General features: G+C 57.0%; 171 protein-coding genes, 2 tRNA genes and 2 rRNA genes (2 of these 175 cut by a window edge). 124 read left to right on the top strand and 51 right to left on the bottom strand.

The annotated features are described in order from the left end of the window. Together LPW13_RS15325 and rrf are read left to right on the top strand one after the other, a co-directional pair. Window positions 1-1,957, top strand: a 23S ribosomal RNA gene (locus LPW13_RS15325); it begins 925 nt to the left of the window's first position. A 234-nt stretch (window positions 1,958-2,191) separates the two neighbouring features. Continuing rightward, a 5S ribosomal RNA gene (rrf, locus tag LPW13_RS15320) occupies window positions 2,192-2,307 on the top strand. A 215-nt stretch (window positions 2,308-2,522) separates the two neighbouring features. Here the strand turns inward: rrf and LPW13_RS15315 are convergent. Next, window positions 2,523-3,434 (bottom strand): carbon-nitrogen hydrolase family protein, encoded by a 912-nt coding sequence (locus LPW13_RS15315; protein ID WP_268932704.1) that lies wholly within the window; start codon window positions 3,432-3,434, stop codon window positions 2,523-2,525. A gap of 87 nt (window positions 3,435-3,521) precedes the next feature. On the opposite strand from LPW13_RS15315, the gene LPW13_RS15310 reads away from it, so the two are divergent. The 3 genes from LPW13_RS15310 (at window position 3,522) to LPW13_RS15300 (ending at window position 6,905) form a co-directional block, all read left to right on the top strand. Next, a complete protein-coding gene (locus tag LPW13_RS15310; protein ID WP_230436726.1) occupies window positions 3,522-5,300 on the top strand; it encodes a DUF885 domain-containing protein in 1,779 nt (592 codons plus the stop codon). Window positions 5,301-5,451: 151 nt separating this feature from the next. After that, window positions 5,452-6,150 carry a pirin family protein gene (locus LPW13_RS15305; RefSeq protein ID WP_230436724.1) on the top strand — a complete coding sequence of 233 codons (699 nt, stop codon included), beginning with the start codon at window positions 5,452-5,454 and terminating at the stop codon, window positions 6,148-6,150. Between the two features lie 17 nt (window positions 6,151-6,167). Further along, the gene (locus LPW13_RS15300) at window positions 6,168-6,905 is read left to right on the top strand and encodes a sulfite exporter TauE/SafE family protein (protein WP_230436722.1); all 738 of its coding nucleotides are present in this window, start codon (window positions 6,168-6,170) and stop codon (window positions 6,903-6,905) included. A 228-nt stretch (window positions 6,906-7,133) separates the two neighbouring features. Here LPW13_RS15300 and rtcR read toward each other — a convergent pair whose 3' ends face one another. Beyond that, window positions 7,134-8,744, bottom strand: a complete 1,611-nt coding sequence (gene rtcR, locus LPW13_RS15295) for an RNA repair transcriptional activator RtcR (protein ID WP_230436720.1) — start codon at window positions 8,742-8,744, stop codon at window positions 7,134-7,136. Window positions 8,745-8,967: 223 nt separating this feature from the next. Here rtcR and LPW13_RS15290 point away from each other — a divergent pair, with 223 nt between their 5' ends. From LPW13_RS15290 to LPW13_RS15260, 7 genes are all read left to right on the top strand, one after another. Then, complete coding sequence (locus LPW13_RS15290; RefSeq protein ID WP_230436719.1) at window positions 8,968-10,194, top strand: RtcB family protein; 1,227 nt, start codon at window positions 8,968-8,970, stop codon at window positions 10,192-10,194. A 14-nt stretch (window positions 10,195-10,208) separates the two neighbouring features. Continuing rightward, window positions 10,209-10,553: an RNA 3'-terminal phosphate cyclase gene (locus LPW13_RS15285; protein ID WP_230436717.1), complete on the top strand. Its 345-nt coding sequence runs from the start codon at window positions 10,209-10,211 to the stop codon at window positions 10,551-10,553. Then, window positions 10,540-10,725 (top strand): RNA 3'-terminal phosphate cyclase, encoded by a 186-nt coding sequence (locus LPW13_RS15280; protein ID WP_230436715.1) that lies wholly within the window; start codon window positions 10,540-10,542, stop codon window positions 10,723-10,725. Before LPW13_RS15285 ends, LPW13_RS15280 begins: the two co-directional genes overlap by 14 nt. Window positions 10,726-10,931: 206 nt before the next feature. After that, window positions 10,932-11,004, top strand: a tRNA-OTHER gene (locus LPW13_RS15275). Window positions 11,005-11,395: 391 nt separating this feature from the next. Continuing rightward, on the top strand, window positions 11,396-12,553 hold the full coding sequence (locus tag LPW13_RS15270; protein ID WP_230436713.1) for a slipin family protein: 1,158 nt from the start codon (window positions 11,396-11,398) through the stop codon (window positions 12,551-12,553). An 87-nt stretch (window positions 12,554-12,640) separates the two neighbouring features. Then, a complete protein-coding gene (locus LPW13_RS15265) occupies window positions 12,641-12,877 on the top strand; it encodes a hypothetical protein (RefSeq protein WP_230436711.1) in 237 nt (78 codons plus the stop codon). Between the two features lie 37 nt (window positions 12,878-12,914). Continuing rightward, entirely contained in the window at window positions 12,915-14,624 is a 1,710-nt protein-coding gene (locus tag LPW13_RS15260; RefSeq protein WP_230436709.1) for an alkaline phosphatase D family protein, read from the top strand. 92 nt (window positions 14,625-14,716) lie between these two features. Here LPW13_RS15260 and LPW13_RS15255 read toward each other — a convergent pair whose 3' ends face one another. The 5 genes from LPW13_RS15255 to LPW13_RS15235 all read right to left on the bottom strand — a co-directional run bounded on the left by LPW13_RS15255 (window position 14,717) and on the right by LPW13_RS15235 (window position 23,063). After that, on the bottom strand, window positions 14,717-16,969 hold the full coding sequence (locus LPW13_RS15255; RefSeq protein ID WP_230436707.1) for a TonB-dependent receptor: 2,253 nt from the start codon (window positions 16,967-16,969) through the stop codon (window positions 14,717-14,719). A 251-nt stretch (window positions 16,970-17,220) separates the two neighbouring features. After that, complete coding sequence (locus tag LPW13_RS15250) at window positions 17,221-18,075, bottom strand: Nmad3 family putative nucleotide modification protein (RefSeq protein WP_230436705.1); 855 nt, start codon at window positions 18,073-18,075, stop codon at window positions 17,221-17,223. Window positions 18,076-18,105: 30 nt separating this feature from the next. Then, on the bottom strand, window positions 18,106-18,888 hold the full coding sequence (locus LPW13_RS15245) for a CLCA_X family protein (protein WP_230436704.1): 783 nt from the start codon (window positions 18,886-18,888) through the stop codon (window positions 18,106-18,108). A gap of 24 nt (window positions 18,889-18,912) precedes the next feature. Further along, window positions 18,913-21,402, bottom strand: a complete 2,490-nt coding sequence (locus LPW13_RS15240; RefSeq protein WP_230436702.1) for an ATP-dependent DNA helicase — start codon at window positions 21,400-21,402, stop codon at window positions 18,913-18,915. Next, entirely contained in the window at window positions 21,399-23,063 is a 1,665-nt protein-coding gene (locus tag LPW13_RS15235) for a VRR-NUC domain-containing protein (RefSeq protein ID WP_230436701.1), read from the bottom strand. Before LPW13_RS15235 ends, LPW13_RS15240 begins: the two co-directional genes overlap by 4 nt. A gap of 201 nt (window positions 23,064-23,264) precedes the next feature. On the opposite strand from LPW13_RS15235, the gene LPW13_RS15230 reads away from it, so the two are divergent. Further along, on the top strand, window positions 23,265-24,290 hold the full coding sequence (locus LPW13_RS15230; protein ID WP_230436700.1) for a zinc-binding dehydrogenase: 1,026 nt from the start codon (window positions 23,265-23,267) through the stop codon (window positions 24,288-24,290). 11 nt (window positions 24,291-24,301) lie between these two features. On the opposite strand, the gene mtgA is transcribed toward LPW13_RS15230, so the two are convergent. Both mtgA and LPW13_RS15220 read right to left on the bottom strand, forming a co-directional pair. Continuing rightward, on the bottom strand, window positions 24,302-24,982 hold the full coding sequence (mtgA, locus tag LPW13_RS15225) for a monofunctional biosynthetic peptidoglycan transglycosylase (RefSeq protein ID WP_230436699.1): 681 nt from the start codon (window positions 24,980-24,982) through the stop codon (window positions 24,302-24,304). Between the two features lie 209 nt (window positions 24,983-25,191). Next, window positions 25,192-25,268: transfer RNA gene (locus tag LPW13_RS15220), tRNA-Arg, on the bottom strand. A gap of 240 nt (window positions 25,269-25,508) precedes the next feature. Here LPW13_RS15220 and LPW13_RS15215 point away from each other — a divergent pair. Further along, window positions 25,509-25,928, top strand: coding sequence for a c-type cytochrome (locus LPW13_RS15215; RefSeq protein ID WP_230436698.1), 420 nt, complete (start codon window positions 25,509-25,511; stop codon window positions 25,926-25,928). Between the two features lie 162 nt (window positions 25,929-26,090). On the opposite strand, the gene rep is transcribed toward LPW13_RS15215, so the two are convergent. Then, window positions 26,091-28,124 (bottom strand): DNA helicase Rep, encoded by a 2,034-nt coding sequence (gene rep / locus LPW13_RS15210; protein ID WP_230436697.1) that lies wholly within the window; start codon window positions 28,122-28,124, stop codon window positions 26,091-26,093. 150 nt (window positions 28,125-28,274) lie between these two features. Here rep and LPW13_RS15205 point away from each other — a divergent pair, with 150 nt between their 5' ends. The 8 genes from LPW13_RS15205 (at window position 28,275) to LPW13_RS15170 (ending at window position 34,383) form a co-directional block, all read left to right on the top strand. Beyond that, window positions 28,275-29,144: a helix-turn-helix domain-containing protein gene (locus tag LPW13_RS15205; protein ID WP_230436696.1), complete on the top strand. Its 870-nt coding sequence runs from the start codon at window positions 28,275-28,277 to the stop codon at window positions 29,142-29,144. Between the two features lie 75 nt (window positions 29,145-29,219). Then, on the top strand, window positions 29,220-30,605 hold the full coding sequence (locus tag LPW13_RS15200) for a hypothetical protein (protein WP_230436695.1): 1,386 nt from the start codon (window positions 29,220-29,222) through the stop codon (window positions 30,603-30,605). 71 nt (window positions 30,606-30,676) lie between these two features. Then, a complete protein-coding gene (locus LPW13_RS15195; protein ID WP_230436694.1) occupies window positions 30,677-30,904 on the top strand; it encodes a DUF3565 domain-containing protein in 228 nt (75 codons plus the stop codon). Window positions 30,905-30,907: 3 nt separating this feature from the next. Further along, window positions 30,908-31,363 carry a YaiI/YqxD family protein gene (locus tag LPW13_RS15190; RefSeq protein ID WP_230436693.1) on the top strand — a complete coding sequence of 152 codons (456 nt, stop codon included), beginning with the start codon at window positions 30,908-30,910 and terminating at the stop codon, window positions 31,361-31,363. 19 nt (window positions 31,364-31,382) lie between these two features. Continuing rightward, window positions 31,383-31,874: a GNAT family N-acetyltransferase gene (locus LPW13_RS15185; RefSeq protein ID WP_230436691.1), complete on the top strand. Its 492-nt coding sequence runs from the start codon at window positions 31,383-31,385 to the stop codon at window positions 31,872-31,874. A gap of 1 nt (window position 31,875) precedes the next feature. After that, on the top strand, window positions 31,876-32,775 hold the full coding sequence (bla, locus tag LPW13_RS15180) for a subclass B3 metallo-beta-lactamase (protein WP_230436689.1): 900 nt from the start codon (window positions 31,876-31,878) through the stop codon (window positions 32,773-32,775). After that, entirely contained in the window at window positions 32,759-33,304 is a 546-nt protein-coding gene (locus LPW13_RS15175) for a GNAT family N-acetyltransferase (RefSeq protein ID WP_230436687.1), read from the top strand. The genes bla and LPW13_RS15175 overlap by 17 nt, the downstream gene beginning before the upstream one ends. Before the next feature lie 110 nt (window positions 33,305-33,414). Then, window positions 33,415-34,383: an IS30 family transposase gene (locus LPW13_RS15170; protein WP_230435866.1), complete on the top strand. Its 969-nt coding sequence runs from the start codon at window positions 33,415-33,417 to the stop codon at window positions 34,381-34,383. A 34-nt stretch (window positions 34,384-34,417) separates the two neighbouring features. Here LPW13_RS15170 and LPW13_RS15165 read toward each other — a convergent pair whose 3' ends face one another. From LPW13_RS15165 to LPW13_RS15145, 5 genes are all read right to left on the bottom strand, one after another. Then, on the bottom strand, window positions 34,418-34,615 hold the full coding sequence (locus LPW13_RS15165; protein WP_230436686.1) for a YrhK family protein: 198 nt from the start codon (window positions 34,613-34,615) through the stop codon (window positions 34,418-34,420). Window positions 34,616-34,677: 62 nt separating this feature from the next. Beyond that, window positions 34,678-35,130, bottom strand: a complete 453-nt coding sequence (locus LPW13_RS15160; protein ID WP_230436684.1) for a carboxymuconolactone decarboxylase family protein — start codon at window positions 35,128-35,130, stop codon at window positions 34,678-34,680. 50 nt (window positions 35,131-35,180) lie between these two features. Continuing rightward, window positions 35,181-35,981, bottom strand: coding sequence for a helix-turn-helix transcriptional regulator (locus LPW13_RS15155; RefSeq protein WP_230436682.1), 801 nt, complete (start codon window positions 35,979-35,981; stop codon window positions 35,181-35,183). A 48-nt stretch (window positions 35,982-36,029) separates the two neighbouring features. Beyond that, window positions 36,030-37,520 carry a YifB family Mg chelatase-like AAA ATPase gene (locus tag LPW13_RS15150; protein ID WP_230436680.1) on the bottom strand — a complete coding sequence of 497 codons (1,491 nt, stop codon included), beginning with the start codon at window positions 37,518-37,520 and terminating at the stop codon, window positions 36,030-36,032. Between the two features lie 64 nt (window positions 37,521-37,584). Then, on the bottom strand, window positions 37,585-37,812 hold the full coding sequence (locus LPW13_RS15145; protein WP_230436678.1) for an accessory factor UbiK family protein: 228 nt from the start codon (window positions 37,810-37,812) through the stop codon (window positions 37,585-37,587). 513 nt (window positions 37,813-38,325) lie between these two features. Here LPW13_RS15145 and LPW13_RS15140 point away from each other — a divergent pair. The 5 genes from LPW13_RS15140 (at window position 38,326) to LPW13_RS15120 (ending at window position 41,822) form a co-directional block, all read left to right on the top strand. Beyond that, entirely contained in the window at window positions 38,326-39,048 is a 723-nt protein-coding gene (locus LPW13_RS15140) for a TorF family putative porin (protein ID WP_230436660.1), read from the top strand. Window positions 39,049-39,106: 58 nt separating this feature from the next. Beyond that, window positions 39,107-39,445 carry a P-II family nitrogen regulator gene (locus LPW13_RS15135; protein WP_230436659.1) on the top strand — a complete coding sequence of 113 codons (339 nt, stop codon included), beginning with the start codon at window positions 39,107-39,109 and terminating at the stop codon, window positions 39,443-39,445. A 92-nt stretch (window positions 39,446-39,537) separates the two neighbouring features. Next, the gene (locus LPW13_RS15130) at window positions 39,538-40,797 is read left to right on the top strand and encodes an ammonium transporter (RefSeq protein WP_230436657.1); all 1,260 of its coding nucleotides are present in this window, start codon (window positions 39,538-39,540) and stop codon (window positions 40,795-40,797) included. Between the two features lie 120 nt (window positions 40,798-40,917). Then, entirely contained in the window at window positions 40,918-41,256 is a 339-nt protein-coding gene (locus LPW13_RS15125) for a P-II family nitrogen regulator (protein WP_067084464.1), read from the top strand. 353 nt (window positions 41,257-41,609) lie between these two features. Continuing rightward, on the top strand, window positions 41,610-41,822 hold the full coding sequence (locus tag LPW13_RS15120) for a hypothetical protein (RefSeq protein WP_230436655.1): 213 nt from the start codon (window positions 41,610-41,612) through the stop codon (window positions 41,820-41,822). 204 nt (window positions 41,823-42,026) lie between these two features. Here LPW13_RS15120 and LPW13_RS15115 read toward each other — a convergent pair whose 3' ends face one another. The 4 genes from LPW13_RS15115 to lptM are packed head-to-tail and all read right to left on the bottom strand — an operon-like array spanning window position 42,027 to window position 45,197. Further along, on the bottom strand, window positions 42,027-42,788 hold the full coding sequence (locus tag LPW13_RS15115) for a DUF484 family protein (protein ID WP_230436654.1): 762 nt from the start codon (window positions 42,786-42,788) through the stop codon (window positions 42,027-42,029). A 28-nt stretch (window positions 42,789-42,816) separates the two neighbouring features. Next, a complete protein-coding gene (gene dapF, locus LPW13_RS15110) occupies window positions 42,817-43,647 on the bottom strand; it encodes a diaminopimelate epimerase (RefSeq protein WP_230436652.1) in 831 nt (276 codons plus the stop codon). 15 nt (window positions 43,648-43,662) lie between these two features. Beyond that, a complete protein-coding gene (gene lysA / locus LPW13_RS15105; RefSeq protein WP_230436650.1) occupies window positions 43,663-44,916 on the bottom strand; it encodes a diaminopimelate decarboxylase in 1,254 nt (417 codons plus the stop codon). Next, a complete protein-coding gene (gene lptM / locus LPW13_RS18290) occupies window positions 44,913-45,197 on the bottom strand; it encodes an LPS translocon maturation chaperone LptM (RefSeq protein WP_377564107.1) in 285 nt (94 codons plus the stop codon). The genes lysA and lptM overlap by 4 nt, the downstream gene beginning before the upstream one ends. 91 nt (window positions 45,198-45,288) lie before the next feature. Here lptM and cyaY point away from each other — a divergent pair, with 91 nt between their 5' ends. From cyaY to LPW13_RS15085, 3 genes are all read left to right on the top strand, one after another. Further along, entirely contained in the window at window positions 45,289-45,633 is a 345-nt protein-coding gene (gene cyaY / locus LPW13_RS15095) for an iron donor protein CyaY (RefSeq protein ID WP_230436648.1), read from the top strand. Window positions 45,634-45,884: 251 nt separating this feature from the next. Then, window positions 45,885-46,754: an SPFH domain-containing protein gene (locus tag LPW13_RS15090; RefSeq protein WP_230436647.1), complete on the top strand. Its 870-nt coding sequence runs from the start codon at window positions 45,885-45,887 to the stop codon at window positions 46,752-46,754. Between the two features lie 6 nt (window positions 46,755-46,760). Beyond that, window positions 46,761-46,967 (top strand): Arc family DNA-binding protein, encoded by a 207-nt coding sequence (locus LPW13_RS15085; RefSeq protein WP_230436645.1) that lies wholly within the window; start codon window positions 46,761-46,763, stop codon window positions 46,965-46,967. 214 nt (window positions 46,968-47,181) lie between these two features. Here the strand turns inward: LPW13_RS15085 and LPW13_RS15080 are convergent, their stop codons facing one another. Continuing rightward, window positions 47,182-48,168, bottom strand: coding sequence for a glycerophosphodiester phosphodiesterase family protein (locus tag LPW13_RS15080; RefSeq protein ID WP_230436643.1), 987 nt, complete (start codon window positions 48,166-48,168; stop codon window positions 47,182-47,184). Between the two features lie 123 nt (window positions 48,169-48,291). Next, window positions 48,292-49,704 carry an argininosuccinate lyase gene (argH, locus tag LPW13_RS15075; protein ID WP_230436641.1) on the bottom strand — a complete coding sequence of 471 codons (1,413 nt, stop codon included), beginning with the start codon at window positions 49,702-49,704 and terminating at the stop codon, window positions 48,292-48,294. 195 nt (window positions 49,705-49,899) lie between these two features. Here argH and LPW13_RS15070 point away from each other — a divergent pair, with 195 nt between their 5' ends. Continuing rightward, window positions 49,900-51,054 carry a sensor histidine kinase gene (locus LPW13_RS15070; protein ID WP_230436639.1) on the top strand — a complete coding sequence of 385 codons (1,155 nt, stop codon included), beginning with the start codon at window positions 49,900-49,902 and terminating at the stop codon, window positions 51,052-51,054. Next, window positions 51,051-51,824: a LytR/AlgR family response regulator transcription factor gene (locus tag LPW13_RS15065; RefSeq protein ID WP_230436637.1), complete on the top strand. Its 774-nt coding sequence runs from the start codon at window positions 51,051-51,053 to the stop codon at window positions 51,822-51,824. Before LPW13_RS15070 ends, LPW13_RS15065 begins: the two co-directional genes overlap by 4 nt. Before the next feature lie 38 nt (window positions 51,825-51,862). Here LPW13_RS15065 and LPW13_RS15060 read toward each other — a convergent pair whose 3' ends face one another. The 3 genes from LPW13_RS15060 to LPW13_RS15050 all read right to left on the bottom strand — a co-directional run bounded on the left by LPW13_RS15060 (window position 51,863) and on the right by LPW13_RS15050 (window position 55,156). Then, window positions 51,863-52,609: an SDR family oxidoreductase gene (locus LPW13_RS15060; RefSeq protein ID WP_230436635.1), complete on the bottom strand. Its 747-nt coding sequence runs from the start codon at window positions 52,607-52,609 to the stop codon at window positions 51,863-51,865. 86 nt (window positions 52,610-52,695) lie between these two features. Beyond that, the gene (locus tag LPW13_RS15055) at window positions 52,696-53,844 is read right to left on the bottom strand and encodes a PilT/PilU family type 4a pilus ATPase (RefSeq protein WP_230436633.1); all 1,149 of its coding nucleotides are present in this window, start codon (window positions 53,842-53,844) and stop codon (window positions 52,696-52,698) included. A gap of 277 nt (window positions 53,845-54,121) precedes the next feature. After that, window positions 54,122-55,156 (bottom strand): type IV pilus twitching motility protein PilT, encoded by a 1,035-nt coding sequence (locus LPW13_RS15050; RefSeq protein ID WP_230436631.1) that lies wholly within the window; start codon window positions 55,154-55,156, stop codon window positions 54,122-54,124. A 103-nt stretch (window positions 55,157-55,259) separates the two neighbouring features. On the opposite strand from LPW13_RS15050, the gene LPW13_RS15045 reads away from it, so the two are divergent. From LPW13_RS15045 to LPW13_RS14970, 16 genes are all read left to right on the top strand, one after another. Beyond that, the gene (locus LPW13_RS15045; RefSeq protein ID WP_230436629.1) at window positions 55,260-55,955 is read left to right on the top strand and encodes a YggS family pyridoxal phosphate-dependent enzyme; all 696 of its coding nucleotides are present in this window, start codon (window positions 55,260-55,262) and stop codon (window positions 55,953-55,955) included. A gap of 25 nt (window positions 55,956-55,980) precedes the next feature. Next, entirely contained in the window at window positions 55,981-56,808 is an 828-nt protein-coding gene (proC, locus tag LPW13_RS15040) for a pyrroline-5-carboxylate reductase (protein ID WP_230436627.1), read from the top strand. Between the two features lie 104 nt (window positions 56,809-56,912). Next, window positions 56,913-57,518 carry a YggT family protein gene (locus tag LPW13_RS15035; protein WP_230436626.1) on the top strand — a complete coding sequence of 202 codons (606 nt, stop codon included), beginning with the start codon at window positions 56,913-56,915 and terminating at the stop codon, window positions 57,516-57,518. 247 nt (window positions 57,519-57,765) lie between these two features. Then, window positions 57,766-59,745: a dynamin family protein gene (locus LPW13_RS15030; RefSeq protein WP_230436624.1), complete on the top strand. Its 1,980-nt coding sequence runs from the start codon at window positions 57,766-57,768 to the stop codon at window positions 59,743-59,745. Window positions 59,746-59,911: 166 nt separating this feature from the next. Next, window positions 59,912-61,135, top strand: a complete 1,224-nt coding sequence (gene metX / locus LPW13_RS15025; RefSeq protein WP_230436622.1) for a homoserine O-succinyltransferase MetX — start codon at window positions 59,912-59,914, stop codon at window positions 61,133-61,135. After that, complete coding sequence (gene metW, locus LPW13_RS15020) at window positions 61,125-61,715, top strand: methionine biosynthesis protein MetW (protein ID WP_230439209.1); 591 nt, start codon at window positions 61,125-61,127, stop codon at window positions 61,713-61,715. The genes metX and metW overlap by 11 nt, the downstream gene beginning before the upstream one ends. A gap of 80 nt (window positions 61,716-61,795) precedes the next feature. Beyond that, window positions 61,796-62,245 (top strand): DUF4426 domain-containing protein, encoded by a 450-nt coding sequence (locus LPW13_RS15015; RefSeq protein WP_230436620.1) that lies wholly within the window; start codon window positions 61,796-61,798, stop codon window positions 62,243-62,245. A gap of 103 nt (window positions 62,246-62,348) precedes the next feature. Beyond that, entirely contained in the window at window positions 62,349-62,954 is a 606-nt protein-coding gene (rdgB, locus tag LPW13_RS15010; RefSeq protein WP_230436618.1) for an RdgB/HAM1 family non-canonical purine NTP pyrophosphatase, read from the top strand. 1 nt (window position 62,955) lies between these two features. Continuing rightward, window positions 62,956-64,233 carry a radical SAM family heme chaperone HemW gene (hemW, locus tag LPW13_RS15005; RefSeq protein WP_230439208.1) on the top strand — a complete coding sequence of 426 codons (1,278 nt, stop codon included), beginning with the start codon at window positions 62,956-62,958 and terminating at the stop codon, window positions 64,231-64,233. 203 nt (window positions 64,234-64,436) lie between these two features. Continuing rightward, window positions 64,437-64,766 carry a thioredoxin TrxA gene (gene trxA / locus LPW13_RS15000; RefSeq protein WP_230436617.1) on the top strand — a complete coding sequence of 110 codons (330 nt, stop codon included), beginning with the start codon at window positions 64,437-64,439 and terminating at the stop codon, window positions 64,764-64,766. Window positions 64,767-65,198: 432 nt separating this feature from the next. Beyond that, a complete protein-coding gene (gene rho, locus LPW13_RS14995; RefSeq protein WP_230436615.1) occupies window positions 65,199-66,458 on the top strand; it encodes a transcription termination factor Rho in 1,260 nt (419 codons plus the stop codon). Between the two features lie 298 nt (window positions 66,459-66,756). Next, window positions 66,757-67,026, top strand: a complete 270-nt coding sequence (locus LPW13_RS14990; protein WP_230436614.1) for an RNA recognition motif domain-containing protein — start codon at window positions 66,757-66,759, stop codon at window positions 67,024-67,026. Window positions 67,027-67,236: 210 nt separating this feature from the next. Then, the gene (gene ubiD, locus LPW13_RS14985) at window positions 67,237-68,700 is read left to right on the top strand and encodes a 4-hydroxy-3-polyprenylbenzoate decarboxylase (protein ID WP_230436612.1); all 1,464 of its coding nucleotides are present in this window, start codon (window positions 67,237-67,239) and stop codon (window positions 68,698-68,700) included. A gap of 26 nt (window positions 68,701-68,726) precedes the next feature. After that, window positions 68,727-69,128, top strand: coding sequence for a hypothetical protein (locus LPW13_RS14980; RefSeq protein ID WP_230436610.1), 402 nt, complete (start codon window positions 68,727-68,729; stop codon window positions 69,126-69,128). A gap of 113 nt (window positions 69,129-69,241) precedes the next feature. After that, window positions 69,242-69,856: a hypothetical protein gene (locus LPW13_RS14975; RefSeq protein ID WP_230436608.1), complete on the top strand. Its 615-nt coding sequence runs from the start codon at window positions 69,242-69,244 to the stop codon at window positions 69,854-69,856. A 111-nt stretch (window positions 69,857-69,967) separates the two neighbouring features. Beyond that, window positions 69,968-70,492: a hypothetical protein gene (locus tag LPW13_RS14970; protein ID WP_230436606.1), complete on the top strand. Its 525-nt coding sequence runs from the start codon at window positions 69,968-69,970 to the stop codon at window positions 70,490-70,492. Window positions 70,493-70,551: 59 nt separating this feature from the next. On the opposite strand, the gene LPW13_RS14965 is transcribed toward LPW13_RS14970, so the two are convergent. Beyond that, on the bottom strand, window positions 70,552-70,809 hold the full coding sequence (locus LPW13_RS14965; RefSeq protein WP_230436604.1) for a hypothetical protein: 258 nt from the start codon (window positions 70,807-70,809) through the stop codon (window positions 70,552-70,554). Window positions 70,810-71,407: 598 nt separating this feature from the next. Between LPW13_RS14965 and LPW13_RS14960 the strand changes: the two genes are divergently transcribed. The 21 genes from LPW13_RS14960 (at window position 71,408) to LPW13_RS18285 (ending at window position 83,554) form a co-directional block, all read left to right on the top strand. Beyond that, window positions 71,408-71,911, top strand: a complete 504-nt coding sequence (locus tag LPW13_RS14960; protein WP_230436602.1) for a hypothetical protein — start codon at window positions 71,408-71,410, stop codon at window positions 71,909-71,911. A 129-nt stretch (window positions 71,912-72,040) separates the two neighbouring features. Then, complete coding sequence (locus tag LPW13_RS14955) at window positions 72,041-72,379, top strand: hypothetical protein (protein ID WP_230434994.1); 339 nt, start codon at window positions 72,041-72,043, stop codon at window positions 72,377-72,379. 153 nt (window positions 72,380-72,532) lie between these two features. After that, window positions 72,533-72,880, top strand: a complete 348-nt coding sequence (locus LPW13_RS14950) for a hypothetical protein (RefSeq protein WP_230436600.1) — start codon at window positions 72,533-72,535, stop codon at window positions 72,878-72,880. A gap of 175 nt (window positions 72,881-73,055) precedes the next feature. Continuing rightward, the gene (locus LPW13_RS14945; RefSeq protein ID WP_230436598.1) at window positions 73,056-73,604 is read left to right on the top strand and encodes an RDD family protein; all 549 of its coding nucleotides are present in this window, start codon (window positions 73,056-73,058) and stop codon (window positions 73,602-73,604) included. 127 nt (window positions 73,605-73,731) lie between these two features. Further along, window positions 73,732-74,187, top strand: a complete 456-nt coding sequence (locus LPW13_RS14940; protein WP_230435008.1) for a hypothetical protein — start codon at window positions 73,732-73,734, stop codon at window positions 74,185-74,187. 126 nt (window positions 74,188-74,313) lie between these two features. Next, a complete protein-coding gene (locus tag LPW13_RS14935; protein WP_230436596.1) occupies window positions 74,314-74,709 on the top strand; it encodes a hypothetical protein in 396 nt (131 codons plus the stop codon). A gap of 132 nt (window positions 74,710-74,841) precedes the next feature. After that, entirely contained in the window at window positions 74,842-75,312 is a 471-nt protein-coding gene (locus LPW13_RS14930; protein WP_230435011.1) for a hypothetical protein, read from the top strand. Window positions 75,313-75,397: 85 nt separating this feature from the next. After that, on the top strand, window positions 75,398-75,775 hold the full coding sequence (locus tag LPW13_RS14925) for a nuclear transport factor 2 family protein (protein ID WP_230435010.1): 378 nt from the start codon (window positions 75,398-75,400) through the stop codon (window positions 75,773-75,775). A gap of 120 nt (window positions 75,776-75,895) precedes the next feature. Then, on the top strand, window positions 75,896-76,450 hold the full coding sequence (locus LPW13_RS14920; protein WP_230436594.1) for a hypothetical protein: 555 nt from the start codon (window positions 75,896-75,898) through the stop codon (window positions 76,448-76,450). 133 nt (window positions 76,451-76,583) lie between these two features. Beyond that, window positions 76,584-76,835 carry a hypothetical protein gene (locus tag LPW13_RS14915; RefSeq protein ID WP_230436593.1) on the top strand — a complete coding sequence of 84 codons (252 nt, stop codon included), beginning with the start codon at window positions 76,584-76,586 and terminating at the stop codon, window positions 76,833-76,835. Between the two features lie 142 nt (window positions 76,836-76,977). Continuing rightward, window positions 76,978-77,427, top strand: a complete 450-nt coding sequence (locus LPW13_RS14910; RefSeq protein ID WP_230436591.1) for a hypothetical protein — start codon at window positions 76,978-76,980, stop codon at window positions 77,425-77,427. 127 nt (window positions 77,428-77,554) lie between these two features. Beyond that, complete coding sequence (locus LPW13_RS14905; RefSeq protein ID WP_230436590.1) at window positions 77,555-78,031, top strand: hypothetical protein; 477 nt, start codon at window positions 77,555-77,557, stop codon at window positions 78,029-78,031. Window positions 78,032-78,173: 142 nt separating this feature from the next. Further along, window positions 78,174-78,473: a hypothetical protein gene (locus LPW13_RS14900; RefSeq protein ID WP_230436588.1), complete on the top strand. Its 300-nt coding sequence runs from the start codon at window positions 78,174-78,176 to the stop codon at window positions 78,471-78,473. Between the two features lie 181 nt (window positions 78,474-78,654). Continuing rightward, window positions 78,655-79,832 (top strand): IS3 family transposase gene (locus LPW13_RS14895; RefSeq protein WP_407941935.1). Its coding sequence is split into 2 segments (ribosomal slippage): window positions 78,655-78,922 and window positions 78,922-79,832, totalling 1,179 coding nucleotides; the frame shifts between segments, so codons are not numbered across the junction. 69 nt (window positions 79,833-79,901) lie between these two features. Continuing rightward, window positions 79,902-80,180 (top strand): hypothetical protein, encoded by a 279-nt coding sequence (locus tag LPW13_RS14890; RefSeq protein ID WP_230436586.1) that lies wholly within the window; start codon window positions 79,902-79,904, stop codon window positions 80,178-80,180. 125 nt (window positions 80,181-80,305) lie between these two features. Continuing rightward, window positions 80,306-80,731, top strand: a complete 426-nt coding sequence (locus LPW13_RS14885; protein ID WP_230436585.1) for a hypothetical protein — start codon at window positions 80,306-80,308, stop codon at window positions 80,729-80,731. A 307-nt stretch (window positions 80,732-81,038) separates the two neighbouring features. After that, window positions 81,039-81,710 (top strand): HAD family hydrolase, encoded by a 672-nt coding sequence (locus LPW13_RS14880; protein ID WP_230436583.1) that lies wholly within the window; start codon window positions 81,039-81,041, stop codon window positions 81,708-81,710. A gap of 107 nt (window positions 81,711-81,817) precedes the next feature. Then, window positions 81,818-82,264 (top strand): NUDIX hydrolase, encoded by a 447-nt coding sequence (locus LPW13_RS14875; RefSeq protein WP_230436581.1) that lies wholly within the window; start codon window positions 81,818-81,820, stop codon window positions 82,262-82,264. A gap of 69 nt (window positions 82,265-82,333) precedes the next feature. Further along, entirely contained in the window at window positions 82,334-82,759 is a 426-nt protein-coding gene (locus LPW13_RS14870; protein WP_230436579.1) for an N-acetyltransferase, read from the top strand. An 83-nt stretch (window positions 82,760-82,842) separates the two neighbouring features. Then, the gene (locus LPW13_RS14865) at window positions 82,843-83,262 is read left to right on the top strand and encodes a GFA family protein (protein WP_230436577.1); all 420 of its coding nucleotides are present in this window, start codon (window positions 82,843-82,845) and stop codon (window positions 83,260-83,262) included. A gap of 172 nt (window positions 83,263-83,434) precedes the next feature. After that, the gene (locus LPW13_RS18285; protein WP_407941960.1) at window positions 83,435-83,554 is read left to right on the top strand and encodes a nucleotidyltransferase family protein; all 120 of its coding nucleotides are present in this window, start codon (window positions 83,435-83,437) and stop codon (window positions 83,552-83,554) included. Between the two features lie 383 nt (window positions 83,555-83,937). On the opposite strand, the gene LPW13_RS14860 is transcribed toward LPW13_RS18285, so the two are convergent. Then, window positions 83,938-84,753, bottom strand: coding sequence for an aminotransferase class IV family protein (locus LPW13_RS14860; RefSeq protein WP_230436576.1), 816 nt, complete (start codon window positions 84,751-84,753; stop codon window positions 83,938-83,940). 74 nt (window positions 84,754-84,827) lie between these two features. On the opposite strand from LPW13_RS14860, the gene LPW13_RS14855 reads away from it, so the two are divergent. The 6 genes from LPW13_RS14855 to LPW13_RS14835 all read left to right on the top strand — a co-directional run bounded on the left by LPW13_RS14855 (window position 84,828) and on the right by LPW13_RS14835 (window position 87,633). Further along, window positions 84,828-85,181 (top strand): MerR family transcriptional regulator, encoded by a 354-nt coding sequence (locus LPW13_RS14855; protein ID WP_268932655.1) that lies wholly within the window; start codon window positions 84,828-84,830, stop codon window positions 85,179-85,181. A gap of 190 nt (window positions 85,182-85,371) precedes the next feature. Beyond that, on the top strand, window positions 85,372-85,683 hold the full coding sequence (locus LPW13_RS14850; protein WP_230436572.1) for a cupin domain-containing protein: 312 nt from the start codon (window positions 85,372-85,374) through the stop codon (window positions 85,681-85,683). 169 nt (window positions 85,684-85,852) lie between these two features. Beyond that, a complete protein-coding gene (locus LPW13_RS14845; protein WP_230436570.1) occupies window positions 85,853-86,386 on the top strand; it encodes an MAPEG family protein in 534 nt (177 codons plus the stop codon). Between the two features lie 136 nt (window positions 86,387-86,522). Beyond that, entirely contained in the window at window positions 86,523-86,924 is a 402-nt protein-coding gene (locus LPW13_RS14840) for a DUF5655 domain-containing protein (RefSeq protein WP_230436569.1), read from the top strand. Window positions 86,925-87,030: 106 nt separating this feature from the next. Beyond that, window positions 87,031-87,264, top strand: coding sequence for a DUF7661 family protein (locus LPW13_RS18315; protein WP_420909923.1), 234 nt, complete (start codon window positions 87,031-87,033; stop codon window positions 87,262-87,264). A gap of 45 nt (window positions 87,265-87,309) precedes the next feature. After that, window positions 87,310-87,633 (top strand): DUF2845 domain-containing protein, encoded by a 324-nt coding sequence (locus LPW13_RS14835; protein WP_230436567.1) that lies wholly within the window; start codon window positions 87,310-87,312, stop codon window positions 87,631-87,633. A gap of 78 nt (window positions 87,634-87,711) precedes the next feature. Here the strand turns inward: LPW13_RS14835 and LPW13_RS14830 are convergent, their stop codons facing one another. The 9 genes from LPW13_RS14830 to gshB form a co-directional block, all read right to left on the bottom strand. Then, on the bottom strand, window positions 87,712-88,734 hold the full coding sequence (locus tag LPW13_RS14830) for an alpha/beta fold hydrolase (RefSeq protein ID WP_230436565.1): 1,023 nt from the start codon (window positions 88,732-88,734) through the stop codon (window positions 87,712-87,714). 112 nt (window positions 88,735-88,846) lie between these two features. Then, window positions 88,847-90,100, bottom strand: coding sequence for a heme biosynthesis HemY N-terminal domain-containing protein (locus LPW13_RS14825; protein ID WP_230436563.1), 1,254 nt, complete (start codon window positions 90,098-90,100; stop codon window positions 88,847-88,849). Then, window positions 90,097-91,656 carry a uroporphyrinogen-III C-methyltransferase gene (locus LPW13_RS14820; RefSeq protein ID WP_230436561.1) on the bottom strand — a complete coding sequence of 520 codons (1,560 nt, stop codon included), beginning with the start codon at window positions 91,654-91,656 and terminating at the stop codon, window positions 90,097-90,099. Before LPW13_RS14820 ends, LPW13_RS14825 begins: the two co-directional genes overlap by 4 nt. A 175-nt stretch (window positions 91,657-91,831) precedes the next feature. Further along, window positions 91,832-92,623: a uroporphyrinogen-III synthase gene (locus LPW13_RS14815; RefSeq protein WP_230436559.1), complete on the bottom strand. Its 792-nt coding sequence runs from the start codon at window positions 92,621-92,623 to the stop codon at window positions 91,832-91,834. A gap of 46 nt (window positions 92,624-92,669) precedes the next feature. After that, on the bottom strand, window positions 92,670-93,632 hold the full coding sequence (gene hemC, locus LPW13_RS14810; RefSeq protein WP_230436558.1) for a hydroxymethylbilane synthase: 963 nt from the start codon (window positions 93,630-93,632) through the stop codon (window positions 92,670-92,672). 87 nt (window positions 93,633-93,719) lie between these two features. Then, on the bottom strand, window positions 93,720-94,139 hold the full coding sequence (gene ruvX / locus LPW13_RS14805) for a Holliday junction resolvase RuvX (protein ID WP_230436556.1): 420 nt from the start codon (window positions 94,137-94,139) through the stop codon (window positions 93,720-93,722). Then, window positions 94,139-94,723: a YqgE/AlgH family protein gene (locus tag LPW13_RS14800; RefSeq protein WP_230436554.1), complete on the bottom strand. Its 585-nt coding sequence runs from the start codon at window positions 94,721-94,723 to the stop codon at window positions 94,139-94,141. The genes ruvX and LPW13_RS14800 overlap by 1 nt, the downstream gene beginning before the upstream one ends. Window positions 94,724-94,791: 68 nt before the next feature. Then, window positions 94,792-95,682: an energy transducer TonB gene (locus tag LPW13_RS14795; RefSeq protein ID WP_377563375.1), complete on the bottom strand. Its 891-nt coding sequence runs from the start codon at window positions 95,680-95,682 to the stop codon at window positions 94,792-94,794. A 106-nt stretch (window positions 95,683-95,788) separates the two neighbouring features. Next, window positions 95,789-96,745: a glutathione synthase gene (gshB, locus tag LPW13_RS14790; protein ID WP_230436550.1), complete on the bottom strand. Its 957-nt coding sequence runs from the start codon at window positions 96,743-96,745 to the stop codon at window positions 95,789-95,791. A 396-nt stretch (window positions 96,746-97,141) separates the two neighbouring features. Between gshB and pilG the strand changes: the two genes are divergently transcribed. The 6 genes from pilG to LPW13_RS14760 all read left to right on the top strand — a co-directional run bounded on the left by pilG (window position 97,142) and on the right by LPW13_RS14760 (window position 108,696). Further along, a complete protein-coding gene (gene pilG, locus LPW13_RS14785) occupies window positions 97,142-97,537 on the top strand; it encodes a twitching motility response regulator PilG (RefSeq protein ID WP_010132439.1) in 396 nt (131 codons plus the stop codon). A 313-nt stretch (window positions 97,538-97,850) separates the two neighbouring features. Further along, window positions 97,851-98,213 (top strand): twitching motility response regulator PilH, encoded by a 363-nt coding sequence (pilH, locus tag LPW13_RS14780; protein WP_230436548.1) that lies wholly within the window; start codon window positions 97,851-97,853, stop codon window positions 98,211-98,213. A 16-nt stretch (window positions 98,214-98,229) separates the two neighbouring features. Beyond that, window positions 98,230-98,772, top strand: a complete 543-nt coding sequence (locus LPW13_RS14775) for a chemotaxis protein CheW (protein WP_230436546.1) — start codon at window positions 98,230-98,232, stop codon at window positions 98,770-98,772. Between the two features lie 288 nt (window positions 98,773-99,060). Next, window positions 99,061-101,226, top strand: coding sequence for a methyl-accepting chemotaxis protein (locus LPW13_RS14770; protein WP_230436545.1), 2,166 nt, complete (start codon window positions 99,061-99,063; stop codon window positions 101,224-101,226). 139 nt (window positions 101,227-101,365) lie between these two features. Beyond that, window positions 101,366-108,163, top strand: coding sequence for an Hpt domain-containing protein (locus tag LPW13_RS14765; RefSeq protein ID WP_230436543.1), 6,798 nt, complete (start codon window positions 101,366-101,368; stop codon window positions 108,161-108,163). Between the two features lie 47 nt (window positions 108,164-108,210). After that, window positions 108,211-108,696 (top strand): chemotaxis protein CheW, encoded by a 486-nt coding sequence (locus LPW13_RS14760; RefSeq protein ID WP_230436541.1) that lies wholly within the window; start codon window positions 108,211-108,213, stop codon window positions 108,694-108,696. Window positions 108,697-108,810: 114 nt separating this feature from the next. Here LPW13_RS14760 and LPW13_RS14755 read toward each other — a convergent pair whose 3' ends face one another. After that, window positions 108,811-111,504, bottom strand: a complete 2,694-nt coding sequence (locus tag LPW13_RS14755) for a penicillin-binding protein 1A (protein ID WP_230436539.1) — start codon at window positions 111,502-111,504, stop codon at window positions 108,811-108,813. Window positions 111,505-111,671: 167 nt separating this feature from the next. Here LPW13_RS14755 and LPW13_RS14750 point away from each other — a divergent pair, with 167 nt between their 5' ends. From LPW13_RS14750 to LPW13_RS14700, 11 genes are all read left to right on the top strand, one after another. Continuing rightward, complete coding sequence (locus LPW13_RS14750) at window positions 111,672-112,748, top strand: pilus assembly protein PilM (RefSeq protein WP_230436537.1); 1,077 nt, start codon at window positions 111,672-111,674, stop codon at window positions 112,746-112,748. A 1-nt stretch (window position 112,749) separates the two neighbouring features. Continuing rightward, window positions 112,750-113,331: a PilN domain-containing protein gene (locus LPW13_RS14745; RefSeq protein WP_230436536.1), complete on the top strand. Its 582-nt coding sequence runs from the start codon at window positions 112,750-112,752 to the stop codon at window positions 113,329-113,331. A 2-nt stretch (window positions 113,332-113,333) separates the two neighbouring features. Beyond that, window positions 113,334-113,954 carry a type IV pilus inner membrane component PilO gene (locus LPW13_RS14740; protein ID WP_230436534.1) on the top strand — a complete coding sequence of 207 codons (621 nt, stop codon included), beginning with the start codon at window positions 113,334-113,336 and terminating at the stop codon, window positions 113,952-113,954. Next, window positions 113,951-114,478, top strand: coding sequence for a pilus assembly protein PilP (locus tag LPW13_RS14735; RefSeq protein ID WP_230436532.1), 528 nt, complete (start codon window positions 113,951-113,953; stop codon window positions 114,476-114,478). The genes LPW13_RS14740 and LPW13_RS14735 overlap by 4 nt, the downstream gene beginning before the upstream one ends. Window positions 114,479-114,480: 2 nt before the next feature. After that, the gene (gene pilQ / locus LPW13_RS14730) at window positions 114,481-116,709 is read left to right on the top strand and encodes a type IV pilus secretin PilQ (protein WP_230436530.1); all 2,229 of its coding nucleotides are present in this window, start codon (window positions 114,481-114,483) and stop codon (window positions 116,707-116,709) included. Then, window positions 116,709-117,233 carry a shikimate kinase gene (locus LPW13_RS14725; RefSeq protein WP_230439207.1) on the top strand — a complete coding sequence of 175 codons (525 nt, stop codon included), beginning with the start codon at window positions 116,709-116,711 and terminating at the stop codon, window positions 117,231-117,233. The genes pilQ and LPW13_RS14725 overlap by 1 nt, the downstream gene beginning before the upstream one ends. Before the next feature lie 124 nt (window positions 117,234-117,357). Next, entirely contained in the window at window positions 117,358-118,443 is a 1,086-nt protein-coding gene (gene aroB, locus LPW13_RS14720; protein WP_230436528.1) for a 3-dehydroquinate synthase, read from the top strand. Window positions 118,444-118,850: 407 nt separating this feature from the next. Then, complete coding sequence (gene gltB, locus LPW13_RS14715; RefSeq protein ID WP_230436526.1) at window positions 118,851-123,302, top strand: glutamate synthase large subunit; 4,452 nt, start codon at window positions 118,851-118,853, stop codon at window positions 123,300-123,302. A 15-nt stretch (window positions 123,303-123,317) separates the two neighbouring features. Continuing rightward, the gene (locus LPW13_RS14710; RefSeq protein ID WP_230436524.1) at window positions 123,318-124,736 is read left to right on the top strand and encodes an FAD-dependent oxidoreductase; all 1,419 of its coding nucleotides are present in this window, start codon (window positions 123,318-123,320) and stop codon (window positions 124,734-124,736) included. Window positions 124,737-125,242: 506 nt separating this feature from the next. Continuing rightward, window positions 125,243-126,322, top strand: a complete 1,080-nt coding sequence (gene hemE, locus LPW13_RS14705; RefSeq protein ID WP_230436522.1) for a uroporphyrinogen decarboxylase — start codon at window positions 125,243-125,245, stop codon at window positions 126,320-126,322. 203 nt (window positions 126,323-126,525) lie between these two features. Next, complete coding sequence (locus LPW13_RS14700) at window positions 126,526-127,905, top strand: HD-GYP domain-containing protein (protein WP_230436520.1); 1,380 nt, start codon at window positions 126,526-126,528, stop codon at window positions 127,903-127,905. Window positions 127,906-127,923: 18 nt separating this feature from the next. Here the strand turns inward: LPW13_RS14700 and LPW13_RS14695 are convergent, their stop codons facing one another. The 4 genes from LPW13_RS14695 to rsgA form a co-directional block, all read right to left on the bottom strand. After that, window positions 127,924-129,150: an MFS transporter gene (locus LPW13_RS14695; protein ID WP_230436519.1), complete on the bottom strand. Its 1,227-nt coding sequence runs from the start codon at window positions 129,148-129,150 to the stop codon at window positions 127,924-127,926. Window positions 129,151-129,363: 213 nt separating this feature from the next. Then, window positions 129,364-130,215 carry an archaetidylserine decarboxylase gene (asd, locus tag LPW13_RS14690; RefSeq protein WP_230436517.1) on the bottom strand — a complete coding sequence of 284 codons (852 nt, stop codon included), beginning with the start codon at window positions 130,213-130,215 and terminating at the stop codon, window positions 129,364-129,366. Window positions 130,216-130,488: 273 nt separating this feature from the next. Continuing rightward, the gene (locus LPW13_RS14685; protein WP_230436515.1) at window positions 130,489-131,301 is read right to left on the bottom strand and encodes a sulfurtransferase; all 813 of its coding nucleotides are present in this window, start codon (window positions 131,299-131,301) and stop codon (window positions 130,489-130,491) included. Window positions 131,302-131,318: 17 nt separating this feature from the next. Next, window positions 131,319-132,374 carry a small ribosomal subunit biogenesis GTPase RsgA gene (rsgA, locus tag LPW13_RS14680; RefSeq protein ID WP_230436513.1) on the bottom strand — a complete coding sequence of 352 codons (1,056 nt, stop codon included), beginning with the start codon at window positions 132,372-132,374 and terminating at the stop codon, window positions 131,319-131,321. 148 nt (window positions 132,375-132,522) lie between these two features. Between rsgA and orn the strand changes: the two genes are divergently transcribed. Beyond that, window positions 132,523-133,065 carry an oligoribonuclease gene (gene orn / locus LPW13_RS14675; protein ID WP_268932654.1) on the top strand — a complete coding sequence of 181 codons (543 nt, stop codon included), beginning with the start codon at window positions 132,523-132,525 and terminating at the stop codon, window positions 133,063-133,065. Window positions 133,066-133,488: 423 nt separating this feature from the next. On the opposite strand, the gene queG is transcribed toward orn, so the two are convergent. Continuing rightward, the gene (gene queG / locus LPW13_RS14670; RefSeq protein ID WP_230436511.1) at window positions 133,489-134,613 is read right to left on the bottom strand and encodes a tRNA epoxyqueuosine(34) reductase QueG; all 1,125 of its coding nucleotides are present in this window, start codon (window positions 134,611-134,613) and stop codon (window positions 133,489-133,491) included. A 138-nt stretch (window positions 134,614-134,751) separates the two neighbouring features. Between queG and LPW13_RS14665 the strand changes: the two genes are divergently transcribed. The 11 genes from LPW13_RS14665 (at window position 134,752) to LPW13_RS14615 (ending at window position 148,815) form a co-directional block, all read left to right on the top strand. Then, window positions 134,752-136,260 carry an NAD(P)H-hydrate dehydratase gene (locus LPW13_RS14665; RefSeq protein WP_230436510.1) on the top strand — a complete coding sequence of 503 codons (1,509 nt, stop codon included), beginning with the start codon at window positions 134,752-134,754 and terminating at the stop codon, window positions 136,258-136,260. A gap of 12 nt (window positions 136,261-136,272) precedes the next feature. After that, a complete protein-coding gene (gene tsaE, locus LPW13_RS14660; RefSeq protein ID WP_230436508.1) occupies window positions 136,273-136,833 on the top strand; it encodes a tRNA (adenosine(37)-N6)-threonylcarbamoyltransferase complex ATPase subunit type 1 TsaE in 561 nt (186 codons plus the stop codon). 73 nt (window positions 136,834-136,906) lie between these two features. Further along, window positions 136,907-138,253: an N-acetylmuramoyl-L-alanine amidase gene (locus LPW13_RS14655; RefSeq protein WP_377563387.1), complete on the top strand. Its 1,347-nt coding sequence runs from the start codon at window positions 136,907-136,909 to the stop codon at window positions 138,251-138,253. A 435-nt stretch (window positions 138,254-138,688) separates the two neighbouring features. Then, window positions 138,689-140,596, top strand: a complete 1,908-nt coding sequence (gene mutL / locus LPW13_RS14650) for a DNA mismatch repair endonuclease MutL (protein ID WP_230436506.1) — start codon at window positions 138,689-138,691, stop codon at window positions 140,594-140,596. Window positions 140,597-140,729: 133 nt separating this feature from the next. Further along, window positions 140,730-141,704 (top strand): tRNA (adenosine(37)-N6)-dimethylallyltransferase MiaA, encoded by a 975-nt coding sequence (gene miaA / locus LPW13_RS14645; protein ID WP_230436504.1) that lies wholly within the window; start codon window positions 140,730-140,732, stop codon window positions 141,702-141,704. A gap of 172 nt (window positions 141,705-141,876) precedes the next feature. Further along, entirely contained in the window at window positions 141,877-142,167 is a 291-nt protein-coding gene (gene hfq, locus LPW13_RS14640) for an RNA chaperone Hfq (RefSeq protein ID WP_230439204.1), read from the top strand. A 282-nt stretch (window positions 142,168-142,449) separates the two neighbouring features. After that, the gene (gene hflX / locus LPW13_RS14635; RefSeq protein WP_230436502.1) at window positions 142,450-143,793 is read left to right on the top strand and encodes a ribosome rescue GTPase HflX; all 1,344 of its coding nucleotides are present in this window, start codon (window positions 142,450-142,452) and stop codon (window positions 143,791-143,793) included. 114 nt (window positions 143,794-143,907) lie between these two features. Then, window positions 143,908-145,056, top strand: coding sequence for an FtsH protease activity modulator HflK (gene hflK, locus LPW13_RS14630; protein WP_230436500.1), 1,149 nt, complete (start codon window positions 143,908-143,910; stop codon window positions 145,054-145,056). An 11-nt stretch (window positions 145,057-145,067) separates the two neighbouring features. After that, entirely contained in the window at window positions 145,068-145,940 is an 873-nt protein-coding gene (gene hflC, locus LPW13_RS14625; protein WP_230436498.1) for a protease modulator HflC, read from the top strand. Window positions 145,941-146,129: 189 nt separating this feature from the next. Continuing rightward, window positions 146,130-147,338 carry an ATP phosphoribosyltransferase regulatory subunit gene (locus LPW13_RS14620; RefSeq protein ID WP_230436496.1) on the top strand — a complete coding sequence of 403 codons (1,209 nt, stop codon included), beginning with the start codon at window positions 146,130-146,132 and terminating at the stop codon, window positions 147,336-147,338. A gap of 154 nt (window positions 147,339-147,492) precedes the next feature. Next, entirely contained in the window at window positions 147,493-148,815 is a 1,323-nt protein-coding gene (locus tag LPW13_RS14615) for an adenylosuccinate synthase (protein WP_230436494.1), read from the top strand. Between the two features lie 62 nt (window positions 148,816-148,877). Here LPW13_RS14615 and LPW13_RS14610 read toward each other — a convergent pair whose 3' ends face one another. After that, on the bottom strand, window positions 148,878-150,866 hold the full coding sequence (locus LPW13_RS14610; protein ID WP_230436492.1) for a RecQ family ATP-dependent DNA helicase: 1,989 nt from the start codon (window positions 150,864-150,866) through the stop codon (window positions 148,878-148,880). Between the two features lie 191 nt (window positions 150,867-151,057). Here LPW13_RS14610 and trhA point away from each other — a divergent pair, with 191 nt between their 5' ends. Both trhA and LPW13_RS14600 read left to right on the top strand, forming a co-directional pair. Continuing rightward, entirely contained in the window at window positions 151,058-151,711 is a 654-nt protein-coding gene (gene trhA / locus LPW13_RS14605) for a PAQR family membrane homeostasis protein TrhA (protein WP_230436490.1), read from the top strand. A gap of 168 nt (window positions 151,712-151,879) precedes the next feature. Then, a complete protein-coding gene (locus tag LPW13_RS14600) occupies window positions 151,880-153,118 on the top strand; it encodes a lytic murein transglycosylase (protein ID WP_230436489.1) in 1,239 nt (412 codons plus the stop codon). Window positions 153,119-153,339: 221 nt separating this feature from the next. Here the strand turns inward: LPW13_RS14600 and LPW13_RS14595 are convergent, their stop codons facing one another. After that, window positions 153,340-154,356, bottom strand: coding sequence for a succinylglutamate desuccinylase/aspartoacylase family protein (locus LPW13_RS14595; RefSeq protein WP_230436487.1), 1,017 nt, complete (start codon window positions 154,354-154,356; stop codon window positions 153,340-153,342). A gap of 455 nt (window positions 154,357-154,811) precedes the next feature. Between LPW13_RS14595 and LPW13_RS14590 the strand changes: the two genes are divergently transcribed. Beyond that, window positions 154,812-156,008, top strand: a complete 1,197-nt coding sequence (locus LPW13_RS14590; protein WP_230436485.1) for a multidrug effflux MFS transporter — start codon at window positions 154,812-154,814, stop codon at window positions 156,006-156,008. 188 nt (window positions 156,009-156,196) lie between these two features. Here the strand turns inward: LPW13_RS14590 and LPW13_RS14585 are convergent, their stop codons facing one another. The 3 genes from LPW13_RS14585 to LPW13_RS14575 form a co-directional block, all read right to left on the bottom strand. Next, window positions 156,197-157,660, bottom strand: a complete 1,464-nt coding sequence (locus LPW13_RS14585) for a lytic polysaccharide monooxygenase (RefSeq protein ID WP_230436483.1) — start codon at window positions 157,658-157,660, stop codon at window positions 156,197-156,199. Between the two features lie 263 nt (window positions 157,661-157,923). Next, window positions 157,924-161,223, bottom strand: a complete 3,300-nt coding sequence (locus LPW13_RS14580) for a DUF6531 domain-containing protein (protein ID WP_230436481.1) — start codon at window positions 161,221-161,223, stop codon at window positions 157,924-157,926. A gap of 46 nt (window positions 161,224-161,269) precedes the next feature. Next, the gene (locus LPW13_RS14575; protein WP_230436480.1) at window positions 161,270-162,136 is read right to left on the bottom strand and encodes a Stp1/IreP family PP2C-type Ser/Thr phosphatase; all 867 of its coding nucleotides are present in this window, start codon (window positions 162,134-162,136) and stop codon (window positions 161,270-161,272) included. Window positions 162,137-162,396: 260 nt separating this feature from the next. On the opposite strand from LPW13_RS14575, the gene LPW13_RS14570 reads away from it, so the two are divergent. The 17 genes from LPW13_RS14570 to tssH all read left to right on the top strand — a co-directional run bounded on the left by LPW13_RS14570 (window position 162,397) and on the right by tssH (window position 186,095). Further along, window positions 162,397-163,218, top strand: a complete 822-nt coding sequence (locus LPW13_RS14570) for a transposase (protein WP_230436478.1) — start codon at window positions 162,397-162,399, stop codon at window positions 163,216-163,218. Continuing rightward, a complete protein-coding gene (locus tag LPW13_RS14565) occupies window positions 163,215-164,681 on the top strand; it encodes a type VI secretion system contractile sheath domain-containing protein (RefSeq protein ID WP_230436476.1) in 1,467 nt (488 codons plus the stop codon). The genes LPW13_RS14570 and LPW13_RS14565 overlap by 4 nt, the downstream gene beginning before the upstream one ends. Before the next feature lie 61 nt (window positions 164,682-164,742). Beyond that, window positions 164,743-166,617 carry a type VI secretion system-associated FHA domain protein TagH gene (gene tagH, locus LPW13_RS14560; RefSeq protein WP_230436474.1) on the top strand — a complete coding sequence of 625 codons (1,875 nt, stop codon included), beginning with the start codon at window positions 164,743-164,745 and terminating at the stop codon, window positions 166,615-166,617. 113 nt (window positions 166,618-166,730) lie between these two features. Continuing rightward, window positions 166,731-167,324, top strand: a complete 594-nt coding sequence (gene tssJ / locus LPW13_RS14555) for a type VI secretion system lipoprotein TssJ (protein WP_230436472.1) — start codon at window positions 166,731-166,733, stop codon at window positions 167,322-167,324. Window positions 167,325-167,401: 77 nt separating this feature from the next. Continuing rightward, window positions 167,402-168,739 (top strand): type VI secretion system baseplate subunit TssK, encoded by a 1,338-nt coding sequence (gene tssK / locus LPW13_RS14550; protein ID WP_230436470.1) that lies wholly within the window; start codon window positions 167,402-167,404, stop codon window positions 168,737-168,739. Between the two features lies 1 nt (window position 168,740). Next, on the top strand, window positions 168,741-169,592 hold the full coding sequence (gene icmH, locus LPW13_RS14545) for a type IVB secretion system protein IcmH/DotU (protein WP_230436469.1): 852 nt from the start codon (window positions 168,741-168,743) through the stop codon (window positions 169,590-169,592). Continuing rightward, window positions 169,593-173,135 carry a type VI secretion system membrane subunit TssM gene (gene tssM / locus LPW13_RS14540; protein WP_230436467.1) on the top strand — a complete coding sequence of 1,181 codons (3,543 nt, stop codon included), beginning with the start codon at window positions 169,593-169,595 and terminating at the stop codon, window positions 173,133-173,135. Then, the gene (tagF, locus tag LPW13_RS14535; RefSeq protein ID WP_230436465.1) at window positions 173,135-173,812 is read left to right on the top strand and encodes a type VI secretion system-associated protein TagF; all 678 of its coding nucleotides are present in this window, start codon (window positions 173,135-173,137) and stop codon (window positions 173,810-173,812) included. The genes tssM and tagF overlap by 1 nt, the downstream gene beginning before the upstream one ends. A gap of 284 nt (window positions 173,813-174,096) precedes the next feature. Further along, window positions 174,097-174,894 carry a hypothetical protein gene (locus LPW13_RS14530; RefSeq protein ID WP_230436463.1) on the top strand — a complete coding sequence of 266 codons (798 nt, stop codon included), beginning with the start codon at window positions 174,097-174,099 and terminating at the stop codon, window positions 174,892-174,894. Between the two features lie 31 nt (window positions 174,895-174,925). Further along, window positions 174,926-176,218 (top strand): type VI secretion system protein TssA, encoded by a 1,293-nt coding sequence (tssA, locus tag LPW13_RS14525; RefSeq protein WP_230436461.1) that lies wholly within the window; start codon window positions 174,926-174,928, stop codon window positions 176,216-176,218. Window positions 176,219-176,268: 50 nt separating this feature from the next. Continuing rightward, on the top strand, window positions 176,269-176,790 hold the full coding sequence (gene tssB / locus LPW13_RS14520) for a type VI secretion system contractile sheath small subunit (protein ID WP_230436459.1): 522 nt from the start codon (window positions 176,269-176,271) through the stop codon (window positions 176,788-176,790). Beyond that, a complete protein-coding gene (gene tssC, locus LPW13_RS14515) occupies window positions 176,787-178,274 on the top strand; it encodes a type VI secretion system contractile sheath large subunit (RefSeq protein WP_230436457.1) in 1,488 nt (495 codons plus the stop codon). The genes tssB and tssC (LPW13_RS14515) overlap by 4 nt, the downstream gene beginning before the upstream one ends. Window positions 178,275-178,448: 174 nt before the next feature. After that, complete coding sequence (gene tssC, locus LPW13_RS14510; protein ID WP_230436455.1) at window positions 178,449-179,933, top strand: type VI secretion system contractile sheath large subunit; 1,485 nt, start codon at window positions 178,449-178,451, stop codon at window positions 179,931-179,933. 3 nt (window positions 179,934-179,936) lie between these two features. After that, entirely contained in the window at window positions 179,937-180,410 is a 474-nt protein-coding gene (gene tssE / locus LPW13_RS14505) for a type VI secretion system baseplate subunit TssE (protein ID WP_230436454.1), read from the top strand. Next, window positions 180,410-182,239: a type VI secretion system baseplate subunit TssF gene (gene tssF / locus LPW13_RS14500; protein WP_230436453.1), complete on the top strand. Its 1,830-nt coding sequence runs from the start codon at window positions 180,410-180,412 to the stop codon at window positions 182,237-182,239. Before tssE ends, tssF begins: the two co-directional genes overlap by 1 nt. Then, entirely contained in the window at window positions 182,203-183,396 is a 1,194-nt protein-coding gene (gene tssG / locus LPW13_RS14495) for a type VI secretion system baseplate subunit TssG (protein WP_230436452.1), read from the top strand. The genes tssF and tssG overlap by 37 nt, the downstream gene beginning before the upstream one ends. 44 nt (window positions 183,397-183,440) lie before the next feature. Beyond that, window positions 183,441-186,095: a type VI secretion system ATPase TssH gene (gene tssH, locus LPW13_RS14490; protein WP_230436451.1), complete on the top strand. Its 2,655-nt coding sequence runs from the start codon at window positions 183,441-183,443 to the stop codon at window positions 186,093-186,095. Between the two features lie 68 nt (window positions 186,096-186,163). Here tssH and LPW13_RS14485 read toward each other — a convergent pair whose 3' ends face one another. The 5 genes in view from LPW13_RS14485 to LPW13_RS14465 are tightly spaced (at most 60 nt apart) and all read right to left on the bottom strand, a layout consistent with a single transcriptional unit that may run on beyond the window. Then, window positions 186,164-186,880, bottom strand: coding sequence for a hypothetical protein (locus LPW13_RS14485; protein WP_230436450.1), 717 nt, complete (start codon window positions 186,878-186,880; stop codon window positions 186,164-186,166). A gap of 60 nt (window positions 186,881-186,940) precedes the next feature. Further along, entirely contained in the window at window positions 186,941-188,116 is a 1,176-nt protein-coding gene (locus LPW13_RS14480; protein WP_230436449.1) for a lipase family protein, read from the bottom strand. Between the two features lie 11 nt (window positions 188,117-188,127). Beyond that, window positions 188,128-188,619, bottom strand: a complete 492-nt coding sequence (locus tag LPW13_RS14475) for a DUF6795 domain-containing protein (RefSeq protein WP_230436448.1) — start codon at window positions 188,617-188,619, stop codon at window positions 188,128-188,130. Continuing rightward, window positions 188,620-188,868, bottom strand: coding sequence for a PAAR domain-containing protein (locus LPW13_RS14470; protein WP_230439203.1), 249 nt, complete (start codon window positions 188,866-188,868; stop codon window positions 188,620-188,622). Window positions 188,869-188,916: 48 nt separating this feature from the next. Then, window positions 188,917-189,143 carry the end of a DUF6931 family protein gene (locus tag LPW13_RS14465; RefSeq protein ID WP_230436447.1) on the bottom strand. It continues 352 nt past the right edge of the window, so the window shows 227 of its 579 coding nt (coding positions 353-579); its start codon lies beyond the right edge, outside the window; it ends in the stop codon at window positions 188,917-188,919.

Below are 189,143 nucleotides of genomic sequence, written 5' to 3'. Positions count from 1 at the left end.
CACACGGCGGGTGCTAACGTCCGTCGTGGAAAGGGAAACAACCCAGACCGCCAGCTAAGGTCCCAAATATCAGTTAAGTGGGAAACGATGTGGGAAGGCCCAGACAGCTAGGAAGTTGGCTTAGAAGCAGCCATCTTTTAAAGAAAGCGTAATAGCTCACTAGTCGAGTCGGCCCGCGCGGAAGATATACCGGGGCTCAAACTGATAACCGAAGCTGCGGATGCAACTTTGTTGCATGGTAGAGGAGCGTTGTGTAAGCCGCTGAAGGTGAACTGTGAAGTTTGCTGGAGGTATCACAAGTGCGAATGCTGACATGAGTAACGATAAGGGGGGTGAAAAACCTCCCCGCCGGAAGACCAAGGGTTCCTGTCCAACGCTAATCGGGACAGGGTTAGTCGGCCCCTAAGGCGAGGGCGAAGGCCGTAGTCGATGGGAAACAGGTTAACATTCCTGTACTTGCAATTGCTGCGATGGAGTGACGGAGAAGGCTAGGCCAGCACGGCGATTGGTTGTCCGTGTTTAAGGTAGTAGGCTGGGGACTTAGGCAAATCCGGGTCCCTAAGGCCGAGAGCTGATGACGAAGCCTACTTTGTAGGTGAAGTGGTTGATGCCATGCTTCCAGGAAAAACTTCTAAGCTTCAGGCAATTGCGAACCGTACTCTAAACCGACACAGGTGGTCAGGTAGAGAATACCAAGGCGCTTGAGAGAACTCTGGTGAAGGAACTAGGCAAAATGGTACCGTAACTTCGGGAGAAGGTACGCCGGTTTTGGTGATGGGACTTGCTCCCTAAGCTGAGACCGGTCGAAGTGACCAGGTGGCTGCGACTGTTTATTAAAAACATAGTACTGTGCAAACACGTAAGTGGACGTATACGGTATGACGCCTGCCCGGTGCCGGAAGGTTAATTGATGGGGTTAGCTTAGGCGAAGCTCTTGATCGAAGCCCCGGTAAACGGCGGCCGTAACTATAACGGTCCTAAGGTAGCGAAATTCCTTGTCGGGTAAGTTCCGACCTGCACGAATGGCGTAACGATGGCCACGCTGTCTCCACCAGAGACTCAGTGAAATTGAAATCGCTGTTAAGATGCAGTGTACCCGCGGCTAGACGGAAAGACCCCGTGAACCTTTACTACAGCTTTGCACTGAACTTTGAGCCTACTTGTGTAGGATAGGTGGGAGGCTTTGAAGCTGTGACGCCAGTTGCAGTGGAGCCATCCTTGAAATACCACCCTGGTATGTTTGAGGTTCTAACCCAGTTCCCTTATCGGGATCGGGGACAGTGTATGGTGGGTAGTTTGACTGGGGCGGTCTCCTCCCAAAGAGTAACGGAGGAGTACGAAGGTGCACTCAGCATGGTCGGAAATCATGCAATGAGCATAATGGTATAAGTGCGCTTGACTGCGAGTCAGACATGACGAGCAGGTACGAAAGTAGGTCATAGTGATCCGGCGATTCTGAATGGAAGGGTCGTCGCTCAACGGATAAAAGGTACTCCGGGGATAACAGGCTGATACCGCCCAAGAGTTCACATCGACGGCGGTGTTTGGCACCTCGATGTCGGCTCATCACATCCTGGGGCTGAAGCCGGTCCCAAGGGTATGGCTGTTCGCCATTTAAAGTGGTACGCGAGCTGGGTTTAGAACGTCGTGAGACAGTTCGGTCCCTATCTGCCGTGGGCGTTGGAGATTTGAGAAGAGTTGCTCCTAGTACGAGAGGACCGGAGTGAACGAACCTCTGGTGTTCGGGTTGTCACGCCAGTGGCATTGCCCGGTAGCTATGTTCGGACGGGATAACCGCTGAAAGCATCTAAGCGGGAAGCCTCCTTCAAGATGAGATCTCCCTGGAACCTCGAGTTCCCTAAAGGGCCCTGGAAGACTACCAGGTTGATAGGCTGGGTGTGGAAGCGTTGTGAGGCGTTGAGCTAACCAGTACTAATTGCCCGTGCGGCTTGACCATACAACAGAGATGGTTACTGACGATTATCTAGCAAGGCTGGATTGGATTGTGAGCGTTAAGGCGCAAGCAACGAGAGACATACAGAGTTCTTGCGGTGTATTACTACAGATTGTTTTACCGAATTATTTGGGGTTACCGTTGATCGAAAGATCGTGCAAACGGCGGTAACACGGCAGCGCAGGGCCCTTGATATCAAGAGCAGCCCATAAGACCGAGCCAACCCAAGCCAGTTTGCCTGACGACCATAGAACTGTGGAACCACCTGATCCCTTGCCGAACTCAGAAGTGAAACGCAGTATCGCCGATGGTAGTGTGGTGATTCGCCATGTGAGAGTAGGTCATCGTCAGGCTTTAATTCAAAGGCCCAGTCGCTAACGCGGCTGGGCCTTTTTCATATATGGAAAAAACTTTCCACAGCTTTATCCCGCCCAGAATTGTTTAAAAACCCATCGACGCATTTTTAGACGGTTCCCCAAAGTCAGTAACCACGCCGCTTACCTCCAATATCCCGCACTTACCCACAGTTCTATCCAGTGTATCTGTGAGTAACGCGGTGGATCCAAATCTACAGGCGTCGCATATTCAACAGAGGCATGCGCTGTCGTACTTTCTTCAACTTATCCCCACTAAGATTCGCGACGATCACTGCTTCTCCATCCCCGGCCTCCGCAAGTACATCGCCCCACGGATCAATAATCACAGAATGTCCCCAGGTACGCCTTTTCTCCGAATGCTGCCCGCCCTGGTTTGCGGCTATGACAAAGCAACCATTCTCAATCGCGCGGGCTTGGAGCAGGGTTTTCCAGTGTGCCTGTCCGGTGGTGTGGGTGAATGCCGCAGGCACGATAAGTACCTCCGCCCCGGCTACAGCCAGTTGCCGATAAAGCTCAGGAAAACGCAAGTCAAAGCAGATGCTTAAACCAAGCTGGGCCCAGGGTATTTTTGCAACGCGGGCTTCTTCACCTGGCTCTATACTGGCGGATTCCCGGTAGCGTCCGGCGGCGTCGGCTACATCCACGTCGAACAGGTGTAGCTTGTCATAACGGCTCTGGAGCACGCCCATATCGTCATATAGCAGGCACGCTGAACGAGTGCGTGGATAAGGAACGGAGGTTCCATCTGGACGCTTGTTCAATGGTATCGCCCCCGACGCTATCCAGATGCCCAATTCTCGCGACCAGGATTGAAGGGCATGTTGTATGGGCTGGGTATTGGGGTGGGCGTCACCGGTTGCGACAAACGGCTCGGCGGCTATATAGCTACCCTGATCTGAAAGGTGGGCGAAGTTCTCTGGCAGTAATACGAACTGAGCTCCCATATTCTGCGCTCTTCTGACGAGTGTATGTGCTGCAGTCAAATTATCAGTCACGTGTTCTCCACTGATCATCTGAACCGCGCCGACACAAAAGTTTTTCACGACGTTCCCTCGCCTTTGGTATAAGAGTTGGTACTTCAGACTCTCCTTACTTTTACACATTAGCTGAAGCTGTGACTGCCACACCACTCCCTCCGGTCATGGTAGAGTTGCGTATAGTTCAACCATTAGTCACTGGAGAGCCTTCCCATGCCCGGTATTTCACTGGTATATCCAATACGGTTGCTGTTATTGCTTGCTGCTGTTACCGCAATGATGGCGCACAATGCATACGCTGCCTCCGCCGCCGAACAACTCCAGAGTGTGATCGATGATCACTGGCAATACAGCCTGCGGGAAGATCCCATTACCGCCGGCCGTATGGGCGAGAAAGGTTTTAACGACCGTCTGCCTGGCGTATCAGAGAAAGATCGTGCTCGCCGTTTACAGGCCGAACAGGAGTTCGTTGCCCGACTGGAAGCTATAGATAGCAAGCAGTTGGACAGCTCCGAGCGGGTCAACAAGGATCTTCTTACCTGGGTGCTCAAAAATTCCATTGAATCCAACAAACTCTATCTGGATCGTATTCCCGTCAATACTTTCTACAGTTTCTGGAGCTCGGCGCTGGATGCGAGTAGCGGGCTGAGTATGTCTAAGGTGTCCGACTATGAGGATTACATCAAGCGTATTCAGGACTTCGGTCGCTATTTTGATGAAAACATCGCCAATATGCATGAGGGTATCAAGGACGGCTTTGTACTGCCAAAAATCGTCGTTGAAGGTATTGCACCTACCGTGCGTGCCCAGGTCTATGCGGATCCGAAACAGAGCAGCCTCTACGAGCCTTTTAAAAATATGCCGGGTAATTTTTCCTCGGCAGATAAGAAAAGGTTGCAGTCTGCAGGAGCCGCCGCGATTAAAGATCATGCGCTTCCTGCGTTTGACCGCGTGGCGACTTTTCTGGAAGGGGACTATTTAAACGCGGCTACCGAATCCCTGGCCGCGGAAGATCTGCCCGGTGGTGAAGATTACTATCGCCATGCGATCCGCACCTACGTGACCATGGATATGGAACCGGCGGAGATTCACAAGATCGGCCTCGCCGAAGTCAAACGCATCCGTGGGGAAATGAACGGTCTGATCGAAGAATCCGGTTTTGACGGCAGCTTCGAGGAGTTCACCGAGTTCCTGCGAACCGCCCCCCGGTTCTACGCCAAAACCCCCAAAGATCTTCTCAAAGAAGCCTCCTATATCGCCAAGCGTATCGACTACCGATTGCCGGAATTTTTCGGCAAGTTGCCGCGTCTTCCTTACGGTGTGGTGCCGGTGCCAGATGAAATCGCACCCAACTACACCACCGCCTCCTACAATCCTGCCGCCATCGGTGGCACCCGCGGTGGTGCCTATTGGGTGAATACCCATGAGCTGGATCAGCGTCCCCTGTATGAACTGGTGGCGTTGACTCTGCACGAAGCGGTTCCCGGTCACCACCTGCAGGGCGCACTGTCACAGGAGCTGGAAAACGTACCGGACTTCCGTCGCAATCTTTACCTGAGCGCATTTGGTGAAGGTTGGGCACTGTACACGGAGCGGCTCGGAACCGAGATGGGTGTGTACGAGACGCCCTATCAACACTTTGGACGTCTAAGCTATGAAATGTGGCGTGCCGCGCGTCTCGTGATCGATACCGGCATCCACTCTCAGGGATGGACCAGGCAGCAGGCGTTGGATTTCCTCGCTGACAATACATCGCTATCCAAAGCCAATGTGCGCGCGGAGGTGGATCGCTATATCTCCTGGCCGGGCCAGGCGCTGTCTTACAAAATGGGCGAGATCAGGATTCGCGAATTGCGTGCAAAAGCGGAAAAAGAACTGGGTGACCAGTTTGATATTCGCGCTTTTCACGACGCAGTACTCGCCAACGGTGCCCTGCCGATGGAAATGTTGGAAGTGCAGATGAATCGCTTTATTGCCGCAAGCAAAAAGTAACCGCACTGGCCCCGACAGTAGCACCGGGGCCTGTTTTTCCACTGTGTAATCCCAATCCAGAAATCGAACGATTTATCCATAATAATTCGATTTTTAACCGCCCAGCCCGGTCGTATAGTGGTGCCATTCCACTACAAGTGAGGAGGGTAAAATGCTTTACCTACGACGCGCCGGCGAGCGTGGCAAAGCAAATTTCGGTTGGCTGGATTCCCGTCACACGTTTTCCTTTGGTCACTATTATGATCCCAAGCATATGGGTATATCTGCCCTGCGGGTAATAAATGACGATACGGTCGCGCCTGGCGCGGGTTTTGATACCCACGGCCATCGGGACATGGAAATTATTTCCTACGTCCTGTCGGGGGCCATTGCTCACAAAGACAGCATGGGTAACCAGTTTGTCGTTCCGGCGGGTGAAGTACAGCGCATGACCGCGGGTACCGGGATCACGCACTCGGAATATAATTACTCCGACAGCGAACCGCTTAAATTTCTGCAGATCTGGATCATCCCCAACCAGCGCAGTCTGATACCGGGTTACCAGCAAAAGGCGATTGTGCAATCGGGCAAGCTCACGCCATTGGTGACACCGGACGGGCACGACGGGTCGCTCACGGTACATCAGGATGCGAGCATCTTCCGGCTGCAGTTGAAAGCCGGTGAAAGTGAAAACCTGGATGCGACCCGGGGCATCGGCTACCTGCATGTCATCGAAGGCACGGCGCGTGCGAACCAGCAGGCACTTGGTGCTGGCGACGGGCTCGGCGCTCTGGATGAGCCGTTGCAACTGCGTGCCGGCGAGCAGGGTATCACCGCGCTCTGGTTCGACCTGCCGAGAGACATCGGATAGCGGTGAATGGCTGAATCATGGAATTGTTGAATACCAGCCCGCTGTTCTGGGGGCTCGCGATTCTCGGGGTCATCCTGACCGGCATCTCCAAATCTGGTTTTGCCGGCGGCGCCGGGGTGGTAGCCGTGCCCTTGGTGGCACTGGTGATACCGGTGGAGAGTGCGGTGGCGTTGATGTTGCCGATACTACTGGTGATGGATCTGCGCACCATCGCTTACTACTGGCAGCACCGGGACCCGGTTGAGCTGAAAAAGCTGTTGCCCGCGGCGGTACTCGGTATTGCCATCGGCGGCTGGCTGTTGGCTTGGGTATCGCCTTTTGTGCTCACGCTTTCCCTCGGCGTGCTCAGTCTACTGTTTGCCTTCTGGCAGAAACTCGCACCGCTGGCTGCCCGACTACCCGGCAGCGCCTGGCTGTGGGGATCGACCTCCGGCGTGACCAGCACCCTGATCCACGCGGGCGGTCCGCCGCTCAATATGTACCTGATCGGTCGCGGCATGCCGAAGCTCTCCTGGCTGGCGACAGCGGGTGTGGTGTTCGGGGTCATGAACCTGCTCAAACTGATTCCCTACAGCCTTGCCGGCATGTGGAGCAGCGAGCTGCTGGTCACCGGCCTGCTGCTTGTTCCCGCAGCTTATCTTGGTGTTTACCTTGGCTATCGCCTCCAACACTACCTGAACGAACGCCATTTTCTGTTGGCGTGCCGCTGGCTGCTGGCGCTGTCTGGAGTGGCGCTGCTGGCAAAAGCGCTGTAGCGCCGGCTGTGAACGCCGTCATGAGCGACGCCTTCACCGAGCCTGAGGCGTTGTTGCTGAATCGCTTCCGCACCATCAAATGACATAGCGTTCCCCCGGCCGGATAGAGGTGGATCGGGTTGCGGACACCCACGAAGGTATCTGGATCACTATAGACCCGCAGCACCAGAGATCCGCCGGGTGGCAACTCGTGTACGCCCACGGTTTGAGCATCATCGCTGGCCGGGACTAGACCTCACGGCACTCGGCTTTCAGATCCTCGAATCTGATTCCATACTTGCCTAGCAACTGCTTGACCCGGTGGGAATCGTTATTCGATTTCTTCGCCTGCCGGCTCACGTCAAACAGCTTCCTGCCGGCCTCCGCCATCGAGCCGGACTCTCTACACACCTCGATCAAGGCGGCCAGCTTCAGTTGATCGTAGTAATCCATCTCCTCACTGCTGCCGGCTCCCAAAACATTCTCGATTGCGGCTTTAGGGTTTTCTCCGCTGTCCTCTGCCGTCTGCCATTTGCGCTTCAAGCGGCTGATCTCCTCATTGACCACCTCGACGGTAATGCGCCCCCCATCGGCGAGGGTCCCCATACGGGTAATACTGGCATTGAGATCGCGGAAATTGGCAGACCAGCTGGCTTCGGGTGATCGGCCGAAGGCGAGGTATTTTTCCCGCGCGGCCTTGTTGAAGCTCACCAGGTGCCCCGCCTTATTGGAGAAGGACTCAATCTCGTAATCGAGATTGGGTTCCAGGTCCTCGATCCGCTCCTTGAGCGACGGCAGCTCGTAGGTCCACAGATCTATCCGGGCCAGCAGGTCCGCGCGGAAGGCTCCCTCCCTGGCTTTCTGCGCAAGATCCTTATTGGTACCGGCAATCAACTGGAAATCGCTGCTGGTCTCCCTGTCGGAGCCGAACGGAATAAAGCGTTTGTCCTCAATCGCGCGCAACAGCATCGCCTGTTCATCCAGCCCCAGCTCACCGATCTCATCCAAGAACAGCAGGCCCTTGTGGGCCTCCTTCAAAAGCCCGGCGCGATCGGCGGTGGCGCCGGTAAAGGCACCCTTCTTGTGGCCGAACAACGCAGACATGGTGTTCTCCCCCTTGAGCGTGGCGCAGTTGATCGCCACCAACCGCCCCTCGAGTTTGCCGCGCTGCCTGCGCAATTCGTACACCCGCTGGGCCAACTGTGTCTTGCCCGCGCCGGTGGGGCCGGTAATCAGAATGGGCGCGTTGGAGCGGATGGAAACCTTTTCCAGCTGCTCGATCATCCGGTTGAAAGCGGCGTTGTTGGTCTCGATGCCGCCTTTCAGATAGACGGTGCCTTCCTGATGCTCCTTCTGGAAGCGCGAGGCGATCTGGTCGTATCTGGAGAGATCCAGGTCGATGATCTGGTACTGCCCGGGCAGGTTGCTGTCGCGTTTGGCCGGGGCCGTCTGCAGCAGTTGCCCCGGAAGGTAGCCCGCCTCGGTGAGCAGGTAGAGACAGATCTGCGCGACGTGCGTGCCGGTCGTGATATGGACCAGGTAACTTTCCCGGGTCGGCTTGAATGAGTAGCCGCGCGCGAAATCCAGCAGCTGGCTGTACACCGTCTCGAAATCCCACGGATCGGCGAAGTTCACCCGGTGATGCACCACCTCCGTCTCCGGCGATACGCGGGCGATATCCTCCGTTACCTGCTTGGCCAGGCCCTGGGAGTGGTTGTCGAACAACAGCTCCAGCCGATCGATCAGCAGATCGTCGTGCTGGAACATGGAAACGGTCGGCCGCCACTTGTCCCAGCGCTTGTCGCCCTTGCCGCGCCGATCCATGGTGGTGCCGAGAATACTGATGGCTACTGTTTTCATGGTTATCGAATATAGAAGTCTACAATCGAAAAAGATAGATAAGCCTCGATATGATTTTTGCACAAACTGTGGATAAGTTGCATTGTAGAAATAATAAATACTTTTAAATCAATAAGTTAAAAACTTTCTCAGTCCATTCTGAAAAGTTGGCACTCTCCTCGCAATACAGCGAACAACAAACAAGCGAACCAGACCGCAAAGCATTAGAAAAAGGGAGAGAGCGATGACTCAGCAAGCGTATGAAGTGATGCAGGACGGCGGCGTGCCGATCAAGTCCTGGACCGTCGGGGTGCCTTTCGAACCCGAGGCCAGGGAGCAGCTGAAAAACATCTCCCGACTGCCGTTTATCCACCAGTGGGTGGCGGCGATGCCGGATGTGCACCTGGGTAAGGGCGCCACCATCGGCAGCGTCGTGCCGACCCTGGGCGCGGTGATACCGGCGGCGGTCGGCGTGGATATCGGCTGCGGAATGATGGCGGTGCGCACCAGCCTCAAGGCTTCGCAACTGCCGGACAACCTGGCGGGCGTGCGCTCGGCGATTGAACGCGCGGTACCCCACGGCCGCTCGGCGGGGCGTCGGGGAGGTCGCGATAAGGGTGCCTGGAGCAACACGCCGGACGACGTGATGAACGCCTGGGCGCCCCTGGCCGCACAGTTTGATGTGTTGCAGGAAAAGCACCGGGTGTTGAAGAAAACCAACAACCTCAACCACCTGGGGACACTGGGTACGGGCAACCACTTTATCGAACTGTGCCTGGACGAACACGGTAGCGTCTGGCTGATGTTGCACAGCGGTTCCCGCGGCGTGGGCAACCGCATCGGTACCCATTTTATCGAGATGGCCAAAAAGGATATGGAGCGCTGGCACATCCACCTGCCGGATTCCGACCTCGCCTACCTTCCGGAGGGAACGGAGCATTTCGACCAGTACGTAGAGGCGGTGGAGTGGGCGCAGAACTTCGCGCGAATCAATCGTGAAGTGATGATGGCCCGCACCATCGACGCGGTGAAAACCGCATTGGGAATGGAGTTTGAAGCGCGCATGGAAGCGGTGAACTGCCACCACAACTATGTATCCAGGGAAAACCATTTCGGCAAAAACGTACTGGTCACCCGCAAAGGCGCCGTGCGCGCTCGCGAAGGGGAAATGGGCATCATCCCCGGCAGCATGGGCGCACGCTCCTTTATCGTGCGCGGGCTCGGCAACGCGGAAAGCTTCTGCAGCTGTAGCCACGGTGCAGGGCGGATCATGTCGCGCACTAAGGCGAAAAAAATGGTCTCGCTGGAAGAGCACCTGCAGGCAACCGCCGATGTGGAATGCCGAAAAGACGCCGGCGTCATCGATGAAACACCGTCCGCCTACAAGCCCATCGAAAAGGTAATGGAAGCACAGAAAGACCTGGTGGAAATTGTTTACACCCTCAAGCAGGTTGTCTGCGTGAAAGGGTAGGAAGGAGTAACAAGATGTTGGTTATCGACGGATCACAAGGAGAGGGCGGGGGACAGATCTTCCGTTCATCGCTGACGCTGTCCATGTGTTTGCAGAAGCCGGTACAGATAAAAAACATTCGCGCCGGTCGCAGCAAGCCCGGCCTGCTGCGCCAGCACCTCGCCTGCCTGCGCGCAAGCCAGACAATTTGTGCAGCGGAAATCGCCGGCGATGAATTGGGATCGACAGAAGTGGTTTTCAAACCGGGCCAGATCAAATCCGGCGAATACCGATTCGCCATCGGCTCCGCCGGCAGCACCAGCCTCGTGTTCCAGACGGTCCTGTTACCGCTACCTGCAGGCCAATGTGCCGGTCGGTGAACACCTGGCCGACCAGATACTGTTGCCGATGGTGCTGGGAAAGGGCGGAAAATTCAGGACACAGGAACCCAGCCTGCACCTGATGACAAATATTGAAGTGATACGCCAGATCACCGGTGCTGAGGTAAAGGTTCAAAAGGAAAGCGATCTCGCGTGGACAATCAATGTGTAAAAACACGCAGCTTTTCGTGAATAGGAATTAAGGAAGATTAGCCGCACAGGGGAAGTGCCTGGGAAAGAATACAGATCATCTGCCGGGCGCAGGTGATCGTAAAAGAGTTTAGGAAAAATATCCGATCAGCGGAGCTGGTTCTGTAAGCCAGCCTGGCGCAAGCGCCCTTGGCTTGTTGTGTACCGATCGGAAAATCACCTGAACACCACTTTGTAGCTCAGTAAGGTAGAGCAGCCGATAACCATCGGCCGGTCACAGGTTCAATTCCTGTCAAAGTAACGTCGTCTGTCACACGACCTATCTGGAAAAGGCGAAAGCCCGGGGTTCGAATCCCCACAGGGTTAACAGCCCTTCAAGTCAGAGGCCCATGGCCTTGTAACGCCGCTGATTTGTCTCCTCTCGGGGAGGTGGAATGGCGGATTTTCAAGGCGCCGGAAATACCGATGTCGGCGGTGGGCAACATGGCATGTTGATCGGCTAAGCGGAATTCGCCGGAGAACGGGCAAGCACCCATACAGGCTTCCCCCGATGCCGGCCGGTTCAGCCAATGGCTGCCCGACCTGTCTTGTTCAAACCGTCGCCCTCGATATTTCCGGGTGGGCCTCACCCATGATTGCCGCAAAGCGTTGTACGGATATGACTAAAGGCAATCAGTATAAGGAGAAGTAAAATGATCATTTGGAAATGTGTTGATATCGCCGACAACGAGCGAGCATTTCTGTTTCGCAGAAACCGGTTTATACGGGTCCTTGAACCGGGCCACCACCGCATTATGCAGCTGGGCGGTAAAACCCATATTGAGACCTACGATATCAGCAATGTGCTGTTCGAGCGTACGAACGCAAAATTTCTGCTCAATACACACGCCGAAAAGCTGGCCCCCTACCTGGAAACCCACGAGCTGAACGACACCCAGATCGGCCTGCTCTATCGCGATGGGCATCTGGTAGATGTTCTCAGCCCGGGCACTTTTCTGCCCGTGTGGAAAGGCGTAGAGAGGGTGCATGTCGATATCATCGACATCAGCGAAGGCTACACCGTGGACGAAAAGCTGGTCAGCTTGCTCGGTCGCGGCACGAAAGCGAGTAACAGCGCGGCAGCGAAGTCCGCAATTCACTATGTCGAAGTGCCGGACGAGCACCTGGGCCTGTTGACGGTAAACGGCAAGCTCGAACAAAAGCTGCGCCCCGGCAGCTACGGCTTCTGGAAGTGCAACCGCTCCATCGCCGTACAGCTGGTAGACCTCAGGTTGCAGACCCTCGAAGTCAGTGGCCAGGAAATCCTGACCAAAGACCGAGTGAGCCTGCGCATCAACCTGAGCGCCAGCTACAAGGTGCAGGACCCGGAAAAGGCCGCAATGCAGCTGGGAAACTACGCCGCATTCATCTACCGGGAACTCCAACTGCGCCTGCGCGAAGCGGTAGGTACACAGAGCCTCGATGCGCTGCTGGAAGACAAAGACAGCCTGAACCTCGGCATTGCCAGGGACGTACGCGCAAAGCTGGAGCAATACGGTATCGAAATCGCCACCGTTGGAGTGAAAGATATCATCCTGCCGGGTGATATGAAGCAGATCCTCAATCAGGTAGTGGAAGCCCAGAAGGAATCCGAAGCCAACCTGATCAAGCGCCGGGAGGAAACCCAGGCGATGCGATCTCTGCATAACACCGCCAAGATGATGGAAAACAACCTGGTTCTGATGCGTTTGAAGGAGCTTGAGGCGCTTGAGCGGGTGACTGCGCGCATCGACAAGATATCCGTTTACGGTGGGTTGGAAGGGGTTTTGAACAACCTGGTCAAATTGCAGCCTTCCGGTTCTTCCCAATAAGCAGCCCGCCGGTGGGGGCGGGCTGCACTGGTTAAAATGTCGGCTGCTGTCTCGGGTAGGAAGCGCTGATTGTGACCGTCCCGCAGTATGATCACCGCAACCTCTACCTTTTTCGGCGAGCCTGTGTACAGCTATACCCTGAAAGACGGCATCAACGACGGCGTCCTCACTCCGTTTAAGGTACTGCCCATCGTCGGCATCATGGATGAATATGTGTACACCCCGGAGAGTCGAGGCCCGGTCCCGGTGAGCCGCCCACAGGCGGCGATGATACCGATGGCGGCAGTTGTCGGATGTTCCCGTTCTGTCATAAAACTTCGCTAGGGTGAGGCGTCAAATTCCATGAAAGGGAGCCGTCAGCGTGACCAGCCTCAATCGTCGCCGCTTCATCCAGGCCGCACTCGCCACCACCGGTAGTGTGGCGATATCTACACCACTATCTACACCACTACAGGCCATGACCCGGCCGCAACTGCCCTCCGAAGTTTCCTTCGTTCATGGCGTAGCCAGTGGCGATCCACTACAGGACGCGGTGATCCTGTGGACCCGGGCAACGCCGATGGACAGCAACCCCGCCGGGCCGGTACGCGTGAACTGGGAGCTGGCCGCCGATGCGGCGTTCAAAAACGTGGTGCGCCGCGGCAGTGTGGAAACCGATCTCGCGCGGGACTACACCGCCAAGATCGATGTGCGCGGATTGAAGCCGAATACCAGCTACTACTACCGTTTTGTCGGTGCCAGTGAACAGAGCCCCACCGGGCGTACCAAAACCCTGCCAGAAAAAGGCGTGGAACAGGTCAAGCTTGCTGTTTTTTCCTGCTCCAATTATCCGGCCGGCTATTTCAATGCCTACCAGCTTGCCGCCCAGGCGGACCACTGGGATGCAGTGTTGCACCTTGGGGACTATATCTACGAATACGGCGCCGGCGGCTACGCTACGGAAAAATCTGCGGAGATCGGTCGCGCCCTGCCGGAAGACAACCGTGGGGAAATTCTCTCACTGACGGATTACCGCAAACGCTACGCTCTCTACCGGACCGATGCCGGCCTGCAGGCACTGCACGCGGCGGCGCCGTTCATTGCGGTGTGGGACGATCACGAAATTACCAACGATACCTGGAAAGCCGGTGCGGAAAACCACAGCGCGGACGAAGGGGATTTCTTCGCCCGCCGCGCCGCTGCCGTTCAGGCCTATTACGAATGGCTGCCGATCCGCCCGCCCATGGGGGATCGCCACCCGCAGATCTATCGCAGCTTCCGCTTCGGTGACCTGGTCGACCTGCACATGCTGGATACCCGCGTTATTGGTCGCGATCAGCAATTGCAGTTTGCCAGCTACATGGATGAGCAGGGGAATCTCGATGCCCAGACCTTTGCCGCGGATATGGCCAGCCCGACGCGCACTCTGCTGGGTAAGAGCCAGCGCGAGTGGTTGCGGCAGACGCTCACTGAATCCAATGCACACTGGCAATTACTCGGGCAGCAGGTCCTGATGGGCAAGATGCATTTGCCGGTGGAGCTGATGACCAGCTTTTACCGGGGGGGAAACAAAAACCTCACTGCAGAGCTGATTGATCTGAAGGCGGCGAGCCTGCGCGGCGAACCTCTGAGCCCCGAGCAGCAGGCGCGCCTGCAACGGCAGGTGCCCTACAATCTCGATGCCTGGGACGGGTACGCCGCGGAGCGCGAAGATCTGTATCGGCACATGCGCACACTGGGAAAAAACATTGCGGTGGTGGCCGGGGACACCCACAACGCCTGGTTCAACCACCTGAAGGACAGTGACGGGCAGATGGTTGGGCTGGAATTCGGTACCCCCAGTGTGACCTCACCGGGCATGGAAACCTATCTCAAGCTCGACGAGCGGGCCGCGCAGGAGCTCGCCCGGGGCATGTCGGTACTGGTGGACGATCTGCAGTATTGCAACCTCCACCAGCGCGGTTATATGTCATTGACGTTCCGTCGCGACGGTGTCGAGGCTGAGTGGAAGTATGTGGACAATATCGAAACCACCGAATTTGCGGAAGCGGGCAGCCACAAGGTGTTCCACAGCCTGCTGCAGAGCGTTTAGGAATGAATGGGCTCGTATAACGCGCAAGCGGATTCAGTGTGGTAAGAATGCCCGCGCGGTAACGCGCGGGCATTCTTGTTTACAGACGCCGCTTAGAAAGCACCAAAGCGTTTGTTGAACTCTACACTCACCATACGCGGTGCACCTGCGATATAGGTAGGGAAGCCGAAGGAACTACCGGTATTTCCCGCATCCATGATGTACTCCTCGTCCAGCAGGTTGGTGGCCGCCAGGGTCAATGCCCAGTTGCGATCACTGGCGGTGATGCCCGCGCGCAGGCTCAACAGGTCCACCGCATCTTCTTCGTACTGGTTGGCGATATCGAAATACACTGACGAGCGGTAGCCCCAGTTGCCGCTACTGGTGAACAGCAGGGCGCCGCCGATCGGCGTGTCATACACATAACCCACGGTGGCGGTCAGCTCCGGTTGCAGGCGGAACTGGTTGCCCGCGTAAGTACCGTTGCCGGCGTCGCTGTCGATACCCGCATCGATCCAGGCGGCGTTGGCCAGCAGTTGCAACTGCTCCGTCGGGTACCAGCGCAGTTCGGCTTCAAGACCTGTGTTGGTGGCGGAGCCGGCGTTTTCCGTGCGGGTCTGTCCGCTGTCCTGGTCGATCACGTTGACCTGGAAGTTTTCGTAGTTCTGGTAGAAAGCCGCCAGAGAGTAGTCCAGCGGTGTGTTGGCCAGGCGTCCCTTGATCCCCAGCTCGTAATTGTCAATTTCCTCGGAGGGCAGGATATTTTCCACACCGGAAGACATATCGATGACTTTTGAGCGCTCCCCGCGGGATACGGTCGCGTACACATTGGCGTTGTCATTGATGGCATAGAGCAGGTTGAAGCGGGGCAGCAGGGCAGAGTTGTCGGTATCGCCACTGAGTGTCTCGCCGCCGGTATTGGGGATCAAGCCGGAGAACAGGTCGCTGTTGATACCCTGGGACGCCAGGATCGCAGAATTCGGCAGGGCACTGTAGTAGCCGGACGCGCGCTCTTCCTTAACCAGTCTCGCACCCACTGTGGCTTCCAGGTTCGGGGTTACCTGATAGGCGATATCCGCAAACAGGTTGAGGTTACTGTTGTCGGCGCTGTTGGCATAGTGACTTTCATAGGGCAGCGCGGCAACGGCACCGCCGGTCAGCAGGGTGGTGGCGTCGGTGTTGCAGCTGGCAATGCCAGCTGCGGCCAGTGCGCCGGCGCAGCTGAGGAAGGTACCCTCTTCACTGGCAAAACCCACAAACTGATCGGCAGTCTCTTCAAAGTAGCTGGCACCGACAAAACCGTTGATGCGCTCACCGTTGAAGTTCAGGCGCAACTCATGGCTGCTCTGGTCGCCGGTGGCGTCCTCGGAAAAGTTCAGCATTTCAAACCCGGTGCCGTCTGCGTCGAACGCTTCCAGGGAATCGTATTCGCGCTGTGCGCCGATATAAGTCAGTGCCAACTGGTCGTTGATATCCCACAGCAGCGTCGCATTGAAGTCTTTCACCGTGCGGTCCACACCCACATCGTTCATGCCCAGCACGTTGTTGTCGGGCACACTCAGCGCGGCGTCGTCGGTAAACAGCCGCTCGCGGCTGACAAAGGCCGTACCGGGGTCTGTCGCCTTATCGTAGTTGTAAACCAGGTCGATGGTCAGGTCGTCGCTGGGGGTGATGCGCAGGCTCGGACGGAACGCCTCGCGCTCGTAGCCGTTCAAGTCCGCCTCGTCACTGGTATTTTCAACGTAACCCGCGCGCTCGCGGGTGGTGAACGCCAGCCGGCCCTGCAGCATTTCATTGCCGCCGGTGATCATGCCCTCGAGCTTGCGCATATCGTAATTGCCCGCGCCCACGGTCAGCGAGGAGGCAAAGTCCTGTTGCGGTTTTGCGGTGATAAAGCTCATGGCGCCGATGGAGGCGGCGGTACCGAACAGCGTTGCCTGCGGTCCCTTTACCACCTCCACGCGCTCCATGTCGTACACCTCGAAATAAGAGGCGCGCGAGCGGGATACATCGGTCCCGTTCAGGTACACCGATACCCGTGCCGCACCGGGTGCGCTACCGTCATCGGAAGTGATGCCGCGGATCACGTAACCGTTGTTGTTCACGCTCTGCTGCTGCACCACGAGCCCCGGCACCATGTCGGACAGGGTGTCGAAGCGATCGATGCCCAGTGCCTCCAGAGTCTCTCCGTCCAGGCTGCTGATAGTCACCGGCACATCGACAATCGATTGTGTGCGCTTCTGCGCGGTAACGATCACTTCTTCAAGGTTTTCCGGCGCAGTCTGAGCCTGCAACGGCAGTGCCGCTGCGGCAACCAGTGTCGCCAGGATGGACAGGGGAAAGGTTCCCTTCAACGGATGCTTCATGATAACTCCAGCTTTTATCGTGAGTGGTGCCAAAAGCTGGATGTTAGTGATGAATTGATACGGCTTTGTGACCGGGCTGTGACAGTCCTTCGAACGATACCCGGCCAGGCGATGCGGCCGGTTCCTGAAATGCCGCCGAATCTTTTATAGTGGGCCGCCCGAGACAACCGGGAAAATACCGCGAGGACTCAAAGCCGCACTGTGTGGGATGGTTTCGTTGTACTTGGAGATCGCCATAGTGCGGCTGACAGTTAATTCAGGTCAAACAGTGTGGCTATCCATGGGGCTACATCCGGATACTGATTCGCATCCAGTACAAATTCCTGTCCCCGGGCGGCTGCCTTCAGCCGACAGTATTTCCCTTCTTTTTTCCACCGTTCCAGTTTCTGGTGATACGTCATGGCAGTGGCGCTGGATGTGGGAAATAGCCCGACGGGCAGTCGCCAGTCGCTGGGCTTGTTACTTTCTTCTGCGGTGAGCTGCAGGCTTGGTTTGTAGTGACCGAAAGTACCGTAGGCATTTTTCCCGGGCAGCTTCGTGCCGTTAATCATCAGGGCGTCGCTCGCGGTATACAGGGTATTCTGTTTACCGCGCTCGCCAGAGAAGTGAGGATGGTAGTGCGCCCAGGGAAGGGCGTCGTGCGCCAGTTCTGCAATGGAATGCACCGCGCCTACCTGTAGCCAGCCCCAGATCACATGGCGGGCCGGCGCACTTTTGATAAATCGCCAACACCCATCTACCTGTTCTACGCGGCGGAACAGTCCGAAAAACAGGAACAGGTCTCCCGAATCAACACTCTGGTTGCGCAGATGGGACTGGGCGGTGCCATCCTGTCCCAGCAGGCCGCGCCATCCTTTAGCCCGTGACCGTGTTGCGGGATCCAGATCGGGGTCCAGGTGTGCGGTTTCGTTGGCTCGGTCGGGATTGCGGGTCAGGTCGGCGATCAGGTCACCGGCATTCATACCATTCACGGTTAAATCCCGGTAGTGCAACCGGGATTGAGAGTCTGGAATTGGCAGACTGCACAAACGGCCGTCCGGTAGTATGGGGCTGGGACAGCCGCCGGCTGCAAAATCGAAACCTTTTCGACTGAGTATTAGCTTCATAACAATCGATGTTGTGTAGTGAGTCGAAACCTATCCGCGCGGGTTGCGTTGTAATGCGCGGCCGAGCAGCAAAAAATAATGTTTGAACGCTGCATTGATGCGCTCGCGATGCTCCCCGCAGGGATAGAGACCGAGGCGCGCTTCATCTGTGGCTTTGGTTCCTGCAACCAGAAAATTATTGCTGATGTAGGAATCCTGAACAAAGGCTTCAAAAGCCCGTGCGCACATTTCCGCCGGCTCCGCGTAATAGACACAGCCGTTGGCTTCGTCCGCGACTTTTGAAACCCGAAACATCTCGCTGGGGTTTTCTCCGCTTTCATCCAGCATCACTGCACGAAAACAGGCGAACAGACTGTCATTGATGGGATGGGGCACGGGGGTGGCGTCGCGCAGCCAGGCTTCGGAGGCGAACATGTTGTTCGGTGTATCGCTGAACGCCTTGTCGGATAAGTAGTGATCCAGCGCGTGAAACCATTCGTGGGCGATGGCGCCGGGGCCGGCGTTTTTTGCCAGGGCAAAGGTGCGCGAACCAGGTTCGTAGTGTGCGGAGATACCCGGGCGGCCACCGGTACCGTACTGAAAGGCGAGCGTACCTCGCAGGGAGACCAACAATTCTTGCCCCTGCAATATGGTCATCAGATCCACCAGTGCATCGTAAAACAGGCCGGCCGCGCGCGCCTTTTCCGCTTCCGTCACCCAGCGCCCGATGGCAATGGAGCGAAAGTCGAAGCGCTTGCGCACATCGTTAAACGTGACGTTTTGCTGAGGCCGTTGTTGCGGACTGCGGCGATAGAATTTTCGGTTCAATACCATGGTGCTGTTTGATGAATCCGGGGCTTACTGATTCCAGAACTGCTGGAGTGCGGTTGAGAGTGCGTCGCCATTGTTGCAGGTTTTGGGCTGCCAGTGTTGTGGATAAAGCGGGCGATAAAATGGATCGGTGAAACGATAGTCTGCCAGAATGACCACGCCGCGGTCGGTCTCGGTACGGATGACCCGGCCGGCGGTCTGCAGCACCCGGGTCAGGCCCGGGTAGCGATAGGCCATATCGAAGCCGTTTTCTCCCTCAATATCGCTGGCTTCACGCAATAATTCCTGCTCCTCGTTTACCTGCGGCAGGCCCACGCCCACCACAATGGTACCGATCAGCTGTTCCCCCACATAATCCACGCCTTCACCGAAAATGCCGCCCATGATCGCGAAGCCCAGGCTGCGTCGGTTTTCGCGGAAATGTGCCAGAAACTCGGCACGTTGTTGATCGGAGCTGCTGGAAACCTGTTGTACCAGTGGAAGCTCCGGAAATTGTGCAGCAAAGCGCTCTGCCACCTGCTGTAAAAAACGGTAGGAGGGGAAGAACACCAGATAATTGCCGGGCCGACTGTTAAAGGTGCGCGCAATCATGTCCACCAGTGCATCGGTCGCCTGATGGCGGGCGCGGTAGCGGGTGTCTACGTAGGGGCAGATCAACAGGCCCAGTTGCGCGGGACTGAATGGGGAGGGCAGAGCCTGATAGGGGGTGTCGGCCTGCAGTCCCAGCTGACGATAAACGTAGCGCGGTGGCCGCAGGGTGGCGGAAAATGCGATCATGCCGTGAAACGGTTGATAGGCCTGCTGTAGATACTCTGATGCATTCAGACACAGCAATTCGATTTCCTGCTCGCGCCAGCGGCTATCGGGATTGGATGGAGATTGTGCGCGGGTAATACAGCGGTGGTTGTCCGCTGCCAGCTGCTCGAGAGTCTGATAGCGAAACAGCGCCTTTAGCCAATCGTTTATCGCTTCCGGCGGAGACTGCGATTGTTCCCACAGTTGGTTGACCACGGTCAGTACCTTGTGAATGGCGCCACTGACGGGCAGGGGAAACCCGTTCTCCGGCGACGATATCCACAGTGCGCTATTGCGCGCTTCACTCACTTGAGGTTGTGCGGATTGCCGCTGTTGTTCCACCCACTTATCCATCGCGCGTACCAGTGACTGGATGGCCCGGCGCAGGGCCGGATGGGAACTCTTGCAGGCCGCGGCGGCGCGATGGCTGTCGCTGCGGGTGAGTTTTGCACTGTACATGGCCCGCGCCCGGTCGCTCAGGTTGTGCGCTTCGTCGATCAGCAGTCCGCGTTTCCGTCGCCCATCCCGCAGGGTCTGCATCTGCACCAGGGGATCAAACACGTAATTGAAGTCGCATACCACCAGATCGGCCCAGGGCAGCATCTGCAGTGACAGCTCGAAAGGACACAACTGCAGCCGGTCGGCCTCTTTGGCAACCACTTCCGGCGTCAGCAATGGCTGGCCCAGCAGATTTTGCCGGGCCTCCGGCAGACGATCGAAAAAACCGCGGGTGCGCGGGCAGATACCATCTTCATCGCGGCTGCAGAGCCCCAGGTTGCAGGCACAGGTTTTGTCGCGTGCCTGCAGTTCGAGTACCGAAAGCTTGAGCCCGTGAGTGTGCAAACGTGTGGCAGTTTCCCGCACCACCTGACGACCGGAATTTTTCGCGGTGAGGTAAACCAGTTGATCGAGGGAGGTTTCTCCCAGGGCCTTGATCGCGGGAAACAGGGTACTGATGGTTTTACCGATACCGGTGGGGGCCTCGACGACCAGCTCGCCACCATCGCGCAGACAGCGATAGGCGGCCACGGCCAGTGTGCGCTGGCCCGCGCGGTATTGTGCGAAGGGGAATTCCAGCTCGCGGGCAGAAGTGCGCACGGCGTCGCGGTGTGCCTGCCAGTGGCGGTGCCACTGCAGATATGCGCTGAGTGCTGTTGTGGCAAAAGCTTCCAGTTCCGCCCAGCGGAACTCCTGTAGTTCCGGGTAGGTTTTGCGCTCCTTGAGATTGTGCCAGAGCATCTGTAGGGCGACGGTTTCGTCAGCGGAAAACTGTTGTTCGAGCCCGTAGCAAAAGCCGTAGACCTTCAGCTGTGCCCAGTGCAGGTCGCGGGCGGATTCTGTCAGCTTTTGCGGCGGCACATAGGTGGTCTTGATTTCATCCAGCTGTACCGGTCGGTGCAGATCTTTCCGGGGGTGCAGGATATCCACACGGCCGCTCAGGGTCACTCGATATCCATTCTGTGCAATCTCTACCTGCAGACTGTATTCCGCTTCGCTGTCTGCGGGACGCTTTTTCTGCAGCTTCTGATGGGCGCGGATGCCCTCGAGGGCGGTAGGGCCACCGGTTTTTGCCGCAGAGAGATCACCGCAGCGACAGGCGAAAGCCACCAGTTCGCCTACCGAGAGCGCTAATGTTTGTATCGCGGCTGTATCACTCTCGGCGGTTTCCAGTCCGCTCAAGGCTGTTTCCAGTTCGCTCAAGGCTGTTGTTGGGCCGCTCAAGGCTGCCACTCCACATGCAGTACCCGGTGCGGAATTTGATGTTGGGCAAAATAGGTCAGCCAGCGCTGCTGGTTCTGTTGCAGCCGATCGCCGGGGCCCTTGACCTCCACCAGCTCAAAACCGCCAGCGGCGGGAAACAGGATCAGGTCCGGCAGTCCGCTGCGGTGGTGGGCGATGTCACTTAAAAGCCGGCGAAACAGCGCTCGCCAGTGCTCTGTGGAAATACGCTCCAGCGCCAGAGACAGCAAAGATTCCGGCAGCGCTTCCCAGTGGACCAGCGGGTTTGCGATGCCCCATTTTTCGCGGTAGTGCCGCCACACGTACTCATTGAGTTCATCCCTGTCCAGCGCTGCCAGCCGCTGCTCGAAGGCCGCGCGACGCTGTGGATAAAAATCGGGAGTGCGGAAGTCGCTGGGGGCCATTTGAAACGGATTGAAGAAAGCGCCCGGTACCGGCGCGAACAGGATGTCCCAGATAAATAGCCCCAGCACCCCGTTGAACAGGCTGTTTTCCACGTAAAAGCACTGATTGCCGGGCGCCTGATGGACAAGATGGTTGGCGGCGATGGTCTCCACCCGCTCCGGGGTCTGTGGCAGCGCGACAGTTTCCGCGGGGGCGCGGTGACGGCGGGGTGCCATCCAGCCGTCAGTACAGCCGGTCTTTTTGGCCGTGCGGTAACCGAAGCTTTCGGCAAACGCGCGTTCGGCTTCATGGTGTGGCGCAGCGAGAATATCTGCGCACAGCGCCAGCGCGGTGGTGGTATCGCCTGTGGCAACCGCAATCCGCGCCCGGCGCTCGCGGGCGGGAGGGTGGCTGCACTGGCGATACAGGTGATCGGCATCGCCCAGCGCGTCGAGTCGTTCCAGTTGTCGCGCCAGCGTCAGGCGCAGCCGGTCCAGGCGTCGGTGCAGGGTGCTATCGCCTTCAATACCTGCAGGCAGCCGCGCGGCGAGTGTAGTGATCTCGTCCACGCCGGCGGTCAAAGCGCACTCGGCCTCGCGTAAACAGTCGTAATAGCACAGGTGTTGCTCGATCTGCGCGCGGCTCTGGAACGGCAATTGTGCCTGCTCCAGTGGGTACTGTTCGTAGCGGAAGAGGCCCAGATCCCGCAATACATAGTCCGTCAGATCCTGATTCAGGTTGCCGAAAAACAGGAGCTTGAAGGTTTCGAAGTGCTCGGCGGCCTGCACTGCCAGGCACGGCTCCTCGCGTATCAGTGTGCGGCGTATCTGCGCGCAGTCCAGTTCCAGCAGAGCATGTTCGAGGTCCGGGCGCTTGAGGGATTTCGGTAGTGGCTCGGGGCTGCTGGCGAACAACTCGCTTTTGGTAAACAGTGGCAGGATTTCTGCCAGTGGCAGAGAGGGATTGCGCTGCAGCAGTTCGATTGCGATCAGCTCGTCTACCGCTGCCGTGAGATCAGCGATCTCGCTGTAGCGGAGCTTGTGCTGGCGGAACAGGGCACCACGGGATGACGGTACACCCTTGCGGGACAGCAGGCGCACGTAGAGGCGCTGGCTGTCCGGGGTGAGGCCGCGAAACTGGTCGTAAAAGAATCGTTCTGCATCCGACAGCAAGTTTGCATAGCGCGCCATCACAAAGTCCACCAGCGCGTGGAAGTTGCTGAGGTAATAATCCGGTGTCAGTTCGATGGGATCGGCCATGGGAGATTCAAGCGCTTGGGGGTGTACTCACGTGGGCGTCACAGTCGCCCGATGCTGTATGGTTATACAGCAATGGTGGGGCGCAAACAAACCCGTGCGCGACCGCAGAGACACCGGTACATCCATGGCGGTATCTGGTCATGGCGACGGCTTCCCGCTAGGCTGCATCTCTTTCTCCGATTGGCAAAGGGAATGCAGTGTATGCAAGAAATCCGCAGAGTCTGGCGCACCGATAAAGCCGGGGCTATCAGCAACCTGCAGTTGCGGGAAGAACCGTTGCAAACTCTCGCGGAAGAGCATATTCGCATCCAGGTCAAATCCGTCGGTCTCAACTTCGCCGATATTTTTGCCCTCACCGGTCTCTATTCGGCCACGCCCGAGGGCAGCTTTATTCCCGGGCTGGAATTCTCCGGCACTGTCATCGAACTCGGTGACAATGCGCATACGGATTTGCAGATTGGCGACCGCGTTTACGGCTGCACCCGCTTTGGCGGTTATGCCTCGGTGGTGGATGTGCTGCCGCAGCACTGTCGGAAAATCCCGGAGGGCTGGAGCTTTGCCGAAGGGGCTGCTTTCCCCGCACAAAGCCTGACCGCTTACTACGCGCTCAACACCCTGGGTGCGCTGAAGCCCGGACAGGTGGTATTGGTCCAGAGCGCTGCCGGCGGTGTCGGCTTGCAGGCCATGCGCATGGCGGCGCAGATGGGGGCGATCCCCATTGGTACCGTCGGTTCCGAGCACAAGCGTGCGTTTCTTGCCGCGCAAGGCTTTGACCAGGTGATTGTGCGCGACGAGGATTTTCCACAACAATTGAAAGATCAGTTAAACGGGCGGCCGCTGCACCTTGTGCTGGACGGTATCGGCGGAAAGGTTCAAAAACAGTCGTTCGCCGCGCTCGCGCCAACCGGCCGGCTGATCGTTTTTGGCGCTGCGGAATTTACCCCCGGTGACAAGCCCAACTGGTTGAAGGCCGCGTGGCTTTACCTGAAGCGTCCCCGCTATGACGTGATGGATATGATCAGCAGCAACAAATCTGTGCTGGCATTCAACCTGATCTGGTTGTGGCAGGAGCAGATGCTGTTTGATGAATTGCTGGAAGGCTGCGTGCAGCTGGAATTGCCGGCTCCCTTTGTCGGTCATCAGTTTTCGTTTGCGCAGGCCCACGAAGCGATCGCGTTGTTGCGCGGCGGCGGTACTGTGGGCAAGGTGGTTTTAAATATTGAATGACGTAGCCGCAGTCAGAGTTGTTCAAGGTACTGTCGGCCACCCAGTTGCCGCACCTGTCGATTGATGGTCGACGCGCGCTCGCGCACATAGTTGGACGGCTTGCTCACAAACATCCGCCGCGGGCTGGGCAGGACCGCGGCCATCAAACCCGATTGCCAGGGCGTGAGGGATTGCGCGGATATACCAAAGTACTTCCGCGCAGCCGCCTCTGCGCCAAATGTCCCTTCGCCAAATTCGGCAATGTTCAGATACACCTCCAGAATCCGCTGCTTGGGCCACAACAATTCCATCAGCAGGGTAAACCAGGCCTCCAGCCCTTTGCGCACATAGCTGCGACCATTCCACAGAAACAGATTCTTCGCCGTCTGCTGCGTAATCGTGCTCGCCCCGCGGGTGCGTTTACGGCGTTCAGTGAGGGCTTTTTTCAGTGAGTCAAAATCAAACCCGTGATGGTGGGGAAACTTCTGATCCTCGGCGGCAATGACGGCCATCTGCAGGTTGGGTGAAATCCTCTCCAGTGGTTGCCATACCTGCGCCGCGCTGCGGCCAGTCTCACTTTGCCAGTGCTGAATTACCATGGAGGAGGGAGGGTTGATCCAGCGCATTGAAAGTACGAGGACTGCGGTCAATGCGATAAACGCGATAACGGAGCCGATAGTGAATCTGAACAGACGTTTGAGGGCGCGTGACATGGTGATGACAGAGTTTCTGTAGCTCGGGTAAATTGGATGCTGAAGATGGTATCCGGGAGTGAGGCGGTGGGATATCGAGAGGTTTGCAGATTTGATGACGGATTATTGGGGCAGGGCTCCGGTAACTGCATAATCTCCGGCTCGAGCCAGAAGCCCCGGGTTGGGGCGATATACGAAAAAGGCCACCCGATGGGTGGCCTTCTTGTATATGGCCCGCCCCAGAGGATTCGAACCTCTGACCTTCGCCTCCGGAGGGCGACGCTCTATCCAGCTGAGCTAGGGGCGGATTGGGTGACCATTGCGGTCTAAATTGCGCCAAATCAACGGGTTACAAACCCCGGCGCGGACGCGGATTATACAGAAGGGCGGGAACGGGGCAAAGGGAATTGGGGCTCGATCGTGCAGGATTGGTGCACAGCCCTTCGCAGTGGCCGGCGGTATGCTTATAATGCGCGGCTGTTTGGTAGAGGTTTGTGGCGAAATCGCCGGAATCTACAGGCCGCATGGGGCCTTTAGGGGGATTTGGATGAAAGTTGTTTTGAATTTTGTCGCGGCACTGGCCGTAGCGGCGGGTGCGGCTGTGGCGGTAGCGCAGTCTGTGGATGAAGAAATCGCCGAGCGCATCGCGCCGGTAGGCAGCACCTGTATGCAGGGCGATGAGTGTGCAGCCGCGGCGCCGGCAGCTAGTGCCTCTTCCGGCGGTACGCGTAGTGGTGAGGCTGTATATAAGGCGAGCTGTCATACCTGTCACGCCACAGGCGCTGCCGGTGCGCCCAAGTATGGTGACGCCGGTGCCTGGGGCCCGCGTATCGACAAGGGCATCGATACCCTCTACACACACGCCATCAACGGCTTCAATGCCATGCCTGCGCGCGGCCTGTGTATGGACTGCAGCGACGATGAAGTAAAAGCTGCGGTTGATTACATGGTAGAAGGCAGCAAGTAAGCGATCGCTTACTTACGGTATGAAAAAGCCGCTCAGTGAGCGGCTTTTTTTGTGCTTTTTTGGTGGAGACTCGGGATCTGTTTTGTGCCCTGTCGTCACATCGGTGCTGGCCGGTGTCCAGTGGGGCTGGATGCCGGATCGAGTCCGGCATGACGAGGATTCCTAGTCAAACATACTCAGCAGCGACCCCAGAGTCTCCTCCCCTTTGGCCTGATTCTGCTCTGGCGTCGCCTTGCCGAAGCCTTCAAATATGCAGTCTTCTTCCGGCAGTTCTTCCAGGAAGCGGCTGGGGGTGGTGTCGTGATTTTCGCCGAACATCTTGCGCTTGCCCGCGAGGGTCATGGTCAGGGTGCGCTGCGCACGGGTGATGCCGACGTAAGTGAGGCGACGTTCTTCCTGGATGTTGTCGTCCTCGATACTGTTGCGGTGGGGCAACAGGTTTTCTTCCATGCCGATCATAAACACATGGGGGAACTCCAGACCTTTGGCGGCGTGCAGGGTCATCAGGCTGACCTTGTCGGTAGCTTCCTCTTCTTCCTGGCGCTCGAGCATGTCGCGCAGGATCAGCTTGGAGATCGCCTGCTCCAAGCGTACGTCCTGTTCCAGCTCGTCGTCGGTGCCTTCCATGGTTTTCATCAGCGAGCCGAGCAGCCAGTTGACGTTTTCCATGCGTTTTTCCGCCACTTTTTCGTTGCTGGCGTTCTGTGACAGCCAGCCGGCGTAGTCGATGTCCTCGAGCATTTCCCGCAGTGCGCTCTCCGGGCTGTTGTCGCGACAGTTTCTGGCCACGCCTTCCAGCCAGTGGGCGAAGCGGCCGAGGCGCTCGTAACCCTGTTCGGTAATATGCTCCCGGAAGCCGATCTCGGTGCATGCGCTCAGCATGGAAATTTCACGCCCCTTGGCGTAATTGCCCAGGGCCTCCAGGGTGCTGGTGCCGATCTGACGGCGCGGGGTATTGATGATGCGCAGGAAGGCGTTGTCGTCGTCGGGGTTTACCAGCAGGCGCAGGTAGGCCATCACGTCCTTGATTTCTGCGCGGGCGAAAAAGCTGGTGCCGCCGGACATCTGGTACGGGATCTGGCTTTCCTGCAGCTTCATCTCGATCAGGCGCGCTTGGTGGTTGCCGCGGTAGAGCACCGCGAAATCCATGAATTTGCAGCCGCGGCGGGCCTTCTGCAGGAAGATCTCATTGGCCACGCGCTCGGCTTCTTCGTTTTCGCTCGCCACTTTGAGTACCCGGATTTCGTCACCGATACCGCGGTCGGACCACAGCGCCTTATCGAATTCGTGTGGGTTGTGGGCGATCAGGTGGTTGGCCACCTTGAGGATGCGGCTGGTGGAGCGGTAGTTCTGTTCCAGCTTGATCAGGCGCAGGCTGGGGAAATCCACCTTCAACTGACTCATGTTTTCCGGGCGCGCGCCGCGCCAGGCGTAGATCGACTGGTCATCGTCACCCACCACGGTGAGGCCGGTGCGGTCGCCGACAATCATTTTTACCAGCAGGTACTGGGAGCTGTTGGTGTCCTGGTACTCATCCACCAGCAGATAGCGGATTTTTTTCCTCCAGCGTGCCAGCAGATCGGGATCGGATTGAAACAACTGTACCGGGATCAGGATCAGATCATCAAAATCCACCGCGTTGTAGGCTTTGAGGGCGTCGCAGTAGCGGCCGTAGGCCACCGCGATGGCCTGTTCACCGGCGCTCTGTGCCTGTTCCAGGGCCTGACGCGGGGTCAGCATATCGTTTTTCCAGTTGGAAATCTGGCTCTGGACCCGGTCCAGCAGGTCGGTATCCAGATCGCCGTCGCGCAGCATCAGCTCCTTGATCAGGCCGCGGGCATCCTCCGCATCGAAGATGGAAAACCCGGGTTTGAAGCCGGCGGCGCGATACTCCTTGCGCAGGATATTGAGTCCCAGGTTGTGGAAAGTGGATACGGTGAGGCCGTGGGCAGCCTTGGATTTCCTGCCGTCCGGCCCGGTCACGAGTTTGCCCACCCGCTCCTTCATTTCCCGCGCCGCCTTGTTGGTAAACGTGAGTGCGGCGATATTTCGCGCCTGATAGCCGCACTCTTCGATCAGATAGGCGATCTTACGCGTAATTACGCTGGTCTTGCCGGAGCCGGCGCCGGCCAGTACCAGGCAGGGGCCGTCGATATATTTGACGGCTTCCGCCTGGCGCGGGTTAAGTTTGGTCATTCTGGTACAGCTGAGTTGGGTCTACAGGAGGTGCGCCGATTCTATCAGCCGCGATCCGGATTGGCTGCGCCGCGGGATGGATTTATATTGAACCGCAAGTCGATGAGAGCAAAATAAAAAGCAGAACGATAAAAGCAGGAATTTGCCGTTATGAAGACCAATTCGCCGACTCTAGTGGAACACTCCCGCAGCGAGAGCCCGTTCGGGCGTCTGATGCATTTCTGGCGCAAGACCTTGGGGATGTCACAGGAGCGGCTGTCGGAGGATCTCGGTGTCTCTACTCGCCATATCAGCTTCCTCGAGACCGGGCGTTCGCAGCCTTCGCGGCTGGTGGCGGCGGCACTGGCAGACTGTTTCGGGCTCAGCGCCCGCGACCGCGCTTATCTGCTTACTGCGGCGGGCTTCTCCGCGGACCAGTCGGTGTTCGACACCCCGGAACTGGCGGTGTGGATGAACAAGTCCATGCAGAACGCCATGTCCCGCGCCGAGCCGGAGCCGGCGTTTGCGCTGGACAACTTCGGCCGGGTGATTTCGGTCAACCGGGCCTGGCTGGCGTTCATGATCCCGCGGGTGGATGCGGCCCTGCTTGAAAGCCCTAACATGTACGAGCTGGTGATGACCCCGAACGGCCTGCGCCCCCAACTGCACAATGGCATGGCGCTGTCCTGCGGTCTGGCACTGTACCTGACCATGGAAACCCTGCAGAGCGACGACCCCCAGGGCTGGGCGATGCTGGAGCGCCTGGAGGCGGCGGGGGCGTTGCCGGAAGGGTGGCAACAACTGGGACGGCGCCTGATCCACACCAGCGACTACCCGCTGGCGCTCAACACCGAAGAGGGCATCGTCAATCTCACCGTGTACAACGATACCCTGTCATCCACCTCGCAGCTGGTTCAGCCGCGGCTGTTGATCGGTCGGATCTACCGGGATGACTACAAGCGGGTGGTGACCGACGAAGAGCTGGCCGCAGTGCCGGAGGATCATCCTCTGCTGTACCGACCGCTGATCGGCGAGGGTTGATTACCTCCCGAATAATGGTGGTGCTCCCGTGGCACTTCTAAGCTCGGATGTATCGATAACAATAATGAGCATCCGATGATGAACAAACCTGTCTCTGATAACCCCAATGCGCGCAGTAGCGGCTGGCGCTGGGGACCGTTCACCTTCCGCGTCCCCTTCCTGCACCTCAAGTTTGTGCCGTCCCAGTTTGTACAGGGGGTGGTGGTCGCCAGTGCCACCAGTCTGATCATGGCGCCGGTAATGATCGGTTACTTCGGCCTGTCGTTCGAAGAGGCACTGGCGCTGTTGATGCTGGCCAATACGGTGCTGTGTGCATCGTTTGTGGTATTTGGCGAACCCTTCGCGCCAGGCATGCTGACCCCCGCGTTTCCCCTGGTGCTGACGTTCATTGTCAGCGGTTATCCCGAGGGGCCGGAGCGATTCCAGGTAATGACGGCGCTGTCCCTGAGCCTGGCGGGCATCGCACTGGTGTTCAGTCTGTCCGGGTTGTCGCGGCGGCTGATCAGCGCGCTGCCGGTGGCATTGAAGGCGGGGATCATCTTCGGTGCCGCAATTTCCGCCCTCGACCGGGTGTTCATCAAGGACGCGGCCCTGTTCGAGAGCCATCCCGTCAGCGCCATCACCGCGCTACTGGTGGCGCTGCTGTTCACCTTCTCCGCGCCGGTGCAGGCGCTGCGTACCCGCCACAAGTGGCTGGATAGTATCTGTTGTCTCGGCCTGCTACCGGGGTTTGTCGCTGCCGCCGTGGTGGGGGTGATAGCCGGGGAAATCCAGTTCGATATGCGCTGGGGGCTGTTCCTGCCGCCGGTCACCGAGACCCTGGCCAAGGTATCACCGCTCAGTATCGGCTGGCCGCCGGCGACGATGTATCTGGAGGTGCTGCCGCTGGCGTTTGTGGCCTACGTGATCCTGTTCGGTGACTTTGTCACCGGCACGGAAATGATTCACAACGCGCAGCCGGCGCGGGAAGACGACCCGGTGGACACCAACTTCGAGCGCAGCCAGATCGCCGTTGCACTGCGCAATGCCGTATCCGCCGTATTCGCGCCGTTGTTTCCTTACCAGGGGGTGCTGTGGACCGGGGTGCACGCGGTGGTGATCCAGACCTGGCAGCGCGGACAGGAGAAGATGAGCAATCTGCACAGCGGTATCGGCTCCTATTACGGCTTCGGGCTGCCGTTGATCTATCTGTGCTGGCCGTGGATCAGTCTGATCAAGCCGATTATGGCCATCGCCCTGATGCTCACCCTCGCGCTGACCGCCTTCGCCTGCATCATGGTGGCGGCACCGCTGGTGAAGAAGCCGCTGGAGATGGTCTGTGCACTGGTGATCGGCTTTATGCTCGCCATGTTTGATGTGTGGACCGCACTGGGTGCGGCGATATTCCTGCTGGTGTGCATCAATGGCAATGTGCCGCGCTGGCGCAAAAGCGCGGCAACGCCACAGCCAGCGCAAGACTGACTTTTACCCCGCCCTCAATTTTGTCTATAAAGGCACCTCATTCGAGGTGCCTTTTTACTTTGAGGGCTTTTATGCAGCAGCCCATTACCGGCTATCACAAAGACGCTGAAGAACACTGGGTCGCGCAGCTGGCTTGCGGGCATAATCAGCATGTGCGCCACGACCCACCGTGGCAGAATCGCCCCTGGGTCACCACTGCCGAAGGCAGGGCGCAGATGCTCGGTCTGAAACTGGAGTGCAAGAAGTGCGATGAAGGTGCGCCTGCCGACGAACAGCCACAAGAGATTACAAGAGACTGATTGATGCCAAAAATCTGGGTCGATGCCGACGCCTGTCCCACAGTTATTAAAGAAATCCTGTTCCGCGCCGCCGAGCGCACGGAAACGGAAATGATCCTAGTGGCCAATCAATATGTGCGCGTGCCGCCATCAAAATTTAGCCGAGCCGTGCAGGTCTCCTCCGGGTTCGACGTGGCGGATAACGAAATCGTTCGCCAGTGCGAGGCCGGCGACCTGGTGATTACGGCGGATATTCCGCTGGCGTCGGAAGTGATCGACAAGGATGCCACCGCACTCAATCCGCGCGGCGAGAAATATTCCAAGGCCAATATCCGCGCACGCCTGAATATGCGCGACTTTATGGAAACCATGCGCTCCAGTGGTGTACATACCGGTGGCCCGCCGCCGCTGGGGCAGCAGGAAAGGAAAGCGTTTGCGGATCAGCTGGATCGCTGGCTGGTGCGGGCGCGGAAAACATAGTGTAATTGGATAAAATGTGATGGTTGAACTGGTACCGTTTAAAGCGGATTTCCTGCCGGAACTGATGTCGTGGATTGACAGTGAACGCGCGTGTCGCCTGTGGGCCGGTTCGTGGTTTGAATATCCATTTGATGAGAAGAGCTTCTCCCGCGACAGCCGCTGGCAGGAGATCCCCAGCTTTGTTCTTCAGGACGAGCAGGGGCAGATTTTGGCCTTTGGGCAGTATTACAATCGCCTGGACTGTTGTCACCTGGCGCGACTGATCGTGTCCCCGAAAACCCGTGGCTCTGGATTGGGCCGGCAACTGGTTACCGGGCTCATTGCCCGCGGCAGCGAAGCATTGAAACTGGATCGCGCCTCCCTGTTTGTGTTGAAAGACAACCCGCTGGCGTTGTCCCTTTACGAAAAGCTTGGCTTTCGTCGACGCGATTATCCGGAGCCGGAACCGGGGTTGGAAATTTGCTATTACATGGTGGCATCTGCTCGCTCGCGGATTAATGGAGAACATTGATATGCGAAGACTGAAACACAGAGTGGGGCTGCTACCCCTGCTTGTGAGCGTGTTTTTCTTATCCGCTGTATCTGCAGAAACAGCTCTCCCACAGTTGCAAGCCTATGAGGTGCCGGCAGACTGGCGGACGCCAGTGAAGCCTTTGCAGATCGCTGATCAAACCTGGCAAATTGGAAGTAAATCGTTAACTGCGTTACTGGTGAAAACCGGAAACGGTGCAGTCCTGATCGACGGTGGAATGCCTCAAATGGCGGAACATCTGCTGTCGAACATGCAAGCATTGGATGTAGCGCCAGAGGATCTGAAATGGATATTGCACAGTCACGGCCATGCGGATCATGCAGGCCCACTGGCCGCGATAAAAAATGCCAGTGCCGCACGGATTGCCAGTAACGCCGAGTCTTCTCGCTTGTTGGCGCGTGGCGGAGCGGGTGATCTTCATTTTGATGATGGGCTGCTTTTCCCTTCTGTTAGCGTTGATCGTTATTTGCAGGATGGCGAACAGATTGTGCTGGGAGAGGTTACGTTTACAGTACATTTTATACCCGGCCATACGCCGGGCAGCATGGCTTGGACCTGGCGCGATAGTCTGAATGGACAAGAAATCGATATCGCCTATGTGGACAGTCTGACTGCGCCGGGCTACCAGTTGATCGGAAATGTCCGCTATCCGAATATCGTTGCTGATTTTCATCGCAGTTTTGACCGAATCAGTGCTCTGCCCTGTGATCTACTGTTAACACCCCATCCGCATGCCAGTGGCTGGACCTATGGCGATAAAGCGCTGCGTAAAAAATCCGTGAGTTGTTCCAAGTACGCCGAGAATGCACAGCGCGTATTACAGGAGCAGCTTAACAAACAGGAGCAACAGATTAGAGAGATCAATGACAACTTTGATTGAACCGCAGACCGAGCGTCTTCAGCTGCGCCAGTGGCGGAACAAGGACCGCGAACCCTTTGCCGCGATGAACGCAGACCCGCGGGTGATGGAATTTTTCCCCGCGCTGCTGAGTCGCGAGGAAAGCGACGCGGCTATCGATCGCCAGATCACACATATCGAAAAATATGGTTGGGGATTCTGGGCGGTAGAGCGTCTCGAAGATCATCAGTTTATCGGTTTTGTCGGGATCAAAAACGTCGGTGACGAACTGCCATTTGCGCCGGCGGTGGAAATCGGTTGGCGACTGGCTGTGGATTTCTGGGGAAAGGGCTACGCAACCGAGGCAGCATGCGCGAGTTTGCAGATCGGTTTCGAGCAGCTGAAATTGAAGGAAATTGTTTCGTTCACAGCGCTGAACAATATGCGCTCTAGAAGCGTGATGGAAAAAATCGGTATGGTCGACACCTGCAAAACTTTTTTGCACCCGTCCCTATCCGATGAACATCCCTTGCAGGAGCACTGCCTGTACCAACTATTTCGGGACCGTTAATGCGGTCCCGCTGCATAATGTCTTGCGCGGTTTCGGATAATAAGTGCAATTGGTAAGAGAGAGGCCAGCTGGTAGAGTCGGCGCCTCTCCCGACCAAGAGAAAAGCACTGATGAGCTACTACCAGCTGACCGAGAACGAACGATACCAGATTTACAGCCTGAGAAAAGCCGGACACTCACAAGCAGAAATAGCGGAGCTGCTGGAAAGGCATCCATCGACGATCAGTCGAGAACTGCGGAGAAATACGGGGCTGCGAGGGTATCGCCCTGGTCAAGCCCATAAGCTATCAGATGTCCGGCGACGAGAGGCCCATAAGGCGCGGAAAGTGACCGACGAGGTGCAGCGTCAGATTGAGCTGCTAACCATGCAAGATTTAAGCCCGCAGCAGACTGCGATCTACTTGGAGAGGCACACAGGTGTTTCGCTACACCATGAAACGATTTACCAGATAATTTATGCAGATCAAGCCAGCGGTGGGGATTTGTATACACATCTGCGGATAGCGTCCAAGCCATATCGTAAACGCTATGGCAGCTACGACCGGCGGGGAAAGATCAAAAACAGGGTGAGTATAGAAGAACGTCCAGTTGTTGTTGATCAGATGAGTCGGATTGGAGACTGGGAAGGTGATACTGTCATTGGCAAGGGACGCAGCGGAGCATTGCTGACGATGGTTGAGCGCAAGACATTGTTTACAGTCATTGTGCGACTGACGGGTAAACGAGCAGACTTGCTGGCCGATGCAGCTGTTGCTCACATGGCTCACCTGAAGGACAAGATTAAAACGATAACCTTCGACAACGGGCTTGAGTTCTCCGGACATGAGGTTATAGCCAGAGGGCTGGGCGCGGATATTTATTTCGCGCACCCCTACGCCTCTTGGGAGCGGGGGATCAATGAAAACACCAACGGTCTTATTCGGCAGTATTTTCCAAAAGGAACGGACTTCAACAAGGTGACGGACGATCAGGTTCACTTTGTTATGAATCGGTTGAACAGCAGGCCGAGAGAAAGTCGAGGCGGCAAGTCACCAAATGAATTATTTATGGGGCAGCGAGACGATTTGCTCGCTGCGTGAAGAAATTGCAGTTATTACTTGAAACCAAGTTGCATTATTGTCCGGTTGACCCCAATAACTCCTCCAATAGATCGGCAACGGAGGTTGCCAACAAGGTGAAAGAGCCGGTCGCGAAAAACCAGACACCGACAACGGAATAATTTACAAACTGCGGCAAGAAAAGAATACTGCCGACCAGAAAAAACAGACTGGCCAGGATCATCAGTACCAGATTGATTCTGCGTTTAATCATTAAAACCCTCCGGTCAAATACCTGTGAATCAGCGGACTGTGTAGGTTAGCAATACGCCGGGATTAAAAGTTCGGTTGAAAACCAAAAGATGCTGAAATGCGGTTCCAGCTGTTGATTTCCAGAATGATTGCGGTCAGTTCCAGCAGACCCGCAGCGTCAAACTCTGCAATGGAAGCGGCGTAGATGGCATCCGGAACCCCACCGTCTGAAATACGGGTCAGGTACTCTGACCAGGTCAGCGCGTTGCGTTCTCGTTTACTGAAGCAGCTGGCTTCCCGCCATGCGGGCAGTACATCCAGGCGTGCCTGTTGCTCACCGTCTCGGCGCGCTTCCTCGGCGTGCATCCGCTGGCAATAGCAGCAGTGATTGATCTGGGACACCCGTAGCCGGACCAGGTGGGCGAGTGAACTTTCAATGGCTTTGGATTGATGGGTCTTGTCACCCAGAAGCGTCAGTGCTTCGGCGATTCGCGGACAGAGCTGATAGAGTTCAGATGGGGATAATCTGTCAGTCATGATAGGCGTGCTCCTCAGTTGTAGAGCGCCATTGTGTTGGGTGACAGCGGTTAGGGCTTGTAAATTTCCGACAACTTGCGCGTGCGATAATGGCCGGGCGTTTCACCCACCAGTCGCGCGAAAGATTTGGTGAAGTGAGCCTGATCGTAAAAACCGCAGCTGAGCCCAATGTCTGCCAGCGGGTGTGTGGATTGTGCAAGCCGGGCCCGGGCCAGTTTGATTCTCTGATGGCTCAGGAACTCGGAAGGTCGCAGTCCCACTTCCCGGCGGAACTGGCGCTCCAGTGTCCTGGTGCTGACACCGGCCATCGCCGCCATCCGTCCGATGCTTGCGGTGATGGACAGTGTCGAAATTACATTGCGCACGCGATCACTGCCACTGCCAGACGCCTTCTCTTGTGCCAGTAGCCACTGCTCGATCAATCTCAGCGAGTTGACGGAGTTTTCCGGATCCATCTTGGCCAGGGTGGAGGCAAACTTTGTATATTGTGATGGTGTCAGTAAGTCGGCTGCAGAGACATTGAAGTCGCAACACGCCACAGGAGATACACCGAAAAGCCGATAGAGCGCGCCGGGACGGAAACGTACACTGACCGTGTGTGTGGTTGAGGTGAACGTCCAGCGATTGCGAAAAGAGTTGAACTGAAAATAGGCACTGTCCATCGGCCGATCGAGATCAATCACCAGACTGCTACCGCCATCTGGATATAGGGTTTCTGCCGAATTAACCGCAGGTAACAGGAAGCTGCCTGTCGACCAGTAGCATTCTACGCGGTGCGCGATTGCCGTGGCGGGAATAAAACGCCGAAACCCTAGATGGCGGAATTGGGCAATACTGGTTTCTTCTTGCAAACTCTCCTCCGGACTGAATACCAAAAATATAAGGACACCTGTCCAGAATTACATGGGAACGCTCGCTGTGCGATCCAGGTTGCGATACGCCAGTGCCTCCGCAATCTGTGCAGTGCCGATGTTTTCCTGCCCGGATAAATCCGCCAGGGTGCGGGCGACTTTCAAAACGCGGTGATAACTGCGCGCAGACAGCCCGAGTTTCTCCACTGAGGTGCGCAACAGGGCGCTCTCCGCATTGCCGAGCCGGCAGTGTCTATCCAGCTCGCTGCCGCTCAACGATGCGTTGATCTTGCCCTGTCGCGCCAGCTGGATCTCCCGCGAGCGCTGCACCCGCTCACGCACCTGTTGCGAACTTTCCCCCCGCGGTGCCTCCTGCAACTGGCTCGCACTTATGCTCGCCACTTCCACCTGCATATCAATACGGTCCAGCAGCGGGCCGGACAGCTTGTTGCGGTAGCGATCGATCTGGTCCGGGGTGCAGCGACAGCGGGGTTCGCCCATATAACCACAGGGGCAGGGGTTCATGGCGGCAACCAGTTGGAAGTTGGCGGGAAAGGTGACCTGGGCGCGGGCGCGGGAGATTCGTACCTCGCCGTTTTCCAGCGGCTCGCGCAGTATTTCCAGTGCCGAGCGGGGAAACTCCGGCATCTCGTCCAGAAACAGCACCCCGCGGTGGGCGAGGCTGATTTCTCCCGGGCGCGGATTACTGCCGCCACCCACCAGCGCGGTGGGAGATGCGGAGTGGTGCGGTGCGCGAAATGGACGCTGCTGGATGCGCTCGAGACCGGCGCTGGAATAGAGCGCTGCCACTTCCAGCAGTTCGCGCTCGGCAAGCGGTGGCAGTATCCCCGGCAGGCGGCTGGCGAGCATGGTCTTGCCGGTACCCGGTGGGCCGTAAAACAACAGGTTGTGGCCGCCGGCGGCGGCCACTTCCAGTGCGCGGCGGGCCTTCAGCTGTCCGCGCACGTCTTCCAGATCGGCACAGGGGGCCGCATCGGTGTCCGGCTGGTGCACGGCATTGGGTAGCGGCTCGCGGCCGTGCAACTGGGCGCAGACCTGTAACAGGGACGCGGCAGATTTTACCGGGGTATCAATCAACGCCGCTTCGGCGGCGGAGGCGTCGCTGACCACCAGAATTCGATCTCTGTCGCCACAGGCCATGGCCGCGGGCAGGGCGCCGGGGATCGGGCGCAGACTGCCAGACAGTGCCAGCTCGCCGATAAACTCAAACTGCTCCAGCGCCTCCCCCGGCACCTGGCCGGAGGCGGCGAGGATGCCGAGGGCAATCGCCAGATCGTAGCGGCCGCCGGCTTTGGGCAGGTCTGCCGGCGCCAGGTTGACGGTAATCCGCCGCTGGGGAAATTCGAAGTGACTGTTGATGATGGCGCTGCGCACCCGGTCGCGGCTTTCCCGCACCGCGGCTTCCGGCAGGCCGACAATGTTGAAGGCGGGGAGCCCGTTGGCGAGGTGGGTTTCCACGGTTACCAGCGGTGCCTGAATACCCAGCTGAGCGCGGGCGTAGGTAATGGAGAGGCTCATTTTCTTCCCTGAAAATCCGTCTGTCCTGAATGGTTTACGAGCCGGGGGCGCTGTGCTCCCGTGCTCAGTCGCGCTTTTTCAGTTCCGCTTCCAGTGTGCTGATCTGGCTCTCGAGCTCGGCGAGCTTCTCCTCCGCGCGGGCCAGTTTGGCGGCCTGGATATCGAATTCCTGCTGGCTGACCAGGGGCAGTTTGCCGAGCGCCACCGCGAGCGCATCCTTGAGGTCACTGCTGATTACCGCACCCTGTTGTTGCAGCTCATTTAATAACTGTTGCAATTTGTCCCGTGCCACGCGCAATTCTCCACTAAGAAATTCCCTTAAATCAGCGGTAAATAGTACCGCAGCCGGGAATCCCTACCAAGGCAATCCTGCCGTGCGCCGCGATGGTTCATCTGGCGCAAGCCTATTCCTGATGTGCCCGATCTCGGTGCGGGTTCTATTTTGGTGCGCACTGTTTTTGCGCAGGTTGTTTTGACTGCTCCGTTCCGAGTGTTTCATTTAAGTCACAAATCCCCTCTAACCCGCTGATTTCTCAGGGGGTTTTTAAAGTTGGCACTAACTCTGCAAGTACCCAGATACGAATCGCCCTGGTGACGAAGGCAGGGGGAGGATCTTCAGAACTCTTCGTAGCAGAAACGGAAACGCTTTCCGCTATCCGAAGTTTTCAGTGAAGTGCCCGGGCGAGTCAGCGGCGGTAGTCGTCACTCCCCGGCGCAGTCAAAGCAATAAATATTTGCCGCCAACAATAAAAACCAAGACGAGCATTTCACACAGAGAACCAGGAGAACCAAAGTGCGATTCAACATGAATAAAAAAATTGCGACGGTATTTGCAGGAAGCGCGCTCGCTATTGCCATCGGCAGCCCGGCTGCGATGGCACAGGAAGCCGGTGTCAGTGTCAGCGCCAACCTGGGCGTAGTCAGTGACTACCGCTTCCGCGGGATTTCCCAATCCGACACCGGCGCTGTGATTCAGGGCGGTGTGGACCTGGGGTTCGAGAACGGGGTTTACCTCGGTACCTGGGCGTCCCAGGTAGATTTTGCTTATGGCACTGATGAAACCAAGTACGAACAGGATTTCTACGGCGGTTACGCGGGTGAAACCGCCGGTGGTGTCGGTTACGACGTGGGTTACATCTACTACGCCTATCACGGCAGTGATCAGGATGAGGATTATCAGGAGGTCTACGGCAGCCTGAGTTTTGGTGATGCCAGTGTCGGCTTTGCCTATTCCGATGACTATTGGGCCGCTACCGGTGCTTTTTATTACCTGAACGGTGGTTACTCATTTGCGCTGCCAAATGATATCGCGCTGGATCTGTCTGCGGGCCTGAACCTGTTCGCTGAAGACGATCTGTTTTTCTCGAATACCGATCAGTACATCGATTACACGGTATCCGTCAGCAAGGAGTTTGGTGGTCTCGGTCTCTCGGCGTCACTGATCGGAACCGATCTGAGCGAGAGTGAGTGCTGGGCTTCAGACTGGTGTGAGCCGACTGTTGTCGCTGGGGCGACTTACAGCTGGTAAACCAATACCGGGCCCGCGCACTGAATCGTGCAGCGGGCCTTTATTACAGGGGGAAGCCATGAAACTGGTAACCGCAGTCATTAAACCTTTCAAGCTCGACGCGGTTCGCGATGCGCTGGCAGAAGCCGGCGTCAGCGGTATTACCGTGAGTGAAGTAAAGGGCTTTGGGCGGCAGAAAGGGCATACCGAGCTCTACCGGGGCGCCGAGTATGTGGTGGATTTTCTGCCCAAAACCATGTTGCAGATCGCTGTCGATGACAGTCAGGTCGATGCCGTGCTGGAAGCGATTGGTAGTGCAGCGCAGAGCGGCAAGATCGGCGACGGCAAGATCTTTGTTGCCGAACTGGAACAGGCAATTCGCATCCGTACCGGGGAAACCGGCGCGGAAGCAATTTAATAACAGTGAAAGATTGCCAATAACATCTCACTGAATTTTCAAAAAAAACCGCCGGGGCGACTCGGGAAAGTTTGGGTTAAACGGAGCGAAAAATGGAAAATCAAATTTTTCAATTGCAGTACGCAATTGATACGTTTTATTTCCTCGTGTGTGGTGCGCTGGTCATGTGGATGGCGGCAGGTTTCGCCATGCTGGAGGCGGGCCTGGTACGGTCCAAGAACACCACAGAAATTCTGACTAAAAACGTGGCGCTGTTTGCGATTGCCAGCACCATGTACCTGATCAGTGGTTACGCCATCATGTACGACGGCGGCTGGTTACTGAAGGGTATCGAGGCGTTTAGTCTCGATAGTGTGCTCGCGAGTTCCGCTGAAAATGGATTCGACGGTGACTCGGTTTATTCCGGAGCGTCGGACTTCTTCTTCCAGGTGGTATTCGTTGCCACGGCGATGTCTATCGTCTCTGGTGCGGTGGCCGAGCGTATGAAGCTGTGGAGCTTTCTGGTCTTTGCGGTTGTCCTGACCGGCTTCATCTACCCGCTGGAAGGTTCCTGGACCTGGGGTAGCGCTGACGTATTCGGTATGTACAACCTGGGGGACCTCGGTTTCTCCGATTTCGCCGGTTCCGGTATCGTGCATATGGCTGGTGCTGCGGCAGCACTCGCTGGCGTATTGCTGCTGGGCGCACGGAAAGGCAAATACGGCCCCAATGGCGAAATCTACGCCATACCCGGTGCCAACCTGCCGCTGGCGACCCTGGGTACCTTCATCCTGTGGATGGGCTGGTTCGGCTTCAACGGCGGCTCCGTACTGAAACTGGGTGATGCAGCCAGTGCACACTCTGTCGCCATGGTGTTCCTGAATACCAACGCCGCCGCCGCGGGTGGTGCAGTGGCTGCGCTGATCACCGGCCGCATCCTGTTTGGCAAGGCCGACCTGACCATGTTGCTGAATGGCGCGCTGGCTGGTCTGGTGGCGATCACCGCTGAACCTTCCACGCCAACTGCCCTGCAGGCAACCCTGTTCGGTGCACTGGGTGGCATCCTGGTGGTCTTCTCCATCGTTACTCTGGACAAGCTGAAGATCGACGATCCGGTCGGTGCCATCTCCGTGCACGGCGTGGTTGGTCTGCTTGGCCTGCTGCTGGTACCGGTTACCAACGACGGCTCCAGCTTCAGCGGCCAGCTGATCGGCGCCGCCACCATCTTCGTTTGGGTATTCACCGCCTCCTTTGCAGTCTGGTTCGCTCTCAAGCTGATCACTGGTCTTCGCGTTACCGAAGATGAAGAGCAGCAAGGTGTTGACTTGACCGAGTGCGGAATGGAAGCTTATCCGGAATTTATGAGCAAGTAAGCGCTCATAAGATCGCTGCCGGGAGCTCGGAGTCATATCCGCCCGGCAGCTGAAAGAATCTTCCGGCACCGGTTCACTCTGGGCCGGTGCCCGCAGGAAACATAATCAGGGGATAAGCCAATGAAATTGATTACGGCTGTTGTGAAGCCATTCAAACTCGACGACGTGCGCACGGCGCTGTCCGAAGTGGGTGTTCAGGGTATGACCGTGACCGAAGTAAAAGGCTTCGGGCGTCAGAAGGGACACACCGAGCTGTATCGCGGCGCAGAATACGTTGTAGATTTCCTGCCCAAGGTGAAACTGGAACTGGCGGTGGACGACAGCATGGTCGACGGCGCGGTTGAAGCGATCACCAAAGCGGCACAGACCGGCAAGATCGGTGATGGCAAGATCTTCATCACCGCACTGGAAGAAGTGATCCGCATCCGTACCGGTGAAACCGGCAGCGAAGCGGTCTGATTCGCAGAATCCGACACTTTTCCGAAGGCCCCGCTCGCGGGGCTTTTTTGTGCCTAAAATTTGTACAAAAGCAATGGGGCGCCACGAAAAGTGACTTCAAGGGTGATTTCGTGGGAATTGGCGTCAGTTTGGCGGGCGATTATTTGGCGGGGAAAAAAGCATAACCAACTGCAATAAATCTGCCGCATTCCCGCCGAAAAAACTCTATTTAATCCCGGAACCTTTGCTGGAAGTCTGAACAGACACTACCTATAAATACTCTCGCTGCAGGTTGGTATGTGCTCGCACGCCAGCCGGCGGCAACAGGGGTATTTCCTCTGTAACAAGGTGTATCAAGTTACAGGGTTAGTGATATGAAAGACAATCAAGCCAGTGCGCGTTCCAAAGAGAGCGAGGAGTTTTCTGAAGAGCGCTCCTTATCATCCCGCAAGCGGGCTCGCAGTCAGCTCAGTGCCGAAGTGGAGGCCTTCCTCGCCAGAGGTGGTGCGATCAGTGAGGTCGAGCCAGATGTGACCGCAGACCCGCCCCGCAAGCCGCAGCCGAAGTACGGCAGTCGGCCGATCTGAGCGGGAGTCTGGATACCGACATCCGTCGGTAGGGCGAAAGGTCCTCAGATCGATGATTGGGTCCGAGGATAAGTCACCCCGGCGAAAGCCGGGGTCCAGTTTTCAGCTTATTCAATCCCCGGTCTCGTCAAAGACGAATTCAACCTGTCCCATCTCTCGATTCGCCATCTCGATTTTCCGCGAAAGATTAGCGATCCTTCCGGCTCAGCTCTTTTCCAGCAACCGTGGCAGCAGGCGTTCCAGCACTTCTCCGATATACGACAGGAACAGGGTGCCGAGGCTGGAGCGGTAGTGGTTGGGGTCGCTGGAGCCCACCGCGAGAATACCCAGCTGGTCCGCCAGCGGCACTACTGCCGCAGAGGCCACCTGATCCGCCTGTTTGCCGAACAGATAGGCGTTTTCCGACGGGCGCAGGGTACCGCACACGGTGCGACCATTGCGCAGGATGGAGCCGATGGAGCCCTCTGCGTTGGCGCGGGCGCTGGTGCGTACCTGCCCGAGCTTGCCGGCGGAGCCGGGCAGGGGGCCGAACAGGGTCAGCGCAGTGACCTCAACCCCAAAGTCCTCGCGAAAGCTCTTCAGCAGGGCGTCTCCGGCCTCGGCCACGGTGCGGGCCTCCAGCAGCTCCAGTACCAGGCGCCGGCTATGGCTGAACATCTCGTCGTTGTGACGGGCATTCTGTAGCAGCTGATCGAGACGCTGGCGCATCTCGATATTGCGTTCCCGCAGCAGGTTGGTCTGATGGGTCATCAGCGACACGGTCTTGCCGGATTCACGCGGGAACTGGATGGTTTCCAGCAACTCGATATTTTCGGCAAAGAAGGTGGGGTTCTGGATCAGGTAGCGGGCCACCTGTCGCGCCAGCACTTTCTTGTTGCGCTGGCTCTCGTTGTCGGCGGCCTGCTGTTTTTCCAGGTTGGCTTCGACGTCGCCGTCGATCAGGGGGGCGTCGCTGTGATCGGTCATGCTGTTTTCGCTGATTCCGGATTGGTTTTCAGAGCACTATCTGTCCGTGATATACCGCGGTGGCGGGCCCGGTCATGGTAACCGGCTCGCCGGGGCCCGGCCAGTGAATCGTCAGGGTGCCGCCGGGGAGCTGGATCTGTACTTCCTCGTCCACCAGATCCCGCAACCGCGCGGAAACCATCGCCGCACAGGCGCCGGTGCCACAGGCACGGGTTTCACCGACACCGCGTTCGAACACCCGCAGACGTGCCCTGGTGCGATCTTCGATCTGAAGAAAGCCTACATTGACCTTCTGCGGGAAGCGCGGGTGACACTCGATGGCGGCCCCCAGGGCGTCCACCGGTGCGGTGTCGACGTCCTCTACCAGCAGCACCGCGTGGGGATTGCCCATGGACACGGCGCCGACGTTGTACACCTCACCGCCCACATCCAGCGGATAGGTTTCCGCCTGGATGTCGGCGTCGAAGGGAATTTCCTGCGGTTCCAGAATCGGCGCGCCCATATCCACACTGACCTGATCCCTGTCCTGCACATTCAGTTGCAGGATGCCGGCGGCGGTTTCCACCAGAATGCTGTCTTTACTGGTCAGGCGGCGGTCGCGTACAAAACGGGCAAAACAGCGCGCGCCGTTACCACAGTTTTCCACTTCACTGCCGTCGGCATTGTAGATGCGGTAGCGGAAATCCACGTCCGGATTGCGCGGCGCCTCCACCACCAGAATCTGGTCGCAACCGATGCCGGTGTGGCGGTCGCCGAGGGCACGGATTTTCTCCGGGGACAGTTTGACCCGCTGGGTGATGGCGTCGACCATCACAAAGTCATTGCCCAGTCCGTGCATTTTGGTGAATTTGAGCCGCATGCTGTTTCTCTTCCCTCAGGCTTTGCCGGGTACGGTGGATTCTCCGCGCACCAGATCCGCCAGGCTTTCCCGCGCACGCACCAGGTAGGTCTTGTCGCCGTCTACCAGGACTTCGGCGGCACGGGTGCGGGAATTGTAATTGGAACTCATGGTAAAGCCGTAGGCACCGGCGGACAGCATGGCCAGCAGCTGTCCCGGTTGCAGGGACAGTGCGCGGTGCTTGCCGAGAAAGTCGCCGGTTTCACATACCGGGCCGACAATATCCCAGCTCTCGCTGGCACTGTTGTCTGGTGTCACCGCAACGATATCCTGCCACGCTTGGTACAGCGCCGGGCGCAGATTGTCGTTCATGGCGGCGTCGACGATGGCGAAGTTGTGCTCGTCGGTACGTTTCAGGTATTCCACCCGGGTCAGCAGGGCGCCGCCGTTGGCGGCAATGGAGCGGCCGGGCTCCAGCACCAGTGCCAGATCTCTTCCGGCGAGCTTCTCTTTGACAGCGCCCAGGTAGTCGCTCACTTCGGGGGGCTCTTCACCGCGATAGCGCACGCCCAGGCCGCCGCCGAGGTCGAGATGTTTCAGTTGCGTGCCGTCTTCAGCAAGCTCATCGATCAGCATCAGCAGGCGATCGAGGGCGTCGAGGAAGGGGGCAATTTCGGTCAGTTGTGAGCCGATATGACAATCCACACCCACCGCATCCAGGTTGGTCGAGGCAGCCACCTTGCGGTAGGCGTCGCGCGCCCGGTCAATGGCGATACCGAATTTGTTTTCTTTCAGGCCGGTGGAAATATACGGGTGGGTCTTGGCATCCACATCCGGATTCACCCGCAGCGAAACCGGGGCGACCACGCCCATCTCGGCGGCCACCGCGTCCAGTCGTTCCAGCTCCGCCTCGGATTCCACATTGAAGCAGTGCACACCCACTTGCAGGGCGCGGCGCATTTCTTCCGCCGTCTTACCCACACCGGAGAACACGACCTTGGCCGGATCGCCGCCGGCCATCAGTACCCGTTCCAGCTCGCCTGCGGAGACGATGTCGAAACCCGCCCCCAATTGTGCGAGTACCGACAGGATGCCGAGATTGCTGTTGGCCTTGATGGCATAGCAGATCAGCCCCGGATGATCGCCGAGGGCATCGGCGTAGGCCTGGTACTGGCGCTCGTAGTGCGCGCGGCTGTAGACATAGGTGGGGGTGCCGAACTGTTCGGCAATCTGTTCCAGGCTGACGCCTTCGGCCCACAGGCTTCCCTGCTGGTAGTGGAATTCACTCATTTGGATACTGCTTCTGCTTCCGTGTGTTGCTGTGTTTCTTCTTGCCTGCCCTGCTCGCCGGTTTTCTCATCGGGCGCGACGCTGGCGCCCGATCCGGCAGGCGCAGCCGCTGCGGGGGCTGTTGTTGTAGGGGCCGTCTTTGTGGGGGCTGTCGATGCAGGCGCCGTGGCGCTGCTGCCGGTTCCCGGTTGCGCCGGTTGCTGGGGCAGGTACAGCGGGCCTTTCTGGCCACAGGCGGCGAGCAGCAGCGTCGAGAGGACAATCAGTGAGCGCATTTTCATAGGAACCCGTCTGCGGCGATAATGACTGGAAAAGCCTGCTAGTATAACGACCCTCGCCCCCCAGCAACACAGTAACAGTAGTAACCAGATTATGACTCAGACAGCCTCCAACGCTGCCTACAATGCCGCCATTGAAGAAACCCTGATCGCCATCGAAGACGCGCTCGACAATTGTGACGTGGATATGGATTACGAGCGCGCGGACGCGGTGCTGACCATCACCCTGGAAGACAACGGCACCCAGGTGATCCTGTCGCGCCAGAGTGCGGTGCAGGAACTGTGGGTGGCGGCGCGCTCCGGTGGTTTTCACCTGAGCTTTGACAATTCCGGAAGCAAAGCCGGCTGGAAATGCTCCACCACCGGCGAAGACCTGCCGACCCTGTTGGATCGCGTGCTGACTGAACAGCAGGGCGCACCTGTTGCGCTGGGGCTATAAACGCCGGACCTGTCCGCCCCGATTTCACGGGCCCTGCCGGCTCCCGGCAGGCCCGTTGCCCCTGAAAACCTCCCGCTGATTTCACCGCTTCTGTAGATGGGTGCGCCTGCATCCGTACCTGGCTGTGTGCGCGAAAGTCTGGCCAATCCGTTCTTCTGATGCTAGATTGATATCAAAATGATGTCACTTGAAAGAGATTTCAAGCTGATATAGCGCACAAGCAAACTGAGATAACGCACAAGGAGTTCCGAATGATCAAGGAAAAACGCGCCTTTACAGTGAACGGCTACGGCATGTTGGCGGTGCTGCTGGCACTGCAGGTATTCGCCATCGGCATGCTGGGACGGAGCCTGGTGGCGGCGGAATTTGCCGGGGTGGCAGGATGGGGGCTGGCGACGTTGATTGTCGCCTTCTGCTGGCACGGCCTGTTTATGGTGGCCCCCAATCAGGGCAAGATCCTGCAGCTGTTCGGTAAATATGTGGGTACCGAACATATCACCGGCCTGCGCTGGGCCAATCCACTGATTTTCAAACGCACGCCGATTTCCCTGCGGGTGCGCAATTTCGAAAGTGGCAAACTCAAGGTCAACGATGCCAACGGCAATCCGATCGAGATCGCCACGGTGGTGGTATGGAAGGTGGTGGACTCCGCTGAAGCCTATTTCGAGGTGGATGACTACGAGAGCTTTGTCACCATCCAGAGCGAGGCGGCGCTGCGCAACGTGGCCAATGAATATCCCTACGATAATCACAGCGATGAAGCCATTTCCCTGCGCGGCGATCCCGTCAGCATCGCGGAAAAGATTCGCGATCAGGTGCAGGAGCGTCTCGGCCGTGCGGGCATTCAGGTCATTGAAGCGCGCATCAGCCACCTGGCTTACGCACCGGAAATCGCCCAGGCGATGTTGCGCAAACAGCAGGCGGGTGCGGTATTGGCGGCACGTAAACTGATTGTGCAGGGCGCGGTGGAGATGGTGACCGATGCGATTTCCACCCTGGCGGAATCTCACGAGTTGGAGCTGGATGAGGAGCGCAAGGCGAATATGGTGAACAACCTGATGGTCGTGATCTGCGGAGAACAGCAGGCGCAGCCGGTGATCAACAGCGGCAGCCTGTACTGATCGGTCATGGCAAAAAAGAAAGCCTTTCCACTACGTATCAATGAGCAGGTGCTAGCCGCAATGCAGCGCTGGGCGGACGACGATCTGCGCAGCCTGAACGCGCAGATCGAGTATGTGTTGCGCGATGCACTGGTGCAGTCCGGGCGGGTGAAACTGGTGCAGAAGGTGGTGACGGAAATTCAGGAGCAGGACGAAGGTTCGGACGAAACCTGAAATGTTAAGGTTTGAGATCATCTAAGCAGGGATCCAATGAGCTTCGTAGATCCCTCCGTGGCGGCGCCGCTGCCGGGGAAACCTTTGTGAGACACGAGCTAGGAGCCCCCCCTTAACCCGTCCCTGGGGGCTCTGTACCGCCATTCATGGCGGTGAAGGTCTCACAAAGGCTTCCCCGGCATCGTCGCCTTCGCTTCAGCTTTCGGCGCACTGTCTAATTTTCGAGCCCGAACTTAGTTTTTGCATACGGACCGATCACTTCGATCTTTTCCACCCACAGCGCGCCGCGGTAATCGGTCGATAGAAAATCAATTTGTTCCGGGGTGTAGATACCGTGCACACCGCCGGGACTTCGGTGCTTAAAGTCCAAGACCATCACCAGGCTGCCCGCATCTTCCATACGCTGTAAAAATCGATTCGGCCAGCCCCATAGTGCCCAGTGCCAGGTATTGGGTGCGACTACGGCGCCGTTGCGACAGGCTTCCGGTACATAGCCGCTCCAGCCCAGCATCAGGTAGCGGTAGGTGCATTGCTTGACGCTGTCGCGGCTGAATACCCAGGCGTCCGGCCGCAGCTTGCGGATTTTCTCCATGACCTTTTCGCTGCCGTAAACTCTTAACTTGCCCCGGGTCGGCAGGTTCCTTTCACGCAGGTAGTTGTCCAACTGCACGGCTTCTTGCGGGCGCCCGCTTTTGATGTTGATCAGAAATTCCCTGTCGGGGAATGCGCGGTAGACCTCTTCCAGTGTTGGCATCAGCCCAACCCCTTTGCCGCGAAACGGAAACGTCTTGCCGCCATCCGGGGTGTAGCCGTAGCCAATATCCAGGGTTTTCAGATATTCCATTGTGTGCTCGCGGGTGGTGCCTTTGCCCTCGGTGCGACAGTCCAGGGTCCAGTCGTGGAATACGGCAAATTCGCCGTCGGTGGTGGGGTGTACATCGATTTCGACAATGTCCGCACCGGCATCGAATGCCGCCTGCATGGAGGCGAGGGTGTTCTCCAGGTACTGGTGTTCGGGCTGAAATACGCGGATCGCGGTGCAGTCGTCGCGGCCGAGGTTTTCCCGGTTGTAGGTCTGGTAGACCCCGCGGTGGGCTATCAGTGTCGGTTTACCGGAGCGAGTGCCTGCGAGCCACGAGGCATTGGTGAGGTAGATGGCAATGGCGAACGCGCTGATGCCGAGAAACAGGTATTTGCGCATTGGTAGGCTCTCCCTTTTTTATCGGGAGAAGTCTAGCGGGTCATTTTCCAGAGAAGGTGGCGGTGACGGGATGAATTATGGCGAATTGTGGCAGCGAGCCGGGCGGCCCGCTGCCAACGGGGTTTATCGGGCGCCGATCAACTTGCGCGCACGCGCACAGGCGGCGCGCACCTGATTCGGCGCGGTGCCGCCGATATGGTCGCGGGCGGCGACGGAGCCTTCCAGGGTGAGCACGTCGAACACGTCATCGCCAATGGTGTCGGAGAATTTCTGCAGTTCCGCCAGGCTGAGGTCGGCGAGGTCGCACTCCTTCTCGATCGCGAACGCCACCGACTGGCCGACGATTTCATGGGCATCGCGGAAGGTAACGCCCTTGCGCACCAGGTAATCGGCGAGGTCGGTGGCGGTGGAGAAGCCTTTGCCGGCAGCGGCGAGCATGTTTTCTTTCTTCGGCTTCAGTGCCGGGGCCATGTCGGCGAAGGCGCGCAGGCAGTCGAGCGCGGTATCGGCGGCATCAAAGAGCGGCTCTTTGTCTTCCTGGTTGTCCTTGTTGTAGGCCAGCGGCTGGCTCTTCATCAGGGTCAGCAGGGCGATCAGGTGGCCGTTGACGCGACCGGTCTTGCCGCGCACCAGTTCCGGTACATCCGGGTTTTTCTTCTGTGGCATGATGGAGGAACCGGTGCAGAAACGATCCGGCAGGTCGATAAAGTCGAACTGGCTGGAGGTCCATAGCACCAGCTCTTCACTGGCGCGGCTGAGGTGCGTCAGCAGCAGCGCGGAGAAGGCACAGAATTCGATCGCGAAATCGCGGTCGCTCACGGAATCCAGGGAATTCTCGGTGGGGGCGTCAAAGCCCAGCAGCTCGGCGGTGCGCGCGCGGTTGATCGGATAGCTGGTACCGGCCAGGGCGGCGGCGCCGAGCGGCGAGCGGTTGACGCGCTTGCGGCAGTCCATCAGGCGCTCGTAATCCCGGGTCAGCATCTCGTTCCAGGCCAGCAGGTGATGACCGAAGGTGACCGGTTGCGCGCTCTGCAGATGGGTAAAGCCGGGCATGATGGTGTCCGCTTCCTGCTCGGCCAGGTCAACGAGGCCGGTTTGCAGACGGGTCAGCTCGGCGCCGATCAGGTCGATACGGTTGCGTAGCCACAGGCGGATATCGGTGGCCACCTGGTCGTTGCGCGAACGGCCGGTGTGCAGCTTTTTACCAGTGGCGCCGATCCGTTGGGTCAGGCGCGCCTCGATATTCATGTGCACGTCTTCCAGTTCCACCGACCAGGGGAACTCGCCGGCCTCGATTTCCCCGGCGATATCCTTGAGACCGCCGGCGATCTGGGTGAACTCGTCCTCAGTCAGTACGCCCACTTCCGACAGCATCTGCGCGTGCGCCAGGGAGCCCTGGATATCCTCTAAGGCCATGCGCTGGTCAAACATCACCGAGGCGGTAAAGCGCTCCACGAACGCATCGGTGGCTTCGCTGAAGCGGCCGCCCCAGAGCTTGGCTGCGGGATTATTTGCGGAGGAGTTATCGTTGCTCATGCTGCCTCTGGTTGAATGTGGGTTGTGATATGGAAGTCGATCCGGGATGGCGGTATCTTCACTGTCTTGAGAGCGGAACCAGAATAAAGATAACGTGGTATGACGTCTTCCCGGTCCACGCAAGCGGCGGGCATTATAACGCAGCAAATTCGCGAAATTGCCCCCTCGGGCAAAGATTCTGCGCGCGCCGTACAAATGGACCGCGCGACGGGTGAGGGTGTAGATCGGGATGATATCCCGTTCCTGCCCGATCTGTGCAGTGTGACCGCCATCGCCGCCCTGGTTCTGATGGGCGAACTGCTGGCTCTGGTACTGGTGCTGGCCACCGATGGTCTGCATCCCTTCAACTGGCAGCGCCTGGGGCTGATCTCTCTGACAATCCAGTGGGTGATCCTCCCTTCCGCCGCCATCCTCTGTCGCCTGCGTCCGCACCTCGCCCGTCTGTCGCACAAACTCGCCGCTGCGCTCAGTTTTACCACCGTGCTGGTGGTCGTGGCGAGCGTGCTGGTGGCCCAGCACTGGTGGATGGCGGATATGACTGGTAGCAGGATCGACTACTGGGCACTGCTGGCCAACTTCCTCGTCGGTGCCATCTGCGCCGGTGTGGTGCTCCGTTACGCCTACGTTCAGCAGCAGCTGCATAATCAGCAGCAGGCGGAACTGGGCGCGCGGATCGAAGCGTTGCAGTCCCGCATCCGGCCACACTTTCTGTTCAACAGTATGAACAGTCTCGCCAGCCTGATTGCCGTGGATGCGGAGCGGGCAGAAAAACTGGTGGAAGATCTCTGCGCCCTGTTTCGCGCATCTCTGTCCGATACCAAGCTGGCACCACTCACCGAGGAAATTGTGCTGGCAAAACGCTACCTGGAAATCGAGTCGCTTCGACTGGGGGATCGCCTGCAACAGGAGTGGCAGGTCGATGAATTGCCCGCGCAATTAGCAATCCCCGCCATGCTGCTGCAACCACTGCTGGAAAATGCAGTTTTGCATGGTGTGGCACGACTGCGCACGGGTGGCACGATTCAAATCGTTATTCGCAAAAATGTCATTGGCGACGCGCCTGGTGAACTGCTATTGTCGATACAAAACCCTATTGCAGTTTCCGAGACAGAAAGTGCGCTCGCTGATGCAGGTAATACCAGTAACATTCAGCAGGGCAACGGTATGGCGATGGAAAATATTCGCCAACGTCTCAATGCGTTTTACGGCAATCGCTACCGGTTCAGTGCCGGTGTTCACGACGGAAAATACCGCGTGGAATTGCGCTTGCCAGTGAACGTGACAGTAGAAACCGGATCAAAAAAGCAACCGGCGCAAACCGCGGCGGTCAGCGAGGAGGCTGTCCTGTGAGTGACGCTTCCACGGCTTCGGGTCTGAATGACCTGGGGGTGCTGATTGTCGACGATGAACCGCTGGCGCGGGCCAGGCTGGCCCGCCAGTTGCAGGCTATTGATGGTTGCCAACTGCTGGGAGAAGCTGCCGATGGTGAAAGCGCGTTACAACAGCTGGATTCACTCGACCCGGACCTGTTGTTACTGGATATCGAAATGCCCGGACAAAACGGGCTCCAACTCGCCGAACAAATCTGCAAACGTCCGAACCCGCCCGCGATCATATTCTGCACCGCCCACGACCAGTTTGCGCTCCCTGCCTTTGCGGTTGCTCCATCCGGTTACCTGCTCAAGCCCGTCAATGTGGAGCAACTGGCACAGGCGATTGCCCAGGCGCGAAGACTGAGCAAACCGCAGCTACTGCAAACCGATTCCGTCCGCTCAACCTCCGCAAGCGGCCGCCGCCAGATCAAGGCGGTAAGCCGTCGCGGCGTCCAGTTGCTGGATGTAGACGATATCCGCTGCTTTGTGGCCGAAGACAAATACGTCATTGCCCATCACAGTAGCGGCGAGACGGTGCTGGATGAATCCCTGAAAGAACTGGAAGCGGAATTTGGCGAGCGCTTTGTGCGGGTACACCGCAGCGCCATTGTGGCGGTGGATTACATCACCGGTTTGCGTAAAACCACGGGCGGGCACGAAGTGACGCTGAGTGGTATTGAGTTGGCACCACCGGTTTCACGCCGGTTGCTGGGTAGTATCAAGACGCTGCTGTCTGAACTGGCCTGATACGGACGTATCAAAACGCGCTCGTTAAAGTCCGCCGGTCAAAGCCCGCCCGTCGTGTCGATAAAGGACCCGGTGGTGAAACTCGCTTCATCACTGAGTAACCAGGCAATTGCCGCGGCTACCTCGGTATCTTTTCCACCGCGTCCCAGTGGTATCGCCGGTTTCAGTCGAGCGATACGGCCGGGCTCCCCCCCGTCACTGTGCATCTCGGTATCGATAAGCCCCGGGCGCACACTATTGACCCGAATACCCTCCCGCGCAATTTCTTTGCTGAGTCCGATTGTCAGGGTATCTACCGCACCTTTGCTGGCGGCGTAATCGATATATTCATTGGGCGAACCGCTGCGGGCTGCGCCTGACGAGACGTTCACGATTGAACCGCCATTGCCGCCATGTCTGGTAGACATGCGTTTAATCGCTTCGCGACAACAGAGCAGGGTGCCGGTGACGTTGGTTTGCAGTATGCGGTTGATACGCTCGGCGGTCATTTGCTCGACGCGGGTCTGTTGCAACAGCATACCGGCATTGTTGACCAGCGCCGTGAGCGGCCCGAGCTGTTCATCCACATTGCGAAACAGATTGACCACGTCGCTTTCATGGGAAATATCTGCCTGTACCGCAATGGCTTTCACGCCGTGGGAGCGGATCGATTCCAGCACAGAATCAGCGGCAGATGTGCGCTCGCGATAACTGATACAGATATCGTAGCCGCGGCTGGCGAGTAGTTTGGCGGTGGCGGCGCCAATGCCGCGACTGCCGCCGGTGATCAAAACTTTCTTACTCATGGCAGCATGCACCAGTATTCAGTGAGTGGGGTGGGCCGGTGGCCCGCTTGCGGAGCTGGAGCCCCGCGGCCCCGGGGTGGGTTGTATTAGTAGATTTGTGGGCCACCGCTGGTGTCGGTGTCGCCGGCGAGGCTCAGTTCGTCGGCGGCGCTGTTGAGGTACTCGGCATCCGATTCGGATTTGAGCTTGATCATCAGGCGCAGGTCGTTGGCGGAGTCGGCGTGGGCGAGGGCGTCTTCGTAGGTGATTTCGCCGCGGTCGTAGAGTTCGTACAGGGCCTGGTCGAAGGTCTGCATGCCCTGTTCGTTGGAACGCTTCATCAGCTCCTTCATTTTGTGGACTTCGCCTTTGCGGATCAGGTCTGACATCAGCGGGGTGTTGATCATGATCTCGAGACAGGCGCGGCGGCCGTCGCCATCCGGCGTTGGTACCAGCTGCTGGGCGACCATGGCCTGCAGGTTGAGGGACAGGTCCATCCACAGTTGTTGGTGCCGGTCCGCCGGGAAGAAGTGAATGATCCGGTCCAGCGCCTGGTTGGCGTTGTTGGCGTGCAGGGTACACAGGCACAGGTGGCCGGTTTCGGCGAAGGCGATGGCGTGGTCCATGGTTTCCCGCGAACGCACCTCGCCAATCAGGATGACGTCGGGGGCCTGACGCAGGGTATTTTTGAGGGCGGTCTCGAAGGATTCGGTATCAAGGCCGACTTCGCGCTGGGTGACGATACAGCCGCGGTGCTGGTGCACGAATTCGATTGGGTCTTCGATGGAGATGATGTGCCCTTTCGAGTTTTCGTTGCGGTGGCCGATCATGGAGGCGAGCGAGGTGGATTTACCGGTACCGGTGGCGCCGACAAAAATGATCAGGCCGCGTTTGGTCATGGCGAGCTCTTTGAGCTGTTCGGGCAGGCCGAGGCCGTCGATGGTGGGGATGCGGGTTTCGATCCGGCGCAGCACCATGCCGACGAGGTTGCGCTGGAAGAAGGCGGAGACCCGGAAACGGCCGACGTTGCGTACGGAGATGGCGAAGTTGAGTTCTTTGTTCTCGGCAAATTCGCGCCGCTGCTTTTCGTTCATGATGCCGACGACCATTTCCCGTGCTTTTTCGGGGGTGAGGGCGCTGCTGCTGGCGGGGAGGACTTTGCCGTTCAGTTTGATGGACGGCGGGACCCCAGCGGTGATGAAGAGGTCGGAGGCACCTTTTTCGGTGACGAGTTGCAGGAGGCGTTCGATTTCCATTGTTGTTACCGCTTTTTTGCGTGTTCTTTATTGGCCCCGGAGGTTTTTTGCAGTCCGGTGGCGGCCGGTCACCGGGTGCGGGTTTTCAGGACCGCTGTGAACCCATCCCTGGGCGCTTCGGCGCAAACATCCTGTTTGCGACGATCCTGAAAACCCGCACCCGGCGCCCGGCCTTCGATTTGTAGTTTTGTACTTTGTAGCTTCTAGATTCCGGATCTGGTCCGGAATGACTCTGTTTCGTCATCCCGGCCCTGAGCCGGGATCCAGTTGATGAGCCTTAGAAGTTCTCCGGCATCTTCGCTTTCTCGCGCGCAACTTCGCGGCTGATGATGCGTTTTTCCACCAGATCCTGCAGGCACTGGTCCATGGTCTGCATGCCGACGCTGGCGCCGGTCTGGATGGCGGAGTACATCTGGGCGATTTTGTCTTCGCGGATGAGGTTACGGATAGCGGAGGTGCCGCGCATGATTTCGTGGGCGGCGACACGGCCGCCGCCGTTGCGTTTGAGCAGGGTCTGGGAGATTACTGCCTGCAGGGATTCCGAGAGCATGGAGCGCACCATGGCTTTCTCCTGTGCGGGGAATACGTCCACCACCCGGTCGATGGTTTTGGCGGCGGAGGTGGTGTGCAGGGTGCCGAATACCAGGTGGCCGGTTTCTGCGGCGGTGAGTGCGAGGCGGATGGTTTCGAGGTCGCGCATCTCACCCACGAGGATGATGTCGGGGTCTTCACGCAGGGCGGAGCGCAGGGCTTCGGCGAAGCCGTGGGTGTCGCGGTGGACTTCCCGCTGGTTGACCAGGCACTTTTTGGATTCGTGCACGAATTCGATCGGGTCCTCGATGGTGAGGACGTGCTCGTATTTGTTGTCGTTGATGTAGTCCATCATCGCGGCGAGGGTGGTGGACTTACCGGAGCCGGTGGGGCCGGTGACCAGGACTAGGCCGCGTGGAGTATCGGAGATCTGTTTGAACACCTGGCCCATCCCCAGGTCTTCCATGGTGAGTACCTCGGAGGGAATGGTCCGGAATACCGCGCCGGCGCCGCGGTTGTGGTTGAAGGCGTTGACACGGAAGCGGGCGACGCCCGGGACTTCGAAGGAGAAGTCGGTCTCGAGGAACTCTTCGTAATCCTTGCGCTGCTTGTCGTTCATGATCTCGTAGATCAGGGAGTGCACCTGCTTGTGCTCCATGGGCGGCAGGTTGATACGGCGCACGTCGCCGTCTACCCGGATCATGGGGGGGAGGCCGGCGGAGAGGTGCAGGTCAGAGGCGTTTTGCTTGGCACTGAAGGCGAGGAGTTCTGTAATGTCCATACTGCTACCTTATTGTTCTTGGGGTGCTTCCGGGCAGTCGCGTAGAATGCGCGGTTTTCAAACACTGGCACTATCTGGCCGGAGCGGAGAAGGGTCCCAGTATATGCGCAAAGGGTCGATCGCCGAAAACCTCAATGCTGTCTCTGAGCGAATTGTCACAGCCTGTCGCAGCTGTGACCGAGCGGACGATTCTGTCACCCTGCTGGCAGTGTCGAAAACCCGTCCGGCGGCGGATCTGAGAGCCGCCTATGACGCGGGTCAGCGCCATTTTGGCGAGAACTATCTGCAGGAGGCGCTGGAAAAACAGTCAGCGCTGACGGATTGCGACATCACCTGGCATTTCATCGGCCCGCTGCAGTCCAACAAAAGTCGCGATGTGGCGGAGCACTTCCACTGGATGCACAGTGTCGATCGGTTAAAAATCGCGCGGCGACTGTCGGAGCAACGCGCTGCGGGCATGCCGCCGCTGAATATCTGCCTGCAGGTCAATATCGATGACGAAGACAGCAAGTCCGGAGTTGCGCCAGAGAAGCTGCCGGCGCTTGCCGAAGCGGTGGTGGCACTGCCCAATCTGCGCTTGCGCGGCCTGATGGCGATCCCCGCCCGTCGCATCGGTGACGAGGATCAGCGCACACCGTTCAGGCAGTTGGCGGCGTTGCTGGATCAACTGCGCGAACAGTTGCCGGATGCCGAACTGGATACACTGTCCATGGGGATGTCCGGGGATATGGAAGCGGCGATCTTCAGCGGTGCGACTATCGTAAGAATCGGTACCGATATCTTCGGCGCGCGCACATAAACCTATTCAGTATTCAGAGGTATACATGTCTCAGCACAAAATGGTCTTTATCGGCGGCGCCGGCAATATGGCGGGCGCGGTGATCGGTGGCATGGTGGCCAGTGGCTACCCGGCAGACAGCATTGTCGCGACCGGCCGCAACGCGGAAAAGCTCAAGGAATTTACCGGCAAGACTGGCGTACGCGGCAGCACCGATAATCTCGCTGCAATCCGGGATGCGGATGTGGTGGTGTTGTCGGTAAAGCCGCAGATGATGAAGGAACTGTGTGACACCATTGCCGATGAGGTGAGTACTCGCAAACCGTTGGTGATTACGCTCGCCGCTGGTATTCCACTGGCCGCCTACCAGCGTTGGCTGGGTGCCGGCGTGCCGATTATCCGCGCGATGCCCAATACGCCGGCGCTCGTCGGCACCGGGGTTACTGGCCTGTACGCGGGTGAGGGGGTGACGGATGAGCAGAAGTCCGTTGCCACGCAGATGGCAGACGCCGTCGGCATCGCGATCTGGGTGGAAGAAGAATCCGGCATCGATCAGGTGATTGCGGTGTCCGGTTCCGGTCCGGCGTACTACTTTCAGTTTATGGAATCCATGATTGATGCGGCAGAGAAGGCGGGCATGAGCCGCGCCGACGCGGAACGCCTCACCTTGCAAACCGCCCTGGGCGCAGCGAAACTTGCGGTGGCTGCGGATGTCGATGTGGCACAGCTTAAACAGAACGTCATGTCGCCCAATGGCACCACCGAACGCGCGGTGAAGCGCTTCCAGGAGGGTGGATTGCCGGAATTGGTAGAGCACGCCATGCGCGATTGCGCAGCCAGAGCGGCGGAGATGGCAAAAGAGCTGGATAAATGAGTCCTGGCATCAGCCTAACACGCATCAAAAACCCGGCGGGAAAACAGAATAACCCTGTGCCGGGTTTACCACGCACTTTATTCAAGACGTAACAGGGACTTTCGATGGTCAACACCTTCAGCAATATCGGCGTTTTCATTCTCGCCACAATCGGCATTCTGTTTCTGTTTACCGTCATCCTGCGCTTTATGCTGCAGCTGGCGCGGGCGGATTTTTACAATCCCATCTCCCAGGGCATTGTAAAAATCACCAATCCCCTGCTGCGCCCCCTGCGCAAGGTGGTGCCGGGCCTGTTCGGGCTGGATATGGCTTCCATTGTGCTGGCGCTGCTGGTGGGGTGGGTCATGATCATGGGCGCAGGCTTCCTTGCCGGTGGCGCCATCCTCAACCCGCTATCAGCACTGCTGTGGTCTCTGCTCGGGTGTCTGATGACACTGATCGCCGTTCTGTTTGTGGGCATGCTGATCTCCATCGTGGTCAGCTGGGTGGCGCCACAGAGCAGCCATCCGGCGTTGATGTTGCTGCAGCAGCTGCTGGAGCCGGTCTATGCCCCGGTGCGTAAAATCATTCCACCACTGGGGGTGATTGATATCAGTCCGATCTTTGTCTTTATCCTGCTTACCGTGGTGGACAAGCTGCTGGTAGGTTTTGCGCAGAGTGCGCATATGCCTCAGATCGTTTACAACCTGTTCTGGCATATTCCGTTCTGACAGGGTTTCTTCCGCCGGATCAACGGGGCTGCTTGCTCGGCCCCGCCTCGGAGCGTCACCTTTACCCTCTGCCTTCCGGGCCTCCTCACCTTCTCGCATCCTGACTATCCTGCCATTTTCTGTGCCTTTCTCAGCGATAGCGCCCAACGGCGCACGAAAAGACATCAACGGTCTTTAACTTGTCGGTCCCATACCCGAAAATGGGTGGGACTTTTAAATCCAAGCAGTAATAACAAGAACACCCAACATGGAAGATGCGACATTGCGCCAGCACATTGCCGATTATGACCGCTGGAAGAAGGCTCTGGACAGCCAGCTCGATACCTTCAGTCACTGGCTGGAGGAACACTTCCCCAATTCTGCCGGCGCCCGTCAGGTGGTGCAGCAGGCGCGCCAACTGTTGATTGATGATCAGTTCACGGTGGCGCTGGTGGGGGAGTTCTCCCGCGGGAAAACCGAGCTGATCAATGCGCTGTTGTCGCACACCTACGGCAAGCGTCTGCTGCCCTCGCGCCCCGGTCGCACCACCATGTGCCCCACGGAGATTTTCTCCGATGGGGGGCAAGGTGCTTCTGTCCGCTTGCTGCCCATCGAAACCCTGGCCACTAATACCAGCCTGGAAAGTTTCCGCCGTATTCCGCAGAAGTGGGTGAATTTCAATTTTGACCCGGACGATGCGGATGCCACCCGCGAGGCGTTGATGAAGGTCGCGGCGAGCAAGGCGGTGACCCCGGAAGAGGCTGCCCGCTACGGATTCGATCGCCGCCACCTCGATGGCAACGGCAACATGGTGCAGATCCCGGCCTGGCGCTATGCGCTGATCTCCCTGCCGCACCCACTGCTGGCACAGGGGCTGCGCATCATCGATACCCCCGGATTGAATGCGCTGGGTAACGAGCCGGAGCTGACCCTGTCCACACTGCCGGGTGCCCAGGCCGTTGCTTTCCTGTTGTCGGCGGATGCCGGTGTCAGTGGTACCGACCTGAACATGTGGGAAACCCACTTGGTACCCCTGCGCCAGCATCGCGGCACCGCAGTGATGGCGCTGCTGAACAAGATCGACGTGCTGTGGGATGATCCGGATGAAGACGCCGATCAGATGCTGCGCAAGATGCGGGCAGAGGTCAGCAAATTGCTGGACCTGCCGCAGGAAAATGTCGTGGGCGTGTCGGCCAAGAAAGCGCTGCTGGCCCGAGCCCAAAGCGATCCGCTGATACTGCAGCAGAGTCGGTTCGGGGATTTTGAATCACTGTTGGTGCAGCGCCTGCTGGAACACCGCCAGAAAGTGGCCAACCACCGTTCACTGCATCAGGCACTGACGTTGATGGCAGATACCCGCGATCTGCTCAAGCGCCGTCTCAACAGTGGCCGTGCAACCCTGGATCATCTGCAGCGACAGGGCGTCACCACCCAGGAGCAGCTGGATGAACTGAAGCAGTTACATAAGACCGCCAAAGAGCAGCACAAGTACTGTCATCAGGAGTTGCTGACCCTGAAATCCAGCCAGCGGATGCTCGCCCGTCAGCGTGCCTCCTTGTTGGCTCCGGTTTCCAGCCAGCAACTGCAACAGCTGGTCGAAGAAACCCGCTACGCCCTCAATGAGCGCTGGTCTCCGCTGGGGCTGGCGCGAGCAATTGACAGCTTTATGGGGGGAGTGGAGCAGCAGCTGGGTAATCTGGAGCGGGAGGTCGATCAGGCCAATCGACTCGTCGACGCGGTCTACGGTCGTTCCAGCCTCAACAACGTGGTTTCTGCCGAGCATCATTTTGAAATTGACGTATTCCGCGCGGCGTTGCGGGGGTTGCACCGCCAGGCCGCGCAGTTGCGCCGTTCACCACAACTGCTGCTGGCGCGCCGCAATCGGCTGACCGAGCGTTTTGTTGCCACCCTGGCCAATGAAGTCGGTCGTCTTTACAGCCAGATGATTTCGGCTGCCGATGGCTGGCTGGATCAGGTGCTGGAGCCCTTGAAGCAGCATGTGCAGTATCAGAAACTCCTGCTGAACCGCCACCTGATCAAGCTGACGGAGCTGAAGCAGAAAACCCAGAGCAAGCGCACCGACCTGCGCGCACTGGAAGAGGAGCTGGTACGCAATCACAACGCGCTGGGCGCGCTGGAAGACCTGCTCAAACAGACCGGTTCGGCGCCCGAAAGTATCGCCCCGGCGCCCGTGGCCAGCACTGTTTCCAACAACGTGACGCCGCTGAAGGCGCCCGCGACGCCATAAGGTCTGAATGCGGGGCGGTATCTTGCCGCCCCGGACTTTTACCCTTCTACCCGGACTTTCACCCTTGTACTCGGGCAGCCTGCCCTCCGTCTTTCCCTCCCTCTATCTTCCCATGCTTACCTTTCGTAAACTTGGCGCCCCGCCAACCAACGACACGCGAAAGATTTTGACCAAGGAAGCGCAACCTTCAGATTCCCCCAAACCGGCTTCGCTGCCGGCCAACTCTGTGGGCATCGTTAAACCGCAGAGTTACGCCTTCGATGGGCCCTTCAAGCTGGCCTGTGGCCGGGTGCTGGACGGCTTCAAGCTGGTGTACGAAACCTACGGCACCCTGAACGAGGACAAGAGCAACGCGATACTGATCTGCCATGCACTCTCCGGCCACCACCATGTTGCCGGTTACCACAGCGCGACAGACAAACGGCCCGGCTGGTGGGATCACTATATCGGCCCGGGCAAGCCCATCGACACTAATAAGTTTTTTGTGGTGGGAGTGAACAACCTCGGCGGTTGTCACGGCTCTACCGGGCCGTCGTCCATCAACCCTGAAACCGGTAAACCCTGGGGGCCGGACTTCCCGCCACTGCGCGCGCGGGACTGGGTGCACAGCCAGGCGCTGCTTGCCGATCACCTGGGGATTGAAACCTGGGCCGCGGTGGTGGGCGGCAGCCTCGGTGGTATGCAGGCAATGCGCTGGGCGCTGGAATATCCCCAGCGGCTGCGCCACTGCGTAGTGATCGCGTCGGCAATGAAGCTGACCGCGCAGAATATTGCCTTTAACGAAACCGCCCGTCAGGCGATCACCTCGGACCCGGATTTCCGCGACGGGCGTTATCAGGAACAGGAGACCCTGCCGCGTCACGGCCTCGCGGTAGCGCGCATGATCGGCCACATCACCTATTTGTCTGATGACGGTCTGGGGAAAAAATTCGGCCGCGAACTGCGCTCCGGAACCTTCGAGCAGGGTGTGGAAGAACTGGTGGAATTTCAGGTGCAGAGTTACCTGCGCTACCAGGGGGACAGTTTCTCCGGCAGCTTCGATCCCAATACCTATATCCTGATGACCCGCGCGCTGGATTATTTCGACCTGGCGCGGGAGTACGACGACGACCCGGTAAAGGCCTTCTCACACGCACAGTGCAAATTCTTCCTGGTGTCATTTACCTCCGACTGGCGTTTTGCGCCGGAACGCTCGCGGGAAATTGCCGATGCGCTGATCCACGCAAACAAACCGGTAAGCTACGCCGAAGTGGATTCCCCCATGGGACACGACGCCTTCCTGCTGCCCAACGCCCGCTACGAACAGGTGTTTTCCGCCTATATGAACAACGTGGCCAAAGAAATGTCATCAAAGAACCGTGACAGGGAGGCGACCGATGTTGCGTCGTGATCTCGATATCATTCACGACTGGGTTGCCTCCGGCTCCCGGGTGCTGGACCTGGGGTGTGGCGACGGCGTGTTGCTGGAGCGGCTGTCGCAGGAAAAGCAGGTATCCGGCTACGGACTGGAAATCGATCCGGCACAGATTCAGAAGTGTGTCGAACGCGGCGTGAATGTCGTGGAGCAGAACCTGGATACCGGTCTCGGCAATTTTGCCGACCACAGTTTTGATACCGTGGTGATGACCCAGGCGCTGCAGACACTGCGTTTCCCGCATCTTGTAGTGGAGGAGATGCTGCGGGTAGGGCGCGAATGCATTATTACCTTCCCCAATTTCGGGCAATGGAAGGCGCGCTGGCACCTAGCGGTTTCCGGGCGTATGCCGGTGTCCGACTTATTACCCTATGAATGGTACGACACGCCCAATATTCACTTTTGTACTTTCAAAGACTTTGAAGTGCTCTGCCAGCAACACAACTGGCAGATACTCCATCGCCAGGTGGTATCAGAGTCCCCGGTAGCCGGACTTTTCAAAGATTTTTTACCAAATCTGTTCGGAGAAACGGCGATTTACCATCTGACTCGCTAGAATGGTTGTAATTAGTTGTTTTACGCGCCGTCCGTAAATGAGGCCGTCGCGCTCTCGGTTCAATATAAAAGGAGGACGCCGTGAAAAAGGTGTTTGCTGCATTTATTTCCATAGCCCTGTTGTTGTGGGCAGCGGCGGCTGCGGCGCAGGATGCCAAGGTCATCACCAGTCATCAGGACTTTGGTGACTACCGGGTAACCTACTCGGTGTTCAATAGTGATTTCATCCCGCCGGAGATCGCACGCAAATACAATCTGGTTCGTGCCCGGGATCGCGCCTTCGTCAATATTTCCGTTGCCAAGATCGGGGAAATTCAGGGTACCAGTGCCGCGGTTTCCGGTACCGCCACCAACCTGATACAGCAGTCGCGCCAGCTGGACTTCAAAGAGATCCGCGATAATAAAGCGGTGTATTACCTCGCTCCGCTGCGCTTCGAGCACGAAGAAACACTGACTTTCAAAGTCGACCTGACACTGCCTGATGGCAGTGACCACCAGGTGACCTTCCGCCGTCAGCTACACAAAAACTGACAGTATTTTTGCGGAAGCAAGCAGTCTATTGCACGGCGGGCCTCCGTAAGTCGGATGCTCGCTGTTTTTATTTTTCACTCCCGAATTTCTGAGCCCCAGCCCCATGGACAAGATCGTGCTTGCCAGCGGTAACGCCGGCAAATTGAAAGAATTTTCACAGCTATTTTCCGGTTGGCAGATAGCGGTTTATCCGCAGTCGGACTTTATCGATCAGGAAGCGGAAGAAACCGGTCTCAGCTTTATCGAAAATGCGCTGATCAAGGCCCGCCACGCCAGCCGCGCCAGCAACCTGCCGGCGCTGGCAGACGATTCCGGGCTGGCCGTCGATGCCCTTGGCGGGGCGCCGGGCATTTACTCCGCGCGCTACGCCGGCACGGGCGCCAGTGATGAAGACAACAACCGCAAGTTGCTCGCGGCGCTGGAAGGTGTGGAAGAAAAAGACCGGACCGCGAGTTTTCATTGTGCGCTGGCATTTGTGCGCAGTGCGGATGACCCCACCCCCCTGGTCTGTACCGCCGCCTGGCGTGGTCGGATTCTGCTCCACCCGGAGGGCAGCCACGGCTTTGGCTATGATCCGCTGTTCTTCGTGGAGTCCGAGAATATGACTTCTGCGCAACTGGAACGCGAGGTGAAAAACCGCCTCAGCCACCGCGCCCGGGCGGTAGAAAAGTTTGAACAGCTGTGGCGGGAGCAGATGCTTGGTGCGTGATCTGACCCAGACAGGCAGTGAACTGAAACTGCCCCCGCTGAGCCTGTATGTGCATATTCCCTGGTGTGTGCGCAAATGTCCCTACTGTGATTTTAACTCTCATCAGGTCGCCGCGGGCGCTCATCAGGTCGCCGCGGGCGCTCACATACCCAATCATGCCGCCGGTGCCGAGCCCAGCAGCGGTTCGCTGCCGGAAGTGGAATACGTCGATCAGCTGGAGCGGGATCTCCGCAGCCAGCTGCCCTGGATACAGGGGCGCAGGTTGGGGTCGATCTTTTTCGGCGGCGGCACCCCGAGCCTGTTCTCCGCCCGTGCCATCGGCAGGATTCTGTCGATGGCCGAAAAACTGGTGGGCTTCGAGCCGGATATCGAGATTACGCTGGAGGCCAATCCGGGCACCTTCGAGCAGGCCAAGTTCGCCGGCTACCGGGAGGCCGGGGTCAACCGGCTGTCCATCGGTGTGCAGAGCTTCGATCCGCTGCAGCTACAGAACCTGGGCCGGATCCACTCCGGGCCGGAAGCCGAGATAGCCGCCAGTAGCGCCAGAAAAGCCGGCTTCGACAATATCAACCTGGACCTGATGCACGGGCTGCCCGGGCAGTCGGAAATCGATGCGCTGAAGGATCTGGCGCGGGCGGTGGAACTGGGGGCCGAGCATATCTCCTGGTATCAGCTCACCATCGAGCCCAATACCGCATTTTACTCCGCACCCCCGGTGACACCGGGCTCTGAAGCCATCGCCGCAATCCAGCAGTCGGGCAGAGCGTATCTCGCCAGTGTCGGCTATGACCGCTACGAGGTTTCCGCCTACGCCCGTGGTGGGCTGGCGTCGCGCCACAACCTCAACTACTGGGCCTTTGCCGACTATATCGGCATTGGGGCCGGCGCCCATGGCAAGTTCACGTTGCCGGAAGAGGGGCGCATCATCCGCACCCGTCGCACCCGCACACCGCGGGACTACCTGTCTCTGGGGCATGGGGCCGCAGCAGACGAATCGACCACCGATAGCGCGTCGGATTTCCCGCTGCCAAAAGCTTCCGCTATCGCGCCGGAGGACCGGCCACTGGAGTTCCTGATGAACACCCTGCGCCTGGAGGCGGGGGTGCCGGCGGAGAGCTTTGAATCCCTGACCGGGTTACCCCTGGCGGTGATCGCGGCGGAGTGGCAGCGGTTACAGCAGATGGAGCTGGTAGCGCCACTGGAGACCCGCATTGTCACCACCCCATTTGGATATGACTATGTGGACGAAATCCTGCAGCGCTTTCTGGTGTCGGGGTAAATACCGGCCACCTGGACCCTTGCGTGAGAGCCCGGCGTGAAGGCCCTTGCGCAAAAGCCCTTGAAAGTACCCGGCCTGACCCCATAAAGGGGGGAATGGCGAAAGCCCGAGAATCAATAGCCTTGCGGGGTCAGCTGGCCATACTTATCATGTCTGCCGGCATGGCCTGTGGGCCAGAAGCAACAGAACGACAGGAAACCATTATGAGCGCGAACATCGTCAACGTTACCGATGCAGAATTTGAAGCCGAAGTACTGAAAGCCGAAGGTCCGGTACTGGTGGACTTCTGGGCCCAGTGGTGCGGCCCCTGCAAGATGATCGCCCCGGTACTGGAAGATCTGGCGGGCCACTACGGCGACCAGCTGAAGATCGTCAAGGTCGATGTAGACGCCAACAAGGAGTCCCCGGCCAAGTACAATGTGCGCGGTATTCCGACTCTGCTGCTGTTCAAGGGTGGCAACGTGGAAGGCACCAAGGTCGGTGCGCTGTCCCGCGCCCAGTTGACCGAGTTCATCGACAGCCAGATCGGCTGATCCAGTGGGCCGGGGGCACTACTGGTGTTCCCGGCTTCCGCGCGGTGTACCATTCGCCGGGTAAATCAAATTAAGCCTTGCAGGATGCCGAACTACCGTTATACTGCCTAGTAATCAAAGTAACTGTTCAGTTCAGAACTGAATCAAGTCGCCAACCCCGCTGTCGACACAGCCATTCCGGCGCGCCAACTCCTCAAATCGAACTATCTCCCAGGCACCTTTGCCGCAGTGAATGTGTGCCAATGCGAGCGGTGCTTCGTTTTCCGGGAGTGCTCTTTTTTGAGATGCTTCGTTTTCGAAGAGGTGCGTGCGGTCAGTCTAACCGTCGGCAATCCATTACGGGCTGTACTTATCAATACTTCAACTCCCTCCGCTAAACGTTCCGGTGCGTCCGCGCCAACTGATAGAAGAAACCTTAATAAAGCAATTGGTATGAACCTTTCTGAATTAAAAACCAAACCCATTGAAGACCTGATCGAAATTGCCAAAGGCATGGGGCTCGAAAACCTCGCCCGCTCGCGCAAACAGGACATCATTTTCAATATCCTCAAGCGCCACGCCAAAAGCGGTGAAGACATCTACGGCGACGGGGTGTTGGAGATTCTTCAGGATGGCTTCGGTTTTTTACGTTCGGCCGACTCCTCCTACCTCGCCGGCCCCGATGACATTTATGTTTCTCCCAGTCAGATTCGCCGCTTCAACCTCCGCACCGGCGACACCATTTCCGGAAAGATCCGCCCCCCCAAAGAAGGTGAACGCTACTTCGCCCTGTTGAAGGTCAGCGAGATCAACTTCGACAAGCCGGAAAACGCCCGCAGCAAGATCCTGTTTGAAAACCTCACCCCGCTGTTCCCCAACGACCGCCTCGGCCTCGAGTGTGGCAACGGCTCGTCTGAGGACCTGATCGGCCGCATCATCGACCTGGTTGCCCCCATCGGCAAAGGCCAGCGTGGCCTGATTGTTGCGCCGCCCAAGGCGGGTAAGACCATCATGCTGCAGAACATCGCGCAGGCCATCACCCGCAACAATCCGGAGTGCCACCTGATCGTACTGCTGATCGATGAGCGCCCGGAAGAAGTGACCGAAATGCAGCGCTCCGTGCGCGGTGAAGTGGTTGCCTCCACCTTCGACGAGCCGCCGGCCCGTCACGTACAGGTGGCAGAGATGGTGATCGAGAAGGCCAAGCGCCTGGTAGAACACAAGAAAGACGTCGTGATCCTGCTGGACTCCATCACCCGTCTGGCACGCGCGTACAACACCACCGTGCCGAGCTCCGGCAAGGTGCTGACCGGTGGTGTGGATGCCCACGCCCTGGAGCGCCCGAAACGCTTCTTCGGTGCGGCGCGTAATATCGAGGAAGGTGGCAGCCTTTCCATTATCGCCACCGCCCTGGTGGACACCGGTTCGAAGATGGATGAAGTCATCTTCGAGGAGTTCAAAGGTACCGGTAACATGGAGCTGCAGCTGGATCGCAAGATCGCTGAGAAGCGTATCTACCCCGCGATCAATGTGCGCCGCTCGGGCACCCGCCGTGAAGAGCTGCTGATGCCGGAAGGCGAGCTGCAGCGGGTGTGGATCCTGCGCAAATTGTTGCACGATATGGAAGATATGGCGGCTACGGAGTTTTTGATCGACAAACTCAAAGACTTCAAAACCAACGACGAATTCTTCCTGTCCATGAAACGGAAATAATTCGCTGACAAGATAAGGGCTGGCACGATTTGCCGGCCCTTATTTGTATGGGCTGAACAAAAATTGCAATAGGACGAATAAGGCGTGAAATTGCGCCGAATTCAGTTGAAATGGCCTCGCGATAGGCATATAAAGGCCATCATTACAGTGTTGATCATACTTTCAACACTAACCGAATTGGTCTCAGGTGGCTGTGAAGCCGGCTGAATAAGGACCAATCTCAAGTGAGTAACGTGGTGGCGCTGGTTACTCATTTGTGAATGCTCGACAGCCCACTGAACTCATGTGAGACTTTTTTGTGAATATCTATATCGGAAATCTGGCCTACGGCGTAACCTCTGACGAACTGCACGAAGCGTTTGGTGCATTCGGTGAAATCTCCCGGGCTACTGTTATCACCGACCGGGAAACTGGCCGTTCTAAAGGTTTTGGTTTCGTAGAAATGCCGAACGACGACGAAGCGCGTAAGGCAATCGAAGAAATGAATGACCAGCCGCTGTCCGGGCGCAATATTCGTGTAAACGAAGCCCGTCCGCGCGAAGACCGTCCGCGTCGCCCCCGCTTCTAAGCAACCGCTTCGAAGCATTAATTCCGGGCCTGGTCATTCAAGCCTGAGAATTCCACAACCCGCAGCAGCCGCTGCGGGTTGTTCTCAAAACCTTCCCTGCTTGCCTCACGGCTCTTTCCCCTTCGCTGTGCACACCATTAGTGCGAATTCCCCATTTCGCTCCGTCTGCTTTACACTGGCCGCTGCACATTAGTCACCGACCGGGAAAGCATGAAATACAAAGATCTGCGCGACTTTATCCAGCTACTGGAAAAGCGCGGCCTCCTGAAGCGTATCAAACACCCCGTCAGCCCCTACCTGGAAATGACAGAAATTGCCGACCGCGTACTGCGCGCCGGCGGCCCCGCGCTCCTGTTTGAAAACCCCACCGGTTACGACACCCCGGTACTGGCCAATCTGTTTGGCACCCCCGAGCGGGTTGCCCTCGGCATGGGGCGCGAATCCGTCTCCGAGCTGCGCGAAGTGGGCGAGCTGCTGGCCTTCCTGAAAGAGCCGCAGCCGCCGGAGGGCATCCGCGACGCCTGGGAAAAACTGCCCATCTTCAAACAGGTGATGAACATGGGCCCCAAAGTGGTCAGCAAAGCGGACTGCCAGAAGGTGGAGCTGGATGCTGATGAAGTGGACCTCACCAAACTGCCCATACAGACCTGCTGGCCCGGCGACGCCGCGCCCCTGGTCACCTGGCCCCTGGTAATCACCCGCGGCCCGGAAAAGAAACGCCAGAACCTGGGCATCTACCGTATGCAGTTGATCGGCAAGAATCGCCTGATCATGCGCTGGCTCTCCCACCGCGGCGGCGCGCTGGATTTCCGGGAATGGCAGCAGCAGTACCCCGGTGAACCCTTCCCGGTTGCCGTCGCCCTCGGCGCCGATCCCGCCACCATTCTCGGCGCCGTCACCCCAGTGCCGGATACCCTGTCCGAATACGCCTTCGCCGGCCTCCTGCGCGGTGGCAAGACCGAGGTGGCCGAAGCCAGACTGAGCAACCTGCAGGTACCCGCCAGCGCGGAATATGTGCTGGAAGGCTACATCTACCCCGAAGACATGGCTGACGAAGGCCCCTACGGCGACCATACCGGCTACTACAACGAAGTAGACCGCTTCCCGGTATTCACCGTGGAAAAAATCACCCACCGCAAAGACCCCATCTACCACAGCACCTACACCGGCCGCCCACCGGATGAGCCCGCGGTACTGGGGGAGGCACTGAACGAAGTCTTTGTACCCATCCTACGCAAGCAGTTCCCGGAAATCATCGACTTCTACCTGCCGCCAGAAGGCTGCTCCTACCGGCTGGCGGTGGTCACCATGAAGAAGCAGTACGCCGGCCACGCCAAGCGCGTGATGATGGGGGTCTGGTCCTTCCTGCGTCAGTTTATGTACACCAAATTCGTGATCGTTACCGACGACGATGTAAACGCCAGAGACTGGAACGACGTCATCTGGGCCATGACCACCCGCATGGACCCGGCAAGGGACACTGTGATGGTGGAAAACACCCCGATCGACTATCTCGACTTCGCCTCACCGGTTTCCGGCCTGGGATCAAAAATCGGATTTGATGCCACCAATAAATGGGAGGGGGAAACCACCCGTGAATGGGGCCGGCCCATCGTCAAGGATCCGGAAGTGACACAGCGGATAGATGAAATCTGGGACAAGCTCGGGATCTAATAATGCGTTCATGCCATGGAGGGCAAATGGAAGTTACCAAAACAATAAAACCTGGCGACAGGGGATCCAAGGCGTATCAACGGCGCTACGGGGAAAGACTCTGCGCAGTGCGTTACCGACAGTCCGATTGCGGATCAAAAATTTATACCACCGTCGAACTGATCGTAGATGAGCGCCCCAAAGCCGCACCGGGCAGTAGTGAAAGAAGCCGCAGTGCGAGAAGGCGAGTCGACGCGGTTGCGGTAAAAGTATTTATGCGAGAGCTGGAATATCAACAATTGCTGAAATCTGCCGGTGCCAGATACAGCCCTGGTACACGGTCCTGGATAACCACGAGAGCGATAGCTGTTGGGCTGGGACTTGGACACAGGATCAAGGAGGGACTGGTGGACGAGTGCCAAGATGTTGATTTCAGTATTGAAGTTTAGATGGTTACACATAGGAATAAATGGCTAGATATAGACATTTATTCCTATATATAGATATTGTGCCTATATATAGGCATCATCACGATATAAATGTTAGGGCACCAGGAGGGCCAATGGAACTACCGAAGCATACACGTAACGCCCTACTGGTTAGCGTGAAAATTCAGGAGCTTGGCATTCCTGTTGAGATACAGCACAAAATTGGTGTATTCGCTGTAGCATGGGGAATGTTTGAATCTCATCTGGAGCGTGCTGTATGGGCGCTTGAAAAGGAGCAGGTTGCAGGCAATAGGCCTTCAACAGACAAAACGTCGGCTTATAAATGGGTGGGTGTTCTCTCCAGCGGAAGCGAGGATCTTAGCGCGAAAGCAAATGAAGTGCTCGCCGTTGCGGCCGGGGCAGCAAAAGACCTTATGAGTTATCGTCACTCGTTGTTTCATGGATACCTTGTTCCACTTGGAGGTACCGCAATGTTTATTCGCAATCCTCGGTGGGATGGCGAGGTCAGGAATCGAGAGGCAGGTGATGCTCAGATTGAAGAAAATATCGTCGATCTAGCAATTGATGCAGCGTGGGTGCTATTCCGCATAGTCATTGCTGTCACTAAGCTTGGTGAGGAAAATGGTGTGTCCAACATCGAAACATTTGAGTCAGAAGCTCGCCGTATCAAGAGCAATGCAAATGAAGTGAGGCATATAGCATCGCTGGCAACCCATGAGAAATATTAGATGCTGAAAAGCCCTAACCATGCCAGTCACGGCGACGTCTACTACATTGCGGCTTCGCCTCCATTTCGCAGCCGCGCGTGCTTAGCGGCGTTAACAATCAGGATCGCAGAATTGACTCCGTTAGTAGAAATAAAAATTTTGAATTTCAGGGAATCATTGAAGCTCTGTCAGAGAGCCGTTTTTACTGGATTAATAATTTCCGGAGTTTTCTACTACCTATCTGGTACAGCTGACCCTGAAAAACTCCCCCAATTGCCAATACTCAACCTCGAGTTTAATACGGTCGAGTCTCTGAGGGCGTTTTTACTTGTGTTATACATGGGAATGGGGATAGCTGCATGGAACTTCTCTCACAAAGCTGTGGAAATACTATCCACTATAGAAGATAGAGATATCGCATTAGCCGTGTCTAAGTATCCATGCATCATTGTTGCAAATTTTTTAATCCGTCTATGTTTATCGGCCGCATTAATCGGAATCGGTTTGGTATTAGCTTCTCAGATATTCGATGGCAATCATTTCTACATATTCATGCTAAGCTTCGTAGTATTTCCACCATTTTATATGACGCTAGACAATGGTAAAAAGATCTATCAGTGGGGTTCTGAAAGTCCGCAGCTTGAGGAAGCTTGTTAACCAGGCAATGCAGCCGACGGCCAACTTTGCGCACTTTTTGCGCGGTCGCTGCGCTCCCATTATTGCGCAAAAAGCGCCCAAACTTGGCCGCGGCTGATTGCGGCGTTAGCGTTTTTTATGAGTGTCGCCGCTTTTAAAAAAGAAAATGAGCGGTCGGCAATGATCAGAAAGTTCAGCGCTTCAAAGTAAAATCGCTGAAACGCTGGTACAAAATGTGTTCGTTTAGAATTCGGTGGTATAGATTCTAAAAGCATTTTCTGGAAGCGGCTCTGAGAGTCATTGCCAGGTTCGGTGCGGCGGTTGCGGAAAGCTTGCATTCCAAGCTGGGCCCGCTGCGTAATTCGGTTGGGTTAAGTGGTTGCGGCCAGTTCGCACATGTAGCGAAGTTTGTCATTGCGTCATCGCGCTAACAAAGCGCTGCAGGGGACGTCTTACGCTGTGCACCTTTTGCGCGGTCGCTACGCTCCCATTTTCGCGCAAAATGCGCACAGCGTAAGCCGCCCCTGAGCGCGGCGTTATGGTGCCGGCCCGTAAAAATGGTTGTCTGTACCAGCGTGTAATTATGAGCACTGCTTTGGCTCGCAGTATTTGGCTATTTGTCATGATAAAATCAAGCAGTTTCGTTCCTAGTGCTTTCGTTTAAGTCCGTAGGAACCGCGGCAACTCCGCTGCAGTAACGTGGAGTGCCAGTAAGAGAATAATTGGTTGGGGGAAGCTGGAAGTTCTTTCCTCATTTTAAGGAGCTTCGGCGCATTCGGTGCCCGTAGGTACCTCGGAGCGCGTCAGCCATAACCAGGCGCTGCAACCGACATCTTACTTTGGGCACTTTGTTGCGCAGTCGCTACGCTCCTATTTTCGCGCAACAAAGCGCCCAAAGTAAGCTGCGGCTGAGCGCGGCGTTATGCCAAGAGAGTTATGAAAAAAATTATATTGGTTGCGGCAATCACTGTATTTCTGGGAGCGTGCGCACACGTTCCCCTGTCTACAATTTTGGAGTATCGTTCCTTTAGTATTGAAGAGTTGCGCTATGTCGATGCTGTGGAAATTAAAGCTCGGGCTAAGGTTGATGGTGGACTTGAGTTGTCTGAAATAGGTAACAGCCTTGAATTATCGTTTCCAGATGGAGCTTTCTCGTTTCCTCTAATTTATGAGGAAAAAGAGAAAATCGGAAATACTAATATCTATGAATTAAAGTTGTCCGATCAAGGCTTGCGGGATTACGCGTTGTTTAAGAGCTATCTTGAAAGAAATCCTCATTCTAGAAACTTTGATCTAAATATAAGCAGCAAGTTTGAAAAGCCGGGTCCGGGTGTAAAAGAGGCTCGCATTTCAATTTTCGTAAAATTAGGCGCAGAGAGCGAGTATGTTGAAATACTCTCGGGTTATCCGGTGGACCTCAGTAGCCCTGGTCCGGCATAACCAAGCAATGCAGCCGACGTCTTACTTTGTGCACCTTTTGCACGGTCGCTGCGCTCCCATTATCGTGCAAAAAGCACACAAAGTAAGCCGCGGCTGATTGCGGCGTTAAGCATCTGAAGGAGAGTACTGATGGAAACCATTGAATGTGTGCCAATAAATGTATTCAAAAAGAGCTTTGGTCCAATCCTTACTCTGCTCAACGAGAATAATGTCAAATACAGAATTACAGAGAATCGCTCTGGCGCAGTTATGGCGTCCTCGGGAGCAATCGATGTAATCGTAAACGCGTCCATGTGGGTATCGTTGGCATCTGTCATAATTGCGTTCTTAAAGGTTAAAAATAGCCGTGAAATTATCATCCAAACAAAAGACAAAAAAGTGATTCACGCAAAAGGCTTAGATTCAAAGCAGCTGGAAAAAATTCTAAAAAGTGCTGAAAACATAACTGCTATCGACCCTGGCACCTAGTAAATGCTTAACAAACGCAAGCAGGATGCTCCGGCCCTTCGGGCCTCCGCGGGACGCCCAACGCTATGCACATTTTGTGCGGGTCGCTGCGCTCCCAATTTCGCACAAAATGTGCATAGCATTGGTCGCCCCTGTTGCGGGCGTTAGTTGCACATGAAATTTAAGCTATTCGCAAGAAATGAATTATTAGGAGAAACTCTTTTGGAGAATGGAGATCCTCCGATGGGGGTAGCTTTCGGTGAGTTAATCCCCAATGAACACTACTTTAAATATCAAGAGCTCTTCTGTACCCAAGATTTCCAAAGAATTTCGGAGCTGAAGTTAACTGTGATTTCAGAATCTGGGGTAACTCTCGAGCCGAGCGGCGGTATAGGGATTGAAGATTACTCCAAAGATATGGGCGAGTTATCCATATATGTCAATGTTCTCGGCATAGATAGCTCGGTATACAATCAATTGTTTCCTGCACATGTTGCTGCCTACGAAGCACAGTTCAGGTAGCCAGCAACTAACAATTCGCTGCTGAGGGACAGCCTACTTTATGCACCTTTTATGCGGCTCGCTACGCTCGCATTTTCGCATAAAAGCCGCATAAAGCAGGCTGCCCCAGAGCTCGGCGTTAAGCAATAATTAGTAGGTAGCAATGAACAATTGTCCAGATTTTAAAAGTTACAATTTGCAAGAACTGAATGAAGCGTACTTTGGTGTAAATAAAAAGTCTTACCCCGACAGAGCCAAATTCATTCTAGATTGTATAAATCAAAGAAAGTTATCCCACCCAGAAGAGATTCCTGTTCCAAAAGTTGGAGTTGCGGGTAGAGGTGAACGATTGCTGGCGGCAATTATTGATGGAACCATTATTGCGCTCTCATTTATTCCTGTTGCAATTTTTTTCGGACCACAATATGCAGAGAGCAACCCAATTCTATACCCTGTCTTTGCGTTAATTTATAGCTATTTAGTATTTTTAGTTCTTAACGGCTATCTTTTGATCGATTATGGCCAAACGATTGGAAAAAAATTAGTCGGAATTTCAATCAGAGATTCAGAGGGAGAAATCCCCAAGTTCAATACACTAATCCTATATCGGCCAGTGGTAAAAATAATTTTTGCAATCCTTTCCCCATTGGACTTAATCAATAAGTTGTTAATTTTTAGAAAAGATAAGCGATGCGCCCATGACCACATTGTGGGGACCAAGGTGGAGTACCGTCACCGTGCTTAACAAACAGCGGCAGAGCGACAGTCAACGCTACGCACCTTTTGTGTTACTCGCTGGCGCTCAAACATTAACACAAAATGCGCTCCGCGCTGGCTGCGCCTGCGCTGGGCGTTAGCACTCAAAACGAACCATGAACTACATACAGGAAAACACATCGGAAGTTGATTTCTATACGAGCATGACTGATGTGGCTCGTTGGCTTGAAATCGATCTAAAAAATTATGATTGGCATATCTCCGATATAGAAGGAGCTTGGCCAGAGCTGGATGATCCCTCATGGGTGCTTGGTGAAGAGCTAACCGCAAAGCTTAAAGAATTTGACTATCAGTTTGTTTGGTCTGTACTTTCAGCATTTCCAAAAGGAACTGAGCCATTTACCACAGACAAACCATTTGCAGATGGAAATCCCGAGTTCTGGGAAGGGGAGCCAGAAAAACAGCTTCAAGATTCCCAGTTTGAAATTGTATGCTGGGATAGTAGTGCAACCCTATTCATCGGATTACCCAATGCTTTAGGAAAAAAGCTTGTGGCTAATGCTCCGGGCATCAAAGACTTAAACAAAGAAAATAGGCAGCGTCAGTGCTAACAAAGCAATGCAGCCGACGGCTTACTTTGTGCACTTTTTGCACGGTCGCTGCGCTCCCATTTTCGTGCAAAAAGCGCACAAAGTAAGCCGCGACTGATTGCGGCGTTAAGTTTCCACGAGGTAAATATGAAGTTCGTAAATATACTGATTCTCATGATAGCAATTCCCTTAACCTCTACGGCAGTAGAGATAAATGTAGTAACTGAGAAATCTGCAAGTTACTTCTGCGAAGGAAATAAAAATTTCTTGGCATGTATAAAGCCAGGAATTGAGTTTGAGTCTAAGCAGTGTATAGATTACGTGGTAAGAAGCTCTAAATCTTGTGTTGAAAACGAGCTTTCTAATCTATCAAGCAAATCATCAGCAAATGAGATTGAGAAGGCTGCCACTCTATATACACAGTGTTCAATGATGGAGCTTCTTAAAACAGAGGGGATTGAGTACAGCCAGTTTCAGGATTGCTTCAACAGGCAGTATGATGAGTCCCAGGTACACCCAAAACTTAACAAGCGCAAGCAGTAAGCTCCGGCCCTTCGGGCCTCCGCGGGACGCCCAACGCTATGCACATTTTGTGCGGGTCGCTGCGCTCCCAGTTTCGCACAAAACGTGCATAGCATTGGTCGCCCCTGTTGCGGGCGTTATGCATGAGGGATCATGGAAATACCAGAAAGCATGAAAGACGAATTGGCGGCATGGAATAGTGGGAAAGGAATTGACCTTGAGTCATGGGTAGGCTGTGAAGGCAACTTTAAGCTCGCTGTAGGTTACGCATCCATATTTTGGCCAAATTTCGTCGAGTTCGAGGACTACATATTCACGGAGGGATTCTCCAAAGACTCTGTCCGAGGGTTCGAGTCGCAGAAAGGTAGTACGCCAAAGTCCGTAGAGTGGGTGATCAACCATCTGCATATAGCAGATATCCAGCACTACGGCTGCACCGACATTGCGAAGGACAAGCTGCTCGTCATCGGCAAGACTCTCAAGGAAATCTATGAGCTGAAACTCAGAGCGCTCTTTCCTGAAAAGCCGTGCATAGTGGAGTTCTACGTACCAGACAATGAAGATGACCTGATGGACTATCAGATATCTTTCTGGCAGGCCAAGCACGAGGCAGATGATGCATAACAATCGCAGGCACTGGGACAAAATTTCCGCTGCGCTCCAATTTTGCCCGTGCTGCGGGCGTTAGGCAGAATCAAGGAATGATTTTATGAGCGAAATTCTAGAAGCGGAAGTAATGAAGGAAGAGGAAAATCTTCGCGTAGCAATGCTTTCTTCAGATGTAAATAGCCTCAATAAATATTTGGCTGAAAACCTAATTTTCACTAATCACTTCGGCCAACGCTTGAATAAAAGTATGGATCTAGAGGCGCATGAAAGTGGCTCACTTAAGATAACATCGATAGAATTAAGCGATCAAAAGATATTGCTAAGTGGCCAAAATACAGCTGTTGTATCCGTTAAAGCAAATATAGAAGGTACATATTCAGGTAAGCCAGCTGGCGGGAACTTTACATTTACTCGCGTTTGGTCAAAGGATACTGGGCAATGGCAGGTTATAGCAGCGCACTCTGGCACCGCTGCCTAACAAAGCGCAGCAAAGGGACGGCTTACTTTATGCACGTCTTGCGCTGGTCGCTGCGCTCCCATTTTCGCGCAAAACGCGCATAAAGTAAGCCGCCCCTGTGCGCGGCGTTAGGCTCTATCGATGAAAGTCTTAGTTTTTACGATTACATTACTCGTTTCGATCGCCTCGAATGCGACAACAACCATTTGGCGAGACTGTACCAAGAGACTTTATGCCTTCCCTTTTGGTTTAATCGAGAGTCAAGAAGTGGTAGAAATTTTGGATTACGAGTATGTTAAAAATTTTATGAGGCAGAAAAACCAAGCGCGAGAAGTTGCTATTCAAGAGCGCGGAGAGTTTCTTTTAAATAAAGTCTCAATAGAAAACTTAAGTGAGTCTGAGTTGAAGCATCTCGCTGAAGCAGGTATGGAGTATGCGGATAAGACAAAAACTATTCAGGAAATTCCTTATTTTAGGAATATTGAGTCTGCAGATTCTGTAGTTTCTGGCCGTTCTTATATTTTACTTTCAGAATTTATAGAAGCAGGTAAAGAAGTTACTTCTGAAATTGGCTATCCTGCTGAATTAATGAGCGCAAGCTTTACAACTTGTCAAATAGATCATCAACTTACATCTAAGATAGTTAGTCGAACTTTGCAAAAATTGCTAGAGCAGCGGGCGCATAGTGAAAAATAAGCCTAACAATTTGCTGCAGCCGACGTCTTACTTTATGCACTTTTTGCGCGGCCGCTACGCGTCCACTGTTGCGCAAAAAGTGCATAAAGTAAGCCGCCGCTGAGCAAGGCGTTAAGTGAGTAAAGGAGTACCGATGAAGTCATTTATATTTAACCTGGCGGGTCTTCTAGGTTCTTGGCAGTTTATAGAGCTGTCCTCAAATGATTCACTCAATTCAGTTTTCGCCCCAATCATCTTTACTGGCTTTCTCATATCTAGCATTCTTTGGGTTATTGTGAAATTTGGTGTGAACCAACGTACCAATGGCGGAGTGTATTTTGGCGGCGATAGCGGCGGACATGGTAGTGGCGGAGACTGTGGAGGTGGGGGAGATGGTGGGTGCTAGCCCCCACTTAACAATCAGCGGCAGAGCGACAGCCAACGCTACGCACCTTTTGTGTTACTCGCTGGCGCTCAAACATTAACACAAAATATGCTCCGCGCTGGCTGCGCCTGCGCTGGGCGTTATGCATAGGCAATAGAAAGTAATGTGGGAAAAAATTTTAATAGGTTTTATAGGTGCCATTATTGCTCTCGCGATCAAGGAATTCATTGATTGCCTTAAGCGGAGAGCTAAATCCAAGTTGATAGCATCCATGGCTGTAAAACACCTAGAATTGATCAAGAGCGATCTTATTGATCATGTTGTTCTCGATAAAAATAATGCAACTTTCGGAGAAACACAATATTGTGAAGTTGTTGTTGGTGATTTTCTTTATGATCTAATTACTTCAAATATTGATTGCTTTTCTAGTGCCAAAGATGTGGAGAAATCAACACTCTTTTTTCATAAATACAAAGTAAATATGGCAACAGTTAAAGCCCGTTTAGATAATTCCGTTCAAAAATCAACAACATTAAAAATTGAGACCTATAGAGCACTTGTTGCAGCACTTGAAGATGCTCTGTCTGAGCTCTCGGGTATCGCAAATGCATAACAAACAGCGGCAGAGCGACAGCCAACGCTACGCACCTTTTGTGTTACTCGCTGTCGCTCAAACATTAACACAAAATGCGCTCCGCGCTGGCTGCGCCTGCGCTGGGCGTTAGTTGCATGAGAGTTATATGAGCATTCAAGAGACGATTCTGATCGGTGTCTTATCTGGTGTGCTTACCGCATGCCTTATCTTTCTGGTTAAAGAATTTTGGGTGAAAATAATCATTCCTTGGTATCAAGGGTTTCGGTATCAAGGAGCTGACATTTCTGGAAGTTGGTACGCGGAGTATCGAGATGAAGATTCTGAAAGCGTAAGTACGTTTTCAGTTGTATTGAGTCAAAATGCCCACAAGATAACGGGGTCCATGCAGTTTAATTTTGTATCTTCAGAGCGCAAGTTGAATATTGATTACAATCTCGTCGGGGAGTATTGGGAGGGTTATCTAAATTTATCATGCAGAAGCAAAGACAGAAGGTTGTACTCCCATGCTGCCATGTTCCTCAAGCTGATAAACGGCGGATCTGGTCTTCTGGGGCAGTTTAGTTTTAGAAACGCGTATGCTGATCAAGTAAACAGCATACCACTAGGCCTTGATCGCAACTAACCAAGCGCTGCAGCGGACGGCTAACTTTGCGCACTTTATTGCGCGGTCGCTCCGCTCCCATTTTTGCGCAATCAAGCACACAAATTTAGCCGCCCCTGAGCGCGGCGTTAGCCACCCAAAAGCCAAAATATGGAGATTGATTATGAGTTTTGAAAATTCAGCAATTGGCGGCACCAAGGAAAAAGAAAGAAAGTCGTTTTCGAGCCTGAAAAGTGTATGGGCAGTAATAATTGGCGCCGCATCTTTCATGGTCGCGGGTTACTGGGGTCTAATGATTAAGGATGTTTTGCCGCAAGCTATAGACGCGACAAACAAGGATGGGTTCTCCCTTGTGGCGCTGGGTGTTTGGACTCTAATTGGTTTCTTCGGTGTTTTAATATGGGTGTTCGGCTGCATAGCAGCGCGCTGCCATACGGTTCTGTATGAGCGCTGGTTCAAGTAGCGTGGCTAACCAAGCGCTGCACCGGACGGCCAACGCTAAGCACCTTTGTGCTGGTCGCTGCGCTCCCATTTTCGCACAAAGGTGCTTAGCATTGTCCGCCGGTGAGCGCTGTAGTGGCACACTGAATTTGGCCACCTGACTTTGAGTGATATTATCATGCTCAACGAGATCAGGTGAATTAATGACCAAGTCAAAAAAGAAGCGATTTGACCCCGAGTTCAGGCTCGAGGCAGCCCAGCTGGTAGTCGACCAGAACTACACCGTGAAAGAGGCTTGCGAAGCCATGGGAGTCAGTAAATCCACGATGGAGTCGTGGATACGGAAGCTCCGGGCAGAGCGAGGCGGCAAGGCGCCGGAGGGCGTGGCTATTACTCCAGATCAGATCCGCATCCAAGAGCTAGAACGGAAGCTTAAGCGAGTCGAAGAGGAGAAAGAAATCCTAAAAAAGGCTACAGCTCTCTTGATGTCGGACTCGCTGAACAGTTCAAAATAATCGAGCGATTGCAGGGGAGCTATGCCGTTCAGCGGTTGTGCGACGTATTTGATGTACACCGGAGCAGCTATCGGAGCTGGCGTGACAGGTCGTCCGAGCCAAAGCCAGAAGAGGTGCGACTACAGGCGTTAGTGAAGGCAGCTCATAAAGTTAGCAACGGTTCTGCAGGGGCAAGAACCATCTCGAAGATCGTAACACAGGGCGGTACACCGCTCAGCCGGTACCGCGCTGCAAAGCGAATGAAGCTACTCGGTTTGGAGAGCACCCAGCTTCCAAATCATCGGTACAAGAAGGCTGAGCAACCACACGTTGATGTTCCGAATCATCTGGATCGGGAGTTTAACGTTGCTGCACCAAACAAGGCTTGGGCCGGCGATATCACGTATATCTGGACAGGTGCCCGGTGGGCGTATCTGGCGGTAGTTATAGATTTCTTTGCGCGTAAGCCGGTTGGTTGGGCGCTATCGTTATCGCCTGACACCGCCCTGGTTAAAAAGGCGCTTACGATGGCCTACGAATCACGAGGGCAACCGGAAGGCATCATGTTCCACTCGGACCAGGGATGTCAGTACACAAGCCTCGCGTTCCGACAACAACTGTGGCGCTACAGAATGACGCAGAGCCTGAGCCGTCGCGGCAACTGCTGGGACAACGCACCGACAGAGCGCTTTTTCCGGAGTCTCAAAACAGAGTGGGTTCCGGAAACCGGCTACAAGTCCTTCCCTGCGGCTAAACAGGGAATCACGAGTTACATCATTGGCTACTACAGCCAAATACGCCCCCATCAGAAAAATGATGGAATGCCGCCGAATGTGGCGGAAGAGAAATATTGGAATGCTCAGAGTTCGGTGGCCAAAAAGAGTTGACCACTACAAGGGGCTTCTTTCTAAATTGGCCATGAAGTGTCAAAAGGTATTTAAGAAGCAGGTTTCATAATGAGTGTTCTACGAGAGCTTAAAACTTCACTTTTAGACTGGGAAACCAGGGTCGTTTTAGAGTCTCTTTCAAGAGAAATTCAGCGCTTAAAGGATATAGCAGAGAACTCTACTGATGAAGATGAAGATGAAGATGAAGATGAAGATGAAGATGAAGATGAAGCTGCTGATGCTGGCAATGATTGCTTGGAGGTTGTCGGCTTGAAAGAGCGCCTAGAAACGGAGGCGGCCTCTATTTTCGGAGATCAAATCAAAGATTTCAGCCGCGGCGAGGTCTAGCTCTAACAATTCGCTCCTGAGGGACATCCCACGCTATGCACCTTTTATGCGACTCGATACGCTCGCATTTTCGCATAAAAGGCACATAGCGTGGTCTGCCCTAGAGCTCGGCGTTATAACCTGCAATGAACAGAAAACCTGATTACGAAAAGTACAGCCTACAGGAACTTTATGAAGCCGCAGAAAGTGTGGATACAAACCTGTATCCTGAAAGGGCCAAGGAAATTAGAGATAAAATTCAACTTAGGATTGAAAACCCTAGAGAAGAAGATGAAGAGCTTTTAAATAGGCTTAAAGAAGTAGCACATCAAAAAGAAAAACAGTCCAAAGACTGGAAGGGTAGCTTAGTATTTGCAGTCACAATTTTCATTGCTTTAGTTGCTTCAATTTTCTCGGGGAAGTTAGTCACAAGAACGTATGAAGTTTCTTTTGAAGATAACCCAATGCTTTTCTATTTTGTAACCGTTTTATTCGTAGGATTTATTGGGCATCTTCTAATTAAGGCTGATGAGCAATACAGGAGGGACAAGGGTGGTGACACCAAGGACTAGTTATAACCAAGCAATGCAGCCGACGTTGATCTTCCCCCGCCTTAGCGACGTATTGCGAAGGTGGTTTGGCTAGAGCGTTGCAATTATGTCCAGGCACAGCTGCGGCTCACCATATTGCAGGATGCATCTTGGCATCGTAAGGTGCAGGACAGAATTGATAATGAGTCAAATCACCGGGTTCAGCCTGAACCTTTGAGGGGCTTGAGCCGTATGCGAGGAAACCCGCACGTACGGTTCTTAGAGGCCTGGGGCCGGTAACGGCTCCCGGCTACTCGGTGCTTCACAAATTATGTCTCTCGGAAACCATATGCAACTTCGCGCAGTTCTATTTGACCACGACGGCACGCTCGTCAACTCCGAGCCCATCCACTACAGCATGTGGGCGCGAGTTCTTCAACGCTACGGTTTTACTTTAACGGAGCAGCAGTACAAGGCGCGCTATGCAGGCGTACCAACACCTGCCAATGCCGTAGACTTGGTACAGAGGTTAAGTATCGATGATCCACCGGAACAGCTCGCGGAGGCGAAGAACGCCGCAACACGAGAGTATCTTGATCGGCAAGCGTTTCCTTTGATGCCAGGAGCAGAAGAGGCCATATCTTGCTTTCACAGCGCAGGGTTGAAGCTAGCTGTTGTGACGGGCGCCAGCGCGCGTGGTGTTCAAACAACGCTACGGGTCAACGAGTTTAAGGACTATTTCTCTGCTGTCGTCTCAGGAGATGACGTCCGAGCAAGTAAGCCTGCGCCTGACTGCTATTTGCTGGCGCTCCAGCAGCTCGGTGTCTCCGCTGCTGAGTGTCTGGCAATTGAAGATACTCAGCATGGGCTTGAAGCTGCGTTCCGGGCTGGTATCGATTGTGTGGCAGTGCCTACAGAAATGTCTAAGCACCAAGACTTTAGTTTGGCAGTTGCGGTTCTCGACGGCATGCCGGAGGCAATCGAGTACGTGAGTAAAGCCCTTAGCGGTAGTGAGGCCTAATCATGCCAGTCACGGCGACGGTTTTTACATTGCGGCTACGCCTCCATTCCAAAACCGCGCGTGTTGAGCGGCGCTAAGAGTTCGAAGCGGTCATGGAGTTTTAGACAATGGAAACAAGAAAATCATCACGGCTCATAATCGTTGACGAATCAGGACGGTTATTGCTGTTTTTTTACAATGACGAGCACCAGCCACCGTTTTGGGCAACAGTGGGAGGAGAGCTGAAGCCTGGTGAAGGCTATGTCGATGCTGCGAAGCGTGAGCTGTATGAGGAAACGGGGCTAATACAGGAAGTTGGAGAGGTGCTAAGAGATCGTGATGAAGTATACGCAGTAGCGAGGTCGGTACCAGCTCGCTGGCTCGAAAAATACTTCTTGGTTAAATGGCCTTCAGGTGCAGAGGTATCTCCAGCGAAATGGACGGATGAGGAAAAGTGTACTATTCAAGAATGGAGATGGTGGAGTTTAGCTGAAATGCGCGAAGAAAAAGCTTCTCAGTTCAAGCCAGACTGGATTCCTGATTTACTTCATTCCGTGCTATGTGAAAGCGATTAACAAGTAGCTCCATTTGAGCGTAAAGTGGCGCAAATGAGCCAGATGGTATGAGTAATAGGAAATAGTCAAATGATTCGCGAGTATAGGCAAGCCGATGTTGATCAAGTCTTAGCGATTTGGCTTGCTGCGTCGATCGAAGCTCATAACTTCATCGAACCTAATTTTTGGGAGTCAAAGGTCAGTGAGATGCGGGATGTATACATTCCTGCATCGGAGACATTTGTACTGGAATATGAGGAGAAAATTAACGGATTCTATAGCCTATACGGAAACACTTTGGCTGCGATCTTTGTGACTCCAGAATCACAAGGCAAGGGAATTGGAACAGCCTTGCTTAATGACGCTAAAAACAGGCGAGAGAGCTTGCAACTCTCCGTTTACAAAGAGAATGTTCCTAGCATCAATTTCTATGAAAAACATGGGTTTATTTTCCTTGATGAGCAAATCGACGAGCATACTGGCCACCCTGAACTGATCATGGAGTATCACTCGTAAAAATGTTCTGCGGTCGGACAAGTAATCCGCTGCGCGTCCATATTTTCCGCTAAGCGCGGTGCTAAATATCAAAGGGTTGATCGATGCAAGGTGAATGTCTCTGCGGAAACGTGCAGTTCGAAATCGATGGGGAGATACCGAACCTCTATCAATGTCATTGTTCGCTGTGCCGAAAAGCTACAGGGGCGGCCGCTAATGCTGCTACTTTTGTGCCGGGCAACAGTTTTCGTTGGGTGTCTGGTCAAGATGAGATCAGGTCTTATCAAAAGCCAAGCGGTTATCAGACTGACTTTTGTTCAGTGTGTGGGAGTCCGGTTCCCAATATTCTGAGGAGCACCGGCATGGTTTGGGTGCCAGCCGGTTTGCTTAATGGACTGACCACTTCAAGGGTTTCTGTTCACCTCCACACAACATCCGCGGCCCTTTGGGAGGATGAATCTGTCGATTGTATTCGGTTCGATGGTGGGCCTGATAGCCTGGAATCACTCAACAAATTGTTGTAGTTCGTTCTAGCCTTCGGCCCTACATCGGACGCCCATCTTTCTGCGCTACAGGATTTACTTTACTTCGAGAGCAATTCGATGAGCACACCGGGCACCCTGAGCTCATCATAGCGTATCACTCGTAACGAGCGGCGGCAGGCGGACCAAATTTCCGCGCGTCCCTCGCTCCAATTTGCCTGATGCGCCGGAATTGTCGGATTGGTGTCTTGCTGCGGGATTTGTTAAAAACTTGGTCTGGGATAAGCTACACGCGTTTTCATCAAAAGATCGTTGGAAATCTGGCCGAGATTAGTGGTAAATACCATATAAGGCAGAGCACGCGACAAGCGTGTGTCTGCGGCGTTAAATGTTCAGGGAGAGGATAGTGGAGTTCAAAATCGGTAACTTTGAACTGGGCCGTTGTGACGAGCGAGCCGCAATATGAATCCAAGACACTTAACAATCGGTTGCACAGAGACCAATTTCCCGCCGCTTCGCGGCTACAAGCCGGCGCGTGAGCCGAACGTTAGAAATTGTTTGGTGCAGAGGTTGAGTAGTCTTGCAAGAACTAGAACATATGTTTCTACTGACTATAGGCGGCCTTCAAGCAAGGAAAGTTGGGGCGCGCACCCCAACTTTCCATCCAGCCATGTCGAAATTTCTCTCACCTGTGAATTGTCAGCAAGCGAGCTATCCTTAAGGTAAATTGGCGGGCTCAGCCTCGTAGGCCTTGTGGAGCAGGTTGATGAACGGCTTTTTTTCCTCGAGGACATTAGAAGCTATGGCGGTTACTGGAATTCCGGGTGTCCATGAATTCATCACGGCAGCGCCAGACAGTTCTCCTAGACGTTTAAATGTGATGGCTTCGTGACGCTGTGGAATATTAAGGCGTTCAAGTTGACGCTGAATTATGCCCATCATGGTGCCTTTCAGTATGTCAGCCTTGGGCCAGATCACGGTTTCACCATCCCAAAAAACCAGGTTCCATATTGTCGCTTCGCTTAGGCATCCATGCCTATCCACGAAGGCCGCATCATCGAAGCCCTGGCGTATGGCTTGATGCAGATAGTAGGTCTTGCCGGCTTCTCCCACATGCTTAATGGCTGCTAGAGGTCGTTCATGCTCCACAGCACTCAGTCTCAAGGGGCCTGTGGGTCCATCGGACTGCGCGCCTGTGCGGACAAGGACTGAAGGCTCTACATCCATGCTATTGGCGTTGAACTCGCCATGGTGAGAGAAGATGGTAACGGTTAGTGACAGATCTTTTTCTCCTTCATCAACGACTGTTCTGATATGGGACTGCAGTTTTTCATCGGGCAGCGCTCTTCCAAAAAACGCCATAGAAGCTTCTCGTAGGCGTTCCAGGTGAAGATCCAGCCCTTTGATTTTTCCGTCACGCACCTGCATGGCGGTGAAGTGTGCAAACCCGGCAAACGCCAAGGGGCTCATTTCGGAAAGGGTGACTGGATGCCCATTGATACGGGGTTGGTAATCACTGGATTTGGTTGGCATGTCATTGGCTCCTGATTGAATTCTGGCTATCCTAAACCCTGACAGTGCTGTTAGAGTCAAGAAGGGAAAATGAGATGCGGATAGGGGAGCTATCAAAACGTACGGGTGTGAGCCTTCGAATGCTTCGTTACTATGAAGCTGAGGGGCTGCTGAAGCCGAAGCGTACGAGCAGTGGGTATCGTGATTACGCGCAAGATGAGGTGCAGACGGTTGAGCGCATAAAGCTGCTGGGATCGGCAGGTATGACCCTAGCGACAATCCATAAATTTTTACCCTGTGTGAGAGGGGAGGGTTCAGTTTTCGAGCCGTGTGATGAGCTGCGCAATGTCTTGCACGAGCAAATCCACCTTTCCGATCAGAAAGCGGAAAAGTTGGCTCAAAGCCGGAACATTCTAGAGCGTTTCCTTCACGAAATTGAGCAAGAATGAAGGTTTGTTTAGTACTGATTTTTCCGGTTTTTTTCATTCATTAATGCAAAGGGTCTATCCAGACCAACCATTACTGCTACCCGAAAAGGTAGGCTTAGTGGTCTTTGCTAAGAATGCAATGCACGCGACAAGCGCGTAATTGCGGCGTTATACACAACCTAAACTCTGAGAAATTAGCAAGTATTTAAATATGGAAATTGTAAGAAGTAAGGATTTCACCGCCGATCGTGCTTGGGGATCAAAGCATATTGCAAACATGCAGGGAATCACCACAAAGCTACATTGGACAGATAAGCCATACAAATGGCACGTAAACGACGGAGAAGAAGTCTTCGTCGTTTTAGATGGTGTAGTAGATATGTACTACCGGTTAAATGGTGCTGAAGAAGTAGCCGTGATGGAGGTAGGAGACATATTCTTTGCTTCGGTCGGTACGGAGCACGTGGCCCATCCAAGAGGTGAGGTGCGAGTACTCGTCGTTGAGAGTGAGGGCAGCGTATAACAAAGCCAGTCCTCACGGCGATGGATTTTCCGTTGCGTTTTACCTTCACTTAAAAACCGCGTGTGTTGATCGGCGTTAAATCAATGGAGAAATAGTACAGGCAATAGTCGATAAATTTTCATGCTGAGAGTACCTTGAAATACTTTTCGCTATATAAGGAATTTGTAATTTGAGCCAGGAGTCAAATAATAAAACCGTAAAGCGGGGGATGGCCGTTGGACTTCTGGGAACACTGTTTTTGTTCTCTGCGCTCTATTATATGTTCCCTAAAATCACCCAGGAAGTGGTGTTGATTGAGCGCGTCAGGCTCGGAATAGAATGTCTTGTTTTTCCATCGATCCTTTTTTTGGCAACAATTTTGCGAGTCGGCTCTCAACGTTATGGAAACCCATCTGAAGACCCAACAAAAGTAATAGCGAACTCTAAGGGTATGGCAGTTGATCTGAGAGTATTATCCAATACTCATGAGCAGATTGTGGTCTTCGCCATTAATACTCTTGCCTTGTCTGTTCTTCTTCCTTACCAGTACCTTAGCTTGCTGCCAATTTATTCAGGGGTGTTTGTAGTAGGCCGTATGATATTTTGGTTGGCATATCATAATAATGTTTTGTGGCGAGCACCAGGTTTTGCTTTGTCCACATTGCCTGCTTTGGCCGGTTTAGGTTACTGTGGCTTAGTTCTTATGCTCAGAATCTTCTCTTAATCATAAGATTATTTTAGTAAAAGTGGCGATGATTCGCGTGAACGCGCGGAATGGTAGAGCATTGGGATAAGTGCCGCATCGTAGAGAAACTAGTTTTCTCGGTATCAGCGCGAAAATACACGAATAGGAATAAAAAATGTGGCGATGCCCTAAATGCGACAGAGAGTTTACGCGTAAAAACCAGAGGCATGCTTGTGGCACTGGAAATCGCGAGGATGTGATAAGAGGTAGGCCGGAATCAGTCGTCGAAGTTTATGGTGCTATAGAAAAATTAGTTAATCAGCTGGGAAAAGTTGAGACTGTTGCCAGGGATAGGTATGTCCTGTTTCGGAGTTCCCGGATATTTGTCGATCTTTCAGTAATGAAAGACGCGGTTCGTGTTGCTATTCATCTTGGAAGAGAGATTAATAGTCCTATTTTTATTAAAATCGTTGATGATGGAAAACAGGTCACACATGTGGCTAAAGTTGGAACTCTTAATGAGCTAAGGAAGATTGAACCACTAATAAAAGAGGCGTATGAGTTCTCTTTATCCTGATGCAGGGCATTAGTTGATTCCATTCTGGTGCGTATTGTGTGGTTACTACTGGCGTCAGCTACAGCAGTGCGTTGCTCACAACGGGGCGCGATAATGGGGGTTCACTATGAGTATATACAGATACAATGTTTTCGGTAGAGAAGTACTGATAGAAAAAATCCGGGGTAACTGGTCGACATTTTATGTGGGGCCGGAAGGAAAGCGAAGACGTGCGGGGATTTTTATACCACCTGATATATCGGAGGCGGATCTTACTCAGTTTTTATCGGACTTGTGTCACGAGTGGGCAACTGAGAAGCACCAGGAGGTGGTGCGCATTAGCGAACAGGGGACAGAATGATGCTTCCAGTTGTGTTCGAGCGGTTTAACGGCGAGGGTAGATGACATGAAAAAATTGAATCTCTTGGTTTTATTGACTGCAATCTTGTATGCGTTGAGTGTCAATGCGGCGGGTAGTTTTCGGCTGGCCAGTGGAAAACTGATCTCTACTGGCAAGAGTAAGTCTGAGGTGATCGCAATTGCGGGGGCGCCGATGTATCAGGAGGTGGAGACCATTGCGGTGGACGAGGGGGTTGGGAATGACCCTGTCAAGCGCGAAGTCCTCACTTATAAGCTACGAGGAGATATTGGCGGTATGTTCCTGGTGGTGGTGACGGTAGAGAACAACACGGTCGTTTCAGTAGCGGCGACACAAGAAAGTCGCCTGTAGTTTTTGAGTCGCTGATTTTCCCCATACGGTTGGAGCCCGGTACTTCCTTGTACCGGGTTGAATTTCCTCGGGGATGGTTCATTCCCTATCGTTTTTCAGAAATTCACTAAACGCCATCATATAGCGATCAAAATCTTCAAACTGCGGTACATGACCGATGTTGTCCAGTTCCACGAGCTGTGCATTGGGAATGGCGTCTGCAGTCAGTTTCCCCAGGCGATCATAGCGGCCCAGTTGCGGGCGGATGGAATCCGGGGCGCGATTGCGGCCAATCGCGGTGCGGTCGCGGGTGCCAATAATCAATAGCGTGGGCGCGTTGAGATCACCAAATTCATACAGCACCGGCTGAGTGAACACCATATCGGAAGTGAGGGCGTCGATCTCTGCGATGCGGTCCGCATCGGGGCCGATGGTCCATCCGGCCTGAATTGCCAGTAGCGGGTTGTACTCCGCCTTCCATTTGCCATCGAAATAGGCGGCGGTCATATAGTTTTTGACCGTTGCCGGGGTTTGCTGCTTTTCCTGGGCGATGGCCTGATCGATGGGTTGATAGGGTGTGGTGCGTTTCCAGTCCTCCAGGCCGATGGGGTTGATCAGGACCAGTTTTTCCACCGTATCCGGAAACATCAGTGCGAACCGGGTGGCGAGCATGCCGCCCATGGAGTGCCCGGCTACCATCACACGTTCTACGCCCAGCGCATCCAGTAGAGCCTTGCTGTTATCTGCCAGTGCCTGGAAGGAAAACTGAAACCCTTCCGGTTTGCTGGACTTGCCGAAGCCGATCTGATCGGGCGCAATCACCCGGTATCCCTGGTTTGTGAGGTTCTTGATGGTGCGCGCCCAGTAGGCGCCAGAGAAGTTCTTGCCGTGCAGTAGCAGGACGGTCTCTCCATTGGCGTCTTTCTCTGGTGCTACATCCATATACGCCATACGCAGTGGGCGCTGCTGTGCGGTCACTTCGAACGTTTTAACCGGGTATGGATAGTCGTAGTGGCTGAGCAGGGCGTCCTGGGGTTTGAGTGTTATTGCTTGTGCGACGGTTGCGGGCGTAGTGAGGAGAGTGGCGGCGAGTAGTGCAAAAGCGAGGGAGAGATTGAGCAAAGGATTTGTAAATTTATGGGAGGCCTGATGGACTGGATTCGGATAACTTCGTTTGTTGTACCACATAAAGCGATTGTGTCTCCGTTATGGTTTATATGCGGTTGTGCCCGGGTTATGACGCCCGGGCATTCAGGAGCTTGGAACCCTGGCCCGGCAGGGGGAGCTCGGGTAGGTCGGATACCGCTTGTAACAGCCCCTGCTCATACAGTCGTGCGGCCTGCTCTTTCTCTCCTAAGGCAAACAGTAACCGTGCCAGTTCCGCCGAGGTGGCGGGATCTGAGCGCAAAAGCAGACTTTTCTCAAAGTACTGGCGGGCTTTACCCCAGATTTCATTGCGCAGGCACAACCGGCCAAGGCAGGTGAGCAGGTCGGCATTTTCACCGTACTCTTTCTGCCAGCCATCGGCGACGCCCAGCTGGTGGCTCGCGTCGGCACCGCTGAGGTGCCCATACAGGCGCACCGTGTCTGCACGCCACTCCCGGTTGAGAATCCAGCGCAGATGTTTTTCTGCTTCTACATCGTCCCCAACTTTGTGCAACATGGCGCCGTATTGATTGCGCAGTTCGATATTGCGTTGCCAGCGGCCGTTCAGGCTCTGCCAGATCTCCCGCAGCTTTTCCCGGTCTTTGTGATCGGCGGCATCTTTCAGCAGATGCTGGTATACCTCGAGTTCCAGCTGCTGAAGTTGCGACTCGGGCATGTTGGCGTGCTTTTCCAACCGCGGCAGCAGCTCCCGCAGTCCGTTCCATTCGCCGATGTGGTGGTAGGCCTGGCGCAACAGCTGCAGGAGTGCAGGGTGGTTGGGTTCTTCCTGCATGGCGCGACGCAGGCTGGCAATGCACTGTTCGTAGTGCTGATCCAGCAGCTGCATACGCGCCTGGCTGATGGCGACGGCGAGCTGGGTGTCGTCACCGGTGGCTTCCGCTTTCGCCAGCAGTTCGTTGGCTTCATCCCGGTAGCCCAGTTCAAAAGCACTGCGGGCGGCGGCGAGGTAGTTGATGATGGGCGCATCGGAGCGCGCGGCACTTTTCAGCAGCAGGCGACGGGCGCGGGCCCAGTTGCCTTCCATGTATTCCACCAGCCCGTTAGTAAGCCTGCGCCGGGCCATGCGGCTGCGGCCAAAGCGGATGCGACTGAACCCGCCTTCGATGGCGCGGGCGATACTGCGCAGGAGCCAGAAGAACAGGAACAGGGCGAGAATGCCCAGAGCCAGAGCGCCGACCGCCACCCACAGGTTCATTTCGATCTGTTTACCGGCGTCGCCACCGATCATCAGCATCAGGTAGCCGGGGTAGGAGCGGATTGCTTCGGTGAGGGCGGCGCCGCCGAGGAGCAGTACCAGGGCAAAAAAGAGGAAACGTTTCACTGGCTGCCCCCCGGAATGCGACTGCTGCTGTCATCCTGGCCGGAGGACATTTTGTGCATGCGGTCGATGTAATTGCGCAGGGCGGTCTGGGATGCGCTGAGGTCTGGCAGCTCTGTGGCCACCGTCACTCCGGACAGTTCCTGCAGTTCTTTCAGGATGACCTGACGTTGACGGTTGTCGACGCCATATTCCTGCAGCAGTTTGGTGGCGCGTTGCAGCGCGTCCTGATAAACGGTTTCATCCGCGCGTAGCAGCGCCAGTTCCGCCTGTTCCATACTGAGCTGGAGTCCCTGGCGGAAACGGCTTTCACTCTGGGGGGAGAGCAGCACCGGGTCCACCTCGGCGTCGCGGATGCGGATGGAGCCCTTGAGGAAATTGACAAAATTGTTCCAGCTGGACTCGACGTTGTCTTTGCCGGGGGCGGCGTTTTCACCGGCGGCGATGTCTGCCTGTTTGGCGAGGTCGAACTGGGGTTGGATGTTGAGTTTGACCATCTGCTCTTCCAGCGCCCGCAGGCGCAGGTATAACCCTTCACGATCGACATTTTCCACCAGCTTGAGGGCGGTGAGATCCCCGGCCAGTTGTTGGCGTACGCCGTACAGGTCCGGCAGGTCCAGGTTGCGCAGGATCTTGTCCACTTCCTGTACCAGGCCGAGGGCCGCGCGGCTGTTCTGTTCCAGCTTCAGGCGCTGGCCGGCAAGGCGCAGCAGGTAGTCTGCTTCCGCCAGTTGCCAGTCTTCGCGGCTGGCATTACCGAGCTGGCTGAGGCGATTGCCCTGGGCGGTGACATTGCGCTGCAGCCCGGCGAGTTGCTGTTGCAGGCGGGCGATGGTCTGCGCCTGTTGCTCCAGCTGTTGGCGCAACTCCTTGGTGTGGTCGACCGCCGGTGGTGGTGTCGGCGATGTAGCGCCTGGTTGTTGTGTCGGCGGGCTGGCCTGACGTGCGGATTGATCGGGCTGCGCAGTTCTTTGGTCTGTATTTTGATCTGTGCCTGTTTCGCGGTCGTTGCCCGATGTGTCAGTGCCGGATTCCGCGGAGCGGGTAGTGTCGGAACCGCTGTCGGCGGTGGGCGTCGCGGTGTCGGAGCTGGATTGTCTGTCCGTGACGCGGGTATCCGCAGTGTCCGCGGCGCTTGCATTGTTGCGCGATGTGTCGCCGGCAAGGGCGGTGTGGCTGTCAAAAAACTTGCCCACAACCGGGACCTCCCGCAGGTGTGGGTCGACCTGCTGGCGTACCGCGGGAAGGAAGTACCAGGCGGCGACGGCGGCCGCGATCAGCAATAGGATAAACAGCCAGAACCAGAGCCAGCCATGGCCTTTGCGGGGGGCTTTGGCGGCTTTACCCTGCTTGCCGCCGCCATTTCCGCCCTTGTCTCCGTTACTGTCTTTCCCCCGCGCCTGATCCGCTTTGGCGAAATTGCTCTTCGATCCGGCTTTTTCGCCGGCAGCCTGGTCCGGCTCAACCTTCTCTGTCACCAGCGGGACGTCCTTCGTCGGCGGCACCTGCTTCTCGGGTTTACTCTGGCTGCCGGGCGTCGGGGTTTTTTTATCGCTCATGATGTGTCGCTCAGGGATTCGTTTGCTCGCGGGAGGCGCCGTTGCGCGGTCGGGCGCCTTGTAGACCCGGGTGCCGAAAGAATTTTGTCGCCAAATTATAGCGACTGATGCGGTTGTTTATACGGAGTCTGGCGCGCAAATGAAATATTTTACCGCCTTGTGCGTTATGTCTGAGTTATCCGGCGGCGAGAGCCTCTCGCAGGGCGGCGAGCATGGCGCTGTCTCCGGCATTGATCGCGGCCTCGGCGCGGGCAAAACCGAGATCGTGGGCGCGGGTGGCGACACGTACGCTGGGGCAGATCAGGGGCAGGGTGCGCAGGTCTTCGCGCTTTGTGGCCTGCAGGCAATGATGCAGGTTGTCGAGGGTTTCGCCGCTGTGCACGGTAATGGCGTCGACGGGCTGGTTGTAGTCGCGCAGTGCCGACTCGGCTTCTGCGGGTAACTGGCGCTGATACAACTCGCAGTAGTCCACCCGGGCGCCGCGCTGTCGCAGGGTGTCGCCCATCAGGGTGCGGCCGCCGCGACCGCGGAAGATGATCACGCGCTGATCCGCTGACTGTTGCAGCGAGGGCAGGGCCAGCAGTGCCTCGGAATCCATGGTGTTGTGTTCGCTGTCTGCCCTGGGCTCGGCACCGCGGTCTTGAATAGCGCGGGCGGTGGCGGCGCCAATGGCGTAATAGCGGGGGCCCTGGGGCAGTTGCGGCCAGTAGTCGTCGAGCCAGTCGAAGCCGTACTGCACGGCATTTATAGATACGAAAATCGCGTGGTCGTACTGATCAAAATCCAGAATGCGATTTTTGATCGCCTGCGCGCCCTCCGGGTCACTGTCTGCGGTGATGGGCACAATGGCGAGCAGGGGGATGCTGTGGCTGATGGCACCTTCCGCGGCGAGCACCTGTTGCCAGCCGGCACTCTGGTGTGCCGGGCGGGTGATCAGGATGTGCTTTCCCTGCAGTGACTGGCTCATATTGGCTGGGCTGGCTGACAATGTCGTTTTAGATTGGTTGTTTTGTTTACAGCGCGGCGAGGACCTTGTCGGCCCCTGCCTGCAGCAGTTGCTCCGCGAGGCGCACGCCGAGGGCGTCGGCTTCGCTGACCGGGCCGTGCACTTCAGAGTGCAGCATGGTTTCGCCATCCGGGCTGCCTACCAGGCCGCGTACATGTAGCTGGTCTTCGCCCTCTCCACCCTCTCCACTTTGCAGGGTGGCATAGCAGCCGATGGGCACCTGGCAGCTGCCGTTGAGGCGGCGTACCAGTGCGCGCTCGGCGATCAGACGGTGGCTGGTTTCGGTGTGGTGCAGGGGGGCGAGCAGTGCATCCAGCGCCGGGTCGCGGCGGGATTCGATACCCACGGCGCCCTGGCCGCCGGCGGGCAGCAGGATTTCCGGGGCGATGAAGTCGGCGATGCGGTCGTGCATCTCCAGGCGCAGCAGACCGGCGGCGGCGAGGATGATGGCGTCGTACTCACCGGCGTCCATTTTGGCGAGACGGGTGTTGACGTTGCCGCGCAGGAACTTCACTTCCAGATCCGGACGGCGGGCCAGTACCTGGCACTGGCGGCGCAGGCTCGATGTGCCGACTACGGCACCCTTGGGCAGGTCGTCGAGGGTTTTGTAGTGATTGCTCACAAAGGCGTCGCGCGGGTCTTCGCGCTCGCAGATCACCGGCAGGTGCAGGCCTTCGGGGAACTCCATTGGTACGTCTTTCATGGAGTGCACGGCGATATCCGCTTCCCCGTCCAGCATTGCTCTTTCCAGCTCTTTCACGAACAGGCCTTTGCCGCCCACTTTGCTGAGAGGAATGTCCAGCAGCTGGTCGCCACGGCTGGTCAGGGGCAGCAGTTCCACTTCCAGTTGCGGGTGGTGCAACTCCAGCTGTTGTTTGACGAAATTGGCCTGCCACAGGGCGAGGGCGCTCTGGCGGGTGGCGATGACGATGCGGGAGAGGGCGGATTGTGAAACGGCGTTGTCAGACATGCGGTTGAAAAGTCGATTGAAAATTCGGCGGCAAGTCTAACAGTTTGAGAGAGACTGGGGGCAGGGAAATGCGGTGCGACTTTGCGCTCAGGGCTGCTGCCGCAACCAGTCCTCGAGAAAGATGCGCGCGGCGATGGAGTCGATGGGGTTGTCGGCGTAATCGCCGCGGTGGCCGCGCTCGCGAGCTTCGTCTTTGGCGGCGCGGGTGCTGAGGCGTTCATCGGCGTATTCCACCGGCAGGCCGAAACGGCCGTGTAAGCGGTTGCCGAACTTGCGCGCACGGGCGCAAAAGTCACTTTCTGTGCCATCCATATTCAGGGGCAGGCCCACCAGCAGGACGTTGGGGCGCCATTCCTGGAGGATTTTTTCCACCTGAACCCAGTCCGGCTTGCCGTCTTTTGCCGGCAGTGGCGCCAGCTCGCGGGCGCTGCCGGTGAGGCTCTGGCCGTAGGCGAGGCCGATGGAGCCGGTGCCGAAGTCGAAGGCGAGGGCGGTCGTGGCACTCATCAGGCGTGGCCGGACTGGGAGCTGATCCCGCTGAGATCGATACCGTGGCGGGCGGCGGCGGTCTGCCAGCGTTTTTCGCACGGGGTGGCGAACAGGATTTCCGGTTCCGCCGGCAGGGTCAGCCAGGCGTTGTCGGTGAGTTCTTCCTCCAGTTGGCCGGGGCCCCAGCCCGCATAGCCGAGGGCCAGCAGGACGTCGTCGGGGCCGCGTCCGGCGGCGAGGGATTCGAGGATGTCTTTGGACGCGGTAAGGCTGATTTCGTCGGTGACTTCAGCGGTGGAGGCAAACTGCATGCCGCGGCCGTGCAGCACGAATCCCTGTTCCTGGGAGACGGGGCCGCCCATCAGTACCGGTTCTTCGCCCCGCTGACTGACGTCTTTCAGGGACAGTTGCTCGAACACTTCCCGCCAGGACACATTGCTTGGGGCGTTGACCACAATGCCCATGGCGCCGTCGGCGCGGTGCTCACAGATGAACGTCACGGTTTTCTGGAAGCGGGGATCTTCCATGGCGGGCATGGCGAGCAGGAACTGGCCGCGCAGGCTGCCGTGGGTGAGATCGCTGTCGAGATTGGGGTTATGCATGGGGGTTAGTTTAGCGGGAAACCCGGTTGTACGTCATGGTCAGTCGGGCCGATCTGTTCTGGTTTTGATCAGCCGCGTCCGGCGTCGGTGGAGAAACCGGTCATCTCGAAGCGCCAGGTGCGGATGATTTCCAGTCGGTCCGCCTGCTTGCGGATTTCCGCCGGGAAAGGGGCAAAGGGCGCGGCGAGTCGCACGATCTGCTGGGCGGCATCATCCAGAATACGCTCGCCCGAAGATTTCAGAATCACCACTTCTTCGACGGCGCCCGTGGGCAGCAGTCGCACCATCATGCGCAGGTCACCGGTGATCTGTCGCTGCAGGGCTTCCTGTGGAAAGTTCTCGTTGCCGATGGCTTCCACCTTCTGACGCCAGTCGTGTAGATAGGCGGCATCGGCAGAGGCTTTGGTGGCGACGGAGGTCAAGCGACGCACCCGCGGGCGCTGGGCAATGGTCTGGCGGATTTTGTCCAGTCGTGCCTGCAGGCTGGCGATTTCGGGATTGGACGGCGGCAGATCACTGGGGGCGTCGCCGCGCTTCTGTTTTGAACGCTGGTCTTCTGCTGGCAGTTCCGGGGCCTGTTGCGGGCTGTCACCAATGGTGGTGATCAGTTGGCGGCGTTGGTCTGCGGGGCGCGCGGCCTGTTGTTGTGGCAAGGGGTTTACCTTGCGAATTCGGGTATCTGCAATTTCTGCACGGCGGTCTGTGGACAGTTCCCGGGGTGTGTCGGCGCTGCCACTCGCCTGTTGGTTGTGTTGGGCGAGATAGTCTGCATTTTCGGGCGCGTTTGCAGCGCGGTGTTGAGCCAGGGTGACCTCGAGCGTGGGAGGTGCCTGGCTCGCTTCCGGTGCGGTAAAGGCAATGCCGAAAATCAGCAGCGCGTGCAGTGCGCAGGCCAGAAACAGCGCAAATGTAATACGGTCGCCCTGGGCGGGCGACGCGCTGTGGGCGTTTCCCGACACGGGGGCGGCACCTGCTTTTGATGGCGATTGGCTGGCTGCTGCGGTCATTCTGATTATTGCTTTTTACTGCGGTTGGCGGACTGCCAAAACTTAATAATGCGCCAGTTTACCCTTTTTGCGCCAGCCGGTCTGTGATCGCGCGCATCAAGAGTCCGCCGATATCGGTGTCGTAGGCGGCATCGATTTCACGCACGCAGGTGGGGCTGGTGACATTGACTTCGGTGAGGTAATCGCCGATCACATCCAGGCCCACAAACAGCAGTCCTTTTTCTTTCAGCGTCGGGCCTACCTGTGCCGCAATCCACTGGTCGCGTTCACTCAGTGGACGCGCTTCGCCTTTGCCGCCGGCGGCGAGATTGCCGCGGGTTTCTCCGCCCTGGGGTATGCGTGCCAAGCAGTAGGGCACCGGTTCGCCGTCGATCATCAGGATGCGCTTGTCGCCCTGTTTGATCTCGGGGATATAGCGCTGGCCCATGATCTGGCGCTGGCCGTCGTCGGTGAGGGTTTCGAGAATGGCGCCAATGTTGGCACCGTCGGCGCGCACGTGAAAGATTCCACTGCCGCCCATGCCGTCGAGCGGTTTGAAGATGACATCGCTGTGGGTGCTGTGGAATTCCCGCAGGCGCTGCATATCGCGGCTGACAATCAACGGTGGGCAACAATCGGCGAAGTGGGTGGCGAAGATTTTTTCATTGCAGTCGCGCAGGGACTGGGGTTTGTTGACCACCAGGGTACCGGCGCGTTCCGCTGCTTCCAGAATGTAGGTGGAGTAGATGTACTCGTTGTCAAAGGGCGGGTCGACGCGCATCAACATCACGTCCAATTCGCCGAGGTGCATGGGGGTGGCATCGCCCAGTTCGAACCAGTTATCCGGGTTGTCGAACACTTTCAGTGGGCGGGCGCTACCCATGGGCTTGCTGCCGTCGAGATAAAGGTCACCCTGTTCGAAATATACCAGCTCGAATCCGCGCTTGGCGGCGGCGAGGAGCAGGGCAAGAGAGGTGTCTTTCTTGAATGTGATATTGGTGATGGGGTCCATCACTACGCCGAGGGTGCGGGCCATAAATCGGTATCCATTGCTGGGCAGGGGGCGGAATAAAATAAGAGTAGACTGCGCCTGCTGCAAGCCTGGGTTGGTGCCAATCCGGTTGTGTTGAGCGATGGCCCGGCTGAATGGCGGCTCCGGGGACGAAATGCGGCACTGTTCACATAACGATCGATGCTCTTTGCTGCCCAGTGTCGTCGCTAGATTCACTGTGTCTTCTGTGTTAAAAGTTTCCATCTGATCTGCGCCCGCTGGCCGCGGCCACTTTGCGATGATCGGACCCCGTCATGCGGTTGTACAAAAAGCGCTGTGACAGGTGCGGGACCTGGACTATCTATGACGTTTGTCTGTAGTTACGCCCTGTCTCGCAAAACGGCGCTTAAAAAATAAGTAATCTGGGGATTTTGGAACACTATGGAGCTGAACTGGGAAAGTCTCACCGTGATGGTGATCGACGATAGTAAAACCATTCGTCGCACCGCCGAGACGCTGCTGCAAAAGGCCGGCTGTGCGGTGGTGACCGCTACCGATGGCTTCGATGCACTGGCGAAAATTGCAGATTCGCGTCCGGACATCATTTTTGTCGATATCATGATGCCGCGTCTGGATGGCTACCAGACCTGCGCGTTGATCAAAAACAACAGTGAATTCCGCAGTACGCCGGTGGTGATGCTGTCGAGTAAGGATGGGCTGTTCGATAAAGCCAAGGGGCGCGTGGTTGGTTGCGATCAATATTTGACCAAGCCTTTCAGTAAAAGTGAGCTGCTCGGTGCTATTTCGGCGCATGCGAAGCCGCATCACGCTGCCTGAGGGCGTTGATTTATCGCGCTGAAGGCTTTGTTTTACCTGGCTGAAGGCTCCATCACGTCAGGGGTGTGAAATTCTTGGCAAAAATGGCGTAGACTACGCCGTCAAGCGCCCGTCATATCATGGCGGGCAGCCGCGATGCCTGAATCAGGCGCTCAAGGTGAGCAGATTCGGAATTCGCCAGCATTGAATAACAAAGTGTGTGGTCGCGCTTGTCGTACGGAAGGCGGCAAAAGAAGCGGCCGGTACCAACAACAACCGCCGGTGTCGTGCAAACCAATCTGGCTCGGCGGAAATACTATCTCGGGGGATAAAGATGGCCAGAGTGCTAATCGTCGATGACTCGCCTACTGAAACGCACAAACTCACCACCATTCTGGAAAAGAACGGCCACGCGGTGCTGACCGCTGCCAATGGCGAAAATGGTGTGGATGTGGCTCGTGAACACCGCCCCGACGTTATCCTGATGGATATCGTGATGCCGGGCCTGAACGGCTTCCAGGCTACCCGTCAGCTGAGCAAGGGTGACGGCACCAAGGCGATCCCCATCGTTATCGTCACTACCAAAGATCAGGACACCGACCGGGTCTGGGGCATGCGCCAGGGCGCTCGCGCCTACCTGACCAAGCCGGTAGACGAGAGCAAGTTGCTCGGCACGATTGAGGAGGTGTTGGCCTGAGGCCGGCGTACTCTCCGTGGATGCAACTGATACCCCTTATCTCGCGCTGGTAGAGATTGCCAACCGCGCAAAAGCGCAGGCACAGGGGCTGCCTGCCCGCCAGGAAGTCAAACCCTACTGGACGGGCATCGGCTTTTCTCTTCTAGGGCAACGCTTCGTGGCCGCCATGGATGACGTGGTGGAGCTGCTGGAGGTGCCCCAATATACCTTCATACCCGGAGCTAAGCCCTGGGTGCGCGGCGTGGCCAATGTGCGTGGTCGCCTGTTGCCGCTCTTCGATCTCGCCGCGTTTTTCGGCGGCCACCTCACCAGCCCGCGTCAGAACCGCCGGGTACTGGTGCTGGAATACGACAAAATTTACGCAGGTTTGATTGTGGATGAGTTGCACGGGATGCAGCACCTTGCACTCGAATACGGTCAGTTGCCGCCGGCAGACCTGTCAGAAGCTTACGCGCCCATGGTCAATGGTCAGTTTGTGCTCCAGCAGGGGCGCTGGCTGGTGTTTGACCTGCAGGCGCTGATTGGCGATTTCCAGTTTGCAGATGCCGCCGCGCACTGAGTGCCGGTACCCTGTGGGCAGAGGGTCGCAAGGAAACCGATTCTGAGGTGAGGCGCCGATTGCGCGTCTCGTATTCAGGGCTCCACTTTGTTGTGGGGCTGTAAGGCCGCTCGGGATGGCGGTCGCAGCAATGTCCGTTACCGGTTTAAAGCCGGTTTTGGGGGCGCCCGTAGACTGGTGGCTTGGCCACTGTTCGGGCGTGGGGTAAATCTGGGCCAATGTAGATTGTCGGCCCGCAGAGGTGATAACAAGAATTGGTCTGGATCGCAGGTCCGCCAGGAGTAAATTATGAAAACAGGCTCCCAGAGTTCATTTTCCGCGTTGCGCAGTAACCCTGCCGCGCTGTTTATGGGTTTGCTGGTACTCGCCACACTGGCGGGGCTGATCGTCAGCATCTACCTGGTACAGAGTCAGGCAGACCAGGATAAAGAGTATCTGCAGGACGTTGCGGAGTTGCGCGCACTGTCCTACCAGCTGGTATCGGCAGCGCCGGCAGCGACGGCCGGTGACGAAGAGGCATTCACCGAGCTGGAGCGGGTCGTCAATCAGATGAATACCACCTGGGGTGATCTGCAGGGAATGGAGGCCAGCAGCCGCAGAGCGCTGGATGGTGAGCTGGCCAATTACGGTCAGGTCTGGCGGCAGATGCGTGAGCAGGCCGACACCATTATCGGCAACAAAGACTCGATCATCTTCCTGAACGATGTGGCGAGTACCCTGAACGACTCACTGCCGGAACTGCAGGCAGAGCACAACAACATTGTGGAAATCCTGCTGGCCAACAATGCACCGGCAAACCAGGTAGAGCAGGCGCAGCTGCAGGTCTGGCGTGCGGAACGTATCGGCCGGAACATCGATAAGATGCTGCAGGGTGGCGAAAATGCGGAATCCGCTGCCGACCAGTTCAACACCGATGCCAGCCTGTTCGGTAAAGTGGTTGAAGGTATGAAAGGCGGCGACGTGGTGATGGGAATTTCCCGCGTGACCGACCCCGAGGCCCGCGAATCGCTGGATGAAATTACCGAGCTGTTCCAGTTTGTGAGTTCTTCGGTGCGTGAGATTTTTGAATCCACCCCGGCCCTGTTTGCGACCCGCCAGGCCGCCGACGGTATTGCGACCTCTTCGCCGCAGCTGCTGGAGTCACTGTCCAGCCTTAACGACCGCATTGTGAGTCTGTCTGGTGAGCGCCAGCCCAACAACCAGACCATCGCCATTATTGCCGGTGTGTTTGTGCTGTTGATCTTCGGCATGATGATCACCGCATTCTCCGGTACCCGCCGCAGTCTGCGTGAAGAGTCCGATACCAATGAGCGTAACCAGCAGGCGATTATGCAGCTGCTGGACGAACTGGCCGACCTCGCTGACGGTGACCTCACGACCTCGGCGACGGTAACCGAGGCCTTTACCGGTGCGATCGCAGACTCCATCAACTACACCATTGACCAGCTGCGGGTGCTGGTAAGCCGGATTAACACTGCGACCCAGGAAGTATCCAACCTGTCACAGGATACCCAGCAGACTGCCCTGCATCTGGCCGAGGCCTCCGAGCACCAGGCGCAGGAAATTGCCGGCGCCTCCGCGGCGGTGAACGAAATGGCCGTGACCATTGACCAGGTATCTGCCAACGCCGCCGAGTCTGCCCAGGTGGCGGAGCGTTCGGTACAGATCGCGGGCAACGGCGCCAAGGTGGTACAGAACACCATCAAGGGCATGGATACCATCCGCGAGCAGATTCAGGACACTTCCAAGCGGATCAAGCGTCTGGGTGAATCTTCCCAGGAGATTGGTGACATCGTTAGTCTGATTAACGACATTGCCGACCAGACCAACATCCTGGCACTCAACGCCGCCATTCAGGCGAGCATGGCCGGTGATGCCGGTCGAGGCTTCGCGGTGGTTGCGGATGAGGTACAGCGCCTCGCAGAACGCTCCGCTGCGGCAACCAAGCAGATTGAAGGCCTGGTAAAAGCGATTCAGTCGGATACCAACGAGGCGGTTGTTTCGATGGAGTCCACCACCACCGAAGTGGTGCGCGGGGCTCGCCTGGCACAGGATGCGGGTGTTGCTCTGGAAGAAATTGAGAGTGTATCCACCAACCTCGCGTCCCTGATTCAGAACATCTCCAACGCGGCACGTCAGCAGGCCTCCTCTGCAGGCCACATCTCCAACACGATGAACGTGATTCAGGAGATTACCTCGCAGACCTCCGCCGGTACCCAGGCCACTGCCCAGTCCATTGGTAACCTGGCCCAGACCGCTTCCTCCCTGCGCGATTCCGTTGCCGGCTTCAAACTGCCGGAGAGCGACGACGTGGAAAGTGAAGCGGAGCTGTACGATGGCGACTTGACCGATCTCTCTGACGAGTTCCCGATGCTCGACGAAGAGCCCGCGGAATCCTTTGACGAAGCGCCAACCGATGAAGAGCGCAAGCGCGAGGAACAGGCGCTGGCCTGATTGACCGCGAATACCGATAACGATAATGCGGCACACCGTTACAGAAAGCATTGTTAAAGGCATTTTGCAACGGTGTGAAAAGCGGCGGTAGGGAAGTAATGCCACCGCCGGCAGCGAACAGAATTACCGAGGACTGGCCGTGAGTCGCGACAATCCCAACTTTATCGCCCTGGATTGGCTGATAGGTGAAATCAACGAGACGTTGACCCAGGCCCGTCAGCAGCTTGAGACGTTTGCCTCGGATTCCTCTGTGCCTGAGACCGCCGAGGATGCGGGTGGGTTGCTGAAAAACTGCCTCAACCTGATTCACCAGGTACACGGCAGTCTGCATATGGCAGAACTGACCGGCGCCGCCATGCTCGCCGAAGAAATGGAGCAGCTGGTACACGCGCTGGCCAGTGGTGATGTAGAAAACAGTGATGAGACGCGCGAGTTCCTGATGCGCGCGCTGTTGGAGCTGCCGCTATATCTGGAAAAGATTGCCTTCCAGCGCCGCGACAACCCGGTTCTGTTGTTGCCGCTACTCAACGATTTACGTGCTGTGCGCCGCGAGCGACTGATTACAGAAGGGGCGCTGTTCGGCCCGGATCTGACTGCGCTGGAACTGAGCAGCGGTAACCGCCAGCCGTTGTTGAGTAATCCCGCCAAGCTTCAGGAACTGGTGGGCAAGCTGCGCAAAATGTATCACGTCGCGGCTGCCTCCCTTATCCGCGAAGTCAACAGCCGCGAGAGCATCGCCTACCTCACCAAGGTGAGTGAAAAAATGGCGTTGCTCTACAGTGGCAGTCCCCGGCGCCAGTTGTGGGAAATTCTGCTCGGCCTCCTCGAGGGGATCAGCGACCACCGCATTACCGTCATGCCCGCCCTGCGCCAGCTACTGCGTCGTATTGACGTGGAGTTTCGTCTGCTGGCGGGACAGGGCGCACGGGTACTCGACCTGGCGCCAGATCGGGACCTGATCCGCAACCTGCTGTTTTATGTCTATCTGTGTGGCCCCAATGGGGCACGTACGCAGGCCCTGTACCGTCAGTACGGCCTGGATAAAGCGGTGCCGGGCACACCGCGTCCGGATACCGAAGACGCGCTGGCCATGGGGCCAGAAGCCATGGGTACCGCCCTGGTTGCGCTGCGCGAAGAACTGGCGACGGTGCGCGAGGCACTCGACCCCAGTATCGCCAATAGCGAGCGCCCGCCCCTCTCCGACACGTCGATGGTGAGCAAGCGCGTTGCCGATACGCTGGGCGTGCTGGGTCTCGACCGCCTGCGCGGCCGCGCCCGCAATGTCTACGAATACCTGCGCGATGCCTCTCGCAGCGATAATCCCGACGATCTGTTGATGCAGGCTGCCTCCGAGCTGGTGGAGCTGGACGCCGGGCTCTCCGCCGCGGCAGAGCGTGACCGCAAGGTGGATGACGCCTCACCGCTGATGGGCGAGGCCACCGATCGCGTCTTGAAAGAGGCGCGTATCGGGCTCGAGACCGTTAAAGAAGCCGTCGTCGAGTACATCGCCAGCCACTGGGACACCGGCCATCTTTCCGCGGTGCCCAAGCGACTGCAGGAAGTGTGCGGCGGGCTGGAAATGGTGGGGTACCAGCGTGCGGGTGAGATTGTCGGTGCGTGCAAAACCTATATCGAACAGCGCCTGATCAATGCCGGGGAGCAGCCCGACTGGAAGCTGCTCGACACGCTCGCAGATGCGGTCACCAGTGTGGAGTACTACCTCGAACGCCGTGCGGATGGCATTGAGGACGCTGACATGCTGCTGGCGCTGGCGGAAGACAGTGTCGCAACCCTGGGGTACGCCGTAACCGGTACGGATGGGGAGCTGGCAGTCGAGTCTGTGAGCCAGGCCGAAGACGATTTTGCTACTGAGGGCGGCGAGCTGGATTTACCCGCGGCCGACCACAGTGCTAGCGAAGCTTCTGATGCTCCGGCCGGTTTCGACAGCTGGGACGCCAGCGAGGAGGCCGGTCGGGAAACGCCGACCGCGGATTCGGAAGCGGAAGATAAGCCGCAAACCGCGAGCGCTGAAGACGCGCCTTCCCTCCTGGAAGACAGCTGGTTTGCCGGCGACGCAAATGAACAGGCTTCCGAGCCTGAAACAACCGTTACAAGCCATTCTGAAGCCGATTCCGGTGCCCTGATAGAAGCTCCGACGGAAACTGGTGCAGTCGAACAAATGACGGAAAGCCAGTACAGCGGCTTTGAGGTTGACGGTTACCAGAACGTTGAGGACGCCGATCCCCTGGCCGGCCTCGCCGCTGCGGCAGACCCGGCACCCGAAAGTCAGCCTGAATCCGAGGTAACTGAAGTAGCGGTGTCCGATATCCCCGCGGACGCGGATGACGATGCCAGTATTATCGACGACGAAATTGTCGAGATCTTCCTCGAGGAAGCCGGTGAGGTGATGGAGGCCATCCATCTGTACTTCCCGCAATGGGCTGCAAACTTTGATGATCACGATGCCCTGGTGGAGTTCCGCCGCGGTTTCCACACCCTCAAAGGCTCCGGCCGCATGGTGGAAGCGCTGGATGTAGGTGAGCTTGCCTGGGCGGTGGAGAACATGCTCAACCGGGTGCTGGACGAAACCGTCGCGCCCACCCGTGCACATGTTCGCCTGATCGAACTGGTACTGGAAAAGCTGCCTCCGATGATCGATGGCTTCCGTACCGGAAAAGGCGATCCGGATGCCGCGCGCACTGCCGAACTGGAGGGCTGGGCAAAGCAGCTTTCCCAGGGGGAAGTGCCGGCAGCGCTTGCGGAATCTGATCAGGCGAAGCCGTCAGCCGTGCCGGAACAAGCCCCGGCAAGTGTTGATGAAAGTAGTGCCGACAGCGACGACGACAATACACAGCTGTGGGAAATTTTCGCCCAGGAAGCGGAAACCCACCTGGCCACGGTTTCTGAATTCCTACAGGAAATGGCGCAGGCCGCGCCCTTGTACGGTATTCCCTCCGATCCCATGCACCGAGCGCTGCACACGCTGAAGGGCTCTGCGCATATGGCAGAGGTCACGCCGGTGGCGGAACTGGTGGCGCCTTTGGAGCGGTTTGTCAAAGAGCTACGCACCTACCAGGTGGCCATCGACGCCGACATCTTTGAGCTGATCAGCGATGCCAATGACTATGTGCACGGCGTGCTGCAACAGATTTACAACAGCGAAGCGCTACATATTGAGCGCGGCGAACAATTTCTGGCGCGGGTGGCAGAGCTGCAGGAGCGTGCGGTCGGCCACCTGATTCGCGAGCGCGAAGCCAACGAACCGAAAGCGGTAGATCCTCAGTTGCTGGCAGTCATTATGGCTGACGGCATGAAAGTACTGCTGGATGCCGATGAGATGCTGAATGCCTGGCGTGCCCATCCGGGGGATAAATCCATTCTGCTGCCGGTGGCGGAAGAGTTGGATGTATTGCAGCACGCAGCCGGGCAGGCACAGTTACCCACTCTGCAGGAATTGTCGCAACTGCTACTGGCAGTTTACCGACAGGTCATCGATGGACACCTGGAGGAGGAGCCCGCACTGTGGGCCGCCCTTGAGCAGGGGCACAACGAGCTTCTGGATCTGGTGGACGCGGTGGCTGCGGCCCAGGACCTGCCCCAGGTCAGCGATGTGGTGGGCGAAGCGCTGCGCTATCTGGCCCAGGGTGACGATAGCGGCGAAGAAGAGGATTTCGACTTTGCCGATTACGGCATCGACAGCAGCGAATTGACATTCCCGGGTGACGGCGAAGCCGATACGGTGGATACCGAAGCCGTCGAGGGATTCGCGGAACCTGCTTCAGAAGCGGTAGAAGAAAGCGTTGCTGACACCAGTCACCTCGATGACCTCAGTTTTGACGATCTGCTGGCGGCAGAGAAACCCGTGGAAGAAACGCCCGAATCGCCGTTCCCGGTTGATAGGGTGGAGGATGCAGGTGCGGGGGCGGACGATGATGCGCAAGCGTTCACGCCCCATATGGCCGCCGCTTCCGATGTGCCTGCAGTTTCCGATGCACCTGCGGTTTCCGAATGGTTGGCAGATGAAGACCTGCCACCGCTGACACCGGAATCGTTCGGTTTGTCCGAAGAGGCGGAAGAGGCAGACGAGGTTCAGGACGCATCTTTTGGCGACTACGCCATCGATGTAGAACCAGCGGGGACTGCAGACGAAGACGGGATCTGGCAAGAATCCGCCAATACCGGCGATCGTGAAGCTGCGCCCACTGTCGACAGTACAGAGCTCAATCTGGAGCATACGGTGCTCGAGGATGACGCTGGCCTCGGCGATATGCAGTGGCTGGAAGAATCCCTGACAGAAACCCGAACGGACACGCCGGCAGAGTCCACCCCGCTGGATGCCGAGGTTGTGGAACCTGTTACCCCGGTGGCACAACCGTCGCAGGTGTCCACAGCAGATCAGCAGGCCGCTCTGGCGGAAATCGACCCGGATGTAGTCGAGGTATTCCTGGAAGAAGCCGGAGATCTGGTGGATGAGCTGGAAGAGCTGATTCAGGGCTGGGAGCAGGCGCCTGACGATACTTCCCACGGAGAGGCGCTGAAGCGCGTGTTGCACACCTTCAAGGGCGGTGCGCGGATGGCGGCCCTGATGGGGCTGGGTGAAGTGGCGCATCGCTTTGAAACCGTGATCGAGAACATGCAGGGCGACAGCACGCCTTCGGCAGAGTTCTTTGCCGATGCGCACGCTATCTACGATCGTCTGGCGGCGGGGGTGGAAACCACGCGCGCCTGGCTGGGCGGTGAACAACTGCAGTCGTTCACGGCATTACTGGATACGAGCTGGGCCGACGAACAGCTGGCACAGAATGCGAGCCCAGTGGATTACGGTATCGAATCCACAGAGAGCCAGGCGCCAACCAGCCAAGCATCTACCAATACAGCACCCGCGGAAGCGGATGAAGGCACAGCTGCGAGTGAAGTTTTACCGCAGGATGCGCCGGAAGCACCCGCGGTATCCGCCCCCGCGATTTCCACATCCACTACGCCCCTGACACCGGCACCTGCTGCGTCGGAAGCGGGCAGCAATGTACTGCCATTTGTGCGCAAATCCCGCACCCCGGGTGAGCGCGACAGCGGCCAGCCTCGCAACCAGCCTCAGGAGATGGTGCGGGTAGCGTCGGAGTTGCTGGAAGAGCTGGTAAACCTCGCGGGGGAGACCTCCATTTCCCGCGGTCGCCTCGAAGAGCAGGTAGGTGAGTTCGGTATTGCGCTGGACGAAATGGACTCCACCTTGAGCCGACTCAACGAGCAGCTGCGCCGTCTGGACAAAGAAACCGAGGCGCAGATCCTGTTCCGTCAGGAGCAGTTGGCAGAGCAGGAGGACGACTTCGATCCACTGGAAATGGACCGCTATTCGTCCATTCAGCAGCTGTCCCGTTCACTGCTGGAATCCACCTCCGACTTGCTGGAGCTGCGCCAGACCCTGGGCAATAAAACCCGGGATACGGAAACCCTGTTGCTGCAGCAGTCGCGGGTAAATACCGAGCTGCAGGAGGGGCTGATGCGCAGCCGCATGGTGCCTTTCTCACGCCTGGTGCCGCGCCTGCGCCGTATTGTCCGCCAAGTGAGCGCGGAGCTCGGCAAGCAGGTGGATCTGGTATTCTCCAACGTCGAGGGCGAGCTGGACCGCTCCATGCTGGAGCGCATGGTGGCACCGCTGGAGCATATGCTGCGCAACGCGGTCGACCACGGTATTGAAGATCCCGAACAGCGTCGTGCCGCGGGTAAGGAAGAGCGCGGCCGCATTGCTGTCAATCTGGCCCGAGAGGGCAGTGAAGTGGTGATCACCATCAGTGATGATGGTGCCGGTATCAACCTGATGCGGGTGCGCGAGAAAGCGATCGAAAGCGGCCTGATGCGCCCGGATGCGGAGCTGTCCAATAGTGAAATCATGCAGTTTATTCTGCAGGCCGGTTTCAGTACCGCCGATCAGGTAACGCAGATTTCCGGCCGCGGTGTGGGTATGGATGTGGTGTCCGCCGAGATCAAGCAGATCGGTGGTAATGTCACTATCGCCTCCCAGATTGGCGAAGGAACAGAATTCGTCGTGCGCCTGCCGTTCACCGTATCGGTGAACCGCGCGCTGATGGTAAAAGTGGGCGATGACCTGTTTGCGCTGCCGCTGAACACCATTGAAGGCATCGTGCGCCTGAGCCCGTTCGAGCTGGAGCACTACTACCGCACACCGGAAGCGCGCTTCGAATATGCCGGTGAGCCCTATCAGGTGAATTATTTCGGCAACCTGCTGCAGTCCAGCGCCCAACCCAAGCTGAATGTGGAAGACATGCAGCTGCCGGTGCTACTGGTGCGCACGGAAAACACTGCCATGGCGCTGCAGGTCGATGCCATCATGGGTAGCCGCGAGATCGTGGTGAAAAGTCTCGGGGCCCAGTTTGCCGGGGTACAGGGGGTATCTGGAGCCACCGTAACCGGTGACGGTACCGTGGTGGTGATTCTCGATGCCCACGCCCTCCTGCGTAAGCATTCCGCGCTACTGGCGCGACCCGAAGTGCCGGTACTGGAAGTGGAGCCGGAAGTTTCCGGCCGCGAAGAGCCGGAGCCACAGAAGATGGTCATGGTGGTGGACGATTCGGTAACGGTGCGCAAGGTGACCACCCGCTTCCTCGAGCGGGAAGGGTTCCGCGCCACAACCGCCAAAGACGGTCAGGACGCGATCATCCAGTTGCAGGATTTCATGCCGGATGTGATCCTGCTGGATATTGAAATGCCGCGAATGGATGGCTTTGAAGTGGCGCGTCATATTCGTTCCAGCGGCCGCCTGCGGGACATCCCGATCATTATGATCACTTCCCGAACCGGTAAAAAACACCGCGATCACGCGCTGTCACTGGGGGTCAACCACTATCTGGGTAAACCCTATCAGGAAGAAGTACTGTTGAACGCGATTCGAGATTACACGGAAGCGGAAGTGGCGCACTGAGCGCGGCTGTCTGTATAAATCCGCGACGGCGGTGGAGAGAGTAGAGAATGAGCGGACTTGACGCCCTGCCCACAACAGAACTGCCTCAGGAGGTCAGCTGCCTGCTGCTGCCGTTGGCGGATGGTCAGTTGCTGGTACCGGTGGATACCCTGTCGGAAATCATTGCCCTGCAGAGCCCGGTCTCCGCTTTTGACGCGCCGGAATGGTATATGGGCGAGCTTCATTGGCGGGAGTTGCGCCTGCCGTTGCTGGCTTTTGAGGTGATGCGCGGCAAGCCGATGCCCGCCTTGCGCAGCCACTGTCGGATCGCGGTGCTGAACAGCGGCAACCCCGATGGAGACCTGCCATTTTTTGCCCTGGTACTGCAGGGTACGCCGCGACTGGTGCGTGTAACCCCGGAAGAGCTGGCGGGGCGCGAAGGCGAATGTGCCATGGGCGAGCTGATGCATGTGGCACTGTCCGGTGAAGTGGCGGTAATTCCCGATCTCGGGACACTGGAAGAGGCCTGCCTGCGGTACCGCAAAGGCCGCTGAGCCGATACGCTTCTGCTAAATCATTCCATACAAATAGCAATCCGTTCATATACAAAAAGGCGCCAGCTCGGAAGAGCTGGCGCCTTTTTGTTTGCTGGCCCGTAAAGCTGTCGATCAGAACAGTTCTTCCGGAATCGACTCCTGAGCCTGCTCGCTGGAAGACGAGGAGGGCGATGCACTGTCCGGCCCATCCGAGTAGATGGATGGGTAGTTACCGTAGGTTTCCCGACCCGGTACCCGGTCGGCACGAAAAATCTCGAAAATGCCGCCGCGGGAGGTGCGCATACCGGTACGCGGATTGATGCGCATGGTGACGATATTATCCGGCTGCGCCAGATGGCGCTCTGGTCGTCCTTCCAGGGCGGTGCTCATGTAGTCAATCCAGATCGGCAGGGCGGCTGAGCCACCATACTCGTTTTTACCGAGCTCTGAGTTGGAGTCGAATCCGACCCAGACGCTGGTTGCCAGGTGCGGGCTGTAGCCGGAGAACCAGGCATCCCGCGGACCGTTGGTAGTACCGGTTTTACCGGCGATATCGCCGCGCTCCATGACCAGCGCTTTACGGCCAGTGCCCTTCTTGATCACGTCTTTGAGCATGGAGTCCATGATATAGGCGGTTTCCGCAGAGATCGCGCGCGGCGCCCGTGGGCGCGCCTGTTCTCCCGCGTGCAGGGGCGCAACGGGAAGGGTACGCAGCTCCACCGGTTCGTCTTCAGGGGGGATCAGTTCAGCCTCCTTCTGTACCGCAAGCAGATCGATCGGCTCCGGTTCGGCGTTGCTGCTGTCGATTTCTCCCGGTGCCGGACAATTGCGGCAGACCGTCAACGGCAGTGCCTGATAGACCGCGTCGCCATGGACATCCATGACTTTGTCCACCAGGTAGGGTTCGACCCGGAAGCCGCCATTGGCAAAGGCGGCATAGCCGCGGGCAATCTCCAGTGGCGTCAGCTCGGAGCTGCCCAGTGCGATGGTCAGGTTGCGGGCGAGCTTGCCGCGATCAAAACCGAATTTCTGCACGAAATTGAGCGCATAATCGATACCCAGGGCCTGAAGCAGGCGGATCGACACCAGGTTTTTGGACAGGTACAGGGCCTGCCGCAAACGGATGGGCCCGAGAAAGTCACCGCTGGAGTTTTCCGGCCGCCACACGTCCGCGAGGTTGGTTTCCTCGAAAATGATCGGCGCGTCATTGATGATACTCGCCGCGGTGTAGCCCTTCTCGATGGCGGAAGAATAGATAAAAGGTTTGAAGTTGGAGCCGGGCTGACGCGCCGCCTGAGTAACCCGGTTGAAGTGACTCTGCCGAAAGTCGTAACCACCAACCAGTGCCCGGATCGCGCCGTCTTCCGGTGCCAGTGAAATCAAAGCACTCTGGGCCTCCGGGACCTGTGTCAGATGCCACTCTTCGCGCATCTGGGGGGCGTGCTGTTGGGCCTCCTCTTCTGTGTCACTTTGGGCAAACGGGTCGTCGTTCGGGCTGTCAATCTGTATTTGTTGCGCGGTTTCTGACTGGTTTTCCTCTGCCAGTTCTTGCGCAACCTCTTCCGCACTGACCACCACGCGGCGCAGTCGTACCACATCCCCCGGGGCAAACATCTCCTCCGCGGATTTGATGCGTGCACCGCGGGCATTTTCCGAAATGTACGGGCGCAGATTGCTGAGGCCGTGTTCCCAGGGGATCTCCACAACCCGTCGATTGCGTAGCTGTACGATCAGCTTTTGCGGCGCCACGGCGGTTACCACTGCGGGTTCGAGGCCGCCAAGTACCGGTATCTCGTGCAGGAGATCCACAAGCTGATCGCTGTCGGAGAGTAGCTCCGGATCAAGTTGTTGCTCCGGACCGCGGTACCCGTGGCGGCTGTCGTAAGTTTCCAGGCCCTTCTGCAGTGCTTTGCGCGCGGCCTCCTGCAGCTTGCTGTCGACGGTAGTGACCACCTGGTACCCATCGGTATAGGCTGCATCTCCGAACAGGTCCACCGCTTCTTTTCGGGCCATTTCGGCGACATAGGGCGCACTCAGGTCGAGATCGCGGCCGTGATAGCGCGCACTCACCGGGGCGGTGATGGAGTTTTTATACTCGTCCTGGCGGATATAGCCCAGTTCGAGCATGCGCTTCAGGATCCAGTTGCGACGTACCAATGCGCGCGTGGGGTTGGCCAGGGGGTTATAAGCGGAGGGTGCTTTGGGCAGGCCCGCCATCATCGCCCATTGGGCCAGGTTCAGCTCATTGATGTCCTTGCCGTAATAGACATGGGCTGCGGCCTGGAAGCCGTAGGCGCGGTTGCCGAGAAAAATCTTGTTGATATAGAGTTCGAGAATCTCGTCCTTGCTCAATTCCTGTTCGATCTGCAGGGACAGCAGGATCTCGTTGAACTTGCGGATAAAGCGCTGTTCCCGGCTCAGGAAGAAATTGCGGGCCACCTGCATGGTGAGGGTACTGCCCCCGGACTGGATGGAACCGCTGGCTACCAGTTGGCGTACCGCGCGCATCAGGCCTTTGATGGAGACGCCACTGTGGGAGTAAAAGCCGTCGTCTTCAGCGGCGAGGATAGCCTTGACGAACATCTCCGGTGTCTGCTCAATGTCGATCGGGCTGCGCCGCTTTTCTCCGAACTCACCGATCAGTTGCATATCGCTGGAGTAGATGCGCAATGGGGTCTGCAGGCGGATATCGCGCAGGCGCTCTATCGACGGCAACCCGGGCTTCAGGTACAGATAGAGGCTGGAAAAGGCCATGGCGCCGGCAGCGGCGCCGGCGAGGGCGAGCCACAGCAGTGACAACAGGCGATTGCGGGCTTTTTCGGTCATTTAGAAACTTCTACTTACGGCTCGTGTGTGCGTATTGAACAGTATTATCGGTGTTGCTCGACAATTATACGAATAATGTGCGCTGTTACCTATGCAAAAGCCGGTTGCGACGGTAATTTAAAGTGCTATACCATCAATCTTCCATAACCCACGGAAAGATAAGAAAAATGGGGATGCTCCCTTTTCTCAATAAGGGGCCTAAGGCACTGCTTGGGCTCGATATTAGCTCCACCTCGGTAAAGTTGCTTGAACTGAGTCGCAATGGCGACAAATACCGCGTGGAAAGCTATGCAACAGAGCCTCTGCCTCCGAATGCGGTAGTGGACAAAAATATCAACGATGTCGCTGCCACCGCGGAAGCCATCCGCAAGGTGGTGCGCCGCTCCAAGACCCGTTTGCGCCAGGCAGCTGTGGCCGTTTCCGGTTCAGCAGTCATCACCAAGACCCTGGATATGCCCGCGGACCTGTCCGACGAGGCGCTGGAAGCGCAGATTGCCCTGGAGGCCGATCAGTACATTCCGTACCCGCTGGACGAGGTGAACCTCGACTTTGAGGTGCAGGGAGTGTCCGAGCGGGGTGAGGGGCAGGCGGAAGTGTTGCTGGCCGCGTGTCGCAGCGAGAACATCGAACAGCGAGTTTCCGCGCTGGGTGAGGCGGATCTGCAGGCCGGTGTCGTCGACGTTGAGGCCTATGCGATCGAGCGCGCCTATACCCTGATGGACAGCCAGTTTCCGGCTCAGGAGCAGCTGGTGGTCGCGGTCATCGATATCGGTGCCACCATGAGTGCACTGTCGGTCATGGTGGATGGTCGCACCGTGTATACTCGCGAGCAGCTGTTCGGCGGGCGTCAGCTCACCGATGAAATCCAGCGCCGTTACGGTCTGTCTGCGGAAGAGGCGACACTGGCCAAGCGCCAGGGTGGCAGCGGACTGCCGGATGACTACTATCCGGAAGTGCTGGAGCCCTTCCGCGATGCGGTGGTGCAGCAGGTCACCCGCTCCCTGCAATTTTTCTACTCATCGACCTCCTACAGCGATGTGGACTACATCCTGCTCGGTGGTGGCGTCGCCGCCATGGACGGGCTGGCAGAGCTCGTGGGGCAAAAGCTCAATAAGCCGACCCTGGTGGCCAATCCGTTCCGGGACATGAGTGTCGCCTCGCGGGTGAGTCGCCAGGCACTGGCCGCGGAGGCGCCGTCGCTGATGATTGCCGCCGGCCTCGCCATGCGGGAGAAGGATTACTGATATGGCAAAGATCAACCTACTCCCCTGGCGTCAGGAATATCGCGCGCAGAAACAGAAAGAGTTTCAGCAGGTCGCCGTTCTGGTAGTGATTGCTGCGGCCTTTTCCGTGTTTATGTGGATGAAGTTCGTCGATACACAGGTCGCCAACCAGAATGAACGCAACCAGCTGCTGCAGACGGAAATCAATGCCCTGAACAAGCAGGTGCGCGAGATCAAGGATCTCAAGAAGCGTCGCCAGGAATTGATTGACCGCATGCGCGTGATCCAAGAGCTGCAAGGCAACCGCCCGCTTTCCGTACGTTACTTTGATGAAATGGTCCGCGCGGCGCCGGAAGGCCTGTGGTTGACCAACCTCAAGCGCACCGGCAAGTCGGTGAAGATTTCCGGGGTGGCGGAATCCAACAATCGGGTTTCCTCCTTCATGCGTAGCCTGGATCAGTCTGAATGGTTTCAGTCGCCGAATCTGACCGGGGTGACCGCGAAGCCGGAATTTGGTGAGCAGGCCAGCGCATTTGAAATGACCGTGAACGTCAGTGGCCGCAAGAAAGAAGATGAAGCCGACGCTGACGGCAGGGGGGTATAAAAATGGCTCTGGAAGATACCCTGAAGCAGCTCAATGAGCTGGATATCAACGATATCGATTTCTCCCGCGTGGGCGTGTGGCCGCTGGCCGGGCGCATCGCACTGCTGGTGGTGATTGCTGCCGTGCTGGTGGGCGGTGGTTACTTCTTTCTGATCAAGGATCGCTACCAACAGCTGTCGTTTGCGGAGAACAAGGAAAACGAACTGTTTACCCAGTTTGAAAAGAAATCCTTTGAAGCCGCCAACCTGGAGGCGTATCGCGAGCAGCTGGTGGAGATGGAGGAGACCTTTGGCGCACTGCTCAAGCAGCTGCCGAAAGACACCGAGGTCCCCGGGCTGCTGGAAGACATTGATGAGTTCGGTCGTGGCAGCGGTCTGACCATTCAGAAGGTGGCTCTGGAAGGCGAGCAGGTGGGTGAGTTCTATGTTGAACTGCCGATCCGCATAGAGGTTCAGGGCGGTTATCACGAATTCGGGGCTTTCATCAGCGGCATCGCCGGGATGCCGCGGATTGTTACCCTGCATGATTATGATATCCAGACGTCGAAGGATGGCGGTGCGCTGCTGAATATGGTAGTGAACGCCAAAACCTATCGTTACAAGGATCAGGGGGAAGAAGGATGAAAAAGACCTTCGCTCTGACCGCAGCACTGCTGGCGCTGGCGGGTTGTAGCCTGGACGGCAGCCACAGCGATCTGCGCCAGAAAATGGCGGCGGTAAAGCACAAACCCAAAGGGCAGATCGAGCCCATTCCCACGTTTACGCCTTACAGCCCGTATGTGTACAGTGCGGCCGCCCAGCGCAGCCCGTTTACCCGTCCGGTGCTGGAAGCTGACCAGAGACTGGTAGGGCGCAGACTGGACGTGGCGCCCAATGAAAATCGGCAGAAAGAGCTCCTCGAGCGCTTCGCATTTGATGGTCTCTCCATGGTGGGCACCCTGTCCCGCGGTGGTCAGTTATGGGCCCTGGTCAACGACGGTGAGGGGGGGATTCACCGGATCACCGTTGGCAACTATCTGGGCAAAAATCACGGGCGGGTAGTCAACGCTTCGACATCGCAACTTGATGTACTGGAAATTGTGCCGGACGGCACCGGCGGCTGGATTGAACGGCCGCGGGCACTGACTTTGGAAGATAAGGACAACTAAAAATGATCACCACGCAACTCGCCAAAGGTTTGGCGCGTACCGCGCAATTGCTGTCGCGGGCGAAAGCGCTGCTGTTGGGCGTGATGTTACTGCCTCTGGCGGGACAGGCGCTGGCCAGCCAGCTCAACGACATCCAGTTCTCCGAGCTGCCGGGCAGTCGCCTGCAGCTGCGCCTGTCGTTCAGTGACGTGCCGCCGGAGCCCACCGGTTACACCATTGAGGAGCCGGCGCGGATCGTGATGGATTTCGCCGGTGTGGAAAGCGTGCTGCCGGAAAAAAAATACACGCTGGATATCGGTGCAGCGCGCAGCGCGGTAATTGTTTCCAGCGATGATCGCACCCGCCTGATTCTGAACCTGGATGAACTCCCGATTTATTCCAGTGAGCGCGTGGGGAATCAGGTGGTGCTCGAAGTGGGTGCGGATACCGCCACCACAGCCGCCGTTACCGCGGCACCGGTACATACCAGCACCAATATTGGCGGCAACGCGCAGTTCAAGCCCGCCGATAGTGTAGGCATCGATAACGTGGATTTCCGCCGCGGCGAAAGCGGTGAAGGCAAGGTGATCGTCAGCCTGACCGATCCCGCGGTAAACATCGATGTGGAGCGCACCAAGGGCAAGATTGTACTGACTTTCCTCGGCGCCGAACTGCCGCAGGAGTTGCGCCAGCGCCTGGATGTCACCGACTTTGCCACACCAGTTAACAGCGTCACCGTCGACTACGACGGGCGCAACACAGTGATCTCCGTCGATCCCAACGATAGCGATTACGACTATCTCGCCTACCAGGCGGACAATGAATATGTACTGTCGGTGAAACCACTGACCGTGGCGGAAGTGCGCGAGAAGAAAAAGGAATTCGAGTTCACCGGTGAAAAACTGTCGCTGAACTTCCAGGACATCGAAGTGCGCTCGGTGCTGCAGTTGATCGCAGACTTTACCGATCTCAACCTGGTCGCTAGTGATACCGTACAGGGCCGCATTACCCTGCGCCTCGACGGAGTCCCCTGGGATCAGGCACTGGAGCTGATCCTGAAGGCCAAGGGCCTCGACAAGCGTCAGGAAGGCAATGTGATCATGGTGGCGCCGGCCGCAGAGATCGCCGAGCGCGAACGTCGCGAACTGGAAACTCGCAAGCAGCTGGAAGAGCTGGCGCCCCTGCGCACCGAGTACATCCAGATCCGTTACGCCGATGCCCGCGAGCTGTTCACCCTGTTCGCCGGTGATCGCGGTGGCCAAGGCGGTGGTGGCGGCTTCGGCCAGGGCAACTTCGCCGGTGGCAACGAAGACCAGCAAGGTCGCAGTATTCTGTCCGCTCGCGGCAGCGCCATCGTCGATGATCGCACCAACACCATCATCCTGACGGACACCGAAGACAAGATCGCCCAGTTCCGTGAGCTGATTAATGCCATCGATATCCCCATTCGCCAGGTGATGATCGAAGCGCGTATCGTAACCGCGAATACCGATTTTATGCGCAACCTGGGTGTGCGCTGGAACTATACCGAAGATCACAATATCGATGACGACACCATTGGTATTGGCTCCGGTGGTCAATCGTCATCCAATGTGACCGGTGTCGGCTCGGTACCGGATGTGAGTGCGCCGATCAGTAGTCACTCGCCAATGTTGGTGGATTTAGGCTTGAGCGAGTCAGCCGGAAATGTTGCCTATGCAATCCTGAAGGATAACTTCTACCTCGGCCTGGAGCTGTCTGCGCTGGAAGATGTGGGCAAGGCGGAAATCGTATCCCAGCCCAAGGTGGTCACCGGGGACAAGCAGGAAGCGAGCATTCGCTCCGGTGTGGAGATTCCCTACCTGGAAGCGACTTCCTCTGGTGCGGCGTCCGTGACCTTCAAGGAAGCGGTGCTGCTGCTGAATGTAACGCCGCAGATCACCCCGGATGACAATATCATCATGAACCTGAACATCGACCAGAACAGTGTCGGTGAGCTGTTTACCAACGTGATTACTGGTGGGGAGATTCCCGCGATCAATATCAACTCCCTGCAGACCAAGGTACTGGTGGGTAACGGTGAGACCATCGTACTCGGCGGTATTTTCGAAGCCCAGACCCTGGAGGGGGAGACCAAGGTCCCGGTACTGGGGGATATTCCATTCCTCGGGCATCTGTTCAAGCGTACCACCCGTCAGAATGACAAGCGCGAGCTGCTGATTTTCATCACACCGCGCATTATGGAAGACGAGTTTCTCTCCTTCAGCAAGTGATCACTCAGCCAATCTTTCTGGTCGGCCCCATGGGGGCCGGCAAGTCCACTATCGGTAAACTGCTGGCAGCCCAGTTGGGGCTGCCTTTTGCCGATTCCGATAAAGTGCTCGAAGACCGCACCGGTGCCGATATTCCCTGGATATTCGACGTCGAGGGGGAGGCTGGGTTTCGCCGCCGCGAGCACGAAGTACTGCACGATCTGTGCACCGGGATTCCGCAGGTGATCGCCACTGGCGGTGGCATCGTGTTGCTGCCGGAAAACCGACAGCTACTGATCGGTAACGGCATGGTGGTTTATCTGCGCGCCAGTCTGGATCAGCTGGTTGAACGCACTTCCAAAAACAGCAATAGACCGCTGTTGCAGGTGGCGGACCCCCGGGCCAAGTTGCAGGAGATCCTCCAGCAGCGCGAGGCGTTCTATCTCGAGGTCTCGGACATGGTCTGCGATACCGACGACTGTACTCCGCGTCAGGCGGCGAACCTGGTGGCGGAGCGTTTGCAGCAGGGGCCGCTCTCTTCCTGACCGGTGTGAGTAAAGTGCATTCCCGGGGTGGGCGTGTCTCGCCCGGGAATTTCCGCTCGCCTGTGCTAAAGTGCTGCGCCTGTCGATCGTGTGCAGTAACTGTGTGCAAAAAAGGGAGTCCGTTATGCACAGCCTCAATGTTGACCTGGGAGAGCGCAGCTACCCGATTCTGATTGGTTCCGGCTTGCTCGGTAATGCGGAATTTCTGCGTACCCACATTCGTGGCCGCCAGGTTCTGGTGGTGACCAACGAAACCATCGCGCCACTGTATCTTGAAGGTTTACTGGAGAGCCTCGCGGGGTTCGACAAGGTCGATTCCGTCGCGCTGCCAGACGGCGAAGCGTTCAAAACCCTGGACACCCTCAACCGCATTTTCGATACCCTGCTGGAAAAGCGCCACGATCGCAGTACCACCATCGTGGCGCTGGGTGGCGGTGTCATCGGGGATATGAGCGGCTTTGCCGCGGCCTGCTATCAGCGCGGCGTGGACTTTGTGCAGATCCCCACAACCCTGCTGTCCCAGGTGGATTCCTCTGTGGGTGGCAAGACCGGGGTCAATCACCCGCTCGGCAAGAACATGATCGGCGCCTTTTACCAGCCGCAGCTGGTGCTGATCGATATTGACACCCTCACCACATTGCCAGACCGCGAACTCTCAGCGGGCATCGCCGAAGTCATCAAGTACGGCATGATCTGCGATGCCGAATTTTTTGCCTGGCTGGAAGTGAATATGGATCGCCTGCTGGCGCGGGATCCCGAGGCGCTGGCCTACGCGATACAGCGCAGCTGTGCGGACAAGGCGGCAGTGGTGGCGGAGGACGAGCGCGAGTCCGGCCGCCGTGCCATTCTCAATTTCGGCCACACGTTCGGGCACGCTATCGAGGCGGTGCAGGGATACGGCAACTGGCTGCACGGTGAAGCCGTCGCCGCGGGCATGGTGATGGCGGCAAAACTTTCCCAGTTGCGCGGCTGGATAGAGGCGGAAGACGTGGCGCGCCTGTCAGTGCTGCTAAGTAAAGCCAGTCTTCCGCAACAATCTCCCGCCAATATGGGGGTAGACGATTATCTGACCGCCATGTCTGTGGATAAAAAGGTACAGGATGGCAAACTGCGTCTGGTACTACTGCGCGCGCTCGGCGATGCCCGGGTCGTTGCCGACAGCCCCAGAGAGCAGCTGATAGAAGCGCTGCGCGCCTGCGGCGCTGAGTGACGAAATGACACGAATTGTTGCTGTGTGAGGATTCTTTAGCGAGTAGTCAATCTAAAAGAAGATAAATCGGTTAAAGGCGCGCTAAACAGCGTAAAAATCTGGCAATTCTTGCAATCGCAGGGGGGCACGAGTAATATTGCGCGCCCCCTCGGTGAAAGCCGGGATTGTGAGCCGACAACAACAAATGCACGCGCATTCAGAGCGCGTAACAAGAAGCCCCGCAAGCGGGCTTTTTTTGTCATAGGGGTAGCAAAAAGTCAGTGGAATCTGCGGCACCTCGGGCTCGAGACTTGATAAATAGTTCCCGCATCATGGCCTCAGGGCTGTGAACCGGACGTCAGACTGACCATTCGTGGCATTAAGGCATACGGTGCAATGGGGATAGCAATAACACTTTGAGGAATTCTATGGGTAGCGGTCTGTATCGATTGGATGAGTTCAAAGATAACTGCGGCTTCGGTCTGATTGCCCACCTGAAAGGGCAGACCAGTCACAAGTTGTTGGAGACGGCGATTGAGTCGCTGACCTGCATGACGCACCGCGGCGGTATTGCCGCCGACGGCAAAACCGGCGACGGCTGCGGCCTGCTGCTGCAGAAGCCGGACAGCTTCCTGCGCACCGTGGCGCAGGAGTCCTTCGGGCACGAATTGAGCCCGCTGTATGCCGTCGGTTCTATCATGCTGCCACTGGACGAGTCCGAGGCGGCCGATGCGCGCGCCATTCTCGAGCGCGCGGTGGAAGAGCAGGGTCTGAAAGTCGTTGGTTGGCGCGTGGTGCCCACCAACGAAGACTGCCTGGGCCCCATCGCCCGCGAATCCCTGCCGCGTTTCGAGCACCTGCTGATCGACAATGCCAGCGACGCCTACGATCAGGTGCACTTCAATGCGCGCCTGTTTGTAGCCCGCCGCAAGGCCGAGCAACAGCTGACCGATGCCACCTATATCGCCAGCTTCTCCACCTCGGTGCTGTCTTACAAGGGCCTGATGATGCCGGCAGACCTGCCGGCGTTCTTCCCGGACCTGGCGGATCCGCGTCTGGAGACCGCGATCTGTGTATTCCACCAGCGCTTCTCCACCAACACCATGCCGCGTTGGCCGCTGGCGCAGCCGTTCCGTATGCTGGCCCACAACGGTGAAATCAATACCATCACCGGCAACCGCAACTGGTCCGTGGCGCGCACCAACAAGTTCATCACCGATCTGGTGCCGGAACTGGCAGAACTGGCGCCGCTGGTTAACCGCGAGGGCTCCGACTCCTCCAGCCTCGACAATATGCTCGAGCTGCTCACCGTGGGTGGCATCGACATGCACCGCGCGATTCGCATGCTGGTACCGCCGGCGTGGCAGAACGTGGACACCATGGATGCGGACCTGCGTGCGTTTTACGAATTCAACTCTATGCACATGGAGCCGTGGGACGGCCCCGCCGGCCTGGTACTGACCGACGGCCGCCACGCGGTATGTACCCTGGACCGCAACGGCCTGCGTCCGTCGCGCTGGGTGATCACCAAGGACGACTTCATTACCGTGGCCTCCGAAGTGGGGACTTACCATTACGATCCGGCGGACGTGGTCGCCAAGGGCCGCCTGGGCCCGGGCCAGATCCTGTCTGTGGATACTTTGAAGGGCGAGCTGCGCCACACCGAAGATGTGGATAACCAGCTCAAGGACAGCCAGCCTTACCGCAAGTGGATGAAGGAAAAGGCGCGCCGTATCCGTTCCACTCTGGTCACCGCGCCGGTGGACAACAACTTCTCCATGGAGCAGTTCAAGGTCTACCAGAAGCTGTTCAGCTCCTCTCTGGAAGAGCGCGATCAGGTGATCCGTCCGCTGGCGGAAGCCGGTCAGGAAGCCGTGGGCTCCATGGGCGACGACACCCCGATGGCGGTACTGTCCGAGGGCAACCGCTGCCTGTACGACTATTTCCGTCAGCAGTTTGCCCAGGTTACCAACCCGCCCATCGACCCGCTGCGGGAAACCATCGTCATGTCCCTGGAGACCTGTCTGGGACGTGAAAAATCCGTATTCGAGCAGACCCAGGAGCACGCCGATCGTGTGATCCTGTCGTCCCCTGTGCTCTCACACATGAAGTACACCGCGCTGCTGGATCTGGGTCGCGAGGAGTTTACCGCGAAGGTATTCGACCTGAACTACGATCCGGCCGCGCTGGATTTGAAAGGGGCGATCGAGAAGCTGTGTAAAGATGTGGCGGATTCCGTGCGCAACGACGGCACCGCCATCGTGGTGCTGTCTGATCGCGAGATCGAAGACGGCAAGCTGCCCATCGATGCGCTACTCGCCACCGGCGCGGTGCATCACCACCTGGTATACAACGGTCTGCGCTGTGACTCCAATATCGTGGTGGATACCGCCACCGCGCGAGACTCGCACCAGCTGGCGTGCCTGATTGGCGTCGGTGCCACCGCGGTGCACCCGTATTTCTCCTACAGCATCATCAATCACCTGATCGAAACCGGTGAGTTGCTGCTGGATGCGGCTACTGCGCAGAAGAACTACCGCAACGGCATCATCAAAGGCCTGCTGAAGATCCTGTCCAAGATGGGTATCTCCGCCATTGCTTCCTACCGCGGTGCGCTGCTGTATGAAGTGGTGGGCCTGTCCCGCGACGTCATCGATCTGTGTTTCCCGGGCGTACCGGCGCGGGTTGTGGGTGCGGGCTTCAGTGAGCTGGAAGACGATATGCGAGCCCGCGCCAAACTGGCGTGGAAGTCGCGTAAGAAAGTTTCCCCCGGCGGCCTGCACAAATTTGTCTACGGCGAGGAATACCACGCGTTCAATCCGGACGTGGTGAAGGCGCTGCAGCAGGCGGTGCGCACCGGCGACTACGGCGCCTGGCGCGATTACGCCACGCTAGTGAACCAGCGTCCGGTGGCCACCCTGCGCGATCTGCTGGCGCTGAAGAAAGATGCCCAGCCGATTCCGCTGGAAGAAGTGGAGCCGGCGGAAAATATTCTGCGCCGCTTCGACTCCGCGGCGATGTCCCTCGGCGCCCTGTCGCCGGAGGCCCACGAGGCCCTGGCCCAGGCCATGAACCGCCTCGGTGGACGCTCCAACAGTGGTGAGGGCGGTGAAGACCCGGTGCGTTTCGGCACCGACAAGGTTTCCAAGATCAAACAGATCGCCTCCGGCCGTTTCGGCGTCACCCCGCACTATCTGGTGAACGCGGAAGTGCTGCAGATCAAGGTCGCCCAGGGCGCCAAGCCCGGTGAGGGTGGCCAGTTGCCCGGCGGCAAGGTGAACGAACTGATCGCGCGTCTGCGCTATTCCGTGCCTGGCGTGACCCTGATCTCGCCGCCGCCGCACCACGATATCTACTCTATTGAGGACTTGGCGCAGCTGATCTACGACCTCAAACAGGTCAATCCGGACGCGCTGGTGTCCGTGAAGCTGGTATCCCGTCCCGGCGTCGGCACCATTGCCGCGGGTGTGGCCAAGGCCTATGCGGATCTGATCACCATTTCCGGTTACGACGGCGGTACCGCGGCGAGCCCGATCACCTCCATCCGCTATGCCGGTTCCCCCTGGGAACTGGGGCTGGCGGAGACCCACCAGACCCTGCGTGCCAACGACCTGCGCGACAAGGTACGGGTTCAGACCGATGGCGGCCTGAAGAGCGGCCTGGATGTGGTCAAGGCGGCGATTCTCGGCGCTGAGAGTTTCGGCTTCGGCACCGCGCCGATGGTGGCGCTGGGTTGTAAGTACTTGCGCATTTGTCACCTGAACAACTGTGCCACCGGTGTCGCCACCCAGAACAAGGATCTGCGGGACGAGCACTATATCGGCACCGTGGAAATGGCGATGAACTTCTTCAAGTTTGTGGCCGAAGAGGTGCGCGAGTGGATGGCGGGCCTCGGCGTGCGTTCCCTTGATGAGCTGGTAGGTCGCGTGGATCTGCTGGAAGCGATCGAGGGCAAGACCGCCAAGCAGAAAACCCTGGACCTGTCGCCGCTGCTGCACACCGATGCGCTGCTCGACAGCAAGCCACAGACCTGTCAGCAGGCCAGGAACGCGCCTTGGGACAAGGGTGAGTTGGCGGAGCGTATGGTTGAAGAAACCCTGCCGGCGATTGAAAGCCTGTCCGGTGGTGAATTCAGTTTTGACGTCACCAACTGCGACCGCTCTATTGGTGCGCGCCTGTCCGGCGAGATCGCCAAACGTCACGGTAATCAGGGCATGGTAGAGGCTCCGATCAAGTTGCGTCTGTCCGGCGTTGCCGGCCAGTCTTTCGGTGTGTGGAATGCCGGCGGCCTGGAGATGATTCTGGATGGCGATGCCAACGACTACGTGGGCAAAGGCATGGCCGGCGGCAAGCTTGTGATCCGTCCGCCCCAGGGCAGCGCTTTCGCCTCCAACGACACCAGCATTGTCGGTAACACCTGCCTGTATGGTGCCACCGGCGGCAAACTGTTCGCTTCCGGCTGTGCCGGTGAGCGCTTCGGGGTGCGCAACTCCGGTGCCTTTGCGGTGGTGGAAGGCGCGGGCGATCACTGTTGTGAATACATGACCGGCGGCATGATCGCGGTGCTGGGCAAGACCGGGGTCAACTTCGGCGCCGGTATGACTGGCGGTTTTGCCTACGTGTTGGATATGGATCGCGACTTCTTCGACAAGTGCAACCACGAGCTGATCGAGCTTAGGCGTATCAACAGTGAGTCTCTGGAGGAATACCAGAGCCACCTGCGCGAAGTGATCGAGGAATTCGTCGCGGAAACCGGTAGTGCCTGGGGGCAGGAACTGCTGGAGAACTTCGACGATTACCTCAATAAATTCTGGTTGGTGAAGCCCAAGGCTGCCAGCCTCGCCGGACTGCTGTCCGATGTACGCAAGCGCGGCGAATAAGGGGGAGATTTACCTATGTCACAGCGTCTGAACAACGATTTTCAGTTTATCGACGTGGGCCGAGTGGACCCCGCCAAGAAAGACATCATTACCCGCACCAACCAGTTTGTGGAGATCTACCAGCCGTACACCGAAAAGCAGGTGGCGAGCCAGTCTCACCGCTGCCTGGATTGCGGCAATCCCTACTGTGAGTGGAAGTGCCCGGTACACAACTACATCCCCAACTGGTTGCGCCTGGTCAGTGAGGGCAACCTGATGGAAGCGGCGGAGTTGTGTCACCAGACCAACTCCCTGCCGGAAGTCTGCGGCCGCGTGTGTCCACAGGATCGCTTGTGTGAAGGGGCCTGTACCCTGAACGACGGCTTCGGTGCGGTAACCATCGGCAATGCGGAAAAGTACATTACCGATACCGCCTTCGCCCTCGGCTGGCGTCCGGACCTGAGCCACGTCACCAAAACTGACAAGCGCGTCGCCGTGGTCGGTGCCGGCCCCGCAGGCCTCGCCTGTGCGGACGTGCTGGTGCGCAATGGCGTGCAGCCGGTGGTGTTTGACAAGTACCCGGAAATCGGTGGCCTGCTGACCTTCGGTATTCCCGAATTCAAGCTGGAAAAATCCGTGATGCAGCAGCGTCGTGCGATCTTTACCGAGATGGGTGTGGAATTCTGCCTGGAAACTGAGATCGGCAAGGACATCAGCTTCGATCAGCTGATGGAAGACTACGATGCGGTGTTCCTGGGGATGGGTACTTACAATTACATGAAGGGCGGTTTCCCCGGTGAAGACCTGCCCGGTGTTTACGATGCGTTGCCGTTTTTGGTGGCGAACGTGAACCGCAACATGGGTTGGGAGAAGCGCCCGGAAGATTTCATTTCTGTGGAAGGCAAGCGCGTTGTGGTACTCGGTGGTGGTGACACCGCGATGGATTGTAACCGTACGTCCATCCGTCAGGGTGCCAAGCGCGTGACCTGTGCTTACCGCCGCGATGAGGAAAACATGCCCGGTTCCCGCCGTGAGGTGGCGAATGCGAAGGAAGAGGGGGTTAAATTCCTGTTCAACCGTCAGCCGGTGGAGATCGTCGGTGATGGCAAGGTGGAAGGCGTGAAGGTGGTGACCACCCAGTTGGGTGAGCCGGATGAGAATGGTCGTCGTCGTCCGGAGGTGGTTCCGGGTTCCGAGGAAATTGTGCCGGCGGATGTGGTACTGGTGGCCTTCGGCTTCCGTCCGAGCCCTGCGGAGTGGTTCGGTGACCACAAGATCGATACTGCCGATTGGGGTGGCGTTGTGGCGCCGGAAGAGCAGGAATACAAGTTCCAGACTTCCAACGAAAAAATCTTTGCCGGTGGCGATATGGTGCGGGGTTCCGACCTTGTGGTGACTGCCATCTGGGAAGGGCGTCAGGCTGCTGAGGGTATTCTCGATTTCCTCGAAGTCTAATTTCGTAGCTCTCTGAGGCATCTTTCTGTGCCGTGGTGCCGCTAGCGAGTTAGGTGGCGGTACTACTGCCGGTAAAAGGTTGCCAGACACGCCGTGAACCCATCCCTGGGGGCTCTGCAAAAACATCCTGTTTTTGAAGGTCTGGCAACCTTTTACCGGCAGCAGTACCTTTGATTCAGGCTTCAGCGCTTAAGCTGAACCACGGACGGGTTTCTCCGTATTATCAAATTGCACTTGAGCCAGATGCGAAGGCTTTGATACCGGGTGCACCTTTGCGAAACCTTCACCGCCATGGATGGCGGTGCAGAGCCCCCAAGGATGGGTGCACGGCGTGTTTCGCAAAGGTGCACCCGGTAGCGAAGCCGCCACTAGACCTCCCGAAAGCGAACCACCAAACCTCACTAGCCCACCCCAACCACCCGCATAAACTCCCGGTCACCCACACATCTGTCCTATTCCGCCTCCCATGAGTACAATGGCCGCCCATTTACCCAGCCGTTGTGATCATGTCCGAATCCCAGTTCGCCCCGCTTAAAAACGACCGTTTCCTCCACGCCCTGCAGCGCCAGCCCGTCGACCGCACACCCATGTGGATGATGCGCCAGGCCGGCCGCTACCTGCCCGAATACCGCGCCACCCGTGAAAAAGCCGGCTCCTTTATGGACCTGTGCCGCAATACCGAACTGGCCTGCGAAGTCACCATGCAACCTCTGGAACGGTTCCCCCTGGATGCCGCCATCCTGTTCTCCGACATCCTCACCATCCCCGACGCCATGGGGCTCGGGCTGTATTTTGTGCAGGGAGAAGGCCCCAAATTCAAAAAGCCCGTGCGCACCAGTGCCGATATCGCAGCGCTGGAAGTCGTGAATACTGCCCGGGATCTCAGCTACGTCACCGACGCCGTCACCGCCATCCGCCACGAACTGAATGGTCGCGTGCCGCTGATCGGCTTTTCCGGCAGCCCCTGGACCCTGGCCACCTACATGATCGAAGGTGCCTCCAGCCGGGATTTTGCCCGCGCCAAGGAAATGCTCTACAACCGCCCCGAAGACATGCACCAGCTGCTGAGCGTGTTGGCGGATTCAGTAATCGATTACCTCAACGCCCAGATCCGCGCCGGTGCCCAAGTGGTACAGATATTCGATACCTGGGGTGGGGCGCTGGGTCACAGTGCCTACCGCGAATTTTCCCTGCAGTATATGGAGCGTATCGTGCAGGGGCTGATCAAGGAGCACGACGGCCGTCCGGTGCCGGTGATTCTGTTCACCAAAGGCGGCGGTCAGTGGCTGGAGGCCATGGCGGATACCGGTGCGACGGCGTTGGGGCTGGATTGGACCACGGATATCGCCCAGGCGCGCGCCCGCGTGGGTGACAAGGTGGCGCTGCAGGGCAATCTGGATCCGGCGATTTTGCTGGCGAGCCCCGAGCGTATCCGGCAAGAAGTGGCCACATGTCTGGCTGCGTTTGGCCAGGGCAGCGGCCATATTTTCAATCTTGGTCACGGCGTTACACCGCAGGTGGATCCCGCCCATGCCGGTGCAATGTTTGAAGCGGTTGCGGAACTGTCTCCTCAATATCATCCGTGACCGGGAGCGAAACTGGTAAGTAAGCACTTACTGACCAGCTTTACGTGATGCATATCACGAATATACTGTCTACCAGCAAGTAAACTTGTGTGACAATTGTCCCGGCTCTGGCATTGCCAGAGCCGGGCTTTTGTGTCTCGGCCCTGCCGTTACCCGGCCGAAGCTATTGTATATACAGAACAAAAATACGCGGCAGCTATCAAGTGGCAATCCAACAAGCGAAGGTATTCGTTGAAGACCTGCAGCGGGGCATGTTTGTGTCCCGCCTGGACCGCCCGTGGACGCGTACTCCCTTCGCTTTGCAGGGCTTCTATATCCGCGACATGGAAGAGATCCGCCAGCTGCAGAAATACTGCCGCTATGTCTATGTGGACGTGATCAAGACGGTCGGGGATGTGGGGGTCAAACTGCGCAAACTGACCCGCGCGGCCAGCGAGCAGGCCGCAGCGGCGCCAGTCGGACGCAGCAGTCGGCGTGTACCGGTGGTGATTGACTGCAAGCCGGTACAGATCCGTCACGCCACCTACGCGGCTCCGGCTCCTGCCCGCGGTGAAGCGGCGAAAGCGCGTCACCTCCACGAGCGTATTATTCGCGGCATGCACGAGGTGATGGTGCAGGTGCGCAGTGATCGTCCACTGCCAACCGCCGCGGTCGGCCAGGTTGTGACCAGCATGGTTGACAGTATCCTGCGCAGCCCGGATGCATTTTCCTGGCTCGCGCGGGTGCGGGAGAAAGACGAGCATACCTACAGTCATTCGATCCGTGCTGCGATCTGGGCGGTCGTCTTCGGGCGGCATATTGGACTGCAACGAACGCAGCTGATGCAGCTTGGTATGGCTACCCTGCTGAAGGATGTGGGAAAACTGTATCTGACGGACGAGCTACTGAAAGCCAGTAAACGCGAGCCCCGTGAAGAACTGGAATACCGGCGGTTTGTGGATTACAGCGTAAAGGTATTGTCGTCGGATTCGAATATTGATCAGCAGGTGCTGACCATCGTCCAGTGCCACAAAGAACAGCACGACGGCAGTGGTTACCCACGCGGATTACGCGGCGGGCAGATTCCCGTGTTGGCACGCTTGTGTGGGATTGTGACTTTCTATGATGAGGCCACCAATCCTCGCGGTGCCGAATTTCCACTGTCGCCGTCGAAGGCCGTTGCCGAGCTGTATGGATTGCGGGACTCCGCTTTTCAGGGGCAGCTGGTGGTGGAGTTTATCCAGTCTATCGGGCTTTACCCTACCGGGACGCAGGTGGAGCTTTCCACCGGAGAGGTGGCCGTGGTGCTGGAGCAGACCTATCAGAAGCGTTTGAAACCAAAAGTGATGCTGGTTACGGATGCGGATAAAAAGTTGCTCGCAAAGCCCCGCGTATTCGATATGGCCGCAGACGATGCGCGTAAACAGAAGCTGGTAGATAAAGGGAAAAAGTCCCTGCACGATGCCGGTTTTATCACCATCGCCAAAGATCTGGATCCCGGTCGGTATCCCGGTATTGATGTCGCTGCGGTGCGGGACCAGTACCTGTTTCAGCGGCGCATACCGGCATTTCTTGCCCGCTTTATTCCCCAATCCCAGCCCTGAATCAAGGGCGTCTCCTTATTATTTCATTACCACTTCGGTGCGCTGATAACTTGTACGCCCTGCTGACAGGGTGAGCAGACTGGAGACCGATACGGTCAAAACCAGCAACAGCGACAGATCGGTAACCGACCAGCCTCGATCCAGCAGAAATCCTGCCAGCAGCGGGGATGCTGCGGTGGAAAGTACCATGGCCGATTGAGAAACCGCGCGAATAGCGCCGAGGTGGCTACTACCGTATCGCTCGGGCCACAAGGCACTGCCGGCGGTACCGGTGCCCGCCTGGGCGATGCCGATCAGGCTCAGATACGCATAGGGCACCCACGTCTGCTCGACAAAAGCCAATAGCAACAGCGCTGCGACCATGGGGATCAATGCCAGCGGCAGGCTGCGCTGAGCGCCAAAGCGATCCACGAGGCTGCCGGCAAACAGCAGTGCCAGCCAATGGCCTGCGGCGTAACCGCCAAATGCACCGGCGAGCACCGACAACGACCAGCCCCGCCCCTCGGCAATAGCGCCCTGGTGAAACAGAATTGCCGTCACCACAAATGGGGTCATCAGTGCAGCGGGCAACAGACAGTAAAAGCCACGGTCTCTGAGCACTTGTGCGCGGGTGAAATCGCGGTCGTTATCTGTTGATTCTGTCGCTGCGCTTTTGACTTCCCTTCCTGCATCACCCGCGAGCCACAGCAGCGTGGGCAGCACCAGTAGCAGCAGTATCACCACGGCAATAATCCACACGCTGCGCCAGCCACTGATCGGAATCAACAGCGAGCCGCTGGTGGGTAACAGTGCTTCGGCGATGGGGAAGCCCAGCGCGGCGAGCGCAATCACCTTGCCGCGATCGGCGGTAAAGTAGCGCCCCGCGGTGGTCATGCCCATATGGGTCATAAAGCCCTGGCCGGCAAAGCGCAGCAGAAAAAATCCGGGCAGTAACATCCACGCGCTCTGTGTCAGTGCCAGTGTCAGGCAGCCCGCACTCAACAAGACGGTGCCGAATATGGCCACGCGTTTTAACGGCCAACGATCCACCAGGGTGCCGGCACCGAGTAATACAAATGCGGACAGCAGGGTGGCGGCACTGTAACTGGCGCCGTAGGCGCTGTTACTCAACTGGAATTCCTCCCGCAGGGCGCCGCCGAAAATGGCGATAAAAAATGTCTGCCCGAAACCGGAGGCGGCGACCGCCACCAGTGCGAAGAAGGCGAGTTTGGGGTTGTTGCGGATAAATATGGGAACTGCGGGCATGTTTTCTGCTGATAGTGTGGTGGGACGCAGGATCGACGTTTGGGTGGCGGTGCCGCTACCGGGTACTTGTTTGCGAGACACGCCGTGAACCCATCCATGGGGGCTCTTCTGCGAGATCCCTCTCGCAGAAGGTCTCGCAAACAAGTACCCGGTATCGGTACCTTAGATTTTGACTATGTGCTTCGGTGGGACTACCGGGTAATTCGATTGCGGTTAAATCAGATCCCCAAAATGCTCACCCATTTTCACCGGTGTTTCTGCGGCAAGCTCTTCGAGCCAGTTCACCTTGTCGGCACCGAACAGCAACACCACGGTAGAGCCGAGTTTGAAACGGCCCATTTCTTCGCCTTTTTTCAGGGCGATGGGTTTCTGTTCGTCGTAGCGGGTGGTGCGGATCTGGCGCTTGATGGGGGCGACCTGTCCGGCCCACACGGTTTCGATGGCAGCGACGATCATGGCACCGACGAGGATCATGGCCATAGGGCCGGCGGCGGTGTCGAAGATGCACACGAGGCGTTCATTGCGGGCGAACAGGCGCGGGACGTGGGCGGCGGTGGTGGTGTTGACGGAGAAGAGGTCGCCGGGGACGTAGATCATGCGTTGCAGTACGCCATCTAAGGGCATGTGTACGCGGTGGTAGTCTTTGGGTGATAGATAAACGGTGGCGAATTTGCCACCGGTAAACTGCGCTGCGATTTCGGGATCGCCGCCGACGAGTTCGAGCAGGCTGTAGTCCTGGCCTTTGGCCTGGAAGATGCGTCCGTTGTGGATTTCGCCCAGTTGGCTGATGGCGCCGTCGGCGCAGCCGGCGATGGTGTTTTCGCCTTCGACGATGGGGCGGGCGTCGTCTTTTAAGGCGCGGGTGAAGAAGTCGTTGAAGCAGGTGTAGGCGGTGTAATCTTCTTCCTGCGCTTCACGCATGTCGACTTTGTATTTTTCCACAAACCATTTGGTGAATGGATTTTTGATGCCGCCAATACGGGTTTCTGCCAGCCACCCCGCGACGCGAGAGAGCAGGTGTTGGGGGGTGATGTATTGCAGGAAGATAAACAGTTTCGGGTGCATTGGGGGATCGGGTCCTGTGGGGCGCTAGGATTCGGGGCCCCTTTTGTTCACGTTTTGTGGCGGCTGGGCACCGGGTATTTGTTTTCGAAACCGCTGTGAATACATCCATGTAGGCTGCGTCGGCGACGTCCCTGTCGCCGACGCTTTCGAAAACAAATCCCCGCCGCCCAGCCTTCGCTTTGAAGATTTTACTTCGCTAGTCAGTTTGGAATCGTCGTATCGATGCCTCGTCATTCCCGCGAACGTGGGAATCCAGTAATCAGTGGCACGAACTTAGTTTTCCACCGGCGTATCCGGCAGGTTACCCCACTCACTCCAGGAGCCCGGATAGGCCACAATCGGAAATCCGAGGGATTTGCCAACCAGCCAAGTAAACGCGGAGCGGTGGTGGCTCTGGCAGTGGGTGGCGATTTGTTTGTTGCCGTCGATACCCAGTTTTGCGAGAAACTCTCTGGCATCGGTGCGGATGCGCAGGTCGCGCTGTGGATCCATCAATTGGGTCCAGTCGCAGTTGATCGCGCCGGGGATGTGGCCGCCTTTCATGGCCAGGGCTTTTTCGCCGCTGTATTCGCCGGGGGAGCGGGCGTCCCAGATTTGCAGATCGTGGCTGTCCAGCCGCTGCTGGATCTGATCCGCGTCGATCATTGGCGCGTCGGCTGCGATGGTGATTTCGATGTCGCTGGGGGTGACGCTGACGTCGTCGGTTGACAGCGGCAGGCCGGCGCCTTTCCAGGCGTGCATGCCGCCGTTCAGGTAGCTGTATTTTTTGTGGCCGATGACTTCCAGGGTCCACAGCAGGCGTCCGGCCCAGCCGCCGCCTTCGTCGTCGCAGGCGACGATGTGGGTGTCGGGGGTGAGGCCGATGGCGCGGAAGATCTGGGTCAGACGTTCGATCGACGGCAGTTTGCCCGGCGCCGGCGGGGTGCCCGCGAGCAGGGCCTGGAACGGCAGGCCGAGGGCGCCGGGGATGTGGCCGGCGAGGTAGTTCTGCGGGCTGCTGAGGTCGACGACGCGGACCTCTTCGTGTTCCAGCAGTGGTGCCAGTTGTTCCGGTTCCAGAATCAGGGGGATATCACTCACTTCCATTTCCTTTTGATTTGGACCTATTCATTTTCCAGGCTGTTGCGTACGTGCAGGTAGCTGTCCATACGTCGTTGGCTGATGTCGCCGCGTTCCAGTGCTTCCTGAATCGCGCAACCGGGTTCGCTCTGGTGGCGACAGTCGCGGAAGCGGCAGTGGCCGATAAATGGGCGAAATTCGGCGAAGCCTTCGATCAGCTCCTGTTCGCTCATGTGCCAGAGGCCGAACTCGCGGATGCCCGGGGAGTCTATCAGATCGCCGCCACTGGGCAGATGAAACAGTTCCGCGGCGGTGGTGGTGTGGGTACCTTTGCCGGTGGCTTCGGACAGCTCGCCGATGCGGGCGTCGGTGCCGGGCAGCAGGCCGTTGATCAGGGAGGATTTACCCACCCCGGACTGGCCGACAAATACGCTGGTGCCCTGGGCCAGGGTGTCGAGCAGCTGTTCCAGTCCTTCGCCGGTTTTGGTGGATAACTGCAGTACCGGGTAGCCTAGATCGGGGTAGGGGCGCAGCAGTTCTTCGAGATGTGCGCGATTAGTGTCGTCGATCAGGTCGATTTTGTTCAGCAGTAACAGCGGCTGGATACCAGTGGTCTCCGCGGCCACCAGATAGCGGTCGATGGCGTTGGCGAAGGGTTCGGGGTAGGGGGCGATGACGATCAGGATGCGGTCGATATTCGCGGCCACGGTTTTCATATCGCCGTAGCGGTCCGGGCGCTGCAGTTCGGAGTGTCTCTGCAGCCGCGCACCCACCACGCCGAGGCCGCCGGTAGATTCGCCGGTGGCGGGGCGCCAGGCTACCCTGTCGCCGGTGACCAGGGTGTCGATATTGGAGCGCACATGGCAGCGCTGTCGCAGCTCGCTTCCGTCCTGATTCTGGGCCTGGTTCTGGGCCTCGCTCTCCACGAGCACCTGGGTGCCGTAGTTGGCGATTACCAGCCCGGTCTGTTCCGCGCCGAGGTCGCCTTCTTCCTCGGCCTGGCTCAGGGTCTGTTCTTTCTTGCGCGCGCGGGCTTCCCGCTCCTGCTGGATCTTGGCGATGCGCCATTGCTGGCGGCGGTTGAGTTTGCGTTTGCTCATAGATCCAGTAGATCGCTCGGTTTATGGAAAGTGGCGGATTATAACTTGCATCAATAGGGGATTGCGGTACCTTGCTTCATTTGCCGTATTTTGCCCGGCCTTTACCCGCTGACTTCCGCTGGAGTGGGCGGACAGACAGGAGACTATTGTGGATCAGAATAATCTGATCTGGATCGATCTGGAAATGACCGGCCTCGATCCCGAGAAAGAGCGCATCATCGAGATTGCGACGGTGGTGACGGATGCGCGCCTGAATGTGCTGGCGGAGGGGCCGGTGATGGCGATCCACCAGAGCGATACGCTGCTGAATGCGATGGATGACTGGAATACGGAGCAGCACGGTGGTTCCGGTCTGGTGGCGCGGGTGAGGGAGTCGCAGATCTCCGAGCACCAGGCGGAGCGGGAGACGATCGAGTTCCTGCAGCAGTGGGTGCCGGAGGGGGCGTCGCCGATGTGTGGCAATTCCATCGGTCAGGATCGTCGTTTTCTGGTGAAGTACATGCCGTTGCTGGAGCAGTATTTCCACTATCGCAATCTGGACGTAAGCTCCGTCAAGGAACTGGCGCGCCGCTGGCGGCCGGATGTGCTGGAAGGGGTGAAAAAGACTTCATCGCATCTGGCGCTGGATGATATTCACGATTCCATCAATGAGCTGAAGCACTATCGGGAGCACTTTTTCCGGATGGGCTGAGAGGTGCCTTCGGGCGCGGTGGTATGGGTGCTCTTTACTCAGTTCGGTGGCGGCCGGCTACCGGGGGCGGGTTTTCAGGACCGCTGTGAATACATCCATGTAAGCTGCGGCGCAAACATCCTGTTTGCGACGCTCCTGAAAACCCGCCCCCGCCACCCGGCCTTAGCTTTCAACTGAATATCTTCGTAAGAGCGTCCTGAATGCAGAATTCATTTGATCCATGGTGAATATGGCTTACGAAGCAGGAAAGTAAAAATTGAAGGTGGAGTGACGGGGATCTGTTTTCAAAAGCGTCGGCGACAGGGACGTCGCCGCCGCAGCGTACAGGGATGTATTCACAGCGGTTTTGAAAACAGATACCCGGCGCTCCGCCGCCACAGGATCAGCAACAGAGCCAACTACCTCTGCGCCATCAGAACGAGATCAAGCCCGTTTGATCTTCCGCTTCCGCCGCCGCCCACTGCGCAACCGCTCCAGCGCCCACTCAATATGCTCCGCCACCAGCGGCGTGGCCGTCTCCAGGGCACCCTCCAGAACGGCAATGACCTCAGGCGTCGCGTCGGCATTCCCCAGCGCAACCGCCAGATTCCGTTGCCAGCGCTCAAACCCGATCCGGCGTATCGCCGAACCCTCGGTCTTTTTCAGAAACTCCTTCTCCGTCCACTGAAACAGATCCACCAGCTCGCCACTGTCCAGCCCATGCCGCGGGTGAAAGTCCTGCTCCGCTGTGGGCTTGGCAAACTTGTTCCAGGGGCAGATGATCTGGCAATCGTCGCAACCGAACACCCGGTTGCCTATGGGCTCGCGGAACTCCAGCGGGATCGGACCCTTGTTCTCAATGGTGAGATAGGAAATACAGCGGCGGGCATCCAAGGTGTGGGCCCCCACAAACGCATCTGTGGGGCACACCTTCAGGCAGGCGGTGCACTCGCCACATTGATTGGTCTCGGTACTTTTATCCACAGGCAGTGGCAGGTTGGTGTAGATCTCACCGAGGAAAAACCAGCTGCCGGCCTGGCTGTTGATGACCATGCAGTTCTTGCCGATCCAGCCCAGCCCCGCCTTTTCCGCCAGTGCCCGCTCCATCACCGGTGCACTGTCAGTAAACGCGCGGCCGCTGGATGCGATGTCGCGCTCGGCGCAGAAACGGTCGACCTGCTGTGCCAGTTGCGCCAGCCGTTTGCGGATCAGCTTGTGGTAATCGCGGCCGTTGGCGTAGCGGGAGACGTAGGCCTTGTCCGGGCTTTTGAGGATTTTGACCGGCTCGGTGTCCGGCGGAAGATAGTCCAGGCGGACGCTGATTACCCGCAGGGTACCTTCTTCCAACAGCTCCGGTCGCCAGCGCTTTTCCCCGTGAGCACCCATCCACTCCATATCGCCGTTATAGCCCGCATCCAGCCACTGCTGCAGGCGCTCGCCGTGCTGTTCCAGATGGCAGTCGGTAATCCCCACCTGTTGGAAACCCAGCTCCCGTCCCCACACGCGGATCTGTGCGGCCAGCTCGGTGAGCAGGGCGGGATCGATAGTCGGGGAGGGTTCGGAGGGCATGGACGAAAGATACTCACTGGTCGGGAACGAATAGGGGGCCGAATTGGCGGCTGAAAACGCTATAATTGGCGCTATTTTGCCACAGTTTAAAAAGTGACCACAGTCGCAGGTCGCTCCGTTGGAAACCGTTAGGACTTTATGGATAGCCAGACTCACACCGGCGCAACCGCGCCGCAGAAACTCTACACCGCCGCCGCTGTACAGGAACTGGACCGACTGCTGATCAGTCAGCAGCAGATTCCCGGGCTGACTTTGATGAAGCGCGCCGGTCGCGCCGCGTTTGATCGCCTGCGGGCGCACTGGCCGGAAGTAAACCGGATCCAGGTGTTCTGCGGTGGGGGCAACAACGGCGGCGACGGCTACGTGATCGCCGGGCTCGCCGCCCAGCGCAAACTGCCGGTGGTGGTGTATACCGCGGTGTCGCCGGAGAAACTGACGGGGGATGCCCTCGAGGCCTATCGCTTTGCCGAGCGCGAGGGCGCGACCATGGTGTCGGATCTCGCTGAACTCTCCACTGCGGACGGTAACGCCGTACTGGTGGACGCACTGCTCGGTACCGGTTTCAGCGGCGAGCTGCGCGCGCCGGTAGATACCGCGGTGGCCCATATCAACGCATCCGCGGCACCGGTGCTGGCGGTGGATATTCCCTCCGGACTGAATGCGGACAGCGGCGCCGCCGGGGAAGCGGTGCAGGCAGATCTGACGGTGACTTTTATCGGTCGCAAGACCGGGCTGTACCTGGGGCGCGGCCCGGCGCTCACTGGCGAGGTGATTTTCGATGACCTTTCCGCCAGCGATACGGTCTACCACAAGGTGCCGGCCCACCTGCACCGTTTCGATGGCGGCAGCCTCGAGCAATTGCCGGTGCGCGCCGCAGACAGTTACAAAAACCAGTTTGGCCATGTGATGGTGGTGGGTGGTGATCACGGTTATGGCGGCGCCGCGCTGATGGCCTCGGAGGCCGCCGCTCGCGCCGGCGCCGGTCTGGTCTCGCTGGCCAGTCGTCCGGAGCATGTGGCCGCCGCGCTCACCCGCTGCCCGGAAGTGATGGCGCGGCCGGTGGTATCCGGTCAGGAGCTGGAGCCATTGTTGGAATTGCCCAGCGTGATCGCCGTCGGTCCCGGCCTGGGGCAATCCCCCTGGAGTGAACAGTTACTGGCCCGCGCCGGTCGCACCGAAGCGGCGTTAGTACTGGATGCGGACGCACTGAACATTCTCGCCGGCGGTCGCGTACTGGCCGGTGTGCAGCGGGACGATTGGGTACTGACACCGCATATCGGCGAAGCGGCACGACTGCTGAATACCAGCAAGGCGGAAGTTGTTACCGACCCGGTGGCCGCCGCGCGCGCGATTCAGCAGAAATTCAGCGGCGTGGTGATACTTAAAGGCGCCGGCACCCTGATCGCCCATGCCGATGGGGTGGACCTGATCAACAGCGGCAACCCGGGCATGGCCTCCGGCGGTATGGGCGACCTGCTCACCGGCGTGATCGCCGCGCTGATTGCTCAGGGCATGACGCTGCCGGCAGCGGCGCGCCTGGCAGTCTGGCTGCACGGTGAGGCGGGCAATCGCGCCGCCGCGGAAGGCGGGCAGCGGGGACTACTGGCTACCGACTTGCTGTCGCACATCCGCAGGCTGGTGGATTGAGGTGGTATCGATATGACCGATTCTTTGCGTGAGCCTCTGGAGGCGCCCTGGGAGCTGTATCTGGCCGATGAGGCTGCCACCGTTGCTGCCGGTGAAGTGCTGGGACGGGCCTGCAGTGACAGTGGACTCGAACGCGGTCTGGTGATCTTTCTCGGCGGCCAGCTGGGTGCGGGCAAGACCACGTTCAGTCGCGGCGTACTGCGTGCGTTCGGCCATCGCGGCGCAGTGAAAAGTCCGACGTATACTCTGGTGGAGCCGTACGAGTTCAGCGACAGTCGGGTCTACCATTTCGACCTGTACCGTCTGGGCGACCCGGAAGAGCTGGAGTACATGGGGGTGCGGGACTATTTTGGCCCCGGCAATATGAGTCTGGTGGAGTGGTCGGAGCGCGGCGTCGGCGTACTGCCGGAACCGGACCTGAAAGTAGTGCTGAATCTGCATGGTACTGGCAGGGCGCTCACAGTCCGTGCAATGAGCGATACTGGCAATCGGGTGTTGGGTCTCATGCAGCCGTCTCGACAGGGCCCCGGGAGTGATCGGGGGGCGGCCGCCGATCAGCAGGATGGCTGGTAAAAAACCGTGACATGATTTCCGGCGTGAGTTGCTGGTAGTAGTAGAGATTGGACAGATCGACAGGGCGATAATAATGATCCGAGCAGGACAGCCGCAGGGAGTGCGCAGATTGATTCCGGGATTGGTGGCCGTGGTGAATGCGTTGCTATTGGCAGCCACTGCGCTGCCGGCGATGGCCGCGGAAGTGGAAGGTGTCCGCCTGTGGCGCGCGCCGGACCACACCCGCCTGGTGTTCGACCTCGACGGGCCCGCCGAGCACAAACTGTTTACCCTGGATAATCCACATCGCGTGGTCATAGATATCAGTGATTCCCGGCTTAGCGGCTCCACCGACGACCTGCCTCTGACTGATACTCCCATCGCCGGTGTGCGCCACGCGGTAAAAAACAAACGCGATCTGCGGGTGGTACTGGATCTCAAGCAGGCGGTGAACCCCCGTAGCTTTGCCTTGCGTCGCGTTGAGAACAAGCCCGACCGATTGGTGGTGGACCTGCACGACCGCGACAAGGTGGAAGAGAAAACCATCGAGCACGTGGGCAGTGAGCGGGACATCGTTATTGCCATCGATGCCGGTCACGGCGGTGAAGACCCCGGCGCTCTGGGTCCCGGTGGGCTGCGGGAAAAAGACGTAGTGCTGGCCATCGCCCGCTATCTGCACAAATCCATCGAACGCCAGCCGGGCTTCACCGCCAAGCTGGTGCGCACCGGGGATTACTATATTCCCCTGCGCGGGCGGGTGAAAAAAGGCCGCGAAATGCGTGCCGACCTATTTGTCTCCCTGCACGCCGATGCGTTCACCCGTAAGGATGCCCGCGGTGCCGGTGTCTACGCCGTATCCTCCCGCGGCGCCACCAGTGAGACCGCTCGCTTTCTCGCCCAGCGGGAAAACGAATCCGACCTGATTGGCGGTGCCGGCAGCCTGAGCCTGAGCGACAAGGACGATACCCTGGCCGGCGTGTTACTGGACCTGTCCATGACCGCCACCATGAATGCGAGCCTGGATATCGGCAGTAGTGTATTGAGCGCTATCGGCAGCTTTACCCATCTGCACAAGAAGAAGGTGGAGCAGGCGAACTTCTCGGTACTGCGCAATCCGGACGTGCCGTCGATTCTGGTGGAAACCGGGTTTATCACCAACCCGCAGGAGGCCCGCCGCTTGCGCGACCCTTCGTTCCAGAAGCGCATGGCGGAAAAACTCAGCGACGGTATAGTGGCGCACTTCACCGGGCGGCCACCGGCGGGCAGCTGGCTGGCGGCGAACGCCGACCGGATTGATCGCAAGCATACGATTGCCCGGGGTGATACCCTGTCCGGCATTGCGGCCCGCTACAACATTTCCGTGTCGGAGCTTAAACAGGCCAATGGGATGCAGACTTCCATGATCCGCGTGGGGCAGACTTTGACCATTCCTTCTGGTTGAATTGTGTGGTTCTGTGCTGCGGCCACGGGCTCTGTAGTTTACTGTTGAGGCGGCAGGTTGCTGGGGATGGGTTTTCAAAACCGCTGCAAGTACATCCATGTAAGCTGCGACGGCGACGTGGCCCGGCCGCTTCAACGCGGCGCCTTCGGCCCCTGTCGCCGACGCTTTTGAAAACCCATCCCCAGCATCCTGCCTTCGCATCAAAGAATCGTGGTTTCGACTATCGACTGACGAAGTAAATAATCCCGAATTGAAGCCAGAGTGCCGGGGATAAGTTTTTGGAAGCGTCGCAAACAGGATGTTTGCGCCGCAGCGCCCAGGGATGGGTTCACAGCGATTCCAAAAACTTATACCCGGTGCTCTGGCGCCACAGACTAACTTAGAACCCCTGATGAAAAGTGGCTGGGGTTAACTCCCAAAGCACCAATTTTTCCCATGTCAGAAAACATCGCGCTACTGTCCCCAAGACTCGCCAACCAGATCGCCGCCGGTGAGGTGGTGGAGCGCCCTGCATCGGTGATCAAAGAGCTGCTGGAAAACAGCCTCGACGCCGGCGCCACGCGACTGGAAGTGGACCTGGATGCGGGCGGCGTGAAGCGCATGATGGTGCGGGATAACGGTAAGGGCATCGAGAAAGACGACCTGCACCTGGCACTGGCCCGCCACGCCACCTCCAAAATTCACGCCCTCGAAGATCTGGAAGCCGTCAGTACCCTCGGCTTTCGCGGTGAAGCGCTGGCCAGTATCTCCTCCGTCGCCAGGCTTACCCTCACCAGCAGCCGCGAAGAAACCGGCAAAGGCTGGGTCGTATCCGCCGAAGGCCGCGAAATGGAAACCCAGCTCGCCCCCGCCGCCCATCCCCGCGGCACCACCGTCGAAGTGCGCGACCTGTTTTTCAACACCCCCGCGCGCCGCAAATTTTTGCGCACCGAAAAAACCGAATTCAATCGCGTCGACGACACCATCAAACGTCTCGCCCTGTCGCGCTTCGACGTCTCCATCAGCCTGCGCCACAACGGCAAAGGCGTACACAACCTGCGTGGCGGTACCAGCCGGGCGGAAAAGGAGCGCCGCGTGGCGCAGCTGTGCGGGCCCGCCTTTATGCAGAATGCGCTGCATATCGAAATGGAGCGCAACGGCCTGCGCCTGTGGGGGTGGGTGGCGGAGCCGGCGTTTTCCCGCTCCCAGGCCGACCTGCAGTTTTTCTACGTCAACGGCCGCGCGATCCGCGACCGGGTAGTGAGCCACGCCGTGCGTCGTGCCTTTGCCGACGTGTTGTACCACGGCCGCCACCCCGCCTTCGTGTTGTATCTGGAACTGGATCCGGCCTCCGTGGACGTCAATGTGCACCCCACCAAACACGAGGTGCGCTTCCGCGACAGCCGCCTGGTACACGATTTCCTGTTCGGCTCCCTGCACCGGGCGCTGGCAGATGTGCGTCCCGGACAGCGGGATGAGAATGACGTGCCAGAACCGCAGGCGTCCGGCGTTGCTGCCGGAGAGTTTGGCGGACAGGAGCGGATGCCACTGTCCCAGGCGCCGACAACCGCGACCGCGCAGACTTCGGGACAGATGGGCGGCGGCTTTGCCCCCTCTGGCGGGTTCGGCGACCGGGCCACACCGGCGCGGATCCAGCAACAGATGCAGGGCTACGGCACCCTGCATCAACCCTATGGGGGGGGCGTCGCCGAGGCGCCGGTGGTCAATCCGGCACAGCCCGCCTGGAACCCGGGGTTGCCCACGGAAGAGGCCGGAGAGTCTCCGCCCCTGGGTTTCGCCATCGCCCAGTTACACGGCATCTATATCCTGGCGCAAAATGAACAGGGCATGATCGTGGTGGACATGCACGCGGCCCACGAGCGGATTGTCTACGAGCAGATGAAAACCGCCCACGCGGCCGGCGGGATTCAGGCGCAGCCATTGCTGGTGCCGGTAAGTCTGGCGGTGAGCGAGCGCGAGGCGGATTGTTTTGAAGAGAGTGGGGAGGTGTTCACCGCGCTCGGCTTTGTGCTGCAGCGCGCGGGGCCGGAAACCCTGATGGTGCGCCAGGTGCCGAGCATGCTGCACGGTGCGCCGGTGGAGCAGTTGGTGCGCGATGTACTGGCGGACCTGCTGACCGAGGGCAGCAGCGACCGCATCGGCAACCGCATCAACGAAGTGCTGTCCACCATGGCCTGTCACGGCTCCGTGCGCGCCAATCGCAAGTTGACCATCCCGGAAATGAACGCTCTGTTGCGGGATATGGAGCGCACCGAGCGCAGTGGACAGTGCAACCACGGCCGTCCCACCTGGACGCAGGTTAAGCTGGTGGATATGGATAAATGGTTTTTGCGTGGCCAATAAACCCACTGCGCGGATGCTTGGCGGCGTCCGCTAGCCCGGTCAGAATGCTCATGTACTGTAAGTACACTCCGCTCCTTCCGCGCCGGCGGCCACCACCAGCCACCTGCTCGCTACGGTTTCTAAAGGTATTCATATGAGCAGTTCCCCTGCAAACGATGAAGACAAGCCGCGGGTGATTTTCCTGATGGGGCCCACGGCGTCCGGGAAGACCGATCTCGCCATGGCCATCAGCGATCACCTGCCGGTGGAGCTGGTCAGCGTCGATTCCGCACTGGTCTATCGCGGTCTGGATATCGGCTCCGCCAAGCCGTCGGCGGAAGAGCTCGCCCGCTATCCGCATCATCTGATTGATATCTGTGATCCGGCAGATAGCTATTCTGCCGGGCGCTTTCGGTCCGACGCCCTCGCGGTTATTGCCGATATCCACCGGCGCGGAAAAATTCCGCTGCTGGTGGGGGGAACCATGCTGTATTTCCGCGCTCTATTGCACGGTATGGCAGAGATGCCAGCGGCCGACCCCGACTTCCGCGCCCGCATTGAGGCGCGAGCGGAAAAAGAAGGCTGGCCGGCACTGCACGCGGAACTGGCGCAGGTGGACCCGGAACTGGCGGCGGAGTTGCACCCGAACCACTCGGTACGGATCGAGCGCGCGCTTGAGGTGTTTCACCTCAGTGGCAAGACCATGACCGCGCTCAGGGCGGAGCAACAGAAGGATTCCCTGGCGCAACACTACCGCGTCCAGCAGCTGGCGATTGTGCCGCGGGATCGCGCCATTCTGCACCAGCGCATTGCCCTGCGTTTCGAGCGGATGCTGGAGAACGGCTTTATAGAAGAGGTGCGGGGGCTGCGTGCGCGGGGCGATCTGCATCCGGATCTTCCGGCGATCCGCGCGGTGGGATACCGTCAGGTGTGGCAGTACCTGGAGGGGGAAACCGACTACCCGCAGATGGTGGCGGCGGGGATTGCCGCCACTCGACAGCTCGCCAAGCGACAGCTGACCTGGCTTCGGCGCTGGCCCGATGTACACCGTATTCATTCTCAGGGCGCTGGCGGGGAAACCCGCAAAATCGACGAAATGTTGAAGGAAGCCTTGAAATTTATCGGTTGAGCAGCCATAACGTGAGTGGGCCGGTGTATCTGGTCCCAGTCAGTCACTTTTAGTCACGAGCCAACTTTTATTTTCGGCTCTTTTTTATACGCCTCATCACCACTTTTATCCGCGCGTTGCGGAAGTGATTGTGCGTCATCTGGCGGTTTATCTTTTGGCAAGGAGAAAAATGATGTCAAAAGGGCACAGCTTACAAGACCCTTACCTGAATGTTTTGCGTAAAGAGCGTATCCCGGTTTCCATCTATCTGGTCAATGGCATCAAGCTGCAGGGCCAGGTCGAATCTTTCGACCAGTTTGTGGTGTTGCTGAAGAACACCGTTAGCCAGATGGTTTATAAACATGCGATTTCCACCGTGGTCCCATCCCGTCCGGTACGTGTACCGTTGATGAACCCGGCAGGCCCCGGCGGTGCCGAAGGTGCTGGGCCACAGGAAGGTGGTGATCGCGAAACTTTTGGTTGATTGAAAAAACGGCTACCTCCAGCCCTGGCATCGACCTTAGTGGTCGTTGACGTGAGCGTGGGGAACCCGGTACGCAGCCCGGCAGTATTGTCCGGTTGATGTGTCGGGAGAGGGGAAAGTCGTATCCACGGTGCCCGGCATCGGTTACAGTCGCCAGAGCTAACCTGTTGTTGTCGCCCCGGCTTGTCCGGGGCGTCTGTTCTTAAGTGCCGGTACGGTGCAGCTTACGTTGATCGCTGTCAGAGCCGGTGCCGCCCGAATTGAGTTCATAGAGAATAATCCTTGTTTTTTGATCGTCCGGAATCCGGTGAGCTGGCGGTGCTGGTCCACCTGGAGCTTTCCGCCATCGACAGCCCCGATGACCCGCGGGAGTTTGAGGAATTGGCCCTGTCCGCAGGGGCAGACCCGGTGGCATTCATCTTCGGCCAGCGCGCCACTCCCGATCCCAAAACCTTTGTCGGTCGCGGCAAACTGGAGGAAATCCAGCAGACCGTGAAAAAGCACGGCGCTGAACTGGTGATTTTTGATCACACCCTCTCGCCCAGCCAGGAGCGCAACGTCGAACGCGAGCTCAACTGTCGGGTGCTGGACCGAACTGGTCTGATTCTGGATATCTTCGCCCAGCGCGCCCGGACTCACGAGGGCAAGCTGCAGGTAGAGCTGGCGCAGTTGCGCCATATGTCGACCCGCTTGGTGCGGGGCTGGACCCACCTGGAGCGTCAGAAAGGTGGTATCGGCCTGCGCGGCCCCGGCGAAACCCAGCTGGAAACCGACCGCCGCCTGTTGCGTGCGCGTATCGATTCAATCGAGAAACGCCTGGACAAGGTGCGTCGTCAGCGCGAGCAGGGCCGCCGCGCTCGTTCCCGGGCGGAAGTGGCAACGGTTTCTCTGGTGGGCTACACCAACGCCGGCAAATCGACCCTGTTCAACCGCCTGTCCAGTGCCGATGTCTATGTGCAGGACCAACTTTTCGCGACGCTGGATCCGACCATGCGGCGTGTTGAGTTACCCAATGTCGGCGCCATGATTCTGGCGGATACCGTAGGGTTCGTGTCCCACCTGCCGCACAGACTGGTAGAGGCCTTCCGCGCCACGCTGGAAGAGGCGGCCAATGCAACTTTGCTACTGCACGTAGTGGATGCGGCGGCAGAAAACCGCCTGCAGCTGGTGGAAGAAGTGCAGTTGGTGCTGGAGGAAATTGGCGCCAGCGAGCTGCCTCAGTTGCTGGTCTATAACAAATTGGACCTGCTTGCAGATGCCCAGCCGCGCATCGACCGCGATGCCGACGGGGTACCCAAAGCCGTTTGGCTGTCGGCGGCCACCGGCGCCGGGTGTGAACTGCTTACCGAGGCGATCGCAGAGCGGCTCGGCGAACAGATGGTCAGCGGTCAGCTGATTATCCCGCCGCAGCATGCGCGCTTGCGCGCGCAGTTGTTTGCGGTGAATGCGGTGCAGAGCGAGACTTTTCGCGACAACGGCGATATTGAACTGAACCTGCTGTTGCCGCGTACAGACTTACAGCGCCTGATGGCGCCCTTTGCCGATGTGGACAATCCTCCCCTTTGGCAGGCAGAGTCTGGAGATGATTCAGAACTCGATGATAGTGAAGAAGATTTCACCAGTTGAGCAAATTTTGCTGGCGATTCGTCGGATAACATCCGTCGGCGGGCGTTTTCCCGGTAATCAATGCTAAAATTTCGCGACAAGCTTTTGCAGATAATTAGATATCGGAGTCAATAAATGGCCTGGAACGAACCGGGTGGTAATAACAAGGATCCCTGGGGCGGCGGCAACCGCAATAACAATGACGGCCCGCCGGATCTCGATGAGTTGCTGCGCAAAATGCAGCGCAAACTGAACGGGTTGTTCGGCAACAAATCCCCCAGTCCCGAGGGGCGCGGCGGTGCCAACTTCCCGTGGGCGTTGGTGCTGATTGTGCTCGCGCTGGTCTATGGCCTGTGGGGCTTTTACCAGGTGGAGGCGAACGAATCGGCAGTGGTCCTGCGGCTGGGTAAATACCATGACACCAAAACCGCCGGCCTGCACTGGAATCCGCCGCTGATCGATCACGTCACCGAGGTCAACATGACCGAGGTGCGGACCGAGCGCACTACCGGCCAGATGTTGACCGAAGACGCCAGTATCGTGGATGTGGTATTGCAGGTGCAGTGGCACGTGGACAATGCGGAATCCTTCGTATTGCGCGTACGCGACCCTCTGAAGAGCCTGCAGGAAGCCACCGACAGTGCCCTGCGCCATGTGGTGGGTTCACAGACACTGAACGGCGTTATCTCCCAGAACCGTAGTCAGGTCTCCGCGGATACCCAGGTGCGCCTGCAGGAATACCTGGACCTGTACCAGACCGGTATCCGTGTCGACGTGGTCAACCTTACCGATGCCAAGGCGCCGCGTGAAGTGCAGGATGCGTTCGATGACGTGGTGCGTGCCCGGGAAGACGAGGTTCGTCTGCAGAATGAAGCCCAGGCCTACGCCAACCAGGTCATCCCCGTCGCCCGCGGTCAGGCTCAGCGCATGATCGAAGAGGCGGAAGCGTATAAATCCCGCGTGGTGGAAAGCGCCCGCGGTGAGGCTTCCCGTTTCACCCAGCTACTGGCGGAGTACCAGCGCGCGCCGGATGTGACCCGGGAGCGCATGTATCTGGACGCGGTTCAGGAAGTGATGACCAATACCTCCAAGGTGATGGTAGATGTCGAAGGCGGTAACAACATGATGTATCTGCCTCTCGACAAACTGGCGGAGGGCGCTGCTTCCTCTGCCAGCCAGCGCCAGCAGGTATCGCCGCAGGTAATTGATGAGGTCACTCAGCGAGTCATGAACCAGTTGCGCACCGAAGCGGCCAAAAGCCGCCGCAACAGTAACGTGCGATAGGGAGTGTGAAAATGAACAACAAATCGCTATTTATTGTTGCATTGATACTGATCGGCCTGCTGGTGTTGTCCAGCAGTGCCTTTGTAGTTAAAGAAACCGAGAAGGCCGTACTGCTGCGCTTCGGTGAGGTGGTGCGCACCGACTATGAGCCCGGCCTCTACTTCAAAATGCCGTTGATCAACCAGGTGCGCAAGTTTGATGCCCGTATCCAGACGGTGGATTCGCAACCGGTGCGCATGCTCAACAGCGAAAACAAGTTCATGATGGTGGATTCCTATGCGAAGTATCGCATCACCAATGTGGGCCGTTTCTTCGTCGCCACCCGTGGTGATGAACGCAACGCGGTACGCCTGTTGGCGGAGCAGATCAACAACCGTCTGCGCAACCAGTTCGGTGTGCGCGACCTGCACGAAGTGGTCAGTGGCCAGCGCGACGAGCTGATGGCTGATATCACCAAGAACCTGAACGAGACCGCGCGCAAGGCGCTGGGTGTGGAAATCATCGATGTGCGGGTCAAGCGTATCGACCTGCCGGCGGAAGTGTCCGAGTCTGTGTTCCAGCGCATGCGCGCCGGCCGTGAGCTGGAGGCCCGTGACCACCGTGCGAAGGGGCAGGAAGCCAGTGAGCGGATTCGCGCTGAAGCCGATCGCCAGAAAGTGGTTATCGAGTCTGAAGCCTACCGTAAGGCGGAAGAGTTGCGCGGTAATGGTGATGCCGAGGCGGCCAAGATCTATGCCGAGGCCTTCACCAAGGACCCGGAGTTCTACCGCTTCTCCCGCAGTCTCACCGCCTACAAGGAGTCGTTCGGCGAGAAGAGCGACATGCTGTTGCTGGAGCCGGATTCCGACTTCTTCCGCTACCTGAAAGATCCCGAGGGCAAATAAGCCTCGGGGCGCTACCCCCTACCTTCCAGTGGGCAGTTGATGGTAAAATCCCCAAAACCGGGCCGGCGCCCGGTTTTTTTGTGCCGGCCCGATTTGTTGGCCTTTTCCCAGGCCCTGTATTTTCCGGTCCCTTGTTGGACTCCCCTGAAGCGACCTTTGCCGCTTAGTTAACTGCCGAATATCACTGACATGACCCAAGCCGAACGCTGGATGCTACCGGATGGCATCGCCGAGATTTTGCCCGCGGACGCCAAGCGGGTGGAAACCCTGCGCAGAAACCTGCTGGATCTCTATCACCGCTGGGGTTACGAGCTGATCATTCCGCCGATGGTGGAGTTCACCGATTCCCTGCTGATTGGTATGGGAAGGGACGTAGACCTGAGTACTTTCCGGGTGACCGACCAGCTGTCCGGGCGAATCCTCGGAATCCGCGCGGATATCACACCGCAGGCGGCCCGTATTGACTCTCACAGCTTCCCCCGCAGCGGCGCCAACCGTCTGTGCTACGCCGGCCAGGTGCTCTATACCCGCCCGCGTGCGCCCATGGGGCCGCGGGCGCCGATCCAGATCGGCGCGGAGCTCTACGGGGTGCAGAGCCTGCAAGGGGATATCGAAGTCATCTCGCTGATGATCGAAACCCTGCACATGGCGGGTATTCGCGAGATCCACCTGGACCTCGGGCATGTGGCCATTTTCCGCAGCCTGGCAGAGGCCGCGGGCCTGGATGCCGATCAGCAACAGGAACTGATCCGCCTGCTACAGAGCAAGGCGGTGGCCGATATTGAGCGCTGGGTGGAAGAGAACCTGGGCAGCGGAGATGCGGCGAACTGGCTGCGCAACCTGCCGCGTCTGGCGGGCGGCACCGAATGTCTGGCCCGCGCCCGCGAACTGCTCGACGGCGCACCGGCAGCACTGCGCGATGCGCTGCAGGAACTGCAGCAGGTAGCGGATGCGGTGGCGCGGCGTTATCCGCAAGTAGCGCTGTTTTTTGATCTGGGCGAAATGCGTGGTTATGACTATGAGACCGGGCTGGTATTTGCGGCATACAGCCCCGGCCACGGTGAAGCGCTGGCCAATGGCGGGCGTTATAACGGCATCGGCGCCGTGTTCGGGCGCGATCGCGCGGCCACGGGTTTCAGTACCGATCTGGTGGCGATCAACACGCTGGGCGCCAATGGAAAGCGCGAAGCCGGTGCAATCCTGGCGCCGGCCGAGGCGGGTGATCGCGAACAGGGGGACCAGCTTTGGCAGACGGTGCAACAATTGCGCGCAGACGGCGAAATCGTAATCGCCGCGATGCCGGAAACCGCCGATGCCGATAGCGAGACGCTGGCGCGCTGTGATCGCGAACTGTGCCGCGAGGGCAATGGCTGGGTAGTGAAACCGCGGAGTCAGTAACCCTGAGGCGTTGACGCAACCCCGCGGGAATCGCGGGCAGCGGTGGCGAACCCTACACTGATCAGTTGATTTGAGATTTTCAGGCCGAACGACGGGCGCGGCCATCCCTTTTTCGCTCGTCTAACGTTGGATTGAACACACGAGATTGACGCACATGGGCAAGAATGTAGTGGTGCTGGGCACCCAGTGGGGCGACGAAGGCAAAGGCAAGATCGTCGATCTGCTGACCGAGAAAGTGGCGCTGGTAGTCCGCTTTCAGGGCGGCCACAACGCCGGCCACACGCTGGTGATCAACGGTGAGAAAACCGTGCTGCACCTGATCCCGTCCGGCGTGTTGCGCCCCGATGTGACCTGCCTGATCGGCAATGGTGTGGTGCTGTCCCCGGAAGCGCTGGAAAAAGAAATGGGCGAACTGGAAGCCGCCGGCGTACCTGTGCGCAAGCGCCTGCGCCTGTCCCCGGCCTGCCCGTTGATCCTGCCGGTGCACGTGGCACTGGATCAGGCGCGCGAGAAAGCCCGCGGCAAAAATGCCATCGGCACTACCGGTCGCGGTATCGGCCCCGCCTACGAAGACAAGGTGGCACGCCGCGGCCTGCGATTGGGTGATCTGTGCAACTGGGACAATTTCTGTGCCCAGCTGAAAGAGCTGCTGGAATACCATAACTTCGCCCTGACCCAGTATTACAAGGTCGATCCGGTCAGCTACGAGGACACCCTCAAGCTGGCGGAAACCTGGCGCAAAGATCTGGTGCCAATGATTGCCGATGTGGCGGATATCCTGCACAACGCCCGCGAAAACGGCGAGCACATCCTGTTCGAGGGCGCTCAGGGGTCACTGCTGGATATTGACCACGGCACCTACCCGTTTGTCACTTCCTCCAACACTACCGCCGGCGGTACTGCTACCGGCTCCGGTTTCGGCCCCCTGTACCTGGACTATGTGCTGGGTATCACCAAGGCCTACACCACCCGCGTGGGCGGTGGGCCTTTCCCCACTGAGCTGGGCTGCGATGTCGGTCGTCACCTGGGTGAGAAAGGCCACGAGTTCGGTGCCACCACAGGGCGTCAGCGCCGCACCGGCTGGTTCGATGCCGTAGCCGTGCGCCACGCCATCCGTATCAACAGTATCTCTGGCCTGTGCCTCACCAAGCTGGATGTACTGGACGGCCTGGAGGAAGTGAAAATCTGTGTCGGTTACCGCAACAGTGCCGGCGAAGATGTGCCGGTACCTTTCGATGCCACAGGCTGGGATGGGGTGGCGCCGGTATACGAATCCATGCCCGGCTGGAACGAGACCACATTTGGTATCAGCCGCGAAGCCGACCTGCCTGAGAATGCCCGTGCCTATATTGCTCGTATCGAAGAGCTGGTAGGCGCGCCGATCGATATCATCTCCACTGGTCCGGATCGCATGCAGACCATCGTGCGCGAATCCTCTGCTCTGTGCGAAATGGGTATTCACAACGCCAGTGTGTGATCACCGGTTGTGCTTGATTGGAGACGGCGCCCTGTGGGGCGCCGTTTTCGTTTGTAAAACAGCTAATTTCCCAGCAGCTGCCCGGTCAGTGCCAGTACCCGCTGAAAGGGCTGTTGCGCGAGGCTGCCGAACAGGGAATGTCTGCGCAGGCGCGAGGTGGCGGGGCTGGCGAGACCGCACAGGAAGCGCGCCAGCTGTCGCGGGTGGGCGAGCGCCTCGTGGGCTTCGCTGATCAGTTGCCGGATAGCGCGGCGCTGGCCCCCGTCAATGGACTGCGGCGCTGTTGTGTCCGGCAATCCCCCCGGGCGCTGCTTCAGGGCCGTCCCGCGGCAGCTGCTGCATTGGCCGCAGGGCTCGGGCAGTCTCTCACCAAAATACCCGCACAGTTGCGCCGGCAGGCAGTCGGCGCTCTGGTTGTCGGCATAGTGATTGTCGGCATAGTCAAGTACCAGTTGCAGACGCGCCAGATCCTGTTGTTCGCGACGGGCGAACAGTTGTCCCAGGCGCGCGCCGAGGGCGGCCATGTCCGGTTGCTGCAGGCGCCGATAGCCCTGGCGCACGCCTTTGGCGCGGGTCTCGATACAGCTCTTTTCCTCCAGAAACTGCAGTGCTTTCAGGATGCGCGTACGCGGCTCTGCGAGTTGCTGTTCCGCCTGCTGGACGTCGATGCTCAGCCAGGTGCGGCCCATTTTGCCGCTATCGAATAGCCGCTGTAGAAAATCCGCCCGCGCCGGGTCGAAGCGTGCGAGCACCGCCTCCATCGGCTCCAGAAACCGGACCTGGTAGCTGGAGTAGAAGGGGCCGGTGGCGCGGATCACCTGTTCCAGTTCGAGATAGGTCAGTGCGGTATTCACCACCAGCTGACGGATATCAAACTGTGATGACAGCTGGTAGACGGAAATATCGAATTCCTCGCCCTGTTCCAGCAAGTGGCGCAGCAGTGCCTGCAGGTGTTCATCGATGGGGGTATCGCCGTAGGTGAAATTCTCCAGCACCCGCCGGTCGTCGGCACAGGCGAGCAGCTCACAGCGCGCGGGTTGGCCATCGCGGCCGGCGCGGCCGATTTCCTGCATGTAATTTTCCAGCGATTTCGGCAGGTTGTAGTGATACACCGCGCGGATATCTGCTTTGTCGATGCCCATGCCGAAGGCGATGGTGGCCACCACAGCACGGATCTCGCCGGCCATAAACGCGTTCTGTATCTGTTCGCGAACTTCGGGTTTGAGTCCGGCGTGGTAGGCGGTGGCACGTATGCCGGCGGCCGCGAGACGTTCGGCGACGGTTTCCGCGGTCTGTTGCAGGGTCACATAGACGATGGCGGGCGCATCCGGCTCCGCTTGCAGCCGCTGCGTCAGGTGCGGCAGTTTCTGGGGCTCGCTGCAGGGGGTGACCAGCAGTTGCAGGTTCTCGCGGTAGAATCCGGTCTGAACCTGGTCGGTGTCGGCGATGTCGAACTGGCGGCGGATATCGGTGGCCACCTCCGGCGTGGCGGTGGCGGTCAGCGCCAGAATCCGCTCGGTGCCGAGTTCGCGGGCGAGCTGTGCCAGTTTCAGGTAGTCGGGGCGGAAGTTGTGGCCCCACTCGGAGATACAGTGCGCCTCGTCCACCGCCATCAGCGCGATGTGCAGCCCGCACAGCAGGTGCAGGAAGCGCTCGTTCTGCAACCGCTCCGGAGCCACGTACAGCAGCTTGAGTTCGCCGGCGCGCAATTGGCGGTAAATCTCACGCACTTCGTCACCACTGCGGCTAGAGTCCAGGCGTGCCGCGGCGATTCCCAGGGACTGCAGGGCGTCCACCTGATCCTGCATCAGGGCGATCAGGGGGGAAATCACCACCGTAAGGCCGTCGAGGGCCAGGGCGGGCAACTGGTAGCAGAGGCTCTTGCCGCCGCCGGTGGGAAAGATCGCCAGTGCGGACTTTCCCTGTAGCAGGCGGTCGATGACTGCGCGCTGCCCGGGGCGGAATTCGCGCAGGTGGAAGTGGTTTTGCAGCAGCCTGATCAGGAGGCTATCCGGAAGTTTTTGTGGATGTTCCCGTGAATTTGCGGTCATAGGTTTCCGTTCCCCTGAATCGGCAGTCCCAATCAATCCTTGCGTCCCGGGATCGCTGCCGTGATGATGTGGACTATATTTAATCAATCAGTCACAAAATGTGGTTAGGCTGGTATTGGTGGCCGTATACGGCACCCACATAAAGCCGTAGCCAGACTGAACCGAGCCAGACTAAAGAAGTCGGGGTATTCATGCCATCCTCTATTGCCGCACGTTATAGTTTTGCCGAGGAGCTGGCCAACAGCATCACCCACGGTGTGGGGGCGCTGCTTGCCATTGCGGGTCTCGGTGTTCTCTGTGGTTTTGCCGCACTGCGCGGAGATGCCTGGCATATTGTCAGTACCAGCATCTACGCCGCCACCCTGATCCTGTGTTTCTCTGCCTCCACGCTGTATCACAGCGTCACCCATGCCGGTGCCAAGCAGATATTGCGCACCCTGGATCATTCGTCGATCTTCCTGTTGATTGCCGGCACCTACACCCCGTTCACCCTGGTCACCCTGCGCGGGCCCTGGGGCTGGTGGCTGTTTGGGGTGATCTGGGGGCTCGCGCTACTGGGACTGGTGATTCAGCTGACACCACTGAAAAAATACCGCGCGCTATCGATTACCCTGAGCGCGCTGATGGGATGGGTGGTGATCGCGGCGATCAAACCACTGATGGACAATCTCGCCACCGGCGGGCTCTGGCTGCTGGTACTGGGCGGGCTCTGTTACACCGGTGGCATTGCCTTCTATCTGTGGCGTGGGCTGCGTTTCCATCACGCCATCTGGCACCTGTTTGTGCTCGCCGGCGGCATACTGCACTTTTTTGCGGTGCTGTTTTATGTGATTCCCGCCAAGTAATCCCTCCAGTTTTCTACTCTGGTTCCTCCCCTGGCGGCACGTGGCAGCGAAATCTTCGCGCAAACCTGTCGCCTTGGTCACACCGACCGGCTTTGTTGCCAAACCTCTCTTTCCGTCTGCGGTCTTCCGTTCTACCCTTGAGCGAGCTTTATTTGCCAAGGAGTTGTCATGCACAGTCTTTCCCGCCGGATCGGCGACTTTCAAATCGTCGGCCGCAATTTCGGTCGATTATTGATTTGCGGCCTGTTGATGCTGCCACTGTTTGCCAGTGCTGCCGCAGATCCGGGTTTTGAAAAATGGAAAAAGGAATTCCGCCAGCAGGCGATGAAGGAGGGGATCACCGCAGAAACCTTTGATCGCGCGTTTAAAGGCATCGATTCACCGGACCAGTGGGTGTTGGACAAGGCGAGCTACCAACCGGAATTCAAGGCGCCCGCATGGCAGTATTTTGACAACCGCATCACCAAGTATGCGGTGCAGCGCGGCAAAGCCAAAAAGCGAGAACTGAAGCCCTGGCTGGATAAAATCGAGAAACGGTTCGGCGTCAATCCGAACATCCTGCTGGCGATCTGGTCCATGGAATCCAGCTTCGGTGCGATTCTCGACAACAAGACGGTGATGCGCAGCGTGGTGCGTTCTCTGGCGACGCTGGCCTATGCGGACCCCAAGCGTAAAAAGTTCGGTACCAGTCAGCTGCTCGCCGCACTGAAAATCCTGCAGAGCGGTGATATCGACGAGAGTCACCTCACCGGTTCCTGGGCGGGTGCCATGGGCCACACCCAGTTTATCCCCACCAGCTATCAGGCCTACGCCGTGGATATGGACGGCGACGGCAAGCGCGATATCTGGAACTCCATTCCGGATGCCCTGGGCACTGCCGCCAGTCTTCTGCATGAGAATGGCTGGCGCACCGGGGAGACCTGGGGCTATGAGGTGGAAATCCCGGAGAACAAACTGCCAGCGGGCAAGCTGAAAATTTCCGAATGGGAAAAACTCGGCGTGAAACGCGTGCGCGGCCGTGAATTCCCCCGCAAAGATGATGTCGCCGAGTTGAAAGTACCTGCGGGCCGCGGTGGCCCGGCATTCCTGGTGCTGAAAAACTTCTACGTGATCAAGCGCTACAACAACTCCGACCGCTATGCGCTGGCGGTGGGGATATTGGCGGATCAGATTGGTGGTGCGCCGCCGCTGGTCGAAGACTGGAAGCGCCCGTTCACCCGTCTCGATCAGGATGAAGTGATGGAGCTGCAGACCAAATTGAAGGAAAAAGGATTTTACGACGGCGAGATCGACGGCAAAGCCGGCTCCGGTACCCGTAAAGGTATTCTGCAGTTTGAAGAGAGTGTCGGTGTGGAATTGCAGGGGTTCCCGAGTAAGGAAGTGCTGGAGTTACTGCGGAAGAAATGATGGCCCAACAATAAGTGAAGTGGTTCCCCTTCCCAACCTCGGGTGGCGGGGAGCCACTGAGGCAAGCATTTCGAAAACGCTGTGAATACATCCCTGTACGCTCCGGCGGCGACATCCTGTCGCCGACGGTTTCGAAATGCTTGCCCCAGCGCCTCCCCTTCTATTTGGGTGGGCGGACTTCGCAATAATGGGGCAGTGCGAATGAATGGGAAGTCAGGGCATCAGAACGTTTCACCGGGTAACAGCGAATCCTGCAATAGCTCGATGTTTTCCAACACCTCATGCGGCTCGTGGAAAAAGGCGATGTGATACATGGCCTCCCCCTCCTGGATCAGCGGAATATTCTGCTTGCCCACAATAATCCCGTCCGCATTGCAAAGCACACTGTCGAGATGATTGCCGTACAGGTCTGAAATATTCGCCAATACCTCCCCTTTGCGCACATGGTCACCCAGTTGCCGTTTGTGGTTGACGATGCCGCTGCTGCCGGCGCGTACCCAGCCACTCTGGCGGGCGATAAAGGGTTCGATATTGCCACGCCCGCCCTTGGGTGGAAGCATGCCCAGATGGCGCATCACATTCTGCACCCCCTTCACGCCGGCGCGAATACAGAACTCATCGAAACGCAGCGCTTCCCCGGCTTCGTACAGCAGGATGCGCACACCGAGATCCGCCGCTGCCTGGCGCAGGGAGCCATCGCGCAGGGTGGAGTTCATCAACACCGGCACGCCGAAGGCCGCGGCCATTTTGCGGGTCTCAGCGTCGTCCAGGTTGGCGCGTATCTGCGGCAGGTTGCTGCGATGGATGGCGCCAGTATGCAGGTCGATGCCGTAGTCACACTTGGACACAATCTCATTCAGGAACACATGCGCCATGCGCGCGGCGAGCGAACCCTTGGCGGAGCCGGGAAAGGCACGGTTCAGGTCCCGACGGTCCGGCAGGTAGCGGGACTGGTTAAGGACGCCGTACACATTCACTACCGGCACTGCGATCAGGGTCCCGCGCAGGGACTTGAGGCTGCGGCGGTTGATCAGGCGGCTGATGATCTCTACCCCGTTCAACTCGTCGCCGTGGATCGCGGCGCTGACAAACAGGGTCGGCCCCGGTTTGCGCCCGCGCTGGACGTAGACTGGAATGGCCATTTCCGTGTCGGTGTAGAGATGCACAACCGGCAGCTCGATACGACGACTTTCGCCGCGGGCGACACTGACTCCGGCGATACTGAATTCTTCTTGCATAGGGTTTCCCGATCAGATGACGCAAGGTTCACAGACCTGCCTCCCTCATTCTAGTGTGGTGTAACGAACTAATTGTGCATATCAGAGCCCCCCAAATTGTTCACAGTAAGGCGCCGCTCGCAGGGAATGGCGGGCCCTTTCCAAGAGCGGCAACGCAGCTGTGGGCGATTTGGGGGGCTCCCTTCGGGCGGGCCGCTAAGCAGCCATCTGCTGCGTTGCACTTGCTTGACGTAGAATGACTACGCCAGCGCAAGTGCGCCTTACATCTGGCCGCTTAGCGGCCCGCTGATAAGCACAATTAGTTCGTTACACCACACTGGAAGTGACGAGGATGCATGGGAAAGTCTGTTTATGTAGTTGGACTGACACGTGCCCCTGATAGAATGTCGCGCTCGGGCGCTGCGGCAGTCCGGCATTGATAGGTGTTGATAGGTACTGACGGAGATCCGCTGCAGATGAAACCGGAATTGATCAAAACGGCACTGATACTGGGGTTGCTCAGTTGTGTCGGCCCCTTTGCCATCGACATGTATCTGCCCGCCATGCCGGCAATGGCGGAAGACTACGGGGTACCGGTGGCGGCCTCTCAGTACACACTGGTGTCTTTTTTTATTGCGTTTGGTGTCTGCCAGCTTTTTTACGGGCCGGCGGCAGATATGTTCGGGCGCAAACCCCCGCTGTATTTCGGGTTGCTGCTGTTTATCGCAGCGTCCATCGGCTGTGCCCTGGCGCCCACCATTGAATGGCTTATAGGCCTGCGTTTTGTACAGGGGGTGGGTGCCGCAGCGGTGATGTCGATCCCGCGCGCAATCATCCGCGATCGCTATACCGGCACCGAGGCCACCCGGCTGATGACCACGGTGATGCTGGTCATCTCCATTTCTCCGATGCTGGCACCGCTGGTGGGCAGTGCGCTGATTGTGCCTTTCGGTTGGCCGTCGATATTCTACGGGGTGGCCATCGCTACGCTGTTGAGTCTGGTGCTGACGATATTTGCGCTGCCGGAAACCCTGCCTGCAGAGGAGCGGGTACCTTTTCGCCTGTCGGCGATGGTGGACGCCTTCCGGACCCTGTTCCGGGATCCCTATTTTATGGGGCTGACCCTGATTGGCGGTATGGGCATGGCGAGTTTCTTTGCCTTCATTTCCACCGCGTCTTTTCTGTATATGGATCACTACGGGCTGTCGGCAACGCAGTTCAGCCTGGCATTTGCCCTCAACGCCCTGGGCTTTTTCGCCTCCAGCCAGTTTGCCGCTACCCTGTGTGAGCGGCTGGGGGCAGTGACCGTGGTGCGCCGTGCGGTGACGGGCTTTGCGCTCAGTGCCTCGCTGATGCTGTGCCTGTTTGCGTTGGGGTTCGACAGTTTCGCCCTGCTGGTCTCCCTGTTGCTACTCGGCAATACCTGCCTGGGATTGGTGGTGCCCACTTCGATGGTACTGTCGCTGGATAATCACGGTCCGATTGCCGGTACCGCGGCAGCGCTGGGTGGAACCCTGCAGATGATGCTGGGAGCGGTGGCGATCGGCATCGTCAGTGCCCTGTTTGATGGTACACCGATGGTGCTGGTGGCGGGTATTGCGGGTTGTGCGCTGCTGGCGCTGACGCTTGTGGTGTTTACTCTGCGCGAAGCACCGGAGCCCGTAACCTCCTGAATCCATGTCGTGGCGGTGACGCTGCCGACGATGATTTTGTGAGACACACAGTGTTCGAGAGTCTCACAAAGTCATCGCCGGCATCGCCTTCGCAAATAGCCCTCCGAAAACCTGTCGCAATTAATGCACGCTGCCAGTCTATTCGTGATTTGCGCAATAGGCCGGCATCTCGTAGTGCTTTTGGTGCTTTACAGCGCGATCCATGCATCGCTCCAGTTGCTGCCAGTGCCCGGCGCATAGTGATAGGCACTGTTGATATTGCACCATTGCCCCTCGGGGAATGGACGGCACCGGTAAAGGTTGCCATCGCTGCCCTGAACCACGGTTTCCCCCGGCACATAGCTGCCGATTCCCTCCGGATACACATAGTCGTAATCACCGCCGGTTTGTCCTTCCGGGTTATGGGTGATGTTTACGCTGCTCTGGGCACTCAATTCTCCATCGGATACCTGCAGGTTGATGGTCACGGTCTGCGGGTCGCTCGGTGCTGGCAGGGAGAGCGACGCGGCCTCGCTATTCGCACCGCTCAGGGTGCCAGCGCTGGCGCTCCACTGATAACTCAGGGTATCGCCATCCGGATCTGACGAACCTGCCGCGGATAAGTTGACGATACCGGCACCGGTGACGCTGGTGGGATTGGCGTCGATCACGGCACTGGGGGCGCGGTTAGTATCCGGCAGCGCAATATCGATCTCGTGACTGAGGCTGAGATCTGCCTGGGTGTACACCCGGTTTTCCGTGGCGCTGGTAATGGGTGCGATACTGCCGTCGTCCGGATTCAGAATGCCGATACGCGCGTACTGGGATTGGCTGTTGATGGACTGGGCAAACGCCAGTGCCCACTCCGCCGCGGCCATATCCTGTTGCAGGGTGAACGACAGGGTTTCCATATCATTACCGGCACTGTTGAACAGGCGCAGGGATATGGTAGAGCCGGCGGTCAGGTCCGTCTGTGCCTGTAGTGCGCCTTCATCGGCCCAGGGGCTGCTGCCGCCGTCACCCAGGATTACATCGGTACAGGTGTAAAACGCCTCCGGGCTGTCGGAACGTTGCCAGGTGGTGTAGATCACATGCTTGCCGGTCAATTCAGGCAGCGGGCAGGTCAGTGTGTAGCGCTTGTCAGCGCCCACCGGTACGTCTCCCAATCGGCAGAATTCAAACAGGTCATCCCACTGCAACGGGTTTTCTCCGGTGTATCCCTGACGGGTGATGTAGAAGACCCAGTCGCGGGTGGAGTGTGGGGCGGTCGCATAAAATTCGAAGTCGAATGTGCCGTCGGCATTGGGTGTGATCGGGGTCGCCTGCCAGTCCGGACGGGCCAGATCCATTCCGGCATATTTGCTGCGGCCGCCGGAGCACAGCTGGCCGTCGGGAATCAGCGCGCGGTGGTTGCCATTTGCGTTGGCCTGGTTGATCTCGTTCCAGTCGTAAAACGGCTGGGTACCGCCAACGGCCTTGGCAGCGGCACAGGCCGGGTCGGACGGGTTTTCCGGATTATTCAGAAAGCAGTTGTAGATGCGGCTTTCGGGTACTTCCATGGAACCGTGCGCCAGACTCTGTGTACTGAGACCACTGGCCAATAGCGTCAATACACCGCTCATCAGAGTGAGTGCTCGCGATCGATTCGCTTGCGTATGGATGGTGTGCTTCATGGGTTTTCCTTCATCGTTATTGTTGGTGATGCTGAGTTGTTGGTGATGCTGGGAATGCGCTGGCGGGGCCATTCGGGAGCGCCGGGGCCTCACGGAATGACAGCGCTGTCCTCCCGGTCAGATACTAAGTGAGTAGGCGGGGGCGGGAAGGGTATTTAGCGTCAAATTGAGGTACGGCAGTACCAGTTGTAACGGCCGCAATCGGATCTGTGACCTGTTGTGTACCGCAACTATGAAATCGCGACAGTAAGGGTTACACCACACTAGAGCACCGCGATGGGCGCCGTGGCAATAGAGGTGGGATTCCGTTGTGCTGTTGCACCTTGCTCTGTTGCATTTTGTCCTGTGGCAACCGCGGGCATGTCCCAGCGCAATTGGGTCGGTGGTGCATCGAGATAAACACGCCGTCCCGGGTGCCAGTAGCGGAACCCCACGTAGTGCAGTCGCGTTTCGCTGTCGACGATTTGCGTGTCTCCCCGGTATTCGTCCGGGCACTGGGTGCCCTGGTTTCCCGCAAGCCAGAATACATTCCCTTCGCCATCCGCCAGCCCCTGGATTGATGCATTATCGTCAGCGATGAAATACTCCGGTGAGCCGGCACGTATTCTTGCCAATGGCGTAGCCAGTTGTGGGTGATGCAGGTAATGGGTGCGCATTTCCTGTTCGTCCTGGATGGTTGTCGTGCTCCATAACCCCAAACTCCACCAGTGGGTGAGCACTCTGCGCTGACGTGCGGAGCGGCGGTGGGTGCTGGTTTTCCAAAGTCTTCTGCCGAAAGGATCGTAGCGGAAATAGGTTTTGAAATCCCCGCACTCAGCACTGGAAAGTAATCCCCATCCATCAAACTGGTAGTGATAAATGTGCTGATTGCCGAGTGCGTTATCGGTGGCTTGCGCGGGGTGTTTTCTGCTATGACGGTTTTCCCGCTCTATATATCCCCGGCGATCCCGATGTGTTTCGGAATTGATGGGCAAAAACTGTAGTGGCGTGGAGGGTTCGCGTCGCTCCTGCACAAACGAGCGCGCATTCTCAGGCTCTGAGCCCCAGGAAACACTTTCCAGCCGCCCTTGTTGGAAGGTGCGATGCAGGCTCAGGCGCCCAAGGTTCCAAATCCAGTGGTCCTCTTTTTGTTCACTGCGCAGAACCGGTTCGCCATTGGCATCCAGCCCAAACAGGTTTGCGTCCGGAGAAAACAGGCAGGTAATATTCAGGCGATCAGAGCCGCTAGTCTTCAACCAGCCGCGGCTATCATACTGATGATTAATGCTCAGATTCTCGCCTTCACGAATATCGTGGTGCTCGGCGATCAAAAGTCCCGACTCATCATAGCGAAAGCGAAGGCTGCCGTGCTGGTTAGCAGCCTGGGTCAGTCGACCGTAGTGATCGAAATGGAAGTCGCACTGCTGGCCACTGTTGTTGCGGATTTTCTGCAGTTGGCCACAGGCGTCGTAGTGTAAATACCAGTGATTGTCACAGTCGCGATACTCGGTCACCTGTCCGCGACAGTTATACTGCCATTCTATTTCCCTGCCACTGCTATCGGTCAGCAGGCTGGTCTGCGCGAATGCATCGAATTGCCAGTGGTAACGCTGTTCACCTACCTGCAGCTGGCAAAGTTGACCACCCGGCTGGTACTCGAGTAGCCACTGGGGACTGCGGGGGAGGACGATACTGCAGACGCGTCCGTACTCGTCATAGCGCCACTGCGCAAACAGTTGATTATCCATATGGATGCGGATGGGACGCTGAACTTCATCGTACTCAATGGAATAGGTACCATCCGCCAGGTGCGCTTGCTGTAAGCTGCCGCTATTTTGATACTGCCAGCTTTCCTCGCGTCCGTCGGCACTTTTGAAGTGGGTAAGCCGATGCCAGTGGTCGTAGGAAAACTGCCAGTTGCAGCTGCCGCGATGTATCGCCTGCAATTGTGCCTGAGCATCCCACTGTAGAGAAACCTGCCCACCTTCGGGGTCGGTCAACAGTCGCAATTGGCCGCGTTCATCGTATTCGCACAGCCAACGATTACTGCGAGGGTCGACGATGGATTCCGGGTGGGGGTGATCGCCATAAACGAAACGCCAGGTGCTGTTTCCGGAAATGTCCGGTGCACCTGATACCTGCACGCCGCACAGGCGCCCGAGCGCATCAAATACGAATCGACGGTGAACCCCATTGCGGGTGTGTCTGGTAAGGCGCCCCAGCTCGTCGTATCTGTACAGGTCCCGCTTTCCGTCCGGAGCAACCTGTGAGCACAGATTATTATAGTGATCGTACAGATATCGGTACTCACGTTCCGCCTGCTGTTGCCGCAGCAGATTGTTGCGACCATCAAATTGCCAGGAGGTGGAGTGTTCACCTGTGACTGACTGGGTACAGCGTTGGCGTGCCTGCTGCCAGCGCAGCTGAATCACTCGCTCGTTGTGTTCAATGTGGTTGCAGCGCGACTGGCGGTCAAAGCTGAAATGCCAGCGCTCGCCAGAACGACGCTGGATGCCGGTAAGAAAACTACCTGAATATTGATAGTGCTCCGTAAGACTATCGCTCTCTGCAGAGATCAACCTTGCCCAAGGTGTCGGTTGCGCATTCTCCGAATCTGGATTCCGCCGGGTGCCTGCATCGGACTTCTCTATACCTTCGAATACCTGTTCTTCATAAACATAGCGGCAGATTTCCTGCGCGTCCCGGGGGGAAGGGCTGTGCGAAATTGCCCTGAGTCGTGCCGCTTCACCTGCGGTCGCGGGGTTGTAGTGAAACTGAAGGGTACGTCCCCAGGACGTAACGATCTTCTGCGGTTGTCCACCCTGGTAGTCGACAGTGAGCGTGTTGCCGAAGTGATCACGAATTTCATTCAGCCGCGCCAGACCACTGGCACCATCTGCGCGGAATACCTTGTCCGGTGTGTTGAATCCACATAATCGAAAACTATGGAGGCTCTGGCGAACCAGTAACAGTTTTTCACAGCGGTTATATATCCCGTGCCCGATGGGTGGGAGATCGAAGTAAACCTGACGTCCTTCAGCCGTATGCAGAAGCAGTGCCTGCTGATTGCTGGCGCCGCTATCGGGAAGCTCGAGTACTTCGCTCAGGGTGTGCCGCCACCCGACTCCGAGGCCGCAATCGCGCTCTTCACCCTGACGGTAAAACCGCTGCCAGATAAATGGGATGGGACCTGGCAGCTGAAAGTCCGATCGACTGAAAACCAGTCTTCCATTGCAGGCCAGTACGTGATTGGCAATATGCACAGATTTGTCGAGAGAAGGTATCGTCTGCCCGTCCGGCGAACTGCCCGGTTGGTTGCAGAAGAGCACTGGCATTTCCGAGGGCAGGATCAGTGAGTCGACCCTGGGCGCGCGGGCAAGTGTGTAGTTTGTGGCGGAAACTCCGGGACAGTCGGGCCACAAATCCTGGTGTGGGGTAACCGGTGTAGACGTACCGCTTTGCGGGTCCTGCAGGTTGAACCACTGGCAGAGGGAGATACTGTCTCGATGCTCGGGGAGGCGGCCATTCGTTGAAAGCTGATTGAGTACCGACGGTACAAAGTCGACCAGACGATCCGGTGTCATGTCGTGCGCTCGCGGTTGTGTGATTTACGTAAAGAGTTTCCTCTGCTCAGCGGTGTACTTTCCTCTGAGTAGTGTCTTCCCTGTTCGCCGGTCTCAGAGTGATCGCGTCATCGCTGAGGGCTGCGGCTGACTGGGCACGGTTACAGTATTCGATGATGCCGGCGCTGATATTATCGCGCCCACCACACTGGTTTGCGTCGTCAATGAATCGATAGACGCATTCCAGTGCAGGGCGATGAGTGGCCAGTATCCGCTCGATGGTGGAGTCATCCAGATATTCCGTCAGACCGTCGCTGCACAGTAACAGCAGTGCATTTTCGGTCAGGTTCCAGCTATTGATGGTGACATCAACCTGGTTTTCCACACCCAGGGCCCGGGTAATATGATTTCTTACCTGGGACGTCTGTGCCTGTTCCGGGGTCAGTTGACCGCGGTCAATCATTTCCTGAACCACACTGTGGTCCCGGGTCAGCCGCTGCAATCCGTATTCGTTCCAGAGGTAGGCGCGGGAATCCCCCACATGTGCGACTATCAGGAAATTCTGCCAGATGACCGCAGCCACCAACGTGGTCCCCATATGGGAAAATTGCGGTCGCAGGCTCTTTGCCTCGAGAATTTTCTGGTTGGCGATAGCGCAGCTGTCCAGCAGGCAGGCGCGAAGCATAAGCTGTTGTTGCTGAGGGGAGCAGGCGAGAAAGGTGCCGTTGACCAGTTCATCCAGATGTTCTTTCAGTGTGTCTACAGTGATGCGACTTGCTACCGCACCGCCACTGTAACCACCCATGCCATCTGCTACCACCACGTAGGCAAAATCCGTTTCAGAATCACTGTAACAGTGAATACTATCTTCATTTTCTTCGCGCACCTGACCGATGTCAGTGCGACCATTGACCGCCAGGCTGATGGACTCCATGCGAACCTGTTACTCCCTGTTCTTACTATGTCGTTACAGTTAATCGGCACGATCGTACTAATTAGGCACTGAAAAATCGTACTAATTAGATGCTGAAAAAAGTGCCTGGCAAATTTCTGTAGCAATGAACAAGTAATGTTAACGTGAGCGCGCCAATGATTTGAATTTTTTTTGGATCATTTGTAATAATGCCTCTCCCTTCACCGGGATGAGTGTGAAGTTGGTACGGATGTACAAATTAAGAAGGAATTTTTGGCAATATGCCCCGTCTTCCCAGACTGAATCTGATAGATATCCCTCAGCATATTGTCCAGGTAGGGCACAATAATCTACCGTGCTTTTTTGATGAGGAAGACTATCAGTTTTACCTGCTCAGCCTCCGTAGTGCCGCGGATCAGTATCGTGTCGATATTCACGCCTACGTGTTGCTGCCCAACATGGTGCAGATTATCGGTACGCCCCGTGTTCCGGATGGCGTGCCCTCCATGATGCAATCTCTGGGGCGGCGCTATGTGCAATTCATCAATCACCGGTACAAGCGTTCCGGCACATTGTGGGCGGGCAGGTATAAGTCCAGCCTGATTGACTCCGACGCCTATCTGCTTACCTGCTACCGGTATGTAGAGTTGCGGCCTTTGTACCTGGGGCTGGCGGACTCACTGGGAGATTACCGCTGGTCCAGTTTCAATCACCACGCAAGTGTGGAGCGCAGTGATGTGATCAGTGACCACTGGCTTTACCTGCAGCTGGGGGACACGCCTAGCGAGAGAGCGGAAGCCTATCGGAAGCTGTTCCGGTATCGATTTGACCGTCGGTTGCTGGAGTACATCGCCGAAACCATCAAGGTGGGCCAGGTATTGGGTGGCGATGTATTCAAGGAGAAGATCGAGCAGATCGCAAATCAGCGTGTGCGCCCGCTGAAGCGGGGGCGACCGCGTAAATCCAGGAAGGACAAAGTGCAGGAAAGGACGGCGCAGGAAAAAACAGTGCAGGAAAAGCTATTGGGTCAGAAAGCGCCAGCAGTCAGTGCTACTGCGCCGGAAAAAGCAGCAGAAGAAAAAACTCTGGAGCAGACAGTATGAGTGCGTCGCAGAATCGATTGAAAGTGGCCATTCTCGGCGATTTCAGTGGGCGTGCCAGCCGCGGCCTGTGTGAACCGGAGTCCATTTCACAGCGCCCTTCCCATCGTGTACGCAAAGACAATTTTGAAACGCTGTTTGAGCGTATGGGTGTAGCGATAAAGTTACCGGTATCAGAAGCGCCCATCGCGCTACTGGAGTTTGACGATCTACACCCGGATTTTCTCTACCATCGACTTGCCCTGTTTCAGGAGTTCATCAAGCTCGAGAAACAGTTGCTTGATCCAGCCCGCTACGCCGATGCGGTGGCTGAAATCCAGCAGTGGGATACTGGCATACAGTCGCAATCAGCGCTTCAGCCAGAATCGTCAGCCGCACAATCCATGCTGGATGCGATCCTGTCCGGGAATGGTTATAGCGCAGATGATCTCGCTGCAGGCAGGCAGCAGGCCGGGCAGGGTTCTGCGGCCGCCGGGATTCAGGTGGATCGATTGATCAAGGATATCGTTGCGCCTTATGTGCAGGCGAAGCCGGCACAGGATCAGAGTGTTTATTTGAATGCTGTGAACGAGGCCGCATCCGAAGCGATGCGCAAGATCATGCACCATAGCGACTTCAGGCACCTGGAGGCCAGTTGGCGCAGCCTGCACTTGCTGTTGCGACGGCTCGATGATCACCCCGGTCTTGAGCTACACCTGATCGATGTGACCAAAGATGAGATTTTTGCCGACTTTGTGCAGGCGGAAGATGACCTGGAGCAGTCGCAGTTATTCAAACGTCTGGTGCAACAGGAGTCGGTTGCTGGCGATATGCCATTCAACTTGATCCTCGGCGATTTCTATATTCGCGATGACGAGCGAGATCTGCACGGGTTGATTGATCTCGCCACAATTGCAGAGGCGGCCGGCAGTGCGGTCATCCTAGGGGGAGATAATCGGCTGGCGGGTTGTACCAGCCTTGCCGGATCCCTGGACCCGGAAGATTGGCAATATCAGCCTTCTGAAGACTTTGAGCGGGCGTGGCAGGCTATCCGGGAGTTCAGCGGCAGTCGTCATCTGGCGTTGGCTGCGCCGCGATTTATGCTGCGATTGCCATTTGGTGCAGATACCGCACGTACCGAGAGCTTCGATTTTGAAGAGCTGACGGAAGATCTGGGGCATCAATACTACCTGTGGGGCAACAGTGCCTACCTGGTGCTGCTGTCCCTGTGTCAGAAGTACACCGAGACCGGCAGCGTACAGCTGGTGACATCCGGTCAATTTACCGATTTGCCCCTGCATTTGCGCAAGCGTCCGCAGGGAACCTGGTTGACCCCGTGTGCGGAAGCGCTACTGAGTGATCAAGGCGCGGCGCGTTTTACCGAGCGCGGCTTGAGCACGCTGCGCTCGGTGGCCGACAGAGATCAGATTTTGTTGCCCAGATTGCAGTCCCTCGCGGGCACATGGCTCGCGGGTCCCTGGGCCTGAGCATTGCCAGCAAAACCAATACACAAATGGCAGAAATTTCTAATGCGCGAGAGCGAGTAAAATGGAATTGATACTCTCTGTGTTGGCAGACCCACAAGGTGCCAACATGCTCAAACACACCAAGCTGTTTACCCCGGCTGGTGGCACCTTCGGTCGCGCGGATAGCAATGATTGGGTGTTGCCTGATCCGGATCGGGTGGTTTCGTCCCGCCATGGCCAGATCGCCTTCCAGGAAAACCAGTACATTCTTACCGATCACAGTACCAATGGTACCTATCACAATCAGGCAGCTGAACCGATTGGTAAAGGGAATCAGGTGGTTCTGGGGGATGGCGATGTGATTGGCGTAGGTGACTACCAGCTGAAGGTTGCGTTTCGCCAGCGTCCGGCTGAATCTGAATTGCCCCAAGGAGTCGGTGGGGCCGATTTCCTGGACAGTTCCGACCGGACCACCTTCAGCCCGGCAGCGGCGGCCAAGATGCAGTCGGCCCAGGAAGCTCAGGAGCTGGACTCGTGGCTGGAGCCGGGTTCGGGAGGAGGCGCCAGTCAAAGCGGTGAGTGGGGCTATCTCGCCACCCCGGACAAAGACCTGGGTGGCAGCGACTTCCTGGGACAGCCTCAGGTGACAGACCCTCTACAGGCACTGAGTGGATCTTCGAATCACGCTGCAGGATCAGGCTCCCTCGGCGGGCTGCTGGATAGTGGAAGTCATCACGGGACTGCTGGTGGCGGTCAGGGATGGCTGCAAGACGACGGGGATGCCTGGTGGAAAGAAGCGAGCGAGCAGGACCATGCCCCCGCCGATCAGCACTCGATGCAGTTTTCCGTTTCCCAGCCGCAGCCAGCGGTAACCCCGACGCCGTCGGATGTGGCGACGCCGGCGGCCGGATCCTCTTACGTGCAGCCACAGGGAGCCGTGCCGAGTCCCCAGCCTGCCCCGCCGATGGGTTCCAGTGCGCAAGCTCCGCTTTCGCCCGAGCAGAATTCAGAGAATCCTTTTGCCGATTCATTCTCGGCAATTGCTGGCACGCAGGTTCAGGGTGCTCCGGGGTTCGAAGAACCCGGTAGCAGTCCAACGGTTGGTTCCCCCGCGCCCTCAGGTTTACACGGCATTACGCCTTCTGCTCCCGCTACCCCTGCTGCGCCTTCGTCCCAGCGGCCTCAATCGCCTGTACCGGAGCCTTCTGGTACCGAAATGGTGTCGCCTGCCGCGACAGGCTTTGCCGGCGCTTCGCAGCAGTTTGCACCACTTCAGTCTGGCGGGAATGCTGAGCCACAGCCACAGCCACAGCCACAGCCACAGCCACAGCCACAGCCACAGCCACAGCCACAGCCAACGGAATCTATGGCCGGGCTTGCTCGCGCGTTGGGTCTCAATATTCCCGCAGAGCAATTGCCCGCGCTGGAGCAACAGGGTGGCGCCATCATTACTCAGACTATTGAGCGGCTGATCGACTTGTTGCGCGCGCGCAACAGCATCAAAAACGAACTGCGCGTACAGCGGACCATGATACAGACCGAAGCCAACAATCCGCTGAAATTCAGTGCAACTGCGCAGGATGCTCTCAATGCCATGTTCAGCAGTTTAAGTACTGCCAACGGTGCCTTTCTGTCACCACAGGAGGCGGTGCGCGATAGCTTTGATGATCTTTCCGATCATCAGGTAGCAGTACTGGCGGGTATGCGTGCGGGGTACGAGAGCATGCTCAAATTTTTCAGTCCGGAAAATATTGAGCGCAGGGTCAATAACCAGGGGGGGGTATTCGCCAGTAAGAATGCCCGCAACTGGGAAGGGTTCAAGGAAATCTACCGCGCTATGGTCAGTGATCCGGATACCTGCTACCGAAATTTGTTTGGTGAAGAGTTTGCGGCAACTTACGAAAGTCAGCTTTCGGAGCTGAAGAATGCGCGCAGTCTCTCGGGGTCAGAGCTTTAGCGAAACAAGTCATCTATATCACACTTATGTCGCGCACTTTGCTGACCTGTAACTGAGCGTGTGGGATAAGTCCTTATTAAGTTATTGCATCATTGATGAAATCCGGGGGCAGAATGAATTGGAAAAACCTTAATAAATTCTTCATTGGCTGTTGCGCATTGTTGCTGCTGGCGGGTTGCCAGACCACGCGCGAAACGCTGAATTTTGATACCAATGTGGAGTTGACTCTGTCGGCAACAACTGACGTAAACCCGGACAGTGATGGGCGTTCCTCTCCAGTGGTTGTGCGGGTATTCATGCTAGCGGATGACCGTCAGTTCTCTCGGGAAGAATTTCTGAACCTGTATGAAAATGCAGAGTCTCGTTTAGGGCGGGACCTGATAGATACCGTGATACTCAAAGAGTTCGCACCCGGCGAAGAACGTGTGGAAACTCTGGGGCTGACGCCTGAGGTGAAGTACATTGGCCTGTTGGCTGAATTTGTACAGTACCAGCGCGCAGAATCTTTGATGTTGCTGCCGATAAAACCACACAATGACAATGAATATGCTGTAACACTTACCGATATAAAAATCGTCTCCACCGATGCGCTGGATCGACGTCAACGCGCCGTTACCGCGAAAAAGCGCGAGCAAGACTCGGGTAAAACCGTGACTATTTCCAGTGCAGAGTACGAGCGACTGCAAAAACTTCGTCAGGGTGAATAAAAGCGCTGGTGCCAACCAGAGAATATCGTCAATCAGTATTATTGAAGCGGCGCGTTGCGCCATAACAGGGATCGTGTATGTCGGCGAACAATAAAGTGATCTGGAGCGAAGGCATGTTCCTTCGGCCTCAGCATTTCCAGCAGCAGGACCGATATCTGGAGCAGCTGGTGGAATCCCGCACCGGCGCCCTTGGTATACATACCTGGGGGATCGTGGAGCTTGGCCTCGACAGTGAGCCGCTTGCGATGGGGAAAATCTCAGTATCCAGAGTGCGTGCCATATTTCCGGATGGAACACCAATTCTGGCACCGGAGCATGAAAATCAACCGGATATTCTTGAGGTGCCGGTAAACACGCGCGACGAAACTGTTTATCTGTGTATCCCGATGAAGCGCCCCGGTAGCCAGGAGTCTATTCGCGATCAGGAAGACTTTCCCCAGGCGCGGTATCAGGCCGCCAATTTCGATGCCCGCAACAGCGCTTCAGTGTCTGGAGAGTCGGCACGTATCCAGGTCGGTAAATTGCGCACCTGTCTCAAGTTGGGCAGTGATGACCTGAGCGGCTATGCCACCATCGGTATTGCGCGTATCCGAGAGCGACAGCCGGAAAAGCCGGTTGAGCTTGATCCGGAATATATTCCACCGCTACTGAATGTAGAAAGCTCGCCTGTCATCAAAGCTTACATCGAAGAGGCAAAGGGGTTGCTGGAGCATCGAGGTCAGGCACTGGGTCATCGTCTCAGCGACAGCGGCCGCAGCGGCTCGGCAGAAATAGCCGATTATCTGTTATTGCAGGTCATCAACCGCTTTGAGCCGTTGTTAAAGCAGTTGACCGCTCAGCCGCGCTTGCACCCATACAGCCTTTATCTGGAGCTATTACAGCTCGCCGGTGAGCTTGCAACGTTTACCTCCAGTACCAAGCGGCCACCGGAAATTCCCACCTATGCACACGAAAATCTGCAGCAGAGCTATGCCGGATTGTATTCGGCATTGCGCCAGTCGCTATCGACGGTACTTGAGCAGACTGCGATAGCGATGAATCTGGTACAACGGAAATTTGGTATCTATGTTGCGCCCGTTAACGATCCGTCTCTACTCAAAACCGCGACTTTTGTGATGGCGGCAAAAGCAGATATGCCTGGCGATTTGTTGCGGAGCCGTTTCCCGACACAGGCAAAAGTTGCCCCGGTAGAAGCTATTCGTGAACTGATTTCCGCACAGCTGCCGGGTATCTCGGTGCGCCCGCTGCCGGTTGCACCGCGTCAGATACCCTATCACGCAGGTTTTACCTACTTTGAGCTTGAGCGCAGCGGTGAAATGTGGCAGGCGATGCAGAGATCGGGCGGCTTCGCCGTACATCTGGGCGCGGAGTTTCCGGGGCTCTCCATGGAGCTTTGGGCAATAAGGAACAACTGATATGACTGGCGACAATTACACCCCGCCTGCGGGTCCCTCAGCCGGCGACCGCACTGTGTTGATTCCCACCCCCGGTGCTGCCGCGCCTGCAGCGGCGCCGCCACACCCTGGCAAAGGTACTGCGGAGCTGGCGCAGGACATTCGCATTCGCAACAGTCTGAATCCATTGGTTTCTGCGGCATCCAAACTGCTCGGGGTCATCATCAAGCTGCGCACCACCATGCGTCACGACAATGTCCCGGATCTACACAAGCGACTGACGCAGGAGATCCAGAAGTTTGAGCGCGAGGCCAAACAACTATCCCTGACTCCGGAGACGGTGCTTACGGCGCGTTATCTGCTGTGCACCGTAGTGGACGAAGTAGTGTTGTCCACACCGTGGGGCACTTCCAGTGGCTGGAGCCAGCACTCCCTGTTAAGTCTGTTCCACAAAGAGACCTTCGGTGGTGAAAAATGCTTTGTGATTTTGCAGCGCATGCAGGAGGCGCCCGGCACCCATCTGGAATTGCTGGAGCTGTTTTATCTCTGCCTGAGCCTGGGGTTTCAGGGGAAATACCGCCTCGTGCAGCGGGGGCATGAACAGATAGAGCAGATTCGTGACAACCTGTATCGCACCATCGAGAGCCACCGCCCGGCGATGGAGCGGGATCTTTCACCGAAATGGCAGGGGTGCGTGCAGCGCAAAACCCGATTGGTGCAGTACATACCAATTTGGGTGATTGCCAGTGTGGTACTGGGGGTACTTGCGGTCACCTTCAGCGGTTACCGTTGGTGGCTATATGAAAGCACCACGCCAGTGGTTGAAGACATTAACCAGCTGACTGCTGCGGAAGTAGATAGTGCGGAGCCCTAAATGAAACGTTTGCGAAATTTCTTTACCAACAAATGGGTTCTCGGCCTCATCGGTCTCACGGCGCTATCACTGTTGATATGGTTTGGTGCTGACTATATAAAGTTTGGCAGTGATAACACCACGCTTTCACCGACGACGCGCGTCACCATCATCGTATTTATTTTTGCTATCTGGCTGGTATGGCACCTGAGTCAATGGCTTGTGGAGCGTCGCCAGAACAGCGCGCTTATTGGAGAGATTGAGTCCACACAGGAAGAGGAAAACCTCAATCCGGAAGAAGAGCGCAGCCGTGAAGAAATATCTGCCTTGTCGGATCGATTCCGTGATGCGATGGCGGTACTGCGCAAAGCACGCTTTAAATCAGAGCGCGGCAATGTCTCCCTCTACCAGTTGCCCTGGTACATTATTATTGGACCGCCCGGGTCTGGTAAAACAACAGCGCTGGTGAATTCTGGCCTCGACTTTCCGCTGTCCCAGACCCATGGCCAACAAGCCCTGGGCGGTGTAGGTGGCACGCGCAACTGTGATTGGTGGTTTACCAATGACGCGGTACTTATTGATACTGCCGGGCGTTATACCACGCAAGACAGCCACCGGGTGTATGACAACAGTGCCTGGCAGGCGTTCCTGAACCTGCTCAAGCGCTACCGTCGCCGTCGTCCGATCAATGGTGTGCTGGTGGCGATCAGCCTGCAGGACCTGATGGTACAGACTGCAGAGCAGCGAATACATCAAGCAAAAACCATTCGTACCCGGATCAATGAGCTGCAACAGCAACTGGGCATCCGCTTTCCTATTTATCTCACTTTTACCAAAAGCGACCTGGTAGCGGGCTTCAGTGAATATTTTGACAACCTGTCGCAAGCGGAACGAGAGCAGGTATGGGGTGTGAGCTTTCCTGAGGAAAGCAATCCTGCCGTTGGAGCACCGCTGGATACCTTTGCCGGTGAATTTGAGACACTGATCGATCGCCTCAACCAGCGGGTTCTGTGGCGTGTTCATCAAGAGCGCAATGTCGAGAAACGTGCGCTGCTGCAGGGTTTTCCGGGGCGCATGGAAGGCCTGCAGGCAGTAATAACAGATTTTGTAAAGCAGGCTTTTGGACCCAATCGTTATGACATGGCACCGATGGTGCGCGGCGTTTATTTCACCAGCGGCACACAGGAAGGAAGCCCGATCGACCGGATGATGGCGTCAGTCAGTGCAGACTTCGGGCTTGAACGGGACTCGGGACAGAAATTTCAGGGCGCGGGAAAGAGCTTTTTCCTGCACCGGTTATTAAAAGATGTGATCTTTCCCGAAGCCGAACTGGTTGGCGTTAACCGTCGGGTTGAGCGTGCTACTCGCTGGCTGCGCGGCGGTGTCTATATCGGATCGGCGGCAGCTTTTATCGGCGCACTGTTATTGTGGACCGGTAGTATTGCCCAGAACAAGATCTACATGGGTGAAGTGCGAGAGAGTATTGCTGACTTTCAGACACAGAAACAAGCAACAGCCAACCGCCGGGTCTCATCCACTGATACCCTGCCTATGCTCGAATCACTGTTTCGGGCGTCGACGGTGTATCAAAAAGAGTCGCATCCCTGGCTAGGCAACCTCGGTCTGTACGACCCGCGCATTGACCAATCTGCGGATCAGCTCTATCAACAGGAGTTGACGGGGCAGTTCCTGCAGTCGTTGTTAACCGATATCGAACGCGACCTGAGACGCTTGCGCAGTGACGACCCTGCCCTGGTACAGACCTTGATGGTGTACCTGATGTTCTTTAATCCTGACAAGCGGGATTGGGAGACAATTTCTACGTACTTTGCTACCCACTGGGAACACGCACTCAGCGGCAAAGCGGATAAGCTGGAGCCACTTCTCGCTCATCTTGACCGCCTGTCTGACCTAGAGTTACCCGATTCGCTGGCACCAAACGAGCGCGTAGTCGCGGCAGCGCGAGAGCAACTTCGTCGTATTCCCGTATCCCAGCGGCTATACGCACAGATGCAGCGCAGTGATCTGGGGCAGACGCAAGTCGACCTCTATCGAGAGATAGGCGGCGATACCCAACAACTGTTCGGTGTGGCGGCTACCGATCCTCAATTCTCCGTGCCGTACCTGTATACCAAAGCCGGCTATAAAGAGCTTGAGTTTGGCGCTGACTCGCCATTAATGAATCAGCTGGCCAGTGAGCGCTGGATCTACGGCAATGATACTGCGGGTGAAAACTTTACCGAGGCGGATCGCGAGCAATTGGGGCAGGAACTCAAGCGCATTTACCTGAATGAATACCAGCAACGTTGGCAGCAGTTTCTCGCTGGTTTTCCTATAGCGCGTTTTAGCAGTACACCGCAGGCACTGGAAGTGCTGGGTAAAATTGCCGATCCGGTATATTCACCGCTGCTGGCGGTATCTGAAATTGCAGCAGATAACACCCGTCTGACACCGCGGCCGAAAATGCCGGTAGATGCCTCTGGGGTATCTTTGCCTGTATCCAGTACCACGAGAAGGCTCGGGGCCGCAGCAGCAAGCGGTGCCGCGGGCGCTATAGCAGATAACTTTAAACCCACTTCGGTAGATCTGAAGTTCGAAGAGTTACAGCGGCTGACGGCAAGTGAGCGCGGCAGACCATCGCGAGCACAGGAATATCTTACGGCTATTGGTCAGGTTAGGGCCTATCTCGCTGAACTCGACGGCAGTGTCGACTCAGATGCTGCGGCATTTGACAGCGCCAAAGCACGATTCTCCGGCGGCAGTGATGCCATCAAGCAGCTTCGGGTAAAAGCGGCGGGCGCACCTGAGCCATTTAAACGTTGGTTGGATCAGATCGCGAATAATGCCTGGGGCCTGGTAATGGCCAAAGCCAAGCGCTACGCAGATCGCACCTGGCGGGAACAGGTATACAGTGTATATCAGAGCAGTCTGGCCGGGCGTTTTCCGCTACACCCCAATCGGGAGCAGGAAATCCCGGTGATGGAGTTCAACGAATTTTTCAAGCCCGGTGGCATTGAGCAACAGTTTATACAGCAAAACCTCAAACCGTTTATTGATACGAGAAACTGGAAAGCCCGATCTCTGGAAGGGCAAAGCCTAGGAATCTCCTCGCGCAGCCTGGATCAGATGCGACGCGCAGAGCGCATCCGCGACACCCTTTTCCGCACTGGTGAACAGGCTGAGTATGCATTCCGCATTGAGCCCACCAAGCTGGATTCAGGCGTGCGGCTGTTTGCACTGGAATTGGGTGGACAGCGCGTACCCTATTCTCACGGGCCGCGCACAAGCTCTAAGTTGACCTGGCGCGGAGGCGAGTTCAGTCGCGCTCGAATTCTGTTTGAAGATCTCAATGAGACCGTACACCGCCAGCATTTTGAGGGGGACTGGGCGTGGTACCGTCTGTTAGCCAACTCCGAAGTCCAGAGAGGGCGCAGCAGTACAGAGTACCTTGTGACATTCGCAGAAGCTGGGCGCCGAGCCGAGTTCCGGTTGACCCCCACAGGTGTCTACAACCCTTTTGACAGCACATTGCTTACCAGTTACCGCTGCCCGGAAACGCTTTAATGAATAGCGGTAAAACTATGAAAGGGGTTTTCGGAAAACTGCCTGCACACGGTGACTTTATCCTGCGCGAGTTGCCGGGGGTATTTTCGGACACATGGGATACATGGCTCCAGCGCTCCGTTCACGGTTCCCGGGAGCTGGTGGGCGAGGCGTGGCTCGAGCACTTCCTCACCAGTCCGATCTGGCGGTTTGCACTTTCACCGGGCGTGATTGATGGACGTACATGGGGTGGAGTTTTATTGCCAAGCGTGGATAGTGTGGGGCGGTACTTTCCCCTTACACTTTGTACAGCAGTAGAGCAGAGCACCTCGGCCTGTGACCTGATTGCGCGTGCGGAAACCTGGTATTCAGCGCTTTCCGAGCTGGGAATTTGTGCATTGCAAGAGGCGTTGACAGTGGACCAGTTGATGGAGCGGTTTCCTGACTATGCGGTGGACTCCTCACGCCGGGATCATGTGACGGAAAACTGTAATGGTGCAATTCTGAGCTGCGGAAATACTAATCTTGCCCAAGGTTTTGGTTGCTTGCTCGAGCAATCCCTACCTGATGGTAATAGCCATAGTGTTTGGTGGGCACCGCCGACGGCAGAAAGAGATTCCATGATGAACTTGTCATACGGTCTCCCCGAGCCGGAGTTGTTTGCAGCCATGATTGGTGCACCGATGACAAAATGGTAATAAAAGAACCCGTTCTTATTTGGGCGGGAGAAACTCGGGAAGTATTGCGCTAATTGGTATGATCGTACCACTAAAACCCATGGAATCCTGTTACAAACCATTACAACGGGTATTCAAGCCGTTCACGTATTCGATAAAATGAGAAACTAATTTGCCGGCACTAGCGGACTACTAGTAGGTACAGGCGTACCAATTTTGTTTGTGTATCAGTGTCGATCTCTTCAGGGAAAATGCACCCTTGCTGGTATCAAGGATGTGAAGAGTTACGTGACAGGGATTATGTGATGACGTATCAGGTAGTTTTTACTGGAGATTTAAGGTCAGGTTACGATCGCCGACAGGGGATTGAGTATCTTTCTCGAAAGTTTCAACTGGACTTCGACCGGATTCGTTCGTTGTTGAGCGGCGGAAGAACCGTTGTCAAAAAACTTGACCGGCGCCAGGAGGGAGAGGCGCTTGTCAGCTTATTCTGGCAGGGCGGTTGGATTGTCGAGCTCGAGCCACAGAATGCCGATGAAACGCCCCTGCGGGAAACGAGCCTGGAGGCGTCTGTTGACGATACATCGAGTGACGATAAGTCGAGAATTTACAGTAACCAGAAGTCCAGCGATACACGCTGCTCACTGGTTACCCCAACGGGTTGGCAGACTTGTGCCGGGCTTAATCCCAATGCACTGCTGCAGGTAGGAAACCTTGAGAGTAATCAGTTTTTAGTAGTCTTGTGTCAGAAGAAGAGCGAGCTTACAAGCGACATTGGCCTTCAGGATTACTGTACAGCTCAGATCCACCAGTGCATGACAAAGGTCTCTCAGGCTAAGATGGTTTGTGCGTCAAACCTACTGCCGGGTAGCGTGCCGCAGCAGTATTCAGGTGAGTTTTCAGCCGAGGTGTCTGGCACACCTATTCAGTACCTGGTTGCAGTTTCGGAAAACGGCGTTGCGTTTTATACGCATATTTTCTGGTGCGAGCAGCGCCAGTTTGATGTTGCTCGTGGTGATTTTTATTCTATTTTGAAAAGCTTTCGCATTGAGTCGGAAGCATCGTTGTCCAGTGTTGACATGCTTGATTGCCAACCTGCCTGACTCAAAACATTGACCTGAAAAAGGACGTTTCATGGCCTTTCCTTCTGTGATAGATATCGACAGTCTGGTCGGAAATATCAGCGATGATAGCCCCACCGGCAGTGATATTCGCGAGGACCGATCGCCAACTTCGGATTATTACAGTATCAAGGACGCGCGTAATAGTGCGCGAGCCGCCGAACGATCAGCGCTTTTTGATGATAGCGATGTCGATCTTCTCGCACCGTGGCGCGAAGTAGAAAAAGTGGCGAATAAAGTCCTTTCGGGTGTCAGTAAAGACCTGGAGGTGGCATCCTGGTACACAGAAGCCCTGATTCGCCTGTACGGATTCCCCGGTCTGAGAGATGGCTTGCAGCTGATCGAACGCCTCGTTTCAGAGCATTGGGAAGGGCTGTATCCAGAGCCGGATGAAGATGGCCTGGAAACCAAGGTAGCCCCGGTGTCCGGTCTGAACGGCGATGGAGCAGAGGGCACTTTGATGATGCCAATACGCAATGCGCCGATTACCCCGGAAACAGACTACGGTGCTTTTTCTTTCTTTCAGTATCAGCAGGCACGGGATGCGGATCGTCTGCCGGATGAAGATGCCAAGGCTGCGCGGGTAGAAACCCTCGGCTACGGCATGGACCTGCTGAACCAGAATTTCGAGCAGACCTCTGATGCCTGGGCGTGCGATCTCGTGGATACGCTCGATGAAGCCATTGCAAGTTTCAAGGCGACCAATGAAAAGCTCAGAGAGTACTGCGGGCACGATGCACCCCCTTCTTCCAATGTCAGTGGAATACTGGATGAGGTACTGCGTACCACACGCTTTATCTACAAGCCACAACTGGAATCTGCGAACGAGCAGCAAGAGGATCAGGACGCCCAGGTAGAGTCGGTTGATGGTGCCGAGGCCGTGGTGGATTCAGCGATCAGTGCCGCTCAGGCGCGCCCTGTCACGGTAGCTTCCGGAGAGATCAGCTCAAGAGAAGACGCACTCAAAATGCTCGAGGCGGCCGCCAAATACTTCCGCCGATTTGAGCCGCATACACCGTTGGCCCCCGGACTTGAGCGGCTGATAACCTGGGGAAGAATGACGGTGTCTGAGCTGATGGTGGAGCTTCTACCTGACGATCAGTCCCGCGCAATGTACTCGCAATTAACAGGTGTCAAACTCGATGGCTCAGATACACAGCGTTATGTGGCGCCACCGGTAAGTCCTTCCCCTTCTGCTGCGTCGGCCTCACCTTCGACCGGTGAGGGCACAGAGCCTGCATCGTCGGCGCCGGCAGAAGATGGTTGGGGTGAGAAAAAAGAGACCGCACAAGAACCCGCTTGGTAATCAACTTAAACAGTTCCAGAAATTCCTGATTAGAGGAAAGGAGACCCGAAATGTCCGAGAGTATTCACAACAAATTAAAGCGCGTGCGCAAGCCGCGTGTACATATTACCTACGACGTTGAGACAAACGGTGCCGAGGTTAAAAAAGAACTGCCTTTCGTTACCGGCGTAATGGGTGATTATTCCGGTGATAACACTGAGAACAGAAAGACGTTGAAAGAACGCAAGTTCATTCAGATTGATCGTGATAACTTCAATGATGTGATGGGTAAGGTGAACCCGAAACTCAATCTGCAGGTTGAAAATACGCTTGCGGGTGATGGCAGCAAAATGGCGGTGGATCTCGATTTCACCCACATGGATCATTTTTCACCGGAGCAGATCGTTGAGCAGGTTGAGCCTCTCAAGCAACTACTGGAAGCGCGCAGTAAATTACGTGATCTGTTGAGCAAGGCTGATCGTTCAGAAGAGCTGGAAAAAGTGCTGGAAGATATTCTCAAGAGCACAGACAACGTGAGTGCCATTTCCGAGCAGCTGGGTCTGAATGAAACCAAAGAGGAGGGTGAAGAATGAGCACGGAAGTCGAGAATGTTGCCGAGCAGGAAACAGAAGAGCAGTCGGTCAATTTACTGGAAGAGGCCATCTCTGCGACAAAACAGACTCAGCCAGACGAGGCTCAGGACCTGATCGCCAACCTGACCAAGCAGGTTTTGCAGGGTACCGTGACCTGGGACCGCAACCTGACCCAGACCATCAACAAGGCTGTTCAGGCAATTGACGCAGCCATGTCAAAACAGCTGTCCGCGATCCTTCACGATGAAAAGTTCCAGAAGCTGGAGGGGTCCTGGCGCGGGCTCAATCACCTGGTAATGAACAGCGAGACCAGCGCAACGCTGAAGATCCGCATGATGAACATTACTAAACGCGAGCTGTTTCGCGATCTGGACAAAGCGGTTGAGTTTGACCAGAGCCAGACCTTCAAAAAAATCTACGAGGAAGAGTTTGGCATTGCTGGCGGTGAACCTTTCGGCTGTATGATTGGAGATTTTGAATTTACCAGTCACCCGGAAGATGTGGAGCTGCTGAGCAAAATGTCAAACGTTTCCGCTGCAGGCTTCTGCCCGTTCATATCAGCTGCCGGTGCCGGCATGTTCGGCTTCAGCGACTTTACTGAGTTGTCCAAACCCCGCGATCTCGGCGGTATCTTTGAATCCGGTGAGTACATCAAATGGCGCAGCTTCCGCGACAGCGAGGATTCCCGCTTTGTCACGCTGGTGATGCCGAGAACCCTGGCTCGCTCCCCCTATGGTGCTGCCACCAAGCCGGTAGAGTCATTCAATTTTGAAGAGTTCGAGGTAGATGAATCGGGCATGTCCAAGCCGGCGGAGCACAACCAGTATTGCTGGATGAATGCTGCCTATGTGATGGGTACTACCATGACGCACGCGTTTGCGGAAAACTCCTGGTGTACCGCCATCCGCGGCGCTGAAGGTGGTGGTAAAGTTGAAGGTCTGCCAACACACCTGTTCAAGAGTGATGACGGTGATCTGGACCAGAAATGCCCGACCGAGATCGGCATTACAGACCGCCGCGAAGCAGAGCTCAGTGCCCAGGGCTTCCTGCCCCTGTGTCACTACAAGAACACGGATTACTCAGTATTCTTTGGCTCCCAGAGTACCCAGAAGGCGAAAACCTTTGATGACCCGGATGCAACGGCTAATGCGTCGATCTCTGCACGTCTGCCTTACCTGATGGCAACTTCCCGTATTGCGCACTACCTGAAGGTCATGGCTCGAGACAAGGTAGGCTCCTTTATGGAAGCGAGTGACTGTGAGCGCTGGTTGAACAAGTGGATTACGCAGTACACCAACTCCAACCCCGATGCCAGCCCAGAAATGAAGGCCAAATATCCACTCGCCGAAGCCCGTGTGGAAGTGAAAGAAATTCCGGGCCAGCCGGGTTGTTACAGCGCAGTAGCGTACCTGAAGCCCTGGCTGCAGATGGAAGAGCTGACCACATCCATGCGTATGGTGGCGAACATCCCGACCGCGGGGTAATCCAATAAGGTTCGGTCCGCACGTCATCCAGTGCTGTGCATTTTCTGAGGAATTTGCACAGCACTTGGCAGTGTGAGGCGTGCTTTTTCCTCTTTGCCGACAGTCCAGTCGGCCAAATTCCCTTGAACCTGTAACTCTGCGGGACTACGTGCAGTGACTTCCGATTGTCCGACGATGACACCAGAAAGAGCTCCCCAGTCCCTGTTGCCGTCAGGGGACCTCAACACGTCTCTGAAAAAGTTTCTGAATGAGCCGGACCCGCTGTTCGCACTGGAATACTGGCTCACCGATGTCGCTCAGGAGTTGCCGCGAGAATCCTTTTCGCTACGCAGCTGGCTCGCGCTGCTGATTGCAGAGATTGACGAGCGCATCAGTGACCAGGTGAATCAGATACTGCATCACCCCGACTTTCAGAGGATAGAGGCGAGTTGGCGGGGTCTTTCGCTGTTGGTTCAAAACGCACCGCATACAGACAATATAAAAATAAAATTGTTGGATGCCAGCTGGAAGGATCTGTCACGGGATATCGAACGCGCGCCCGATTTTGACCAGTCCGGTATATTTCATCTGCTGTACAACGAAGAGTTTGGCACTCCGGGCGGTGAGCCTTTTGGGCTGATCCTTGGTGATTACTACGTGTCTCATCGGCCTTTCCCCGGGCATGAGCACGACGATGTATTTACACTGCAAGGTCTCGCCCATACTGCAGCAGCCGCATTCGCGCCCTTCGTCTGCGGCGCCACACCGCAATTGTTCGGTGTGGATCACTTTGACGATGTTGCCCGTCCCATCGATTTCTCAGAGGTCTTCCGTCAGAAGGAGTATCTGCGCTGGAACAGCCTCCGGGATCTGGAAGACAGCCGCTTTCTGGGCGTAGTTTTACCACAGGTACTTATGCGAGAGCCTTATAGTGTCAAGTTCTCGCGCTATGGAGGGCTGAGGTTTCGCGAAGAAGTTGGCGGTCGGGGAAACAACAGTCACCTGTGGGGTAACGCCTGCTTTGCCCTAGGCACGGTTCTGATTCGGGAGTTTGAAGAAGTCGGCTGGTTTTCACATATCCGAGGTGCGGCGCGTGATCACTTTGGTGGCGGCTTGGTTACCCAGCTGACCTCGACACCCTACCAGGTGGACTCTGTCCCCGAGCGGGTGCGTATGTCCACCTCAATCCTGATTACAGATTTTGCTGAACGGGAGCTGAGTGACCTAGGGCTCACTTGTCTCAGTCACTGTTATGATACGGCCTTCAGTGTATTCAGCAGTGTGCCTTCACTGCAGCGGCCGAAGAAATACGCGGGCAAAGGTGCGACAGCCAATGCCAGAATCAGCGGTATGCTCCAGCAGATACTGTGTGCGTCCAGATTTGCGCATTACATCAAGGTTATGATTCGGGACAAGGTCGGTGCCTATATGAATGCGAAAGACTGTGAGCGCCAGTTGCAGCAATGGCTCGACCGCTACACGACCGGAAGGGAAGACCTTTCCTGGGAAATGCTTGCGCGCTATCCACTGCGGGAGGCGCGCGTGCAGGTAATGGATGACCCGGGAAAAGTGGGCAGTTATCAGAGTGTGATACATCTAAAGAGCCACTATACCGTCGATCACCTGGTGTCCGAGCTTAAACTCACCACCGCTTTGGCACAGATCGGAGTTGGGGCATAACCAATGGCAAATGAAAAACGTCTGCTTGCGCCGGTGCTGGATCGATTGCTGGATGCATCGAGAACCACAGATCTGAACCGGCCCCATCAGATTCTGCGTCAGCTGAGAGAGGGCGTGCGCCGGGATCTAGAGTATCTTTTCAATACCCGATATCGGGTGGTTTCTCCTCCGGAAAGCCACCGGAGCCTGTCCTGCTCCAATATCAATTTTGGATTACCAGATCTATCTACTCTCAATCTGTCCTCGTCGGATGGTCGCAAACGCTTTTGTCGGGATATCGAGCGCACAATCCTCGATTTTGAACCGAGGATTCGCAGCGTCAAAGTAACCACTCAGGAAAAAATTGATGTGGAGGACCCCAGTATCCGGTTTCGGGTAGAAGCTGTATTGCACGTAAACCCGGCATCAGAGGTGATTGTGTTTGATTCCTCCTTGAACCCGGTTACCCAGCTCGTAGATGTTTCGGAGATTATGTAGTGAGTGAAAAGCTGATCGATCTATACGAACGCGAACTGGCGTTTCTGCAGCAGACCTCCTCGGAGTTTGCGCGTATGCACCCGGCTGCCGCATCGCGCCTGCAACTGGACACCGACACTGTCGATGACCCCTTGGTAGCACGATTGCTCTCAGGCGTTGCCTACATGAATGCGAGGGTACAGAAAAAGCTCAATGATGATTTCCCGGAATTGTCCGATGCGATGCTGGAAACCCTGTATCCACATTACCTTCGCCCAATACCATCCTGTGCGATAGTCCAGTTTGATCCGGATGAAGACCTGGATGCAATGGAGCGGGTGGATGCCAATACTCTGCTGGAGAGCGAGAGCTTTCAGGGCGAGACTTGTCGATTCAGCAGCTGCTACCCTGTGGATATCTGCCCTTTCAAAGTCAAGTCGGCGTCATTGATGGCGAGACCTTTTATGGCCCCCGGCAGCAACGACATTCAGGGCGCTAATGCCGTATTGAAACTTTCGTTATCCACGCTAAGCAAAGACATCGCATTTTCTGATCTTGATCTCGAGTATTTGCGGTTTTTCCTGCGTGGGCAGCAGAGCCATGTGAACCTCATTTACGACCTGCTGCTGAGCAAATGCGTGAAAGTAGTTGTGGCCAATGGGGAGGCGGATCCAGCACCGGTTTTTCTGGGTAGCGACATTATCCAACAAGTAGGGCTGGGGCCAGATGAGGGTTTGCTACCTTATCCGGATACTGCCTTTATCGGCTATCGGCTACTGACTGAATACTTCGCGTTCCCGGAGAAGTTTCAGTTTCTGGATATTACCGAATTGCAGTCTGCGATTGATGAGCGCTATACCGATACCCTGAACCTGTACTTTTATCTCTCGGAAACCCACGACGAGCTGGAGAAGCAGATTGCCGAGAGCATGTTTGCACTCGGGTGCACTCCGGTGGTGAATCTGTTCCCGCAGACTGCCGATCCAATACCGCTAACCCATACAGAATACACCTACGAGATTGTGCCGGATGCGCGTCGCAGTGAAGGTCTGGAGGTGTATTCCGTCGATGAGGTCTTTGCGACGGATAGCACCGGTAAGAAAACCCGCTACCGACCCTTCTACGGTATTCAACACAGTCAGCACCAGGCGCAGCAGTCCGCTTTCTGGTTCAGCCGTCGTCGCTCGATAGTTGAGGGCGAGCATCGCAATGAGCAGGCATCGGAGGTGGATATCAGTCTGGTGGACCTGGATTTCAATCCATCGATGGTCAGTGAGCAGACGCTGGATCTGCGTTTAACCTGCTCTAACCGGAACCTCCCGAAAAAACTGCCCACGGGGAATGCACAGCCCTACCTCACCGTAGTAGACGGCGACGTGCCTGCAACCCGGATCCAGTGCCTGGTGCCGCCTACCGCCGCCCTGCGGCCACCGCAGCGTGAGCGTGGTTACTGGAGATTGATCTCGCACCTGAATCTGAATCACCTTTCCCTAAGTGGCCCCGGGGGTTGCGATGTGCTCAAAGAAATTTTGCGCTTGTATGACTTTAGAAATTCCGCCGGTACGCGAAATTTGATTGAAGCGCTAAACGGCTTGCAAGCGCGCCCGATAACCGCACCCATTCAGATTGATGACAGTGTCGTGCTGTGCCGCGGCACTGAGGTGAAGCTGGAGCTGGACGAGATGATGCTCACCGGTACCAGTCCCCTGCTGTTCGCCAGTGTTCTGGAGCGCTTCTTTGGCCTCTATTGTTCACTGAATTCATTCACCCGATTGATCGCCACATTGAGTGGCAGGGATGGAGAGCTCAAGCGATGGCCACCTCGCGCCGGCGACAAAGCATTAGTGTAATTGACCGACTCACTTCGGAGCCGCATAACTTCGAGTTCTTCCAGGCCGTACGGTTGCTGGAACGGGCGGCCGTACCTGAAGTCAATGGCGCCGCCGAACTGGTTGCAGGGTCTGCGCCGCCGGAAAAAGAATTTGTGCGCTTCAGCGCGCAGACGACGTTCTCCTATATCGGTGCAGATATCAACGCGGTGCGCGAGGATCGCAATGACATCCGCCATCCAGATTCGGGGCGTCGGAGAAAAGCCCCTGGGGGAAAGGAGTCGCCGGTGGACTCATCTCTCGAAGGCACTGCCTCAGTGCACCAACGATGGAATATGGATGTCGCGTTTTCAGGGTTGACGGGTAGCCAGGGGGTGATGCCGTATTACCTGACTGATCTGGTCCACAGGGAGCTCAGGCAGAATAGCGCTGCGTTGCAAGATTTCCTGGATATTTTCAATCACCGCCATATTTCCCTGTTCTACCAGGCCTGGCACAAGTACCAGCTGCCGGTGAATTACGAGCGTCACAAAACGCACCGACACCGGGATCAGGATCTTTTCTCGCAGGTACTTGCGTCATTGACCGGGCTCGGTACCAGTGAGATGCGTTACCGGATGTCGGTGCCGGATGAGGCCCTCTACGGTATGGCGGGACATCTGGGACGGCAGCAGTGCTCCGCCGCCGCCCTCGCAAGCATGATCCGCAATTACTTCGGTCTTAATGTCGCTATCGAACAGTTCCAGGGACAGTGGGAAGATCTCCCGGAAGATGTGCTCACCCGTCTGCCAGATGAGACGCATCCAACTGGAATCAACAATCGACTGGGTAGAAATACCATGCTCGGCCGAAAGTGCTTCCAGGCGCAGAACAAATTCCAAGTGGTAGTGGAGCCCATGGCCTATGAAGACTATATGGAGATCGCCCCCGGCAGCCCGAAACTGGAAGCTCTCAAGTCTTTCATCCAATTCAGTGCGGGTATAGAAATGGATTTTGAGCTCTCCGTCACCCTGTATACCGGTCAGGTGGGGGCGGCGCAGTTGTCCAGCAATGACGACGAACAGCCGCTACTGGGTTGGAATACCCATATGGGTACGGGAAAAGAACATGAGCAGAGCGTGCAGATCACTCTGAGTGCAGATCAGGTATCACCGGACGAAGCGCTGCCAGCAGCCTGAATCCAATTCACCAACATACAACAAAATATCAAAAGGAATTTGTCATGATCAATATCGATCTCAAGCGGCTGGTAGATACCATGACGCCGCATATGCGGGATTCCCTGGAGGGCGCGGCAGGGCTTTGTCTTTCCCAGAGCCAGTACAATGTCGAACTGGAACACTGGCTGCTGAAATTACTCGACCAGTCGGATACGGATCTCTACCACCTGCTGGAAAAGCATGACACCAATCCGGCGAATTTTGCCAAGCAGCTGGCCACCAGTATCGCCCGCTTCAAGACTGGCAGCAGCCGTCCAGCGGCTCTATCGCCGACCATCGTGGAAGGAGCAAAGAATGCGTGGATGCTCGCTTCCATCGACTATGGCCACCGAAGCATCAGTTCCGGTCATCTGCTCGCATCGCTGCTACTGGAGGAAACCTCCAGACGCCAGCTGCTGGAATCCTGCCCCGAACTGAAAGCCATCGCGCCGGAGTCCCTGCGTGAAACCGCCAGAGCAATGTACGGCAGTAGTGGCGAATCCGCGCACCTGAACGAAGTCTCTGATAGCGGCGGCAAAGCCGTGGCCGCCGCAGCGAGCAAAGCCCCCGCGCTGGACAAGTACACCGTGAACCTCACCGAGCGCGCTCGCAACGGCGAGATCGACCCGGTACTGGGGCGCGACCAGGAAATCCGTCAGTGTGTGGATATCCTTACCCGTCGACGCCAGAACAATCCGATCCTGACCGGGGAGGCGGGCGTGGGTAAAACCGCAGTCGTAGAGGGCTTCGCCCTGCGGATTGCCAGCGGCGATGTGCCGGCGCCGCTGCGGGATGTCGCGGTAAGAACACTGGACCTGGGGTTACTGCAAGCGGGTGCCAGCGTGAAAGGAGAGTTTGAAAACCGGCTCAAGTCGGTAATCGAAGAAGTCCGGGCTTCCGCCACACCGATTATCCTGTTTATCGATGAGGCACACACCATGATCGGCGCCGGCGGCAAAGAGGGGCAGGGTGACGCCGCGAACCTGCTGAAGCCGGCCCTGGCGCGCGGTGAGCTGCGCACCATTGCCGCCACCACCTGGGCCGAGTACAAAAAATATTTCGAGCGCGACCCGGCGCTGACCCGTCGTTTCCAGGTGGTGAAAGTCGAGGAGCCGAGCGAAGAGAAAGCCATCGATATGATGCGCGGTATCGCCACCACACTGGAAGCGCATCATCGGGTACGCATTCTGGATGAGGCGGTGGTTGCATCCGTGAAACTGTCTCACCGTTATATTCCCGGCCGTCAGCTGCCGGACAAATCCGTTAGCTTACTGGATACCGCCTGCGCCCGGGTGGCATTGGCATTATCGGCCACGCCGGAGTCCATCGAGGAAGCCCAGCGGATCATTACACGCGCCGATAGCACTATTCAGAAACTACAGCGTGAAAACGCCGCAAGCGGGAGCCATGAGGAGCAGCTGCAATCCCTGCAGGAAGAGAAAAGTGCTGCCGAATCACGCCTGGAAAAACTGCAGAACCAGCAGGCACAGGAATCGGAACTGATTCAGCAGATTCATCAATTACGGGACCAGATCGACGAGGCGTTCGCGCAACAGCTCGCCGGAGAGGCTGTGGACGAGACGGTCATGGCAGACCTCAAAGAACAGCTGCTGTCTCTGAACGAGCAGCTTTCAGCAGTACAGGGAGAGACCCCGCTGATGCAACCGGCCGTGGATGAGCAGGCCATCGCCGAGGTCATCGCCAACTGGACCGGTATTCCCGTTGGCAAGATGGTAAGCGACGAAATTACCGCGGTGCAGAGTCTCGCGGAACGGCTGAACAAACGGGTGATCGGCCAGTCGCATGTGACCGAAGCGGTAGCCCAGGCTATTCGCACATCTCGCGCAGGGCTCACAGACCCGCGCAAGCCTGTCGGCGTATTTATGTTCTGTGGTACCAGTGGTGTAGGTAAAACCGAAACGGCACTGGCACTCGCGGATGAGCTCTTTGGTGGTGAGCAAAATATCACCACCATCAGCATGGCCGAGTTCAAAGAGGAGCACAAAGTCTCCATGCTGCTGGGCTCGCCTCCCGGTTACGTGGGCTACGGTGAAGGCGGCGTGCTGACCGAGGCCGCTCGCCGTAAACCCTATTCCGTCATCCTGCTGGACGAGATGGAAAAGGCCCATCCAGGCGTGCAGGATATTTTCTACAACCTGTTCGACAAGGGGTGTATCAAAGACGGCGAAGGGCGCGATATCGACTTCAAAAACACCCTGATCATCATGACTTCCAATGCTGGTGAAGATGCTATTCGCGCGATCTTCGATCAAGTAGAAGAAAAGCCGGAACCGGAAGTACTGCTGGATAATATCCGCCCGTACCTGCTACAGAACTTTAAACCCGCATTCCTCGGTCGCAGTAACGTCATCCCGTTTTATCCGCTGGAGGATGAAAATATGGTGGAGATCTGCAAGATCAATATGCGCCGTATCGAAAAACGGGTTAAAGAACACTATGGTGCCGCGTTCAGCTACGACGAAGACGTACTGATCAATATCGTTGCCCGCTGTCAGGAGTCGGATACAGGTGCGCGCAATATCGAAGTGATTCTGAACCGTACGCTACTGCCCTCTCTCGCCAGCGAATGTCTGGACAGGATGGCAAAGGGAGAGGAGATCACCGAGATCCACGTTGGCGCAACGGAAGAGGGAGAGTTCAGCTACAACGTACATTGACAGCTAAGCTGATCGACTGTGCCCGGTGGTGCCCCTGGTACCACTGGGTTTTGGTATTTCAGGTTCTACTAAAAAAAGACGGCGTAAATAACAATACTGAAAAATGCCGCCATCATGTAGAAGAAACTGCTAATAAAAGACGCCCCTCCCGCCTCATCACTTTTCAGCACCTTGAACATTCGGTTCACTGCCACCAACAACAATAAAAACCCCCCGCCCATGGTAGACCAGTAATAACCGGTAAAGAACGGCATAATGGTAATGGCAAGAATAAGTAGTAGTAGTGAGACACTGAAGATCGAGTCATTATTTGTGATCATTGTGGGAATAAAGCAGCCCAAGATGACAAGATAAGGCCAGTAGTACAGCCACCCCGTGGCCTCGGGGCTTTCCGGATCCTGTGACAATGTGCTATCCACTGCGGGCGCGGACGCTGTAAAAATACCCTCGTGAAAGAATATGAAATACGCGATTATGGTCAGTAGATAAGATCCCGGCAGCATAACCCACAATTCCTCAGGGCCAGGTATCCAGTTTCTTCTGCGAAGGGCGGTTTGTGCTGCCAATGTACATAGAACTAATGGCAAGGTATATAGAAGGCTTACCCAGAAATCCTCATGATAATAAAGTGCGATAAACGGTGTAAAAAATACGAAATCACTTAGCCGGCCTGCATTGGGAGTGGTTTGTCCTAAGTCAATCGACTGACTCTTGGCGCTGAAACAGTCGATTACAAGCGCCGCTAGAGCACACGCAGACAATACTGGGAATATAAGGGCCGCCATATTCTCCACCTTTCTTCCCGTATAAAACGAGGTCTTCTGGCTGATCGTTATCAGTTGAGGCTAACTTCTGGATATGGACTGTATCGCACGTCTTGCCACTTCCAGTGTCTTCCGCATAAGTCTCTCGATAACATTGCGAATCAGGGTTTGAGTGAGGTCTTCGAAAGTTACGCTTACGGCCATGCCAAGGGCTTCCATGGCTCTCTTGATAAACCGCAAAACCCATTTGGATCCTTCCCAGGCGCCTACAACCATATCTTTGGCTCTGGCAAGAATCCAGGCTAGCTTGTCGGCCAAAGTGACAAGGCCGACTATGCCGGACTGGGTGATAGTAAGGGAGAAATTAAGCGTTTTCTTGAGGATGTAGATCAGGGCCTCGTTAAGCCATTCCCAGGTTTTCGAGCTGTTTGGATCTGCTTTAATGTTAGAACTTAGCCATTCTTCAATCGCATCTTCGGAATTGAATCTTGGTGGCATCCTCTTCAAGTCCATCCAGTCGAGTCCATCGACCTTCCTCTTATACAGCTCCATATCGTGAGCATCGGCGGATAAGATGCTTTCAGTGGATGAAATAAAATGACCGTAATCCCGGTGCGGCGGGTGGACAAATGGAAAGAGCGGAATCATCGGCACAGGGTCGGTCGCATTATAGGTTCTATAGATGTTTTCCGAGCCAACCCCAGATGTGATAGCGGAAGAAAATATAGTCATTCCCGGTTTGGGAGCGCCGAACGTATAAAGCTTGACGTTGGGAAAGTTCTTGGTACTTCTTACCCACTCAGCGGCCAAGCTGGCAACTGCGCCTCCCAAGCTGTGGCCGATGCAGTGTACTGTACCGGTAAAACCGGGTTGTTGAGAGAGGAAATGCTCGATATCGTTCGTCATGCTTCGGAATATATTCAGAAAACCCAAATGAACCGGTCTTCCCGCACTGGTGAAACCCAGTCCAATTTTTCCGTTACTGACCCAATCTGCGCCATTGTTGGCACTGGTTGACCCGCGAAACATCAAGAAGAGGTCATTTTCGTACCCCGGGCCCCCAGCGGCACAGACACCGAACCCATCTGTTGCACTCCTGATCAGATGCCCGCCAACGCTGGCCTCCAGATCTCGCTTGGCATTACTGTTCGAAGCGAACTCTGGGCGCATCAAGAAAATTTCTAGTTCGCTTTCCACCTGTACGGCATAAATTTCCTGTGCGAGCTCTGCTGCGACCCGTGGCGATAGTCGTTCCATGTTCTAATCCCTTATTGAGCTTTTTCCCATTTGCAGGGTGTTCCTAGAAGCCCCTTTTTGACTTCCACTCTGATCAATGGATCGGTTAATTCACAACGAAAGTTGACCGGCTTGCCATCCGTTTCTGAGTATTCTTCGGAATCAAGCTTGCCTCTAACCCATAAGTTGTATGATTCACCATTGAAGTGGGCGGTGATCTTCTGGCTAATGGATAATTGAACCAATGGGTGTGTCGTTATCTTTCTTTCTATTTTAGGGATGAAGAAAAACCCGTTCTCATCAGTTGTAAATGTTTCCCGGATGTTTTCATCTTCGTTCCAGGTGACGGAGAGATCTAGGCGTACATCTTCTGCTGGCTTTCCATCATAGGTAATTTTTCCAGACATCTCAGAGAATAAGACGGCGTTAGATTCACTGGTTTTGAGGAGCGACATTGTGAAGCCTGTGCTTGCTGTAATCGTAAAAATAGCGGCTATAGACAAAAGGCTAGAAATTCTCAACATTTAGCCTCCTATAAGAACGGTTGGGCATCCAACCACTATCTTGCCTCCGTGAGCCGTGCTGTCTCCCATCCGCGCCGCAGGCTTGCCCTGGATCAAAACGGTGGTGCTACCCATTGCAATAGTATCCGGTGGTCCGACACAGGTGCAGGTGCTCCCCACGGTGGCGGACGGCATTTTCCCGATAATCACCGTAGGGCCACCGGGGGAGAGAATGGGGCCACCTACATGAGGCACCGTGCCGGTCACCATCGGACACACATGCATATCAGTAATGCGGGATGCGGGTTTTCCCATGATCTAGGCCTCAATTTTACCGTTGCCACCGCGGGCCAGGTTCAGGCCCTGTTGCAGGTAGCGGGTGAACTGTTGGTCGGGATTGACCGGGTCGGAATAGACCGCCGCCAGATTGACGGCGCCGGCCACCGCGTGGGCATACAGATGCTCCGGCGGCTCGATGGGCGGTTCGCCCTCGTTAGCCAGACTGCCGTGGCACCAGCTGGCAGCGGTCGCCGCCCAGCTGGCCG

Origin of the sequence: Microbulbifer celer, from assembly GCF_020991125.1 — a bacterium.
In the GTDB taxonomy this organism is placed as follows: Bacteria; Pseudomonadota; Gammaproteobacteria; order Pseudomonadales; family Cellvibrionaceae; genus Microbulbifer; species Microbulbifer celer.
Note: the sequence above shows the minus strand (reverse complement) of the source record. Positions and strands in the feature narration are given on the sequence as shown.

What these genes read in the sequence shown, in the direction of transcription:
- LPW13_RS15315 (WP_268932704.1), bottom strand. Translation starts at nt 3,434, where the DNA reads ATGTGTAAAAGTAAGGAGAGTCTGAAGTACCAACTCTTATACCAAAGG.
- LPW13_RS15310 (WP_230436726.1), top strand. Translation starts at nt 3,522, where the DNA reads ATGCCCGGTATTTCACTGGTATATCCAATACGGTTGCTGTTATTGCTT.
- LPW13_RS15305 (WP_230436724.1), top strand. Translation starts at nt 5,452, where the DNA reads ATGCTTTACCTACGACGCGCCGGCGAGCGTGGCAAAGCAAATTTCGGT.
- LPW13_RS15300 (WP_230436722.1), top strand. Translation starts at nt 6,168, where the DNA reads ATGGAATTGTTGAATACCAGCCCGCTGTTCTGGGGGCTCGCGATTCTC.
- rtcR (WP_230436720.1), bottom strand. Translation starts at nt 8,744, where the DNA reads ATGAAAACAGTAGCCATCAGTATTCTCGGCACCACCATGGATCGGCGC.
- LPW13_RS15290 (WP_230436719.1), top strand. Translation starts at nt 8,968, where the DNA reads ATGACTCAGCAAGCGTATGAAGTGATGCAGGACGGCGGCGTGCCGATC.
- LPW13_RS15285 (WP_230436717.1), top strand. Translation starts at nt 10,209, where the DNA reads ATGTTGGTTATCGACGGATCACAAGGAGAGGGCGGGGGACAGATCTTC.
- LPW13_RS15270 (WP_230436713.1), top strand. Translation starts at nt 11,396, where the DNA reads ATGATCATTTGGAAATGTGTTGATATCGCCGACAACGAGCGAGCATTT.
- LPW13_RS15265 (WP_230436711.1), top strand. Translation starts at nt 12,641, where the DNA reads ATGATCACCGCAACCTCTACCTTTTTCGGCGAGCCTGTGTACAGCTAT.
- LPW13_RS15255 (WP_230436707.1), bottom strand. Translation starts at nt 16,969, where the DNA reads ATGAAGCATCCGTTGAAGGGAACCTTTCCCCTGTCCATCCTGGCGACA.
- LPW13_RS15250 (WP_230436705.1), bottom strand. Translation starts at nt 18,075, where the DNA reads ATGAAGCTAATACTCAGTCGAAAAGGTTTCGATTTTGCAGCCGGCGGC.
- LPW13_RS15245 (WP_230436704.1), bottom strand. Translation starts at nt 18,888, where the DNA reads ATGGTATTGAACCGAAAATTCTATCGCCGCAGTCCGCAACAACGGCCT.
- LPW13_RS15235 (WP_230436701.1), bottom strand. Translation starts at nt 23,063, where the DNA reads ATGGCCGATCCCATCGAACTGACACCGGATTATTACCTCAGCAACTTC.
- LPW13_RS15230 (WP_230436700.1), top strand. Translation starts at nt 23,265, where the DNA reads ATGCAAGAAATCCGCAGAGTCTGGCGCACCGATAAAGCCGGGGCTATC.
- mtgA (WP_230436699.1), bottom strand. Translation starts at nt 24,982, where the DNA reads ATGTCACGCGCCCTCAAACGTCTGTTCAGATTCACTATCGGCTCCGTT.
- LPW13_RS15215 (WP_230436698.1), top strand. Translation starts at nt 25,509, where the DNA reads ATGAAAGTTGTTTTGAATTTTGTCGCGGCACTGGCCGTAGCGGCGGGT.
- rep (WP_230436697.1), bottom strand. Translation starts at nt 28,124, where the DNA reads ATGACCAAACTTAACCCGCGCCAGGCGGAAGCCGTCAAATATATCGAC.
- LPW13_RS15205 (WP_230436696.1), top strand. Translation starts at nt 28,275, where the DNA reads ATGAAGACCAATTCGCCGACTCTAGTGGAACACTCCCGCAGCGAGAGC.
- LPW13_RS15200 (WP_230436695.1), top strand. Translation starts at nt 29,220, where the DNA reads ATGATGAACAAACCTGTCTCTGATAACCCCAATGCGCGCAGTAGCGGC.
- LPW13_RS15195 (WP_230436694.1), top strand. Translation starts at nt 30,677, where the DNA reads ATGCAGCAGCCCATTACCGGCTATCACAAAGACGCTGAAGAACACTGG.
- LPW13_RS15190 (WP_230436693.1), top strand. Translation starts at nt 30,908, where the DNA reads ATGCCAAAAATCTGGGTCGATGCCGACGCCTGTCCCACAGTTATTAAA.
- LPW13_RS15185 (WP_230436691.1), top strand. Translation starts at nt 31,383, where the DNA reads ATGGTTGAACTGGTACCGTTTAAAGCGGATTTCCTGCCGGAACTGATG.
- bla (WP_230436689.1), top strand. Translation starts at nt 31,876, where the DNA reads ATGCGAAGACTGAAACACAGAGTGGGGCTGCTACCCCTGCTTGTGAGC.
- LPW13_RS15175 (WP_230436687.1), top strand. Translation starts at nt 32,759, where the DNA reads ATGACAACTTTGATTGAACCGCAGACCGAGCGTCTTCAGCTGCGCCAG.
- LPW13_RS15170 (WP_230435866.1), top strand. Translation starts at nt 33,415, where the DNA reads ATGAGCTACTACCAGCTGACCGAGAACGAACGATACCAGATTTACAGC.
- LPW13_RS15165 (WP_230436686.1), bottom strand. Translation starts at nt 34,615, where the DNA reads ATGATTAAACGCAGAATCAATCTGGTACTGATGATCCTGGCCAGTCTG.
- LPW13_RS15160 (WP_230436684.1), bottom strand. Translation starts at nt 35,130, where the DNA reads ATGACTGACAGATTATCCCCATCTGAACTCTATCAGCTCTGTCCGCGA.
- LPW13_RS15150 (WP_230436680.1), bottom strand. Translation starts at nt 37,520, where the DNA reads ATGAGCCTCTCCATTACCTACGCCCGCGCTCAGCTGGGTATTCAGGCA.
- LPW13_RS15140 (WP_230436660.1), top strand. Translation starts at nt 38,326, where the DNA reads ATGAATAAAAAAATTGCGACGGTATTTGCAGGAAGCGCGCTCGCTATT.
- LPW13_RS15135 (WP_230436659.1), top strand. Translation starts at nt 39,107, where the DNA reads ATGAAACTGGTAACCGCAGTCATTAAACCTTTCAAGCTCGACGCGGTT.
- LPW13_RS15130 (WP_230436657.1), top strand. Translation starts at nt 39,538, where the DNA reads ATGGAAAATCAAATTTTTCAATTGCAGTACGCAATTGATACGTTTTAT.
- LPW13_RS15125 (WP_067084464.1), top strand. Translation starts at nt 40,918, where the DNA reads ATGAAATTGATTACGGCTGTTGTGAAGCCATTCAAACTCGACGACGTG.
- LPW13_RS15120 (WP_230436655.1), top strand. Translation starts at nt 41,610, where the DNA reads ATGAAAGACAATCAAGCCAGTGCGCGTTCCAAAGAGAGCGAGGAGTTT.
- LPW13_RS15115 (WP_230436654.1), bottom strand. Translation starts at nt 42,788, where the DNA reads ATGACCGATCACAGCGACGCCCCCCTGATCGACGGCGACGTCGAAGCC.
- dapF (WP_230436652.1), bottom strand. Translation starts at nt 43,647, where the DNA reads ATGCGGCTCAAATTCACCAAAATGCACGGACTGGGCAATGACTTTGTG.
- lysA (WP_230436650.1), bottom strand. Translation starts at nt 44,916, where the DNA reads ATGAGTGAATTCCACTACCAGCAGGGAAGCCTGTGGGCCGAAGGCGTC.
- lptM (WP_377564107.1), bottom strand. Translation starts at nt 45,197, where the DNA reads ATGAAAATGCGCTCACTGATTGTCCTCTCGACGCTGCTGCTCGCCGCC.
- cyaY (WP_230436648.1), top strand. Translation starts at nt 45,289, where the DNA reads ATGACTCAGACAGCCTCCAACGCTGCCTACAATGCCGCCATTGAAGAA.
- LPW13_RS15090 (WP_230436647.1), top strand. Translation starts at nt 45,885, where the DNA reads ATGATCAAGGAAAAACGCGCCTTTACAGTGAACGGCTACGGCATGTTG.
- LPW13_RS15085 (WP_230436645.1), top strand. Translation starts at nt 46,761, where the DNA reads ATGGCAAAAAAGAAAGCCTTTCCACTACGTATCAATGAGCAGGTGCTA.
- LPW13_RS15080 (WP_230436643.1), bottom strand. Translation starts at nt 48,168, where the DNA reads ATGCGCAAATACCTGTTTCTCGGCATCAGCGCGTTCGCCATTGCCATC.
- argH (WP_230436641.1), bottom strand. Translation starts at nt 49,704, where the DNA reads ATGAGCAACGATAACTCCTCCGCAAATAATCCCGCAGCCAAGCTCTGG.
- LPW13_RS15070 (WP_230436639.1), top strand. Translation starts at nt 49,900, where the DNA reads ATGGACCGCGCGACGGGTGAGGGTGTAGATCGGGATGATATCCCGTTC.
- LPW13_RS15060 (WP_230436635.1), bottom strand. Translation starts at nt 52,609, where the DNA reads ATGAGTAAGAAAGTTTTGATCACCGGCGGCAGTCGCGGCATTGGCGCC.
- LPW13_RS15055 (WP_230436633.1), bottom strand. Translation starts at nt 53,844, where the DNA reads ATGGAAATCGAACGCCTCCTGCAACTCGTCACCGAAAAAGGTGCCTCC.
- LPW13_RS15050 (WP_230436631.1), bottom strand. Translation starts at nt 55,156, where the DNA reads ATGGACATTACAGAACTCCTCGCCTTCAGTGCCAAGCAAAACGCCTCT.
- LPW13_RS15045 (WP_230436629.1), top strand. Translation starts at nt 55,260, where the DNA reads ATGCGCAAAGGGTCGATCGCCGAAAACCTCAATGCTGTCTCTGAGCGA.
- proC (WP_230436627.1), top strand. Translation starts at nt 55,981, where the DNA reads ATGTCTCAGCACAAAATGGTCTTTATCGGCGGCGCCGGCAATATGGCG.
- LPW13_RS15035 (WP_230436626.1), top strand. Translation starts at nt 56,913, where the DNA reads ATGGTCAACACCTTCAGCAATATCGGCGTTTTCATTCTCGCCACAATC.
- LPW13_RS15030 (WP_230436624.1), top strand. Translation starts at nt 57,766, where the DNA reads ATGGAAGATGCGACATTGCGCCAGCACATTGCCGATTATGACCGCTGG.
- rdgB (WP_230436618.1), top strand. Translation starts at nt 62,349, where the DNA reads ATGGACAAGATCGTGCTTGCCAGCGGTAACGCCGGCAAATTGAAAGAA.
- trxA (WP_230436617.1), top strand. Translation starts at nt 64,437, where the DNA reads ATGAGCGCGAACATCGTCAACGTTACCGATGCAGAATTTGAAGCCGAA.
- rho (WP_230436615.1), top strand. Translation starts at nt 65,199, where the DNA reads ATGAACCTTTCTGAATTAAAAACCAAACCCATTGAAGACCTGATCGAA.
- ubiD (WP_230436612.1), top strand. Translation starts at nt 67,237, where the DNA reads ATGAAATACAAAGATCTGCGCGACTTTATCCAGCTACTGGAAAAGCGC.
- LPW13_RS14980 (WP_230436610.1), top strand. Translation starts at nt 68,727, where the DNA reads ATGGAAGTTACCAAAACAATAAAACCTGGCGACAGGGGATCCAAGGCG.
- LPW13_RS14975 (WP_230436608.1), top strand. Translation starts at nt 69,242, where the DNA reads ATGGAACTACCGAAGCATACACGTAACGCCCTACTGGTTAGCGTGAAA.
- LPW13_RS14965 (WP_230436604.1), bottom strand. Translation starts at nt 70,809, where the DNA reads ATGCAAGCTTTCCGCAACCGCCGCACCGAACCTGGCAATGACTCTCAG.
- LPW13_RS14960 (WP_230436602.1), top strand. Translation starts at nt 71,408, where the DNA reads ATGAAAAAAATTATATTGGTTGCGGCAATCACTGTATTTCTGGGAGCG.
- LPW13_RS14955 (WP_230434994.1), top strand. Translation starts at nt 72,041, where the DNA reads ATGGAAACCATTGAATGTGTGCCAATAAATGTATTCAAAAAGAGCTTT.
- LPW13_RS14950 (WP_230436600.1), top strand. Translation starts at nt 72,533, where the DNA reads ATGAAATTTAAGCTATTCGCAAGAAATGAATTATTAGGAGAAACTCTT.
- LPW13_RS14940 (WP_230435008.1), top strand. Translation starts at nt 73,732, where the DNA reads ATGAACTACATACAGGAAAACACATCGGAAGTTGATTTCTATACGAGC.
- LPW13_RS14935 (WP_230436596.1), top strand. Translation starts at nt 74,314, where the DNA reads ATGAAGTTCGTAAATATACTGATTCTCATGATAGCAATTCCCTTAACC.
- LPW13_RS14930 (WP_230435011.1), top strand. Translation starts at nt 74,842, where the DNA reads ATGGAAATACCAGAAAGCATGAAAGACGAATTGGCGGCATGGAATAGT.
- LPW13_RS14925 (WP_230435010.1), top strand. Translation starts at nt 75,398, where the DNA reads ATGAGCGAAATTCTAGAAGCGGAAGTAATGAAGGAAGAGGAAAATCTT.
- LPW13_RS14920 (WP_230436594.1), top strand. Translation starts at nt 75,896, where the DNA reads ATGAAAGTCTTAGTTTTTACGATTACATTACTCGTTTCGATCGCCTCG.
- LPW13_RS14915 (WP_230436593.1), top strand. Translation starts at nt 76,584, where the DNA reads ATGAAGTCATTTATATTTAACCTGGCGGGTCTTCTAGGTTCTTGGCAG.
- LPW13_RS14910 (WP_230436591.1), top strand. Translation starts at nt 76,978, where the DNA reads ATGTGGGAAAAAATTTTAATAGGTTTTATAGGTGCCATTATTGCTCTC.
- LPW13_RS14905 (WP_230436590.1), top strand. Translation starts at nt 77,555, where the DNA reads ATGAGCATTCAAGAGACGATTCTGATCGGTGTCTTATCTGGTGTGCTT.
- LPW13_RS14900 (WP_230436588.1), top strand. Translation starts at nt 78,174, where the DNA reads ATGAGTTTTGAAAATTCAGCAATTGGCGGCACCAAGGAAAAAGAAAGA.
- LPW13_RS14890 (WP_230436586.1), top strand. Translation starts at nt 79,902, where the DNA reads ATGAGTGTTCTACGAGAGCTTAAAACTTCACTTTTAGACTGGGAAACC.
- LPW13_RS14885 (WP_230436585.1), top strand. Translation starts at nt 80,306, where the DNA reads ATGAACAGAAAACCTGATTACGAAAAGTACAGCCTACAGGAACTTTAT.
- LPW13_RS14880 (WP_230436583.1), top strand. Translation starts at nt 81,039, where the DNA reads ATGCAACTTCGCGCAGTTCTATTTGACCACGACGGCACGCTCGTCAAC.
- LPW13_RS14875 (WP_230436581.1), top strand. Translation starts at nt 81,818, where the DNA reads ATGGAAACAAGAAAATCATCACGGCTCATAATCGTTGACGAATCAGGA.
- LPW13_RS14870 (WP_230436579.1), top strand. Translation starts at nt 82,334, where the DNA reads ATGATTCGCGAGTATAGGCAAGCCGATGTTGATCAAGTCTTAGCGATT.
- LPW13_RS14865 (WP_230436577.1), top strand. Translation starts at nt 82,843, where the DNA reads ATGCAAGGTGAATGTCTCTGCGGAAACGTGCAGTTCGAAATCGATGGG.
- LPW13_RS14860 (WP_230436576.1), bottom strand. Translation starts at nt 84,753, where the DNA reads ATGCCAACCAAATCCAGTGATTACCAACCCCGTATCAATGGGCATCCA.
- LPW13_RS14855 (WP_268932655.1), top strand. Translation starts at nt 84,828, where the DNA reads ATGCGGATAGGGGAGCTATCAAAACGTACGGGTGTGAGCCTTCGAATG.
- LPW13_RS14850 (WP_230436572.1), top strand. Translation starts at nt 85,372, where the DNA reads ATGGAAATTGTAAGAAGTAAGGATTTCACCGCCGATCGTGCTTGGGGA.
- LPW13_RS14840 (WP_230436569.1), top strand. Translation starts at nt 86,523, where the DNA reads ATGTGGCGATGCCCTAAATGCGACAGAGAGTTTACGCGTAAAAACCAG.
- LPW13_RS18315 (WP_420909923.1), top strand. Translation starts at nt 87,031, where the DNA reads ATGAGTATATACAGATACAATGTTTTCGGTAGAGAAGTACTGATAGAA.
- LPW13_RS14835 (WP_230436567.1), top strand. Translation starts at nt 87,310, where the DNA reads ATGAAAAAATTGAATCTCTTGGTTTTATTGACTGCAATCTTGTATGCG.
- LPW13_RS14820 (WP_230436561.1), bottom strand. Translation starts at nt 91,656, where the DNA reads ATGAGCGATAAAAAAACCCCGACGCCCGGCAGCCAGAGTAAACCCGAG.
- LPW13_RS14815 (WP_230436559.1), bottom strand. Translation starts at nt 92,623, where the DNA reads ATGAGCCAGTCACTGCAGGGAAAGCACATCCTGATCACCCGCCCGGCA.
- hemC (WP_230436558.1), bottom strand. Translation starts at nt 93,632, where the DNA reads ATGTCTGACAACGCCGTTTCACAATCCGCCCTCTCCCGCATCGTCATC.
- ruvX (WP_230436556.1), bottom strand. Translation starts at nt 94,139, where the DNA reads ATGAGTGCCACGACCGCCCTCGCCTTCGACTTCGGCACCGGCTCCATC.
- LPW13_RS14800 (WP_230436554.1), bottom strand. Translation starts at nt 94,723, where the DNA reads ATGCATAACCCCAATCTCGACAGCGATCTCACCCACGGCAGCCTGCGC.
- gshB (WP_230436550.1), bottom strand. Translation starts at nt 96,745, where the DNA reads ATGGCCCGCACCCTCGGCGTAGTGATGGACCCCATCACCAATATCACA.
- pilG (WP_010132439.1), top strand. Translation starts at nt 97,142, where the DNA reads ATGGAGCTGAACTGGGAAAGTCTCACCGTGATGGTGATCGACGATAGT.
- pilH (WP_230436548.1), top strand. Translation starts at nt 97,851, where the DNA reads ATGGCCAGAGTGCTAATCGTCGATGACTCGCCTACTGAAACGCACAAA.
- LPW13_RS14770 (WP_230436545.1), top strand. Translation starts at nt 99,061, where the DNA reads ATGAAAACAGGCTCCCAGAGTTCATTTTCCGCGTTGCGCAGTAACCCT.
- LPW13_RS14760 (WP_230436541.1), top strand. Translation starts at nt 108,211, where the DNA reads ATGAGCGGACTTGACGCCCTGCCCACAACAGAACTGCCTCAGGAGGTC.
- LPW13_RS14755 (WP_230436539.1), bottom strand. Translation starts at nt 111,504, where the DNA reads ATGACCGAAAAAGCCCGCAATCGCCTGTTGTCACTGCTGTGGCTCGCC.
- LPW13_RS14750 (WP_230436537.1), top strand. Translation starts at nt 111,672, where the DNA reads ATGGGGATGCTCCCTTTTCTCAATAAGGGGCCTAAGGCACTGCTTGGG.
- LPW13_RS14745 (WP_230436536.1), top strand. Translation starts at nt 112,750, where the DNA reads ATGGCAAAGATCAACCTACTCCCCTGGCGTCAGGAATATCGCGCGCAG.
- LPW13_RS14740 (WP_230436534.1), top strand. Translation starts at nt 113,334, where the DNA reads ATGGCTCTGGAAGATACCCTGAAGCAGCTCAATGAGCTGGATATCAAC.
- LPW13_RS14735 (WP_230436532.1), top strand. Translation starts at nt 113,951, where the DNA reads ATGAAAAAGACCTTCGCTCTGACCGCAGCACTGCTGGCGCTGGCGGGT.
- pilQ (WP_230436530.1), top strand. Translation starts at nt 114,481, where the DNA reads ATGATCACCACGCAACTCGCCAAAGGTTTGGCGCGTACCGCGCAATTG.
- aroB (WP_230436528.1), top strand. Translation starts at nt 117,358, where the DNA reads ATGCACAGCCTCAATGTTGACCTGGGAGAGCGCAGCTACCCGATTCTG.
- gltB (WP_230436526.1), top strand. Translation starts at nt 118,851, where the DNA reads ATGGGTAGCGGTCTGTATCGATTGGATGAGTTCAAAGATAACTGCGGC.
- LPW13_RS14710 (WP_230436524.1), top strand. Translation starts at nt 123,318, where the DNA reads ATGTCACAGCGTCTGAACAACGATTTTCAGTTTATCGACGTGGGCCGA.
- hemE (WP_230436522.1), top strand. Translation starts at nt 125,243, where the DNA reads ATGTCCGAATCCCAGTTCGCCCCGCTTAAAAACGACCGTTTCCTCCAC.
- LPW13_RS14695 (WP_230436519.1), bottom strand. Translation starts at nt 129,150, where the DNA reads ATGCCCGCAGTTCCCATATTTATCCGCAACAACCCCAAACTCGCCTTC.
- asd (WP_230436517.1), bottom strand. Translation starts at nt 130,215, where the DNA reads ATGCACCCGAAACTGTTTATCTTCCTGCAATACATCACCCCCCAACAC.
- LPW13_RS14685 (WP_230436515.1), bottom strand. Translation starts at nt 131,301, where the DNA reads ATGGAAGTGAGTGATATCCCCCTGATTCTGGAACCGGAACAACTGGCA.
- rsgA (WP_230436513.1), bottom strand. Translation starts at nt 132,374, where the DNA reads ATGAGCAAACGCAAACTCAACCGCCGCCAGCAATGGCGCATCGCCAAG.
- queG (WP_230436511.1), bottom strand. Translation starts at nt 134,613, where the DNA reads ATGCCCTCCGAACCCTCCCCGACTATCGATCCCGCCCTGCTCACCGAG.
- LPW13_RS14665 (WP_230436510.1), top strand. Translation starts at nt 134,752, where the DNA reads ATGGATAGCCAGACTCACACCGGCGCAACCGCGCCGCAGAAACTCTAC.
- tsaE (WP_230436508.1), top strand. Translation starts at nt 136,273, where the DNA reads ATGACCGATTCTTTGCGTGAGCCTCTGGAGGCGCCCTGGGAGCTGTAT.
- LPW13_RS14655 (WP_377563387.1), top strand. Translation starts at nt 136,907, where the DNA reads ATGATCCGAGCAGGACAGCCGCAGGGAGTGCGCAGATTGATTCCGGGA.
- mutL (WP_230436506.1), top strand. Translation starts at nt 138,689, where the DNA reads ATGTCAGAAAACATCGCGCTACTGTCCCCAAGACTCGCCAACCAGATC.
- miaA (WP_230436504.1), top strand. Translation starts at nt 140,730, where the DNA reads ATGAGCAGTTCCCCTGCAAACGATGAAGACAAGCCGCGGGTGATTTTC.
- hfq (WP_230439204.1), top strand. Translation starts at nt 141,877, where the DNA reads ATGTCAAAAGGGCACAGCTTACAAGACCCTTACCTGAATGTTTTGCGT.
- hflK (WP_230436500.1), top strand. Translation starts at nt 143,908, where the DNA reads ATGGCCTGGAACGAACCGGGTGGTAATAACAAGGATCCCTGGGGCGGC.
- hflC (WP_230436498.1), top strand. Translation starts at nt 145,068, where the DNA reads ATGAACAACAAATCGCTATTTATTGTTGCATTGATACTGATCGGCCTG.
- LPW13_RS14620 (WP_230436496.1), top strand. Translation starts at nt 146,130, where the DNA reads ATGACCCAAGCCGAACGCTGGATGCTACCGGATGGCATCGCCGAGATT.
- LPW13_RS14615 (WP_230436494.1), top strand. Translation starts at nt 147,493, where the DNA reads ATGGGCAAGAATGTAGTGGTGCTGGGCACCCAGTGGGGCGACGAAGGC.
- LPW13_RS14610 (WP_230436492.1), bottom strand. Translation starts at nt 150,866, where the DNA reads ATGACCGCAAATTCACGGGAACATCCACAAAAACTTCCGGATAGCCTC.
- trhA (WP_230436490.1), top strand. Translation starts at nt 151,058, where the DNA reads ATGCCATCCTCTATTGCCGCACGTTATAGTTTTGCCGAGGAGCTGGCC.
- LPW13_RS14600 (WP_230436489.1), top strand. Translation starts at nt 151,880, where the DNA reads ATGCACAGTCTTTCCCGCCGGATCGGCGACTTTCAAATCGTCGGCCGC.
- LPW13_RS14595 (WP_230436487.1), bottom strand. Translation starts at nt 154,356, where the DNA reads ATGCAAGAAGAATTCAGTATCGCCGGAGTCAGTGTCGCCCGCGGCGAA.
- LPW13_RS14590 (WP_230436485.1), top strand. Translation starts at nt 154,812, where the DNA reads ATGAAACCGGAATTGATCAAAACGGCACTGATACTGGGGTTGCTCAGT.
- LPW13_RS14585 (WP_230436483.1), bottom strand. Translation starts at nt 157,660, where the DNA reads ATGAAGCACACCATCCATACGCAAGCGAATCGATCGCGAGCACTCACT.
- LPW13_RS14580 (WP_230436481.1), bottom strand. Translation starts at nt 161,223, where the DNA reads ATGACACCGGATCGTCTGGTCGACTTTGTACCGTCGGTACTCAATCAG.
- LPW13_RS14575 (WP_230436480.1), bottom strand. Translation starts at nt 162,136, where the DNA reads ATGGAGTCCATCAGCCTGGCGGTCAATGGTCGCACTGACATCGGTCAG.
- LPW13_RS14570 (WP_230436478.1), top strand. Translation starts at nt 162,397, where the DNA reads ATGCCCCGTCTTCCCAGACTGAATCTGATAGATATCCCTCAGCATATT.
- LPW13_RS14565 (WP_230436476.1), top strand. Translation starts at nt 163,215, where the DNA reads ATGAGTGCGTCGCAGAATCGATTGAAAGTGGCCATTCTCGGCGATTTC.
- tagH (WP_230436474.1), top strand. Translation starts at nt 164,743, where the DNA reads ATGGAATTGATACTCTCTGTGTTGGCAGACCCACAAGGTGCCAACATG.
- tssJ (WP_230436472.1), top strand. Translation starts at nt 166,731, where the DNA reads ATGAATTGGAAAAACCTTAATAAATTCTTCATTGGCTGTTGCGCATTG.
- tssK (WP_230436470.1), top strand. Translation starts at nt 167,402, where the DNA reads ATGTCGGCGAACAATAAAGTGATCTGGAGCGAAGGCATGTTCCTTCGG.
- icmH (WP_230436469.1), top strand. Translation starts at nt 168,741, where the DNA reads ATGACTGGCGACAATTACACCCCGCCTGCGGGTCCCTCAGCCGGCGAC.
- tssM (WP_230436467.1), top strand. Translation starts at nt 169,593, where the DNA reads ATGAAACGTTTGCGAAATTTCTTTACCAACAAATGGGTTCTCGGCCTC.
- tagF (WP_230436465.1), top strand. Translation starts at nt 173,135, where the DNA reads ATGAATAGCGGTAAAACTATGAAAGGGGTTTTCGGAAAACTGCCTGCA.
- LPW13_RS14530 (WP_230436463.1), top strand. Translation starts at nt 174,097, where the DNA reads ATGACGTATCAGGTAGTTTTTACTGGAGATTTAAGGTCAGGTTACGAT.
- tssA (WP_230436461.1), top strand. Translation starts at nt 174,926, where the DNA reads ATGGCCTTTCCTTCTGTGATAGATATCGACAGTCTGGTCGGAAATATC.
- tssB (WP_230436459.1), top strand. Translation starts at nt 176,269, where the DNA reads ATGTCCGAGAGTATTCACAACAAATTAAAGCGCGTGCGCAAGCCGCGT.
- tssC (WP_230436457.1), top strand. Translation starts at nt 176,787, where the DNA reads ATGAGCACGGAAGTCGAGAATGTTGCCGAGCAGGAAACAGAAGAGCAG.
- tssC (WP_230436455.1), top strand. Translation starts at nt 178,449, where the DNA reads ATGACACCAGAAAGAGCTCCCCAGTCCCTGTTGCCGTCAGGGGACCTC.
- tssE (WP_230436454.1), top strand. Translation starts at nt 179,937, where the DNA reads ATGGCAAATGAAAAACGTCTGCTTGCGCCGGTGCTGGATCGATTGCTG.
- tssG (WP_230436452.1), top strand. Translation starts at nt 182,203, where the DNA reads ATGGCCACCTCGCGCCGGCGACAAAGCATTAGTGTAATTGACCGACTC.
- tssH (WP_230436451.1), top strand. Translation starts at nt 183,441, where the DNA reads ATGATCAATATCGATCTCAAGCGGCTGGTAGATACCATGACGCCGCAT.
- LPW13_RS14485 (WP_230436450.1), bottom strand. Translation starts at nt 186,880, where the DNA reads ATGGCGGCCCTTATATTCCCAGTATTGTCTGCGTGTGCTCTAGCGGCG.
- LPW13_RS14480 (WP_230436449.1), bottom strand. Translation starts at nt 188,116, where the DNA reads ATGGAACGACTATCGCCACGGGTCGCAGCAGAGCTCGCACAGGAAATT.
- LPW13_RS14475 (WP_230436448.1), bottom strand. Translation starts at nt 188,619, where the DNA reads ATGTTGAGAATTTCTAGCCTTTTGTCTATAGCCGCTATTTTTACGATT.
- LPW13_RS14470 (WP_230439203.1), bottom strand. Translation starts at nt 188,868, where the DNA reads ATGGTGACCGGCACGGTGCCTCATGTAGGTGGCCCCATTCTCTCCCCC.